Annotated in this window: 197 protein-coding genes, 3 tRNA genes, 2 pseudogenes and 1 riboswitch (2 of these 203 only partly in view); of the genes and pseudogenes, 94 read left to right on the forward strand and 108 right to left on the reverse strand. The window is 70.1% G+C overall.

The window, feature by feature from the left end:
• Positions 1–128 carry the 3' portion of a sensor histidine kinase gene (locus ACIGWZ_RS26710; RefSeq protein WP_400069447.1) on the forward strand. The gene continues 97 nt to the left of window position 1, outside the view, so 128 of the gene's 225 nt are visible here — the last part of the coding sequence; its start codon lies off the left edge, out of view; its stop codon occupies positions 126–128.
• A gap of 103 nt (positions 129–231) precedes the next feature.
• Positions 232–1,389, forward strand: coding sequence for an ABC transporter ATP-binding protein (locus ACIGWZ_RS26715; RefSeq protein ID WP_400068878.1), 1,158 nt, complete (start codon positions 232–234; stop codon positions 1,387–1,389).
• A gap of 83 nt (positions 1,390–1,472) precedes the next feature.
• On the opposite strand, the gene ACIGWZ_RS26720 is transcribed toward ACIGWZ_RS26715, so the two are convergent.
• The 3 genes from ACIGWZ_RS26720 to ACIGWZ_RS26730 are packed head-to-tail and all read right to left on the reverse strand — an operon-like array spanning position 1,473 to position 3,852.
• Positions 1,473–2,432, reverse strand: a complete 960-nt coding sequence (locus ACIGWZ_RS26720; protein WP_400068880.1) for an ABC transporter substrate-binding protein — start codon at positions 2,430–2,432, stop codon at positions 1,473–1,475.
• Positions 2,429–3,103: an ABC transporter permease gene (locus ACIGWZ_RS26725; RefSeq protein ID WP_400068882.1), complete on the reverse strand. Its 675-nt coding sequence runs from the start codon at positions 3,101–3,103 to the stop codon at positions 2,429–2,431. Before ACIGWZ_RS26725 ends, ACIGWZ_RS26720 begins: the two co-directional genes overlap by 4 nt.
• Positions 3,100–3,852, reverse strand: coding sequence for an ABC transporter permease (locus ACIGWZ_RS26730; protein ID WP_400068884.1), 753 nt, complete (start codon positions 3,850–3,852; stop codon positions 3,100–3,102). The genes ACIGWZ_RS26725 and ACIGWZ_RS26730 overlap by 4 nt, the downstream gene beginning before the upstream one ends.
• Positions 3,853–4,274: 422 nt before the next feature.
• Here ACIGWZ_RS26730 and ACIGWZ_RS26735 point away from each other — a divergent pair, with 422 nt between their 5' ends.
• A complete protein-coding gene (locus ACIGWZ_RS26735; RefSeq protein WP_400068886.1) occupies positions 4,275–5,129 on the forward strand; it encodes a polysaccharide deacetylase family protein in 855 nt (284 codons plus the stop codon).
• 108 nt (positions 5,130–5,237) lie between these two features.
• On the opposite strand, the gene ACIGWZ_RS26740 is transcribed toward ACIGWZ_RS26735, so the two are convergent.
• Together ACIGWZ_RS26740 and ACIGWZ_RS26745 are read right to left on the reverse strand one after the other, a co-directional pair.
• Positions 5,238–6,548: an alpha/beta hydrolase gene (locus ACIGWZ_RS26740; protein ID WP_400068888.1), complete on the reverse strand. Its 1,311-nt coding sequence runs from the start codon at positions 6,546–6,548 to the stop codon at positions 5,238–5,240.
• Between the two features lie 287 nt (positions 6,549–6,835).
• Positions 6,836–8,902, reverse strand: a complete 2,067-nt coding sequence (locus ACIGWZ_RS26745; protein ID WP_400068890.1) for a PhoX family protein — start codon at positions 8,900–8,902, stop codon at positions 6,836–6,838.
• Between the two features lie 357 nt (positions 8,903–9,259).
• On the opposite strand from ACIGWZ_RS26745, the gene ACIGWZ_RS26750 reads away from it, so the two are divergent.
• The 3 genes from ACIGWZ_RS26750 to metG all read left to right on the forward strand — a co-directional run bounded on the left by ACIGWZ_RS26750 (position 9,260) and on the right by metG (position 14,467).
• Positions 9,260–10,774: a VWA domain-containing protein gene (locus ACIGWZ_RS26750; protein ID WP_400068892.1), complete on the forward strand. Its 1,515-nt coding sequence runs from the start codon at positions 9,260–9,262 to the stop codon at positions 10,772–10,774.
• Between the two features lie 229 nt (positions 10,775–11,003).
• Positions 11,004–12,596 carry an MFS transporter gene (locus ACIGWZ_RS26755; RefSeq protein WP_400068894.1) on the forward strand — a complete coding sequence of 531 codons (1,593 nt, stop codon included), beginning with the start codon at positions 11,004–11,006 and terminating at the stop codon, positions 12,594–12,596.
• Positions 12,597–12,748: 152 nt separating this feature from the next.
• Positions 12,749–14,467 carry a methionine--tRNA ligase gene (gene metG / locus ACIGWZ_RS26760; protein ID WP_400068896.1) on the forward strand — a complete coding sequence of 573 codons (1,719 nt, stop codon included), beginning with the start codon at positions 12,749–12,751 and terminating at the stop codon, positions 14,465–14,467.
• Between the two features lie 152 nt (positions 14,468–14,619).
• Here the strand turns inward: metG and aspS are convergent, their stop codons facing one another.
• The gene (gene aspS / locus ACIGWZ_RS26765) at positions 14,620–16,416 is read right to left on the reverse strand and encodes an aspartate--tRNA ligase (RefSeq protein ID WP_400068898.1); all 1,797 of its coding nucleotides are present in this window, start codon (positions 16,414–16,416) and stop codon (positions 14,620–14,622) included.
• Between the two features lie 287 nt (positions 16,417–16,703).
• Here aspS and ACIGWZ_RS26770 point away from each other — a divergent pair, with 287 nt between their 5' ends.
• Entirely contained in the window at positions 16,704–18,863 is a 2,160-nt protein-coding gene (locus ACIGWZ_RS26770) for a SpoIIE family protein phosphatase (protein WP_400068900.1), read from the forward strand.
• On the opposite strand, the gene ACIGWZ_RS26775 is transcribed toward ACIGWZ_RS26770, so the two are convergent.
• The 4 genes from ACIGWZ_RS26775 to ACIGWZ_RS26790 form a co-directional block, all read right to left on the reverse strand.
• The gene (locus tag ACIGWZ_RS26775) at positions 18,797–19,951 is read right to left on the reverse strand and encodes an AI-2E family transporter (RefSeq protein ID WP_400068902.1); all 1,155 of its coding nucleotides are present in this window, start codon (positions 19,949–19,951) and stop codon (positions 18,797–18,799) included. The two genes, ACIGWZ_RS26770 and ACIGWZ_RS26775, sit on opposite strands and share 67 nt — an antisense overlap.
• A gap of 88 nt (positions 19,952–20,039) precedes the next feature.
• A complete protein-coding gene (locus ACIGWZ_RS26780; RefSeq protein ID WP_400068904.1) occupies positions 20,040–20,387 on the reverse strand; it encodes a hypothetical protein in 348 nt (115 codons plus the stop codon).
• A gap of 265 nt (positions 20,388–20,652) precedes the next feature.
• A complete protein-coding gene (locus tag ACIGWZ_RS26785; protein WP_400068906.1) occupies positions 20,653–21,624 on the reverse strand; it encodes a pirin family protein in 972 nt (323 codons plus the stop codon).
• 177 nt (positions 21,625–21,801) lie between these two features.
• Entirely contained in the window at positions 21,802–22,278 is a 477-nt protein-coding gene (locus ACIGWZ_RS26790; protein WP_046927143.1) for an SseB family protein, read from the reverse strand.
• A 177-nt stretch (positions 22,279–22,455) separates the two neighbouring features.
• Between ACIGWZ_RS26790 and ACIGWZ_RS26795 the strand changes: the two genes are divergently transcribed.
• From ACIGWZ_RS26795 to ACIGWZ_RS26825, 7 genes are all read left to right on the forward strand, one after another.
• Complete coding sequence (locus tag ACIGWZ_RS26795; RefSeq protein WP_400068908.1) at positions 22,456–24,282, forward strand: acyl-CoA dehydrogenase; 1,827 nt, start codon at positions 22,456–22,458, stop codon at positions 24,280–24,282.
• A 272-nt stretch (positions 24,283–24,554) separates the two neighbouring features.
• Positions 24,555–25,898 (forward strand): M18 family aminopeptidase, encoded by a 1,344-nt coding sequence (locus ACIGWZ_RS26800; protein WP_400068910.1) that lies wholly within the window; start codon positions 24,555–24,557, stop codon positions 25,896–25,898.
• Between the two features lies 1 nt (position 25,899).
• Positions 25,900–27,822: a BTAD domain-containing putative transcriptional regulator gene (locus tag ACIGWZ_RS26805; RefSeq protein WP_400068912.1), complete on the forward strand. Its 1,923-nt coding sequence runs from the start codon at positions 25,900–25,902 to the stop codon at positions 27,820–27,822.
• A gap of 167 nt (positions 27,823–27,989) precedes the next feature.
• Positions 27,990–28,652, forward strand: coding sequence for a DUF4232 domain-containing protein (locus ACIGWZ_RS26810; protein WP_400068914.1), 663 nt, complete (start codon positions 27,990–27,992; stop codon positions 28,650–28,652).
• A 324-nt stretch (positions 28,653–28,976) separates the two neighbouring features.
• Positions 28,977–30,017 (forward strand): hypothetical protein, encoded by a 1,041-nt coding sequence (locus ACIGWZ_RS26815; protein WP_400068916.1) that lies wholly within the window; start codon positions 28,977–28,979, stop codon positions 30,015–30,017.
• A 185-nt stretch (positions 30,018–30,202) separates the two neighbouring features.
• Positions 30,203–31,033: a helix-turn-helix domain-containing protein gene (locus ACIGWZ_RS26820; RefSeq protein WP_400068918.1), complete on the forward strand. Its 831-nt coding sequence runs from the start codon at positions 30,203–30,205 to the stop codon at positions 31,031–31,033.
• Positions 31,034–31,171: 138 nt separating this feature from the next.
• A complete protein-coding gene (locus ACIGWZ_RS26825; protein WP_400068920.1) occupies positions 31,172–31,873 on the forward strand; it encodes a hypothetical protein in 702 nt (233 codons plus the stop codon).
• An 85-nt stretch (positions 31,874–31,958) separates the two neighbouring features.
• On the opposite strand, the gene ACIGWZ_RS26830 is transcribed toward ACIGWZ_RS26825, so the two are convergent.
• On the reverse strand, positions 31,959–33,770 hold the full coding sequence (locus ACIGWZ_RS26830; RefSeq protein ID WP_400068922.1) for an NHL domain-containing thioredoxin family protein: 1,812 nt from the start codon (positions 33,768–33,770) through the stop codon (positions 31,959–31,961).
• Positions 33,771–33,834: 64 nt separating this feature from the next.
• Between ACIGWZ_RS26830 and ACIGWZ_RS26835 the strand changes: the two genes are divergently transcribed.
• A complete protein-coding gene (locus tag ACIGWZ_RS26835; protein ID WP_400068924.1) occupies positions 33,835–34,365 on the forward strand; it encodes an LURP-one-related/scramblase family protein in 531 nt (176 codons plus the stop codon).
• Positions 34,366–34,383: 18 nt separating this feature from the next.
• Here ACIGWZ_RS26835 and ACIGWZ_RS26840 read toward each other — a convergent pair whose 3' ends face one another.
• Positions 34,384–35,172 (reverse strand): carbon-nitrogen family hydrolase, encoded by a 789-nt coding sequence (locus ACIGWZ_RS26840; protein ID WP_400068926.1) that lies wholly within the window; start codon positions 35,170–35,172, stop codon positions 34,384–34,386.
• Positions 35,173–35,316: 144 nt separating this feature from the next.
• On the opposite strand from ACIGWZ_RS26840, the gene ACIGWZ_RS26845 reads away from it, so the two are divergent.
• Positions 35,317–36,141, forward strand: coding sequence for a maleylpyruvate isomerase family mycothiol-dependent enzyme (locus ACIGWZ_RS26845; RefSeq protein WP_400068928.1), 825 nt, complete (start codon positions 35,317–35,319; stop codon positions 36,139–36,141).
• Positions 36,142–36,335: 194 nt separating this feature from the next.
• On the opposite strand, the gene ACIGWZ_RS26850 is transcribed toward ACIGWZ_RS26845, so the two are convergent.
• The 3 genes from ACIGWZ_RS26850 to ACIGWZ_RS26860 all read right to left on the reverse strand — a co-directional run bounded on the left by ACIGWZ_RS26850 (position 36,336) and on the right by ACIGWZ_RS26860 (position 39,340).
• Positions 36,336–37,673 (reverse strand): nitrate/nitrite transporter, encoded by a 1,338-nt coding sequence (locus ACIGWZ_RS26850; protein ID WP_400068930.1) that lies wholly within the window; start codon positions 37,671–37,673, stop codon positions 36,336–36,338.
• On the reverse strand, positions 37,670–38,362 hold the full coding sequence (locus tag ACIGWZ_RS26855) for a GntR family transcriptional regulator (RefSeq protein ID WP_400068932.1): 693 nt from the start codon (positions 38,360–38,362) through the stop codon (positions 37,670–37,672). The genes ACIGWZ_RS26850 and ACIGWZ_RS26855 overlap by 4 nt, the downstream gene beginning before the upstream one ends.
• Positions 38,363–38,473: 111 nt before the next feature.
• On the reverse strand, positions 38,474–39,340 hold the full coding sequence (locus tag ACIGWZ_RS26860) for a GNAT family N-acetyltransferase (protein WP_400068934.1): 867 nt from the start codon (positions 39,338–39,340) through the stop codon (positions 38,474–38,476).
• 205 nt (positions 39,341–39,545) lie between these two features.
• Between ACIGWZ_RS26860 and ACIGWZ_RS26865 the strand changes: the two genes are divergently transcribed.
• Entirely contained in the window at positions 39,546–39,725 is a 180-nt protein-coding gene (locus tag ACIGWZ_RS26865; RefSeq protein ID WP_400068936.1) for a hypothetical protein, read from the forward strand.
• Between the two features lie 110 nt (positions 39,726–39,835).
• Here ACIGWZ_RS26865 and ACIGWZ_RS26870 read toward each other — a convergent pair whose 3' ends face one another.
• From ACIGWZ_RS26870 to pdhA (ACIGWZ_RS26880), 3 genes are read right to left on the reverse strand one after another with little or no spacing between them, the layout of a single operon-like run.
• Positions 39,836–41,290 (reverse strand): dihydrolipoamide acetyltransferase family protein, encoded by a 1,455-nt coding sequence (locus ACIGWZ_RS26870; protein WP_400068939.1) that lies wholly within the window; start codon positions 41,288–41,290, stop codon positions 39,836–39,838.
• 24 nt (positions 41,291–41,314) lie between these two features.
• On the reverse strand, positions 41,315–42,298 hold the full coding sequence (locus ACIGWZ_RS26875; protein ID WP_400068941.1) for an alpha-ketoacid dehydrogenase subunit beta: 984 nt from the start codon (positions 42,296–42,298) through the stop codon (positions 41,315–41,317).
• 2 nt (positions 42,299–42,300) lie between these two features.
• On the reverse strand, positions 42,301–43,512 hold the full coding sequence (gene pdhA, locus ACIGWZ_RS26880) for a pyruvate dehydrogenase (acetyl-transferring) E1 component subunit alpha (RefSeq protein ID WP_400068943.1): 1,212 nt from the start codon (positions 43,510–43,512) through the stop codon (positions 42,301–42,303).
• Between the two features lie 329 nt (positions 43,513–43,841).
• Between pdhA (ACIGWZ_RS26880) and ACIGWZ_RS26885 the strand changes: the two genes are divergently transcribed.
• The 3 genes and pseudogenes from ACIGWZ_RS26885 to ACIGWZ_RS26895 all read left to right on the forward strand — a co-directional run bounded on the left by ACIGWZ_RS26885 (position 43,842) and on the right by ACIGWZ_RS26895 (position 46,228).
• The gene (locus tag ACIGWZ_RS26885) at positions 43,842–44,501 is read left to right on the forward strand and encodes a response regulator (RefSeq protein ID WP_400069448.1); all 660 of its coding nucleotides are present in this window, start codon (positions 43,842–43,844) and stop codon (positions 44,499–44,501) included.
• A gap of 130 nt (positions 44,502–44,631) precedes the next feature.
• Positions 44,632–45,036, forward strand: a pseudogene (locus ACIGWZ_RS26890) (pyridoxamine 5'-phosphate oxidase family protein); the annotation flags it as partial.
• A 148-nt stretch (positions 45,037–45,184) separates the two neighbouring features.
• Positions 45,185–46,228 carry a phosphotransferase gene (locus ACIGWZ_RS26895; protein WP_400068944.1) on the forward strand — a complete coding sequence of 348 codons (1,044 nt, stop codon included), beginning with the start codon at positions 45,185–45,187 and terminating at the stop codon, positions 46,226–46,228.
• 59 nt (positions 46,229–46,287) lie between these two features.
• Here ACIGWZ_RS26895 and ACIGWZ_RS26900 read toward each other — a convergent pair whose 3' ends face one another.
• Complete coding sequence (locus tag ACIGWZ_RS26900) at positions 46,288–47,901, reverse strand: protein kinase (protein WP_400068946.1); 1,614 nt, start codon at positions 47,899–47,901, stop codon at positions 46,288–46,290.
• A gap of 313 nt (positions 47,902–48,214) precedes the next feature.
• Between ACIGWZ_RS26900 and ACIGWZ_RS26905 the strand changes: the two genes are divergently transcribed.
• Complete coding sequence (locus tag ACIGWZ_RS26905; RefSeq protein ID WP_400068948.1) at positions 48,215–49,885, forward strand: protein kinase; 1,671 nt, start codon at positions 48,215–48,217, stop codon at positions 49,883–49,885.
• A gap of 81 nt (positions 49,886–49,966) precedes the next feature.
• Here the strand turns inward: ACIGWZ_RS26905 and ACIGWZ_RS26910 are convergent, their stop codons facing one another.
• The 9 genes from ACIGWZ_RS26910 to pdhA (ACIGWZ_RS26950) all read right to left on the reverse strand — a co-directional run bounded on the left by ACIGWZ_RS26910 (position 49,967) and on the right by pdhA (ACIGWZ_RS26950) (position 60,213).
• Complete coding sequence (locus ACIGWZ_RS26910) at positions 49,967–50,530, reverse strand: bacterial proteasome activator family protein (RefSeq protein ID WP_400068950.1); 564 nt, start codon at positions 50,528–50,530, stop codon at positions 49,967–49,969.
• 256 nt (positions 50,531–50,786) lie between these two features.
• Positions 50,787–51,548, reverse strand: a complete 762-nt coding sequence (locus tag ACIGWZ_RS26915) for a hypothetical protein (RefSeq protein WP_400068952.1) — start codon at positions 51,546–51,548, stop codon at positions 50,787–50,789.
• Positions 51,549–51,783: 235 nt separating this feature from the next.
• Positions 51,784–52,761: an NAD(P)H-quinone oxidoreductase gene (locus ACIGWZ_RS26920; RefSeq protein ID WP_400068954.1), complete on the reverse strand. Its 978-nt coding sequence runs from the start codon at positions 52,759–52,761 to the stop codon at positions 51,784–51,786.
• A 96-nt stretch (positions 52,762–52,857) separates the two neighbouring features.
• Complete coding sequence (locus ACIGWZ_RS26925; RefSeq protein WP_400068956.1) at positions 52,858–54,018, reverse strand: potassium channel family protein; 1,161 nt, start codon at positions 54,016–54,018, stop codon at positions 52,858–52,860.
• Positions 54,015–55,553: a molybdopterin-binding protein gene (locus ACIGWZ_RS26930; protein ID WP_400068958.1), complete on the reverse strand. Its 1,539-nt coding sequence runs from the start codon at positions 55,551–55,553 to the stop codon at positions 54,015–54,017. Before ACIGWZ_RS26930 ends, ACIGWZ_RS26925 begins: the two co-directional genes overlap by 4 nt.
• Positions 55,550–56,461 (reverse strand): NTP transferase domain-containing protein, encoded by a 912-nt coding sequence (locus tag ACIGWZ_RS26935; protein WP_400069451.1) that lies wholly within the window; start codon positions 56,459–56,461, stop codon positions 55,550–55,552. Before ACIGWZ_RS26935 ends, ACIGWZ_RS26930 begins: the two co-directional genes overlap by 4 nt.
• Before the next feature lie 124 nt (positions 56,462–56,585).
• A complete protein-coding gene (locus ACIGWZ_RS26940; RefSeq protein WP_400068960.1) occupies positions 56,586–58,022 on the reverse strand; it encodes a dihydrolipoamide acetyltransferase family protein in 1,437 nt (478 codons plus the stop codon).
• Entirely contained in the window at positions 58,022–59,056 is a 1,035-nt protein-coding gene (locus ACIGWZ_RS26945; RefSeq protein ID WP_400068962.1) for an alpha-ketoacid dehydrogenase subunit beta, read from the reverse strand. Before ACIGWZ_RS26945 ends, ACIGWZ_RS26940 begins: the two co-directional genes overlap by 1 nt.
• Positions 59,053–60,213 carry a pyruvate dehydrogenase (acetyl-transferring) E1 component subunit alpha gene (gene pdhA / locus ACIGWZ_RS26950; RefSeq protein WP_400068964.1) on the reverse strand — a complete coding sequence of 387 codons (1,161 nt, stop codon included), beginning with the start codon at positions 60,211–60,213 and terminating at the stop codon, positions 59,053–59,055. The genes ACIGWZ_RS26945 and pdhA (ACIGWZ_RS26950) overlap by 4 nt, the downstream gene beginning before the upstream one ends.
• A gap of 225 nt (positions 60,214–60,438) precedes the next feature.
• Here pdhA (ACIGWZ_RS26950) and ACIGWZ_RS26955 point away from each other — a divergent pair, with 225 nt between their 5' ends.
• Positions 60,439–60,957, forward strand: a complete 519-nt coding sequence (locus ACIGWZ_RS26955) for an Lrp/AsnC family transcriptional regulator (RefSeq protein WP_400068966.1) — start codon at positions 60,439–60,441, stop codon at positions 60,955–60,957.
• Between the two features lie 21 nt (positions 60,958–60,978).
• Here the strand turns inward: ACIGWZ_RS26955 and ACIGWZ_RS26960 are convergent, their stop codons facing one another.
• Entirely contained in the window at positions 60,979–61,569 is a 591-nt protein-coding gene (locus ACIGWZ_RS26960; RefSeq protein WP_400068968.1) for a TetR/AcrR family transcriptional regulator, read from the reverse strand.
• Positions 61,570–61,571: 2 nt separating this feature from the next.
• The gene (locus ACIGWZ_RS26965) at positions 61,572–63,092 is read right to left on the reverse strand and encodes a 3-hydroxyacyl-CoA dehydrogenase (protein WP_400068970.1); all 1,521 of its coding nucleotides are present in this window, start codon (positions 63,090–63,092) and stop codon (positions 61,572–61,574) included.
• Between the two features lie 244 nt (positions 63,093–63,336).
• Between ACIGWZ_RS26965 and paaN the strand changes: the two genes are divergently transcribed.
• Complete coding sequence (gene paaN, locus ACIGWZ_RS26970) at positions 63,337–65,049, forward strand: phenylacetic acid degradation protein PaaN (protein WP_400068972.1); 1,713 nt, start codon at positions 63,337–63,339, stop codon at positions 65,047–65,049.
• Between the two features lie 21 nt (positions 65,050–65,070).
• On the opposite strand, the gene ACIGWZ_RS26975 is transcribed toward paaN, so the two are convergent.
• Genes ACIGWZ_RS26975 through ACIGWZ_RS26985 form a run of 3 tightly spaced genes read right to left on the reverse strand, consistent with a single transcriptional unit; the run spans position 65,071 to position 67,762 of the window.
• Positions 65,071–65,760 (reverse strand): TrmH family RNA methyltransferase, encoded by a 690-nt coding sequence (locus ACIGWZ_RS26975; protein ID WP_400069453.1) that lies wholly within the window; start codon positions 65,758–65,760, stop codon positions 65,071–65,073.
• 17 nt (positions 65,761–65,777) lie between these two features.
• Positions 65,778–67,097 (reverse strand): HTTM domain-containing protein, encoded by a 1,320-nt coding sequence (locus ACIGWZ_RS26980; protein ID WP_400068973.1) that lies wholly within the window; start codon positions 67,095–67,097, stop codon positions 65,778–65,780.
• Complete coding sequence (locus tag ACIGWZ_RS26985) at positions 67,094–67,762, reverse strand: DUF5819 family protein (RefSeq protein WP_400068975.1); 669 nt, start codon at positions 67,760–67,762, stop codon at positions 67,094–67,096. The genes ACIGWZ_RS26980 and ACIGWZ_RS26985 overlap by 4 nt, the downstream gene beginning before the upstream one ends.
• Before the next feature lie 199 nt (positions 67,763–67,961).
• Here ACIGWZ_RS26985 and paaA point away from each other — a divergent pair, with 199 nt between their 5' ends.
• The 6 genes from paaA to ACIGWZ_RS27015 all read left to right on the forward strand — a co-directional run bounded on the left by paaA (position 67,962) and on the right by ACIGWZ_RS27015 (position 72,753).
• Positions 67,962–68,912 (forward strand): 1,2-phenylacetyl-CoA epoxidase subunit PaaA, encoded by a 951-nt coding sequence (paaA, locus tag ACIGWZ_RS26990; RefSeq protein WP_400068977.1) that lies wholly within the window; start codon positions 67,962–67,964, stop codon positions 68,910–68,912.
• The gene (gene paaB / locus ACIGWZ_RS26995; RefSeq protein ID WP_400068979.1) at positions 68,909–69,247 is read left to right on the forward strand and encodes a 1,2-phenylacetyl-CoA epoxidase subunit PaaB; all 339 of its coding nucleotides are present in this window, start codon (positions 68,909–68,911) and stop codon (positions 69,245–69,247) included. Before paaA ends, paaB begins: the two co-directional genes overlap by 4 nt.
• Positions 69,244–69,960, forward strand: a complete 717-nt coding sequence (paaC, locus tag ACIGWZ_RS27000; RefSeq protein ID WP_400068981.1) for a 1,2-phenylacetyl-CoA epoxidase subunit PaaC — start codon at positions 69,244–69,246, stop codon at positions 69,958–69,960. Before paaB ends, paaC begins: the two co-directional genes overlap by 4 nt.
• Positions 69,954–70,460 carry a 1,2-phenylacetyl-CoA epoxidase subunit PaaD gene (gene paaD, locus ACIGWZ_RS27005; protein ID WP_400068983.1) on the forward strand — a complete coding sequence of 169 codons (507 nt, stop codon included), beginning with the start codon at positions 69,954–69,956 and terminating at the stop codon, positions 70,458–70,460. Before paaC ends, paaD begins: the two co-directional genes overlap by 7 nt.
• Positions 70,460–71,506: a 2Fe-2S iron-sulfur cluster-binding protein gene (locus ACIGWZ_RS27010; protein WP_400068985.1), complete on the forward strand. Its 1,047-nt coding sequence runs from the start codon at positions 70,460–70,462 to the stop codon at positions 71,504–71,506. Before paaD ends, ACIGWZ_RS27010 begins: the two co-directional genes overlap by 1 nt.
• Before the next feature lie 113 nt (positions 71,507–71,619).
• Positions 71,620–72,753, forward strand: a complete 1,134-nt coding sequence (locus ACIGWZ_RS27015) for an acyl-CoA dehydrogenase family protein (protein WP_400068987.1) — start codon at positions 71,620–71,622, stop codon at positions 72,751–72,753.
• Positions 72,754–72,916: 163 nt separating this feature from the next.
• Here the strand turns inward: ACIGWZ_RS27015 and ACIGWZ_RS27020 are convergent, their stop codons facing one another.
• The 4 genes from ACIGWZ_RS27020 to ACIGWZ_RS27035 form a co-directional block, all read right to left on the reverse strand.
• Positions 72,917–73,261 carry a rhodanese-like domain-containing protein gene (locus tag ACIGWZ_RS27020; RefSeq protein WP_400068989.1) on the reverse strand — a complete coding sequence of 115 codons (345 nt, stop codon included), beginning with the start codon at positions 73,259–73,261 and terminating at the stop codon, positions 72,917–72,919.
• A 10-nt stretch (positions 73,262–73,271) separates the two neighbouring features.
• Positions 73,272–74,249 (reverse strand): J domain-containing protein, encoded by a 978-nt coding sequence (locus tag ACIGWZ_RS27025; protein WP_400068991.1) that lies wholly within the window; start codon positions 74,247–74,249, stop codon positions 73,272–73,274.
• A gap of 266 nt (positions 74,250–74,515) precedes the next feature.
• Complete coding sequence (locus ACIGWZ_RS27030; RefSeq protein ID WP_400068992.1) at positions 74,516–75,931, reverse strand: DUF2252 domain-containing protein; 1,416 nt, start codon at positions 75,929–75,931, stop codon at positions 74,516–74,518.
• Between the two features lie 565 nt (positions 75,932–76,496).
• Entirely contained in the window at positions 76,497–77,780 is a 1,284-nt protein-coding gene (locus ACIGWZ_RS27035) for an ABC transporter permease (RefSeq protein WP_400068994.1), read from the reverse strand.
• A gap of 266 nt (positions 77,781–78,046) precedes the next feature.
• On the opposite strand from ACIGWZ_RS27035, the gene ACIGWZ_RS27040 reads away from it, so the two are divergent.
• On the forward strand, positions 78,047–78,481 hold the full coding sequence (locus ACIGWZ_RS27040) for a MarR family winged helix-turn-helix transcriptional regulator (protein ID WP_400068996.1): 435 nt from the start codon (positions 78,047–78,049) through the stop codon (positions 78,479–78,481).
• A gap of 113 nt (positions 78,482–78,594) precedes the next feature.
• Here ACIGWZ_RS27040 and ACIGWZ_RS27045 read toward each other — a convergent pair whose 3' ends face one another.
• Complete coding sequence (locus ACIGWZ_RS27045; protein WP_400068997.1) at positions 78,595–78,957, reverse strand: winged helix-turn-helix transcriptional regulator; 363 nt, start codon at positions 78,955–78,957, stop codon at positions 78,595–78,597.
• 128 nt (positions 78,958–79,085) lie between these two features.
• Here ACIGWZ_RS27045 and ACIGWZ_RS27050 point away from each other — a divergent pair, with 128 nt between their 5' ends.
• Complete coding sequence (locus ACIGWZ_RS27050; protein ID WP_400068999.1) at positions 79,086–79,736, forward strand: FMN-dependent NADH-azoreductase; 651 nt, start codon at positions 79,086–79,088, stop codon at positions 79,734–79,736.
• A 69-nt stretch (positions 79,737–79,805) separates the two neighbouring features.
• Here the strand turns inward: ACIGWZ_RS27050 and ACIGWZ_RS27055 are convergent, their stop codons facing one another.
• The gene (locus ACIGWZ_RS27055) at positions 79,806–81,041 is read right to left on the reverse strand and encodes an MFS transporter (RefSeq protein ID WP_400069001.1); all 1,236 of its coding nucleotides are present in this window, start codon (positions 81,039–81,041) and stop codon (positions 79,806–79,808) included.
• A 118-nt stretch (positions 81,042–81,159) separates the two neighbouring features.
• Between ACIGWZ_RS27055 and ACIGWZ_RS27060 the strand changes: the two genes are divergently transcribed.
• Complete coding sequence (locus tag ACIGWZ_RS27060; RefSeq protein WP_400069003.1) at positions 81,160–82,242, forward strand: LysR family transcriptional regulator; 1,083 nt, start codon at positions 81,160–81,162, stop codon at positions 82,240–82,242.
• A 128-nt stretch (positions 82,243–82,370) separates the two neighbouring features.
• Here the strand turns inward: ACIGWZ_RS27060 and ACIGWZ_RS27065 are convergent.
• Positions 82,371–82,454, reverse strand: a tRNA-Leu gene (locus tag ACIGWZ_RS27065).
• A 528-nt stretch (positions 82,455–82,982) separates the two neighbouring features.
• Here ACIGWZ_RS27065 and ACIGWZ_RS27070 point away from each other — a divergent pair.
• The 6 genes from ACIGWZ_RS27070 to pknB all read left to right on the forward strand — a co-directional run bounded on the left by ACIGWZ_RS27070 (position 82,983) and on the right by pknB (position 91,095).
• Entirely contained in the window at positions 82,983–83,807 is an 825-nt protein-coding gene (locus ACIGWZ_RS27070; RefSeq protein WP_400069005.1) for an FhaA domain-containing protein, read from the forward strand.
• Positions 83,808–83,817: 10 nt separating this feature from the next.
• The gene (locus tag ACIGWZ_RS27075; protein WP_400069007.1) at positions 83,818–84,342 is read left to right on the forward strand and encodes an FHA domain-containing protein; all 525 of its coding nucleotides are present in this window, start codon (positions 83,818–83,820) and stop codon (positions 84,340–84,342) included.
• Positions 84,343–84,474: 132 nt separating this feature from the next.
• A complete protein-coding gene (locus ACIGWZ_RS27080) occupies positions 84,475–86,058 on the forward strand; it encodes a PP2C family protein-serine/threonine phosphatase (RefSeq protein ID WP_400069009.1) in 1,584 nt (527 codons plus the stop codon).
• 23 nt (positions 86,059–86,081) lie between these two features.
• Positions 86,082–87,479, forward strand: a complete 1,398-nt coding sequence (locus ACIGWZ_RS27085) for an FtsW/RodA/SpoVE family cell cycle protein (RefSeq protein WP_400069011.1) — start codon at positions 86,082–86,084, stop codon at positions 87,477–87,479.
• Positions 87,476–88,945 carry a peptidoglycan D,D-transpeptidase FtsI family protein gene (locus ACIGWZ_RS27090; RefSeq protein ID WP_400069013.1) on the forward strand — a complete coding sequence of 490 codons (1,470 nt, stop codon included), beginning with the start codon at positions 87,476–87,478 and terminating at the stop codon, positions 88,943–88,945. The genes ACIGWZ_RS27085 and ACIGWZ_RS27090 overlap by 4 nt, the downstream gene beginning before the upstream one ends.
• 146 nt (positions 88,946–89,091) lie before the next feature.
• Positions 89,092–91,095 (forward strand): Stk1 family PASTA domain-containing Ser/Thr kinase, encoded by a 2,004-nt coding sequence (gene pknB, locus ACIGWZ_RS27095; protein ID WP_400069015.1) that lies wholly within the window; start codon positions 89,092–89,094, stop codon positions 91,093–91,095.
• A 153-nt stretch (positions 91,096–91,248) separates the two neighbouring features.
• Here the strand turns inward: pknB and ACIGWZ_RS27100 are convergent, their stop codons facing one another.
• From ACIGWZ_RS27100 to ACIGWZ_RS27125, 6 genes are all read right to left on the reverse strand, one after another.
• A complete protein-coding gene (locus ACIGWZ_RS27100; RefSeq protein WP_400069016.1) occupies positions 91,249–91,998 on the reverse strand; it encodes a class E sortase in 750 nt (249 codons plus the stop codon).
• A 25-nt stretch (positions 91,999–92,023) separates the two neighbouring features.
• Positions 92,024–93,496 (reverse strand): class E sortase, encoded by a 1,473-nt coding sequence (locus ACIGWZ_RS27105; RefSeq protein ID WP_400069018.1) that lies wholly within the window; start codon positions 93,494–93,496, stop codon positions 92,024–92,026.
• Complete coding sequence (locus ACIGWZ_RS27110) at positions 93,493–94,149, reverse strand: aminodeoxychorismate/anthranilate synthase component II (RefSeq protein WP_400069020.1); 657 nt, start codon at positions 94,147–94,149, stop codon at positions 93,493–93,495. Before ACIGWZ_RS27110 ends, ACIGWZ_RS27105 begins: the two co-directional genes overlap by 4 nt.
• A complete protein-coding gene (locus tag ACIGWZ_RS27115; protein ID WP_046927090.1) occupies positions 94,146–94,322 on the reverse strand; it encodes a hypothetical protein in 177 nt (58 codons plus the stop codon). Before ACIGWZ_RS27115 ends, ACIGWZ_RS27110 begins: the two co-directional genes overlap by 4 nt.
• Before the next feature lie 81 nt (positions 94,323–94,403).
• Positions 94,404–95,132: a class E sortase gene (locus ACIGWZ_RS27120; RefSeq protein ID WP_400069022.1), complete on the reverse strand. Its 729-nt coding sequence runs from the start codon at positions 95,130–95,132 to the stop codon at positions 94,404–94,406.
• A gap of 36 nt (positions 95,133–95,168) precedes the next feature.
• Complete coding sequence (locus ACIGWZ_RS27125; protein WP_400069024.1) at positions 95,169–95,939, reverse strand: DUF881 domain-containing protein; 771 nt, start codon at positions 95,937–95,939, stop codon at positions 95,169–95,171.
• Positions 95,940–96,121: 182 nt separating this feature from the next.
• On the opposite strand from ACIGWZ_RS27125, the gene crgA reads away from it, so the two are divergent.
• Positions 96,122–96,376, forward strand: a complete 255-nt coding sequence (crgA, locus tag ACIGWZ_RS27130) for a cell division protein CrgA (protein WP_362698607.1) — start codon at positions 96,122–96,124, stop codon at positions 96,374–96,376.
• A 271-nt stretch (positions 96,377–96,647) separates the two neighbouring features.
• On the opposite strand, the gene ACIGWZ_RS27135 is transcribed toward crgA, so the two are convergent.
• Both ACIGWZ_RS27135 and ACIGWZ_RS27140 read right to left on the reverse strand, forming a co-directional pair.
• Positions 96,648–97,550 (reverse strand): rhomboid family intramembrane serine protease, encoded by a 903-nt coding sequence (locus ACIGWZ_RS27135; RefSeq protein ID WP_400069026.1) that lies wholly within the window; start codon positions 97,548–97,550, stop codon positions 96,648–96,650.
• A 165-nt stretch (positions 97,551–97,715) separates the two neighbouring features.
• Positions 97,716–98,243 (reverse strand): peptidylprolyl isomerase, encoded by a 528-nt coding sequence (locus tag ACIGWZ_RS27140; protein WP_400069028.1) that lies wholly within the window; start codon positions 98,241–98,243, stop codon positions 97,716–97,718.
• A 342-nt stretch (positions 98,244–98,585) separates the two neighbouring features.
• Here ACIGWZ_RS27140 and ACIGWZ_RS27145 point away from each other — a divergent pair, with 342 nt between their 5' ends.
• Positions 98,586–99,302, forward strand: a complete 717-nt coding sequence (locus tag ACIGWZ_RS27145; protein ID WP_400069030.1) for a DUF5324 family protein — start codon at positions 98,586–98,588, stop codon at positions 99,300–99,302.
• Between the two features lie 296 nt (positions 99,303–99,598).
• Complete coding sequence (locus ACIGWZ_RS27150; protein WP_400069032.1) at positions 99,599–100,288, forward strand: transglycosylase family protein; 690 nt, start codon at positions 99,599–99,601, stop codon at positions 100,286–100,288.
• A 99-nt stretch (positions 100,289–100,387) separates the two neighbouring features.
• Here the strand turns inward: ACIGWZ_RS27150 and ACIGWZ_RS27155 are convergent.
• Positions 100,388–100,463, reverse strand: a tRNA-Ala gene (locus ACIGWZ_RS27155).
• Positions 100,464–100,591: 128 nt separating this feature from the next.
• Here ACIGWZ_RS27155 and ACIGWZ_RS27160 point away from each other — a divergent pair.
• Entirely contained in the window at positions 100,592–101,140 is a 549-nt protein-coding gene (locus ACIGWZ_RS27160) for a helix-turn-helix domain-containing protein (RefSeq protein ID WP_400069033.1), read from the forward strand.
• A 42-nt stretch (positions 101,141–101,182) separates the two neighbouring features.
• Positions 101,183–102,544 (forward strand): serine/threonine-protein kinase, encoded by a 1,362-nt coding sequence (locus ACIGWZ_RS27165; RefSeq protein ID WP_400069035.1) that lies wholly within the window; start codon positions 101,183–101,185, stop codon positions 102,542–102,544.
• 15 nt (positions 102,545–102,559) lie between these two features.
• Here ACIGWZ_RS27165 and ACIGWZ_RS27170 read toward each other — a convergent pair whose 3' ends face one another.
• The 12 genes from ACIGWZ_RS27170 to dnaA all read right to left on the reverse strand — a co-directional run bounded on the left by ACIGWZ_RS27170 (position 102,560) and on the right by dnaA (position 119,220).
• Positions 102,560–103,978, reverse strand: coding sequence for a hypothetical protein (locus ACIGWZ_RS27170; RefSeq protein ID WP_400069037.1), 1,419 nt, complete (start codon positions 103,976–103,978; stop codon positions 102,560–102,562).
• Positions 103,972–105,906, reverse strand: coding sequence for a VWA domain-containing protein (locus ACIGWZ_RS27175; RefSeq protein WP_400069039.1), 1,935 nt, complete (start codon positions 105,904–105,906; stop codon positions 103,972–103,974). Before ACIGWZ_RS27175 ends, ACIGWZ_RS27170 begins: the two co-directional genes overlap by 7 nt.
• 283 nt (positions 105,907–106,189) lie before the next feature.
• Positions 106,190–106,324: a DLW-39 family protein gene (locus tag ACIGWZ_RS27180; RefSeq protein ID WP_003958712.1), complete on the reverse strand. Its 135-nt coding sequence runs from the start codon at positions 106,322–106,324 to the stop codon at positions 106,190–106,192.
• 231 nt (positions 106,325–106,555) lie between these two features.
• Positions 106,556–106,629 (reverse strand) — tRNA-Ile (locus ACIGWZ_RS27185).
• Between the two features lie 89 nt (positions 106,630–106,718).
• A complete protein-coding gene (locus tag ACIGWZ_RS27190) occupies positions 106,719–107,420 on the reverse strand; it encodes a DUF3566 domain-containing protein (RefSeq protein ID WP_400069040.1) in 702 nt (233 codons plus the stop codon).
• A gap of 15 nt (positions 107,421–107,435) precedes the next feature.
• Positions 107,436–110,060, reverse strand: coding sequence for a DNA gyrase subunit A (gene gyrA / locus ACIGWZ_RS27195; RefSeq protein ID WP_400069042.1), 2,625 nt, complete (start codon positions 110,058–110,060; stop codon positions 107,436–107,438).
• Between the two features lie 50 nt (positions 110,061–110,110).
• Positions 110,111–112,141 (reverse strand): DNA topoisomerase (ATP-hydrolyzing) subunit B, encoded by a 2,031-nt coding sequence (gene gyrB, locus ACIGWZ_RS27200; RefSeq protein WP_400069044.1) that lies wholly within the window; start codon positions 112,139–112,141, stop codon positions 110,111–110,113.
• 407 nt (positions 112,142–112,548) lie between these two features.
• Positions 112,549–113,082, reverse strand: coding sequence for a DUF721 domain-containing protein (locus tag ACIGWZ_RS27205; protein ID WP_400069045.1), 534 nt, complete (start codon positions 113,080–113,082; stop codon positions 112,549–112,551).
• Positions 113,079–114,215 carry a DNA replication/repair protein RecF gene (gene recF, locus ACIGWZ_RS27210; RefSeq protein ID WP_400069047.1) on the reverse strand — a complete coding sequence of 379 codons (1,137 nt, stop codon included), beginning with the start codon at positions 114,213–114,215 and terminating at the stop codon, positions 113,079–113,081. The genes ACIGWZ_RS27205 and recF overlap by 4 nt, the downstream gene beginning before the upstream one ends.
• A gap of 50 nt (positions 114,216–114,265) precedes the next feature.
• The gene (gene gnd / locus ACIGWZ_RS27215) at positions 114,266–115,144 is read right to left on the reverse strand and encodes a phosphogluconate dehydrogenase (NAD(+)-dependent, decarboxylating) (RefSeq protein ID WP_400069049.1); all 879 of its coding nucleotides are present in this window, start codon (positions 115,142–115,144) and stop codon (positions 114,266–114,268) included.
• 168 nt (positions 115,145–115,312) lie between these two features.
• Entirely contained in the window at positions 115,313–116,443 is a 1,131-nt protein-coding gene (dnaN, locus tag ACIGWZ_RS27220) for a DNA polymerase III subunit beta (protein WP_400069051.1), read from the reverse strand.
• Between the two features lie 950 nt (positions 116,444–117,393).
• Positions 117,394–119,220, reverse strand: a complete 1,827-nt coding sequence (gene dnaA, locus ACIGWZ_RS27225) for a chromosomal replication initiator protein DnaA (protein ID WP_400069053.1) — start codon at positions 119,218–119,220, stop codon at positions 117,394–117,396.
• A 377-nt stretch (positions 119,221–119,597) separates the two neighbouring features.
• Here dnaA and rpmH point away from each other — a divergent pair, with 377 nt between their 5' ends.
• The 9 genes and pseudogenes from rpmH to ACIGWZ_RS27270 all read left to right on the forward strand — a co-directional run bounded on the left by rpmH (position 119,598) and on the right by ACIGWZ_RS27270 (position 126,491).
• Positions 119,598–119,735 (forward strand): 50S ribosomal protein L34, encoded by a 138-nt coding sequence (gene rpmH / locus ACIGWZ_RS27230; RefSeq protein ID WP_003949374.1) that lies wholly within the window; start codon positions 119,598–119,600, stop codon positions 119,733–119,735.
• Between the two features lie 24 nt (positions 119,736–119,759).
• Positions 119,760–120,119 (forward strand): annotated as a pseudogene (rnpA, locus tag ACIGWZ_RS27235) (ribonuclease P protein component); the annotation flags it as partial.
• 95 nt (positions 120,120–120,214) lie between these two features.
• On the forward strand, positions 120,215–120,532 hold the full coding sequence (gene yidD / locus ACIGWZ_RS27240; protein WP_006604423.1) for a membrane protein insertion efficiency factor YidD: 318 nt from the start codon (positions 120,215–120,217) through the stop codon (positions 120,530–120,532).
• A gap of 3 nt (positions 120,533–120,535) precedes the next feature.
• A complete protein-coding gene (gene yidC, locus ACIGWZ_RS27245; RefSeq protein WP_400069055.1) occupies positions 120,536–121,705 on the forward strand; it encodes a membrane protein insertase YidC in 1,170 nt (389 codons plus the stop codon).
• A 14-nt stretch (positions 121,706–121,719) separates the two neighbouring features.
• On the forward strand, positions 121,720–122,229 hold the full coding sequence (locus ACIGWZ_RS27250) for a protein jag (protein ID WP_400069057.1): 510 nt from the start codon (positions 121,720–121,722) through the stop codon (positions 122,227–122,229).
• Between the two features lie 134 nt (positions 122,230–122,363).
• Positions 122,364–123,089, forward strand: coding sequence for a 16S rRNA (guanine(527)-N(7))-methyltransferase RsmG (rsmG, locus tag ACIGWZ_RS27255; protein ID WP_400069059.1), 726 nt, complete (start codon positions 122,364–122,366; stop codon positions 123,087–123,089).
• A 306-nt stretch (positions 123,090–123,395) separates the two neighbouring features.
• Positions 123,396–124,466 (forward strand): ParA family protein, encoded by a 1,071-nt coding sequence (locus ACIGWZ_RS27260; protein WP_400069455.1) that lies wholly within the window; start codon positions 123,396–123,398, stop codon positions 124,464–124,466.
• Positions 124,463–125,563: a ParB/RepB/Spo0J family partition protein gene (locus tag ACIGWZ_RS27265; protein ID WP_400069061.1), complete on the forward strand. Its 1,101-nt coding sequence runs from the start codon at positions 124,463–124,465 to the stop codon at positions 125,561–125,563. The genes ACIGWZ_RS27260 and ACIGWZ_RS27265 overlap by 4 nt, the downstream gene beginning before the upstream one ends.
• Before the next feature lie 310 nt (positions 125,564–125,873).
• The gene (locus ACIGWZ_RS27270; RefSeq protein ID WP_400069062.1) at positions 125,874–126,491 is read left to right on the forward strand and encodes a GNAT family N-acetyltransferase; all 618 of its coding nucleotides are present in this window, start codon (positions 125,874–125,876) and stop codon (positions 126,489–126,491) included.
• 102 nt (positions 126,492–126,593) lie between these two features.
• Here the strand turns inward: ACIGWZ_RS27270 and trxA are convergent, their stop codons facing one another.
• The 7 genes from trxA to ACIGWZ_RS27305 all read right to left on the reverse strand — a co-directional run bounded on the left by trxA (position 126,594) and on the right by ACIGWZ_RS27305 (position 136,210).
• Complete coding sequence (trxA, locus tag ACIGWZ_RS27275) at positions 126,594–126,920, reverse strand: thioredoxin (RefSeq protein WP_400069064.1); 327 nt, start codon at positions 126,918–126,920, stop codon at positions 126,594–126,596.
• Positions 126,921–126,969: 49 nt separating this feature from the next.
• A complete protein-coding gene (gene trxB, locus ACIGWZ_RS27280) occupies positions 126,970–127,944 on the reverse strand; it encodes a thioredoxin-disulfide reductase (RefSeq protein ID WP_400069065.1) in 975 nt (324 codons plus the stop codon).
• A gap of 114 nt (positions 127,945–128,058) precedes the next feature.
• Positions 128,059–128,988 (reverse strand): anti-sigma factor family protein, encoded by a 930-nt coding sequence (locus tag ACIGWZ_RS27285; protein ID WP_400069067.1) that lies wholly within the window; start codon positions 128,986–128,988, stop codon positions 128,059–128,061.
• Entirely contained in the window at positions 128,985–129,680 is a 696-nt protein-coding gene (sigM, locus tag ACIGWZ_RS27290) for an RNA polymerase sigma factor SigM (RefSeq protein ID WP_400069069.1), read from the reverse strand. The genes ACIGWZ_RS27285 and sigM overlap by 4 nt, the downstream gene beginning before the upstream one ends.
• A gap of 146 nt (positions 129,681–129,826) precedes the next feature.
• Entirely contained in the window at positions 129,827–131,548 is a 1,722-nt protein-coding gene (locus tag ACIGWZ_RS27295; RefSeq protein ID WP_400069071.1) for a protein kinase family protein, read from the reverse strand.
• A gap of 107 nt (positions 131,549–131,655) precedes the next feature.
• Positions 131,656–133,851, reverse strand: coding sequence for a murein biosynthesis integral membrane protein MurJ (gene murJ, locus ACIGWZ_RS27300; RefSeq protein WP_400069073.1), 2,196 nt, complete (start codon positions 133,849–133,851; stop codon positions 131,656–131,658).
• Between the two features lie 46 nt (positions 133,852–133,897).
• The gene (locus ACIGWZ_RS27305) at positions 133,898–136,210 is read right to left on the reverse strand and encodes a DUF6049 family protein (protein WP_400069075.1); all 2,313 of its coding nucleotides are present in this window, start codon (positions 136,208–136,210) and stop codon (positions 133,898–133,900) included.
• Between the two features lie 181 nt (positions 136,211–136,391).
• Here ACIGWZ_RS27305 and ACIGWZ_RS27310 point away from each other — a divergent pair, with 181 nt between their 5' ends.
• Positions 136,392–137,870 carry a CCA tRNA nucleotidyltransferase gene (locus ACIGWZ_RS27310; protein ID WP_400069077.1) on the forward strand — a complete coding sequence of 493 codons (1,479 nt, stop codon included), beginning with the start codon at positions 136,392–136,394 and terminating at the stop codon, positions 137,868–137,870.
• Positions 137,871–138,064: 194 nt separating this feature from the next.
• On the opposite strand, the gene ACIGWZ_RS27315 is transcribed toward ACIGWZ_RS27310, so the two are convergent.
• The 3 genes from ACIGWZ_RS27315 to ACIGWZ_RS27325 all read right to left on the reverse strand — a co-directional run bounded on the left by ACIGWZ_RS27315 (position 138,065) and on the right by ACIGWZ_RS27325 (position 141,227).
• The gene (locus ACIGWZ_RS27315; protein WP_400069079.1) at positions 138,065–139,345 is read right to left on the reverse strand and encodes an MFS transporter; all 1,281 of its coding nucleotides are present in this window, start codon (positions 139,343–139,345) and stop codon (positions 138,065–138,067) included.
• 77 nt (positions 139,346–139,422) lie between these two features.
• A complete protein-coding gene (locus ACIGWZ_RS27320; RefSeq protein ID WP_400069081.1) occupies positions 139,423–140,505 on the reverse strand; it encodes an inositol-3-phosphate synthase in 1,083 nt (360 codons plus the stop codon).
• A gap of 47 nt (positions 140,506–140,552) precedes the next feature.
• Entirely contained in the window at positions 140,553–141,227 is a 675-nt protein-coding gene (locus ACIGWZ_RS27325) for a PadR family transcriptional regulator (protein WP_400069083.1), read from the reverse strand.
• Positions 141,228–141,588: 361 nt separating this feature from the next.
• Between ACIGWZ_RS27325 and ACIGWZ_RS27330 the strand changes: the two genes are divergently transcribed.
• Positions 141,589–144,258, forward strand: coding sequence for a transglycosylase domain-containing protein (locus ACIGWZ_RS27330; protein WP_400069085.1), 2,670 nt, complete (start codon positions 141,589–141,591; stop codon positions 144,256–144,258).
• Positions 144,259–144,397: 139 nt separating this feature from the next.
• On the forward strand, positions 144,398–145,888 hold the full coding sequence (locus ACIGWZ_RS27335; RefSeq protein WP_400069087.1) for a glycosyltransferase family 87 protein: 1,491 nt from the start codon (positions 144,398–144,400) through the stop codon (positions 145,886–145,888).
• A gap of 85 nt (positions 145,889–145,973) precedes the next feature.
• Here ACIGWZ_RS27335 and ACIGWZ_RS27340 read toward each other — a convergent pair whose 3' ends face one another.
• The 3 genes from ACIGWZ_RS27340 to ACIGWZ_RS27350 form a co-directional block, all read right to left on the reverse strand.
• Positions 145,974–147,005, reverse strand: a complete 1,032-nt coding sequence (locus ACIGWZ_RS27340) for an alanine racemase (protein WP_400069089.1) — start codon at positions 147,003–147,005, stop codon at positions 145,974–145,976.
• Between the two features lie 78 nt (positions 147,006–147,083).
• On the reverse strand, positions 147,084–148,205 hold the full coding sequence (locus ACIGWZ_RS27345) for a lipid II:glycine glycyltransferase FemX (RefSeq protein WP_400069091.1): 1,122 nt from the start codon (positions 148,203–148,205) through the stop codon (positions 147,084–147,086).
• 130 nt (positions 148,206–148,335) lie between these two features.
• Complete coding sequence (locus ACIGWZ_RS27350) at positions 148,336–148,653, reverse strand: hypothetical protein (protein WP_400069092.1); 318 nt, start codon at positions 148,651–148,653, stop codon at positions 148,336–148,338.
• A gap of 230 nt (positions 148,654–148,883) precedes the next feature.
• Between ACIGWZ_RS27350 and rpsF the strand changes: the two genes are divergently transcribed.
• The 4 genes from rpsF (at position 148,884) to rplI (ending at position 150,673) form a co-directional block, all read left to right on the forward strand.
• The gene (rpsF, locus tag ACIGWZ_RS27355; RefSeq protein ID WP_003978891.1) at positions 148,884–149,174 is read left to right on the forward strand and encodes a 30S ribosomal protein S6; all 291 of its coding nucleotides are present in this window, start codon (positions 148,884–148,886) and stop codon (positions 149,172–149,174) included.
• A gap of 82 nt (positions 149,175–149,256) precedes the next feature.
• A complete protein-coding gene (locus ACIGWZ_RS27360; RefSeq protein ID WP_400069094.1) occupies positions 149,257–149,859 on the forward strand; it encodes a single-stranded DNA-binding protein in 603 nt (200 codons plus the stop codon).
• 112 nt (positions 149,860–149,971) lie between these two features.
• A complete protein-coding gene (rpsR, locus tag ACIGWZ_RS27365) occupies positions 149,972–150,208 on the forward strand; it encodes a 30S ribosomal protein S18 (protein ID WP_003978893.1) in 237 nt (78 codons plus the stop codon).
• 18 nt (positions 150,209–150,226) lie between these two features.
• Positions 150,227–150,673 carry a 50S ribosomal protein L9 gene (rplI, locus tag ACIGWZ_RS27370; RefSeq protein WP_400069096.1) on the forward strand — a complete coding sequence of 149 codons (447 nt, stop codon included), beginning with the start codon at positions 150,227–150,229 and terminating at the stop codon, positions 150,671–150,673.
• A 92-nt stretch (positions 150,674–150,765) separates the two neighbouring features.
• On the opposite strand, the gene ACIGWZ_RS27375 is transcribed toward rplI, so the two are convergent.
• Positions 150,766–151,632 (reverse strand): trypsin-like serine peptidase, encoded by an 867-nt coding sequence (locus ACIGWZ_RS27375; RefSeq protein ID WP_400069098.1) that lies wholly within the window; start codon positions 151,630–151,632, stop codon positions 150,766–150,768.
• A gap of 39 nt (positions 151,633–151,671) precedes the next feature.
• A complete protein-coding gene (locus tag ACIGWZ_RS27380) occupies positions 151,672–153,009 on the reverse strand; it encodes an MATE family efflux transporter (RefSeq protein ID WP_400069101.1) in 1,338 nt (445 codons plus the stop codon).
• 464 nt (positions 153,010–153,473) lie between these two features.
• Between ACIGWZ_RS27380 and dnaB the strand changes: the two genes are divergently transcribed.
• Positions 153,474–154,946 (forward strand): replicative DNA helicase, encoded by a 1,473-nt coding sequence (dnaB, locus tag ACIGWZ_RS27385; RefSeq protein ID WP_400069103.1) that lies wholly within the window; start codon positions 153,474–153,476, stop codon positions 154,944–154,946.
• Positions 154,947–155,569: 623 nt separating this feature from the next.
• Here the strand turns inward: dnaB and ACIGWZ_RS27390 are convergent.
• Positions 155,570–155,821, reverse strand: a complete 252-nt coding sequence (locus tag ACIGWZ_RS27390) for a hypothetical protein (protein ID WP_400069105.1) — start codon at positions 155,819–155,821, stop codon at positions 155,570–155,572.
• Between the two features lie 1,506 nt (positions 155,822–157,327).
• Here ACIGWZ_RS27390 and ACIGWZ_RS27395 point away from each other — a divergent pair.
• The 7 genes from ACIGWZ_RS27395 (at position 157,328) to ACIGWZ_RS27425 (ending at position 165,353) form a co-directional block, all read left to right on the forward strand.
• Positions 157,328–158,623: a histidine kinase gene (locus ACIGWZ_RS27395; protein WP_400069107.1), complete on the forward strand. Its 1,296-nt coding sequence runs from the start codon at positions 157,328–157,330 to the stop codon at positions 158,621–158,623.
• Entirely contained in the window at positions 158,620–159,345 is a 726-nt protein-coding gene (locus tag ACIGWZ_RS27400; RefSeq protein ID WP_400069109.1) for a response regulator, read from the forward strand. The genes ACIGWZ_RS27395 and ACIGWZ_RS27400 overlap by 4 nt, the downstream gene beginning before the upstream one ends.
• Positions 159,346–159,456: 111 nt before the next feature.
• Complete coding sequence (locus tag ACIGWZ_RS27405; protein ID WP_400069110.1) at positions 159,457–160,662, forward strand: MerR family transcriptional regulator; 1,206 nt, start codon at positions 159,457–159,459, stop codon at positions 160,660–160,662.
• Positions 160,655–161,389, forward strand: a complete 735-nt coding sequence (locus tag ACIGWZ_RS27410; RefSeq protein WP_400069113.1) for a hypothetical protein — start codon at positions 160,655–160,657, stop codon at positions 161,387–161,389. The genes ACIGWZ_RS27405 and ACIGWZ_RS27410 overlap by 8 nt, the downstream gene beginning before the upstream one ends.
• A 291-nt stretch (positions 161,390–161,680) precedes the next feature.
• The gene (locus ACIGWZ_RS27415) at positions 161,681–163,072 is read left to right on the forward strand and encodes a serine hydrolase domain-containing protein (protein ID WP_400069457.1); all 1,392 of its coding nucleotides are present in this window, start codon (positions 161,681–161,683) and stop codon (positions 163,070–163,072) included.
• A 135-nt stretch (positions 163,073–163,207) separates the two neighbouring features.
• Positions 163,208–164,347, forward strand: a complete 1,140-nt coding sequence (locus tag ACIGWZ_RS27420; RefSeq protein WP_400069115.1) for a pyridoxal-phosphate-dependent aminotransferase family protein — start codon at positions 163,208–163,210, stop codon at positions 164,345–164,347.
• Between the two features lie 250 nt (positions 164,348–164,597).
• A complete protein-coding gene (locus ACIGWZ_RS27425) occupies positions 164,598–165,353 on the forward strand; it encodes a TetR/AcrR family transcriptional regulator (protein WP_400069117.1) in 756 nt (251 codons plus the stop codon).
• A gap of 76 nt (positions 165,354–165,429) precedes the next feature.
• On the opposite strand, the gene ACIGWZ_RS27430 is transcribed toward ACIGWZ_RS27425, so the two are convergent.
• Together ACIGWZ_RS27430 and ACIGWZ_RS27435 are read right to left on the reverse strand one after the other, a co-directional pair.
• Positions 165,430–165,882 carry a GNAT family N-acetyltransferase gene (locus ACIGWZ_RS27430; protein ID WP_400069119.1) on the reverse strand — a complete coding sequence of 151 codons (453 nt, stop codon included), beginning with the start codon at positions 165,880–165,882 and terminating at the stop codon, positions 165,430–165,432.
• Positions 165,883–165,931: 49 nt separating this feature from the next.
• Positions 165,932–166,420 carry a MarR family winged helix-turn-helix transcriptional regulator gene (locus tag ACIGWZ_RS27435; RefSeq protein ID WP_400069121.1) on the reverse strand — a complete coding sequence of 163 codons (489 nt, stop codon included), beginning with the start codon at positions 166,418–166,420 and terminating at the stop codon, positions 165,932–165,934.
• A gap of 133 nt (positions 166,421–166,553) precedes the next feature.
• On the opposite strand from ACIGWZ_RS27435, the gene ACIGWZ_RS27440 reads away from it, so the two are divergent.
• Together ACIGWZ_RS27440 and ACIGWZ_RS27445 are read left to right on the forward strand one after the other, a co-directional pair.
• Positions 166,554–167,774 (forward strand): MFS transporter, encoded by a 1,221-nt coding sequence (locus tag ACIGWZ_RS27440; protein WP_400069123.1) that lies wholly within the window; start codon positions 166,554–166,556, stop codon positions 167,772–167,774.
• 155 nt (positions 167,775–167,929) lie between these two features.
• The gene (locus ACIGWZ_RS27445; protein WP_400069125.1) at positions 167,930–168,367 is read left to right on the forward strand and encodes a heme-binding protein; all 438 of its coding nucleotides are present in this window, start codon (positions 167,930–167,932) and stop codon (positions 168,365–168,367) included.
• Positions 168,368–168,381: 14 nt separating this feature from the next.
• Here the strand turns inward: ACIGWZ_RS27445 and ACIGWZ_RS27450 are convergent, their stop codons facing one another.
• A complete protein-coding gene (locus ACIGWZ_RS27450) occupies positions 168,382–168,888 on the reverse strand; it encodes a DUF2269 domain-containing protein (RefSeq protein WP_400069127.1) in 507 nt (168 codons plus the stop codon).
• A 286-nt stretch (positions 168,889–169,174) separates the two neighbouring features.
• Here ACIGWZ_RS27450 and ACIGWZ_RS27455 point away from each other — a divergent pair, with 286 nt between their 5' ends.
• The 3 genes from ACIGWZ_RS27455 to ACIGWZ_RS27465 all read left to right on the forward strand — a co-directional run bounded on the left by ACIGWZ_RS27455 (position 169,175) and on the right by ACIGWZ_RS27465 (position 173,168).
• Positions 169,175–169,810 (forward strand): HAD family hydrolase, encoded by a 636-nt coding sequence (locus tag ACIGWZ_RS27455; protein ID WP_400069129.1) that lies wholly within the window; start codon positions 169,175–169,177, stop codon positions 169,808–169,810.
• Positions 169,811–170,260: 450 nt separating this feature from the next.
• Positions 170,261–172,144 carry a globin domain-containing protein gene (locus ACIGWZ_RS27460; RefSeq protein ID WP_400069130.1) on the forward strand — a complete coding sequence of 628 codons (1,884 nt, stop codon included), beginning with the start codon at positions 170,261–170,263 and terminating at the stop codon, positions 172,142–172,144.
• Positions 172,145–172,193: 49 nt separating this feature from the next.
• Positions 172,194–173,168 carry a pyridoxamine 5'-phosphate oxidase family protein gene (locus ACIGWZ_RS27465; RefSeq protein WP_400069132.1) on the forward strand — a complete coding sequence of 325 codons (975 nt, stop codon included), beginning with the start codon at positions 172,194–172,196 and terminating at the stop codon, positions 173,166–173,168.
• Between the two features lie 63 nt (positions 173,169–173,231).
• Here ACIGWZ_RS27465 and ACIGWZ_RS27470 read toward each other — a convergent pair whose 3' ends face one another.
• The 5 genes from ACIGWZ_RS27470 to ACIGWZ_RS27490 all read right to left on the reverse strand — a co-directional run bounded on the left by ACIGWZ_RS27470 (position 173,232) and on the right by ACIGWZ_RS27490 (position 177,138).
• Positions 173,232–173,711 carry an NUDIX domain-containing protein gene (locus ACIGWZ_RS27470; protein WP_400069134.1) on the reverse strand — a complete coding sequence of 160 codons (480 nt, stop codon included), beginning with the start codon at positions 173,709–173,711 and terminating at the stop codon, positions 173,232–173,234.
• Between the two features lie 160 nt (positions 173,712–173,871).
• Positions 173,872–174,768 (reverse strand): LysR family transcriptional regulator, encoded by an 897-nt coding sequence (locus tag ACIGWZ_RS27475; protein WP_400069136.1) that lies wholly within the window; start codon positions 174,766–174,768, stop codon positions 173,872–173,874.
• Positions 174,769–174,985: 217 nt separating this feature from the next.
• Positions 174,986–176,116, reverse strand: coding sequence for a cystathionine gamma-lyase (locus ACIGWZ_RS27480; protein WP_400069137.1), 1,131 nt, complete (start codon positions 176,114–176,116; stop codon positions 174,986–174,988).
• A complete protein-coding gene (locus tag ACIGWZ_RS27485) occupies positions 176,113–176,670 on the reverse strand; it encodes a low molecular weight protein-tyrosine-phosphatase (RefSeq protein ID WP_400069138.1) in 558 nt (185 codons plus the stop codon). Before ACIGWZ_RS27485 ends, ACIGWZ_RS27480 begins: the two co-directional genes overlap by 4 nt.
• A gap of 90 nt (positions 176,671–176,760) precedes the next feature.
• Positions 176,761–177,138 carry a phage holin family protein gene (locus ACIGWZ_RS27490; protein ID WP_400069139.1) on the reverse strand — a complete coding sequence of 126 codons (378 nt, stop codon included), beginning with the start codon at positions 177,136–177,138 and terminating at the stop codon, positions 176,761–176,763.
• 48 nt (positions 177,139–177,186) lie between these two features.
• Between ACIGWZ_RS27490 and ACIGWZ_RS27495 the strand changes: the two genes are divergently transcribed.
• The 4 genes from ACIGWZ_RS27495 to ACIGWZ_RS27510 all read left to right on the forward strand — a co-directional run bounded on the left by ACIGWZ_RS27495 (position 177,187) and on the right by ACIGWZ_RS27510 (position 179,524).
• Positions 177,187–177,504 carry a cupin domain-containing protein gene (locus ACIGWZ_RS27495; RefSeq protein WP_400069141.1) on the forward strand — a complete coding sequence of 106 codons (318 nt, stop codon included), beginning with the start codon at positions 177,187–177,189 and terminating at the stop codon, positions 177,502–177,504.
• 194 nt (positions 177,505–177,698) lie between these two features.
• Entirely contained in the window at positions 177,699–177,923 is a 225-nt protein-coding gene (locus ACIGWZ_RS27500) for a DUF5326 family protein (protein ID WP_400069143.1), read from the forward strand.
• 303 nt (positions 177,924–178,226) lie between these two features.
• Positions 178,227–178,997: an IclR family transcriptional regulator gene (locus ACIGWZ_RS27505; protein ID WP_400069459.1), complete on the forward strand. Its 771-nt coding sequence runs from the start codon at positions 178,227–178,229 to the stop codon at positions 178,995–178,997.
• Positions 178,998–179,101: 104 nt separating this feature from the next.
• The gene (locus tag ACIGWZ_RS27510) at positions 179,102–179,524 is read left to right on the forward strand and encodes an SsgA family sporulation/cell division regulator (RefSeq protein WP_400069461.1); all 423 of its coding nucleotides are present in this window, start codon (positions 179,102–179,104) and stop codon (positions 179,522–179,524) included.
• Between the two features lie 150 nt (positions 179,525–179,674).
• Here the strand turns inward: ACIGWZ_RS27510 and ACIGWZ_RS27515 are convergent, their stop codons facing one another.
• Positions 179,675–181,027 carry a YibE/F family protein gene (locus tag ACIGWZ_RS27515; RefSeq protein ID WP_400069145.1) on the reverse strand — a complete coding sequence of 451 codons (1,353 nt, stop codon included), beginning with the start codon at positions 181,025–181,027 and terminating at the stop codon, positions 179,675–179,677.
• Positions 181,028–181,097: 70 nt separating this feature from the next.
• Positions 181,098–181,254: riboswitch (TPP riboswitch) on the forward strand.
• Between ACIGWZ_RS27515 and thiC the strand changes: the two genes are divergently transcribed.
• On the forward strand, positions 181,249–183,057 hold the full coding sequence (gene thiC, locus ACIGWZ_RS27520) for a phosphomethylpyrimidine synthase ThiC (RefSeq protein ID WP_400069146.1): 1,809 nt from the start codon (positions 181,249–181,251) through the stop codon (positions 183,055–183,057). Its footprint overlaps the riboswitch before it by 6 nt.
• A gap of 160 nt (positions 183,058–183,217) precedes the next feature.
• Here thiC and ACIGWZ_RS27525 read toward each other — a convergent pair whose 3' ends face one another.
• The 3 genes from ACIGWZ_RS27525 to ACIGWZ_RS27535 form a co-directional block, all read right to left on the reverse strand.
• Positions 183,218–184,135, reverse strand: a complete 918-nt coding sequence (locus ACIGWZ_RS27525) for a hypothetical protein (RefSeq protein WP_400069148.1) — start codon at positions 184,133–184,135, stop codon at positions 183,218–183,220.
• A 213-nt stretch (positions 184,136–184,348) separates the two neighbouring features.
• Positions 184,349–185,461: a metallophosphoesterase gene (locus tag ACIGWZ_RS27530; protein ID WP_400069150.1), complete on the reverse strand. Its 1,113-nt coding sequence runs from the start codon at positions 185,459–185,461 to the stop codon at positions 184,349–184,351.
• A gap of 281 nt (positions 185,462–185,742) precedes the next feature.
• Positions 185,743–186,843, reverse strand: coding sequence for a LacI family DNA-binding transcriptional regulator (locus ACIGWZ_RS27535; RefSeq protein WP_400069152.1), 1,101 nt, complete (start codon positions 186,841–186,843; stop codon positions 185,743–185,745).
• Positions 186,844–187,215: 372 nt separating this feature from the next.
• Between ACIGWZ_RS27535 and hisC the strand changes: the two genes are divergently transcribed.
• A complete protein-coding gene (gene hisC, locus ACIGWZ_RS27540; protein WP_400069154.1) occupies positions 187,216–188,295 on the forward strand; it encodes a histidinol-phosphate transaminase in 1,080 nt (359 codons plus the stop codon).
• Between the two features lie 69 nt (positions 188,296–188,364).
• Here hisC and ACIGWZ_RS27545 read toward each other — a convergent pair whose 3' ends face one another.
• Positions 188,365–188,733, reverse strand: a complete 369-nt coding sequence (locus ACIGWZ_RS27545; protein ID WP_400069156.1) for a cyclophilin-like fold protein — start codon at positions 188,731–188,733, stop codon at positions 188,365–188,367.
• Positions 188,734–188,989: 256 nt separating this feature from the next.
• Here ACIGWZ_RS27545 and ACIGWZ_RS27550 point away from each other — a divergent pair, with 256 nt between their 5' ends.
• The 5 genes from ACIGWZ_RS27550 (at position 188,990) to ACIGWZ_RS27570 (ending at position 198,286) form a co-directional block, all read left to right on the forward strand.
• Positions 188,990–190,498: a cytochrome ubiquinol oxidase subunit I gene (locus tag ACIGWZ_RS27550; protein WP_400069158.1), complete on the forward strand. Its 1,509-nt coding sequence runs from the start codon at positions 188,990–188,992 to the stop codon at positions 190,496–190,498.
• A gap of 9 nt (positions 190,499–190,507) precedes the next feature.
• The gene (gene cydB / locus ACIGWZ_RS27555) at positions 190,508–191,548 is read left to right on the forward strand and encodes a cytochrome d ubiquinol oxidase subunit II (protein WP_400069160.1); all 1,041 of its coding nucleotides are present in this window, start codon (positions 190,508–190,510) and stop codon (positions 191,546–191,548) included.
• Positions 191,549–191,560: 12 nt separating this feature from the next.
• The gene (gene cydD / locus ACIGWZ_RS27560; RefSeq protein WP_400069162.1) at positions 191,561–195,181 is read left to right on the forward strand and encodes a thiol reductant ABC exporter subunit CydD; all 3,621 of its coding nucleotides are present in this window, start codon (positions 191,561–191,563) and stop codon (positions 195,179–195,181) included.
• A 162-nt stretch (positions 195,182–195,343) separates the two neighbouring features.
• Positions 195,344–197,023 (forward strand): GAF domain-containing sensor histidine kinase, encoded by a 1,680-nt coding sequence (locus tag ACIGWZ_RS27565; protein WP_400069463.1) that lies wholly within the window; start codon positions 195,344–195,346, stop codon positions 197,021–197,023.
• A 192-nt stretch (positions 197,024–197,215) separates the two neighbouring features.
• A complete protein-coding gene (locus tag ACIGWZ_RS27570) occupies positions 197,216–198,286 on the forward strand; it encodes a M23 family metallopeptidase (RefSeq protein ID WP_400069165.1) in 1,071 nt (356 codons plus the stop codon).
• 83 nt (positions 198,287–198,369) lie between these two features.
• On the opposite strand, the gene ACIGWZ_RS27575 is transcribed toward ACIGWZ_RS27570, so the two are convergent.
• A complete protein-coding gene (locus tag ACIGWZ_RS27575; protein WP_400069167.1) occupies positions 198,370–199,248 on the reverse strand; it encodes a Cof-type HAD-IIB family hydrolase in 879 nt (292 codons plus the stop codon).
• Between the two features lie 79 nt (positions 199,249–199,327).
• The gene (locus ACIGWZ_RS27580; protein WP_400069169.1) at positions 199,328–200,236 is read right to left on the reverse strand and encodes an LLM class flavin-dependent oxidoreductase; all 909 of its coding nucleotides are present in this window, start codon (positions 200,234–200,236) and stop codon (positions 199,328–199,330) included.
• Between the two features lie 242 nt (positions 200,237–200,478).
• Here ACIGWZ_RS27580 and htpX point away from each other — a divergent pair, with 242 nt between their 5' ends.
• Together htpX and ACIGWZ_RS27590 are read left to right on the forward strand one after the other, a co-directional pair.
• Positions 200,479–201,378 carry a zinc metalloprotease HtpX gene (gene htpX / locus ACIGWZ_RS27585; protein ID WP_400069171.1) on the forward strand — a complete coding sequence of 300 codons (900 nt, stop codon included), beginning with the start codon at positions 200,479–200,481 and terminating at the stop codon, positions 201,376–201,378.
• 65 nt (positions 201,379–201,443) lie between these two features.
• On the forward strand, positions 201,444–202,007 hold the full coding sequence (locus ACIGWZ_RS27590) for a hypothetical protein (protein ID WP_400069173.1): 564 nt from the start codon (positions 201,444–201,446) through the stop codon (positions 202,005–202,007).
• Positions 202,008–202,120: 113 nt separating this feature from the next.
• On the opposite strand, the gene ACIGWZ_RS27595 is transcribed toward ACIGWZ_RS27590, so the two are convergent.
• Together ACIGWZ_RS27595 and ACIGWZ_RS27600 are read right to left on the reverse strand one after the other, a co-directional pair.
• Positions 202,121–202,663, reverse strand: coding sequence for an RNA 2'-phosphotransferase (locus tag ACIGWZ_RS27595; RefSeq protein ID WP_400069175.1), 543 nt, complete (start codon positions 202,661–202,663; stop codon positions 202,121–202,123).
• 48 nt (positions 202,664–202,711) lie between these two features.
• On the reverse strand, positions 202,712–203,284 hold the full coding sequence (locus tag ACIGWZ_RS27600) for a PadR family transcriptional regulator (protein ID WP_400069177.1): 573 nt from the start codon (positions 203,282–203,284) through the stop codon (positions 202,712–202,714).
• A gap of 157 nt (positions 203,285–203,441) precedes the next feature.
• Here ACIGWZ_RS27600 and ACIGWZ_RS27605 point away from each other — a divergent pair, with 157 nt between their 5' ends.
• Entirely contained in the window at positions 203,442–204,026 is a 585-nt protein-coding gene (locus ACIGWZ_RS27605; RefSeq protein WP_400069179.1) for a hypothetical protein, read from the forward strand.
• A gap of 4 nt (positions 204,027–204,030) precedes the next feature.
• Complete coding sequence (locus ACIGWZ_RS27610) at positions 204,031–205,380, forward strand: carotenoid oxygenase family protein (RefSeq protein ID WP_400069181.1); 1,350 nt, start codon at positions 204,031–204,033, stop codon at positions 205,378–205,380.
• A 49-nt stretch (positions 205,381–205,429) separates the two neighbouring features.
• Here ACIGWZ_RS27610 and ACIGWZ_RS27615 read toward each other — a convergent pair whose 3' ends face one another.
• Genes ACIGWZ_RS27615 through ACIGWZ_RS27630 form a run of 4 tightly spaced genes read right to left on the reverse strand, consistent with a single transcriptional unit; the run spans position 205,430 to position 210,191 of the window.
• The gene (locus tag ACIGWZ_RS27615) at positions 205,430–206,527 is read right to left on the reverse strand and encodes a MerR family transcriptional regulator (RefSeq protein ID WP_400069183.1); all 1,098 of its coding nucleotides are present in this window, start codon (positions 206,525–206,527) and stop codon (positions 205,430–205,432) included.
• Positions 206,528–206,548: 21 nt separating this feature from the next.
• Positions 206,549–207,466: a metal-dependent hydrolase gene (locus tag ACIGWZ_RS27620; protein ID WP_400069185.1), complete on the reverse strand. Its 918-nt coding sequence runs from the start codon at positions 207,464–207,466 to the stop codon at positions 206,549–206,551.
• A 59-nt stretch (positions 207,467–207,525) separates the two neighbouring features.
• On the reverse strand, positions 207,526–209,328 hold the full coding sequence (locus tag ACIGWZ_RS27625) for an SDR family oxidoreductase (protein ID WP_400069187.1): 1,803 nt from the start codon (positions 209,326–209,328) through the stop codon (positions 207,526–207,528).
• A complete protein-coding gene (locus ACIGWZ_RS27630; RefSeq protein ID WP_400069189.1) occupies positions 209,325–210,191 on the reverse strand; it encodes a M24 family metallopeptidase in 867 nt (288 codons plus the stop codon). The genes ACIGWZ_RS27625 and ACIGWZ_RS27630 overlap by 4 nt, the downstream gene beginning before the upstream one ends.
• Positions 210,192–210,479: 288 nt before the next feature.
• Here ACIGWZ_RS27630 and ACIGWZ_RS27635 point away from each other — a divergent pair, with 288 nt between their 5' ends.
• The 4 genes from ACIGWZ_RS27635 (at position 210,480) to ACIGWZ_RS27650 (ending at position 214,142) form a co-directional block, all read left to right on the forward strand.
• Positions 210,480–211,517, forward strand: coding sequence for an ABC transporter ATP-binding protein (locus ACIGWZ_RS27635; RefSeq protein WP_400069465.1), 1,038 nt, complete (start codon positions 210,480–210,482; stop codon positions 211,515–211,517).
• A gap of 7 nt (positions 211,518–211,524) precedes the next feature.
• Positions 211,525–212,436: an ABC transporter permease subunit gene (locus ACIGWZ_RS27640; protein WP_400069467.1), complete on the forward strand. Its 912-nt coding sequence runs from the start codon at positions 211,525–211,527 to the stop codon at positions 212,434–212,436.
• A complete protein-coding gene (locus ACIGWZ_RS27645) occupies positions 212,433–213,344 on the forward strand; it encodes an ABC transporter ATP-binding protein (RefSeq protein WP_400069192.1) in 912 nt (303 codons plus the stop codon). Before ACIGWZ_RS27640 ends, ACIGWZ_RS27645 begins: the two co-directional genes overlap by 4 nt.
• A gap of 78 nt (positions 213,345–213,422) precedes the next feature.
• Positions 213,423–214,142, forward strand: a complete 720-nt coding sequence (locus ACIGWZ_RS27650; RefSeq protein ID WP_400069469.1) for an ABC transporter permease subunit — start codon at positions 213,423–213,425, stop codon at positions 214,140–214,142.
• A 64-nt stretch (positions 214,143–214,206) separates the two neighbouring features.
• On the opposite strand, the gene mltG is transcribed toward ACIGWZ_RS27650, so the two are convergent.
• From mltG to ACIGWZ_RS27665, 3 genes are all read right to left on the reverse strand, one after another.
• The gene (gene mltG / locus ACIGWZ_RS27655; protein WP_400069194.1) at positions 214,207–215,034 is read right to left on the reverse strand and encodes an endolytic transglycosylase MltG; all 828 of its coding nucleotides are present in this window, start codon (positions 215,032–215,034) and stop codon (positions 214,207–214,209) included.
• Between the two features lie 363 nt (positions 215,035–215,397).
• The gene (locus tag ACIGWZ_RS27660) at positions 215,398–216,678 is read right to left on the reverse strand and encodes a CynX/NimT family MFS transporter (protein WP_400069196.1); all 1,281 of its coding nucleotides are present in this window, start codon (positions 216,676–216,678) and stop codon (positions 215,398–215,400) included.
• A gap of 71 nt (positions 216,679–216,749) precedes the next feature.
• On the reverse strand, positions 216,750–217,460 hold the full coding sequence (locus ACIGWZ_RS27665; RefSeq protein WP_400069471.1) for a FadR/GntR family transcriptional regulator: 711 nt from the start codon (positions 217,458–217,460) through the stop codon (positions 216,750–216,752).
• A 309-nt stretch (positions 217,461–217,769) separates the two neighbouring features.
• Between ACIGWZ_RS27665 and ACIGWZ_RS27670 the strand changes: the two genes are divergently transcribed.
• Positions 217,770–218,219, forward strand: coding sequence for a VOC family protein (locus tag ACIGWZ_RS27670; RefSeq protein WP_400069197.1), 450 nt, complete (start codon positions 217,770–217,772; stop codon positions 218,217–218,219).
• Between the two features lie 170 nt (positions 218,220–218,389).
• Here ACIGWZ_RS27670 and lysA read toward each other — a convergent pair whose 3' ends face one another.
• The 3 genes from lysA to ACIGWZ_RS27685 all read right to left on the reverse strand — a co-directional run bounded on the left by lysA (position 218,390) and on the right by ACIGWZ_RS27685 (position 222,042).
• Positions 218,390–219,763: a diaminopimelate decarboxylase gene (lysA, locus tag ACIGWZ_RS27675; RefSeq protein WP_400069199.1), complete on the reverse strand. Its 1,374-nt coding sequence runs from the start codon at positions 219,761–219,763 to the stop codon at positions 218,390–218,392.
• A 16-nt stretch (positions 219,764–219,779) separates the two neighbouring features.
• A complete protein-coding gene (locus tag ACIGWZ_RS27680) occupies positions 219,780–220,202 on the reverse strand; it encodes an SAV_915 family protein (RefSeq protein WP_400069201.1) in 423 nt (140 codons plus the stop codon).
• 316 nt (positions 220,203–220,518) lie between these two features.
• Positions 220,519–222,042, reverse strand: a complete 1,524-nt coding sequence (locus tag ACIGWZ_RS27685; protein WP_400069203.1) for an MFS transporter — start codon at positions 222,040–222,042, stop codon at positions 220,519–220,521.
• 116 nt (positions 222,043–222,158) lie between these two features.
• Here ACIGWZ_RS27685 and ACIGWZ_RS27690 point away from each other — a divergent pair, with 116 nt between their 5' ends.
• Together ACIGWZ_RS27690 and ACIGWZ_RS27695 are read left to right on the forward strand one after the other, a co-directional pair.
• Complete coding sequence (locus ACIGWZ_RS27690) at positions 222,159–223,175, forward strand: Lrp/AsnC family transcriptional regulator (protein ID WP_400069205.1); 1,017 nt, start codon at positions 222,159–222,161, stop codon at positions 223,173–223,175.
• Entirely contained in the window at positions 223,172–223,939 is a 768-nt protein-coding gene (locus tag ACIGWZ_RS27695; protein ID WP_400069207.1) for a rhomboid-like protein, read from the forward strand. The genes ACIGWZ_RS27690 and ACIGWZ_RS27695 overlap by 4 nt, the downstream gene beginning before the upstream one ends.
• Here ACIGWZ_RS27695 and ACIGWZ_RS27700 read toward each other — a convergent pair.
• From ACIGWZ_RS27700 to efeB, 4 genes are all read right to left on the reverse strand, one after another.
• Positions 223,927–224,739 (reverse strand): HAD family hydrolase, encoded by an 813-nt coding sequence (locus ACIGWZ_RS27700; RefSeq protein ID WP_400069209.1) that lies wholly within the window; start codon positions 224,737–224,739, stop codon positions 223,927–223,929. The genes ACIGWZ_RS27695 and ACIGWZ_RS27700 overlap by 13 nt on opposite strands.
• Complete coding sequence (gene serS, locus ACIGWZ_RS27705; RefSeq protein ID WP_400069211.1) at positions 224,736–226,025, reverse strand: serine--tRNA ligase; 1,290 nt, start codon at positions 226,023–226,025, stop codon at positions 224,736–224,738. The genes ACIGWZ_RS27700 and serS overlap by 4 nt, the downstream gene beginning before the upstream one ends.
• Positions 226,026–226,560: 535 nt before the next feature.
• The gene (gene pheA, locus ACIGWZ_RS27710; protein ID WP_400069213.1) at positions 226,561–227,487 is read right to left on the reverse strand and encodes a prephenate dehydratase; all 927 of its coding nucleotides are present in this window, start codon (positions 227,485–227,487) and stop codon (positions 226,561–226,563) included.
• Positions 227,488–227,603: 116 nt separating this feature from the next.
• Positions 227,604–227,620, reverse strand: the 3' portion of a protein-coding gene (efeB, locus tag ACIGWZ_RS27715) for an iron uptake transporter deferrochelatase/peroxidase subunit (protein ID WP_400069215.1). The gene runs 1,357 nt beyond the window's last position; 17 of the gene's 1,374 nt are visible here — the last part of the coding sequence; the start codon falls outside the window, past its right edge; the stop codon is at positions 227,604–227,606.

Genomic DNA, 227,620 nt, shown 5'->3' on the forward strand with positions numbered 1-227,620 from the left:
GCGCGGGCCTGGGCCTTTCCATCGTCGCCTCCCTCGCCCGCGCCCACTCCGCGGAGGCCACCGCGCACCCGAATCCGGGCGGGGGGCTGACGGTGCGGGTGGTCTTTCCGGCGCGGTCGGCCGAGTGAGGACGCACGCCGGCCGCGAGGCAGGGCCCGCACGGCCCGGGGGGCAGAGCCCCGATTGCTCGCATGACGAGACCTCCGCGCCCGGGCGGGATTCAATGGCTCAATGATCCGGTTCGACTCCGTCACCAAGCGGTACCCGGACGGCACCACCGCCGTCGACGACCTCTCCTTCGAGGTCGGCGAGGGGGAGCTGGTGACCCTCGTCGGCCCGTCCGGCTGCGGCAAGACGACGACCATGATGATGGTCAACCGGCTCATCGACCCCACCCACGGGGCGATCCATGTCGACGGCGCGGACATCTCCGGCGTCGACCCGGTGCAGCTCCGCCGCCGCATCGGCTACGTCATCCAGCAGACGGGCCTCTTCCCGCACCGCACCGTCCTGGACAACACCGCGACCGTGCCGGTCCTGACCGGCTGGAAGAGGGCCAAGGCGCGCGAACGGGCCGCCGAACTCCTCGACCTGGTCGGCCTGGACCCGGCCGTCTACGGTTCGCGCTACCCCGAACAGCTCTCCGGCGGCCAGCGCCAGCGCGTCGGCGTGGCCCGCGCGCTCGCCGCCGACCCGCCCGTCCTGCTGATGGACGAGCCGTTCGGCGCCGTCGACCCGGTCGTCCGCGACCGGCTGCAGAAGGAGTTCCTGCGTCTCCAGGCCACCATGCACAAGACGGTGCTGCTGGTCACCCATGACATCGAAGAGGCCATCCGGCTCGGCGACCGGATCGCGGTCTACGGCGAGGGCCGCATCGAGCAGTACGACACCCCCGCCAGCGTCCTCGGCGCCCCGGCCTCCCCTTACGTCGCCGAATTCGTCGGCACCGACCGGGCGTTGAAGCAGCTCTCGGTCACCGGCATCGACCGCGACGACCTGGAACGCCCGCCGTTCGCCCGCCTCGGCGAACCGGCCGCGGAGGCGACCACGCGGCTGCGCTCCGAGGGCGCCCGCTGGGCGGTGGTCCTCGACGAGGACGGCGAACTGCACGGCTGGGTCGGCGCGGAGGAGATGGCGGGGGCGACCGGCCGCGTCCTCGACCACGCCCGCCGGATGGAGGCCTGGGTACCGGTGACCGGCACCCTCAAAGCGGCCTTCAGCGAAATGCTCAAGCACGACGCGGGCTGGATCGCGGTCCTGGACGGCCACCGCTTTCTCGGCGTCCTCACCCCGACCACGCTCCACGAGGCGCTGCGCCGCACCATCGACTCGGACGAGCGGGGGGTGCCGCGGGAGCGGGCCGAGGTGGATTCGGTGCCCACGGAGTGAGCGGGGCGATGTTTCACGTGAAACGCCCACGGGCGGCCGTTTCACGTGAAACAGCCAGGGCTTCCGGGTCCGAACGCACCGGCTCAGCTCCCGGAGTTCTTCGGCAACAGCCCTTTGGACACGAGGTAGTGGTGCGCCACATCCGCCGGAAGCCGCCGCCAGCTGTCCACCTGCTCGTTGAGATGCGCCAGGTCGGCGGTGGTCAGCACCGTGTTGAGGCGGTTGAGCGCGGCGGCGGCCCGCGCACTGCCCGCGCGGGAGCGGTTGACCACGGGGATGATGTTGTCGGCGTTCTGCAGCTTCTTGTCGTCGGTGAGCAGCACCAGCCCGAACCGGTCGAGGGTGGCGTCGGTGCTGGTGGTGAGCACCATCTGGTCCTGGCCGTTCTGGACGGCCTGCTTGGCGGGGGTGGTGCCGACGCCTTTCGGGTCGACGGCGGTGATGTTGATGCCGTACGTCTTGCGCAGCCCCGGCGCACAGAACGGCCGCTGGACGCACTCGTCGCCCGCCGCCAGACGCACCGGCAGCTTGGCGCGGCCCAGGTCGCTGAGGGTGGTGAGGTGGTGCCTGGCGGCGTAGGAGGCGCTCACCGCGAAGGCGTTCTGGTCGACGGCCCGGCCGGCCGGTAGCGCGGTCAGACCCCGCGGGGCGGCCAGCTTGCGCAGGGCGGCCATCGTCGCGTCGCGGTCGGGCGAGGCGACGGGGGCGGCCTTGGGCCCGTGGTCCTTGGCGTTGAGCCAGTCGGCGAGGGTGGCGGCGTACTCCGGGACGACATCGATCTGGCCGCTCTCCAAGGCCGGTTCGTACAGCTCGCGGTTGCCGACGGTGAGGATGTCGGTGCGGTATCCGGCGTGGTCGAGCAGCGCCGCGTACACCTGGGCGAGCAGCTCGCTCTCGGTGAAGCCGGCCGAGCCGATGGACAGCTGCCGGCTGTCGCCGGGCGGGGCGGTGATCGCGCTGCGGTTCTCGAGGGAGGGCCCGCTGGTGCAGCCGGCAAGGGCGGCGGCGACGACGGCCGCTACGGCAGCGCGGGCGCCCCTCACCGGATCCGCCCCCGCGCCCACGACGGCGCGAGCCACTGCCCCAGCTCGAACGCGGCCTCCATCAGCAGCGCGAAGACCGCGACGATCACCGCGCCGGCGACCACCTGCGGCGTGCTGGCGAGATTGAAGCCCGCGGTGATGATCCTGCCCAGCCCGCCGCCGCCCACCAGCGCGGCGAGGGTGGCGGTGGCCACCAGCTGCACGGCGGCGATCCGGACACCGGTCAGGATCAGCGGAAACGCCAGCGGCACCTCGACCCGCCAGACCAGCTGCGTCCCGGTCATCCCCATGCCCCGCGCGGCCCGCACCACGTTCTGGTCCACCTCGCGCATCCCGACGTACGCATTGGTCAGCAGCGGCGGAATCGCGAACAGCACCAGCGCGATGACGGTCGGCCACTCCCCGTACCGTCCGAGGGGCGTCAGCAGAAGCAGCACCAGCACGGCGAAGGTCGGCACCGCGCGGCCGATGTTGGCGAGGTTGACGGCCAGCGCGCCGCCGCGCCCCAGGTGACCGAGCGTCAGTGCGATCGGCAGCGCGATCACGGTGCTGATGGCCAGGCAGGCGAAGGTCAGGACGAGATGCTGCCCGAGGCGGTGCCAGACGCCGTTCTCGCCGGACCAGTTGGCGGCGGTGGTCAGCCAGGACCAGACCTCGGTGAGGGTGTTCACGCCCGCCGCCCGGATGCGGTGAGCGGCCGCCTGGCTCCGGCGCCCGCCGTACGGCCGCGCCGCCGCGCCTTCCACCCCGCCCGCCGCCAGGGCGTGAGCAGCCGTTCCGCCCCGAGCAGCAGCACATCGAGGACGATCGCGATGATCACGCAGAGCACGGACGCGGTGAGCACCTGCGCCTTGAAGAACGCATTCATCCCGGCGTAGATGAGATTGCCCAGCCCGCCGTACCCGACGATGGCCCCGACGGTGGTGAGCGCGACCGCCGAGACGGTGGCGATCCGCAGCCCGGCCATCGCCGCGGGCAGCGCCAGCGGCAGCTCCACGGTCAGCAGTTGCCGCATCGGCCCGTACCCCATCCCGCGCGCGGCCTCCTTGGCCTCGGCCGGGACGCCGTCCAGCCCGGCCAGGAGGTTCCGGACGAGCAGGGTGAGCGAGTAGAGGGCGAGGCCGACCACCACGAGCGTGGCGGACAGCCCGTACACCGGCAGCAGCAGGGAGAACATCGCCAGCGAGGGGATGGTGTAAATGACCGTGGTGATGCCGAGCACCGGCCCGAGCGTCCAGCGCCGGCGCCGGGCCAGCAGCGCCAGCGGGACCGCGATCAGCACCCCGAGGGCCACCGAGATCACCGTCAGCTGGAGGTGCTGACCGACCGCGTCGAGCAGGATCTGCCGGCGGGTGCTCACGTAGTCGCCGCAGATCCAGTCGTTGTGCGCCAGGCAGTCGTCCGGCGGCGGTGCGGTCACGCTTACGAGTCCATCCCGGCGGCGGCGGGGTGTCGCGCCCACCGCGTCCGATCGGGTCCCGCCGCTCGCGCTCCGCGGACGCACCCGACGCACCGGACGCGGACAAGCCCTCTCCCCGCCCGACACACAAGCATCCGACGGGACATCCGGCCTGGCACACCCGACGCAGGCACCCGACGCAGGCGCCCGACGTAGACACCCCACGTAGACACCCCACGTAGACACTCGACGTAGACACCCCGCCTATACATTCGGTGAATACACCCTATGTATAGTTCCTGAAGTCCGTTCGACCACTGGTCGGCGCGGTGGGTCATACCCCGCCGCGCCGCGCTGCGCCCTGCCCAAAATCGCAGGTCAGACCATCAACAGGGGCTCGGTCGCGGACGCCCGTACACCGCCCGCGTCCGAAAGAGACCCGCATGCCGAAGCAGAAGTCCGCGGTCCGCAGCACGTCCATAGCCGGGCTGCTGGCGGCCACCTCCCTGGTCCTGGCCCTCAGCGGCTGCGCCACGTACGACGTCACCGCCCCGGCCGACGCCCGCGCCGCCGCGACCGCGGACGGCAAGAACGCGGACGGCAAGAACGGTGACGCCAAGAACGGTGACGCCAAGAACGGTGACGCCAAGAACGGTGACGGCACCAAGAGCGCGAACGCCCCCGACGTCGACTGCAGCAAGGCCAAGTGCGTGGCCCTCACCTTCGACGCGGGCCCCAGCGAGAACACCAACCGCCTCCTCGACATCCTCAAGAAGGAGAAGGTGCACGCGACCTTCTTCATGCTCGGCAAGAACCACGTCGCCGAACGCCCCGCCGAGGTCAAGCGGATCGATGCCGAGGGCCATGAGCTGGCCAACCACACCTGGTCGCACAAGATCCTCACCGACATCGAGCCGGGCGAGGCGAAGCGGGAGCTCTCCCGCGTCCAGGACGCCGTAAAGAAGATCACCGGCAAGACGCCCCGGCTGATGCGCCCGCCGCAGGGCCGGACCGACGAGAACGTCTCCCGGGTCAGCAAGGAACTCGGCCTGGCGCAGGTCCTGTGGAGCGTGACCGCCAAGGACTACCAGACCACCGACTCCGCGCTGATCACCAAGCGGGTGCTGGACCAGACCGAACGCGACGGCATCATCCTGCTGCACGACATCTACAAGGGCACCGTCCCGGCCGTCCCCGGCATCATCGAGCAGCTGAAGAAGCGCGGCTACACGATCGTCACGGTCTCCCAGCTGCTCTCCCCGGCGAAGCCGGAGCCGGGCATGGTCTACCGCCCGTAGCGCCACGGGACAGCGGGAGACGGACGGCGCAAGGCGCCGTGCGACACCGCCACGGCATGCGAAAGGGGGCGCCGGACGAATCCGGCGCCCCCTTCGCTCACGCTCTCGTCAGCCCCGCGACTGCTCGGCCTCCACACGCTTGCGATCGGGCGCACCCGGCGACGCGGCCGGCGCGTTCGACGGCGGCGTGCCCCGCCCCGTGCCCGGGGCCTGCGACGGACCGGTCCCCGGATTGGGCGGCGGCTTGACGGCCTCGGTGTCCTGGGGGAACGTCAGCTGCTGGCTCATCCACTCCATGGCCGGAACCACCTCGCGCCGCCAGGTGGCGAACTGGTGGCTGCCGCGCGGCAGGATGATGGAGTCGACCGTCATCGGCGGCTTGGCGGCCTGGATGAACTTCATGGTGTCGCCGTAGTCCGGCTCACCCTTACGGCTGCTCGCCACCAGCGCGGAGATCTGCGGCGCGGGCAGGTGCTTCAGCCGCCACAGCAGATCGTGCTCCCGCTCGCGCTTGGCGCCCTCGATACCGGTGCCGAAGAGGCTGCCGGTGGTCAGGTCGTCCTTGATCGCGTAGTCACCGGAGAGCGAGACCGCCGAGGTGTAGATCTTCGGGTTGCGCATCGCCAGCTGGAGCGAGCACGTACCACCGGACGAGTATCCGAACGCGCCCCAGGCGCTGGGGTCGCGGCCGACCCGGTAGGCCGACTTCATCGCGTCCGGCAGGTCCTTGGTGAAGAACGTCTCGGCCTGCGGCCCGCCCGGCACGTCCACGCACTCGGTGTCCCGCGGCGGCGCGATGGTCGGCCGGACCATCACGATCACGGTCGGCTGCATCTTGCCCTGCGCGATCAGCCGGCCCGCGTTCTGCGGCACCTGGAGGTGCTGCGCGAGGTTCATGATGCCGCCGGGGTATCCGCTGATGACGACCATGACGGGGAACCGCTGGCGGCGGAACTGCGGCTGGAAGTACTGCGGCGGCAAATAGACGAAGCCCGGGTTGATGGCCCGGGTCCGGCGGCCGATGATCCGTACGGACTCGACCTTGCCCACCTTGTCGGGGGCGCCCTTGGGCAGACCGGTCACCCGATCGAGACCCTGGGGACCGGCCGGTTGGACCAGCCCGCCCTTGATGTTGCCGATCGAGGCGTACTTCCCGCCGTTCTGGCTCACGGACACCGGGGCCTGCTCATTGTTGCCCAGCAGCTCGTCCCAGCTGCCGTAGAACTCAAAGCTCGAATTCACCGCGAGAGCGAGCGCGCAGACGATCGACAGCTGGGTGGCCACGATGGCGCCGAGCCTGCCCAGCACCGGCCGGACCCCGCTCCGCGACAGCCGGGGCCAGAGCCAGACCGTGGCAGCCACACAGGCCAGAGCCAGCACGACCACCGTGATTTCGAGCGACTGACTGGTCAGCCCCATGCGCCCACATCTCCCGTCACCCCCGTAAGGGTTCTTGCCTACGTTCCGGCCGCCTAGAGGCACAACGGGCGGCTCGGGACAATGGTCACCGCAGAAGACGGGCGCACCTGCGAATCGGATACCTGAACGACTTAGTTCTTACCTATCTCTTGCTCAACCGTTTCCGGGGCGTGATGTGGGACGGCCGAGCGACGACCCGGGCGCCCCTTCCCCCGTCAGGGGCGCCCGGGTTGCACCGAGCGGCGGCCCGGCTGCCGATGCCGGCATCCCGAGCCGCCGCGGGCCTCTCACACGCCGATGTCGCGCCCGTCCTTGCGCCACACGCTCACCACGGAGGGCCGCACCAACGCCCCCGGCCCGTCCGGCCACTGCGACGCCGGCTTCTCCACGCTCGCCCCGTCCACCTCACCGGGATGCTGCACGGCCACCAGCACCCGCCGCTCCTGCACCAGCGGCCCGCAGGTCTCGGCTCCCGTAGGCACCGTCAGGAACTGCTTGACCTCACCGCGCCGGGGCCCCGCCGTGGCGACACCGAACAGTCCGTCGTGGCTGCCGAGCGCATTTCCGTCCGTGGAAATCCACAGATTCCCGTGCGCATCGAACGTGATGTTGTCCGGGCACGAAATCGGGCTGACCTGGTCCTTGGGGAACCCGCCGAAATACGTGGCGGGATCCGCGGGATCGCCGCAGACGAGGAACAGCCGCCAGTGGAAACTCCGGGCCGCCGCATCGCCGCCGCGCTCCGTCAGCTCCACGATCTGCCCGTGCTTGTTGGCGTTCCGCGGATTGACCTCGTCCGCCGCGGCCTTCCCCGCCTTGCCCCGGTCGCTGTTGTTGGTCAGCGCGATATACACCCGCCCGGTACGCGGACTGGGCTCGACGTCCTCCGGCCGGTCCATCTTCGTCGCGCCCACCTTGTCGGCGGCCATCCGCGTGAAGACGTAGACCTCTTCCGCGCTCATTCCCGGCACGAACGACGTATCGCCGCTCGCCAGCGGAATCCATTCGCCCGCGCCGTCGAACTCCCCGTCCGCCGGCAACTTCCCGGACCCGTCGATCTCCCCCGCCGCACTGTCGCCCGTGAACTTGGCGACGTACAACGTCCCCTCGTCCAGCAGCGTCCGGTTGTGCTCGCGCGCCGCCCGGCCGCCGCCGCGCCGCATCCTCTTCGCGGAGACAAACTTGTAGAAATAGTCGAATTTCTCGTCATCGCCCATGTAAAGGACGGGCCGGCCGTCATCCGTCAGCCGCGGCTCGGCCGCCTCGTGCTTGAACCGCCCCAATGCGGTCAACTTCCGCGGCGTGGCCTCCGGGTCGTACGGATCGATTTCCACGACCCATCCGAACCTGTTCACCTCGTTCGGCTCGCGCGCCACATCGAACCGCTTGTCGAACCGCTCCCACTTCCGCTGGCTGGCGGCGCCGGCAATTCCGTACCGCTTGAGCCGCTCGGCGACCACCGGATCGGTGACGGAACCCCCATTGGCGAAATACTGGTTGAAATTCTCCTCGCCCGACAGGACCGTGCCCCACGGCGTGATTCCGCCACCGCAGTTGTTGAGCGTCCCGAGAATGCGGGTGCCTTCGGGATCGGCCGAGGTCTTCAGCAGCTCGCTCCCCGCCGCCGGTCCGGTGACCTCGAACGGCGTCGTGCCGGTGATCCGACGGTTGAGACGGTGCCGGGTGACGGCCGTCAGCCGGCCGCTGCGCTCCTCCTCCTGCGTGACGAGTACGGAGATTCCGTGCGCCGCCCAGCCGATCTCCGCCTGTTCCCGCGTCGGGTTCTCCGCGTCGTATCCGGCGAACATCAACTGCTCGTCCGTGTACTCGTGGTTGATCACCAACAACTGGCGACAACGCTCTCCCGGCAGGTCCAGCACCGCCATGTAGTCGTTGTTGTAACCGAACTGCCCGGACTGCGCTTTGGCCGACTGCCGGTCCGGGTGAAAGGCCGGCGCACCCCGCAGAATCGGGTCGCCCCATCGAATGACGACATTCTGCGCATGCCCCTCGGGAACGACCACGGAATCAGCGGTATTCGGCGCAACCGCCGCAAACCGCAGCCCGCGCGCCGCTTTTCCGCCGTCCCGGCCGTGCCCCTTCGAGGCGGCCACGGCTTCCGGCGCCGCCCCCAAGCCTCCCGCTACGGTTCCGACCGCCCCCGCGACCGTCACCACCGCGGCCGCCCGCACCACCGAACGCCGCGACAGCGCACCGGCGATGACATCCCCGACATATTCGTTGTCGCTCACATTGGGTGTGTCATGAAAACAGGCATCGCCACAGCGATACCTGCACGTCATCGCCGAGCGCCCACCCGGATGAGAGCCGATCAACGGCAGGAACTTGCGCACGCTTCCCCCTGAGAACGACGAAGAACGGCGAAGAACGCCGAACAATTTGGCAACACCTTGGATTCGCCGTGACGCTATGGGTCGCGCCCCGCCGCACGGCGACGCAAACATGAACTCCTGATGAATCCCGGGCCGATACGATTCCGCGTGAGGCCGTACGAACGGTCAAGACCTGCCGTACGCAGGGTCAATGACCTGCCAAGCCCTGCACACCCCCAGATCGCCCGCCACACAAGGCGCGGGGTCCCACGGTGAGGCCGGTCCAGGCCGCTACCCTTACGTATCCGTCCTGGTCAGGGACATGTCCGGGCTTCACGGACATTCGCCGCACCCACCACCTGCAAGAAAGGTTCGCCGATGGGCATTCGGAGTCTGCTGCGCAACGCTTTCGGCCGCTCCAAGGCGGCCCGTGAAGAATCCGACGCGGCACCGAACGGCGCCGATGCGACACCGGAATCGGCGAGAATCCCGGAGGCCCGCGAGGAATCCACCCCGGCCGCCGCTCCGCTCGCTGAAGCCGAGGTCCCGGCCGCCCGGACGGCGCCCAACGAGTCCCCGGCCCCGACGACGGCCACTCTCCCCGCGCAGGGCAGCCCGGTGGACGCCGAAGCGGAGGCGGAGCCTTCGGTACGGGAGGAGGCCGCGCGGGACGAGAAGTCCGAGCCCGCGACGGACGAGCAGCCGGCCGTGGCCGAGGAGCCCGCGGTGACGGACGAGCCCGCGGTGGCCGACGAGCCCGCGGTGGCCACCGATCTCGCCGCCACCGCCGAGCCCGCCGTGACGGAGCCCGCCGAGGAGCCCGCCGCATCGGAGCCCAAGGAGGCTGCGGCGGACCCGGCAGCGGCCCCCGAAGGCCTCTCCGACCTCGTCAGCCAGGCCTTCGACCACCCGACGCCGGACCCGGTCACCAAGCCGGAGCCCGAGCCGGAGGCGGCGCAGGCAGCCGCGGCGGAGACCGAGGTCGAGACCGCGGCCGCCGCGGAGCCGGAGGCGGCCCCCGCCCCCGAGCCGAAGGCCGCCGCACAGCCCGAGGAACAGGCCCAGGAAGCGGCCGCCCAGGAGAGCAAGGACGCGGACGCGACGAAGGACGCGGCCGAGGAGGAGACCGAGGTCGAGGCCGAGGAAGAGACCGAGGACGCGACCGAGCGGCCGTCCCTCTCCCTCACCAAGGTCGAGACCACCGCCCCCGCCCTCGTCTCCCTCTACAAGTCCGCATCCGCCACGCTGGCGAAGCACAACCTCGCCACTCAGCGCGCCGCCGTCTACCTGGTCCTCGACCGGTCCGGCTCGATGCGTAACTACTACAAGGACGGCACGGTCCAGAACCTCGCCGAGCAGGCCCTCGGCCTCTCCGCCAACCTGGACGACGACGGCATCGTCCCGGTGGTCTTCTTCTCCACCGACATCGACGGCACCGCGGACCTCGATCTGACCAACTACGAGGGCCGCATCGAGGAGTTGCACGCCGGTCTCGGCCACATGGGCCGTACGAACTACCACTGGGCCATCAACGCCGTGGTCGAGCACTACAAGAAGTCCGGCTGCACCGCCCCCGCGTTCGTCATCTTCCAGACCGACGGCGCCCCGACCTCCAAGCCGGCCGCCGAGAAGGCCCTGTGCGAGGCGGCGGAACTCCCCATCTTCTGGCAGTTCGTCGGCTTCGGTGACCCGGAAGCCAAGGGCTTCGACTTCCTCCGCAAGCTCGACGACCTGGCCGTCCCGGAGAAGCGCATCGTCGACAACGCCGGCTTCTTCCACGCCGGCCGCGACCCCCGCGCCCTCTCCGCCGACGAGCTCTACCAGCAGCTGATGGTGGAATTCCCCGAGTGGCTCACCGAGGCCCGCACCGCCGGCGTCCTCAAGGACAACTGACCCGCACCCGGGACCACCGGACCACTCATCCTCACCGGCTGCGGCCGGGCCCCGCACCGGGCCCGGCCGCAGCCGTCGCCGTTCCCCCGCCGGGCATCCGTCACAGGAGGCGAGCCCCCACTCCGCTGCCTACGCTGAAGGGATGAAGCACCCCGTTCGACCGGGTTGCTCTTGCTATGGGCGACGGGATGGCCGGGGTGGCCGTACCAGCCGAGCGAGGCGGGTCCCCATGAGTGATGCGAGCGAGGGGAGCGGCGAGGGCGGCGCCGGGGGCGCCGCTCCCCCTCCCGGCGGCGGCTCCCGAACTCCCAGCTGGGCCGCACCCCCCGACCCCCGCCGCTGGTGGGCCCTCGTCGTGATCGCGATCGCACAGTTGATGGTGGTACTGGATGCCACCATCGTGAACATTGCGCTGCCCTCGGCCCAGCGTGACCTGGGGATATCGGATACGAACCGGCAGTGGGTGGTCACCGCGTACACGCTCGCGTTCGGCGGGTTGCTGCTGCTGGGCGGGCGGATCGCGGACCTGGTGGGACGGAAGCGGACCTTCATGGTGGGGCTGGTGGGATTCGCGGTCGCTTCCGGGCTCGGCGGGGCGGCGGGCAGTCCCTGGTTGCTGTTCGGGGCGCGGGCCCTGCAGGGGGCGTTCGGGGCGTTGCTGGCGCCGTCCGCGCTGTCGTTGCTGACGACCACCTTCACCCTCGGCAAGGAGCGGAGCAAGGCGTTCGGGATCTACGGGGCCATTGCGGGCGGGGGCGCGGCCATCGGGCTGATCGCGGGTGGGCTGCTGACCGAGTACCTGGACTGGCGCTGGTGCCTGTACGTCAATGTCCCGGTCGCCGCCGTCGCGCTGGCCGGGGCCACGGTCCTTCTCCACGACAACCGCGAGCGTGGCGGCGCCCGGCTGGACGTACCCGGTGTGCTGCTGGGCTGCGGCGGACTGCTCGCCCTCGTCTACGGATGCAGCGAGGCGCGTCCGCACGGCTGGGGGGACGGCCGGGTCATCGGGCTGCTGGTGGGCGGTGCGGCGCTGCTCGCCCTGTTCGCCCGGTGGCAGACGCGGGCCCCTTACCCGCTGCTGCCGCTGCACATCGTGCGGGACCGCAACCGCGGCGGCGCGTTCCTGACCATGGCCCTGGCGGTCATCGCGCTGTTCGGGATGTTCCTGTTCCTGAGCTATTACCTGCAGACCGTGCTCGGGTATTCGCCGATCAAGACGGGGCTGGCGTTTCTGCCGATGACGGCGGCGATCATCATCGGCTCGACGCAGATATCGGCGCGGCTGCTGCACCGCCTCCCGCCCCGGCTGCTGATGGTTCCCGGTGCGCTGCTCGCCGCCACCGGCCTGCACACGCTGACGTATCTGACGGCCCGGCCCGCGTATGTCTCACACGTCCTGCCCGCCGAGCTTCTCGTCGGTCTGGGGATGGGACTGATCTTCATGCCGGTGCTGGCGACGGCCACGTCGGGGGTCGCGCCGCAGGACTCCGGGGTCACCTCCGCGACCGTCAACACGGCCCAGCAGGTGGGAGGTTCGATCGGTACGGCGCTGCTCAACACGATCGCCACGTCGACGAGCGCGTCGTTCATCGCCGCTCATCTTGCGCATGCGGCACGGCGGACCGGCGGCCACGGGGTTCCCCCCGCGCTGCGGAACGGGATCGTGAAGAACGGGTTGGTGGACGGTTTCACCGTGGCGATCGGGGTGGGCTCGGCGATCATGCTGCTGGCCGCGCTCACCGCGGGGCTGATGGTCAATGCCCGGCCCCCGAAGCAGGCCGTTCCCGCTCCACCGGCCCGCGTCTCGGGCGCCCGCCGGTAGCCCACGGCGCCGCACCGGCCGCGGGAGGGGGAGCCCCGGCCGCCCCGGAGAGCCGGAAAAGCCCGCGCAACCCCGCACCCCCCGTCCAGTACGATATTGACGTTTGGTAAAGCAAATCATCACTCACCGTAGCGACTTGGGAGCAGCCGGCAATGGCTCGACACCTCATCACCAGCGCCCTTCCGTATATCAACGGGATCAAGCACCTGGGCAACATGGTGGGGTCCATGCTCCCGGCCGATGTGTATTCCCGGTATCTGCGGCAGCGCGGGCACGATGTGCTCTACATCTGTGCGACGGATGAGCACGGCACCCCCGCCGAGCTGGCGGCCAAGGACGCGGGGCAGTCGGTCGACGCGTTCTGCGCGGAGCAGCACGAGAAGCAGAAGGCGATCTACGACGGCTTCGGGCTGGCGTTCGACTACTTCGGGCGGAGCTCCTCGCCGGAGAACAGGGAGCTGACGCAGCACTTCGCGCGCAAGCTGCACGAGAACGGCTTCATCGAGGAGCGGGCGATCCGCCAGGTCTTCTCGGTCGCCGATGACCGCTTCCTGCCGGACCGCTACATCGTCGGTACGTGTCCGCACTGCGGCTACGACAAGGCGCGCGGCGACCAGTGCGAGAACTGCACCCGGGTGCTGGACCCGACCGATCTGATCGACGCGCGGTCGGCGATCAGCGGCAGTGGTGATCTCGAGGTGCGGGAGACCAAGCACCTCTTCCTGCTCCAGTCGAAGCTGCAGCACGAGGTCGAGGGCTGGCTGGAGGGCAACGGCAGCAAGGAGTGGCCGACCCTCGCCTCCTCCATCGCGCACAAGTGGCTGACCGAAGGCCTCCAGGACCGGGCGATCACCCGCGACCTGGACTGGGGCGTTCCGGTGCCGGCCGACGTCTGGCCGGAGCTGGCGGCCGAGGGCAAGGTCTTCTACGTCTGGTTCGACGCGCCGATCGAGTACATCGGGTCGACGAAGGAGTGGGCGGACCAGGCTCCGGAGGAGCGCGACTGGAAGTCGTGGTGGTACGAGGCCACCGACGTCCGGTACACGGAATTCATGGCCAAGGACAATGTGCCGTTCCACAGCGTGATGTTCCCGGCGACGCAGATCGGCACCCGCGAGCCGTGGAAGAAGGTCGACTTCCTCAAGGCCTTCAACTGGCTGAACTACTACGGCGGGAAGTTCTCGACGTCGCAGCGGCGCGGGATCTTCACGGACGCGGCGCTGGAGCTGCTGCCGGCCGACTACTGGCGCTACTTCCTGATCGCCAACGCCCCGGAGTCGGACGACACGTCCTTCACCTGGGAGCTGTTCTCGTCGTCGGTGAACAAGGACCTTGCGGACACGCTCGGGAACTTCGTCAACCGGGTGCTGTCGTTCTCGCGGAAGCGGTTCGGGGACGAGGTTCCGGCGGGCGCCGAGGCCGGGGCCGCGGAGCAGAAGCTGGGCGAGGAGATCGCCGGGCTGCTGGCGGAGTACGAGGGCCACATGGAGGCCCTGCAGTTCCGCAAGGCGTCGGCCTCGCTGCGCGCCCTGTGGAGCGCGGGCAACTCCTACCTCGAGGAGAAGGCCCCGTGGCTGGAGATCAAGACCGACAAGGACGCGGCGGCACTGACGCTGCGTACGGCGATGAATCTGATCCACCTGTACGCGGTCGTCTCCGAGCCGTACATCCCGGCGTCGGCGAAGGCGATGCGGGGCGCGTTCGCGCTGGAGAACGACACGGCTGTGTGGGTCTCCCAGGACGAGGCCAAGGCGCTGGCGTCCGTACCGGCCGGGACGCCGTTCACGGTGCCGCCGGTGCTCTTCGCGAAGATCACCGAGGATGACCTGGCGGCGTACCGGGAGCGGTTCGGCGGGGATGAGACTGCCTGAGCGGCAGCTGTAGCGCACGGCGACGCCCCCGGACCGGGTTCGGTCCGGGGGCGTCGTGCAGGTAAGGACCCTGCGTGGGGCCACCGTCGCCCCAACGGAGAGGGCCCGGAAACGTCCTCGGTCCCGGGCCCTCTCTCATGTCACGTCGTGCGTCACTTCGTCGGCTTGTACGGAGTCGGCTTCGCCGGGCCCTTGCGGATGTTGAGGTGCAGCTCCTTCAGCCGCGCCTCGTCGACCTCCGACGGGGCGCCCATCAGCAGGTCCTGGGCGTTGCCGTTGAGCGGGAAGGCGATGGTCTCGCGGATGTTGGGCTCGTCCGCGAGCAGCATGACGATCCGGTCGACGCCGGGGGCGATGCCACCGTGCGGCGGGGCGCCGAACTTGAAGGCGCGGAGCATGCCGCCGAACTCGGCCTCGACGGTCTCCTTGTCGTAACCGGCGATGCCGAAGGCCTTGTACATGACCTCGGGCTCGTGGTTACGGATCGCGCCGGAGGACAGCTCGGTGCCGTTGCAGACGATGTCGTACTGCCAGGCCAGGATGTCCAGCGGGTCCTTGGTCTCCAGCGCCTCCAGGCCGCCCTGCGGCATGGAGAACGGGTTGTGGGAGAACTCGATCTTGCCGGTGTCCGGGTCCTTCTCGAACATCGGGAAGTCGACGATCCAGCAGAACCGGAACTCGCCCTCGACGAAGTGGCCGGCGCGCTTGGCGGCCTCGACGCGGACCGCGCCCATGATCTTGGAGACCTCGTCGAACTCGCCGGCGCCGAAGAAGACGGCGTGGCCGGGCTTGAGGTCCAGGGCGTCGACCAGCGACTTGATGTCGTCCTCGGTGAGGAACTTGGCGATCGGGCCGGTCAGCACCGTCTTCCCGGCGTCCTCGCCGACGCGGACCCAGGCCAGGCCCTTCGCGCCCTGCTGGACGGCGAAGTCACCCATCTGGTCGAAGAACTTCCGGGGCTGCTCGGCGGTGTCCGGCACGGCCAGGGCGCGTACGTGCTTGTCCGCGAAGGCCTTGAAGCCGGAGCCCGCGAAGACGTCGGAGACGTCGACCAGCTCCAGCTCGGCACGCAGGTCCGGCTTGTCGGAGCCGTACTTGAGCATCGCCTCGCGGAACGGGATGCGGGGGAAGGGGGAGGTGACCGCGCGGCCGTTGCCGAACTCGGTGAAGAGCTCGGTCATCAGCTTCTCGACGGGCCGGAAGACGTCCTCCTGCTCGACGAAGCTCATCTCGATGTCGAGCTGGTAGAACTCGCCGGGCGAGCGGTCGGCACGGGCGTCCTCGTCGCGGAAGCAGGGCGCGATCTGGAAGTAGCGGTCGAAGCCGGCGATCATCAGCAGCTGCTTGAACTGCTGGGGGGCCTGCGGCAGCGCGTAGAACTTGCCGGCGTGCAGACGCGAGGGGACCAGGAAGTCGCGGGCGCCCTCGGGGGAGGTCGCGGACAGGATCGGGGTCGCCATCTCGTTGAAGCCGAGGGCCACCATCTTGTGGCGGATGGCGGAGATGACGGCAGTGCGCAGCATGATGTTGCGGTGCATCCGCTCGCGGCGCAGGTCGAGGAAGCGGTACTCCAGGCGCCGCTCCTCGTTGACGCCGTCGTCCGCGTTGATCGTGAACGGGATCTGGTCGGCGGCGCCGAGCACCTCGACCTCGGAGACCTCGATCTCGACCTCGCCGGTCGGCAGGTCGGGGTTGACGTTGTCCGCGCCGCGCGCGCTGACCCTGCCGTCGATGCGGACGACGGTCTCCTTGGTCAGCGAGCCGAGGACCTCGTTGGCGGGGGTGCCGGGGCGGGCGACGAGCTGCACGAGACCGTAGTGGTCGCGCAGATCGATGAAGAGGATGCCGCCCAGGTCACGTCGATTGTGCAGCCAGCCGCTGAGGCGGACGTCGGTGTCGACGTCCGCGGCCCGGAGCTCGCCGCAGTTATGGGACCGGTACCGATGCATCGCTCATCCAAGTCGTCGCGATCGAGGTGGGGAGTTGTGGGAGGGATCCGACCACACGACGGAAACCGAACGCGGGGCTCGGACGCCTGGTCGCTCACTCCGTGGATCACCCGAAAAAGGCCACCCCAGGATTGACATAACCGCTCCAGGTTACCGTCCCCGGCCACACCGCTTCATTGACATATCCCGAAGACGATCCCCCGAGGTGAAGCGGGGCGGCGCGGCTGGGACGGTGATCACGTCCGGCTCGCTGGTCGAGCCGCGCAAAATCCACCTAAAGTGATGCAATGCGCACCGAGGAGCTTCTGGCCGCCATCGCGACCGGCCTGTGGCGCTGGGACAACGCATCGGGACGGGTGACCCTCGACGCCGAAGCGGCCCGGCTGCTCGGGCTGCCCGCGGCGCCGGTGAAGCTCAGTGAGGCCGCCGTACGCTCCCGTTTTCATCCCGTCGACTTCGCGGAGATCAACGGGGTGGTGCAGCTCGCGGTCTCCGAGGAGACGGTGGCCGAGGCGCGGCTGCGCATCGTGGACGAGCGGGGCCGGGTGCTGCGGATCGTGCGCACGCGCTCCCGCCCGCTGCGGGTGAACGGCGATTTCGAGCTGGTCGGCACGCTGCAGGAGGTGCCCGAGGCGCAGCCCGGCACCTCCGCGGGCGACACCCCGATCACCGGTGACTGGCGGCGTTCGCGCGAGGCGTTCCTGCTGGACGCGGGCCGGGCTCTGGCGGAGGCGCGGTCCACCGCCGAGGTGCTGCGGGTTGCTGCCGGGCTGTCGATGCCCGGGTTCATGCCGGACGGCCTGGCGGTCTTCGGCATCGAGGGCGACCGGGTGTCGGTCATCGGCCATCACGGGCACGAACCCGGCGACGAGCGGCCGTTTCTCGATATGCCGCTGGCCACCGAATACCCGGCCGCCGAGGTCATCCGTACCGGGCGGGCGATCTATCTGCCCACGCCGGACGACTACCGCCGCCGGTATCCCGCCACCTGGCCACTGGCCGCTCCGTTCGGGCGCACCTCGTGGGCGTTCCTGCCGCTGGTGAACGCCGGACGGACGATCGGGGCCTGGATGGCGGGGTTCGCGCAGCCGGTCACCTTCTCGCCGGACGAGCGCTCGGTGCTGACGACCGTCGCCCGGATGCTGGCGCAGGCGCTGGCCAGGGCCGGGATGCAGGAGTCGCAGCAGGAGCTGGCGGTGGGGCTGCAGCGCAGCATGCTGCCGACCGTGCAGCCGGACATCCCCGGCATGACCGTGGCCGCGCGGTACGTGCCGACCGGCGGCGGGCTCGAGGTCGGCGGCGACTGGTACGACATGATCCCGCTGCCGTCCGGGCGGACCGCGCTGGTCATCGGGGACGTCCAGGGGCACGACGTACGGGCCGCGGGCCTGATGGGGCAGCTGCGGATCGCCCTGCGCGCCTACGCCTCCGAGGGCCACCATCCCGACGCGGTGCTCTCCCGCGCCTCCCGCTTCCTGGCCGGGATCAATGAGACGGAGGCCCGTGGGCAGGTCCAGGACCAGCGCTTTGCGACCTGTCTGTACATCGAGGTCGACCCGGCGACCGGGCTGCTGGACGTCGCGCGGGCCGGCCACCCCGACCCGGCGGTGCGGCTGAGCGACGGCACCCTGCTGGTGCGCCCGACCGCGGGCGGACTGCCGCTGGGCATCGACCCGGACACCGACTACCCCACGACCAGGTTCGTACTGGAGCCCGGCGAGACGATGCTGGTGTGTACCGACGGGCTGATCGAGACCGGCGGTCACGACCTGGAGACCGGCTGGGCGCGGCTGCGGAACATCATCGAGGAGTACGACGGCGGGGCCTACCCCGAGGGCCTGGAGAAGATGGCCGACGCCCTGGTCCAGGCCGTGCACGGGCCGTCCTCGCACCACACCACCGGGCCGCTGGTGGACCGCCGCGAGGACGACATCGCGATGCTGCTGCTGTACCGCGAGGGCGGCAGCTGCGGGGTGGGCGCCGGCGGCCCGTCGGCGCAGCAGCCCGTACGGCGCACCGTCCTGTCCGTGGCGCAGGCCGAGCCGGAGCGGATAGCGGAGGCACGGGCACAGATCCGGGACGTGCTGCACGACTGGGCGGACGCGGATCAGGTGGACTCCGCGGTGCTGATGGTCTCCGAGATGGTCACCAACGTCCTGATGCACACCGACGGCGACGCGCTGCTGGTCGCCGAGATTTCCGGCGAGCGGGGCGGCCGCCGCATACGGGTCGATGTCGCCGACGGCAGCGACGAGCTCCCGCACCGCCGCAGCCCCGGCGAGCTGGCGTCGTCGGGGCGCGGACTGGTGCTGCTGGAGCTGCTGGCCGGGGCGTGGGGCGTGGACCCGCGCGGGGACGGCAAGTCGACGTGGTTCGAGCTCTACGAGGACGCGGGGGACGGCGGCGTGGCGTCGGCCGGCCCGTCCGTGCCGGAGCCCGCCGCGTAGTGCAGACGTAGCTCGTGGAGGACGCCGGAGACGGCGGCGGTCAACGGTACCGACAGCAGCATGCCGAGGATTCCGGCGACGCTCGCGCCCGCGGTGATCGCCAGCATCACGGTCGCCGGGTGCATCTGGACCGTACGGCTCTGGATCATCGGCTGCAGGACATGGCCCTCGAGGACCTGCACGGCCAGTACGACGCCGAGCGCCCAGAGCGCGATGGCGAAGCCGCGGTCGGCCAGCGCGACCAGGATCGCCACCGCCCCCGAGATGAAGGCGCCCAGGTAGGGGATGTAGGCGCCGACGAAGACCAGCGCACCCAGACCGACGGCACCCGGTACCTGAAGGATCAGCAGCCCGACGGTGATGCAGAGGGCGTCGATCAGCGCGATGAAGGTGGTGCCGCGCATGAAGCCCTCGATGCTCTGGAAACCGCGGCGGGCCATCCGCTCCAGCTGTGGCGCGGAGCTGCCGGGCGCCCAGTCATGCAGCGCCCGGACGGCCTTGTCGGAGTCGCGCAGGAAGAAGAACGTCAGCAGCAGGGCGAGGACCGCCGCGGCGATGGCCTGGCCGACGACGCTGACGCCGGCCAGCAGGCCGGAGGCCGCGGTGCCGCCGAACTTGGTGACCAGGTTCTTTGCATTGGAGGCGAGGTCGTCGAGCGAGGTGCCGGCCGTACCGAAGTACTTGGAGAGATCCTTGGCGGCCTGCTTGAGCGAGGCGATGATCTGGTCACCGCTGTCGATCAGGGCGCTGACCACGATGTATCCCGCGCCGCCGACCACGATCAGCAGGACGGCGCAGGTCAGCCCGGCCGCCAGCGAGCGATTGAGCTTCATGACCACCAGCCGCCGGTAGAGCGGCCCGAGCAGCCCGCTCCCCAGCAGCGCCAGCAGTACGGGCGTGACCGCCGCGCTCAGCTCGACACACAGCCATACGCCGAGGGCCAGGACGGACGCGACCAGCAGCCCCACCGCGCACCAGGCCGCGGCGCGGCGCGCCTCGATGGGCAGCAGCGGTGCTTCCGCCGACGACCGGCCGCGCCCCGCACCGCCTTGGCCATGAACCGAGCCGTTGTCAGAGTCGTTTCGCACCGGGACAGTCCACCACGCGGGGCGGCCCCGGCACCCGGCCCGAAACGGGCGGGGCGCCGTTTCACGTGAAACACCGCCCCGGCGGTCCTCACTGCCACCCGCCCTCGCGGTCGCGGTAGTAGGGCAGCCAGAGGTCGCGGTGGTCCGGTCGCCATCTCTCGCGGTAGTGCGCATCATCGGCGAACGGCAGGGCCAGCGCGCGGACGGCGGCGCACGGCCATCTTTCCTCGGGGCAGGGCCGCCATTCCTCAGGCTCGCGCCAGCAGACTTCGCACCCCCAGAGGAACACACAGGCGCCCATTTGGTTGGGCCTGGGACGGTCGTACTCGACGGGAACGCGCGTGGGCAGATGCCCCTCCAGCACCGCCACGCCCTCGTCATCCAGACGCTCCAGCAAGAAGTCGATCAGTTCGTCGATCCACTCGTGCCCCGGCATCCCGGCCGCACCTCCCGCCCTCACTCGGCAGCCGCATGCGCAGGGGCGGTGTTTCACGTGAAACACCGCCCCTGACAACGCCGTTGGCGATCCTACCGAGATGCCACCGCTCCCTCTCGTCATCCACCGGGTGCCGCCCTAGCGGAGGCATCGGAGCAGGGGCTGGATTACGGCATCAGACCTGGGGATGACGCCCCGGGACCGCAGGGCAACGGGCCCCGTCCGTCTCCGGAAGGGGCCCGTTCCCGTACGGTCCCGGCGAGGCCTACAGTCCGCCCTCGGACATCCCGTGCACGGCCGGGATCGTGCCCAGCCGCCCCTTCTGGAAGTCGTCGAACGCCTGCTGAAGCTCTTGCCTGGTGTTCATGACGAACGGCCCGTAGTGCGCCATCGGCTCCCGGATCGGCCGACCGCCCAGCAGGACGACCTCGAGATCCGGCGCATGAGCATCCTGCTTCTCGTCCGCCCGAACGGTCAGCGACGAGCCCGCGCCGAACACGGCCGTCTGGCCCAGATGGACCGGCTGGTGCTCCGTGCCGACGGAACCGCGCCCGGCGAGCACGTACGCGAGGGCGTTGAAGTCCTCGCGCCACGGAAGCGTGATCTCCGCGCCCGGCGCGAGCGTCGCGTGGATCATGGTGATCGGCGTATGCGTGATGCCCGGCCCGTTGTGGCCGTCCAGCTCGCCCGCGATGACACGCAGCAGTGCGCCGCCGTCCGGCGACGTCAGCAACTGGACGGTGCCGCCGCGGATGTCCTGGTAGCGCGGCGTCATCATCTTGTCCTTGGCCGGGAGGTTCACCCACAGCTGGAGGCCGTGGAAGAGACCGCCGGACATGACCAGCGACTCCGGCGGCGCCTCGATGTGCAGCAGGCCCGAGCCGGCCGTCATCCACTGGGTGTCGCCGTTGGTGATGGTGCCGCCGCCACCCTGGCTGTCCTGGTGGTCGAAGATGCCGTCGATGATGTAGGTGACGGTCTCGAAGCCCCGGTGCGGGTGCCACGGGGTCCCCTTCGGCTCCCCGGGCTGATAGTCCACCTCGCCCATCTGGTCCATCATGATGAACGGGTCGAGGTACTTGTAGTCGATGCCGGCGAACGCCCGGCGCACCGGGAAGCCCTCGCCCTCGAATCCGCTCGGAGCCGTGGTCACGGCCAGCACGGGACGGGTGTGCGCCGCGACGGGTACCGCCACACGCGGCAGGGTCAGCGGGTTCTCTACGGTCACAGCGGGCATGACGGCCTCCTCGGTCGTTCGCCATCAACTTAGTTGAATGCTTAACAACTAGCAAGGCATGCGACATTCCCGATCGCTGCGAGTCAGCGTTTTCGCAGGTCAGGTGAGGGTGAGGCCGACAAAGGGAGACACAGCGGCCGCCCGGCGAGCCACCGGCCGGCCGCGGAGCGAACGCGGCTAGCCGTACATGCGGCGCATCGCGAAGTCCACCATCTGCTCCACGGCCTTCGCATCGAAGACCATCCGGTGATCACCCTCCATGTCGAGGACGAAGCCATAGCCGGTGGGCAGCAGATCGAGCACCTCGGCGCCGGTGATCACGAAGTACTTGGACTCCTTGCCCGCGTACCGCCGCAGTTCCTTGAGCGAGGTGAACATCGGGATCACGGGCTGCTGGGTGTTGTGCAGCGCCAGGAACCCGGGATTGTCGCCGCGCGGGCAGTAGATCTTGGACGTGGAGAAGATGCCCTGGAAGTCCTCGGCCGACATCGAGCCGGTGGTGAAGGCGCGCACCGCGTCGGCGAGGGAGGGCGGGGACGGCTCGGGATACAGCGGCTGCTCGCCGTAGCCCCCGGGGGCCGGTTGCTGCGGCGGGGGCGGCGGCGCTCCGTACTGCTGCTGCCCGGCACCCGCGTTCTGGTCGTAGCCGTACATGCGCCACAGCGTACTGATTCGGCGATTGCCCGGGGGACGCTCGTCACAGATGGGCGTTTAGGGTTGCTTGTTATTACCGACGGGTAGCATCATCGTAGCTACTAGCTGGTATTGCGTATTGAGGTTGCCGCCTCTCTCGAGGTCCCTTACCTCCCGAACCCTTACGGAGCCGTACCCATGGGGCACTACAAGTCGAATCTCCGCGACATCGAGTTCAACCTCTTCGAGGTGCTCGGCCGTGACAGCGTGTACGGCACCGGACCGTTCGCGGAGATGGACGTCGACACCGCCAAGAGCGTGCTGTCCGAGATCGCCCGGCTGTCGGAGAACGAGCTGGCCGATTCCTACGCCGACGCCGACCGGAACCCGCCCGTCTTCGACCCGGAGACCAACACCGCTCCGGTGCCGGACACCTTCAAGAAGAGCTACCAGGCCTACATGGACGCCGAGTGGTGGCGCCTGGGCATCCCGGAGGAGCTCGGCGGCACCACCGCGCCCCGCTCCCTGCTCTGGGGCTTCGCCGAGACGATCCTGGGCTCCAACCCGGCCGTGTGGATGTACGCGTCCGGTCCGGCGTTCGCCGGCGTCCTCTTCGAAGAGGGCACCGACGAGCAGAAGAAGTGGGCCAAGATCGCCGTCGACAAGGGCTGGGGCTCCACGATGGTGCTGACCGAGCCCGACGCGGGCTCGGACGTCGGCGCCGGGCGCACCAAGGCCGTCAAGCAGGAGGACGGCTCCTGGCACATCGAGGGCGTCAAGCGCTTCATCACCTCCGGCGAGCACGACATGTCGGAGAACATCCTTCACTACGTCCTCGCCCGCCCCGAGGGCCACGGCCCGGGCACCAAGGGCCTGTCGCTCTTCCTCGTCCCGAAGTACGAGTTCGACTTCGCGACCGGTGAGCTGGGCGAGCGCAACGGCGTCTACGCCACCAACGTCGAGCACAAGATGGGCCTGAAGGCCTCCAACACCTGCGAGATGACCTTCGGCGACCGCCACCCCGCCAAGGGCTGGCTGATCGGCGAGAAGCACGACGGCATCCGCCAGATGTTCATGATCATCGAGTTCGCCCGGATGATGGTCGGCACGAAGGCCATCGCGACCCTGTCGACCGGCTACCTCAACGCCCTGGAGTACGCCAAGGAGCGCGTGCAGGGCCCGGACCTGGCCGCCTTCACCGACAAGGCCGCGCCGCGCGTCACCATCACCCACCACCCCGACGTGCGCCGCTCCCTGATGACGCAGAAGGCGTACGCCGAGGGCATGCGCGCTCTGGTGCTCTACACCGCCACCGTCCAGGACGAGATCATCGTCAAGGAGGCCGCGGGCGAGGACGCCTCCGCCGAGCACGCGCTCAACGACCTGCTGCTGCCGATCGTCAAGGGCTACGGCTCGGAGAAGTCCTACGAGCAGCTGGCCCAGTCGCTGCAGACCTTCGGCGGCTCCGGCTACCTGCAGGAGTACCCGATCGAGCAGTACATCCGGGACTCCAAGATCGACACTCTCTACGAGGGCACCACCGCCATCCAGGGCCAGGACTTCTTCTTCCGGAAGATCGTCCGCAACCAGGGTGCGGCGCTGACCCAGCTGTCGGAGACCATCAAGAAGTTCCTGGCCGAGGCGGCCGGCGGCGAGGGGCTGGAGCAGGCCCGCGGCGAGCTGGCCACGGCCGCCGCCGACCTGGAGGCGATCGTCGGCGCCATGCTGACCGACCTCGCCGCCACCGAGAAGGACGTCAAGTCCATCTACAAGGTCGGCCTCAACACCACCCGTCTGCTGCTGGCTTCGGGCGATGTCGTCATCGGCTACCTGCTGCTCAAGGGTGCCGCGGTGGCGCAGGAGAAGCTGGCGGGCGCCTCCTCGAAGGACAAGTCGTTCTACGAGGGCAAGATCGCCGCCGCCAAGTTCTTCGCCCACAACGTGCTGCCGGGCCTGACCGTCCAGCGCTCCCTCGCCGAATCCATCGACCAGTCGCTGATGGAGCTGGACGAGGCCGCGTTCTAGGCCCGCTTCCGGATGCGTACCGAGCCGCGTTCTTAGACGTCTCTCAGAATCCGCGTCCACACTGACGGTGCCCGCCTCTCTTCCCCCGGAGAGGCGGGCACCGTCATGTCCGGGGCGGGCCGTTTGCGGGGCGGGCGGTCGCGGGGCAGGCAAGCGGAATCCGGACTTCCTTTCACGCTTCGATGTAGATCGCACACACCATGGCCGGAAGGGACCGGAGTCACGCCGCGAGAGCACCGGGATTGGGGGGCTCGGCTCCTTATGCTGAACTCATGAGCAACTCCTCCCGCCCGTCGCCCGCCGCCCCCCCGCCAACGAGCGCCTCGCGCACTCCTTCTTTCGATCGCGGCCACACCGACGACCTGATGTCCTTCCTGGCGGCCAGTCCGTCGCCGTATCACGCGGTGGCACATGCGGCCGAGCGGCTGGAGAAGGCCGGTTTCCGGCAGGTCGCGGAGACCGAGGCATGGGACGGGACGAGCGGCGGGAAGTACGTGCTGCGCGGCGGGGCGATCATCGCGTGGTACGTGCCGGAGGGCGCAGCCGCGGCCACTCCGTACCGGATTGTGGGGGCTCACACCGACTCTCCCAATTTGCGAGTGAAGCCGATTCCCGACACCGGTGCGCGCGGCTGGCGGCAGGTCGCCGTCGAGATCTACGGGGGCACGCTGCTCAACACCTGGCTCGACCGCGATCTGGGGCTCAGCGGGCGGGTGACGCTGAAGGACGGCAGCCACCGGCTGGTGAACGTCGACCGGGCGCTGCTGCGCGTACCGCAGCTGGCGGTGCATCTCGACCGGTCGGTGAACGCCGACGGGCTGAAGCTGGACAAGCAGCGGCACATGACGCCGATCTGGGGCCTGGGTGAGGTCGCGGAGGGCGATCTGATCGCCTTCGTCGAGGAGGAGATCGGCGTCGCGGCGGGCGACGTACAGGGCTGGGACCTGATGGTGCACAGCATCGAGCCGCCCGCCTATCTGGGCCGCGATCAGGAGTTGGTGGCCGGCCCGCGGATGGACAACCTGCTGTCGGTGCACGCCGGTACGGCCGCGCTGATCGCCGCGGCCTCCGTCGGCAACGCGCTGACCACCATTCCGGTGCTGGCCGCCTTCGACCACGAGGAGAACGGCAGCCAGTCCGACACCGGTGCGGACGGCCCGCTGCTCGGCACGGTGCTGGAGCGTTCGGTCTTCGCGCGCGGCGGCTCGTACGAGGACCGGGCACGGGCGTTCGCGGGCACCATCTGCCTCTCGTCGGACACCGGGCACGCCGTGCACCCCAACTACAGCGAGCGGCACGAACCGGGGCATCACCCGATGCCCAACGGCGGGCCGATCCTGAAGGTCAATGTGAACCAGCGGTACGCCACCGACGGCAGCGGCCGGGCGGTGTTCGCGGCGGCCTGTGAACGGGCAGGGGTGCCGTGGCAGTCCTTTGTGTCGAACAACTCGATGCCCTGCGGGACGACGATCGGCCCCATCACCGCCGCCCGGCACGGCATCGCGACGGTCGACATAGGCGTCGCGATCCTCTCCATGCACTCGGCACGTGAGCTGTGCGGCGGCAAGGACCCGTATCTGCTGGCGAATGCCCTGACGGCCTTCCTGGAGGGCTGAGTTGGAATTCTCACTGCTGGGACCGGTCGCGGTCACGACCGGCGCCGGGGAGCTGCCGCTCGGGCCCGCCAAACGGCGCAGTGTGCTGGCGCTGCTGCTGTTGCAGCCCAACACCACCGTTCCGCTCGAGCAGTTGATCGACTCCCTGTGGGAGGACGAGCCGCCCGAACACGCCCGTACGGTCGTACAGGGGCACGTTTCGCGGCTGCGCGCCACGCTCGCCGAGGGCGGGGCGGAGGCGTACGGGATCGAGCTGACCACGCACGGATCGGCGTATCTGCTGCGACTGCCGGAGGAGTTGATCGACGCCCACCGGTTCGGCGAGCTGGTGGCGCTGGCGCGCCCGGAGGCGGCACCGGGCGATGCCGTACCGCTGCTACGGGAGGCGCTGGGGCTCTGGCGCGGCCCGGCGCTGACCGGCACGGTCACCAGCCCGCCGTTCGCGGCCGCGGCGCACGCTCTGGAGGAGCGTCGGCTGACGGCCGTCGAGGTGCTGGCCCGCGCGCACGGCACGCTCGGTGAACACGAGCAGGCCGCGGCCATCCTCTACTCCGCGGCCGTCAACCACCCGCTGCGGGAAGGACTGATCGCCGCGCTGATGCGGGCGCTGTTCCGGGCCGGGCGGCAGTCCGACGCACTGGAGTGGTTCCACCGCACGCGGCGGCTGCTCAACGAAGAGCTGGGGGTGGACCCCGGCGAGCGGCTGAGCGGCGCGTACGAGGAGATTCTGCGGGCGGAGCGGGAGGGAACCTCCGCGGCGAACAGGCCCCCGGCTCAGGCTTCCGGCTCCGCCGGGCGGCGCGCGGCGGCCGAAGCGACGGCTCCCGCTGCCGGACCGGGGCAGGCGCCCGGGCAGGGCGGCGCCACGGGACCGGGGCCCCGTGCCCGGGAAGGGGCCACGCGAGCGGCGCCACGGCTGCTGCCCAGGCCCCCGGCCCGGTTCCTCGGCCGCGAGCATCAACTCGCCGCACTGACCGATGCCCTGACCGACCACACGACGGGCGAGAGTCCGCTGGCGGTGGTCGCCGGGCCGGCCGGTGTCGGCAAGACCGCCTGCGCCGTGCAGTGGGCGCATCTGCATGCCGCGGCCTTCCCGGACGGCCAGCTCTTCGCCGATCTGCGCGGCTTCGGCGAGGGCGACGAGGCACCGGCTGCCGAGATCCTGCGCGACTTCCTGCTCGCGCTCGGCACGCCACCGGAGCGGGTGCCGGGCTCGGCACAGGCCGCCTCGGCGCTGTTCCGCTCGCTGGTCGCCGAGCGCCGGCTGCTGGTCGTCCTCGACAACGCCCGCAGCTCCGCGCAGGTCCGGCCGCTGCTGCCCGGCGGTCCGCGCTGCGCCACGATCGTCACCAGCCGCAGCCGGCTCGACGGGCTGGTCGCCACCGACTGCGCCCGGCCGGTCGGCATCCAAGTGCTCGGCCATGAGGAGGGCGCGGCGCTGCTGGGCGCGATGCTCGGCCCGGAACGCGTCGCCGAGGACCCGGCCGCCGCCCGGGAACTGGTGGATCTGTGCGACGGGCTGCCGCTGGCGCTGCGGGCCGCGGCCGCCCAGCTGACCGCCCGGCCGCGCTGGCGGCTGGCCCGGCTGGCCGCGGCGCTGCGCGACGAACAGCGGCGGCTGGCGCTGCTGTCGGCGGAGGACACCGGGATCGCGGCGGCGCTGCGGATGTCGGTCGCCCGGCTGTCGGCGGACGACGCCCGGCTGCTCAGCGCGCTGGCCAAGAGCGCGGACGGGCATCTGAACGCGTCCGTGGCGGCGGCGCTCGCCGGGTACGACCCCGAGCGCACCCAGGACGGCCTGGACCGGCTGGCGGAGATGCATCTGGTGGACGAAGAGGCCACCGACGTCTACACGATCAGCACGCTCACCCAGCTGTTCGCGCGGGACGAGCGCGGCGAGAAGGGTGGCGGGGCCGGGAAGTGAACCGCCTCGGCGGGCGGTACGCGGGGCCCTCGGCGCGTTAGGCAGGCGTTAGCGGAACGGCAACGCCGGACGGCAGTGTGGTGGGCAGACCGCGGGACCGACGCCGGGGTGGCCGGTGCAGGACCGGCCTTCCCGCCGGCCACACCGCCGACCGAGGGAGGCCCGAAGTGCCGCGCAACGCAACCGCCCGCCACGCTCATGGCCGTACGCTGCGGATCGCCGCGGCCGGGCTGACCGCCGTCGCCGCGCTCTCCCTCACCGCGTGCGGCAGCCAGGACGCCGCCGACGCGCTCCAGACGCGGCCCGCCAAGCCGGTCGTCCCGGCGCCCCTGGAGGCCCGGTACCAGGCGGCCGAGGACGGCGCCGACCGCGTCGGCGCGCACGAGCAGCGGGTCCGCGTCCGGCACACCGCCTGTGACACCGCGGAGATCCGCATCGTGGCGAAGCCACTGACCCGGCCGGTCAACCACTTCCTGCTGGAGGCCACCAACACCTCCGGTTCCCCGTGCGACCTCTACGCCGAGCCGTATCTGAGGTTCGACGATGCGCAGTCCCCGCTCGCCGAGCTCCCGGACAGCAAGCCGCAGGCGGTGGTCACCCTCGCCCCCGGCGCATCCGGCTACGCCGCCGTGATGACCTCGTCCGCGGACGGCAGCGGGCGCCATGGCCGCAAGGTGACCTCGCTGAGCGTCGGTCTGCGCGGCCGGGACGGCAAGGGCAGCGTCGGCGACGCCGCGAAGGTGGCGCTGCCGGGTGGTTCGGTGTTCCTCGACGACAGCGCCTGGGTGACGTACTGGCAGTCGGACCCGAGCGACGCCGCCGCTTGGTAGGCCGCCGCCCCACCCCCTGAACCAGGGCGCCCGCTCCCCCGGCGGGCGCCCTTCCTCATGCCGCAAACGCCCGGGCGCGGGCGGGCGGTGTCCCGTCATGTCCCGGCGGGGCCCGTGCGTTGTCCCGCTCCCGGCCCGTCCCGTCTACGTCTGCGCAGGTCACAGGCGTGCGCCCGGACGGGACGTCCCACGGGACAAGGAAGCGCCGAGCGGCCGCCCGCCCCGGAACACGATGGTTGCCGCCGCCGGGACCGGACCATCCGGCGGATACCGCGGGCCGGCGGGCCGACCGGCCCGACCGGCCGTAGACGGAGGGGAATCGGGATGCACGAGCACGGGAACACACGTCCGGCAGACGGCGCAAGCTACGGGGAAATCGTCGAGAACGGCAGCGGCAAGGGGCTGGGGCCGCGCTCCCCGTTCCGCAGGACCTTGCTGCGCAGGGCGATACCCGCGGTCGCCGCGGCGGGCATCGGCGTCGGCGCATTCGCCGGATTCGCCCACGGCAGCGAGGGCGGCGCCGCGGCGGCCGGCGGGCATTCCGTGGCCACGACCAAGCTCTCTCGCGACACCGCAGGCAAGGCCGCCGGCGCCTCCGCGCTCACCGCCCGTGCCGCAGGTGCCACGTCCATGCGGCAGGCCGCGGCGGCCGACTTCCCCACCTGGGGTACGCGGTGGGTGGTGCACGCCACCGCCGACACCAACTCGCCGTCGGTCGGAATGATCAACAAGTCCACGCCGGGGCAGGACCGGATCACCGCGGACTACCAGGTGGACACCGGCCACAAGGTGTGTGAGGGCAACGCCTGCTCGACGTTCATGGCGCATATCACCGGTCCGGTCAGCGGGTTCCTCAGCGTGGTCGCGGTGGACATTCCGCAGGACCGGCTGCCGGGTGTGCCCGTCCAGGGCAGCCCGCAGCCTCCGCAGCCCGGCGGCACCCGTCAGGAGATGCTGAACCGCGCCGCGACCTGGCTCACCGCGAACGGCGGCGCCCAGGTCCCGTACAGCCAGGCCAAGGTCTGGAAGGACGGCTACCGCCAGGACTGCTCCGGCTATGCCTCGATGGCGCTCGGACTGCCGACGCCCGGCACCAACACCGTGGGCCTGGCCACCGACCGCGGTATCACCCGGCCCATCTCTGTGGGCGAACTGCAGCCCGGTGACCTGCTGATAGACGCGGCCGGCGACAGCAACACCCGGCATGTGGTGATCTTCGAGAAGTGGAACAACGATGCGCACTCGTCCTACACCGCCTACGAGCAGCGCGGCGGACACGGCACCGACCACCGGAGCCTGACGTACGGACTGCCGGGCGGCGACGCCGAGTTCAGGCCGTACCGACCGGTGAAGTTCGGCGACTGAGCCCGCTGCGGGTGGCGATGTTTCACGTAAAACATCGCATCGTCGGCAGCACACGGCCGGCATCACGCGGTTTCACGTGAAACGTCACCAACTGATCCGGGTCTGATCCGGATCACGTAACGAGGGGTACTTCCGTCACAGGGGAGCGGAAGTGCCCCTCGCGCGCGCATGTCCGCTGTGCTGGAATGCCAGACGTGCCTGGCAATCCGAACCAGCCCGCAAACGTCCGCCGTAAGCCACTGGCCCCTCTCCCCGACGAACTCACCGGACCCGCAAGGGACTTCGTCTCGGCCTTGCGCCGTATGCACGGCGAACTGGGGTACAGCCTCAAGGACTTGGAGAGCCGGCTGCCCGCCAGTCGCTCCTCCCTCTCGCGCTATCTGCGCGGCCAGAGCCTGCCGGACGAGCGGCTGCTGGTGCAGTGGTGCAAGCTCTCCTTCACCGGCGAGGACCGGCTGCCCGCGCTGGTCGAGCTGCTGCACCGGGCCAATGAGGCGGCGGACGGCACACCGCCGGCAGTCACCGGGACCGGGGCCACTGCCGGAACGGATGCCCAGGACTCGGTGCCGCCCGGCCGGCGGCGGCTGCCTCTGGTGCTCGCGGTGACCGGTACGGTCGCCGTGCTGGCCGCGGCCGCGTTCGCCGTACCGGCACTGACCGGCTCCGGGACGGACGGACGGCAGGGCACGGCGGCGGGCACCGGCTCCGCCCGGATCACCGTCCACAACGTCGAGCGGGACTGCCAGCACAGCCGCGCCGAGAACTGTGCACTCGGGCTGGCCCGCGACCCATACGTCCCCTATCGCCGCTCCAATGTCGCCGGCCACGTCTGGCACGGCGATACGCTGCGCGCCCGCTGCCGGACCGCCAACGGCGTCACGGTCACGGACGAGGCGGGCGGCCACAGCAGCATGTGGTTCCAGGTCGATCACGACGGCAAGCAGGTGTGGGTTCCCGGCATCCGGATTCGCCCGGAACAGCTGGAGAACAGCGGCTTGCCCAGTTGTCCCGACTGATCCCGCGCACACCCCTTGACCTGCATGGATACCGTCGCCGGCAACCATCCCTGGCGCCTGGACCGCCAATCGATATCGTGGCCGTGCCATGACACACGCAACTCGCTGATCCGCAGTGACTTTCTGGGGGACCCACCCATGACCGCACGCCGCTCCCGCCGCTCCGCCGCGTATGCCGCGCTGGCCCTCGGCCTCGCCGCTTCGCTCGCGCTGACCGGCTGCAAGAGCCACTCCTCCAAGAAGTCGAAGAAGACCTCTTCCTCGTCCTCGTACAAGAAGAACAAGAAGCACAGGATCATCGGCGGTGGTGCGGGCGCGGCTGCGGGTGCGGGTGCGGGCGCCGCGGCGAGGCGGGGGAACATGTGCCGACCCGTGCCGGGCTGGTTCAAGTTCGTCCAGCTGTCCGAGCCGAGCCACGTGATCGTGAAGTACCGCAACAAGGGCAGCTCGTCCTGCTACCTCTACAACGCTCCGATGGTGTTCCGCGGCGACGCCCCCGCGAAGGACGGGTCGTACGACAGCACCAAGCCGCTGGGTCTCTACGAAGGCGCTCCGGACTACATGAACAACCACCGGGTCGAGGTCGCGGCGGGCGCAACCGCCTATGCGACCATCCCGACCAAGACCGCCTCGGACAAGGGCAAAGCGCAGAACCTCATGTACCTCGGCGTCATGCAGCCGAACAGGTTCTCCACGCAGGGTGCGGCCAACCCCATCCACTTCGGGCGGTACGACCAGCACCCGTCCATCGGTGCGACCGCCAAGGTCAGCGACTGGTACCTGAGCCTGATCCAGGCCCAGTCGGCGACCGGCTCCCGCCCGGTGAAGGCCGACAAGTAGCCCCAGCCGGCAGGCGAGTTGCCCCGGCACGGTGCCCGTCCTCGCCGGTTTCACGTGAAACCGGCGAGGACGGGCACCGTCGGTCCTACGCTCCCTCGTCCAGCCCCGCCAGCACGAGCGCCAGCCGGGGCGCCCCGCCGTCGACGACCCGCACCGGAACGCCCCAGTCCTGCTGGTGCACATGGCAGGCGGGATATTCGATCGCGGGATCGTCATCGCAGGACGCCGCCATCGCCGAGACATGCAGCACGCCCTCGGTCACACCGCCGGCGAGCACCAGATCCCGGCCGAGGTCGCTGTCCGGGCCCGCACCGTCGGCGAGTAGCTCCGGCGGGGTCGCGCTGACCAGCAGGCGCGTCGAGGGGCCGTAGCGGGTGTCGAGCTTCTGGCCCGCAGGCGCCTGGAAGACCACGTCCAGCCGGAGCCTGCCCGGGGCCACCTCGGTGGCCGCGCGCTGCGTGCGGTGCGCCACCGACTCGACGCGCACCGCCTCCTCGGGCAGCCGCAGCCGCGTCAGGCGGTGCCGCGCGGACTCCACCACGACGATGTCGTCGTCGACCAGCACCGCCGCCGAAGGCTCGCGCAGATCGGTCGCCAGCGTCGTCACCTCGCCGCTCGCGGGGTCGAAGCGGCGCAGCGCGTGGTTGTACGTGTCCGCGATGGCGACCGAGCCGTCGGGCAGCGCCGTGACACCCAGCGGGTGCTGGAGCAGCGCCTGGTCGGCGGCGCCGTCGCGGTGTCCGAAGTCGAACAGTCCGGTGCCGACGGCCGTCCGGATCTCATAGCCGTCGCCCGCATCCGTGCGCTGCACCCAGCGCACGGCGCTGGTCTCGGAGTCCGCGATCCACAGCCGGTCCCCCGCCGCAGCGAGCCCGGACGGCTGGGCGAACCAGGCCTCGGCCGCCGGACCGTCCACCAGCCCCTCATTGGTGGTGCCGGCCGCGACCTGAACGGTGCCCGTGGCCGGGTCGTACGTCCACAGCTGGTGCACGCCGGCCATCGCGATCCACAGCCGGTCCTGCCACCAGGCGACGTCCCACGGCGAGGAGAGATCCACCTCGCGGGCCGGCCCCGAGGTCGGCGAGCCCTGCCACCACTGCCTGCCCGTGCCCGCCACCGTCTCCAGCGCGCCGCTCTCGGGGTCGAGGACCCGGATGGCGTGGTTGACGGTGTCCGCGACGGCGACCTTCCCGTCGGGCAGCAGCGCCAGCCCCTGCGGCTCGTTGAAGGAGCCGGCGTCCAGGCCGCGCTCGCCGGTCCCGATCCGGCGCAGCACCTGCTCGCCGTCCGCCGCCAGCTCCACCAGCTGGTGCCGGGTGGTGTCCGAGACGAGGAAGCTGCCGCCCGGGAGCCGTACCGCCTTGCCGGGGAAGCGCAGGTCGGTGGCGACCGGCTCCGGCGGTACGTACGGGCCGTCGCCGCGGCGCAGCGTCCCCTTGGCGCCGTGCTCGTCCGTCAGCTCCTCGACGAGCTTCTCCAGGGCGTGCGCGTGGCCCTCCCCGGCGTGCTGGGCGACGACATAGCCCTCGGGGTCGATGACGACGAGGGTCGGCCAGGCCCGGACGGCGTACTGCTTCCAGGTGGCGAGCTCGGGGTCGTCGAGGACCGGGTGTTCGACGCCGTAGCGCTCGACGGCGTCCACGACCGCCTGGTGCTCGGCCTCGTGGACGAACTTGGGGGAGTGCACGCCGATGATCACGACGGTGTCGCGGTGGCGCTCCTCCAGCTCGCGCAGCTCGTCCAGGACGTGCAGGCAGTTCACACAGCAAAACGTCCAGAAATCGAGGATGACAATGCGTCCTCGCAGGTCGGACAGGGTGAGTTCATTACCGCCGGTGTTGAGCCAACCGCCCTTGCCGATCAGCTCGGGGGCCCGGACGCGCGCATGTGAAGCCATGTGCACATTCAACGTCACCCTGGTGCGTGCGCATTCCGCAGGGGGCCGGGGGAACACCTCAGCCATGCTGCACTCACCTGGGGGCCGGCCCCCGTCCCCCCGCAAGTACCTCGTCCGCGACCGGATCCTCGGCATCGGCGACGACTACTGGATCGAGGACGATCACGGGCGCCATGCCTTCCTCGTCGACGGGAAGGCGCTGCGGCTGCGCGAGACCTTCGAGCTCAAGGACCTGCGGGGCCAGGTACTGGTCACCATCCGCAAGAAGGTGCTGGCCCTGCGCGACACCATGACCATCGAGCGCGACGACCGGCCGCTGGCCACCATCCGGCGCAAGCGGCTCTCGCTGCTGCGCAACCACTACCGCGTGGAGCTGGTGGACGGCACCGAGCTGGATGTCAGCGGCAAGATCCTGGACCGGGAGTTCGCGGTCGAGTACGAGGGCGAACTGCTGGCCGAGATCTCGCGGCGCTGGCTGACCGTACGGGACACGTACGGGGTGAACGTCGTACGGGAGGACGCGGACCCGGCGCTGCTGATCGCCGTCGCGGTGTGTGTGATCCGGCTGGCCGAGCGGGAGCACGGACGCGACTGACGGACGGGACGGCTCGCGTTACGGCCGGTCCAGGCCCAGTACGCGGTCGCGTAGAACGGGGAAGTCGGCGCGGGTCTTGGCGACCTTGGCCGGGTCGAGGTCGACGGTCAGCGCCTCTTCCTCCGGTCCGGCCTCGGCCAGCACCTCGCCCCAGGGGTCGACGACGACGCTGTGACCGGCCTGCTCGACACCGGCGTGGGTGCCTGCGGTGCCGCAGGCCAGGACGTAGCACTGGTTCTCCACGGCGCGGGCGCGGGCCAGCAGCGACCAGTGTGCGCGGCGGCGGGCGGGCCAGCCGGCGGGCACAATCAGCAGCTCCGCGCCGCGGGCCAGCAATTGCCGGAAGAGCTCCGGAAAACGGAGGTCGTAGCAGGTGGCCAGGCCCGCGGTGGTCCCCGGGAGGCCGACCGTGACCGGCCGGTCGCCGGCCCCCAGCAGGATCGCCTCGCCCTGGTCGAAGCCGAAACGGTGGATCTTGCGGTAGGTGGCGGCGAGGCGGCCGTCGGGGGAGAAGACCAGCGACGTGTTGTAGAGGGTGTCGTCGGCCGCCCGCTCGATGACGGATCCGGCGTGCAGCCAGACCCCGGCGTCCCGCGCGGCCTCGGCCATCGCGTCGTGCGTCGGGCCGGGCAGCGGTTCCGCCTCGGTGGCGAAGAGTTCGGCGGCGAACGCACCGACCGGCCACAGCTCGGGAAGCACCACAAGATCGCTGTCGGAGTGCTCGCGCACCAGCGAAGCCACCCGCGTCCGCCGGGAATTGACGGATTCCGCCGGATCCACGCCGATCTGGAGCAACGAAGCGCGCACAGTACCACCGCCTAAGCTTTCGAACCGGGCCGCAGTCAAACATCCACCTACGATGGTCACCCGAAAGCACTGCCGGGGTGCCCGTGCGCAGCGTAACTTAACTGCACAGACAGCAGCCCGCGTACGAACCGTCCGAGGGGTCCCGTGACCGTCCATCCCAGCCTTCAGTCCTCCATCGATGCCTGGACGCACTCCATAGAAGCAATAGCCGAGCTGGTGACTCCGCTCGTCGAGGGCGAGTGGAGCAGGGCGACGGACCTCCCAGGCTGGTCCGTGCGCGATGTCGTCTCGCATGTGATCGGCCTGGAATGCGAGATGCTCGGCGACCCGCGGCCGATTCACACCCTGCCGCGCGACCTCTACCACGTGCGCAGCGAGTCGGCCCGCCGAATGGAGGTGCAGGTTGATGTCCGGCGGCACCACACCGCCCCGGAGATGCTCAGCGAGCTCGAGTACACCGTCATCCGCCGCTCCCGGCAGCTGCGCAACGAGACCCGCCAGCCGGACACCGTGGTGCGCAGCGCGCTCGGCGAGGACCGTCCACTGGAATTCGTGCTCCAGCTGCGGGCCTTCGACGTCTGGGCGCACGAGCAGGACCTGCGCCGGGCGCTCGGCAAGCCCGGCAATCTCGACTCCCCCGGCGCCCATGTGACGCGCGATCTGTTGCTGAAGACGCTGCCGGGCACGGTCGCCAAGAAGGCCCAGGCACCCGCCGATTCCGCCGTGGTCTTCGACGTCAGCGGCCCGCTGGAGTTCATGCGTACGGTCCGCGTCGACGCCGAGGGCAACGGCACGATCGACGGCAGTGTCTCGCTCGGCCCGACGGTGACGCTCGCCATGGACTGGGACCTCTTCCACCGTCTGGCCTGCGGCCGGATCCGCCCGGCGGCCGTCGCCGAGCAGATCAAGATCGACGGCGAGCCGCAGCTGGCCGCGGCGATCCTGGACAACTTCGCGGTCACGCCGTAGCCGACACCGGTTTCGAGGGGCGCCCCGGCCACCGGGAACCGGCACACCTGGCGGGGCGTCTCCGGGCAGCGGCGGCATGGGCCCGGCGCACGGGGCCAAGCCTCCGGGGACTTCGGTGTTTCACGTGAAACGGTGTGCTCCGCCACTCGTCGGGACGCTGCCCGGCGACGCCGCGGACCCGGCTTCTGCCGGCCTCATGCCGGGACGTGGACCGCCTCGACCCGGCTGACGACCAGCCGTTCACGCTCGCGGCGAGCCGCGCGGCTGCGCAGGCGCAGGATCTGCGAGACGCCGAGCGCTTCCAGGACGAAGACGGAGGCGAAGGCGATGCGGTAGTTGTCGCCGGTCGCGTCGAGCAGGACGCCGATGGCGAGCAGGGTCGTCATCGAGGCGGTGAAGCCGCCCATGTTGACGATGCCGGAGGCGGTTCCCTGACGCTCGGGCGGGTTGGCGGGCCGCGCGAAGTCGAAACCGATCATCGAGGCGGGGCCGCAGGCGCCCATGACCGTGCACAGCACGATCAGCAGCGTCATGGGCGCGTGATCGTCCGGCCAGGCCAGGGTGATCGCCCACAGCAGTGCGGTGGCGCCGACGGTGCCCAAGGCCAGCGGCGCACGGGCCGCGTGGTGGCGGGCGATGATCTGGCCGTAGACCAGGCCGACGGCCATGTTGGAGAGCACGATGAGGGTGAGCAGCTCACCGGCGGTGCCGCGGGAGAGGCCCTGCGCCTCGACGAGGAACGGCAGGCCCCACAGCAGCAGGAAGACCATCGCGGGGAACTGGGTGGTGAAGTGCACCCACATGCCCAGCCGGGTGCCGGGCTCGCGCCAGGCATCCGCGATCTGCCGGCGGACGAAGGCCGCGCCGGTGTGCTCGGCGGACGCGGGCGGCGGCTCGTAGCCCTCGGGGTGGTCCTTGAGGAAGAGCAGCAGCAGGACCAGGACGGCGACGCCGCCCACCGCGCTGGTGGCGAAGGTCGGTGTCCAGCCGAAACTGTGCAGGAAGCGGGCGAGGACGAGGGTGGAGATCAAGTTGCCCGCCATTCCGACGAGCGCCGCGATCTGCGCGATCATCGGGCCACGGCGGGCCGGGAACCACCGGGCGCCCAGTCGCAGCACGCTGATGAAGGTCATCGCGTCACCGCAGCCGAGCAGGGCGCGCGAGCCGAGCGCCATGGCGTACGACGTGGAGAGCGCGAAGCCGAACTGGCCGACGGTGTAGAGCACCACACCGATGGTCAGCACCTTCTTGGCGCCGAGCCGGTCGACCAGCAGGCCGACGGGTATCTGCATGCCCGCGTACACCAGCAGCTGCAGGATCGAAAAGGTGGACAGCGCCGAGGCGTTGATGTGAAAGCGTTCGGCGGCGTCGAGACCGGCCACGCCCAGGCTCGTACGGTAGGTGATCGCGACGAAGTAGACCGCAACGCCGACACCCCAGACCGCCATGGCCTTACGGCCTCCGGGCGGGTCCGCAGGCAGCAGGCGCGGGGCGCCGCCTGTGCCGGAGCCGCCGGTACTTCCCCCGCTCATCGCACCTCTCCCTGCGCCAGGTTGCGGACCCAGCTGACGTGCCGGTGCACGGCGTCGGTCGCCGCCTCCGGGTCGCCGTCCCGCAGCGCCTGGAGGATCTCGGCGTGCTCGGCGATGTTCTTGGCGATCCGGTCCGGGTGTGCGTGCATGACGGCGACGCCCATCCGCAGCTGGCGGTCGCGCAGCTGCTCGTAGAGCCGGTCGAGGATCTGGTTGCCGGCGCTGCGCACGATGGCGGCGTGGAAGCAGCGGTCGGTGACCGAGACGGCGGCGAGATCACCGGATGCGGCCTGCTCCCGCATCTTCTCCAGCAGTTCCTCGAGCTCGCCGGTCAACGCCTCGCTCGCGGGTACGGCCTTGGCCGCCGCATGCTTCTCCACCAGCAGCCGGGTCTCGACGACATCAGCGATCTCCTGCGCGGAGACCGGCAGCACCAGCGCGCCCTTCTTCGGATAGAGCTTGATCAGCCCCTCGACCTCGAGCCGCAGCAGCGCCTCCCGCACCGGCGTCCGCGACACCCCCACGGCCTCGGCCAGCTCACCCTCGGTGAGCAACATGCCGCCCTCGTAGTGGCGCTGCAGGACGGCGTCCTTGATGTGCGCATAGACCCGCTCGGCGGCGGGGGGCTGCTTGGCGGGAGAGGGGCCGGAGTCTCTGGTGGGGGCGGCGGACGCGGACGGAGATGGCATGTGCACAGGATAGATACAACAGGTATGCGTCCGGCGCCGCATTCCGCGATGCGGACAAAGTGCGGCGCATTTGTGCTGGTACAGGCGCTATCGGCGTTGCCTGCCCACTCCCTACCCGGGCATCTTCCCCTGCGCGATCAAGCGGTCCACGACCTGGGAGTGCGCGGGGGCGCATCGGTCCCGCGCCTCCTGGCGGTCGAACCAGGCGTACTCGGCGATCTCCCGCCCCGGCTCGGGGGCGATGTCCTGGGGGCCGCCGGTGAAGCACGTCATATGCAGCCGACGGCCGTTCTTGCCGTGGGCGACGTCATGGATGACGAACGCCTCCGACAGCTGCTCCGCGGGAACGAGGAGGCCGAGCTCTTCGGACAGTTCCCGCGACAGCGCCTCCCGCGCGGTCTCTCCCGGCTCGTACTTGCCGCCCGGAAGGTAGAAGGTGTCGTTGCCCCGAGTCCGTACGCTCAGCAGCCGGCCCTCGCGCAGATGCAGCCACGACACCGACCTCAGCGGCGCCTCGCGCTCCAGGGCGATCAGCGGGTGGCCGGTCTCCTCGTCCGTCCGGTACGACCACTGCATGAACCCCAGGCTCCTGTAGAAGCGGTGGGCGCGCTCGTTCTCCTCGAAGACCTCAACGCACAGCGCGCCGCGCAGCGCCGCCGCATGCTCCACCAACTGCCGTCCGATGCCGCACCCTTGGGCCTCGGGCGCCACGAGCAGTCCGCCGATCTGCGTCCCGCTCCCGGCGCTGTGACGCCGGTGGCCGTCCAGCAGCCCGAGCAGTCCCACGACCCGGCCCTCGCGCTCGGCGACCCAGTTCTCCGCCCGGACGAGATGCTCCTCGCGCAGGACCCGCGCCCGCTCGCCCTCGCCTTCCCCTTCGATGAACGGGTGCGCCTGCCGCGAGGCGCGGGACCACAGGTCGGTCACCGCGTCCTGATCAGCCGTTCGGTATCGCCTGATGATCGTTTCACTGCTCATTGCGCCGACGGTAAACAGCGCGGCCCCCGGCGGCAAACCCTTTCCCGCCCCGGTCCCCTATGCCGAAAGGGGGACCCAGGGTGGACCAGGGATCCGCCTAAAGACTGACGGGAATCCGTACCTGACGCGTACGGAACGGCCCCGATCTCATGGGTGAATAGAGGCAGGAGCCGGGGCGGCTCCGCCACCTCAAGGGGAGTTGACCATGCAGCCCAGGACGAACGCCGGACGCCGGACCAGGAACACCGTCGTGGTGGCACTGATCGTCGCCGCCGTCTGGGCGAGCAGCGCGCTGGCCCGGCGTGCCGCGCATGCCGACAGTCCGGACGGGCCGACCGGGCCGGTGGCGCACTTCAGCCGGGCGGTGGAGCTCATCCGGGGCTGACCCGCCGGGAACGGCGACGGCCAGGGCCGGAATCGGCCGGGGGCGAAAACGGACAGGGGCGGTGTTTCACGTGAAACACCGCCCCTGCTGTCGAGTTCAGCGTCGCCCGCTCAGCCCCACGTGATGAGCCGCTTGGGGCGTTCCAGGACCGCCGCGATGTCCGCAAGCAGCTTGGAGCCCAGTTCGCCGTCGATCAGACGATGGTCGAAGGACAGCGCGAGGGTGGTGACCTGGCGCGCCTTCACCTTGCCCTTGTGGACCCAGGGCTGGAGCTTGACCGCGCCGAAGGCGAGGATCGCCGACTCCCCCGGGTTGAGGATCGGCGTGCCGGTGTCGACGCCGAAGACACCGACGTTCGTGATGGTGACCGTGCCGCCGGACATCGCCGCCGGAGAGGTCTTGCCCTCGCGGGCCGTGGCAACCAGCTCGCCCAGTTCCGCGGCGAGTTGGGGGAGCGCCTTGACGCCCGCGTCCTTGATGTTGGGGACGATCAGACCGCGCGGAGTGGCCGCCGCGATGCCGAGATTGACGTAGTCCTTGTAGACGATCTCCTGATTCGCCTCGTCCCAGGCCGCGTTGACCTCCGGGTGCCGCTTGATGGCGACCAGGAAGGCCTTGGCGACAAGCAGGAGCGGGTTGACGCGCAGCCCGGCCATGTCCGGGTCCTGCTTCAGCTCCTGGACGAGCTTCATCGTGCGGGTCACGTCGACGGTGATGAACTCCGTGACATGGGGCGCGGTGAAGGCGGAGTTGACCATCGCCTGGGCGGTGGCCTTGCGTACGCCCTTGACCGGCACCCGGCGCTCGCGGGCGGCAGTGGGGACCACTCCCGCCTCGGCGGGGGCCGCAGTCTCGGATTCCGGGGCGGCAACGGATGGTGCCGGGGCGGCTGCCGCGTGGACGTCCTCGCGGGTGATGAGGCCGCCCGGACCGGTCGGTGCGATCGTCGCCAGGTCGATGCCGAGGTCCTTGGCGAGCTTGCGTACCGGCGGCTTGGCCAGCGGCCGGCCGGGCACCACGGCGGGCGCCACCGGAGCGACCGGCGCCGCGGCCACCGGAGCGGCCACGGAACGGCCGTTCAGCTCGGCCTGGAGCGCGGCCTTCACCGGCTCGGGCTGGGCCGGCACACCCGCCGCGGCGCCCGGCTGCGGCCTGCGGGCCCGGCGCTTGGTCGAGGCCGGGGCGGCGCCGTAGCCGACGAGGACCGCCTGCCGGCCCTGCGGCTCCGCGTCCTCCTCAGCGGGCGCGGCGGCCGCGCCCGCTGCCGGAGCGGCGGAATCCGCGGCGGGCCCGGCTCCGGGGTCGGTGTCCACGGAGAAGATGGCGGTGCCGACGTCGACGGTGACGCCCTCGTCGAAGTGGAGCGCATGCACCACCCCGTCGTAGGGGCTGGGCAGTTCGACGGCGGCCTTGGCGGTCTCGACCTCACAGATGACCTGGCCGTCGGTGACGGTGTCGCCCGGCTGGACGTACCACTTGAGGATCTCGGCCTCGGTCAGCCCCTCGCCCACGTCGGGCATCTTGAACTCGCGGAAGCGCTGGGCGCCTGCGGTACTTGCAGTCATGGTCACGAACTCTCCTCAAACCCCTCAGTACGCCAGCGCGCGGTCAACGGCGTCGAGCACCCGGTCCAGTCCCGGAAGGTACTCGTCCTCCAGCCGGGACGGCGGATAGGGGGCGTGGAAGCCGCCGACCCGCAGAACCGGGGCCTCGAGGTGGTAGAAGCAGCGCTCGGTGATCCGGGCGGCGATCTCCGCACCCGAGCCGAAGAAGACCGGGGCCTCGTGGACCACGACCAGCCGGCCGGTCTTCTCCACCGAGGCCTGCACGGTGTCGAAGTCGATGGGGGAGATCGAGCGCAGGTCGACGACCTCGACCGACTTGCCCTCCTCGGCCGCGACCTTGGCGACGTCCAGACAGACCTTCACCATCGGGCCGTAGGCGACGAGGGTGAGGTCGGTGCCGGCCTGGGTGATGCGGGCCTTGTGCAGGGGGTCGGGGATCGACTCCGTGTCCAGCCGCGACTTGTCGTGGTAGCGGCGCTTGGGCTCGAAGTAGATGACGGGGTCGTCGCCCGCGATGGCCTGCTGGAGCATCCAGTAGGCGTCGGAGGAGTTCGAGGGGGAGACGATCTTGAGGCCCGCGACGTGCGCAAACAGCGCCTCGGGAGACTCGGAGTGGTGCTCGACGGCGCCGATTCCGCCCGCGTACGGGATGCGGATGACGACCGGCACCTTGACCTTGCCCAGCGCGCGGGCGTGCATCTTGGCGAGCTGGGTGACGATCTGGTCGTAGGCGGGGAAGACGAAGCCGTCGAACTGGATCTCGGCGACCGGGCGGTAGCCGCGCAGGGCCAGGCCGATCGCGGTGCCGATGATGCCGGACTCGGCGAGCGGGGTGTCGATCACCCGGTCCTCACCGAAGTCCTTCTGGAGCCCGTCGGTGACGCGGAAGACGCCGCCGAGCTTGCCGACGTCCTCGCCCATGACGACGACCTTGGGGTCGGCCTCCATGGACGTGCGCAGCGAGGCGTTGATCGCCTTGGCGATGGTGATCTTCTCGTGGACGGCCATGGTCAGTTCCCCTCCGCGACGGCATCGACGTCGGCGAACGACGCCTGGTACGCGGCGAACTGCGCGCGCTCCTCATCGACGAGCGCGTGCCCGTCGGCATAGACATTCTCGAAGATCGCCATGTGATCCGGGTCCGGCATGGCACGGACGACCTCGCGGACGCGCTTGCCCAGCGCCTCGCTCTCCTCCTCGATGGCGGCGAGATACGCGTCGTCGACGATGCCCTCGGCCTCCAGGTAGGTCCGCAGCCGCAGGATCGGGTCCTTGGCCTCCCAGGCGAGCGTCTCCTCGTCGGCCCGGTACTTCGTCGGGTCGTCGGAGGTGGTGTGGGCACCCATGCGGTACGTGAACGCCTCGACCAGCATGGGGCCCTGGCCGGTACGCGCCCGCTCCAGCGCCGCCTTGGTCACCGCCAGACAGGCCAGCACGTCGTTGCCGTCCACCCGTACGCCGGGGAAGCCGTAGCCGCGGGCGCGCTGGTAGAGCGGGACGCGGGTCTGCTTCTCGGTGGGCTCGGAGATCGCCCACTGGTTGTTCTGGCAGAAGAAGACGACCGGGGCGTTGTAGACCGCGGAGAAGGTGAAGGATTCGGCGACATCGCCCTGGCTGGAGGCGCCGTCACCGAAATACGCGATGACCGCGGAATCCGCGCCGTCCTTCTGCACACCCATCGCATAGCCGGTCGCGTGCAGCGTCTGCGAGCCGATCACGATGGTGTAGAGGTGGAAGTTGTTGCTGTTGGGATCCCAGCCGCCGTGGTTGACGCCGCGGAACATGCCCAGCAGGTTCGTCGGGTCGACGCCGCGGCACCAGGCCACGCCGTGCTCGCGGTAGGTCGGGAAGACGTAGTCGTCGTCGCGCAATGCACGCCCGGAGCCGATCTGCGCGGCCTCCTGGCCCAGCAGCGAAGCCCACAGACCCAGTTCGCCCTGACGCTGGAGAGTGGTCGCCTCGGCGTCGAAGCGCCGCGTGAGGACCATGTCGCGGTAGAGCCCGCGCAGCTCTTCGGGGGACAGGTCGATCGCGTATTCCGGGTGCTCGACCCGCTTCCCTTCCGGGGTCAGCAGTTGTACGAGCTGGTCCTGCTCCGCCTGGTCCGGCCGGCCGGTGGCCTTGGCCGGGGCCGCCTTCTTCGCCGGCGACGCCTTTTTGGCGGTGGTGCGCTTGCTGCCGGCGCGGGTGGTTTTCCGCTGGGCAGTGCCTTCCACGGTCACGTGCTGCTCCTCCGTCTGTCCGGCCCCCGGGGTCCGCCGGTGGCCGTATTGCGGCTCACCCGGTATCCGATACGGCGCACGGGGTGTGTGCAAACGCGGCCGGATCCGGGTGGAACAAAGCGTCCCGGACAGTGGCCTGCTGTTTGCACGTTACCCAGTGCCAAAGCCTAAGTGAAAACGGCGCTGACCTGCGATTTTGCTTGGATTTCCAAGTAAATCGCAAAAGGTGGGAACAACTCCTGGTCACAGCGTTGCAGGCCGCCGGGACAACGGCACGTTATATCGGTGACCTGGAGCACGGGAAGAGTTTGGTGTGTGAGACTGGGTTGGTGCACGAAGACGGAAAAATCACGGTTTTCCTACTCGATGACCACGAAGTCGTCCGGCGAGGCGTCCACGAAATGCTGTCGGGCGAAGACGACATCGAAGTCGTCGGCGAGGCGGGCACCGCCGCCGACGCGCTGGTCAGGATCCCCGCGACCCGCCCCGATGTGGCGGTGCTCGATGTCCGGCTGCCGGACGGCAGCGGCGTCGAGGTCTGCCGCGAGATCCGCTCCCAGAACCCGGACATCAAGTGCCTGATGCTCACTTCGTTCGCCGATGACGAGGCACTTTTCGACGCGATCATGGCCGGCGCCGCCGGTTATGCGCTCAAGGCCATTCGGGGCAGCGAGCTGCTCTCCGCGGTACGCGAGGTGGCGGCCGGGAAGTCCCTTCTCGACCCGGTGGCGACGGCCCGCGTCCTGGAACGGCTGCGCGGCGGCAACGGCGCAAAGGGTGACGACCGGCTGGCGAATCTCACCGAACAGGAACGCAAGATCCTCGATCTGATCGGTGAGGGGCTGACCAACCGCGCCATCGGCGAACGGCTTCATCTCGCCGAGAAAACGATCAAGAATTATGTCTCCAGCCTGCTTTCCAAGCTCGGCATGGAACGACGTTCCCAGGCCGCCGCATATGTCGCGCGGAGGCAGGCGGAAAAACGCTGAAACGACCTCTCACCAGGTATGGAGCGGCGAAATGACGTCCGCCCGGCAGCCCGCGGTCGGGACCTTGGTCCCGACCGCTTCGGGGCCCCCGCCCCTGTTCGGCGGCCGTCGCGGACGGCAGTCTGAGGACATGCCCTCCGACGACCACCGCGCGCTCGAGCTGCTGAGCCGGACTCCGTACGGCCGGGTGTCGGCCAGCCGGCGGGCGCTGCCGTTCACGACCGTCACCCGGCATCTCCTCCTCGACGGGCAGCTGATCCTCCGGCTGCACCGTGGCTACGACTACCACCAGGCGCTCGACGGCAGCGTCGTCGCCTACGAGGCCGACAACGTCAACAGCGGCGAGAGCGACACCTGGTCCGTGCAGTTCACCGGCACCGCCCGGGTCTTCAGCCCCACCCTCGCCGAGCGCGCGCTCTTCGGCCGCACGCCCCGGCTGGCCGACGGCGCCCCCTTCGACCCGGTGTTCCTCCGCATCGAGCCGGAGTTCGTCACCATGCACCACCTGATGGACGTGCCGGTCTTCCCGTACGCGCAGAGCCGTGTGCCGCGGCCCCCGCAGCGGAGGCCGGCGGACGCACACGGGGCAGCGCAGACCGGGGTGACCTGCTGCGCTACGCACTGTGCGTAAGGCTTTCCGATGAGCCCACTCCGCCTGACCTGGTTGATCTAACATCTGGCGGGTGCTGCGCTCATCTGTAGTCCGGACGGCGGCAACCCTCGACCGGCACTTCCTCGGATCCCTGCTGCGCCGCTACGAAGGCGCCGGGAACCCCCTCTCGTGCGAACCCGTTGCCGAAGGCCTGCTCAACCACGGCTACTTCCTCGCCACCACGCACGGCCGCTACTTCCTCAAGCACCATCTCGACGGCGACCTCGGCGCCATCACCCGCCAGCACCGCGCCACCCTCCGGCTCGCCGACCTCGGACTGCCGGTCGCCCCGCCGGTACCCGCCGCGGACGGCCGTACGGTCACCGTCCTGGACGGCCGCTGCTACGCCCTGCACCCCTGGGTCGAGGGCCGGCACCTGGGCGGGGACGCACTGAGCCGCGCCCAGTCCCGCCGGCTCGGCGCGCTGCTGGGCCTCGTGCACACGGCGCTGGAGCAGGTCATGGCGGGCGCCCCGCACCTGCCGCCCGCGTACCCGGTTGACTCGGCCGACCCCGCCCGCACCTTCGAGCTGATCGACGAGCTGCTCGCGCTGGCCCGCCGGGCCCGCCCCCGCACCAGCTTCGACGAACTCGCCGAGCACCGCCTCCTGGAGCGCCGGGCCCTGCTCAAGCGGCTGACCCACCGCCGCCCGGCTGCCGCGCCCGCCGCCGGCTGGGTGCACGGCGACTTCCATCCGCTCAATGTGCTCTACCGCGGCGGGGAACCGGCCGCGATCGTCGACTGGGACCGGCTGGGCATCCAACCCCGCGCCGAGGAGGCGGTACGGGCCGCCGCGATCTTCTTCGTACGGCCCTGCGGCACCCTCGACCTCGCCAAGGTGGCGGCGTACGCGGGCGCCTATCGCAGCGCCTGCGGGGCCGGGCCGGACGAACTGGCGGCCGCGGCGCACCGGGTGTGGTGGGAACGGCTGAACGACTTCTGGATGCTCACCTGGCGCTACCGGCTGGGCGACCCCCGCACCGATCCGCAGTTCCCGGCGGCGTCCGCGCTGGCGGTGTGGTGGACCCGTGAGTACGCGGCGGTCCGGGACGCGTTCGCCGGTTGTTCCACGTGAAACGGCGGGGCCGCTCCAGAAGTCCTGGAGCGGCCCCGCCGTTCATGTCAGCCGACCGGTCAGCCGCCGGTGCTGCCCAGCGGCCCGCCGGCGTCCGCGCCGCCGGTGGGCCCGGCGTCCGTACCGCCGGCGGTGGGCCCGGCATCCGTACCCCCGTCGGAGGTGCCACCGTCCGTGGTCCCGCCGTCCGCCGTACCGCCGTCCGTCGTACCACCGTCGCTGGTGTCGTCGGTGGGCGGCGCGGACGTCGGAGGCTCGGACGTCGGAGGCTCCGAGGTCGGCGGCTCGGACGTCGACGGCGTACTGGGCTCCTCGCTCGGCGGCGGGGAGTAGGTATTGCTGTCACCACCCGTGGTGCCGGGCTGGGTATCCGGGGTGCTCGGCTCGTCCGACGGCGGCTCGCTGGTCTTGTCGTGCTGGGAGACCGACGGCGACGGCGACTCGTTGGGGTTCGTCCCGGAGTCGTCCTTCTTGTTCTGCAGGGCGAAGGCCACGCCCACCGCGATGGCGATCACCGCGAGCGCCGCGATCAGCCAGATCTTGCCGCGGCCGCTCTTGGCCGACCGGTGACCGCCGTCGAAACCGCCGTCGTCGTCCCGCCCGCCCGGCAGGATCGGCTGCGCCGTGGTGTGACCGGAGTCCGGATGCGGCAGCGCGGTGGTGGCGGCATTCCCCATGGCCGGGGTGTTGCCGCCCTCATGTATCGCGACCGGGCCGGTGCTCCAGGTGCCGGTATGGCCACCCTGCTCGTGCAGCATCTGCAGCGAGTACTGGACCAGCCCGCGCATCTCCTCCGCGGTCTGGAAACGGTCGTCCGGGTCCTTGGCCAGCGACCGCATGACCAGGCCGTCCAGCTCCGGCGGCACCGCCTCGGCGACCTCGGACGGCGGCACCGGCATGTCCTGAACGTGCTGGTAGACGACCGACAGCGGGGTCTCACCGGTGAACGGCGGCCGCAGCGCGAGCAGTTCGTACAGCAGACAGCCGGTGGCGTACAGATCGGAGCGGGTGTCGACGGTCTTGCCGAGCGCCTGCTCCGGGGAGAGGTACTGCGGGGTCCCCATGACCATGCCGGTCTGGGTCATCGTGGACTGCGCGCCGTGCAGCGCGCGGGCGATGCCGAAGTCCATGACCTTCACGGCGCCGCTGTGCGTGATGATCACGTTGGCGGGCTTGATGTCACGGTGCACGATGCCGTGCTGGTGGCTGTAGGCCAATGCCTCCAGCACCCCGGAGACGATGATCAGCGCCTGGTCCGGCGGCGGAGCATCGGCGTTGAGCAGCAGGTCACGGATGGTGCGGCCCTCGACCAGCTCCATCACGATGTACGGCACGGTGTTGCCGGCGACGAAGTCCTCGCCGGAGTCGTAGACGGCGACGACGGCGTGGTGGTTCAGTCCGGCCACGGACTGCGCCTCGCGCGTGAAGCGGGCCTTGGACACCGGGTCCTCGGCCAGATCGGCGCGCAGCAGCTTCACGGCGACGGTCCGGCCCAGCCGTACGTCCTCGGCCGCGAACACCTCCGCCATACCGCCTCGGCCGAGCCGGCGCGTGAGCCGGTAACGGCCGTCGCCGACCAGCCCTCCATTGCCCCACATCTCCGGTGTATCGGGGATATTGGAGCCGGTGGCCTCAGGATCGGACGGGCCCTGTGGGCTCTGCGTCGGTGCCATCGGTCCTCGCCGTCGAATCGATCCGCATCAAGAGCGGTAAGGTCTCGGTCTTCGCTACAGCACGCTACAGGTTCGACGACACCCACCGGTCCGTCGTGGACCGGTCATCAAACCGCCCGGATGCCAGTAGGGGCAAGTTCACCAGGGGTAATCGACAGCACAAAAGATCTCCCACCCGTGACCGGATCTTGCGCATCTGGTCACGGAACGGGCACACGGCTTGACGTGTCCGGGCCCTGGGGCAGACTTGGCTGCGGAATTCCAGAATTTGATCGCGATACGTACGGGCTGTCGCCCGGGGGGAAGCGGAACCATGAGCCAGGACGGCGCTCAAGGCCAATTCGAGGGCCGTTCGGTCGGCGGAGGACGTTACCAGCTTCGTGATCTTCTCGGCGCGGGCGGAATGGCATCCGTACATCTCGCGTACGACAGCGTGCTGGACCGCGAGGTCGCGATCAAGACACTGCACACCGAGCTCGGTCGCGAGCAGGCGTTCCGCGAGCGTTTCCGCCGCGAGGCGCAGTCCGTGGCGAAGCTCACGCACACCAACATCGTCTCGGTCTTCGACTCCGGCGAGGACGAGCTCGACGGCGGCATGGTGCCGTACATCATCATGGAGTACGTCTCCGGTCAGCCGCTGCGCTCGGAACTCGACAACGACATCGCCCAGCACGGTGCGATGCCGACCGAGAAGGCGCTGAAGATCACCGCCGATGTGCTCGCCGCGCTCGAGGCGAGCCACGAGATGGGCCTGGTCCACCGGGACATCAAGCCGGGCAACGTCATGATGACCAAGCGCAATGTCGTCAAGGTCATGGACTTCGGTATCGCCCGCGCCATGCAGTCCGGCGTGACGTCCATGACGCAGACCGGCATGGTCGTCGGCACCCCGCAGTACCTGTCGCCCGAGCAGGCCCTGGGCCGCGGCGTGGACGCCCGCTCCGACCTCTATTCCGTCGGCATCATGCTCTTCGAGCTGCTGACCGGACACCTGCCCTTCGACGCGGACTCCCCGCTGGCCATCGCCTACGCCCATGTCCAGGAAGAGCCGCCGGTTCCGTCGAGCATCAACCGCTCGCTGCCGCCGGCCGTGGACGCCCTGGTGGCCCGTGCGCTGAAGAAGAACCCCAACGAGAGGTTCCCGACCGCCGAGGCGATGCGGGACGAGTGTCTGCGGATCGCCGGGTCCGGGCAGTCCGGGTCGCCGCTGATCATCAGCGAGGGGCCGCGGGCGCGCACCAGCGGCTCCTCGGTGTCCTCCTCGGTGTTCCCCACCGCGAGCGGCAATCCGCACACCCCGGCGCCGCCGAGCGTGCAGCAGCCGTACCAGCCGCCGCAGGCGCCGTTCGGCCCCTCGACGCCGCCGCCGGTGAACAACGCCTACCCGACGCCGGCACCGGCGCCGGCGCAGACCCCCGTTCCGTTCAACAGTGGTGGCTTCCAGGGGCCGCCGACCTTCGCGCCGCAGCCCATGTCGCCGCCGATTCCACCGAGCGGGGCTCCCGCCCGTAAGAGCAATGCGGCGGTGATCGTCGTATCGGCGATCGTCGGTGTCATCGTGGTCACCGCGATAGCGATCGGCATCGGTCTGAGCGCGGGTGGATCCACCGATGACCACGGTGGCGACGATCCGACGCCGTCGTACACGCCGTACTCCTACAGCCCGTCGGCGACGCCGTCGAGTGCCGCCACCCCCCGGCCGGAGCCCACATACGCCTCGATCGAGGCATCCAGGTGCACCAACGCGATCAAGTCCTACAAGGACCCGAAGAAGGTCTCGCTTCCGAATTTCGCGTTCCAGAACCTGACCTCCGTGAAGGCCTGCTTGAATGCGGCGCACTGGAAGTACAAGATCACGATGGAGGACCGTGCGGTCTGGGGCAAGAACACCGTCCTGGATCAGTCGCCGAGGGCCTACAGCGACTGGGACCCGGAGAGCGACACCCTTCAGCTGACCGTTGCCACCGGGATGGACCCCAGCTGATCGGGACACACACATAAGAGGGAGGGCCGGTACGCACATGGCGTACCGGCCCTTCGTCCGTCGGAGCTGCGGGCCCGCGCCTTAGAGATACGGCCCCGAACGGGCGCCGCCGTGTCCGGGGTGGTCCTCGTCGCCTTCGATCGGAGCACCGGGCGGCAGCGCGCGGCGCATGGACTCCAGCTGGGCGCGGGCCGCCATCTGCTGGGCGAACAGCGCGGTCTGAATGCCGTGGAAGAGGCCTTCGAGCCAGCCCACCAACTGGGCCTGGGCGATGCGCAGTTCCGCGTCCGTCGGCACCGACTCGTCGGTGAACGGCAGGGAGAGGCGCTCCAGCTCCTCCACCAGCTCGGGCGCCAGCCCGTCTTCCAGCTCCTTGACCGAGCTGGAGTGGATCTCCTTGAGGCGAACCCGGCTCGCCTCGTCCAGGGGAGCGGCCTTCACCTCCTCCAGCAACTGCTTGATCATGCTGCCGATGCGCATGACCTTCGCAGGCTGTTCGACCATGTCCGTCACCGGAATCTCGCGGGACTCCTCGGCGTTGTCCGGGCCGCCACCAGCGGCGGCGCTGCCGAGCGCCATGCCGTCCGGGCCGACAACCAGGACGTGCGGGTTCTCCTGCGACCGTTCGTTCATCGGCATATCCATGCCGACATTGTCTCGTACCCCCACGTTGCCGGGTGATCCGCCGTACCTCTTCCGGCGGCGGGAGCGGCAGAGGTGGTGCGGTCGATCGCGAGGGCGCGCTGGAGGGCTTTTCGGGGCTTCCGGGCGGCCCCGGGGGCTCTGCGACGGCTGGTTTCACGTGAAACGGTGCGGTGAGGACGCGCTGTCTGTTTCACGCGAAACATCGGCTTTGTTTTCCGTGCGTGGTTTCACGTGAAACACGCAGTGCAGTGGTCGGTCAGTGGCGGCGCAGCCGCAGGCCGAGGAAGGCCAGGCCGAGGCCGGTGAGGGCGAGGCCTGCGCCCATGGGGAGGACCCGTTCGACGGGGGCGGTCGGACTGTCCATGGCGTACGGGCTTGCCGAGGCGGCCGGGGCGGCGTCGGCGTCGGCGTCATCGGGCGGGGTGCGGTCCTGCTTCTTGGGCCTGGCGGGCGGCTGGAGCGGCTTGTACGGGCGCTGATCGAGGCGGCCCGCCACGTCGGAGCGGGGGGAGGGGGACGGCCGGTGCGGGGCGGGGCGGGAGGGTGAGGGTGCCGCCTCGGGGGGCGCCGTACGGTCGGTGCCGTCCTCGTCGGGTGGACTCTCGGGCGTGCCGGGCGCGGAGTCCTCGGGGTCCGGCACGTCCGTGGAGTCGTCGTCGGAGTCCGGGTCGAGCCCGTGGTGCCGGTCGTGCCAGGGGAGGTACTCGGGTGGATCGTCGGGATAGCGCGGCAGTTCGTCCGGGATCTCGGCGAGGAAGTCCCGCAGGCCGGGGAAGTCCGGGACCTCCATACCGGCGTCCGGCCTCGGGAACCCCGGCCAGTACCCCAGCGACTCCGGGCGGCCGGGGTGTCCGCGGCCCTCCCCCGCACGGCTTCCGGCCAGCGATGGGCCCTCCGCAGAGCTGTCGGGCAGCGCATGCCGTCGTACGAGATGCGCGGGGCGGTCGGGTGGAGGGTTCCGCTGCTCCGCGGCCGTCGCGGCGGTCGCCAGCGGGACAGGCAGAGCGGCGGCGGCCACGAGCAGACCAGTGGTAACGCGCGAACGGAAGCTTGGAACCACAGCCGTGCCCCTCCCGTGCCGAGCCGTCGAGTGACCCGCCCAGCGTCACATGTCGCCACATTTGCGACATCTTGGACAGGTCGATCGGGTTACGCGTCACGGAGCGGGAGGGGCCGTCAACAGCGGAAATCCCGCACGCGGCGGGGCTCCGTGGTGTCGGCGTCCGCGAAGCCCTGCCGGTCGGGTACGCCGGTCAGACGGTCAGCACGACCTTGCCGACATGTGCGCTCGCGTCCACCACGCGGTGTGCCTCGGCGGCGTCCGCCATCGGGATCGTACGGTCCACGATCGGCCGCACCTGGCCGTTGCCGATCAACGGCCAGACATGCTCGCGGACCGCCGCGACGATGGCCGCCTTCTCGTTCAGCGGGCGGGCGCGCAGGCCCGTGGCGGTGATCGCGGCACGCTTGGCGAGCAGGGCGGCGAGATTCAGCTCCGCCTTCACGCCGCCCTGCATCCCGATGATCGCCAGCCGGCCGCTGATAGCCAGCGCCTTGACGTTCTTCTGCAGGTACTTCGCACCGATGATGTCGAGAATGACGTCCGCGCCCTGGCCGTCGGTGGCCTTGCGGAGCTCCTGGACGAAGTCCTGCTCGCGGTAGTCGATGAGGATGTCCGCGCCGAGTTCCGCACAGCGGGCCAGCTTCTCGGGACCGCCCGCGGTGACCGCGACCCGCGCGCCGACCGCCTTGGCGAGCTGGATCGCCATCGTGCCGATACCGCTGGCGCCGCCGTGGACCAGCAGCGTCTCGCCCGGCCGCAGGTGGGCGATCATGAAGACATTCGACCAGACGGTGCACGCCACCTCGGGCAGCGCGGCGGCCGTCACCAGGTCGAGGCCCGTCGGCAGCGGCAGCACCTGCCCGGCCGGGACGGCCACCTTCTCGGCATAGCCGCCGCCCGCCAGCAACGCACACACCTCGTCGCCGACGGCCCAGCCGTGCACCCCGGGACCGACCGCGGCGATCCGGCCGGAGCACTCCAGGCCCGGGTACGGCGACGAGCCGGGCGGCGGGTCGTAGAAGCCCTGGCGCTGGAGCAGGTCCGCGCGGTTCACGGCGCTGGCCACGACCTCGATCAGGACCTCGCCCTCGGCGGGCTGCGGATCGGGCACGTCCGCCCAGACAAGTGCTTCCGGGCCACCGGGCTCCGGGATAGTGATCGCTCGCATGAGCGCGAGGCTACTCGCCGACCGGGCACGGGGCGATGGGGCGGGGTCCGTGGACCCGGCCCGGTGCCGCGCCGTCAGCTGCGAAAGGACGCCCGGCTACTCGTCCGCCCGGTGCTCATTCGCCCTGCGCATCGGGGAGACGCCGGTGCCGGGCAGCGACGAAGGCCGGGAGCGGTTCTGCCTACCGGCGGCGTCCGGCTCCTCCGTCGGCGCCGCGCGGACGATCGTGATCAGCCGGTCGGCGGACTGCAGCGGGCTGGCGTCCGGGTCGTCGTAACCGATCAGGCGATGGCCGCGCAGCACGGAGACGACCAGGTCGTCGGTCTCCCGCACGGACTTGCCGACCTCGGACTTCACCACCGGCCGCTCGATCAGGTCCAGCCCGCTGCCCTGCTGGATCAGATCCTCCATCACGGTGCCCGCACTGGGGCTGTGCACCGAGAGCCCCAGCAGCCGTCCGGCCGCACTCGCCGAAGTGATGACGGCGTCGGCGCCGGACTGCCGCAGCAGCGGCGCGTTCTCCTCCTCCCGCACCGCCGCGACGATGTTGGCCCGCTTGTTGAGTTGACGGGCGGTCAAGGAGACCAGGACCGCGGTGTCATCGCGCTGGGTGGCGATCACGACCTGGTGCGCCCGCTGGATCTCCGCCCGGACGAGCACATCGCTGCGGGTCGCATCGCCGACCACCCCCGCGAACCCCTCGGCCACCGCCGCCTCGATCACCTTGGCGCTCGGGTCGACGATGACGATGCGGTCGCGGGGCAGGCCCGTGGCGCACAGGGTCTGGACGGCACTACGGCCCTTGGTGCCGTACCCGACGATGACGGTGTGGTCGCGCAAGGCGGTTCTCCAGCGTTTCAGTTGCCACTGCTCACGGGTGCGCTCGGTCAGCACCTCGAGCGTCGTGCCGACCAGGATGATCAGAAACAGCACCCGCAGCGGCGTGATGAGCAGGATGTTCAGCAGCCGCGCGCTGTCCCCGTACGGGACGATGTCGCCGTAGCCCGTGGTCGAGAGCGTCACGGTCGCGTAGTAGACGCAGTCGAGGAAATCCACCGAGCCATTGGCGTTGTCGTGGTACTCCTCGCGGTCCATCCACACGATCAGGACCGTCGCCATCAGCACCAGCAGAGCCATCATCAGACGGCGGGCGACCTGCCGCAGCGGTGCCTTGGGGCTGCGGCGCGGCAGTATCACTCGGTGCGAACGGTCCTCGGGGACGTCGCGCGCCGCGGCGTCGTAGGACGGAAGCTTCACTCCGCGCCTCCGGTGGGGCCGTGTGCGGCCCCGGGCGGCGACCAGTCGGCCGACCAGGGCAGTTCGAGAAGGTCGACCTCGGTGCCGCGGTCGCCGCCGCCGGGCGGGATGACGGCCAGCGCATCGGCGGCGGCGATCCCGCGCAGCATGGCGGGGCCGTGGAAGTGCAGCGGTTCCGCCATCAGCCCGTACCGCTCGTCGTCGCGATAGCCGACCGGTACGAGCCGGGTGTCGCGCGGATGCCCGTGGACCGAGGACCACAGCGGCGTACGGTACGCGGCCGGGGCGCGCCGGGCGGACAGCGTGCGCAGCAGCGGCTCGGCGAGGGTGAGCAGCCCGGATACCGCGGCGAGGGGGTTGCCGGGGAGCCCGACGAGGTGGCGGTGCGGGGTGATCCGGGCGAGCAGCATGGGATGCCCGGGGCGGACCTCCACGCCGTCCACCAACACCTCGGAGCCCAGGCGGCGCAACGTGGGATGCACATGGTCGACCGGGCCCGCCGCGGTGCCGCCGGTGGTGATGACGACATCGGCCCGGGAGCCGGCGATCGCCGCGTACAGCGTGTCGGGGTCGTCGGCGAGATGACGCGGCGCGGCCGCCTCGGCGCCCAGGGCGTGCAGCCAGGGGCCGAGCATCGGGCCGAGGGCATCGCGGATCCGCCCCTCGTGCGGCAGGCCGTGGCGCAGCAGCTCATCGCCGAGGACGAACACGTCGACCCGCGGGCGGGGGTGGGTGATCAGCTCGTCGTAACCGGCCGCCGCGGCCAGGCCGAGCACCGCGGGGGTCACCAGCGCACCGGCCGCCAGCAGGTCGTCGCCACGGCGGCACTCCTGGCCGCGCGGCCGGATGTCCTGGCCCGGCGACGCCGGCCGCAGCGCGTGGAGCCGGGGCCGGCCGTCGCTCCGCTCCCGGACCTCGCCGTGCTCGCTGCGCAGCACCGCGGTGGCGCCGGCCGGGACCCGCGCCCCCGTGGCGATGGCGATGGCGTGGCCGTCGGAGAGCGGGGCGGCGGGGGCATGACCGGCGAGGATGCCGACGGCGTCGTCGAGGTGCCAGGGGCCGGGGCCGGAGACCGCCCAGCCGTCCATGGCCGAGGTGTCGAAGGACGGCAGATCGGTGAGGGCCGCGAGCGGCGCGGCGAGGGTACGGCCGAGGGCGTCGCCCAGAGCTGCCGTCTCGGGCGGGAGCGGGCCGGATGCGGCGCGGCGGGCGATGTCGCGGGCGGCCGGCCAGGGGGAGGGGGCGACCGGGATTTCGGCGGACGGGCCGGGGGTGTCAGCGGGTGCGGGGGGTGCCTCGCCCGTGCCGGAGCCGTTGCCCGGGACGGCGCCCCGTGCGGCCCCGTCGGCCGGGGTGACCCGCCGTGCGTCGTCGCGTCCGCTCGCACGGTACGCATCGCCCGCCCCGTTCGCCCGGGACGGGCCGTACAGCCCGTACGAACCGCCCGCGGGATCGCGCCGGGCGCCCGCCGCTACGGCCTCGTTGGCCAGTGCGAGCGCGTCGTCCAGCGCGGCGTCGAACTCCCCGTCGGTCATTGCGCGGGCTTCGTTTCGCCGCCCGTGGGGCCCGTGGCGCCGTCCGTCGGCGCGTTCTCGTCGCCTTCCGCGGCCCAGCGGTTGGCCAGCGTGGCTGCCCGGTGGGCCAGTTCGGTCACGTCGCGGCCCTGCCGGCCCGCGGCGTAGCCGATCAGGAAGGTCGTCAGCGGCGCGGCCGGGCGGGCCACGCCGTGTGCCGCGTCGCGAGCGAGGTCGAGCAGGGTCGCGGTGTCGACATCGAGATCGATGTCCAGCTCGGCCTTGACTGCGGTGATCCATTCGTCCAACACGTGTCCATGCTCCCTGATGCGGGCGCGTGCGGCGCTGATGTCTTCCCAGGTGTCGCAGTCGAAGGATGCCGTGGAGGTGGCGTCAGGGACCCGTGCCAGCGTCAGTTCGGAGAGCAGGGCGCGCAGCGGCAGTCCGGCCAGGGTGCCGTGTTCGGCATGCAGCAGGGCCAGTTCGCGGCGCAGCGGCTCGGCCCGGTAGGCGGCGACCAGCGGCTGGTCGCGCCCGTCGGCGTCGCGCAGCACGGCCCCGTCGCGAGGCGAGGCGCCGTTCGCCGTCCCGGCGGCGGCCGCAAGGAGGCTTTGTACGGTCGCGGGCGTCAGGAACGGCAGATCGGCGGAGAGGACGAGGACCGTCGGGGCGGTGGTGTGCCGCAGACCGGCGTCGAGCCCGGCGAGCGGACCGCCGCCGGGCGGGTCCTCCAAGGCGCGGACGACGGGGCGGCTCGCCGCACGCCGGGGGCCGACGACAACGGTGATCGCGGTGTCGGCGCAGGCGGCGAGGACCCGGTCCAGCAGGGCGCGGCCACCGACGGACAGGGCGGGCTTGTCCGCCCCGCCGAGTCGGCGTGCCGCGCCTCCGGCCAGCACGATGGTGTCGTAGTCGGTGTGGTCGCTCACCCCTTGAGTGTCGCTCACCCCTTGAGTATCACCAGGGGCACCGCGTTCACACAGGTGTCACAGCAGGGAAAGTTTCCACGGCGGCCGGGCCGCGGGACCGCGACCGCCGCAGCGCGGCATCGGCTCAGAGGGCGCGCAGCAGCAGCGCCGGCTGCTCCACGCAGTCGGCGACGAACCGCAGGAAGCCGCCGGCGGTGGCGCCGTCGCACACCCGGTGATCGAAGGTGAACGACAGCTGGACGACCTGCCGGACGGCCAACTCGCCCTCGTGCACCCAAGGTTTGGCGGCTATCCGGCCGACGCCGAGCATCGCGGCCTCGGGGTGGTTGATGATCGGCGTGGAGCCGTCGACGCCGAAGACGCCGTAGTTGTTGAGGGTGAAGGTGCCCTGGGTCAGCTCGGCCGGGGACAGCCCGCCGGACCGGGCGGTCTCGGTGAGCCGGGCCATCTCTGCGGACAGTTCCTCGACCGTACGGGCATGGGCGTCGCGGACCACCGGGACCACCAGGCCGCGGTCGGTCTGCGCGGCGAAGCCCAGGTGGACGGCAGGCAGACGGACGATCTCCCGGGTCGTGGTGTCGACCGTGGCGTTGAGCTCGGGGAACCGCGCGAGCGCGGCCGTGCAGACCCGGGCCAGCAGCGCGAGCAGGGACACCGTGGGAGCGCCGGGGACATTCATCGCCCGACGGGCGGCGAGGAGTTCCGTGGCGTCGGCGTCCACCCAGCAGGTGGCGTCCGGGATCTCGCGGCGGCTGCGGCTGAACTTCTCGGCGGCGGCGCCGCGCATCCCCTTCAGCGGGACGCGCTCGGCCTGCGCTGCGGCCCCGGTGGCGGACGCGGCCCCCACCACGCCCGCCACGGAGGCCGCCGCTCCGGTCTGCTCCCGCTCCCGGATCGCCCGCTCAACGTCCGATCGCAGAATCAGCCCGTCCCGCCCGGACCCGCTCAACTCCGTCAGGTCCAGGCCGTTCTCCCGCGCGATCCGGCGCACCAGCGGCGAGATGACGGCCACTGTGCGGCTGTCGGGAGCCGCGGGCACGACCGGAGCCGGCTCCGGCTCGGGCGGACTCGGTACGCCGTTGGCCGGAGGTACGGCACCGGCCGGCGGTACGCCGTTGGCCGGCGGTAGGCCACTGGCCGGGCCCGCGCCCCCCGGCCGGATCCTTGGCCGTCGCGCCGCGGCGGCGCTCGTCCCGTAGCCGACCAGCACATTCCCCGAGCCGGCCGGCTCCTCCGAGGCCGCGGGTCCGGTGCCGGAGGTACCCGTCCCTCCGGCCTCGCCCGCCGGGCCGCGCCCCGCCAGGTCGTCCGGCACCGCGCCCACGGCCACCGTCACCAGCGGCGCCCCCACCGGGACCTCGACGCCCTCCTCACCGAAGCGGGCGGTGACCACGCCCCCGTAGGGGCACGGCACCTCCACCATCGCCTTGGCGGTCTCCACCTCCACCACCGGCTGGTCGACGGCCACCACTTGGCCGACCTCGACCAGCCACTGCACGATCGTCGCCTCGGTGAGGCCCTCGCCCAGGTCGGGCAGGGTGAATTCGCGGACCACGGCCATCACTCACCACGTCCCTCGGTCCAGTCCGACTCCCACTGGAGGCGGGCGACGGTGTCCAGGATCCGGTCCACGCCCGGCAGATGGTGCCGCTCCAGCATCGGCGGCGGATACGGGATGTCGAAGCCGGCCACCCGCAGCACGGGCGCCTCCAGGTGATGGAAGCAGCGCTCCGTGATGCGCGCGGCGATCTCGCCGCCGGGGCCGCCGAATCCGGCCGACTCATGGACGACCACCGCGCGCCCGGTACGCCGTACCGACGCACAGACCGCGTCGTCGTCGAACGGCATCAGCGAGCGCAGATCGAGGACCTCCAGGTCCCAGCCCTCGGCGCGGGCCGCCTCGGCGGCCTCCAGACAGACCGGCAGCGACGGACCGTAGGTGATCAGCGTGGCGCTCTCGCCGCGGCGCCGGATCTCGGCGCGGCCTATGGGGGCGACGGGTGTGGGGGCGTCGGGCGACCAGTCATCCTTGGACCAGTACAGCCGCTTGGGCTCCAGGAAGACGACCGGGTCGTCGGAGGCGATGGCGGCGCGCAGCAGACCGTAGGCGTCCGCGACGGTCGCCGGGGTGACCACCTGGAGGCCGGGGGTGGCCAGGTAGTACGCCTCGGAGGAGTCGCTGTGGTGCTCGACCCCGCCGATTCCGCCGCCGTAGGGAATCCGGATGGTCAGTGGCATCGGCAGCGCGCCCCGGGTGCGGTTGCGCATCCGGGAGACATGGCTGATGAGCTGCTCGAACGCCGGGTAGGCGAACGCGTCGAACTGCATCTCCACGACCGGCCGCAGCCCGTACATGGCCATGCCGACGGCCGTGCCGAGGATGCCGGCCTCGGCGAGCGGGGTGTCGCTGCAGCGGTCCTCGCCGAACTCCTTGGCCAGACCGTCGGTGACCCGGAACACGCCGCCGAGGGCGCCGACGTCCTCGCCCATGAGATGGACCGTCGGGTCCTCGGCCATGGCGTCGTGCAGCGCGCGGGTCAGCGCCTGCGCCATGGTGGCGGGCTTGCGGGTGGCCGCCGGAGCGGTGGTCGTCATGGCCGGGCCTCCTGGGCGGGGGTCTGCTCGGCGTCCAGCTCGGCGCGCAACTGGGTCGCCTGGCTGCGCAGTTGGCTGGTCCGCTCGGTGTAGACGTGGGTGAACAGGTCCATGGGGTCGAGCACCGGATCCTGGTTCATCCGCTCCCGCAGGTCGGCCGCCAGCTGTTCGGCGCCGTCCCGGGTGGCGCCGAAGAACTCGTCGGTCAGCAGATCGCGGGCGGTCAGCTCGTGCTCCAGAAGGGCTATCGGGTCGTGCGCCCGCCAGGTCTCGACCTCGGTGTCGGTGCGGTAGCGGGTGGCGTCGTCGGCGTTGGTGTGCGCCTCGATGCGGTACGTGACGGCCTCGATCAGGGTGGGGCCGCCGCCCCCGCGGGCGCGCCGTACGGCCTCGCTGAGGACCTCGTGCACGGCGGGGGCGTCATTGCCGTCCACCAGGCGGCCCGGCATGCCGTAACCGACCGCCTTGTGGGCCAGTGAGGGCGCGGCGGACTGCTTGGCGAGCGGTACGGAGATCGCGAAGCCGTTGTTCTGGACGAGGAAGACGGCCGGCGCCTGCCAGACCGCCGCGAAATTCAGCGCCTCGTGGAAGTCGCCCTCGCTGGTGCCGCCGTCGCCCACCATGGCGAGCGCCACCACGTCGTCGCCCTTGAGGCGGGCGGCGTGCGCCAGGCCCACGGCATGCGGGAGCTGGGTGGCGAGCGGGGTGCACAGGGGGGCGATGCGGTGCTCGCGCGGGTCGTATCCGGTGTGCCAGTCGCCGCGCAGCAGGGTGAGCGCCTGTACGGGGTCGAGCCCGCGGGCCACGGCGGCGAGGGTGTCGCGGTAGCTGGGGAAGAGCCAGTCGCGGTCCTCCAGGGCCAGCGCGGCGGCGACCTGGCAGGCCTCCTGTCCGGTGGAGGACGGATAGACCGCCAGCCGCCCCTGCCGGGTCAGGGCCGTGGCCTGGGCGTTGTAGCGGCGGCCGCGCACCAGCTGGACGTAGAGCCGCTTGAGCAGTCCGGCATCGAGCTTGCGGGCGGCGTCCGTCCCCAGGAGGCGGTACGGCTCGGCGTCGGGCAGGAGGGGCGCGGGATCGACACGCGGCCGCCAGTCGGGCGGCGGGCCGGGCAGAGAGCTCTTGTTCCTGCTGCTGCCGGGCTGCTCAAGGACCGTCATGAGCGAGCACCTCCTCGGATCGAAGGGGCGGCGCGAGGCGCCTGATTAGGGGTGGTGGCGGGCGACTCATGGGCAGGATGCATCCGGTCGGGGCGGGTGAGCCCTTCCCTACCGATTGTTCGGTCGCCGATGCATTTTGGCTACAGGCGGACTCAGCCTGTGGACAAACGGTTCTCCACAGCTTGAGATGAATGCAGGACGTCCACAACGGGGAGGCGGGACCATATGCGGGACGAACAGATGGCCAATCCGGGCGGCCGGCCGTCGGCGGCATCCGCCCCGCCCGTCCCGCCCGCGCGCCCGCTGGACACCGTCGACCGCGCGATCCTGCGCATGCTGCAGACGGACGGCCGGGCCTCGATACGCTCCGTCGCCGACCAGGTCCATGTCTCGCGGGCCAACGCCTACGCCCGCATCAACCGGCTGATCGACGACGGCGTCATACGCGGCTTCAGCGCCCTCATAGACCAGGAACGCGCAGGCCAGGGCGCCTCCGCGTACATCACTCTGAAGATCGTGCAGAACTCCTGGCGCACCGTGCGCAAACAGCTCACGGCGCTTCCCGGGGCGTCCCACATCGCGCTGGTCAGTGGGGATTTCGATGTACTGCTGCTGGTCCACACCAAGGACAACCGGGAGCTGCGGGAGCTGGTCCTGACCCGCATCCAGTCGATCCCGGAGGTGCTCAGCACCCGCACCCTGCTGGTCTTCGAGGAAACCGAGCTGGGGCCGGAGGAGCAGTAGCGCGGGGCGCCCGGACACCACCTAGCTCCTGCGCAGCCCCGCGAACGCCGTACGCACCACGCCCTCGGCCACCTCTTCCCGGCTCGCCGCGCCGCCGCGCCCCGGCCGGTACCACTCCGCAATCGAGTTGATCATGCCGAAGAGCAGCCGGGTGGCCAGCCGGATGTCGACGTCGTCCCGCAGGTCACCGTCGGCGGCCGCCTGCTTGAGCAGGTCGGCGACCTCGTGGTCGAACTCGCGGCGGCGCTCCATGGCCCACCGCTCGGTGTCGGTGTTCCCGCGCACGCGCAACAGCAGCGTCACATAGGGCAGTTCATCCATCAGCACCTCGGCCTCGCGCCGGGTGACGTACTCCAGCCGCTCGATCGCCCGCCCCTCGACGGCGCCCGGCTCCTCCAGGACGCCGAACAGCCCGTCCAAGGCGCGGCTTATCGCCCGGTGGAGCAGCTCTTCCTTGCTGCGCACATGGTGGTAGATCGAGGACTTCGAGATACCGGCCGCCTTGGAAAGGTGCTCCATGGAGGTGCCGTCGTATCCGCGCTCGTTGAACACCCCGACGGCGACCGCGAGCAGCGAATCGGGCGTGTACGTGTCGCGCTTGGCCATGGTCATGATTAGAGCACCTGTCCCTCCAGGTCCGCACGGCGCCTGAGGGCCCACGACGGTGCGTAGCGGCCACCGGCATTGTGGTGGTACATCGAATCCAGCAGATCCCACACCCACCGGGCGCCGAGCCGCTCGGCCCACTCCATGGGGCCACCGGGGTAATTCACGCCCAGGCGCATCGCGGTGTCGATGGCGTCCGGCGTCGCCACGTTACGGGCCGCCGCGTCCACGGCGAAGTCCACGATCATCGCGAGCGTGCGGGCGACGATCATGCCCGGCACGTCCTGGATGACGCTCACCTCCTTGCCGAGCGCCTGGAAGAGCCCCACCGCCTCCGCGAGGTCCGCCGCGGAGGCGCCCTGAGAGGCGGCCAGCGCGATCCGGGTCGCGACCCGGTAGTCCAGCGAGAGATCGAACCGGATGCAACGGTCGTGCGCCGCGCCCGTCGCCGCAGTGCCGTCGGTCAGCGCGAGCCGGGCCCCGCCGGGCAGCCGGAGGAAGCCCGCGGACTCCCCCGGCGTCCCGTCCCGGGTGATCTTGATGCCGGCCTCCTCGACCAGCTCGCACAGCACGGCCGCGGGACCGGGCAGCTGCGCGTGCAGGCCGACGGCCTGAGGGGCGGGACACGACGCGGCGGTCTGCGGCTCCGGATGCCGCGCCCCCTCCGCGTAGTCGAACCAGCCGCGCCCGGACTTCCGGCCGTGCAGCCCGGCCTCCACCAGGCGCCGCTGCGCCAGAGAGGGAGCGAACTTCGGGTCCTGGAAGAACGACGTCCACACCGAGTGGGTGACCGCCTCGTTCACGTCCTGCCCGATGAGGTCGGTCAGCTCGAACGGGCCCATCCTGAAGCCCGTGCCGTCGCGCAGCAGGGCGTCGATGGTGGCGGGGTCGGCGACCCGCTCCTCGTAGGCGCGCAGGGCCTCGGCGTAGAACGGGCGGGCGATGCGGTTGACGATGAACCCGGGGGTGTCCGCGCAGCGCACCGGAGTCTTGCCCCAGGCGGCGGCGGTGTCGTACGCGGTGGTGACGGCCGTCTCGTCGGTGGCGAAGCCGCTGACGACCTCGACCAGGGGGAGCAGCGGCGCGGGGTTGAAGAAGTGCAGGCCCACGACGCGGCCGGGGTGGCGCAGCGGGCCCGCGACGGCGGTGACGGACAGGGAGGAGGTGTTGGTGGCCAGCAGGCAGTCGGCCGCCACGATGTCCTCCAGGGCGGTGAACAGCTCCTGTTTGGCGGGGAGTTGTTCCAGGATCGCCTCGACGACCAGCGCGGCGTCGGCGAGCTCGGCGAGGGAAGCGGCGGGGGAGAGGCGGGCGCGGGCGGCGTCCCGTTCCTGCGGTGCGATCCGGCCTTTTTCGGAGAGCCGGTCCAGCCGCCGGCCGATGGCCTCGGCGGCCTGCCGGGCGCGTTCGGGGGCCGTGTCGTAGAGGCGCACGCGGTGCCCGGCAACCAGCGCCACCTGCGCGATTCCCTGTCCCATGGTGCCGGTGCCCACCACTGCCACGGTGCTTGCGGTGCCCATTGCCGTCATGGCGATTGTTCCTCCCCGACCCGAGTTGTCCACAGGCATACGGGGACCCCTTGCCCCGACCGATCGTTCGGTTACTCTAACTCCGTTGGTACATCCGCTCACAGTCCTTGGTTCGATCTCCGACCTGGGTTCCGGTCTTCATCCCTGATCCGAATCCTGATCCGAATCCCTGGATCCGACCTTCTGGTTCCGATCTCACCGCCTCATCCGCTCTCCGCCCGGCTCGACGAGGAGTTGGTCATCGATGGCCACCGAAGTGACCGCAGCGCAACCGGCCCCGGCGCAACTGACCACAGCGCAGTTGCTCGACAAGCACCGCCCCACCCTCGACAAGGCGCTCGAGGCGATCCGTACCCGCGCGTACTGGTCCCCGCACCCCGAGCACCCCAAGGCGTACGGCGAGACCGGCGCCCCCGACGGCCTGGCCGCCTTCGAGGCGCTGCGCGGCAAGCGCTTCGCGCTGGACCAGCCCGGCACGGACGACTGGACGGGCGAGGAGGTCTCCCCGTACGGACCGGAGCTGGGCATCACCTACCCGCATCCGGACGTGGACGTCCTGCTGCCGGCCATGCGTGCCGCGATCCCCGCCTGGCGGGACGCCGGTCCCGAGGCGCGGGCGACGGTGTGCCTGGAGATCCTGGCGCGGATCAGCGCGCGCACCCATGAGTTCGCGCAGGCCGTGATGCACACCAGCGGACAGGCCTTCATGATGGCGTTCCAGGCGGGCGGCCCGCATGCACAGGACCGCGGCCTGGAGGCGGTGGCGTACGCGTACGCCGAGCAGGTCCGCACCCCCGGGCAGGCACCCTGGTCCAAGCCGCAGGGCAAGCGCGAGCCGCTGGAGCTGACCAAGTCCTTCACGGCCGTGCCGCGCGGCGTCGCCCTGGTGATCGGCTGCAATACCTTCCCCACCTGGAACGGCTATCCGGGCCTGTTCGCCTCGCTGGCCACCGGCAACCCGGTGCTGGTCAAGCCGCATCCGCGGGCCGTGCTGCCGCTGGCGCTGACCGTCCAGGTGGCGCGCGAGGTGCTCACCGAGGCCGGCTACCCCGCCGACCTGGTGTGCCTGGCCGTCGACAAGCCGGACGAGGGCCTGGCCAAGACGCTGGCGGTGCGCCCCGAGGTCCGCATCATCGACTACACCGGCTCAACCGCCTTCGGCGACTGGCTGGAGACGCATGCCCGCCAGGCGCAGGTCTTCACGGAGAAGGCCGGCGTCAACACCGTCGTCATCGACTCCACCGACGACTACAAGGGCATGCTCGCCAACCTCGCCTTCTCCCTGTCGCTCTACAGCGGCCAGATGTGCACCACCCCGCAGAATCTGCTGATTCCGCGCGACGGCATCGGCACGGACGCCGGGCCGAAGTCGTACGACGAGGTGGTCGGCGATCTCGCGGGCGCGGTGAGCGGGCTGCTCGGCGATGACGCACGCGCCAACGCCCTGCTGGGCGCGATCGTCAATCCGCAGGTCAAGGAGCGGATCGACGCCGCGTCCGGGCTGGGTGAGGTGGCGCTGGCCTCCCGCGAGGTGACCAACCCCGACTTCCCCGGGGCCACGGTCCGCACTCCGGTGATCGTCAAGCTGGACGGCGCGAAGCCGGACTCCGAGGCGGCCTATCTGTCGGAGTGCTTCGGCCCCGTGTCCTTCGCGGTCGCCGTCGACTCGGCGGCCGGCGCGGTGGAGCTGCTGCGGCGCACCGTACGGGACAAGGGCGCCATGACGGTCGGCGCGTACACCACCGACGCGGAAGTGGAACGCCTGGTCCAGGAAGCCTGCCTGGACGAGTGCGCCCAGCTGTCGCTCAACCTCACCGGTGGCGTCTATGTGAACCAGACGGCGGCGTTCTCCGACTTCCACGGCTCCGGCGGCAACCCGGCGGCCAATGCGGCGCTGTGCGACGGCGCGTTCGTGGCGAACCGCTTCCGTACGGTGGAGGTGCGCCGACCCGCGTGAGAACGTGCGCGCGTAAGAGCGTCAGGAGGCCTCGATACGGGCGTGGCGGCCGATCCAGGAGTGCATCGCGATGGCGGCCGCGGCGCCCGCATTGATCGACCGGGTCGAGCCGAACTGCGCGATGGAGCAGACCAGGGAGGCGTGCCGGCGCGCCTCCTCGGTCAGCCCCGGCCCCTCCTGGCCGAAGAGCAGCACACAGCGGCGCGGCAGCTCGGTCGTCTCCAGCGGCACGGCGCCGGGGAGGTTGTCGATCCCGATGATCGGCAGCTCCTCGGCGGCGGCCCAGGCGGTGAGGTCGGCGGTGTCCGGGTGGTGGCGGACGTGCTGGTAGCGGTCGGTGACCATGGCGCCGCGGCGGTTCCAGCGGCGCTGCCCGACGATATGGATCTCCTTGGCCAGGAACGCATTCGCGGTCCGTACCACCGAGCCGATGTTGAAGTCGTGTCCCCAGTTCTCGACGGCCACATGGAAGTCGTGGCGGCGGGTGTCGAGGTCGGCGACGATCGCCTCACGCGTCCAGTAGCGGTACCGGTCGACGACATTGCGGCGGTCGCCGTGCGCGAGCAGCTCGGGGTCGAAACGGGTGTCCTGTGGCCAGGGCTCCGGGTGCGGGCCGACGCCGATCTTGGGCTCGAAGCCCTCGTCGTACTGAAGGGGCTCCGCGCCCGGGGCGGTGGTCTCGCCGTCCTGGGCGGTTTTCTCGTTGCTCAGGGCGGTTTTCTCGCTGCTCACCCCACGAGGGTATGGCCATCGTCGTCGCTGTGGGTACGGGCCTCCGGCTCGCTGCCGTCGGGCCGGGACGTGCGGTCGCGGCCGAACAGGCGCTTGCGCAGGTCCGAGATCCGGGCGGAGAGCCAGGTCAGGAAGTTCGTCGGCAGGAAGACCGCATCCGCCGCGATCATCGCGAGCGAGAAGAACGGCAGCCCGAGCAGGACCGCGATCGACAGGTGCTCGCAGATCATCGCGACCAGCAGCACGTTCTTCAGGCGCCGGTTGAAGAGCGTGAAGGGGAAGGCCACCTGGACGATGACCGTGCCGTAGGTGAGCAGCATGACCATCAGGCCGCTGCTGCCCAGCGCCTGGGACAGATCCGGCCAGGGGGAGAAGTAGTCCAGGTGCATCGGGTAGAAGACCGCGGTGCCGTCCTGCCAGCGCGAACCCTGGATCTTGTACCAGCCGGCGGTGGCGTAGATCAGGCAGACCTCGATCATGATCACCAGCAGTGCGCCGTTGTGCGCGAGCTTGGCGAGGGTGTCCAGGACGATGCGCGGCTCCCCGGGCGCGTACCGGCGCACCGCCCACCACAGGCCGTGCACCGCCCACAGGCCCCACAGCGCCAGGCTCCAGCCGATGCCCGGGAAGGGCCCGTCGCCGAACCAGGTGAGGCTGTACTTGCCGAGCAGCTGGGCCACGGCCAGGGCCAGGCCGAGAACGCTCCACAGCAGGATGCCGGGCAGATCGCGGCCCGGTGCTGCCGGCGGCGTCGCCGCGGCCCGGCCGGCACGCCGCGCGTCCAGGGACCACACCTGCCCGCAGCGGGTGAGCACGAGATACATCGACATCAGGTGGATGACGTTGTCGCCGCCGTCACCCAGGAAAATGCTGCGGTTCTGCAGCGAGAGCACGCCGATCATGAAGAGCACCGACATGGTGCGGGTGCGCCAGCCCAGCATCAGCAGGGCGCTGGCCACGATGGCGAGCAGGTAGACGCACTCGAACCAGCCGCTGCTGTCCGACCAGGGCAGCAGGGAGAAGGCGTGGTTGCCGTTGAGAAGCCTGCGGGCCATGTCCAGGCTGAAGGGGCTGTCGGGGCCGTAGAGGGCATGCCGGTTGGGCCACTCCCGCAGCAGGAACAGCAGCCAGGTCGCGGAGAAGCCGATGCGGATGACGGCGGTCTGGTACGGCGCCATCGCCCGGCCGGTGACCTGCGCGAAGCCGCGGCCGATGGCGCGCTCGATACGGGTCTCCTCCAGCGGCGGCTCGGGGGCGGGGGACTGCTGGGGCGTGCCGGGCTCGGTTGCCGACCGCTGCGGCGTCGGTGACGTCACTGGTTCGTCGCCCCCTTGGGCAGGTCGTCTGCGGTGACCTGCCACCAGGGCAGTACGCGGTACATGGGCTTGTCGCTGACCTTCTCCGTGCTCCACGGCGGCGGGCTGACGGCCGTGGTCCTCGAGCGCACCTGCATCCGTTCGACGTGGCCGTTCTTGGCCCACTCGGCACCCATGCGGTACATCACGATGCGCCGGACGTAGCGGCCGGACAGCTCACCGCGCATGCCGACGGGATTGTTCTGGGCGGTGTGCGAGCCGAGGTAGAACTCCCAGCTGCGGCGCAGCATGTTCTGCTGGGTGTGGCTGGGGACCGGGTTGTGGAGGATGTTGCTTCCGTCGAGGGCGGTCAGGTCGGTCCAGCCCGTGGTCCGCTGCGTGCCGTCCGCGCCGCGCAGCTGGGCGCGGACCTGGACGTCGATGTTCTGCTGGAGCGGGTTGGGCGCGAACAGCTTCCAGTTCTGTTCGTACTCGGGATAGACGTAGTCGCTGATCAGGTCGCCCCGCTGCTTGCTGAGCGTGTTCTGCGGCGCGACATGCAGGAACATCATGGCCAGATGGATCGCGACGATCACGGCGCCCGCACTGGCCGCCACGCCTATGACGATCCGCGAGGGCAGCGAGAGCGCGGCGAGTGGCCGCGTTTCGTCCCCGTATGACTGCATTCCCGCCCCGTTCCCAGAATCCCGTCGGCTGACACGCGGCCGCCCCTCGGCCGACTCCCGGTTGACTCCGCCACGGAACGGTACCTACGCGGCGGCACCCGGCACACCCTCCCCTGAGTTTTCTCAGGGTTGACACCCGCGGCCCGCCCACCCACCATTGAACCGAACGATCGGTCGGTCGGGAGCGAGGGGGCACCACATGACGACGATCGCGCCGGAAGAATCGGCACTCGAAGCCGTCTTCGACGCCACCGTGGCCGCGGACGAACGCATCGAACCGCGCGACTGGATGCCGGACGCCTACCGCTCATCCCTGGTACGCCAAATAGCGCAGCACGCACACTCCGAGATCATCGGCATGCAGCCGGAAGCCAACTGGATCACCCGCGCACCGTCACTGCGGCGCAAGGCGATCCTCATGGCCAAGGTCCAGGACGAAGCCGGCCACGGCCTCTACCTCTACAGCGCCGCCGAAACCCTCGGCACGAGCCGCGACGAACTCCTCGACAAGCTGCACACCGGCCGCCAGAAGTACTCCTCGATCTTCAACTACCCGACCCTGACCTGGGCCGACGTCGGCGCCATCGGCTGGCTCGTGGACGGCGCGGCGATCACCAACCAGGTCCCGCTGTGCCGCTGCTCCTACGGCCCCTACGCCCGCGCCATGGTCCGCATCTGCAAGGAGGAGTCCTTCCACCAGCGACAGGGCTACGAACTCCTGCTCACCCTCAGCCGCGGAACCGAAGCCCAGCACGCCATGGCACAGGACGCGGTGAACCGCTGGTGGTGGCCCTCGCTGATGATGTTCGGCCCGCCCGACGACGAATCGGCGCACTCCGCACAGTCCATGGCCTGGAAGATCAAACGGCACTCCAACGACGAGCTGCGCCAGCGCTTCGTCGACATCTGCGTCCCCCAGGCCAAGGTCCTCGGGCTCACCCTCCCCGACCCGGACCTGACGTGGAACGACGAACGCGGCCACTGGGACTTCGGCCCGATCGACTGGGCCGAGTTCCGGGAGGTGCTCAAGGGCAACGGCCCCTGCAACGAACAGCGGATCAGCCGCAGACGACAGGCGCACGAGGACGGCGCCTGGGTGCGCGAGGCGGCCGCCGCACACGCGGCCAAGCACGGAAAGGCCGACCGATGACGACGCCAGACCCCGCCGGCATGCCCGCAGCCGCCGCGGCAGACTCCACCCGGCTCACCGAATGGCCCCTGTGGGAGGTCTTCGTACGCAGCCGTCGCGGCCTCTCCCACACCCACGCCGGCAGCCTGCACGCGCCGGACGCCGCCATGGCCCTGCGCAACGCCCGCGATCTCTACACCCGCCGCTCGGAGGGCGTCTCCATCTGGGTGGTGCCCTCCGCCCAGGTCACCGCCTCCTCGCCGGACGAGAAGGACGCCTTCTTCGAGCCGGCCGGCGACAAGCCCTACCGCCACCCGACCTTCTACGAGATCCCGGACGGGGTGCATCACCTTTGACGAACCTCACCCGCGTCCCGGCCCTGGCCCTCGGGGACGACGCCCTGGTCCTCTCCCACCGCCTGGGCGAGTGGGCCGGCAACGCCCCCGTCCTGGAAGAAGAGGTCGCGCTCGCCAACATCGCCCTCGACCTGCTCGGCCAGGCCCGCATCCTGCTCTCCCTGGCCGGCGACGAGGACGAACTGGCCTACCTGCGCGAGGAGCGCCAGTTCCGCAACCTCCAGCTCGTCGAACAGCCCAACGGCGACTTCGCCCACACCATCGCCCGACAGCTCTACTTCTCCACCTACCAGCAGCTGCTGTTCGATCACCTCGCCACGGGCGACAGCGAGCTGGCACCCCTGGCCGCGAAGGCCGTCAAGGAAGTCGCCTACCACCGCGACCACGCCGAACAGTGGACCCTGCGGCTGGGCGACGGCACCGCCGAGAGCCACACCCGCATGCAGCGCGGCCTGGACGCCCTGTGGCGCTTCACCGGCGAGCTCTTCGAACCGGTCGAAGGACTGGACGCGCCCTGGCCCGCACTGCACGACGAATGGACCACCCGCATCACCACCCTCCTGGGACGCGCCACGCTCGCCGTCCCGCAGGGCCCGCAGCGCGGCGCCTGGACCGCGGGCGCGGGCCGCCAGGGCCTGCACACCGAACCGTTCGGACGGATGCTCGCAGAAATGCAGCATCTGCACCGCAGCCACCCGGGGGCGACATGGTGACCACCACCGCCCGCACCGCCCTGGAAGAGAAGCTGCTGGCACTGGCCGGTTCCGTTCCCGACCCCGAGCTGCCGGTCCTCACCCTCGCCGAACTGGGCGTGCTGCGCAGCGTACGACTCACGGACCCCGACCGCGCCGAGGTGGAGCTCACGCCCACCTACACCGGCTGCCCCGCCATCGAGGCGATGTCCGCCGACATAGAGCGGGTGCTGCACGACAACGGCATCCCCGAGGTCGAGGTCCGTACCGTCCTGGCCCCGCCCTGGACCACGGACGACATCACCGCCGAAGGGCGCCGCAAGCTCGCCGCATTCGGCATCGCCCCGCCGCGCCCCACCGGGCCGGCCGGCGGACCCGTCGCCGTGGACCTGACGATCCGCTGCCCGCACTGCGGATCGACCGACACCACCCTGCTCAGCCGCTTCTCCTCCACGGCCTGCAAGGCACTGCGCCGCTGCGAGACCTGCCGCGAACCCTTCGACCACTTCAAGGAGTTGTGATGTTCCACCCGCTCCAGGTCCGGGAGGTCGAACGGCTCACGGACGACGCGGTGGCCGTCACCTTCACGGTCCCGCCGGCACTGCGCGAGACCTTCCGGCACACCCCCGGCCAGCACATCGCGCTGCGCAGATCGGTCGACGGCCAGGAGATCCGCCGCACCTACTCCATCTGCACCCCGGCCACCGACGATCCCGTACTGCGCGTGGGCATCCGCCTCGTCGAGGACGGCGCGTTCTCCACCTTCGCCCTCAAGGAACTGACGGCCGGCGACACCGTGGAGGTCATGGCCCCGGCCGGCCGGTTCGCCCTCGCACCGCGCGCCGGCCATTTCGTCGGGATCGTCGGCGGCAGCGGGATCACCCCCGTGCTCTCCATCGTCTCCACCCTGCTCGCCCGGCAGCCCGACGCCCGCTTCTGCCTGATCCGCAGCGACCGCACGGCGGCCTCGACGATGTTCCTCGAGGAGGTGGCCGACCTCAAGGACCGCTATCCGGAGCGCTTCCAGCTCATCCAGACCCTCTCCCGCGAGGAACAGCAGGCCGGTCTGCCTTCCGGGCGTCTGGACGAACAACGGTTGCGCGCGCTGCTGCCCACACTGCTGACCGTCGACTCGGTCGACGGCTGGTTCCTGTGCGGCCCCTACGGCCTGGTGCAGGGCGCCGAACGGGCGCTGCGCGCCCTCAAGGTTCCCCGCGGACGCATCCACGAAGAGATCTTCCACATCGACAACGGCACCGCGACCGCACCCCCGGTCGCCGCCGCCCCAGCGCACAGCACGGTGACGGCCACCCTCGACGGACGCTCCGGGAACTGGCCGGTGCACCCTGGCGAATCGCTGCTGGAGGCAGTGCTGCGCAATCGCGCGGACGCACCGTACGCCTGCAAGGGCGGGGTGTGCGGCACCTGCCGGGCGTATCTGGTGTCCGGCGAGATACGCATGGACCGCAACTTCGCGCTGGAAGCGGAAGAGGTGGACGCCGGATATGTGCTGGCCTGCCAGTCGCACCCGGTCACGGAAGAGGTCGAGCTGGACTTCGACCGCTGACACCGGCCGGCACGTCCGCGGAGCACAATTCCCTCCCCGCCATTCCCAATTCCTGCAACCTGTTCTACCTTGACGCCCCGTCAGGTCAATGCGCCGCGTGGGAGGACAGACCAGTGGACTTCACCTTCACCGAGGAGCAGCAAGCCGCCCTCGAAGCGGCCCGGGCCGTCTTCTCCGGGGTCACGCCCGACAGCGTGCCCAGCCCCGCGCTCACCCCCGGAGCCGTCGCCGACGACTTCGACCGCGCGCTGTGGCGCAAGCTCGCCGACGCCGATTTGCTGAGCCTGCTGATCGGCACCGAACACGGCGGCGCGGGCCTCGACCCGATCGCCCTCTGCCTCGTACTGCGCGAAGCCGCCAAGGTCCTGGCACGCGTACCGCTGCTGGAATCCACCGCCGCCGCGTACACCATCCGGACATACGCAGCCGACGATCTCTCCGCCGAGGTACTGCCAGGCATCGCCTCGGGCGACCTCGTCGTCACGGTGGCCGCCGCCGGCCGCACCGGACACGACCCCGCCGAACTCGCCGTGACCGCCCGCCAGGACGGCACCGACTGGATACTCGACGGCAGCCAGACCGCCGTCCCCTGGGCCCCGACCGCCGACCGGATCCTGCTCCCCGCGCACACCCGCGACGGCCACGCCGTCCTCGCGCTGGTCCCCCGCACCCACCCCGGCCTCGCACTCGAGGACCAGATCTCCACCAGCGGCGAACGCTACGCCGAGGTCCGGCTGGACTCCGTACGCATCAGCGCCAGCGAAACGATCACCGACCCCGCCGCCTGGGAAACCCTGCGCCACGTCCTGACCACCGGCACCTGCGCGCTCGCCCTCGGCCTCGGCGAACGCGTCCTCGCCATGACCAGCGACTACACCGGCAAACGCGAACAGTTCGGCCATCCCGTGGCCACCTTCCAGGCCGTCGCCGTCCAGGCCGCCGACCGCTTCATCGACCTACGGGCCATGGAAGCCACCCTCTGGCAGGCCGCATGGCGCATCACCACCGGTGCGGCCGGCGCACTACCGCCCGCGGGTGATGTCGCGGTCGCCAAGATCTGGGCCGCCGACGGCGTACGACGCGTCGTCCAGACCGCCCAGCATCTGCACGGCGGCTTCGGCGCCGACACCGACTACCCGCTCCACCGCTACCACGCCTGGGCCAAACAGCTCGAACTCTCCCTGGGGCCGGCCGCCGCCCATGAGGAGACCCTTGGCGATCTTCTCGCCGCACATCCGCTGAGCTGAGGGAGGCGAAATCCACCCTGCGGGGCGGTCGCGGGGAGATGAGACTCCGAGGAAGTGGCGCGCGAGGCGAGCGAGCCACGGGCAACCGGCCGGGCCGGGGTCCGCGCGGCCGGAATCCGGTCGGTTCGAGGCCGCTCGGCCCGGGACCGCTCGGCCGAGGCGGTCAGATGACCGACCCGGTGCCGCCCTTGCCATCGGACACGGGACGTCCGGTGGCCTCCCAGGCCTGCATGCCGCCGTCGACGTTCACCGCGTCGATGCCCTGCTGGATCAGATACTGCGCCACCTGGGCCGAACGCCCGCCGACCCGGCACAGGACATATACCTTGCCGCCATCGGGCGCCGCCTCGGTCAACTCCCCGTAACGGGCAACGAATTCGCTCATCGGGATGTGCAGGGCGCCCTCGGCGTGCCCAGCCTCCCACTCGTCGTCCTCGCGCACGTCCAGGAGGAAGTCCTCGGACGTGAGAGCGTCGACATCAACCGTGGGCAGAGAACCAAAATGCATGCCCTCGACGCTACCCGACCAGCTGCGCGAGATGCGCCTCGCGTTCCGCGACATCGGCGAGCAGCTTCTCGGCGATCTCGTCCAACAGCGCGTCCGGATCCTGCGGCGCCATCTTGATCATCGCTCCGATCGCGCTCTCCTCGAGCTCCGCCGCGACCGCGGCCAGCAGCTCCTTGCGCTGGGCCAGCCACTCCAGCCGGGCATAGAGCTCCTCGCTCTCGCTCAGCCGCTCCTCGGCCGGCGCGGGACCGGCCGCCCACTCCTGCGCCAGCTGCCGCAGCGCCGCCTCGTCACCCCGCCCGTACGCCGCGTTGACCCGCGCGATGAACGCATCCCGCCGGGTCCGCTCCGCGTCGTCCCGCGCCAGGTCCGGGTGGGCCTTGCGCACCAGATCGCGGTAGACCTTCCGGGTCTCCTCGCTGGGCCGCACCTTCTGCGGCGGCTGCACCGGCTGCTCGGTGAGCATCGCCTGCGCCTCGGGGAACAGCCCGTCCGAGCCCATCCAGCCGTGGAACAACTCCTCCACATCGGGCATCGGCAGCACGGAAGCCCGCGCCTCCTTGGCCTTACGCACGTCCTCGGGGTCGCCCGTACGCGCTGCTACGGCCTCGGCGATCTGCGCATCCAGCTCGTCCAGCCGCGCATACATGGGGCCGAGCCGCTGGTGATGCAGCCGGGAGAAGTTCTCCACCTCCACCCGGAACGTCTCCACCGCGATCTCGAACTCGATCAGCGCCTGCTCAGCCGCCAGCACAGCCTTCGCGAGGCGCCGGGTGGCCTCGTCCTGAGCCGCACGGTCGCCCCGATCGCCGCCGGAAGCATCCGCCGCCCGGGGGTCGGCCGGGGCTTCGGGAGCCTGCGGGGCGGTCTGCGAGTCCGGTGCCTGCGGGTCGGCTGAGGCATCGGGGGTGCCCGGTGCGCCGGGTGCGCCCGGTGCGTCGGGTCGGTCCTGGCCGTCCTGCGCGTTCTCCGCGTGCGAGTTCGTCACTCGGTCAGCGTACGGCCCATGGGGAGGCGGGGGCGCCGTCGGCGGGGCGGGGGACCGACTGGCTCCTTGACGGTCCTCCCCGGGTCCCCTCCTCCCGCCCCCACCCCTCCCCTCATCCCCCGCGCCCCTCCTTCCGCCCGCGCCCGTAGCCGCGGCCGTCCCCCGCGCCCCCTGCCCTCGCCCCTCCCGGCCGCCCAGCTCAGCAGTCCCGCCGCAAGCCGACGTCAAGCGCGCAGCAGATCACCGCCCCAGCAGGTCCGGGCTGGTCAGACCCCCATCTCTGCGGCCATGCGGCCACTCTTGACCGCCGCCACCAGTTCCGCATGATCCGCTTCCGTACGGTCCGCATACGCCACCCCGAACGCCACCATCGCCTCGTCCAACTCCTCGCTCTTTCCGCAGTAGCCGGCCACCAGCCGCGGATCGACGCTGTGCGCATGCGCCCTCGCCAGCAGCGCGCCGGTCATCCGTGCGTAGTCGTCCATCTGGTCTCCGGTCAGCTGCGTCGGATCCACGCTGCCCTTGCGATTCCTGAACTGTCGGACCTGGGACGGCACCCCTTCCTGGGCTCCGCTCCCCGCCAGGTCCGGCACCGTCGTCCAGCCCAACAACGTGTCACTCACGACCTGCATCCGCCGCTGCCCGCGCACCACCCGGCGCCCCTCGTGCGCCACCGACGGCACCGCGAAGCCGGCCTTCTCCACGAACGGCGCCAGCACCGAACCGCGCGCTTCCTTCACCTGCAGCACCAGCGGCTCGCCCTGGTGATCAAGCAGCAGCACCACATACGAGCGCAGGCCCACACTGCCCGTCCCCACCACCCGGAACGCCACATCGTGCACGGCGTACCTGGCCAGCAGGGGCAGCCGGTCCTCGGGGAGCGTCTCCAAATAGCCGGCGAGTGAGGAAGCCACCGCCGCAGCTTCCGCGTCCGGTATGCGCCGCAGCACCGGCGGCGCGTCCACGAACCGCCGGCCGCCGTCCGGCCCACGCTCCGTGGCCTTCGCCGCGAACCGCGCGCTGGTGTTCTTGCGCGCTTTGGCCGCGACCCGCTCCAGCGTGCCCAGCAGATCCCGGGCGTCGGTGTGCGAGACCAGCTCCTCGTCCGCGATCGCATTCCACGCCTCGGTCACCGGAAGCTTCGCCAGCAGCCGCATCGTGCGCCGGTACGCGCCCGCCGCGTCCTGCGCCGCCTTGCGGCACTCGTCCTCCGCTATGCCCGCCTCGCGTCCCGCCAGCACCAGCGACGTCACGAGCCGCTTGACGTCCCACTCCCACGGCCCGTACAGGGTCTCGTCGAAGTCATTGAGATCGATGACGAGGCCGCCGCGGGCATCCGCGTAGAGGCCGAAGTTGGCGGCGTGGGCATCCCCGCAGATCTGCGCGCCTATGCCGGTAACAGGAGTGGCCGTGAGGTCGTGGCCCATCAGTCCCGCGGAGCCGCGCAGAAAGGCGAAGGGGCCGGCGGCCATCCGCCCGACCCGTATGGGGGTCAGCTCCGGCAACCGTCCGGCATTGGACTCCTCGACCGCCGCCACCGCATCCGGCCGTCCGGCCGCGATCGACAGCGCGGCCTGCTCGGCACGGGGCAACCTCTCGCGCAGCGCCCGGCCGGCGGCCTTGGGCGATGCCCCCTGCGCGTCCGCCTTTGCGAACCCCGGTACGTACGGCACACGCGACATCGCGCGCCACCTCCCCCTTCACGACCCGCTTCCGTCCGGCCTGACCGGCCGGTTCCGTCTCGTTCGCCCATGACGGTACCGACACCGCTCGCGGTCCGGCAGGGCCTGTGGATAACTCTCGGCGGAGGGCGGGCGGCTGAGGAGGGAAAGGTGTGGGAAAGGCGGGGAAAAGGCAGGGAAGACGGTGAAGCAGGAGCTCGAATCCGCTGAAGTACGAGGTCAGGAGGCCGGACTTGCCCACCGACCGGGGGTTGGTCGACGGGCACGTAACGCCGGGTAGTTGTTGGGGAAGCCGACCGACCGCGGAGAAGAAGGGCGAGGAAGAACCGCGGGGAGACGGAGGACGGGACGAGCTGGCGAGAGCAGGCGCCGGGACGGAAGCCTCAAGGAGCGACGTCGGCACGCTCACTGACGTGACGTCAGTCCGGACGGACACCGGTCAGGAAACATCCGCCGCGCGGGGCCGGGAGGGGCCGGGAGACCAAGCCTCACCGCCCACCCAACTCCGCCCCGTACAGCCCCCAAGACCCCTGAACCACCGGCCCCCTGGCCCGCTAGAAGACGCCTAGACCCCCACAGCCTCCTCCATCTCTTCCTCCATCTCCTCCATCTCCTCCATCTCCTTCTTCACCGCGCGCTCCGGCACCGTCGCCGCCACCGCAGCCGCCGCCACCGCCGCGGCATTGGCGGCCGCGGTCGCCTCGGCCGTACGCCTCTTCCTCTCGGCGAGGCCCGCCACGCCGACCATCAGCACGCCGACGACCAGCCATGCGGCCAGCGTCCAGACATGTCCGGCCAGACCGAAGCCGTCGAAGTAGACATGGCTGCGGGTGCCCTCGACGAAGCCCGCGCCGTTCCAGAACGAGTGCAGCGCGGCGAAGAAGCCGTTCTGCATCTCGGGACGGAAGATCCCGCCGGATGACGTGAAGTTGAGCATCACGAACAGCGCCATCACCCCGAGCGTGGTCCAGCGCTTGAGGAAGGTGTGCAGCCCGGTGCCGATCAGCAGGATGCCCGCGGAGTAGAGCCAGGCCATGCCCCACAGTCCCCACAGACCGTGGTCGACGAGGTGGAAGACCGGACCGGCGAACGCCGTCCCGATGAGGCCGACCACGAAGGACGTGCCGAGTGCCAGCGCCGCCCGCAGCCGCACCGGCAGCACGGCTCCGGCCCCGCCGATCACCGCGACCGAGGCGTACGAGCCGATGCTGATCGCGACCAGCAGGAAGAAGATGCCCTGGCCCGTCGGGTCGTCCTCGGCGGTCGGCGCCACGTCCGTGACCTTGAGCGGGGCGCCCTGCTGCGCCGCGATCGGGGTGAAGATCTTCTGCACCACGGACGCGCTGGTGTCGGACCCCGCCGTCGCCACGATCAGCTCAGGTCCGGACAGCCGAGAGCCACCGGCCGCCCCATGCACCCCAGCCCCAGCGACCTCACCGGTGCCGGCCTTCGGCTTCACCACATACGCGCCGAAGATGTCCTGGTGCTTGAGCTGGTCGATCGCATCGGACCGCTTGCCGACCGTGCGCACCTCCAGATCGCCACCCGCCTTGTCGTTGATCGACTGGGCGAGCAGCTGAGCGTTCTGTCCCGACCCGACGATCGCCACGGGCAGGTGATGCGGCGCGGGATTCGCGAAGGCCCCGAGGTACGCCAGACCCATGCCGATGCACATCAGCAGCGGGGTGATCAGGTGCGTCAGGACGTGGCGCAGGCCTGCGGAGCGAGCGGAGCGATGCGTGCCCTGGCGCTCCGTACGGCGATCACCCCGGTCGGCATCGCGGTGAATGTCGCGGGAGAGGTCACGGGGATTGTCGCGGCGGTGGTCGGGGCGGGGGACCGGACTCATGGTGCAGGCCTTCTCAGCTAGGCGGATCGGGCGATTCGGTTGAATCGGGCGACTCAGCGGTCGGCTCAGCGGTCGCGGACGGCCATCCATGACCGGCCGTCCGCATCGATGAGCGGGCACCAGCGGGGCAGCGACACGGCGGACGCCCGGCCCACACGGGAACCGACAGCCAACCGCAACAGTTGGCTTATGCAACTCAAAGAGTTGGTAATTACAACCATCAACTCGCGTTGTACTATACAACTACTTCTAGGAAAGGCAACCCCGTGCCCCACCGCGACACCTCCGTCGAGACCATCCAGCAGGAGATGACCGCATTCGCCAGGCGGGCCCGCGCAACGGCCGCGCGGATGCACCCCGAGCTGTCACTGGTCTCCTACACCCTGCTTGCGCACCTCGACGACCAGCACGGATGCCGCGCCACGGACCTGGCGGCGCACTACCTCCTGGACAAGTCCACGGTCAGCCGGCAGATCGCCGCACTGGAGAAGCTCGGCTTCGTCGAGCGCCGCGTCGACCCGGACGATCAGCGCGTCCAGGTGCTGCACCCCACAGAGAAGGGCGCCCAGGTCCTCGCCAATGTCACCGCGAGCCGCCGCCAGGCGTTCCAGGAACGTTTGGCCGACTGGGACGAGGCCGATCTCGACCGCTTCGCGACGTATCTACGGCGCTACAACGCCGCCCAGGAACGACTCGGCTGATTCGGACCCGGAACCCGATGCGAACCCGGACCCCGAGCGATCCCCCAAGCCAACCCAACCCACCCGCATCCGGCATCCGACACCGCGCACCCGGCACCGCACACCCGGAACCTCTACTTCCGGAACCGCTCCGGACACTGCCCGCCATCGGTGAGATACATCTCGGCCCACTGCGACAGCTCCTTGAGCGCGGGCTCCATCGCCCGCCCGGCCTCCGTCAGCCGGTAGGCGACGCGCAGCGGCGGGCCCTCGTCCACCTCGCGCACGACCAGGCCGGTCGCCGCCAGCTCCATGAGGCGGTCGGAGAGCATGCGCTCGCTGATCCCGGGGATCGCCCGCCGCAGGTCGGCGAAGTGCACCGGGGCCGGCATCAACGTGGCGACGATCAGGCCCGTCCAGCGCTTTCCGAACAGCTCGAAGACGCGCGTCATGCCGACGTCAACCTGCCTGCACATCGCCTCGCCGTGATCCGCCATGGCCCCAGGGTACCGCCTTGATGTTGGCTACTGCAGAAAAGTAAGCTCCTGTGCTATTAATAGGTACGTACGGAATTCAACAAGTGCGCCGAGCATCGTCCCGGCCGCGACCCCAAGGACCGATCATCATGGCCACCCTTCTGCACATCGACACCTCCGTCTTCCCCGAGGGCGGCTCCGCCTCCCGTTCGGTGACCGCGGCCTTCCGCAAGGCTTGGGAGGAGCAGCACCCCGACGGCACCGTCATCTACCGCGACCTGGGCGCGGCCCCCCTGCCGCACCTGGACGGCGTCGCCGCCTCCGCCGGCTTCTCCGACCCCGCCACCCACTCCCCCGAGCAGCAGGCCGCCTTCGCGCTGCGCGTCGAGCTCGCCGAGGAGCTGGAGAAGGCCGACGCGGTCCTGATAGGCGCCCCGATGTACAACTTCACGATCCCCTCCACGCTGAAGGCGTGGCTGGACCAGGTGATCATCATGGGCCGTACGGCGGGCGCGGAGCCGTCCTCCAAGGGCACCCCGGTGACCGTCGTCGCCAGCCGCGGCGGCTCGTACGCGCCGGGCACTCCCCGCGAGGGCATGGAGTACGTCCTGAACTACCTCGAGGCCGTCCTGGGCAGCGGGCTGGGCCTGGACGTCGACTTCATCGTCCCCGAGCTGACCATGGCGCCGGCGAACGAGGCGATGGCCGACCTGATCCCGAAGTACGAGGCTTCCCGCGACAAGGCACACGAGGACGCGGCGGCCAAGGCGAAGGCCCTCGTCGAGCGGTTTGCCGCCTGACCGCACCACCACCGACTCGGCACCGGGGCCGGCCGCAGGCGCGCGGGCCCGGGGCGGGGAGCAGCGCCGTCACGCCGTTCCCCGCCCCGGTGCCCGTCCCGTGCCCACCGTCACCAGCGCCCCCACCGCGAGCGCACCGCCCAGCCACATCACGCCGACGGCGCCCCAGCCGTCCGCAACCAGGCCGCCGGTCAGCGACCCCAGTGCGATGGCCCCGTTGAACACCGCGACGAACAGCGCGGAGGCCGCCTCCCGGGCGCCGGGCGCCGCCGCCATCAGCCAGGTCTGCGTGCCGACCGAGACACCCCCGTAGGCCAGCCCCCACACGGCCACTACGAGCGCCGCCCCGGGCACCCCCGCGCCGCGCCCCAGCACCGGCAGCAGCAACACGGCCCCCGCCAGCACCCCACAGATCACCAGCAACGTGGCCCGCGGCGAGCGCGCCGCCCCGGCACCGGCGGCGAAGTTCCCGATGAGCCCGGCGACGCCGAAGGCCAGCAGCAGCGTGCCGATCTGTCCGGCACCGGCACCGGCCACGTCCTCCAGCACCGGCCGTACGTAGGTGTACGCGGCGAAATGCCCCGTCACCAGCAGCGCCACCAGCAGCAGCCCGGTCCGTACGGCGGCCCGGCGGAACAGCGCCACCACCCCGCCCAGCCGCACGGCGCCGGTGGCCGGCAGCGGCGGCAGCAGCACCGCCAGCGCGACGGCCACCGCCCCGCAGACCGCGGCCATCGCCGTGAACGACGCACGCCAGCCGCCCAGTTCACCCACGAACGTCCCGGCCGGCACCCCGAGCACGGATGCCGCCGCGACCCCGCTGAAAACCAGGGACGTGGCCGCCGCCACCCGTCGCTCCGGCACCAGCCGAACCGCGAGCCCCGCCGCTATCGCCCATACGCCGCCCATCCCCAGGCCCACCAGCACCCGTGCCACCAGCAGCACCACGGCATTCGGCGCATGCGCCGCGAGCAGGTTCGCCGCCGCCAGCGTCGCCATCAGGGCGGTCAGCACCACCCGCCGGTCCAGCCGCGCCACCAGCAGCGTCAGCAAGGGCGCGGCCACCGCCGCGACCAGGCCGGTGACGGTCACCGTCAGCCCCGCCGTCCCGTCGGAGATCCGCAGTTCCCGGCCGATCGGCGTCAGCAGCCCCACCGGCAGCATCTCCGACGTCACCACCGTGAACGTGCCGGCCGCCAACGCCCCCACGGCGGGCCAGGCGCCGCGCCGTGCTTGGCCCAACCCGCTCGGCTCCGCGGCCGGTTCGGCCGCCCGGCTCCGGCCCGTTTGCTCAGTCTTCGTCATGTCCTCAGCCAACTCCCGCGCGAATGTGGGAACAACGGCGAAGTCCTCGGCCTTCCATGAGCAGGACTCATCGATCGGAACCGATCGGCCCCGGCCCGATCCGCCACCCAAGGGACCCATGACCCCTGCAAGCCCCCTCGGCCCTCTCCGCTCCCTCGGCCCCGCCCCCCTGGAGGACGGCACCCGTACGGCCGCCGTCCCCGGCCTGGAGCTCCGCGAGCTGGAGTGCTTCCTCGTCCTCTCCGAGGAGCTGCACTTCGGCCGCACCGGCGAGCGCCTGTACGTCTCACAGAGCCGCGTCAGCCAGCTGCTGCGCGCCCTGGAGTCCCGGATAGGCGCCCGCCTGGTGGACCGCACCAGCCGCCGCGTGTGCCTCACCCCGCTGGGCGAGGAGTTCCGTACGTCCCTGCGCCCCGCCTACGACGCACTGCGCGCCAGCGTCGAGTCCGCCCGTACGGCGGCCCGCGGCATCGAGGGCAGGCTGACGATCGGCTTCCAGGGCACCGCGGACGACCGCATCATGCGGGCCATCGACGCCTTCCACGCCCGCCACCCGCGGTGCGAGACGGAGATCACCGAGATCCCGCTCTGCGACCCCTTCGGCGCCCTCCGCAGCGGCGCGGTCGATGTCGCCGTCACCCTGCTCCCCGTCGCCGAGCCGGATCTCACCCTCGGCCCGGTCTTCTCCGCCCAGCAACAGACCCTGGCCCTGTCGGTACGCCACCCCCTGGCCTCCCGCGCCGGCCTCACCGCCGAGGACCTCGCCGGCGTCCCGCTGATCGCCCCGGCCGCCCCCGCACCCGCCTACTGGCGCGAGGCCCACGCCCCCGGCGCCACCCCCGCTGGCCGCCCCATACCCGCCGGCCCCAGCGTCAGCACCCTGCAGGAAGGCCTCACCCTCGCCGCGGCCGGCCGCGGCGGCATGCTGCTGTGCCGCCCCACCGCCGATTACCACGGCCGCCGCGACATCACCTTCCTCCCCGTCAGCGGCCTCCCGGATTCCGTACTGGGCCTGGTCCACCACACGGCCCGCGAGACCGCTCGCATCCGCGCCTTCCGCATGACCGTTGCGGCGGTGACGGGGACCACGGAGGCGAGGGAGGCACCGAACGCCACGGACAACGCCATGAATGCGGTGGACGCCGCAGAAGCAGCGATTGCGAGGAAGGCCACGGGCCCTCGAAAACAACCAGCGCAATGAATACGACGGATAGGGCGAATGTCCGATAGAAGGGGAAAGCGCCGCCCCTGTGCCCTACGCCACAAGTGACAAGCGCAACAAGAAACCCCCGGTCTCCGGATTTCTCCGGAGACCGGGGGTCTCATCTGTGCGCGAGGGGGGAGTTGAACCCCCACGCCCTTTCGGGCACTGGAACCTGAATCCAGCGCGTCTGCCTATTCCGCCACCCGCGCATGGGTGCTGCCGATTGATTCTCTCACGCGATCCGGGCTGTTCAGTCCGGGTCTTGTGCGAGCGCCTGCCGACATCCAGAAGATTAGCACGGTGTTGCGGGTGCCTTCACACGCCTTTCCCCGGCCCCCGCAGGCCGGCCGCCACCGCAGCCGCCGACCGCCCTCACCCGGGCATTCGCCGAGAGAGCCGTCGAGGGTTCACACTCGCGGTGTCCGCCGACGGGATCGCTCCCCGGAGCGGGCGCACCCTGGGCCGCCCGGGCGTGGCCGGAAGGGCTCATACCCCCGGCCGCTCGGACAGCCCGGCGGTTGCGGGACACTGTGTTGGGGGCACATCTACGATCGCAGTGCTTGAACAGTGGGCAAGGAGACAGGCAAGGTCCGGGCAACCCTGTGAGGGGCGACACTCGTCTCCCAGGCGGGAAAGGGGAACCAGCCGATTTCCCCACGCGTGGATACGATCAGTAAGCAGTATCAGGACGACCCGATCAGGACGACCCCGACGAAGGCTGAGGAAGGAGGTGCCCCGTGGGAGTACTGAAGCGTTTCGAGCAGCGTCTCGAAGGTCTCGTCAACGGCACCTTCGCCAAGGTGTTCAAGTCCGAGGTGCAGCCCGTCGAGATCGCCGGCGCGCTGCAGCGCGAGTGCGACAACAACGCCACCATCTGGAATCGCGACCGCACGGTCGTCCCCAATGACTTCATCGTGGAGCTGAGCGCGCCCGACTTCGAGCGGCTGAGCCCGTACAGCGGCCAGCTCGGCGACGAGCTGTCGAGCATGGTGCGCGACTACGCCAAGCAGCAGCGGTACACCTTCATGGGCCCGATCAAGGTTCATCTGGAGAAGGCCGACGATCTCGACACCGGCCTGTACCGCGTGCGCAGCCGTACGCTCGCCTCCAGCACGTCCCAGGAGCCGGCCGGCCACCGCGCCGCCCCCGCGATGCCCCGTGGCGGTCAGCCCGGCGGCGGTCACGTGGGCGCGCCTCCCATGCCCTCCTCCCCGCCTCCCGGCGGCGCGCAGCCCGTACCCCGTACGGCACCGCCCGGTGCAGGACCGCAGCCCTATGCGCAGACCCGGCGCTGGATCGAGATCAACGGCACCCGCCATCAGATCTCGCGTCCGACGCTGGTGCTGGGCCGCAGCACCGACGCTGACGTACGGATCGACGACCCGGGTGTCTCCCGGCGTCACTGTGAGATCCGGGTCGGAACGCCCCCCACGATCCAGGATCTGGGCTCCACGAACGGCATCGTGGTAGACGGGCAGCACACCACTCACGCTAATCTCCGCGACGGCTCGCGGATTGTCGTGGGCAGTACCACCATCGTTTACCGGCAAGCCGAAGGGTGAAGCGGGGGCAATGTCAGAGCTGACCCTCACGGTCATGCGGTTGGGTTTCCTCGCCGTACTGTGGCTGTTCGTCATCGTGGCCGTTCAGGTCATCCGCAGCGATCTGTTCGGGACCCGCGTCACGCAACGCGGGGCCGCCCGGCGCGGCGGGCAGGAAGCGCGTGCGCAACGTCAGGCTGCGCCGCCGCAACAGCAGCGCCGCCAGGAAGGCGGCCGCGGCAACAACCGCCAGCGCCGTGGGGCACCCACCAAGCTGGTGGTCTCCGAGGGCTCGCTGACCGGGACCACCGTCGCCCTCCAGGGCCAGACGATCTCGCTGGGCCGCGCGCACGACTCCACCATCGTGCTGGACGACGACTACGCGTCCAGCAGGCATGCCAGGATCTACCCGGACCGTGACGGCCAGTGGATCGTCGAGGACCTCGGTTCCACCAACGGCACGTACCTGGACCGGACCCGACTGACGACCCCGACACCGATTCCGCTGGGAGCCCCGATCCGCATCGGCAAGACCGTCATCGAGCTGCGGAAGTAGTACGACAATGAGCGAGCGGAGCGAGCGAGCCGCGGCGGTCCACCCGACGGACCCGGCCGTGCTCCCGACCGGAGGGTGGGCAGTGTGGCTCGAGGAGACCGGCTGTACCCCGAACCGACGGGCGAGGTGCGCATGAGTCTGTCACTGCGCTTCGCCGCCGGATCGCACAAGGGCATGATCCGCGAGGGCAACGAGGACTCCGGCTATGCCGGGCCGCGCCTCCTCGCCATCGCCGACGGGATGGGCGGCCAGGCCGCCGGTGAGGTCGCCTCCTCCGAGGTGATCTCCACGCTCGTCCAGCTCGACGACGACGTTCCGGGCTCGGACATCCTCACGTCGCTCGGCACGGCCGTGCAGCGGGCCAACGACCAGCTGCGGGTGATGGTCGAAGACGATGCGCAGCTGGAGGGCATGGGCACGACGCTCACCGCCCTGCTGTGGACCGGGCAGCGGCTCGGCCTCGTACACGTCGGCGACTCGCGCGCGTATCTGCTGCGCGACGGTGCGCTGACGCAGATCACACAGGACCACACCTGGGTGCAGCGGCTGGTCGACGAGGGCCGGATCACCGAGGAAGAGGCCACCACCCATCCGCAGCGGTCGTTGCTGATGCGGGCGCTGGGCAGCGGCGATCATGTCGAGCCCGATCTGTCGATCCGCGAGGTGCGGGCCGGCGACCGGTATCTGATCTGCTCGGACGGGCTGTCCGGGGTCGTCAGCCATCAGACGCTGGAAGAGACCCTCGGCAGTTACCAGGGGCCGCAGGAGACGGTGCAGGAGCTGATTCAGCTCGCGCTGCGCGGCGGCGGACCCGACAACATCACCTGCATCGTGGCCGACGTCCTGGACGTGGACGGCTCGGACACGATGGCCGGGCAGCTCAACGACACCCCGGTGATCGTCGGTGCCGTTGCCGAGAACCAGAACCAGCTCAGCGACCCGAGCACGATGCAGACGCCGGCCGCCCGCGCCGCCGAGCTCGGCCGCAGGGACAACCCCCCGGCGTCTCCCGGAGGTGCCTTCGGCCCGCCCGGCAGCGGCGGCCCGGACGTCGGGGGCCCGCCGCAGGGCTCGTTCGGCGCGTTCACCGACGAGGACTTCCTCAAGCCGCCGCGGCGCGGCAAGTGGATCAAGCGGTCGCTGTTCATCGCGCTGGCGCTGGCCGTGGTCGGCGGCGGTCTCTACGGCGGCTACCGCTGGACGCAGACCCAGTACTTCGTCGGCGTCAAGGACAACCACGTCGCGCTCTACCGCGGCATCAGCCAGGACCTGGCGTGGATCTCGCTGAACGACGTGGACGAGGACCACCCCGAGATCGAACTCAAGTACCTACCCGTGTACCAGCGGAACCAGGTCAGGGAGACGATCGCGGTCGACAGCCGCAACCAGGCGAGCGAGAAGGTCACCGAGCTCGGCAAGCAGGCCAATGCCTGCCTGGCCAAGGAGCAGCGGGAGGCCGCCGCCGAGGAGGCCGCCCGTAACAAGGGCCGCGGCCAGGCGGGCGGTACGTCCGGTGGCAAGACCGGTTCGGCCGGCAAGCCGGGCAGCACACCGAAGCCCGGCAGCACCACCAAGCCCGGCACGGCGGACAAGGCGGGGTCGGGCAGCGCTGCACCCGGCGCGCTCGCCGCGTCCGCCACTCCCACACCCACCACCAGCCAGGCCCCCTCCGAGGAGCAGCAGAAGCTGGAAAAGAATTGCAGCACCCAGCAGTGAGGGCGTAGGGGGCCGGACATCTGATGAGCAGTACCACCAACACCACCACCATCGGCACCATCGGAGCCCCGAGCCGCCGGAACACCGAGCTGGCGATGCTCGTGTTCGCAGTGCTGATTCCGGTGTTCGCCTACGTCAACGTCGGTCTGGCCAAGGACGGCTCGGTCCCCGCCGGTGTCCTCGGCTATGCGCTGGGACTGGGGCTGCTGGCCGGTGTCGCGCATCTGGTCGTCCGGAAGTGGGCGCCGTACGCCGACCCGCTGATGCTGCCCATCGCCACCCTGCTCAACGGCCTGGGTCTGGTCTTCATCTGGCGTCTCGACCAGGAGCCCACGATCACCACCAAGCAGCTGGGCGGCGCGATGGCGCCGGGTCAGCTGATGTGGTCCACGCTCGGTGTCGCGCTGTTCCTGGCCGTGCTGATCTTCCTCAAGGACCACCGTGTCCTGCAGCGCTACACCTATATCTCCATGGTCGTGGCGCTGGCGCTGCTGATCGCGCCGGTGTTCTTCCCGCCGCGGTTCGGTGCCCGCATCTGGATCACCATCCCGGGTGTCGGCGGACTGCAGCCCGGAGAGTTCGCCAAGATCATCATCGCGATCTTCTTCGCGGGCTATCTGATGGTGAAGCGGGACGCGCTGGCGCTGGCCAGCCGCCGCTTCATGGGGCTCTACCTCCCGCGTGGCCGCGACCTGGGCCCGATCCTGGTGATCTGGGCGCTGAGCCTGATGATCCTGGTCTTCGAGACCGACCTGGGTACCTCGCTGCTGTTCTTCGGTCTGTTCGTCGTGATGCTGTACGTGGCGACCGAGCGCACCAGCTGGATCGTGTTCGGTCTGACACTCAGCGCGGGCGGCGCGGTCGCGGTGGCCACCTTCGAGTCGCACGTACAGGTCCGCGTCCACAACTGGCTCAACCCGCTGGCGCTGGACCACGGAGGTGTCACGGAGACCGCGCAGGCGATGTACTCCTTCGGCTCCGGCGGCATCATGGGCTCCGGCCTCGGCCAGGGCTACTCCCGGCTGATCAACGGAATCGCGCCCAAGAGTGACTACATTCTCGCCACCGTCGGCGAGGAGACCGGTCTGGCCGGCCTGATGGCCGTCCTGATGCTCTACGGCCTGCTGATCGAGCGGGGTATCCGTACGGCGCTGGCCGCCCGCGACCCGTTCGGCAAGCTCCTGGCGATCGGTCTGTCCGGCGCCTTCGCGCTGCAGGTCTTCGTCGTCGCCGGCGGTGTGACGGGCCTGATCCCGCTGACCGGTATGACGATGCCGTTCCTGGCCCAGGGCGGCTCGTCCGTCATCGCCAACTGGGCGCTGGTCGCGATCCTGCTGCGGATCAGCGACACGGCTCGTCGGCCCGCTCCGGCTCCCGCCCCGTCCCCCGACGCCGAGATGACCCAGGTGGTCCGCCCGTGAACAAGCCCCTGCGCCGGGTCGCGATCTTCTGCGGCCTGCTCGTCCTCGCCCTGCTGATCCGCGTCAACTGGGTGCAGTTCGTCCAGGGCGACGAGCTCAAGAACGACCCGCACAACCGACGGGTCGCCATCGAGCGCTACAGCATGCCGCGCGGCAACATCATCGTGGACGGCAAGCCCGTCACCGGCTCGACGACCACCGACAGCGGCGACTTCAAGTACAAGCGGACGTACAAGAACGGCAAGATGTGGGCGCCGGTCACCGGCTATGCCTCGCAGGCCTTCGATGCCAACCAGCTGGAGAAGCTGAACGACGGCATCCTCTCCGGCACCGACGACAGGCTCTTCTTCAGCCGCACGGTCGACATGTTCACCGGCGGCCAGCAGAAGGGCGGCAATGTGGTGACCACCCTGGACGCCAAGGCCCAGCGGGCCGCGTTCAAGGGGCTGGGGGACAAGAAGGGCGCGGTCGCCGCGATCAACCCGGAGACCGGCGCGATCCTGGCACTGGCCAGCACCCCCTCGTACGACCCCTCGACGTTCGCGGGCAACACGAACAAGGACTCCGAGGCGTACACCGCGCTGCAGAAGAAGAACAACCCGGACGAGCCGATGCTCAACCGGGCGCTGCGCCAGACCTACCCGCCCGGCTCCACGTTCAAGGTCGTCACGGCCTCGGCGGCGCTGGAGAACGGTCTCTACGACGACGTCGACGCCAAGACCCGCTCGCCGCTGCCGTACACGCTGCCCGACACCTCCGGCATCGAGCTGAAGAACGAGGGCAACATTCCGTGCGAGAACGCCAGCCTGCGTGAGGCGCTGAAAGTCTCGTGCAACACGGTCTTCGGCAAGATCAGCGCCGATCTCGGCAACAAGAAGATGAAGGCCGAGGCGCAGAAGTTCGGCTTCAACAACCCGGAGATCGACACCCCGGTCCGGGCCGCGGAGAGCATCTTCCCCACGGACAACCGGCCGCAGAACGCGATGGCCGGCATCGGGCAGGCGTCCAACCGCGCCACCCCGCTGCAGATGGCCATGGTCGCCTCGGCGGTCGCCAACGGCGGCAAGCTGATGAAGCCGTACATGGTCGAGCAGCTGGAGGCCCAGAACCTCTCCGTTGTGCAGCAGCACACGCCGCAGGTGATGAGTAACCCGCTCTCGCCGGAGAACGCGCAGAAGATGCAGAGCATCATGGAGACCGTCGTCAAGGACGGCACGGGAAAGAACGCCCAGATTTCCGGCGTCACCGTCGGCGGTAAGACCGGTACCGCGCAGCACGGCGAGAACAACAAGGACAACCCGTACGCCTGGTTCATCTCGTACGCGAAGACCGCCAAGGGAACCCCCGTCGCGGTGGCCGTGGTCATTGAGGGATCCGACACACTCCGCAACGACATCGCCGGCGGCGCACTCGCAGCTCCGATCGCCAAGGACGTCATGGAGGCGGTGCTCGAGAGCAACAAGTGACGCGGGTCGTGCCAATACCGGTCGGATATCAGGTTGCGGCAGCGGCCCGGTCCGGTGCAGCGCGCCGGGTACGGTATGCCCGGACAGCACACCGCCGGACCACACACGGGTGCGGTCGGGACTGACGGAGAGGGCTGGAGAAGCTTATGGAAGAGCCGCGTCGCCTCGGCGGCCGGTACGAGCTGGGGTCGGTGCTCGGCCGCGGTGGCATGGCGGAGGTCTACCTCGCCCATGACACCCGCCTGGGCCGCACCGTCGCTGTGAAGACGCTGCGGGTGGACCTCGCCCGCGATCCGTCCTTCCAGGCCCGGTTCCGCCGTGAGGCCCAGTCGGCCGCCTCGCTGAACCATCCGTCGATCGTCGCCGTGTACGACACCGGCGAGGACTATGTCGACGGGGTCTCGATCCCGTACATCGTCATGGAGTACGTCGACGGCTCCACGCTGCGTGAGCTGCTGCACTCCGGCCGGAAGCTGCTGCCCGAGCGCTCGCTGGAGATGACCATCGGCGTGCTCCAGGCTCTGGAGTACTCGCACCGGGCCGGCATCGTCCACCGTGACATCAAGCCGGCCAACGTCATGCTGACGCGCACCGGCCAGGTCAAGGTCATGGACTTCGGCATTGCCCGCGCGATGGGCGACTCCGGAATGACGATGACGCAGACCGCGGCGGTCATCGGCACCGCGCAGTACCTCTCGCCCGAGCAGGCCAAGGGCGAGCAGGTCGACGCCCGCTCCGACCTGTACTCGACGGGCTGTCTGCTGTACGAGCTGCTGACCGTGCGGCCACCGTTCATCGGTGATTCGCCGGTCGCGGTGGCGTATCAGCATGTCCGCGAGGAGCCGCAGAAGCCGAGCAACTTCGATCCCGAGATCACGCCCGAGATGGACGCGATCGTCCTGAAGGCGCTGGTCAAGGACCCGGACTATCGCTATCAGTCGGCCGACGAGATGCGTGCCGACATCGAGGCGGCGCTGGACGGACAGCCGGTCGCCGCGACCTCCGCGATGGGTGCGGGCGGCTTCGACCAGGACCAGCCGACCACGATGCTGCGCCCGCAGGACGGGGGCGGCCCGAAGACTTCCATGCTTCCGCCGATGAACGCCGACGACGGTGGCTACGGCTATGACGACCGCGCCGACCGGCGTCGGGGCGGTGGCCAGAAGAAGAGCCACACATCGACGATCCTGCTGGTGCTCGCGGCCGTTCTCGTTCTGGTCGGTGCGATCTTCATCGGCCGGGCGATGTTCAGCGGCAAGAACACCAACGGCAAGCAGGAACTGCTCAACCTCACCGGCAAGACCCTGAAGGAAGCCAGGGAGAACGGGCGCAACGGCGGCTTCAAGGTGGCCCTGGGCGGCCGCAAGCCCTGCAACGACATCGAGAAGGACCACATCGGCTCGCAGGAGCCGGCGGCCGGCAAGAAGATCTCTTCGGGTGAGACGGTCACCGTCACCCTGTGCACGGGGCCGGTCAAGGTGACGGTCCCCGACGTCACCAACTTCTCGTACGAGAACGCTGTCGCGGAGCTCCACAACAAGGGCTTCGACAAGGTCGACAAGAAGTTCAAGATCTCCGACCGTACGCCGGGCACCGTCCTCAGCCAGAACCCCAAGGCCCAGAGCAAGGCGGCCAAGGACGCCCAGATCACGCTGACGGTGGCGCAGGAGAGCCCGAAGCAGCCTGTCCCGAACGTCAAGGGCCAGGACTTCGCGGCGGCCCAGAAGCAGCTCACGGACAACGGCTTCCAGGTCGCCAAGACCGATCAGGAGGTCTCCGACCCGAACCAGGTCGGCAAGGTGCTCGAGCAGAGCCCGGAGGGCGACACCAAGGCCAAGCCGAACTCGACCATCACGCTGACGGTCGGTAAGGCCGCGGCGCAGACGCCGGTTCCCAATGTCGTCAACCAGCCGGTGAAGGTCGCGAAGCAGATGCTGCAGCAGGCCGGCTTCAAGAACGTCCAGTTCGCCGACGGCAGTTCGCAGGACGAGAACGCCATCGTGACGGGGCAGGACCCGCAGCAGGACACACCGTCCGACCCCGCGAACACGACCGTGACGCTGACCACCCAGGGCGGCGGCGGCAACGGTATCGGGGGCAACAACGGCAACGGCGGCGACCTCTGGGGCGGTGCCTTCGGGGGGAACTAGCGGCCCCGCGCGTCGTACGACCGAGCCCCGGCAGCCCATGGAGGGCGGCCGGGGCTCGCTCGTATGCGGGGGACGTCCAGAGATCGTGTGCCGGGCGTCTGCGCGAGGCGCTCGGGGCCGGCGGCGTTCCCCGGTCCAGCGGAGTTCCTCGGTTCAGCTGAGTTCCTCGGGGGGTGTGCGGTCCGCGTCGACCTTCTCCGTGCGCTCCAGCTCGCCCCAGACGATGTAGCGGTAGTTCGAGGTGTAGACCGGGGTGCAGGTCGTCAGGGTGATGTAGCGGCCGGCCTTGCGCTTACCGGACTCCTTGGGGATGTCGTCGAGGACATCCACGTTGTACTTCGAGGTCTGGCTGAGCACGGCGTAGACCTTGTAGACGTACCAGGTGTCCTTGGTCTCGAAGACGATCGGGTCGCCGTCCTTGAGCTTGTCGATGTTGTGGAACTTCGCGCCGTGGCCGTCGCGATGCGCGGCGAGCGTGAAGTTGCCCTTCTTGTCCTCGGGCAGCTCCGACTTGACGGGCTTGATGTAGTAGCCGGCCACGCCCTCGTTGAGGATTTCCGCGCTGGTGCCCTTCTTGACCAGTATTTCGCCGGTGTCCATCGCCGGGACGTGGAGGAAGCCGATGCCGTCCTTGGTGTCCAGCTCTCCCGGCCCCTTGGGGCCGCTGGGACCGTACTTGGCCCAGTGCTGGCGTACCGCGTCGCTCTGCTTATGGGCCTCGCGGTCGGCGAGGACGTTGGTCCACCACAGCGAGTAGACGACGAACAGGCCCAGGACCAGGCCGGCCGTGATCAGCAGTTCACCGATGACGCTGACGACGGAGGCGACGATCCACCATCCGCGGCGCGGCTTCGGTGGCGGATCGGAGGGGTCGGTGTCCTCGTCGCGTCGGGTCACAGTCACCGCGTTATACCCCTCTTACCTTCGTTCAGCCTGTGAGCGCTGCCGGTTTGCCCTTGCTTCGCGGTCGCTCGTCGACCATCTTGCCCCAGACGATCATCCGAAAGGTACTGGTGAATTCCGGGGTGCAGGTCGTCAGCGTGATGTAGCGCCCGGGGCCGGTGAATCCCGAGCCGGGCGGTACGGGTCCGATCACGCTGGTGTTGCTCGGAGACGTCTGAGGGAGGATGCTCTCCATTTCGTACGTGTAGTACGCGCTCTGGGTCTCGACGATGATCTTGTCGCCCTTGGTGAGCTTGTTGACGTAGCGGAACGGTTCGCCGTGGGTGTTGCGATGGGCGGCCACGGCGAAGTTGCCCTTCTTGTCCCAGGGCATCGCGGTCTTGATCCCGCTGCTCTTGTCGTAGTGGCCGACCATGCCGTGGTCGAGCACACTGTGCTTGTCGATGCCCTCGGCGATCGGTGCCTTCACATCCAGCTTCGGGATGTACATGATGCCGAAGCGCTCACCGACCGCGAGATTCTTCTTCTCTCCGCCGCCCTTGTCCCACTGGTGCTGGAGGGTGGTCGCGGCGCCACCCGCTTCCTCGTCGGCCATCACATTCGTCCACCACAGCTGGTAGGTGACGAACAGCAGCATCAGCACGCCGAGGGAAATGAACACCTCGCCCACGGCGCGGCTGACGATCAGGCTGAGGCTGTCCTTGGCGGCTCGTGCGGCCCGGCGGGCCTCCAGCCGGGAGGTGGGGACGGGGGGAGATTCGGCGGCGGAGGCGGTTTTGGCGGCCTCGGAGACCGCGGTGGATGCGGTGGCCCCACCGCCGTGGCGGCCGCGTCTGCCGCCCCGCTTGGCGGCTTCCTGTGCGGCCTTGCGCCGGGCCGCCCGGCCACCGGGTGCCGGCGTCGCCGATGTTTCACGTGAAACAGCGTCGGTTTCACGGGCGGTTGTTTCACGTGAAACGTCGTCCCCGTCTCCGCCTTTTCTGCGGTCGCGGCGCGTGCCGGGCTCCTCGGCCTGCCGCAGCGCCATGGTCTCGTCGTCGCGCTGCGGCCCGGAGGTCGACGGCCGGGAGGCGTGGGCCGGGGGGTCCGGTGCGGCGTACGGCTCGGGGGTCGGCTCCGCGGCCGGAGAGATCCCGTACCCGGGGTCGTAGCCATGCGACTCGGGTGCGGGCCGCGGATCCGGCGGGCCGGGCCGTTCCGCCTCGCGATGCGGCCGGAACCAGGGCGAGTCGGCGCTCGCGGTGCCGTGGGCCGGCTGCCCGGGTTGCTCGTACGCCCCGGGGCCGGGCTCCGGTGCCTGCGGCGCCTGGCCCGGCAGCGGGTCGTTCAGGGGGTCATTGAGCTGCCCGACGGCCGCCTCGAAGGTGTCGGGGCGGCCGTAGGGGTCCAGTGGGTCGTAAGGCTCCTGGGGTGCATGGGGCCGCTCGGACGCATACGACTGCGCCGACTCGTGCGGCTCATAGGATCTCCCTTCACGCTCCGGGCGCAGGGCCGTCACGCCCCCGCCTTGCCGACCACCGGGGCAAGCCCCACAGAGCGCCGCAGGGCTCCCTCGTCGCCGCATTCCACCAGCCAGTTGGCCAGCATCTTGTGTCCCCACTCCGTCAGCACCGACTCGGGGTGGAACTGGACGCCCTCCACCGGGAGTTCGCGGTGCCGCACGCCCATGATGATCCGGCCGCCGGGGGCGTCCTCGGACTCCGTCCAGGCGGTGACGGTCAGTTCGTCGGGGACGGTGTCGGGCTCGATGGCCAGGGAGTGGTAGCGCGTGGCCGTGAAGGGGGAGGGCAGACCGGCGAAGACCCCGGCACCCTCGTGGAGGACAGGTGACGTCTTGCCGTGCAGGAGCTCGGGGGCCCGGTCCACCACGCCGCCGTAGGCGATCGCCATCGATTGCATGCCGAGACAGACGCCGAACACCGGGACGCCGGTTTCCGCGCAGTGCCGGACCATGTCGACGCAGACGCCGGCCTGCTCGGGCGTGCCGGGTCCGGGCGAGAGCAGAACGCCGTCGAAGCCGTCCTGAGCGTGCCGGGGGGCGACCTCGTCATTGCGCAGTACCTCGCACTCGGCGCCGAGCTGGTAGAGGTACTGGACGAGGTTGAAGACGAAGCTGTCGTAGTTGTCGACGACGAGGATCCGTGCGGTCATCGGAGTGCCGCCATCCCTTCATTGACCGTGACGTCATTGAAGGGGAGCAGCGGCTCCGCCCACGGAAAGACGTACTGGAAGAGCACGAAGACGACCGCCAGCACCAGCACCAGTGAAATCAGCGCCTTCACCCATGCGTTGCCCGGCAGATGCCGCCAGATCCAGCCGTACATGCGCTCGCTGTCCCCTTGCCGATGCCGATGCCGATGTCGATTGCCCCACCAGACTAAGGGGCGAGGGCGTGCGCTGGTGGGTCAGCCGGTCAAAGCCGATGGCCTTCCCTGTGCGACGGGTTGGGTGGAATCCAGATGTGCCCAGGCGATCAGCCGGTGGCTGTGGCCCCATTCCGGCTCGCAGGTGGTCAGGGTGAGATAGCGCCCCGGGCCGTTGAAGCCGGATTTTTCGGGTACGGGGTCGATCACGCCGATGTCGCCGGGCAGCGTCGTGTAGGGGCGGTTGTCGATGCGGTAGGTGAACCAGGTCGTGCCGTCGGTCAGCACCACGGCGTCGCCGGGCCGCAGCTGCGGGAAGTCCTTGAAGGGGTCGCCGTAGGTGCGGCGGTGTCCGGCGACGGCGAAGTTGCCGACCTGGCCGAGCCGCGCGGTGCGGTCGTAGTGGCCCAGGCCGCGTTGGAGGGTGCCGGTCGCGGTGCCTTCCAGTACGGGTTTGGCCCAGTCCGCGCCGAGGCGCGGGATGTACATCACGGCGAAGGAGGCGCCCGCTGTGTAGCGGCCGGGCGGTTTCGCGCGGGCGGGCGCGGGGGTGCTGTCGTGGGTGGTGACGGGGCCGGTCGACCATCGTTCCTGGAGTTTGCCGATCTCGCCGTCCATCGCGCTGTCGGCCCGTACGCCGGTCCAGAAGAGCACATAGACGACGAAGAGCACGATGAGTGTGCCGGCGGTGACGCAGATCTCGCTGAGCGTCCGTACGATCACGCGCACCGTCGTCCGGCTCGGCAGCGTCCTTCGGCCCCGCAGTGACATGCGGCCCCGCCCTCCCGCCGCCCCGCGGCGTGCGGGCTACGGCTTCGCAGGCTGTGCGTAGTGGAGATCCACTGTGCCGGAGTAGCCGGGAAGAGTCACCGCCTCGTGCTGGTCGACTTTCCAGCCCAGGCCGTAGGCGTTCACGTACTGCAGATAGTTCTGGATGGCGGGGGAGGCGGTCAGCGCCCTGTTCAGCGCCGCGCGGTCGCCGACGGCGGTGATCGTGTACGGCGGGGAGTAGACCCGGCCCTGGAGGATCAGGGTGTTGCCGACGCAGCGCACCGCGCTGGTGGAGATCAGCCGCTGGTTCTTGACCCGGATCCCTTTGGCGCCGCCCTGCCACAGGGCGTTGACCACGGCCTGGAGGTCCTGCTGGTGGATGACGAGGTCGTTGGGCTGCGGCTCGGGGATACCGGGGATCTTGGCGGTGGCGTTGGGCGGGGCGTCGGTGAGGGTGACGGTGACGCCGGGGCCGGTCAGTTTCTTGGTGCCGGCGTTCTTCTCCAGAGCCTTGAGCTTGGCGTCCTCGGCCTTGGAGCTGCCGTTGTCGCGCTGGGCGAGGGCGTCGACGCGTTCGCGCAGGACGGCGTTACGGTCGTCCTGGGCACCGTTTTTGTGGCTGCGTTCCTCGATGAGGTCGGACAGTCGCAGCATGGAGTCGTCCGAGCGCAGATTGGTACCACGGGCGGTGTCGAAGCTCAGCCAGAACAGCAGTCCGGCGAGTGCGAAGACGGCGAGGGTCAGGATCCGTACCGGCCGCAGGCGGGGGCGAGCGGGGCGACCTGGGGAGTCAGCGGAATTGCTCAACGTACCCTTACTCCTTACGACGCCGCGGAAGCACTACGCTAACGGACGCCCGGGCGAGGAATCGCGCCCCACCGTTTCTCCTCCCGGCACCCGTTCCGTACCGCCCCCACGCAGGTGGGGGCACCGCCCGCTCGAGCGCCGCCCGGGGTGGGGGGAGCAGCGCATCGACAGGAGAGTTCCTCGTGCCGAAGTCACGGATCCGCAAGAAGGACGACTTCACGCCGCCGCCGGCGAAGACCACCAGTCTGAAGATGAGTTCAGGCCGTGGCTGGGTCGCGCCTCTGATGCTGGCGATGTTCCTGATCGGACTCGCCTGGATCGTGCTCTTCTACGTCTCCGAGGGCGACCTTCCGATCAAGGCCCTCGGGAACTGGAACATCGTGTGCGGCTTCGGCTTCATCGCGGTGGGCTTCGGCGTCTCCACTCAGTGGAAGTAGCGCACGCCCGGTCCTGGCAAGTCCTACCCAAGGCCATCCACACGGTTATCCACAGCCGGGGAAAACTTCAGAAGATCTGTGGATAACCTTCGGGAGGTTGACGCCGGTGTGACCGGCGTCGACCGCCCCTTGGCGCCCCTGCCCCCGTGTCCCGACTGGGGAAACGCAGGTCAGCGCGGCAAAGAACGGGTGTTCCCCACAGCTTGCACAAGATCCGGCACGCACTGTGGACAACTTGGCGTGGCGGGTCCCCGACAGCGGTGCGGCCCGGTCAGCCGACCAGCTGGAGGGTCCGTACCCACACCACCGCGACGACGGCCAGCAGCGCCACCGCACAGGTCGCGGCGTGCACCAGATTCCGGTGCTCACGCGGCGCGTGCACCATTCCGTACGCCACCGCGGCGCCCACCACCAGGCCGCCGATGTGCGCCTGCCAGGAGATGTTCGGCCAGGCGAAGGTGAAGACGAGGTTGAGGCCGAGAAGGATCAGCACCGGCTTCATGTCGTAGTTCAGCCGCCGCATCAGGACGGCGGTGGCGCCCAGCAGCCCGAAGATCGCGCCGGAGGCGCCGAGGGAGGCCGCGTCCGGCGGGGCGAGCAGATACGACAGGGCGCTGCCGCCGAGGCCGGCGAGCATGTACAGGACGATGAAGCGGAGCCGGCCGAGCGCCGCCTCCAGGGGCGGTCCCAGCCACCACAGCGAGAGCATGTTGAACGCGATGTGCGGGATCTCCTGGTGCAGGAACATCGCGGTCACCAGGCGGTACCACTCGCCCTCGGCGACGCCCTGGGGCAGATATCCGGCAGGGGTGCGGCCGAGCATGACCAGATCGCTCAGCAGCCGGGTGCCGTCCGCCTTGACCGCGATGAAGACCGCCAGGTTGATGCCCATCAGGATCAACGTGATCAGCCGCGGGTTGGCGGCGATGGTGCCACCCGCGATGGTGCGCGGCGCCGTCGCGGTCGCCGAGCGTCGGGTGCCGTTCCCGGCGCGTACGCAGTCCGGGCAGTGGAAGCCGACCGATGCGCTGATCATGCAGTCCGGGCAGATCGGCTTGTCGCAGCGGGTGCAGTGGATGCCGGTCGTACGGTCCGGGTGGCGGTAGCACCCCGGCAGGTCGTCGCCGCCGTGGGCGTCCTTGGGCTCCTGTGGGCTGCCTGGCACCTGGTCCATCGGTCCCCTCGTCCTTCGTCTCCGTCTGGGGGCGTCAGCTCACCGCCCGTCGCCCTGTCACCAGCCCCTGAACGTGCTTCGCGCCCCGCCTGATGTACGACCGGGCGGGGCGCAATGGTTCCCCGGGCGGGACGCTATCGGTCCGGCTCGGGCCGCGGGACCCGCTCAGCGGGTCTCGATGACGACCGTCTCGATGACGACGTCCTGCAGCGGACGGTCGGTCCGCGGGTTGGTCTGGGCGTTGCCGATGGCGTCCACGACCTTCTGGCTGGCCTCGTCGGTGACCTCACCGAAGATGGTGTGCTTGCCGGTCAGCCAGGCGGTCGGCGCGACGGTGATGAAGAACTGCGAGCCGTTGGTGCCCGGACCGGCGTTCGCCATGGCGAGCAGGTAGGGCTTGTTGAACGCCAGGTCGGGGTGGAACTCGTCCGCGAACTGGTAGCCGGGACCGCCGGTGCCGTCACCCAGCGGGTCTCCGCCCTGGAGCATGAAGCCGCTGATCACGCGGTGGAAGACCGTGCCGTCGTACAGCTTGTCCGTGGACCTCTTGCCGGTCGCCGGGTGCGTCCACTCCCGCTCGCCGCTCGCGAGCTCGACGAAGTTCTTGACTGTCTTGGGTGCATGGTTCGGCAGAAGCCGGATCTCGATGTCGCCCTGGTTGGTCTTCAGGGTGGCGTAGAGCTGTTCAGCCACGATCTACCTTCCATAAGTCTTCACTGGCGGTTACCGATCCTCGCACGGTCCGGCCCGCCCGTCCCGTGACCACCACCTTCCGGGGCCCTTCGTACTGATTTCTTGCGGCTACTCCGAGTTTTGATCGGTGCGTCGGGCCCCGGGAACCAGGCGCGGCGGGCGGCAAACCGTGGCATTGTCGTCACTAGGCTCCGGAAGGTCCCCAATGACCCGGATGCCCGTTCGCACATGCCGTACGACATGTGAGCGGGCATGATCTTCAACCGGGTGGACAGGCGACACAGCAGACATGGGGGACCACCCCCCCACAGCCCCGGACACGCCACCGAGGAGGAGGATCCCGTGACCCGCAAGGACAGCGTGCGCGCCGCGACCGGTACGGCCAGGGACAGCGTGCGGCACGCCGCGGAGGTGGTGGCTCCTTATGCCGGTACGGCCAGGGACGCCGCCGTGCAGTACGCACATGAGGCCCGTACCCGCATGGGACCCAAGGTCGTCGAAGCCGCGCACCAGGCCCGCTCCCAGTACGACGCCCATCTGCAGCCGCGCCTCGAGCACGCCCGTGACGCCCTGCCGCCCAGGGTGGACGCTGCGGCCTGCCGGGCCGCGGGCCGGACCCGTAAGGCCGCCCGGCAGGCCGCCGAATACACCGCGCCGCGGCTGGAGCACGCGGTGAGCACCGCCCGCGCGGCCGCCGAGCCGGTACGCGACGAGGCCCTCGCCCGGGGCACCGCCGCGCTGGCCGCGCTGCGCGGCCAGGTGACGGCCGCCGAGATCGCCAAGCTCCAGAAGAAGCACCACCGCCGCGCCTGCGCCGGCAAGACGGCGAAGCGGCTGGCCGTCCTGGGCATCCTGGTGGGCGGCGCGGTCGCCGCCTGGAAGTGGTGGGACAAGCAGGCCAACCCGGACTGGCTGGTCGAGCCGCCGGCCCCCACCGAGCTCGGCGAGCGCGGCCGCCTGGGCGCCGTGGACGGCAGCGAGGGCGCCTCCCTCGACCCCGAGGTGCAGGCCAAGCAGGCCGAGGACGAAGCGGACGAGCGCGGCGGCAGCGCTCCCTGACGCCGTTCGGCACCCTCTCGACGGGCCGTGCCCGTCGCCCCCTCAACGGGGCGGCGGGCACGGCCCGTTGGTGTTCCTGCCACCACGAGACTCCTGTGCCGGCGGCCGCGGGTCCGCAGGGTCCCCGTCCGGCACAACGCTCCGTCAGAACCCTGCGTCCAGCCAGGTGAAACACGCGCCTTCGGGCCCGTCAAACGTGCCGAAAAGCATATTGGCCGGTTACCTCGTCCCTGCCCACCGGTCGTGGCGTGCACTGCGCCACGGCCGCTGCCGGAGCACAGCGGAGGAGTACCGTCATGTCGTCGTACGTCGCCAAGCGGTCCGTCGAAGCGATCCTGTCCGGGCTGATCGTGTTGCTGAGCGCCCTCGGCGGCTCCGCAGGCCAGGCCGCCGCTGCCGCACCGCCAACGGCCCCAGAGGACACCGACTGGGAGCGCATCGCGCACTGCGAGAGCAGCGGCCGCTGGCACATCAACACCGGCAACGGCTACCACGGTGGGCTCCAGATCGACCTCTCCACCTGGCAGGAGTACGGCGGCGGGCGCTACGCCCCCCGCGCCGACCTCGCCTCCCGCTCGGAGCAGATCTCGGTCGGTGAGCGCATCGCCGAGGACCGTGGCCTGGCGCCGTGGCCGAACTGCGGGCGCTTCGGCTTGTTCGGTTCCGGCGGCCCGGCGGCCGGCTACGAGGGTGCCGCCACCCATCACCGGAACCCGTCGGCAACCCACCACAAGCATCAGACGTACCGGCCCCACCAGGCCCATCGGTCCCCGTCGGCCGCTCCGACGCACCGGCGCACCCACAAGGCCTCCGGCTCCCGCGCCGGCAGCGCCTATGCCGTGCACCGGGGCGACTGCCTCTCGGTCATCGCGGACAGTCAGCACATTCCGGGCGGCACCCAGGCTCTGTACGAGCTGAACAAACAGACGCTCGACGAGGGTCCGGACCACATCTACCCGGGGCAGCAGCTGCGTCTGCACCGGTGACCGGAGGCGGCAGCCCCGCCGCCTCCCGGTCCCCCGGCTTTCCTCAGCGCACCAAAAATGCCCCCTGACCTGCGATTTCACAGATCAGAAGGCATTGGATGGTGGAGCCTAGGAGAGTCGAACTCCTGACATCTGCCATGCAAAGACAGCGCTCTACCAACTGAGCTAAGGCCCCTTCGCGGACCAGGGTACCTGGTACCCGGTCGCTTTCCCGACCGGGTATCGCCGCACCCCGCCACTCTCCGTAGGATGCTTCGCGAGATTCGCGGCAGCGAAGCGCGATCGGGGAGACAGGGGAGACGCATGGACGCAGCACAACAGGAAGCCACCGCGCGAGCCCGGGAGCTGCAGCGCAGTTGGTACGGGGAGCCTCTGGGTGCGCTGTTCCGCCGTCTCATCGACGATCTGGGCCTCAACCAGGCGCGACTGGCCGCCGTACTCGGTCTGTCCGCTCCGATGCTGTCGCAGCTGATGAGCGGGCAACGCGCGAAGATAGGCAACCCGGCCGTGGTCCAGCGCGTCCAGGCGTTGCAGGAACTGGCCGGACAGGTGGCGGATGGCAGCGTCAGCGCCGCCGAGGCGACCGACCGGATGGACGAGATCAAGAAGACGGCCGGCGGTTCGGTGCTCAACAACACCACGCAGCAGACGTCGTCGACGGGGGCCACCACCGTACGGCGCGTGGTGCGCGAGATTCAGTCGCTGCTGCGCTCGGTCTCCGACGCCGGCGACATCATCGATGCGGCGAACACCCTCGCCCCCACTCACCCCGAACTGGCAGAGTTCCTCAGGGTCTACGGTGCCGGCCGCACCGCGGACGCGGTGGCGCATTATGAGGCGCACCAGGGCTAGCCACAGCGGAGCTTGCGGAGTTCGGGAGCGGAACGGGGCGTCATGGGTGAGATCTTCGCCGGTCGGTACGAGCTGATCGACCCGATCGGACGAGGCGGTGTGGGCGCGGTCTGGCGCGCCTGGGACCACCGGCGACGCCGCTATGTCGCGGCGAAGGTGCTGCAGCAGAGCGATGCGCACACCCTGCTGCGCTTCGTACGGGAACAGGCGCTGCGGATCGACCATCCGCATGTGCTGGCCCCGGCGAGCTGGGCCGCGGACGACGACAAGGTGCTGTTCACCATGGATCTGGTGAACGGCGGCTCGCTGGCGCATCTGATCGGCGACTACGGCCCGTTGCCGCCGCGGTTCGTGTGCACGCTGCTGGACCAGCTGCTGGCCGGGCTGACCGCGGTGCATGCGGAGGGGGTGGTGCACCGGGACATCAAGCCCGCGAACATCCTGCTGGAGGCCACCGGAACCGGCCGTCCGCATCTGCGGCTGAGCGACTTCGGCATCGCGATGCGCAAGGGCGAGCCACGGCTCACCGAGACCAACTACGTGGTGGGCACGCCCGGTTACTTCGCGCCCGAGCAGATGCTGGGGGCCGAGCCGGACTTCCCGGCGGACCTGTTCGCGGTCGGTCTGGTGGCGCTCTATCTGATCACCGGCACCAAGCCGGACTCCGAGGCGCTGGTCCGGCACTTCGCCGAGCGCGGCATCCCCAACGCCCCCGAGGGGGTGCCGGAACCGCTGTGGCAGGTGCTGGCCGCTCTGCTGCACCCGGACCCGGAGTCGCGGTTCAAGACGGCCACGGGGGCGCGCAAGGCGGTCCTGTCGGCGGCCGAGATGCTGCCGGACACGACGATCGAGGAAGAGATCGTCGAGGTCTTCGACCACATCGGGCCGCTGCCGGCCGGGTTCGGGCCGGCCGGGCCGCCGGCCTCCAGGGACGCGGCCACCGGACAGGGTTCCCTGTCGGACACCGGCAGCTTCCAGCTCGCACCGCCGGAGCGGAGCCTGTCGGCGCCGCAGCAGCCGAGCACCCCGCCAACCCCGACCCCCACACCGACGCCCCCGCCGAGCGCGCCGTGGGGTGGCACGCCCCCGGCCCAGGGCATGCCTGCCGCACCGGCCACGCCGCCGCCGGTCCCGATCCCGTCGTACGAGCCGACGGCGGCCATCCGGGCAGAGGTTTCCGCGACCCGGCCGTACACCGCGGGGCCGCACCCCGTGCCCGGTCAGCCGCCGGCCGGGGCCCCGGGGCAGCCGGCGCCGGTTGCGCACATGGCGCCGCCCGCGGGCGCCCCGGCCGCCGCTGTCCCGGCGCGGCGGCCGGGACCGCCCGCGAAGGTGGCGGTCCCGGTGCTGATCGTCGCGCTGCTGTGCATCGCGGTGGGCATCTGGGCGCTGTCGGTCTCCTGACGCCCCCGCGTGCGCCTACCAGCCCTGCGGAGGCCCGGGCTGCTGGTTCCGGCTGTCCGGGCTGCCCTGTTGGGGAAACTGCGGCTGGGAGGGCTGCTGGGCCCGCTGGGGGAACGTCTGGGGAGTCCCGGGGGTCCGGGGGGTGCCTGCGGCCCTGCGCCGGGCCACCAGCGTCCACACGCCCAGTCCCAGCAGCAGCACCACACCCGTGCCGATCCCGGCGTAGGCCACCGTCCGCAGGGTGCCGCTCTTCTCCGCCGCCTGCTCGGTCTGGCCCTTCCTGGCCATCTCCCGTTCCTCGTCGGTGACGGTGAACTGGTCGGCGGGCTCGGAGTAGGCCGGTCCGGCCTTCGCTTCGCCCTTTACGTCGACCCGCAGGGTGAGGCCGGTGCCCTTGGGGAAGAACTTCGCCGCACCGGCGTTCAGGGTCACTTCGAGGTAGTACCAGCCCGCGAACCGCATCGCCTTGACCGCACTGGTGGTGTTGAAGCGGTTCCCGTAGTCGACGGGAGCGGTGAACTCCTTGGCGGTGGCGCCTTCGCCGTTGTAGTAGACGAAGTTGTCGTCGTCCACGACACCGCGCGCGGGGTTGAAGACATTCAGCCCGAGGGCGTTCGAGAGGAACGTGCCACTGGCGGACGAGGGCGCGTTCGGCAGTTCCGCGCGCAGGTTGAGGCGCTGGCCCCAGCTGACCGGCACCCGGTAGAAGCGGGTCTCACCGGGCCTGATCCGGTCCGTCCAGACGCCGGTGCCGACCGAGCCCGCGTCGTTGAAGCCGGTGCCGCCCCTGGCCCTGCGCTTGGTGGAGTCGGTGCGCGGCTCGGGGGGCTTGGTGCTCCAGCTGCCGTCGACCGGCGCGGCAGGAGTGCGGCCCTTCAGCGGGGGCTCATCGGTATAGCTCAGTTCGATCGGCCAGGCGTCGGGACCGGACGTGGCCGATCCCTCTCGGGAGACCACGACGTAGTACGGACCGGCGTCCTTGCACGCCGTCTCGCCGCGGCCGACGTTACGGCTGGCGTAGTCGCCGATGGGATAGGGCGTCTCGCCGGCGTGAAAGGTCGGCGAAGTCTCCGTACTGCAGGGGTTGCTGCTGGTGTCCTGGACCCTGACGGTCAGCTTGTCCTTGTACTCCTCGACCTTGGTGCCGGGCTTGGGCGCGGCGACCACCGAGAAGTAGGCGCTGGACCTGGCGTCCAGCCTGACGGTGTAGATCTTCCGCTGGCCGCGCCCGATGCTGTCGGCATACAGGCCCGGTTTGAGCGGCGGGGCGTCCAACGTCGTGGTGGCTCCCTTGATCCGGGTAGCGCCGTCCGCCGTCTTGTAGGCGGGCACGTCGTCGGCTGAGGCCACCCCCACCGCGCCCGGCATGACCGCCACCATGGCGAGCGCCGCCAGCATGACGAGCCCTGTGTTCGTCCCGCGCCGCGTCACCACGAGCCACCCCTCATCGCATCCGAATCGCCCCCGCCGGTCCGCTGTTTCCCCCGAGCCCGCAGGAAGGCGACCGCGAGTCCGGCCAGCAGCAGTACGCCGATGCCGCCGAAGACGGCCGCGACCACCGGGCCCGCCGCCCATCCTCCACTGACGTCCTGCCTGCCGGCCGCCGAGGCCCGGGGAGCGCCCGCGGCGTCGCTCTTGACGACGCCGGCACCGGCCTGCGGACCCGACTTCGCCTTGCCCAGTACGGCGACCCGCAGCACCACGCCGATCTGCGGGTCCCGCGCGATCTCGGCGGCCTGGGAGCTCAGCGAGACGGCGATGTAGAAGGCGCCCTTGTCGTGCACGGGCGTGACGTTGCTGTCGCTCTCGTAGCGGTTGGTCCAGGCAACGGGCACCGTCCCCATGCTGAGCGAGGCCGGCTGCCCGTTGTACGGCACCTGTGGGGTGAACTCGGACGTACCACTGCCGACCGGCGCACGCGCGGGGGTGTAGACCTGGGTGCCGCCGTAAGCGGTGACCGCGCTGTGGCCGTCCCCGACCCTGGGCTCGTTGGAGAATTCCACGTCATAGCGCAGCTGCTGGCCCCAGCCGACCGGCACCTTGTACCAGAGGGTCTGCGAGGGCAGGATCTTGTCCCGCCAGACTCCCTGGGTCAGGGCCCGGGCGTCGTTGAAGCCGGTGCCGCCGGTAACTGCCTTCGGGACGCCGGTGGGCAGTGTGGCGGTTTTGCCACCCGCCCCGTACTCCGGCTCCGACTGCGCGGGCGTGACGCCCTTTTTCAGCGGATGTTCCACGTGAAACATCGCCTCCAGCGGCCAGCGCGAGGCATCCGAGTCCTTGGCTGCCTTGCGCTCGACGACAAACCAGTAACTGCCCGCCTTGTCGCAGCCGTCGGTGCCCTCCTGCGAGGGGATCCGGCTGACGCCGGAGGTGAGCGGAATGGCGCTTTGCCGCTGCCCGAACAGTTCGTAGGTGGAATCGCAGGCGCTGTCGGTGCCGTGGACGATCTCGGTGTGCAGCGAGTCGAGGAGGCCGACCTTCGCGCCGGGCTGCGGCACCACGGTCGCCGAGAAGTCGGCCGTGGCGGCCGCGTCCAGGTCGACGGCGTAGTAGCGCTTCTCGTTGGGGCCGATGCTGTCCAGGTACTGCCCCGGAGCGAGGGTGGGCGCATCGGACTGCGCGAGGGTGCCCCGGACCTTCTGCCCCTTGAACCGGTAGCCGTTCGCGGAGAGTTGACCGGCCCGCTGGAGCTGTCGCGCGAGCGCCTTGGCGTCGGGGGCGTCGAAGTACTGGCCCTTGCCGGACCTGGCGATGCATTCCAGCTGCTGCCGGGCCTTGCCGGCGACCTGGAAGCCGATGGCGTCGATGTGCAGATCGACGTTGGACGCGGCGAGTTGGGCGGCGACCTTGCAGGGCGGCGGCGCCTGGCAGTTGTCCTCGCCGTCGGAAATCAGCAGGATCGTGCGCTTGCCGATCGGCCCGCCGGAGGCCTTGGGCAGGTCCTGGGCGGCCTTTTCCAGGGACAGCCCGATCGGAGTGTCACCCTTGGGCCGGACGCCCGCGACGGCCCGTTTGAGGGCCGCCCGGTCGAGCGGGGACACGGGCTGGGCGAGCCGGGTGTCGTCGCAGCCCTTGGGTTTGTCGGCGCCGTAGAGCCGGAGTCCGGTCGGATAGCCGGCGGGCAGCGCGTCGACGACCGTGCCGACGGCCTTACCGGCGGCCGCGATCCGGGTGCTGCCGGAACCGTCCTTCTCGGCCATGGAGCCGGAGGAGTCCAGCACCATCACCATGCCGCTGCCCTCGGCGGGCGGCGGGGCCGGTGCCGTCGCCACGGCCGGCGTTGTCTGCAGCGGCGCGGCGGCAAGAGCCAGCAGCAGTCCGCCGAGCAAGGCCACCGCCCCCCTGCGGCGTCGTCGTGCCATGTCCCTCGTCCCCCTTGCGTACCGCGTGCCACTTTCCGCACATCAACGCACCCGCACACCCGCACGTCAACGCATTCCGCGATGCCACGCACTTCAACTTTGCTACTGCAAGTTAATAATGTGCTAACGCAAATTCAAGGGGTCCGGCGTCACGGCCCTGCAACAACAGCGGTCCGCCGCGGCGCACCCGCGCCCACCCTCACGCCCGGCCCGCCCACGACGCACGAAACCCCGGCCGCCCAAGGGCAACCGGGGTCCGTACAAACTGCTGTGCGTTGGGGTCTCACACACCCGAACCTGCGGGCACGGAGTCGGTCGCCTCCGTCCACAGATCCTGCTCGGCGCGATCCGCCTGGATCTGGCGGTACACGAGGAGCCCGCCGATGGCGGCCAGTGCGACCAGGAGAAGCTTCTTCACCGCGCGACCTCGTCTTTCGTTGACGTAGGGGACCTATGTCGGCCGATGATACACACCGACCGATACCGTTCGGTTATCTAGGCCGAGCTCGGCTGCAACCGGCGCCCTGACCTCGCAGGAGGCTCAACTTCCGGTTTCCGTACGGCGAATCGGTCCGGCGCCGCGGATCTCCCGCACGGCACAACGCACTCGGCCCGGCCGGAGAAATCTCCGACCGGGCCGAGTGTGCAGTGCGGCTACCAGGACTTGAACCTGGGGCCTCTTCCTTATCAGGGAAGCGCTCTAACCGTCTGAGCTATAGCCGCGCGCTCGCTGCAACGAAAGATTAGCGCACTTCAGAGGCGTTCCCAAAATCGGTTCCGAAGGACACCCGATGGGCCCGTCACCAGGGGCGCTACTCGTCCTCGGCGAGGGTGAGCTCCACCCCGCCCACGAAGCCCGCGGACAGGTTGTAGATGAACGCACCCAGCGTGGCCAGCGCCGTCGCCAGCACCACGTCGATCACCGCGATGACCCCGGTGAACAGCAGCACCCGCGGCAGCGACAGGAATGACTGCAGATCGAATCCGCCGCCGTCGCCGGAGCCGGTCGCCTCACTGATGGTGCTGCCGACGGTGGAGAAGACGCCCATCGCGTTCATCACCATCCACAGCACCGAGACGGCCACCACCGTGCAGATCCCCAGCGCGATGGACAGCAGGAAGCTGACCTTCATCACCGACCAGGGATCGGCGCGCGCCACCCGCAGCCGGGCCTTGCGGGTCCGCGGCACCGTGCCGGCGCCCGTACGGGGCTTGCGTACCGCCTGGCCGCCGCCGGAGCCGCCGCCGGTGCGGTAGGCCTGGGGCGGCTGATACGGCTGTCCCTGGCCGCCCTGGGACTGCTGCGGGGGCTGATGGGACTGCGGTTGCTGCTGCGGTTGCGGTTGCGGCTGACGCGTATCGGTCACGATTCCCCCCTGGTTGGAGCCCTCGTCTCGGGGGCCTTCGGACGCGGCAGAGCCACGGGCGCCGTTTTCCGTCACGGTGGCGGGTCCGGACGGGAAGCCCTTCTTGACTCCCGATCCACCCGCTGCAGCGCCCGTGGCTCCACTCACGACCTACTCCTCGTGCTACTCCGCCGCGGGCTGCTCGCCCTCGGCCGCCGCCGGCTCGGCCCCTGCGGCCGCTTCGGTCTCCTCAGGGTCCTCGACCCCGTCGACCTCTTCGGCCTCACGACCGGCCTCGGCGTTCCGTGCGATGCCGACAACGGCATCTCGCTTGCCCAGGTTGATCAGTTGGACGCCCATCGTGTCACGGCCGGTCTCCCTGACCTCGTTGACCCGCGTACGAATCACGCCACCGCTCAGAGTGATCGCCAGGATCTCGTCGGTCCCCTCGACCACCAGGGCGCCGACCAGCGAACCCCGGTCCTCGACGATCTTGGCGGCCTTGATGCCGAGGCCGCCGCGGCCCTGGACGCGGTACTCGTCCACCGCCGTGCGCTTGGCGTAGCCGCCATCCGTCGCGGTGAACACGAACGTACCCTCGCGCACCACATTCAGCGAGAGCAGTTCGTCGCCCTCACGGAAACTCATGCCCTTGACGCCGGAGGTGGCCCGGCCCATCGGCCGCAGCGCCTCGTCCGTCGCCGTGAACCGGATCGACTGCGCCTTCTTGCTGATCAGCAGCAGATCGTCGGTTTCCGACACCAGCTCGGCGCCGATCAGCTCGTCGTCGCTGCCGTCCTCCTGCTCGCGCAGGTTGATCGCGATGACACCGCCGGAGCGGGGCGAGTCGTAGTCCTTGAGCGGCGTCTTCTTGACCAGGCCGGCCTTGGTGGCGAGCACCAGGTACGGCACGGCCTCGTAGTCGCGGATCGCCAGGATCTGTGCGATCTGCTCATCCGGCTGGAAGGCGAGCAGGTTGGCCACGTGCTGACCGCGCGCATCGCGGCCCGCGTCCGGCAGCTCGTAGGCCTTGGCGCGGTAGACCCGGCCCTTGTTCGTGAAGAACAGCAGCCAGTGGTGGGTGGTGGAGACGAAGAAGTGGTCGACGATGTCGTCTTCCTTCAGCTTCGTGCCCCGGACGCCCTTGCCGCCGCGCTTCTGCGAGCGGTAGTCGTCGGTCTTGGTGCGCTTCACATAGCCGCCACGGCTGATCGTGACGACGATGTCCTCCTCGGCAATCAGGTCCTCGATGGACATGTCACCCTCGAAGGGCACCAGCTTGGAGCGCCGGTCGTCGCCGAACTTCTCGACGATTGCGGCCAGTTCCTCGCTGATGATCTGGCGCTGCCGCTCCGGCGAGGCCAGGATCGCGTTGTACTCGCTGATCTTGCGCTGCAGCTCGTCGTGCTCGGCGGTGATCTTCTGCCGCTCCAGGGCGGCCAGCCGGCGCAACTGCATCTCCAGGATCGCGTTCGCCTGGATCTCGTCGATGGTCAGCAGGCCCATCAGGCCCTCGCGCGCCACCTCGACCGTCTCGCTGCGGCGGATCAGCGCGATGACCTCGTCGATCGCGTCCAGGGCCTTGAGCAGACCGCGCAGGATGTGCGCCCGCTCCTCGGCCTTGCGCAGCCGGAACTTCGTCCGGCGGACGATGACCTCGATCTGGTGGTTGACCCAGTTGCGGATGAACGCGTCCAGCGACAGCGTGCGCGGCACGCCGTCCACCAGGGCGAGCATGTTCGCGCCGAAGTTGGTCTGGAGGTCGGTGTGCTTGTAGAGGTTGTTGAGGACGACCTTGGCGACCGCGTCCCGCTTGAGGACGATGACCAGCCGCTGGCCCGTACGCGAGGACGTCTCGTCGCGGACGTCCGCGATGCCGCCGATCTTGCCGTCCTTGACCAGGTCGGCGATCTTCTGCGCGAGGTTGTCCGGGTTGACCTGGTAGGGCAGCTCGGTGACCACCAGGCACTGGCGGTTCTGGATCTCCTCGACGGCGACCACCGCGCGCATCGTGATGGAGCCGCGGCCGGTGCGGTACGCCTCCTCGATGCCCTTGCGGCCCACGACCAGTGCGCCGGTGGGGAAGTCCGGGCCCTTGATGCGCTCGATCAGCGCGTCCAGCAGCTCCTCGCTGGAGGCCTCGGGGTTCTCCAGCGCCCACTGGGCACCGGCCGCGACCTCGCGGAGGTTGTGCGGCGGGATGTTCGTGGCCATACCAACCGCGATACCGGCCGAGCCGTTGATCAGCAGGTTCGGGAAGCGCGCCGGCAGGACCGTCGGCTCCTGGTTGCGGCCGTCGTAGTTGTCCTGGAAGTCGACGGTGTCCTCGTCGATGTCCCGGAGCATCTCCATCGACAGCTGCTTCATCTTGCACTCGGTGTACCGCATGGCCGCGGCCGGGTCGTTGCCCGGGGAACCGAAGTTGCCGTTGGAGTCCACCAGCGGCATCCGCATCGACCACGGCTGTGCCAGGCGCACCAGGGCGTCGTAGATCGAGGAGTCGCCGTGCGGGTGGTACGTACCCATGACGTCACCGACGACGCGGGCGCACTTGTAGAAGCCCTTCTCGGGGCGGTAGCCGCCGTCGTACATCGCGTACAGGACGCGGCGGTGCACGGGCTTGAGGCCGTCCCGTACGTCCGGCAGCGCGCGCGAGACGATGACGGACATCGCGTAGTCGAGGTAGGAGCGCTGCATCTCCGTCTCGAGCCCGACGGGCTCGACGCGCATGCCTACGCCTTCGATGGCGGCGGGCGCGCCCTCGGGGGTCACGCCGTCCGGGGTCACAGGGGGGTTCTCGTCGGCCATTGCTGTTCAAAGTCCTTTCGAGCGGCGGCTGTTGTGAGGGCCGACCGGGCTCAGATGTCGAGGAAGCGGACGTCCTTGGCGTTGCGCTGGATGAAGGAGCGGCGTGCCTCGACGTCCTCACCCATCAGCACCGAGAACAGGTCGTCCGCGCGGGCCGCGTCGTCCAGCGAGACCTGACCGAGGACCCGGTGGTCGATGTCCATCGTGGTCACCCGCAGTTCCTCGGCGTTCATCTCGCCCAGACCCTTGAAGCGCTGGACCGAGTCGTCCTTGATCCGCTTGCCGGCCTGCTTGCCGCGCTCGATCAGGGTGTCGCGCTCGGGGTCGGAGTAGGCGTACTCGAAGTCGTCCCGGCCCCACTTGATTTTGTACAGCGGCGGGCGGGAGAGGTAGACGTGCCCGGCCTCGACCAGCGGCCGCATGAACCGGAAGAGGAAGGTGAGCAGCAGGGTGTTGATGTGCTGGCCATCGACGTCGGCGTCCGCCATCAAGATGATCTTGTGATACCGGAGCTTCTCGATGTCGAAGTCCTCGTGCACACCCGTGCCGAACGCCGAGATCAGCGCCTGGACCTCGTTGTTCTGCAGGATCTTGTCGACCCGGGCCTTCTCGACATTGAGGATCTTGCCGCGGATCGGGAGGATCGCCTGGTACTGCGGGTTACGGCCGGACTTGGCCGAGCCGCCGGCGGAGTCACCCTCGACGATGAAGATCTCGCACTGGGTCGGGTCGTTGGACTGGCAGTCACTCAGCTTGCCCGGCAGCGACGCGGTCTCCAGCAGACCCTTGCGGCGGGTCAGATCGCGCGCCTTGCGGGCGGCGACGCGGGCGGTGGCCGCCTGGATGCCCTTGCGGATGATGTCCGCGGCCTCGTTGGGGTTGCGGTCCAGCCAGTCGGTGAGGTGCTCGTGGACGACCTTCTGCACAAAGGTCTTGGCCTCGGTGTTGCCCAGCTTGGTCTTGGTCTGACCCTCGAACTGCGGCTCACCGAGCTTGACCGAGATGATCGCGGTCAGACCCTCGCGGATGTCCTCACCCGTGAGGTTGTCGTCCTTCTCGCGCAGCAGCTTCTTGTCGCGCGCGTAACGGTTGATCAGACCCGTCAGCGCCGCCCGGAAGCCCTCTTCGTGGGTGCCGCCCTCATGGGTGTGGATGGTGTTCGCAAAGCTGTAGACACCCTCGCTGTACTGGGTGTTCCACTGCATCGCGATCTCGACCGAGAGCAGCCGCTCCTTGTCCTCGGCCTCCACGCTGATGACGGTCGGGTGCACCAGCTCGCCCTTGCGCGAGTTGAGGTACTTCACGAAGTCGACGATGCCGCCCTCGTAGTGGTACCGCACCGAGAGGGGGTTGCCCTCCTCGTCCACATGGGCCGGGCGCTCGTCGCGCAGCGCGATCGAGAGGCCCTTGTTGAGGAAGGCCATCTCCTGGAAGCGCCGGGAGAGCGTCTCGAAGCTGTACTCGGTGGTCTCGAAGATGTCGCCGTCGGCCCAGAACGTCACCGACGTACCGGATTCCTCGGTGGCCTCGTGCTTGGCGAGCGGCGCGGTCGGCACACCGAGCTTGTAGTCCTGGGTCCAGCGGTGGCCGTCCGTGCGGACCTCGACCGCCACCCGCTGCGACAGCGCGTTCACGACCGAGACACCCACGCCGTGCAGACCACCGGAGACCGCGTAGCCGCCGCCGCCGAACTTGCCGCCGGCGTGCAGCACCGTCATCACGACCTCGACGGCCGGCTTGTTCTCCGACGGCACGATGCCGACCGGGATACCGCGGCCGTTGTCGACGACGCGGACGCCGCCGTCGGGCAGGATCGTCACCTCGATGGTGTCCGCGTGCCCGGCCATCGCCTCGTCGACGGAGTTGTCGACCACCTCTTGCACGAGGTGGTGCAGCCCGCGCTCGCCGGTCGAGCCGATGTACATGCCGGGGCGCTTGCGGACCGCGTCCAGGCCTTCGAGGACGGTGATCGCGCTGGCGTCGTACGACTTCTCCACCGAGGAGTCGCCCATGACGCCGGCAGGAACCCCCTCTTCAGTAGAAGCCGTGTTGTTCTCGTTGAGGTCGCCGGAGTCGGCCACGAAGCGCCCTTTCTGGCACAGCACAAGCCCTTCCGCGCCTGCGGGGCAACCCCAGAAAAGACAGGCGAGAACGGCTGCGTCGTTCGACATGTTCCGCGAGTGGGCGGGATTGCCACCAGTCTACCGGTAGCGCTGACACTCATGGGGGTTTGCAGGCACCTGAGTCGTCATGTGCCGCCCTGCACCGACGTCCGCCGACTCCCCATATTCGAGAAGGGGCCTCAGGACGCTCACACGGGCACTCAGCGCTTCGGGCTGTCAACCAGCCGCTACCGTGAGCGGAGTCTCACCCGCCTCAGGTGTTTACAGGGGTCGTACGGCAGTGCGGTGTTTCACGTGAAACGGTCCGCAAGCAGGGCAGAGCGGCTGTTTCACGTGAAACATCGCATCCGTTGACCGGCCGGGACCTAGCCGTAGGTATCGCCGGGACCCTTGCTGCCGGGCGCCCGCAGCGACCCGTAGCGCCGCGCGGGACCACCGGGCCCCAGTACCTTGATCAGCTTGACGGTGCCCTGGCCCAGGTCCTGGTTGAGGCGGGCCACCAGCTGCGGCGCCAGCAGCCGCAGCTGCGTCGCCCATGCCGTCGAATCGCACTGCACCGTCAGCACCCGGGCGTCCTCGTCGTACCGCTGCGGCTCGCAGTGCTGCGCCACCTCGGGCCCGACCAGCTGCGGCCAGCGCCCCATCACCCCGCCGACCGCCGCCGGGGTCTCCCAGCCGCGCTCGGTGATCAGCCGGTTGATCGCCGCACCCAGCGGCAGCGGATCGCGGCCGTCCGCCCGCGCACCCGAACGCAGTCCGCCACGCCTGGCCTGCTTCTTCTGCTGCGCGGCCGCGCCCCGCGCACGCGCCTGTTCCTTGGCGGCTACCAAGGCCTGACGGGCCAGATCCACGCCGGACAGCTCCGGAGTTCTGGGCCGGTCGGGCTGTTCCTCACTCACGACGTCACCTTCTCCACGGCGCCGTCGGACACCGCGTAGCGCGCCCCGGCCAGCATCCCTGGCACATCGTCGTCCACCGCCGCCGTCACCAGCACCTGCTCGCCCGGCGCCACCAGCTCGGCCAGCCTCTCCCGCCGCCGGGCGTCCAGCTCCGCGAAGACGTCGTCCAGGACCAGCACCGGCTCATTGCCCTCGGCGCGCAGCAGGTCGTACGAGGCCAGCCGCAGCGCCAGCGCATACGACCAGGATTCGCCATGGCTCGCGTAGCCCTTCGCCGGGAGCTGCCCCAGCTTCAGCACCAGATCGTCGCGGTGCGGGCCGACCAGCGTCACTCCGCGCTCGATCTCTCCCTTACGGGCCTCGCCCAGCGCCGCCAGCAGCACGCCGTACAGCTCCTCACGGGTGGACGCGGCGGCCATCGCCTCGCCCGCCGACCCGCGGTACTCCAGGGCCAGCGGTCCGCCACCGGGCGCCAACTGCTCGTACGCCTTGTCGGCCAGCGGCTGCAGCGCGCCGATCAGGTCCAACCGCTGCGCCAGCAACTCGGCACCCGCGCGTGCCAGATGCTGGTCCCACACATCCAGCGTCGACAGGTCCATCTGCCGCCCGCCGTGCCGCCGCGCCAGCGCGGCCGTCTTCAGCAGGGTGTTGCGCTGCTTGAGCACGCGGTCGTAGTCGGAGCGCACCCCCGCCATCCGTGGCGAGCGCGCAGTGATCAGCTCGTCCAGGAATCGCCGCCGTTCCCCGGGATCGCCCTTGACCAGCGCCAAGTCCTCCGGCGCGAACAGCACCGTCCGTATGATCCCCAGCACATCCCGCGGCCTGACCTGCGAGGACCGGTTGATCCTGGCGCGATTCGCCTTGCCCGGATTGAGCTCCAGCTCCACCAGCTGCTGTCGCTCGCCCTGGACGACCGCGGCCCGGATCACCGCCCGTTCGGCGCCCATCCGCACCAGCGGGGCGTCCGAGGAGACCCGGTGGCTGCCGAGCGTCGCCAAGTAGCCGACCGCCTCCACCAGATTGGTCTTGCCCTGTCCGTTGGGGCCCACGAAAGCCGTGACGCCCGGGTCGAGTGGGACCTCGACCCGGGCGTACGAGCGGAAGTCGGCGAGCGAGAGATGCGTGACGTGCATAGCTTGGTGCGCCGACCTCCCCGGCTGACTGCTCAGGCTGTTGCTGAGAGTTACTTCTTGTTCTCGACCGCGTGGCCGCCGAACTGGTTGCGCAGCGCGGCGATCATCTTCATCTGCGGGGAGTCGTCCTGGCGCGACGCGAAGCGTGCGAAGAGCGAGGCCGTGATGGCGGGCAGCGGCACGGCGTTGTCGATCGCGGCCTCGACCGTCCAGCGCCCCTCACCGGAGTCGGCGGCGAAGCCGCGCAGCTTCTCCAGGTGCTCGTCGTCGTCGAGGGCGTTGACGGCCAGGTCCAGCAGCCAGGAACGGATGACCGTGCCCTCCTGCCAGGAGCGGAAGACCTCGCGCACGTCCGTGACGGAGTCGACCTTCTCCAGCAGCTCCCAGCCCTCGGCGTAGGCCTGCATCATCGCGTACTCGATGCCGTTGTGGACCATCTTGGCGAAGTGGCCGGCGCCGACCTTGCCGGCGTGCACCGAGCCGTACGCACCCTCGGGCTTGAGCGCGTCGAAGATCGGCTGCACCTTGGCGACGTCGTCCTTGTCGCCGCCGTACATCAGCGCGTAGCCGTTCTCCAGGCCCCACACGCCACCGGAGACGCCGCAGTCGACAAAGCCGATGCCCTTTGCCTTGAGCTCCTCGGCGTGCTTCTCGTCGTCGGTCCAGCGGGAGTTGCCGCCGTCCACGACGATGTCGCCGGGTGAGAGCAGCTCGGCCAGCTCATCGATCGTCGACTGGGTGGCGGCGCCGGCCGGCACCATGACCCACACGACCCGCGGACCCTTGAGCCGGTCCACCAGCTCCTTGAGGCTGTTGACATCAGCCAGGTCAGGGTTGCGGTCGTATCCGACGACGGTGTGGCCGGCGCGGCGAATGCGCTCGCGCATATTGCCGCCCATCTTGCCGAGACCGACGAGACCGAGCTCCATCAGAGACCCTCTTTGCACGTAGTCGTTGCTGTTGTACCCGAGTCCGAGCCTACGCCCGCGACCCCGTGCACAGCTGTGGGCTCAGCCGCTCATCGGGGGCCTGTCGGCCAGTCGCCGCAAGGGCTCCGATGAGCGGCCGGACGCTCGGTCCAGCTGCCGCCGGACGGGTCAGCCGCTCAGCCGCACCGGCATGATCAGGTACTTGTACGCGTCGTCCGCCTCGGCGTCCTTGGCGGGCCGGCCGCTCAGCAGCGCGGGCTTGGTCGACGTCGTGAAGGACAGCTGCGCCACCGGGGAGTCGATGGCCGACAGCCCCTCCAGGAGGAAGCCCGGGTTGAAGGCGATCGAGATGTCGTCGCCGTCCAGGTCGGCGTCCACCCTCTCCACAGCCTGTGCATCGTCGCTGGAGCCGGCCTCCAGGATCAGCACTCCCTGCTCGAAGCTCAGCCGCACCGGGGTGTTCCGCTCGGCCACCAGCGCCACACGCTTGACGGCCTCGACGAACGGGGCGGTCTCGATCACGGCGACCGAGTTGAACTCCGTCGGGAAGAGCGTGCGGTACTTCGGCAGATCGCCTTCCAGCAGCCGCGTGGTCGTCCGGCGCCCGGCGCCCTCGAAGCCGATCAGCCCCTCGCCCGCACCCGAGCCGGACAGCGCCAGCGTGACGGTGTCGCCGCTGCTCAGCGACTTGGCGGTGTCCAGCAGCGTCTTGGCGGGGACCAGCGCGACCGCGGAAGCGTCCGGGCTCTCCGGCTTCCACAGGAACTCACGGACCGCGAAGCGGTAGCGGTCGGTGGAGGCCAGGGTGACGGTGTCGCCCTCGATCTCGATCCGTACGCCGGTGAGCACCGGGAGCGTGTCGTCACGGCCGGCGGCGATGGCCACCTGGGCGGCGGCCGAGGCGAAGACCTCACCGGGCACGGTGCCGGTGGCGGTGGGCATCGTCGGCAGCGACGGGTACTCCTCCACAGGCAGTGTGTGGAGGGTGAAGCGGGACGAGCCGCAGACCACGGTCGCTCGTACACCGTCGGTGGAAATCTCCACCGGCCGGTTGGGAAGCGCGCGGCAGATGTCGGCGAGGAGCCGGCCGGAGACAAGGACCGTGCCCTCTTCCTCGACCTCGGCGTCCACCGAGACGCGCGCGGACACCTCGTAGTCGAAGCCGGAGAGGCTCAGTGCGCCGTCCTCCGCCTTCAGCAGCAGGCCCGCGAGGACGGGCACCGGCGGACGGGCCGGGAGGCTCTTGGCGGCCCAGGCCACTGCCTCCGCGAGTACATCGCGCTCCACCCGGATCTTCACCGGAAACCGCCTCCTGCTGTTGCTGGCTTGCGCCCTGCTGGCCTTCTTCGTCGGCTGGGTTGCCGGAGACCAGTCTGACGCACGCCGCCGACAGTCGGTGCGGCTCGGGGTCAAGTCGGCTCGACCCGGTCGGGGCGCTCGGCGGCCAACTTGTGCACAGCCCCCGCTTTCAAGCGAAGTCCCCGGTAGATATCCGTGGTCGTAGTAGTAGGGGCTGTGGAAACCGTGGACAACTGCTTTTGCGCAGGTCAACGCGGCTTTTTTGTCCACCGGCCCTGTGGGCGGCCGCCGTGGATAAGCGAGCGGATCTGTGGACCGCCGAAAGTTCTGCACACCCGATGCACAGGGGAGGGGTAGTTCTCCCCAGTGCCATCCCCAGCTTTACCCCGGTTCCCCACAGCCCAACCAACCAACTTGATGTGACGGCTTTCACTCGGTGCGGTGAGGGCGGGTGTTGGGTTGCCGAACAGTGGACAGGGGTGTGGAGAAGCTGGGGATCACTGGGGACAACGTGGCCTCTCCTGTGGGCAGCCGGTGGACAAGCCGGGGCCGCCGCTGTGGACGAAATCTTCGTCCACAGCCTGTGGATGGCGATTGACCACAATTCCACACCCTGCTGACCTCCCCCGATGCTCCCTCAGGACGGGGCCCTGTGGATTCCCCAGGGATAACTCTGCTCTCCCCAGGATGTGGATGGAAGATTCTTGCCCAATCTGTGGAGGGAGGCAGTGACCTGCCACGGAATCGAACACGCTCGGCGCGCTCCACAGGTTTGGGATGACGGCGAAGCGCGCAGGGCGGCGTACCGGAGAGGCCTCAGGAGGGGCTCAGGGGCGGCTCGCCGTCGTCCACGGGCGCTTCGTCAGGCGTTCCCGTACGACGAAGGGCGCCCCGGGAGGATGTCTCCGGAGCGCCCTGAGCGCGCCTGTGGCGACCGGCCGTGGCCGGCGTCAGCCGTTCTTGATGCGGTTGGTCAGCTCGGTGACCTGGTTGTAGATGGAGCGCCGCTCGGCCATCAGCGCGCGGATCTTGCGGTCGGCGTGCATCACGGTCGTATGGTCCCGGCCGCCGAACTGCGCGCCGATCTTCGGCAGCGAGAGATCGGTCAGCTCGCGGCACAGATACATGGCGATCTGGCGGGCGGTCACCAGCACCCGGCTGCGCGAGGAGCCGCACAGATCGTCGATGGTCAGCCCGAAGTAGTCCGCGGTCGACGCCATGATCGCGGTCGCCGTGATCTCTGGCGCAGCGTCCTCGCCACCAGGGATCAGGTCCTTGAGCACGATCTCGGTCAGCCCCAGGTCCACCGGCTGCCGGTTGAGCGAGGCGAACGCCGTGACCCGGATCAGCGCGCCCTCCAGCTCGCGGATGTTGCGCGAGATGCGGGACGCGATGAACTCCAGCACCTCGGGCGGTGCGTTCAGCTGCTCCTGCACCGCCTTCTTGCGCAGGATCGCGATCCGGGTCTCCAGCTCGGGCGGCTGGACGTCGGTGATCAGGCCCCACTCGAAGCGGTTGCGCAGCCGGTCCTCCAGGGTGACCAGCTGCTTGGGCGGCCGGTCCGAGGACAGCACGATCTGCTTGTTGGCGTTGTGCAGCGTATTGAAGGTGTGGAAGAACTCCTCCTGCGTCGACTCCTTGCTCGCCAGGAACTGGATGTCGTCGACGAGCAGGATGTCCATGTCGCGATAGCGCTTGCGGAACGCATCCGCCTTGCCGTCGCGGATGGAGTTGATGAACTCGTTGGTGAACTCCTCCGAGCTCACGTACCGCACCCGGGTACCCGGGTACAGGCTCCGCGCGTAGTGCCCGATGGCGTGCAGCAGGTGGGTCTTGCCCAGGCCCGATTCCCCGTAGATGAACAGCGGGTTGTACGCCTTGGCCGGCGCCTCGGCGACGGCGACCGCGGCGGCGTGCGCGAAGCGGTTGGAGGCGCCGATGACGAAGGTGTCGAAGAGGTACTTCGGGTTCAGCCGCGCGGTCGGCTCACCGGGGCCGGTGGCCGGCGCGGGCTGGGCGGCGAGCGGGCTGGGCGCACCGCTGGAAGCGGGCAGCGCGGGGCCGCCGGACCGGCCCGGCGGCTGGTGCTCGGACAGGTCGCGGCGCGGCGAGCGGTAGTCGTTCTGCTGCTGTCCGTGGGAGGGCGGCCGGGAGCCGTACGGCTCACGCCACTGCTCCGTGGACGGGTCGCGATCGGGGAAGCCGCCGAGGTGCTGCTGCTGCCAGCCGTAGTCGTCGCGCGGGCCGGGGCCGCCGGCCATGGTGGAGGGGTGCTGCGGCCAGGATCCGGGCTCGTGCCGGGGCTGCTGGTAATCGGGGTAGGCGGGCCGGACACTGGGCAGCTCGTCGCCCTGGTGACCGTAGCCCTGGCGGCCGTCGTGCCGGTTGTCGTGCCGGTTGTCGTAGCCGTCGTACGCGTCGCGCTGCGGCTGCTGATGTTGCGGGTGCTGCTGTACGTGCTGTTGCTGCTGCGGTGCGGGGGGCGCGGACGGCGGCGGCTCCTCGGAGGAGTCGTCAACGGTGATCGCGATCCGGATCGGCCGCCCGCATTCGTGACTGAGCGCCTCCCCGATCAGCGGTGCGAGCCGCCCCTCGAGCACGCCCTTGGCGAATTCATTGGGGACGGCGAGCAGTGCGGTATCGGCGACCAGTGCCAGCGGCTGGGTGCGCTTGAGCCAGTCCTGGTCCTTGGGCTTGAGGCCATCGGCCTCGGCGCGCAGGAGGTGGTCGAGTACGCGCGGCCACACTGCGGCAAGATCGGCAGGGACTTCAGCCACAAGGCACGCTCTCTCACAGTCCCACGAATGTGTGATTCTCAGGACGGGCGGGAAGGAATCGGAGTTCAGCAACGGTAGTCAGGCCGGGCCTGCGGATTCAAGTCGTTGTCCACAGGCTGTGCATAGTGTGTCCTGACAAGGGGCCTCGCGGGTCGGCCCGGAGCCGGTTTGACCGGATGGCGTAGCCGCGCGTACCGTGACCAGGTCGAGTTGTCGATGGCTGCTGCCGCCTGCCTCCGATGGGCAAAGATCGCGCTCTGGTGATCGAGAAGCGGTGCACTTAGGCGTTGCGAGTTACTCGTGGGCGCACGGTGACAGCCAACGACGCCCCACATCTGTCTCAACCTTGAGACAACAAGCATTCCTGGAGCCCCCGAGTGAGCAAGCGCACCTTCCAGCCGAACAACCGCCGTCGTGCGAAGACCCACGGCTTCCGTCTGCGCATGCGGACCCGCGCCGGCCGCGCGATTCTCGCGTCCCGCCGTGGCAAGGGTCGCGCCCGCCTGTCGGCCTGAGCAGCCTGACCCTAGGTCCATGACGTGCTGCCTACCGAGTATCGGCTGAGGCGGCGCGAGGACTTTGCGACCGCGGTACGCCGGGGACGCAGGGCCGGGCGCCCGCTCCTTGTCGTTCATTTTCGTAGCGGTGCAACGGACCCGCACGCAGCGGGGGAACGTGTTCCCCCGGCGCGTGCGGGTTTCGTCGTGAGCAAGGCCGTTGGCGTCGCCGTCGTACGCAACAAGGTCAAGCGAAGGCTTCGCCACCTCATGCGTGATCGGCTGGACCGGCTGCCCGCCGGTAGCCTGGTTGTCGTACGGGCCCTGCCCGGCGCGGGTGCGGCGGAGCACGACCAGCTGGCCCGCGACCTGGACGCCGCGCTTCAGCGGCTGCTGGGAGGGGTGCCGAAAGGCTGCAATCCCACCGGGACCATGACCGGCGGCGGCTACGCCGCGGGCCCCCGGAACCCCGGACGGGACCCGGGAGGGAGCGCACAGTGAAGTACCCGCTGCTGCTTTTGATCAAGATCTATCAGTGGACCATCAGCCCCCTGCTGGGCCCGGTCTGCAAGTACTACCCGTCGTGCTCGCACTATGGCTATACGGCCATCGACCGGCACGGCGCGGTGAAAGGGACTGCGCTGACTGCCTGGCGCATCCTGCGCTGCAACCCGTGGTCGCTTGGTGGGGTCGACCACGTCCCTCCCCGGAAGCGTCCGGTTTGGCATCAGCGGCTGAGGAGCCGCCTGGGCGGGCCCACCGTCCCTGAGCCTGTCGCCCAGCCCGAGACTCAGCCCAACGCCCAAGGAGCCTGATTCGTGGACACGATCCTGAATCCTCTCTATTACGCCGTTTCCTGGATCATCGTCCAGTTCCACTCGTTCTACAGCTTGATCTTTGATGCGAACAGTGGCGCGGCGTGGGGTCTGTCCATCGTCTCGCTGGTGGTGCTGATCCGTATCTGCCTGATCCCGCTCTTTGTGAAGCAGATCAAGTCGACGCGGAACATGCAGGCGCTCCAGCCGAAGATGAAGGCGATCCAGGAGCGCTACAAGAGCGACAAGCAGCGCCAGTCCGAAGAGATGATGAAGCTCTACAAGGAGACGGGCACCAACCCGCTCTCGAGCTGTCTCCCGATTCTGGCCCAGTCGCCGTTCTTCATCTCGCTCTACCAGGTCCTCAGCCACATCGCGAACGGCAAGACGGTCGGCGTCATCGACCAGGCGCTGCTGGAGAGCGCGCAGAAGGCGCACATCTTCGGTGCGCCGCTGGCTGCGAAGTTCATGGACAGCGCGGCGAAGATCGAGAGCCTCGGCGCTTCGGTCACCAACGTCCGTGTGGTCACGGTCATCATGATCGTTCTGATGTCGGCGTCGCAGTTCTACACGCAGCGCCAGCTGATGACCAAGAACGTCGACCTCACGGTGAAGACGCCGTTCATGCAGCAGCAGAAGATGCTGATGTACGTCTTCCCGATCATGTTCGCCGTCTTCGGTATCAACTTCCCCGTCGGTGTTCTCGTCTACTGGCTGACCACCAACGTGTGGACCATGGGTCAGCAGATGTTCGTCATCCGTCGTAACCCCACTCCGGGCAGCAAGGCCTTCAACGAGCGCCAGGAGCGGCTGCGCGCCCAGGGCAAGCTGGTCGAGGACCCGGCCGAGGTCGAGGCGAAGAGGGCCGCCGAGGAGGCGCGCCAGAACCGCCAGCAGCCCAAGCGCCAGACGAAGGCCAAGCGCCAGCACACCGCCTCCGCCACCGGTGCTTCCAGCGGTACGCAGAACCGTACGCGGGCGGGCTCTGCGGACAATGGCGCCTCCTCCGATCAGGGTGCTGTGAAGAAGCAGTCGCTGGAGAAGAAGGCCCCGCAGGACAGCGAGCAGAAGGGTGGCGCGTCCGCGAAGGGCGCCTCCGCCTCCGGGTCCCGTAACACCAAGTCCGGACAGCGCAAGGGCCAGCAGCGCCCCAAGCACCCGTCCAAGAAGTAAGAAGGAGTCCTTTCGTGACGGACACGACCCCTGCTGGCACCAAGGGCACCGACACCCTGACCCGCCTGGAGCAGGAAGGCGAGATCGCGGCCGACTACCTCGAGGGCCTGCTGGACATCGCCGACCTCGACGGTGACATCGACATGGACGTCGAGGCCGACCGCGCCGCGGTGTCGATCATCAGCGACTCGACCAGCCGCGATCTGCAGAAGCTGGTGGGCCGTGACGGTGAGGTGCTGGAGGCGCTGCAGGAGCTGACCCGGCTTGCCGTGCACCGCGAGACCGGTGACCGCAGCCGGCTGATGCTGGACATCGCCGGCTTCCGTGCGCGTAAGCGTGAGCAGCTCACGGAGATCGGTGCGAAGGCGGCGGAGGAGGCGAAGGGCACCGGCCAGCCGGTGAAGCTCGACCCGATGACGCCGTTCGAGCGCAAGGTTGTGCACGACGCGGTGGCCGCGGCGGGGCTGAGCAGCGAGTCCGAGGGCGAGGAGCCGCAGCGCCGAGTGGTCGTCCTCCCGGCCTGACCTTTCAGCGCTTCGCTTGTCTTTGGCCCCGTCTGCTCGCAGGCGGGGCCAAATGTTGTCAGCGTTCTGTGTTACCCCGGGGCGTATCCCCGGGTTCCCGGCAGGAAAAGCAGTCCAGAGGAAGGGCGGTTCCCGTGACGGAGGCAGCAGCGGAGCTCCCTCCCGCGCCGAAGGCGGCGCAGGAGGTATTCGGTGAGCGCTTTCCGGAGGCCGTGCGGTACGGCGAACTGCTCGCCGACGCGGGAGTGCGGCGCGGGCTGATCGGCCCGCGCGAGGTGCCGCGGTTGTGGGAGCGGCATCTGTTGAACTGTGCGGTGCTCTCCGAGGTGGTTCCGGAGGGAGTCTCGGTCTGCGATGTCGGGTCGGGGGCCGGGCTGCCCGGTATCCCGCTGGCGCTGGTGCGCCCGGATCTGAAGATCACGTTGCTGGAGCCGCTGCTGCGCCGCACGAACTTCCTGCAGGAAGTCGTCGAGCTGCTGGGCCTGGATCACGTGACCGTGGTGCGGGGGCGGGCCGAAGAGGTCATGGGCAAGCTGCCGCAGGTGCATGTGGTGACGGCTCGGGCCGTTGCTCCGCTCGACCGGCTGGCGGGCTGGGGCGTGCCGCTGCTGCGTCCATACGGCGAAATGCTGGCGCTCAAGGGCGACGCCGCGGAGGAGGAGCTCAAGGGAGCTCGGGCGGCACTGAGCAAGCTCGGCGTGGTGGAGACGTCGGTGGTGCACGTGGGCGAGGGAATCGTCGATCCCCCGTCGACGGTGGTGCGGGTCGAGGTGGGCGAGAGCCCTGGTGGCGTGCGCTTTGCGGCCAAGCGGGCGAAGGCGGCGCGCGCCAGCCGTGCGTCGAAGGGGCGTCGGCGTTGATGCCTTGATGCCGGAGACTCCCAGGCCGGCATCGCTGCCCTGCGCGTGTCGTATGTACGGCGATGAATGGGGCAAATTCTATAGACGCCATCAAAACGGCATAGGACGGAGTGTCGCGGCTTAATCGGGCGCGGCGCTGGCATCGTGTTTCACGTGAAACGTCGTTCTCTGCTGCAAGGGATCATTGACCGTGGTCGCGCGGCCGCTGCGCCGCGCGACCGTAAACCCACAAGGGTCACGGAAGTATCCACAGAAGTGGATTCGTCCACAGGAGAACGGACCTCACTGGTTCGCGACACCGAAAGCATGGCAGGCTCTGACCATTGCGAGCCTGATGTCGAGGAGAGTGAATCCGTGCGGTCCGACGCAAACATCGCGGGACCGATGACCGATCCGGTCCCCGGTCCCCGTAACGAGTCGTTCGGGGACGACGTTTCACGTGAAACGCCGCCCCCGATGGACGACACCCCGATCGGTCGTGCAGCTCAGCTGGCGGTAGAGGCATTTGGCCGCGCGGGCGACGGGCTTCCCCGGCCCGAGCAGACCAGGGTCATGGTGGTCGCCAACCAGAAGGGCGGGGTCGGTAAGACCACGACCACGGTGAACCTTGCGGCCTCGCTGGCCCTGCACGGGGCACGGGTTCTGGTGGTCGACCTCGACCCCCAGGGCAATGCTTCGACGGCGCTGGGAATCGACCATCACGCCGAAGTGCCATCGATCTATGACGTGCTGGTGGACAGCAAGCCGCTCTCCGACGTGGTCCAGCCCGTGGTCGATGTGGAGGGGCTGTTCTGTGCGCCCGCCACGATCGACCTGGCCGGTGCGGAGATCGAGCTGGTCTCGCTGGTGGCCCGGGAGAGCCGGCTGGAGCGGGCCATCAAGGCGTATGAGCAGCCGCTGGACTACATCCTCATCGACTGCCCGCCCTCGCTGGGCCTGCTCACCGTGAACGCGCTGGTCGCCGGCGCCGAGGTGCTGATCCCGATCCAGTGCGAGTACTACGCACTGGAGGGCTTGGGGCAGTTGCTGCGGAACGTCGACCTGGTGCGGGGGCATCTCAACCCCAAGCTCCATGTCTCCACGATCCTGCTCACCATGTACGACGGGCGCACCCGGCTGGCTTCTCAGGTCGCCGATGAGGTGCGCAGCCACTTCGGTAACGAGGTGCTCCGTACGAGCATCCCCCGCTCGGTTCGCATCTCCGAGGCACCCAGCTATGGGCAGACGGTGCTCACCTATGACCCGGGATCCAGCGGTTCGCTCTCGTACCTCGAAGCGGCCAGAGAGATCGCGTTGCGTGGGGCTCCGCAGACCGGTGGTCAGGGCCTCGCGGTCAACTATGAAGGAAAGCACAGCATGTCGGAGGGGACTCAGTGAGCGAACGACGTAGAGGGCTGGGCCGAGGGCTCGGTGCGCTGATCCCCGCGGCACCGCAGAGCACGGACAACGCCGGGCCTGTGGTGGGACGGGGGGCGACGTCACCGTCGGCCGTACCGGTACTGACACCCGACCGGGGCGTGGCGGCGGCCAAGGTCGCCGGGCTGCCGGCGAGCGGTGTTTCACGTGAAACAGAGGCGCCGACCGAGCCGGAGCGGATGCCTCAGGCCGTAGCAGAGGTCACGGGCGCGCATTTCGCCGAGGTGCCGCTGGATGCGATCACGCCGAACCCGCGGCAGCCGCGGGAGGTGTTCAACGAGGACGCGCTCGCCGAGCTGGTGGTCTCCATCAAGGAGGTCGGCCTGCTCCAGCCGGTGGTGGTCCGTCAGACCGCCCCGGAGCGGTATGAGCTCATCATGGGCGAGCGCCGCTGGCGGGCGTGCCGTGAGGCCGGGCTGGAGAAGATTCCTGCCATCGTCCGGGCCACGGAAGACGAGAAGCTGCTGCTCGATGCGCTTCTGGAGAACCTGCACCGGGCACAGCTCAATCCACTGGAAGAGGCGGCCGCCTACGACCAGCTGCTCAAGGACTTCAAGTGCACGCATGACGAGCTGGCCGACCGGATCGGGCGATCGCGTCCGCAGGTCACCAACACGCTGCGGCTGCTGAAGCTGGCACCGTCCGTCCAGAGCAAACTCGCGGCGGGCGTGCTGTCCGCGGGACACGCCCGTTCCCTGCTTGCTGTGGAGGATCACGAGGAGCAGGAGCACCTCGCGAGCCGCACGGTGCGGGAGGGGCTGTCGGTGCGCAGCCTCGAAGAGATCGTGAAGCTGCTGGGGTCGGACCCCAAGAGCACGACCAAGGCCAAGAAGCCGCGCGCGGGAACCCGGGTGTCCCCCGCGCTCACCGGCCTCGCCACGCGGCTGTCCGATCGCTTCGAGACCCGGGTGAAGGTCGACCTCGGCCAGAAGAAGGGAAAGATCGTCGTCGAGTTCGCCTCAATGGACGATCTGGAGCGCATTCTCGGCACGCTGGCTCCGGGCGAAGGTCCGGTCCTGGGCTCGTCGCTCTCCGAGGAGAGCGACGACAAGGAATGAGCTGACAGGCTTCGGCTCTGCCGGGCGGGCCGTGTTCCGGAGTCCATACCGGAACACGGCCCGTCCTTTGCTCTCTGGCGGTACCCGCGCCCGTAAAGGGTGGATACGATGCGATCGGGTATGGCACGCATCCACATGGAGAGACCTCACAACGAGGAGAGGCCATGCGATCAGTGAGCCGCACCGGACTGTTGGCAGCGGGGTTCGGCCTTGCTGCCGTCGGAGGGTTCGTCGGCGGTCTGCTCAGGGAGCAGGCGGCGCTGACGGCGCTGCGCGGTGCGGCAGGCGAGGGAAGTGAGGATCTGGCTTCATGGGCCGTCGGCTCGTACCGCTCACGCTGGACAACCTTCCGGATCTCCCCAAGCGTTGCCGCTCCTGTGTCTTCTGGGAGCTCGACCCCGTCAGCGGTGAAGCCGCAGTAAAGGCGGGCAGGCCCGAGCTGGAGAAGGAAGCCTGGATCTCGGCGGTACTGCTGGAGTGGGGATCGTGCGGGCGGGTGGTCTACGTCGACGATGTCCCGGTCGGGTTCGTGATGTATGCCCCGCCTGCCTATGTACCGCGGTCCATGGCGTTTCCCACCAGCCCGGTGTCGGCGGATGCCGTGCAGCTGCTCACGGCGTGGCTGATGCCGGGTTACCAGGGGCAGGGACTGGGCCGGGTGATGGTGCAGACGGTTGCCAAGGACCTGATTCAGCGTGGGTTCAAGGCGATCGAGGCCTTCGGTGATGCCCGCTGGACCGAGCCGGCGTGTGTGCTGCCCGCAGACCATCTCCTCGCGGTGGGATTCAAGACCGTACGCCCACACCCGCGCTTTCCTCGGCTGCGGCTTGAACTGCGGGCCACCATTTCGTGGAAGGAAGACGTGGAGCTGGCCCTCGACCGTTTGCTCGGGGCCGTCCAGAAGGAACCTGCCCTGCGGCCGCTGTAAGTCCTGTCGGCCCGGAAAGCCGAGACCGGCTCAGTACAGCGAATGGGCCCGCCCCCGGGAAGGGGACGGGCCCATGTTTCACGTGAAACGTGACCGCGTGACTCAGGCGAGGAAGTCCGCCAGCTCGCGCTCGATCCCGGCCTTCGGCTTGGCGCCGACGATGGTCTTCACGACCTCGCCGCCCTGGTAGACGTTCATGGTCGGAATCGACATGACGCCGTACTTGGCGGTGGTCGCCGGGTTCTCGTCGGTGTTCAGCTTGGCGATGACGATCTCGTCGTGCTCGGCGGCAATGGCCTCCAAGGACGGGGCGACCTGGCGGCACGGGCCGCACCAGGTGGCCCAGAAGTCGACGAGGACGGGCTTGTCGCTCTTGAGGACGACCTCCTCGAAGTTGTCGTCCGTCACGGTCACCGTGGCGCCGGCCATGGCAGTCTCCTTACTGGGTGGGTGGTGAAAAGCTGGGGGGTGGCGAGGGTCAGGCGGCGGCGGTCTTCTCCGGCTCGGCCGTGGCCTCGCCGTCCGACAGCGCTGCGAGGAACCGCTCGGCGTCCAGGGCGGCGGAGCAACCCGTGCCGGCCGCGGTGATCGCCTGACGGTAGGTGTGGTCGACGACGTCACCGGCGGCGAAGACACCCTTCAGGTTCGTGCGGGTGCTGGGTGCCTCGACCTTGAGGTAACCCTCGTCGTCCAGATTCAGCTGGCCCTTGAACAGCTCGGTCCGCGGGTCGTGGCCGATCGCGATGAACAGGCCGGTCGCCGGGAGCTCGGAGGTCTCGCCGGTCTTGACGTTGCGCAGCGTCAGACCGGTGAGCTTGTTCTCGCCGTGGATCTCGGCGATCTCGCTGTCCCACACGAACTTGATCTTCGGGTCGGCGAAGGCACGATCCTGCATCGCCTTGCTCGCCCGCAGGGTGTCGCGGCGGTGGACGACCGTGACGGAGTTGGCGAAGCGGGAGAGGAAGGTGGCCTCTTCCATCGCGGTGTCGCCACCGCCGATGACGGCGATGTCCTGGCCCTTGAAGAAGAACCCGTCACAGGTCGCGCACCAGGAGACGCCGCGGCCGGACAGCTCGTCCTCACGGGGCAGTCCGAGCTTGCGGTGCTGGGAGCCGGTGCTGACGATGACGGCCTTGGCCCGGTGGACGGTGCCCGCGGAGTCGGTGACGGTCTTGATCTCCTCGGAGAGATCGACCGCAACGATGTCATCCGGTACGAGCTCCGCACCGAAGCGCTCGGCCTGGGCGCGCATGTTGTCCATGAGGTCCGGCCCCATGATGCCGTCGCGGAAACCGGGGAAGTTCTCCACGTCGGTGGTGTTCATCAGCGCGCCGCCGGCGGTGACGGCACCTTCGAATACCAGCGGCTTCAGGGACGCGCGGGCCGTGTAGAGCGCTGCGGTGTAGCCCGCGGGCCCGGAGCCGATGATGATCACGTTGCGGACGTCGCTCACGGGTGTCTTCCTTGTCTCTGCCGACTGCTTGCTGGGGTCTCGGAACTCTCACCCCACCCAACGGATCCTACGGGGCGAGCATTCCCGGAGTGTCACAGCGCACTTTCCGTGGTTTCAGTCTCGCTGGTACGAGTGGGTCAGCAGAACCTTGCCGGGAGCCGGCGGGGTGGCGGAGACGCAGGAGGCAGACACGACATAGGCCGAGACGCGTGACGGGTCGGACGGGTGTGGCAGCACCACGAGGTAGGCGTCCTTGCCGTTGTAGGTGTTGTGGCTGGAGGCGACCGGGGTCTCCGTACGGCCGATGCCTTGGCGCACACACGAGGGGACGGTGCCAGCGTCACCACGCAGTGGTGTTGCGGGGGAGCTGCGGGTGCCGATCTCCGGAGTCTTGGCTCCGTGTTTCGCCGCGAGCAGGCTGTGGACATGCGCTCCGAGGGACGCCGAGGTCAGAGCCGACCCGCGAGGGCTCTGCCCGGCGGATGCGCTCGGCCGGTCCTGATGGGTGGCCCGGGTGCTGTCGGTGGCGGCGTTCTGGAGCAGGAGTCCACCGAGGCTGATGGCCGCGGCGGCCGCTGCCGTGCCGAGCAGGATGCGGGGCCAGCGCCGCGTACGGGGCGAGCGGCTGCCGGGTGTCTGGCGGCCGGGCCCGGAGGCGCCCCTGGGGCGACCCGCCGGCCGGTCCGAGGGCGCGCCGTGTGTGGGCGATTCCACATTGGTTTCACGTGAAACCGAAGGGGCGGTGGTGGATGTTTCACGTGAAACAAGAGTCCCCGTGGCGGGCGTCGTGGAGTTCAGCAGCGCCTCGGCTGCCAGCGCGGCATCGATGCGCCCCGCGACATCGGCAGGCATCCTCGACGGGCCGGGGAGCGTGCCGAGCAGCCCCCGAATTTCCTCCAGTGACGCGTAGACGTCCGCGCACAGCGCGCAGCCGGTGAGATGACCGCGAAGCTCCGCGGTACGGGACGGGGACAGTAGTCCGTCCGTGAGGTCGGAGATCTCGGAGACCTCCGGGTGCTCATCCGAGCCGGTCGTCGACGTCACGCTCGCCCACCTCCGCCCTTCACGGCACCTGTGCCCTTCGGTCCTGCCGTCGGTGGGACGGATGTCCCCTGCGCCCGGTTCCTTCCCCCGCTCGAAGGCCGGCTATCCCCGCCGTCGGCGCGCAGATGGGTGACCATGGGAAGGAGCCGGGCACGGCCCCGTGCGCAGCGGCTCTTGACCGTTCCCGTCGGCACACCGAGGACCGCGGCGGCCTCGGCGACGGGGTAGCCCTGCATATCGACGAGGACGAGCGCGGCGCGCTGTTCTTCGGGGAGGGTGCGCAGTGCGCCGAGCAGTTGCCGGTGCAGATCCTGCCGCTCGGCGGGGACGGCGGCGGATTCTTGCGGTTCGAGGAGCTGTTCCAGCCGCTCGGTCTCGGCTACGGGTGAGGTGCGGCGAGAGGCGGCTTTGCGGGCCCGGTCCAGACAGGCATTCACCGTGATCCGGTGCAGCCAGGTCGTCACGGCGGACTGACCACGGAAGGTGTGGGCCGCTCGGTAGGCGGAGACCAGGGCGTCCTGGACGGCGTCAGCGGCTTCTTCGCGATCGCCGAGGGTGCGCAATGCCACGGCCCAGAGACGATCGCGGTGGCGTCGGACGATCTCCCCGAATGCATCGGGGTCGCCCTTCACATGCAGGGCAAGGAGATCGGCGTCGGTTGGTGTCGAAGCCTCGTCGCTGTCGGTGGACACGGGCCCCCCGGCCGTAGCTGCCTGATCTCGAATCCCATTGAAGCCCGCCAGGTCAGGAAAGTAAATGCCGACGGAATCGGGGCCCCGGCCGTTCCATCCGGCCGGGGCCCGCAATTTTTCTCGTCGGCTGCTGAGCGTCCATCAACTCAGCCGGCGAACGAAACCTCCGTCACGCCCTGCTTGAAGCCGGGTTCGCTGTAGCCCTCCATCGGGGAGTACGGCATGGCGGTGATCCAGATCAGGACGAACTGAGCCTTCGCGGGCTTCTTGAGCTTGATCTCGGCCGTCTTCTGCGACGTCGTGGCGGTGCCGAGCTGCTTCATGGAGCTCAGCGGCTCCGACGACGAGAGGGAGTTGGCTGCGTACAGCGTCACGGTGGTGTGCTTGCCGCCGAAGTGAAGCCCGATCGACGTGCTGCTTATCCGTTGCTTCGAGCCCAGGTCGTAGACGAGTCCGACGCCCTGCTTGAAGGCCGGGTTCATGTTCGGCCCGTCCTTGAAGGTCTTGCTGCGCCAGTAGGTGCTGGGGTCCCCGTCGTGGGAGTCCTGGGCCTGGTCGGGGTGCTGCGGCTTGCCGTCGGGGTAGTACTCCCCGGCGTTTGCGATCTTGATCGGCTTGCTGGCCGGTGTCTTGGCCTTGCCGCCGGTGGTCTGCGAGCTGCCCGGGTCGTCCTGGTCGCCTTCCAGCTTGAGCAGCGTGTCCGCGAGCTGCCAGCTGCCCAGTCCCAGCGCCGCGATGAGCAACGCGGAGACGGACCACTTCAGCACCTTGCCGGTACGGCTCTGCAGCGGGGGAGGCGGAGCGGGAATGGGCTGCGTCGGACGGCCGGGCTGGCCGTTGTGGGCCGACGCCTGGCGGTAGGTGCCCTGCTGGTATCCGGTGCGCTGGTAGGGCGGCGGCGTGGTGAAGGCGGTCTCCGGTGGCCGGATGCGCGGCATCGCCGCGACGGCCTTGGCCAGCTCCTCCGGGGTGGTGCAGGGCTGCTCCTGCCGGGAAGCCGTAGCGCCATTGTTCACAACCGCACGCATGGCGAGTTCGGACAGCCCGCGGTGAACCCCTGCACGCACCTGGTCGGGCGCGATGAGCCCGACGCCCTTCGGTAGACCGGTGAGACCGTAGGCGTCGTTCTCGTAAGGCCAGCGCTGGGTCAGCGCCGCATACAGCAGTGCGCCGATGGCTTCGGTGTCCGTGCGCTGAGGGTGCTCGCAGGTGATGCCGCGCAGCGCGGCCATGACGGCCAGGCCGCGGATGCGGTACTGGCCGGACTCCGTCCGCAGCACCGAGCCGGGAGTGATCCGCAGATGTGCCAGACCCTCGCGGTGCGCGGCGGCCATGGCCTGCGAGACCTGGCTGACGAGCTGGTAGGCGTCGTGCGCTTCGAGCGGGCCGTTCGCGAGAACGGTGGTGAGCTCGGTGGCGTCCGGCAGCCATTCATGGACGACGTAGACGAGGTCGTTCTCCTCCACGGCATCGAGGACCTGGACGAACCGGGGGTCTCCGAGGAGCGCGGAGGAGCGGGCGGCGGACAGCACCGGGCGGGCCCGCGGATGGTCGGCGGGCAGGATGTGCACGCCGACGGCTCTGCGCAGCATTTCGTCGACCGCACGCCAGCTGCTGAATCCGTCCAGACGGGTGACGCACTCCTCGAGGCGGTAGCGTCTGGCGAGCTTGTGGCCACTGTGCAGTTCCGGTGGCTGGGCTTCGGCCGCCGCGGCACCGTCTTCGTCAGTGCGTGCGGTGTCCTTGTCCCCGCCGGATACCTTCTCGGCCTCCGCTCCGTCGTCCGTGGCCTGACCCGCCTTGGCGGTCAGCGGTTCCTCACCGCTCGTGTCGGCCACGTCGACGGCAGCCGTGCTCCGTTCCGCCACCGTCGTTCCTGCCTCCCCATCCGTTGCAGGCTCAATGAGCCAAGACAATTGTGCCCACAGTCCGCCACTATGCACGACACACGGTGGCGGTCGATGGTTGTGCCCGGTCAGCGCCCCAGCTTGGCGCGGACCATCCCGACCAGGGCATTCAGCTCCTGGATCCGCATCTTCCGGGCGGCCGCGTAGAAGACCGCCAGAAGTGCGGCGCTGCCGCCGACGAGGGCGGCGAGCGAACCGGTGAACCCGCTGCCGAGTGCCTGCATGATGCCGTACACCGCGGCCCCGGAGACGATCGTGGCCGGAATGCTGGCGCCGGCCAGTCGCGCGTAGGTGCGCACGACATGCGCGGTGTCGAGGTCGCCGCCCATCCGCTTGCTCAGGCGGCGCCAGGCCACGCCCACGCCGATGATGTACGCCAGACCGTAGGAGGCCGCCATGCCGATCACTGCCCAGCGCGCGGGAAGGATCAGGAAGCAGAGGGCGGAGGCGGCGGCGTTCACGGCGGCGACGATCACCGTGTTGTAGAAGGGGGTGCGGGTGTCCTCGTACGCGTAGAAGGCGCGCAGGACGACGTACTGCACCGAGAACGGGATCAGGCCTACGCCGAAGGCCATCAGCATGTAGCCCATCGGGATACCGGCGCCGGACGAGCCGTACACCAGGGTGCACAGCGGGATGCCGAGGGACAGGAAGCCGAACGAGATCGGGACGATGGCGACGGCGGAGGTACGCAGTCCCTGGGACATGTCGTCGCGGACGGCCGCGGTGTCGCCGTCGTGCGCGGAGCGCGCCAGGCGTGGCAGCAGCGCCGCCATCACGGAGACCGTGATGATCGCCTGCGGCATGTTCCAGATCAGCTGCGCGCTGGCGTAGGAGATGAAACCGGTGCCGGGGTGGCCCTGCTGGCCGGCGGTGTTACCGGCCCATGTGGAGAGCTGGGTGACGACGAGGACGCCCGCCTGGTTGGCGAGAACGAACAGCACCGTCCACTTGGCGAGCTTGGCGGCCTTGCCCAGGCCATGGCCGCGCCAGTCGAATCGGAGCTGGAGCTTGAAGTCGGCGTCCCGCAGGTACGGGATCATCGCCAGCGCCTGGACGACGAGGCCGAGGAGGGTTCCGATGCCCAGCAGCCGGATGCCCTCGGTGGGGATGGTCGTGACGCCGATGTGGGACGTTTTGGCCGAGCCGTAGACCCAGATGAACAGGCCGAAGGTGGCGATCATGACGATGTTGTTGAGGACCGGGGTCCACATCATCGCGCCGAAGCGGCCGCGGGCGTTGAGGATCTGCCCCATCACGACGTGAATGCCCATGAAGAAGATCGTGGGCACGCAGTAGCGGGTGAAGGCGACGGCAACCTCGTTGGCCGCCGGATCGCGCGAGATGTCGAGCGAGACCAACTTCACCAGGACCGGTGCGGCGACCACGGCCAGGACGGTCAGCGCTCCGAGGATCACGACGACGAGCGTGAGCAGGCGGTTGGCGTAGGCCTCGCCGCCGTCGTCGTCCTCCTTCATCGCGCGGACGAGCTGCGGGACGAAGACGGAGTTCAGACCGCCGCCGATGGTCAGGATGAAGATCATCGTCGGCAGCTGGTAGGCGACCTGCCAGGAGTCACCGAGGACCGCGCCGCCAAGTGCAGCGACGATCAGCGCGGAGCGGATGAAGCCGGTGAGCCGGGACACCATGGTGCCGGCGGCCATCACGGCGCTGGACTTGAGCAGTCCGGAGGCCTTGCCGCCGGACGGCTTGCCGACGGCCGCGGGGGCGGGCTCCGGCGTCGCCGCGGGCTTTAGCGATACGGCCTCCGGCCCCGGTGCACCCGCTCCCCCGGCCGCGGCGACTGCCGGGGCCGGGGCAGGGCGCTGGGGCTCGTAGGGCTGCTGGTCCCGGAAGAGATGCGCGAAGGCGTCGGGCTCCGAGCGCTCGTCGGAGGCCTGGGTGATCAGGTCGTCGACACCCACGAACTGCGTGGTCGCGGCGTCATCGTATGGGGCGTCGGTTCTGCCGCCACGGGAGTCGGCCGGCGCAGGCGTCGGCCAGAACTGCGGATCGGGGGTGTGCTGAGCCGCGGGAGGCTGCTGGTAGAGCGGCTGGGTGTGGCCCAGCGGCGACGGGGGGTGCGCGGCGCTGTCGTACGGCGCTCCGGCGACCGGACCGTGATGCGTCGGGTGCGGGTCGTTGCGGTAGGCGTCCTGGGCGTAGGGGCCGGGAGCTGCGGGCACCTGGGGCGTCGCAGGGACCGGCCCAGCGGGGTCGCCATGGGCGTCCCGGCTGCGGTCACCGTCGTACGGCGCGTTCATCGCTGCCCCATCTCATCCGTCGCGGGCCGTCCGGCCCCGCCATCTATCAACGGTCCACTTTCTCACCTGAGCCGGATGGGTCGGTGCTTTCCGATCCGGTGTCCGGCGTGGGGTCACTCGGCTGCTCGGGCTGGTCGCCGTCCGTGCCGCCGTTGTCGCCGTTCGTGCCCTCCTCGCCGTCCGGGCCTTCGCCGTCGGGTCCGTCCTCGGTGGGCGCCGCGGCCATCCGCTTGCGCTGGAGGTAGATCCGGACGCCTGCGAGGACCAGTAGCAGCACGCCGCCGGCGATGACGAGCATCACGGTCGCGGTGATCTCGGTGACGTTCACCTGGAACGTCATCGGCTCACCGTAGGGCTTTCCGTCCGCCGTGTAGAGCTGGGCGGTCACCCAGGCACGTCCGTTGGCGTTCGCCGTGGTGTCGAACTTGAACGACTGACTGTGCCCGCCGTCCACCTTGATCTGCTGTGACTTCCCCACGTCCAGGCGGTTGGGCTGGGACGAAGTGAGCTTCAGCGTCATGCCCTCGACGCCCTGGACCAGGTTGTTCTGCACCGTCACCGGGATCGTCGCGCTGCGCCCGGAAAGTGTCGCATCCGACTTCTGGATCAGATGGACCTTCTTGGTCAGGCCGTCGAGATAGCCGCGCACGGAGTTACGGAAGGCCCCGGCGCCCGTCGGGTCGCCCCGCCACTCGGTCGACATCTCGCGCAGTATGGCGGTGCCGAACGGGGTCACCACGCGTTCCGGCTGGGCCAGGATCACGCGGTAGTCGTCCAGTGCGGCCTGGGTTTCCTGGATCTGTCGGAAGGCATCGGTGGGGAGTTCTTCCCTGCGCAGCGAGCGCGGGTAGGCGGCGCTGCTCGGTACCTGGCGGGTGGCCGCGGGGTCGGGCTTGGCGTTGGTCGCATCGCTGAGGTCCAGCGGCTGCGTCCACCGCCCCGCGTCCTCCAGGCCCCGCAGGGCGGTGGCCATTGCGCGGGCCTGGGCGGCCGACGGCATGCGCTGGGGGGCGACGACGATGCTGCGCTGCCGGTCCGGGGCCTGGAGGTTGATCATCTGGGTCTGGGCGAGGAATTGCTGGACTGCGCGGGAGGCGTTGTTCGCCTTCGACATATCGCCCTCGAACGCCCGGGACAGCCGCGCGTCCGCGACGACGGCGGTGTTGCCTCCGCCGATGGGCCGGGCCGCGGTCGGCGTGTAGGGCAGTCCACCGGTCTCGCGCAGGCTGTCGCTGCGGGTGATGACGTTGTGCGCACCGGCCGAGGTGGCGACGTCGACGGTGGAGGAGTCGATGGCGCCGTCGACGGGCCAGGCGAAGTCCGTACGCGGTGTGACGCCCAGGACCGTGTCCACGGTTCTGGCAGCGAGGTCGGTGGCCGGCCCGAGGTGGCTGAGCGCGCTGGGGACGCTCTTGCCGTGGTGCGCGAGCGAGGCGAGGTCGGGGTCGGCGAAGGGCAGCGCGATGATTTCGTGCGTCTTCACCGCCTTTCCGAGGTCGTTCAGCCACTGCTTGGCGACGGCCTGGTTCTTGCCCGCGGGGCCGTCCGGGCCGCCGACCTTGTACGCCCTGGTCATCGCATCGACGCTGGCGAGCAGGTCGGGGTCGATGACGAAAGTCACCGGAAGGTTCTTGGCGAGCGCCAGCATCTGCTGCAGCCGGCCGCCGGGCGCGAGCTCCGCGGCGAGATCGTCGTTGCGGAACACCGGCGTCTGCGCGGCGTCGGTCTCGGCGGTGAGATGGGTGGAGGAGATCAGCGGCCACAGGTAGGTGAGCTGGGTCTTCTTGCCGGCTTCCCCGTCCTGCCAGGGCAGGAAGGTCCGGTCGATGCCGAGCACCTGCTCGATGGGCGCGGTCTGGGTGCGCCCTGACAGCGAGACACCGAGCCGATACACACCGTCGTCACCGAGGTCGAGATCCTTCACCGGCACGCTGAGAGAGAAGGAGCGTCTGGCACCGGGATCCAGCTTGTCGATCTTCTCCTTGTGCCCCTTGACCTCCGGCCCATCGACGCCGGGTACATAGCCGGTGCGCTGGGAAGCGGTGTCGATGGAGCTGCGGCCGCCGAGAGATGCGCCACGGTGCATACCGACATGCGCGTTGGTGATGGCGCTGCTGCCGTCGTTGGTCAGCGTGCCGGAGACCGTGACCGTATCCGCCTTGGTGGGAGCGGACGGCGTCATCGACTCGATGGTGACTTCGACCGTGCGGGAGCCCGTCGGGGCGGCTTGTGCCGAGGGGGCTTGCGGGGCCAGCAGCAGGCCTGTGAGCAGGGGTGTTCCGGTGAACAGTGCCACGGTTCTGCGCAGCCATCGGCCGCGCGGCCGTTCAGTCCCCTGGAACCCTGCCGCCTCGGCCACGCGCTCGCCCGTCCCTCGTCGTCGTCAGTGGTCGTCGGAATGTGCGTCCACGAATGGTAACGAGGCCCGCTGTGTCGTAGTGCCGGGGACTGCTCCACATGATCGCCGGGACAGGCCGGAGGCCGCGTCCCCTCTATTAACGTGACGCTTCCTACAGCGCAGCCACGTACCCTGTTCTGTTGTGCCGAACGCCAACAATGACCTCCCCACCCCGCCGTCCGAGCGGATGCCGCAGTCGACGGACGCGTTGAACCATGTCCAGCGCCGTGCCGTGAGTGAGCTGCTGCGGGTCTCCCCCGTTGCGGACGATCTGGCCCGCCGATTCCAGGAGGCCGGGTTCACGCTTGCCCTGGTCGGTGGTTCGGTACGGGATGCGCTGCTCGGCCGGCTCGGCAACGATCTGGACTTCACCACCGATGCTCGCCCCGAGGACGTCCTGAAGATCGTCAGGCCGTGGGCGGACGCCGTCTGGGAGGTCGGCATCGCCTTCGGCACGGTGGGCTGCAAGAAGAGCTCGTTCGACATCGAGGTCACTACCTACCGCTCGGAGGCGTACGACCGCACCTCGCGCAAGCCCGAGGTGTCGTACGGCGACTCCATCGAGGAGGACCTGGTCCGTCGGGACTTCACGGTGAACGCCATGGCGGTGCTGTTGCCGCAGAAGGAGTTCGTCGACCCGCACGGTGGGCTGGAGGATCTGGCATCGCGCGTGCTGCGAACGCCGGGTACGCCGGAGGAGTCGTTCTCCGACGATCCGCTGCGGATGATGCGTGCGGCCCGCTTCGCCGCTCAGCTGGACTTCGAGGTCGCCCCCGAGGTGGTCTCCGCAATGAAGGCGATGTCGGAGCGGATCGAGATCGTCTCCGCGGAGCGCGTACGGGACGAGCTGAACAAGCTGATCCTTGGGGCGCACCCGCGCAAGGGACTCCGGCTGCTCGTCGATTCGGGGCTGGCCGATCGAGTGCTGCCCGAGCTGCCCGCGCTGCAGCTGGAAAGTGACGAGCATCACCGCCACAAGGACGTCTACGAGCACTCGCTGACCGTCCTGGAGCAGGCCATCGATCTGGAAGAGGACGGGCCCGATCTGGTGCTGCGGCTGGCGGCTCTGCTGCATGACATCGGCAAGCCCAGGACGAGGCGTTTCGAGTCGGACGGCCGGGTCTCCTTCCATCACCACGAGGTGGTGGGGGCGAAGATGACCAAAAAGCGGATGACTGCGCTGAAGTACTCAAACGACATGATCAAGGATGTTTCGCGTCTGGTGGAGCTGCATCTGCGCTTCCACGGATACGGGACGGGCGAGTGGACGGACTCGGCGGTCCGTCGCTACGTACGGGATGCCGGCCCAGAGCTGAAGCGGCTGCACAAGCTGACTCGATCGGACTGCACCACCCGGAACAAGCGCAAGGCCAATGCCCTGTCGCGGGCGTACGACGGGCTCGAGGAGCGCATCGCACGGCTCCAGGAGCAGGAAGAGCTGGATGCGATCCGTCCGGACCTGGACGGCAACGACATCATGCAGATCCTGGAGATTGCTCCGGGGCCAGAGGTCGGCAAGGCCTACAAGGCGATGCTGGAACTTCGACTGGAGCGCGGCCCCATGGATCGGGATGAGGCGGTTGCCGCGCTCAAGGAGTGGTGGGCCGCCGCGCAGGACTGAATGTTTCACGTGAAACGGGCGGTCGATGAACCGCCATGTTTCACGTGAAACATGGGGCGATGTTTCACGTGAAACATCGCCCCATGCGCTACCGCCGCCGATGCCGGCGCCGCTGTACTCGATGCGGTCGAGGGATTCTGGCCACGGGCATGGGGCGGTGAGGGCAGGGAAGCTCTCTCACTCCTGAGGCAGCTTCATCCGAGGGGACGCTTGGCCCATCGTCGCCAGGGGCGGACCAATGCCGTGGCGACGATCACGTAGAGAACGGTCACCACGACAAGCAGCACGACGGACCGTCCACTCGGCGGCAGCATGAGCGCCGCGACCGCCGCCGCGCCGACGAAGGCAACGTTGAACAGAACGTCGTAGATGGCGAAGATCCGGCCGCGGAACGCGTCGTCGACCGAGAACTGCACCACCGTATCCGTGGAGATCTTGGTCCCCTGGGTACTGAGGCCGAGGATAAACGCGGCGGTCAGCATCGGCTCGGGGGTGAAGAACAGCCCGAGGGCCGGTACCAGCACGGCTCCCATGGCCGCGCAGCAGGCGATCCATCCGAACGGGTTGAGCCGCTCGACAGCCCAGGGCGTGACGAGAGCGGCCGCGAAGAAGCCCACCCCCGACACCACGACGGTGATTCCGAGCAGAGCCAGACCCTCGGGCTCGGTGTCGGCCCACGAGTAGCGGCACAGCATCAGCACCATGACCGTCAGAGCTCCGTAGCAGAAGCGGATCAAGGTCATTGCCGCCAGGGCGTGGGTGGGCGGGCGCCGCTCCTTGAGATGACGCAGACCATCCACAAGTCCCCGCACGGTGCTCAACAGGGCTTCCCACAGGTGCGGTTGGAGGCGGGAAGGATCGGGCCCGAGGAGCGCCGGTGCCATGCGCAGGGCCGTGAGGGCTGAACAGAGATAGAGGGCCGCGGCAAGCAGCACGACGAAGGCGTCGACATGCGAGCCGGCGAGCCGGACGGCGAATGCGAGCCCGCCGCCGGCCGTCGCGGCGAGCGTTCCGGCCGTGGGAGCAAGGGAGTTGGCCATCACCAGCTGCTGCTCACCGTCGACGACACGGGGCAGCGCGGCCGAAATTCCGGCCAGGACAAAGCGGTTCACGGCCGTCACGGAGAGGGCCGAAGCGTAGAAGAGCCAGTCCGGGACATGGACCACGATCAAAGCGGCGGTCGCGGCGGCCAGCACGGTGCGCAGCAGATTTCCGTACAGCAGGACCTGGCGGCGGCGCCAGCGGTCGAGCAGCACGCCCGTGAACGGCCCGAGAAGAGAGTACGGCAGTAGCAGGATCGCCATGGCGGAAGCGATGTCCGCCGGCGAGGCCTGTTTCTCGGGTGAGAAGACGACGTACGTGGCGAGCGCGACCTGGAAGACGCCGTCCGCGGCCTGGGACTGGAGCCGCACGGCAAGGAGCGAACGGAAGTCGCGTAGCCGGAGTAATACGCGGAGGTCGCGCACTGCATGCATGGCGCCCAGCCTCACACAGCCCGCAGGCCCCCGGGGGGAATTCCCGGGGGCCTGCGCAGGAGGGTGCGGCGAACGCTTTAGCGCTCGACCTCGCCCCGGATGAACTTCTCGACGTTCTCCCGCGCCTCGTCGTCGAAGTACTGCACCGGCGGCGACTTCATGAAGTACGAGGAAGCGGAGAGGATCGGGCCGCCGATGCCCCGGTCCTTTGCGATCTTCGCGGCACGCAGGGCGTCGATGATGACACCCGCGGAGTTCGGGGAGTCCCAGACCTCGAGCTTGTACTCGAGGTTCAGCGGGACGTCGCCGAAGGCGCGTCCCTCGAGGCGGACGTAGGCCCACTTGCGGTCGTCCAGCCAGGCCACGTAGTCCGAAGGGCCGATGTGGACGTTGTCCTCGCCCAGCTCACGGTCCCGGATCTGGGAGGTGACGGCCTGCGTCTTGGAGATCTTCTTGGACTCCAGCCGCTCGCGCTCGAGCATGTTCTTGAAGTCCATGTTGCCGCCGACGTTCAGCTGCATCGTGCGGTCCAGGATGACGCCCCGGTCCTCGAAGAGCTTGGCCATCACGCGGTGCGTGATGGTTGCGCCGACCTGGGACTTGATGTCGTCGCCGACGATCGGGACACCGGCCTCGGTGAACTTGTCCGCCCACTCCTTGGTGCCGGCGATGAACACCGGGAGGGCGTTGACGAAGCCGACCTTGGCGTCGATGGCGCACTGCGCGTAGTACTTCGCGGCGTCCTCGGAGCCGACAGGGAGGTAGCAGACCAGAACGTCGACCTGCTTGTCCTTGAGGACCTGGACGATGTCGACCGGGGTCTCCGCGGACTCCTCGATGGTCTGGCGGTAGTACTTGCCCAGACCGTCGAGGGTGTGACCGCGCTGGACCGTCACGCCGGCGTTCGGCACATCGCAGATCTTGATGGTGTTGTTCTCGCTGGCGCCGATGGCGTCCGAGAGGTCGAGGCCGACCTTCTTGGCGTCGACGTCGAAAGCCGCCACGAACTCGATGTCACGCACGTGGTAGTCGCCGAACTGCACGTGCATGAGGCCGGGCACGCGGCTCTTCGGGTCGGCGTCCTTGTAGTACTCGACGCCCTGTACCAGCGAGGCGGCGCAGTTGCCCACGCCGACGATGGCTACGCGAACCGAACCCATTCCGGTTGCTCCCTGTGTTCTCGATGAGGACCTGGCACCGCAGGGCCTCATGTGGTGGTGTCATCGGACGGATCCGGCCGGGAACCACCCCGGTGCCGGGGCAGGCCGTCCGCATCTTCTGACTTCTTGTCCTGCTCTGCGGGATCCGGTGCGCGCTGATCGCGCCCGGTGCGCTCACTCTCGATGAGCTCGTTCAACCAACGGACTTCGCGCTCCACGGACTCCATGCCGTGACGCTGCAGTTCGAGGGTGTAGTCGTCCAGCCGCTCGCGGGTCCTGGCCAGAGAGGTGCGCATCTTCTCGAGGCGCTCCTCCAGCCGACTGCGGCGGCCTTCCAGCACGCGCATCCGAACGTCCCGCGACGTCTGACCGAAGAAAGCGAAGCGGACGCCGAAGTGCTCGTCCTCCCACGCATCCGGTCCGGAGTGGGCCAGCAACTCTTCGAAGTGCTCTTTGCCCTCTGCGGTCAATCGGTAGACGATTTTTGCCCGGCGCCCTGACAGTGCCGCGGCGGGCGCACCCTCCGGGGCGTCACCCGTCTCCTCGACGAGCCAGCCGCTCGCGACCAGCGCCTTGAGGCAGGGGTAGAGGGTGCCGTAGCTGAACGCGCGGAAGACCCCGAGCGAGGTGTTGAGCCGTTTTCGCAGCTCATAGCCGTGCATCGGAGACTCGCGGAGCAGGCCGAGGACGGCGAACTCGAGGATGCCGGAACGTCTGCTCATCCTCCGCCTCCTTGGCCCGGTGCGTTCTTTATCTCGTGCTGATGTATCGACTCGATACATCCAGACGATAGAACGGTGCCCCGAATGGAACAAGTGGAGGCACGGTGAACGGCGTCACATCACCAATTCGCTCTACTCAACCTGACTGATTTGGAGTGAATTTCAACACTGGGCAGGTTTTGGCGGTGCGTAGTCTGTGCGGCATGCAGACTGCCGGGAACCGTGGGCCGATATCTGGCGTCCCCGTCCTCGGTGTAGTGCGGCCCATGCCTCAGTGGTGGGCCGTGCATCGGGGGGACCTGAAGACAACTGCCGCCTTCAGGCGACGAGAAAGCGCGCCTGCCCGAGGAGTAATCGTTCCATGAGCGAGCACCGTCGCAAACCGCCACAGCCGCAAGGTGGCGGACGTGCCGCGGCCCGACGTGCCGCGCAGCAGTCAACAGGGCGTCGTGCCGCGCCCTCACGAGACTCGGCTGCCGGTCCTCCGCCCACCTCCGATCCGCATGGCCATGAACGGCCGTACGGTGGACGTGCCGAAGCCCGCAGGGCCGCGCAGCGCGGTGGTCGCCGGCGGGGTGCAGATCCCGCTGCGACGGCCGCCGGTGGTGGCTCCGGTGGCCATGGCGGTGGAGGCCGTGGAGGCCGCCGCGCCGGTGGCGGCGGGAACGGCCCCGAGGGAGGGCGAGGGCGTGGTCGCGGTAACGAGAAGCCTGGCAAGAAGCGCTTCATCGACTACCCGCGTGCCCATCGCAGCGGTTGGCGCCGCTTTGTGCCGTCCTGGAAGCAGGTCGCCAGTCTGTGCGTCGGCTTCGCCGGCCTGATCGTCGGAGCGGCCGGGGTCGCGCTGGCCCTGGTGAATGTCCCGGACGAAAACAAGGCCGCCCAGGCGCAGAACAACGTCTATCTCTGGGCCGACGGCTCGGTGATGGCGCGTGACGGTGAGACGAACCGACAGAACGTCACGATAGCTGAAATTCCCAAATCCATGCGGTATGCGGCGATTTCCGCGGAAAATGCGTCGTTCTACGACGACTCGGGTGTCGACCCCATGGGCATCGCGCGTGCCTTGGTCAACATGGCCAAGGGCGGCGAGACCCAGGGTGGTTCGACCATCACGCAGCAGTACGTCAAGAACGCCATGCTGAGCCAGGACCAGACTCTTGACCGAAAGTTCAAGGAGCTGTTCATCTCGATCAAGGTCGGCTGGCGCATGACCAAGAACGAGATCCTCCAGGGTTACCTGAACACCAGCTACTACGGTCGCGGTGCCTACGGCATCCAGGCAGCCGCTCAGGCGTACTACGGCAAGGACGCAAAGGACCTCGAACCGGACGAGGGCGCTTTCCTGGCGACCGTGCTCAAGGGGGCCAACCTGTACGACCCGGCCGGTGGTACAGGGCCGCATGCCACCCGGGAGGAGAACACCAAGCGTGCGAAGGCGCGGTGGGCCTGGATCCTCGACCGGGAAGTCGACAACGGCCATATGACGCAGGCGCAGCGGCGCACGTACCCGATCAGCAAGTTCCCCAAGCCCAAGCAGCCGAAGCCGGTGGCCAGTAAGAGCGGCCAGATCGGCTACTTGATGGACACCGCGAAGAAGTACGTGCTGAAGCATTCGCAGGATCTGAGCGAGGCCAAGTTCGACAAGGGCGGCTACACGATCCATACGACCTTCGACGAGAAGAAGACCACCCAGCTCACGGCCGCGGTGAAGAAGGTCAACAAGCGTTACATCGACGAGAAGAGGCGCGCCAAGGACAAATACGTCCAGTTCGGTGGCGCTTCTGTGGTGCCGGGTGATGGCAAGATCGTCGCGCTCTACGGCGGTGCGGGCTACGACAAGGGGCACTTCAGCAACAACGCCGACACCTATGGTGTGCCGGTCGGCTCGACGTGGAAGCCCTTCGTGCTCGCAGCAGCGCTGGAGAAGGGCACCAGTGAGAGCAACCACCAGCCGATCTCACAGGCCAGCCGGTACAACGGTGATGACCATCTCAAGGTGAAAGACGCGGAAGGCGACTTCGTCCGGAAGCAGGACGACTCGCCCTTCTACCAGGAGAACGAGAGCGCCTATCCCTGGGGTTATATCTCCTTGACCAAGGCGATGGAGCAATCCGTCAACACGCCCTTCGTCCAGCTCGCGATGGACGTTGGGATGAACAACGTGCGGGACATGGCACGCCGGGCGGGGATCTCGGAGGACAGCTTCGACAAGAACCTCAACCCGTCTTTTGCCCTGGGTACCTCCACGCCGAGCGCGATTCGGATGGCCGACGCCTATGCGACCTTCGCCAACCGCGGCACCCAGTACGAGCCGTACTCGGTGACCGAGCTGACGTACAAGGGCGAAAAGATGAGCGGCTTCGAGAAGCCCCGGGCGGCTCAGGCGATGAGCTCCGACATCGCCGACAACGTGACCAATGTGCTGGAAAACGTCATCAAGAACGGAACGGCGAAGAAGGCCCTCCGGCTGGGGATGCCCGCTGCGGGCAAGACCGGCACCACCGACGAGAACAAGTCGGCCTGGTTCGTCGGCTACACCAAGCAGCTTTCGACGGCCATCACGATGTTCCGTGAGGACGCGCAAAATCCGCGTCAGCTGTCGATGAATGGTGTCGGTGGCTTCGACTCGATCCACGGTGGTGCACTGCCCACCGAGGTCTGGACCGAGTACATGATGCAGGCGATGAAGGGCGTCAGCCCGGTCCCGTTCCCGACGGCCGTGCCCATCGGCAAGCGCGTGGACGAGCCGGGCATGCCCGCTCCGACGCCGACCCCCACGCCGTCGGAGACGCCTTCGGAATCCCCCTCCGAGACGCCGAGTGAGTCCGCCTCCCCGGGCGGCTCGCCGACCCCCACCCCGAGCGACACCTGCTCCAGGTGGGACATCGGCTGCGGCGGCAACGGCGGCGGTACGGGCAATGGCGGCGGCAGCGGCGGCGGACCGGGGGGTGGCCCCGGAGGCGGCACAAGTCCGACGCCCGACCCCACAGACGGTGGTGGCATCTTCGGTGGCCCCAACGGCAGCTAGCGGCAATGACCGCGCGATGTTTCACGTGAAACACGGCAACCGTTTCACGTGAAACATGGAGTCACGAAGCCCCCGACCCGGGATGACCGGGCGGGGGCTTCGCCGTATTCGGCCCAGGGCGGTACGGCAGGATGGGGCCATGACGAGCGTGCGACAGGACGAGCCTGTACGGCCGACGAAGCGGGATGAGGTGGCGGCGGCCGGGAGCGAGCTGATCGGCGGGCCGATCGGCCGGCGCGTGCTGCTCGGGACGAGTTGGCTGACGCCGGTGCGGGTCATCGCGCTGGTCGCGATCGGCGTGTTCGCGCTCGGCATGGTTCAGAAGCTGCCCTGCTACAACGGCGGATGGTTCTTCGGCGCCACGACCCAGTACACCCATGCCTGCTACTCCGACATTCCCCATCTCTACGCGGGGCGGGGTTTCGCCGATGGGCTGATCCCGTATTTCCAACGGCTGCCCGGCGACATGGAGTATCTCGAGTACCCCGTCCTGACCGGTCTCTTCATGGAGGTCGCCTCGTGGATGACCCCCCGCCCGGGAACGATTCAGGACCGCGTACCCAGTGAGCAGATCTACTGGTTGGTCAACGCCGGGATGCTGATGGCGTGTGCCGCCATCATGGCGGTCTGTGTGGCCCGTACCCACCGCCGCCGCCCCTGGGACGGACTGCTGGTCGCCCTGGCGCCCGCCTTCGCCCTTACTGCCACCATCAACTGGGATCTGCTCGCGGTCGCTCTGACCGCTGCAGGGATGCTGATGTGGTCGCGCAGCCGCCCGCTGGCGGCCGGCGTACTGATCGGCCTGGCGACCGCGGCAAAGCTGTACCCGGTGCTGTTGCTGGGTCCGTTGCTGGTGCTGTGCTGGCGCGCGGGAGCCTGGCGGGCGTACGGCAGAGCCCTCGCCGGCGCCGTGGCGGCCTGGCTCGTGGTGAATCTGCCGGTGATGATCACGCACGATGCGGTCGGGTTCCACATCCGGGAGGGCTGGGCCAAGTTCTACACCTTCAGCCAGGAGCGGCCGATCGACTTCGGCTCGCTCTGGCTACTGATCTCACAGCGGACCGGAAACCCCCTGGAGAACGCCAACACCTACGCCACGCTGCTGATGATCGTCGGCTGCGGCGTCATCGGTCTGCTCACCCTCTACGCCCCGCGCCGGCCGCGCTTCGCGCAACTCGCGTTTCTCGTCGTGGCGCTGTTCATCCTCACGAACAAGGTCTACTCGCCGCAGTACGTCCTGTGGCTGATCCCGCTCGCCGCACTGGCCCGCCCGCGCTGGCGGGACTACCTGATCTGGCAGGGCTGCGAGGTCATGTACTACCTGGGGATCTGGATGTACCTCGCCTACACGAGCAACGGCGACAAGCATCAGGGGCTGCCGCCCGAGGGCTATCAACTCGCCATCGTGCTCCACCTCTTGGGCACGCTCTACCTGTGCGCTGTGGTCGTACGGGACATCCTGATGCCGGAGCGCGATGTGGTGCGCAGGGACGGGGACGATGACCCGTCGGGCGGCGTCTTGGACCGGGCGCCCGATGTGTTCGTGCTCGGGCGGGCAGCCCACGAGCCGCGGCACGCGGCGCACTTCGTAGAGGCTCCGAAGGTGCGCTGGGGCGCCGTACGGAAGTGACCCCGGCATCGCCGCGGGTACGCATCGGGCCCGGTTGCGCAGAGGATGTCTGCGGAACCGGGCCCTTGGCGTGATGGAGGCCTGGTCAGCGGTCCACGATGCGGTCGAACTGGGTGGTGGTGTGCCGCAGGTGGGCCACCAGCTCCTCGCCGACCTGGGGCTCGGGCGCATCCCCCGGAACGAACAGGATCGACACCTGCATGTGCGGCGGCTCCGCGAACCAGCGCTGCTTACCGGCCCACACATACGGCGCCAGGTTTCGATTGACGGTCGCGAGGCCCGCTCGCGCCACGCCCTTGGCGCGTGGCATCACACCGTGCAGCGCCTTGGGGGACTCCAGACCGACGCCGTGGGAGGTGCCGCCGGCCACCACGACCAAGTAGCCGTCGGAGGCCGCCTTCTGCTGGCGGTAGCCGAAGCGCTCCCCCTTCGCGACACGGGTCACATCGAGTACCGAGCCGCGGTATTCGGTGGCCTCGTGGTCGCCGAGCCACAGGTACGTGCCGATCCGCGCCCGGAAGCGGGTCTGCGGGAACTGCTGCTGGAGACGGGCGAGCTCCTGCGCCTTGAGGTGGCTGACGAACATGGTGTGGAGCGGCAGCCGGGCGGCGCGCAGCCGGTCCATCCAGCCGATGACCTCCTCGACGGCGTCGGACCCGTCGGCGCGGTCGAGCGGCAGATGGATCGCGAACCCTTCGAGCCGGACGTCCTCGATGGCCGTGGCCAGCTTCGGCAGGTCCTCCGGCTTGACGCCGTGCCGCTTCATGCTGCTCATGACCTCGATGACGACCCGGGCGCCGACCAGGCCACCCACCCCCTCGACCGAGGAGACCGAACGGATCGCCCGGTCCGGCAGCGGCACCGGCTCCTCACCGTGCCGGAAGGGGGTCAGGACGAGCAGGTCGCCGCTGAAGAAGTCCTTGATGCGCGCCGCTTCGTAGGTCGTCCCGACCGCGAGGATGTCGGAACCGAGGCGGGTTGCCTCCTCGGCGAGGCGCTCATGGCCGAAGCCGTATCCGTTGCCTTTGCAGACCGGGACCAGCCCGGGGAACTGCTGGAGCACGCTCTGCTGGTGTGCCCGCCAGCGCGCGGTGTCGACGTAGAGAGTGAGCGCCATGGCCGGGCCCGGGACCTTTCTCGTAGCTGGGTGACTCAGGGTACGAACGGTGCGGTGGAGCTGTCGGCGGTGCGCGGGCTATCCGCGGAGCGACATCGCGATGTCGAACGCCTTCTGCATGAGCTTGTTGAGCGGGAAGTCCCACTCGCCGAGGTACTCCGCTGCCTGCCCACCCGTGCCGACCTTGAACTGGATCAGGCCGAAGAGGTGGTCGTTCTCGTCCAGAGAGTCGCTGATGCCGCGCAGGTCGTAGACCGAGGCGCCGAGCTTGTAGGCGTCCTGCAGCATCTGCCACTGCATGGCGTTGGACGGGCGGACTTCCCGGCCGATGTTGTCGGAGGCGCCGTAGGAATACCAGACGTGCCCGCCGACGACGAGCATCGTCGCGGCGGAGAGGTTCACACCGTCGTGCCGCGCGAAGTACAGGCGCATGCGGTTGGGGTCCTCGGAGTTGAGGGCGGTCCACATGCGCTGGAAGTAGCTGAGCGGCCGCGGCCGGAACTTGTCGCGGACCGCGGTGATCTCGTAGAGCCGCTGCCATTCGGCCAGATCGTCGTAGCCGCCCTGGACGACCTCGACACCGGCCTTCTCGGCCTTCTTGATGTTGCGGCGCCACAGCTGGTTGAAGCCCTTGTGGACTTCCTCGAGGGACCGGTCGGCGAGCGGCACCTGGAAGACATAGCGGGGCTGGACGTCGGCGAAGCCGGCGCCGCCGTCCTCGCCCTGCTGCCAGCCCATACGGCGCAGCTGGTCGGCCACCTCGAAGGCGCGGGGCTCGATGTGGGTCGCCTCCACCTCGCGCAGGCGCTTGACGTCCTGGTTCTGGATGCCGGACTTGATCGCCGCGGCGTCCCAGCGGCGGATGACGACCGGCGGGCCCATCTTCACGGTGAAGGCACCCTGCTGCTTGAGATGCGCCAGCATCGGCTGCAGCCAGTCCTTGAGGTTCGGCGTGAACCAGTTGATGACCGGGCCCTCGGGCAGATACGCGAGGTAGCGCTTGACCCGGGGCACCTGGCGGTACAGGACGAGGCCGGCGCCGACCAGCTCGCCGCTCGCGTCGAACCAGCCCAGGCTCTCCGACCGCCATTCGGCCTTGACATCCGCCCAGGCAGGGACCTGCATGTGGCTGGCCGCGGGCAGGTTCTGGATGTATGCCAGATGCTGCTCTCGACTGATGGTCCTCAGGGTCAAGGTCATGCGGGGCGCTCCTCGGCAGGTGTGTCCCCATTGTCGGGGCTCCGGCTCTCGCGCCGAAGCCTACTGTGACCGGGGAGCGCCCCGACTTGGCCGTGCGGGCACGGGCCCGTACGGCCCCCGATCTGTGGTGCTAACCGATGACGCCGCCGAAGAGGCCGCCGTGTGCCAGGCCGAGGTAGAAGCCGAAGGCCGATGCCCCGAGCCCGATGATCAACAGAAAGCGTTCACCTGTCGTCGACGAGATGAACTGGCCCCAGAGGCCGGTGCCGATTCCCACCAGGCCTACCCAGGAACTGAGCAGGTGCAGGCCGGGGGAGAAAGTGGCGAAGGCGGCGATCGCGCCGAGGACTACGGTCACGATGGCGAGGGTGTTCTCGACGGGATGAGCCTGGCCGTCGCTGTTGAGCAGCGAGATCAGGCTGCGCTGGGTCCTTACTGCCTGTGCCATGCGGCACCTCCGATGACAGGGCGGCGCACTGTAACGCCGCTCACACCCGTTGTGTTCCAGATTGAGGGGTGTGGCGCTCGGATTTCAACCGGAAGGCCTGAGGCGGGTACGCTGTACGGTCTGCGCCCATGTCTGTCCGGATACTCCGGCCGGGCCGGGTGCGGAACGCATCATGACCCTCCTGCCACGGAACGACCGTGGCCGCTGAGTCCAAAGGAGGTGGGTTCTACATGCGTCACTACGAGGTGATGGTCATCCTCGACCCCGATCTCGAGGAGCGCGCTGTCTCCCCGCTGATCGAGAACTTCCTCTCCGTCGTCCGTGAGGGCAACGGAAAGGTCGAGAAGGTCGACACCTGGGGCCGTCGTCGTCTCTCGTACGAGATCAACAAGAAGCCCGAGGGCATCTACTCGGTCATCGACCTGCAGGCCGAGCCTGCGGTCGTCAAGGAGCTCGACCGTCAGATGAACCTGAATGAGTCGGTCCTTCGGACCAAGGTCCTCCGTCCCGAGACCCACTGAGCGCGCAAGCGTCCAGCGGTAACCGGGTTCGAGTAGCAGCAACACCAGCAGCCAGCAGCACACCCGCCGAGAGGTTCCCCTAATGGCAGGCGAGACCGTCATCACGGTTGTCGGCAATCTTGTCGACGACCCCGAGCTGCGCTTCACCCCGTCCGGTGCGGCGGTCGCGAAGTTCCGCGTCGCGTCCACCCCCCGCACCTTCGACCGTCAGACCAATGAGTGGAAGGACGGCGAGAGCCTGTTCCTGACCTGCTCGGTGTGGCGTCAGGCGGCGGAGAACGTCGCCGAGTCCCTTACGCGGGGTACCCGCGTGGTCGTGCAGGGCCGCCTTAAGCAGCGGTCGTACGAGGACCGCGAGGGCGTGAAGCGCACGGTCTACGAGCTCGACGTCGAGGAAGTCGGCGCGAGCCTGAAGAACGCCACGGCCAAGATCACCAAGACCGGTGGTCGCGGTGGCCAGGGTGGCGGCTTCGGCGGCGGCCAGCAGGGTGGCGGTGGCCAGGGTGGCGGCAACTGGGGCGGCGGCTCCGGTGGCGGCCAGCAGGGCGGCGGCGGTGCTCCCGCCGACGACCCGTGGGCGACCGGTGCTCCTGCCGGCGGTGGCCAGCAGGGTGGCGGCGGCGGTGGCTGGGGCGGTGGCTCCGGCGGTTCCGGTGGCGGCTACTCGGACGAGCCGCCCTTCTAGGTCCGTACAGCCGGTCCGTCCGAGGCGTTGTTTCACGTGAAACAACGCCGGGGAACGGCCGGGGGCCTTGAGGGCGTCAGCACAAACTTCTTGAACTCACTGGAGAGAGACAATGGCGAAGCCGCCTGCTCGCAAGCCTAAGAAGAAGGTTTGCGTGTTCTGCAAGGAGAAGATCTCCTACGTCGACTACAAGGACACGAACCTGCTGCGGAAGTTCATCTCCGACCGCGGCAAGATCCGTGCCCGCCGGGTCACCGGCAACTGCACTCAGCACCAGCGTGACGTCGCCACGGCCGTGAAGAACAGCCGTGAGATGGCGCTGCTGCCCTACACGTCCACCGCGCGATAAGGGAAGGGTGACCGACAAATGAAGATCATCCTCACCCACGAGGTCTCCGGCCTCGGCACCGCCGGCGACGTCGTTGACGTCAAGGACGGGTACGCCCGTAACTACCTGGTCCCGCGTGGTTTCGCGATCCGCTGGACCAAGGGTGGCGAGAAGGACGTCGAGCAGATCCGTCGCGGTCGCAAGATCCGCGAGATCGCCACGATCGAGCAGGCCAACGAGGTCAAGGGCCAGCTCGAGGGCGTCAACGTGAAGCTGGCCGTTCGTGCCGGCGACGCGGGCCGTCTGTTCGGCTCCGTCACCCCGGCCGACATCGCCTCGGCGATCAAGGCTGCCGGTGGCCCGGACGTCGACAAGCGTCGCGTCGAGCTCGGTTCGCCGATCAAGACCCTGGGCGCGCACCAGATCTCCGTGCGTCTGCACGCCGAGGTCGTTGCGAAGCTCGGCGTCGAGGTCGTTGCCGCTTAATCGCAGCAGCACCGCACAGCACAACGCTGAAGGGCCGTACCCCCTCACCGGGGTACGGCCCTTCGCCGTCTCGGGCGCCGCGGGCGCGGGGCTCAGTCCACGTCCTGGGCGTGCTTGTACAGCTCGGCGACATCGTCGTCGAAGTACGCGGCATAGGAGATGTCGTCCTCGTCGCCGCCTCCTTCATGACCGCCCAGGACGCCGATGACCGTGCCGGTGTGGCTCTTGGGGTCGTAGTCGGCCAGCCAGGGACTGCCGCTGGTGCCGCCTTCGAAGTCGGTGCACTGGATGCGTAGCTGCGTGTCGCTGAACTTCGTGGTGCGGTTCTGGCAGGAGATCGGTGTGTTGCGGCTGGTGGGATAGCCGGTGATTTTGACCTCGTTGTCGAAGCCGCGGTCGATGCCGAGGGTGTTGCCGCCCAGGACGTCCTGGATCTGCTTGCCGTCCTTCTTGTCGAGTATCAGGAAGGCGACGTCGAGATCCTCGTCCTGCGATTTGGCCCAGCGGTCGTCGAGGACCACCTTCCTGATCTTCCACAGGCCGGTGGGTCCATCGCCGTCGCGGTAGTCGGGGGCGAAGACGAGATCGTTCACCGTGGTCCCGGCTTCGGCGTCGAAGGCGCAGTGCGCCGCCGTGATGAGCATGTTCCGGCCGGGGCTCTGGACCACGCTGGCGGTGCAGAAGTGGTCGCCGGATTCGTCCTTCTCGAAGACCGCGCCGACCCGGGCGTTCTGCTCGGTTCTGCGCGGGGTGTAGGCGTTGCCGTCGTCGGCCGGGGCCGTCGCGGCGGGATCCTGGTCCTGGGGATCCTGTCCCGGCTCGCCGGACTTGCCGAAACTGCTGCGGCCGCTGACGATGTTGCCGATATCGGCGTCCTCCGCGGAGTAACCCACCACAGCGGCTGCCACGATGACGATGAACGTCAGGGGCAGGACGGATTTCCTGGTGAGGGCGCGCACAGGGTCATTATCGACAGCCACTCGCGGTTACGGGACAGTTCAGCGGGAGGCCCCGGTCACAATCCACCGGCCCGATCGGGTACGGAGCTGGAGCGTCAGCATCCGCACGGTCATCATCAGCGCCATCGCCCACCACAGGGCGACAAGCCCGCCGCCAAGGGCGGGTACGGCGAGCGCCACCGGGGCGAACAGGGCCAGCGTCACGACCATCGCCCAGGCGAGATACGGGCCGTCGCCGGCGCCCATCAGGACGCCGTCGAGTATGAAGACGACGCCGGATATCGGCTGAGTGACGGCCACGACCAGGAGTGTGGTCATCAGCGGGCCGCGGACGGCGGGATCGGCGGTGAACAGGGGGATGAACACCGGTCGGGCGAGAGCGACCAGTATTCCCAGGAGGAGGCCGGAGGCGATGCCCCACTGGACCATGCGGCGGCAGGCTGCTTTGGCGCCGTCGCGGTCGCCCGCGCCGAGGTAGCGGCCGATGATGGCCTGCCCGGCTATCGCTATCGCATCCAGGGCGAAGGCCAGCAGCTGCCAGAGGGTGAGCACGATCTGGTGCGCGGCTATCTCGGCGTCGCCGAGCCGGGCGGCGACGGCGGTGGCGATCATCAGCACCGCGCGCAGCGAGAGGGTGCGAACCAGCAGTGGGACGCCGGCCTGTGCACAGGCGCGTATCCCCGCCGCATCGGGGCGGAGCGAGGCGCCGTTGCGGCGTGCGCCACGGATCACGACGGTGAGGTAGACGGCTGCCATGCCGCACTGGGCGATGACGGTGCCCCAGGCGGAGCCGGCGATGCCGAGGCCGGCGCCGTAGACCAGGCCGATGTTGAGTGCGGCGTTGGCGGAGAAGCCGCCGACGGCGACGTACAGCGGGGTCCTGGTGTCCTGGAGGCCGCGGAGCACACCGGTGGCGGCCAGCACGACGAGCATCGCGGGGATGCCGAGGGCGCTGATGCGAAGGTAGTCCGTGGCGTACGGTGCTGCGGTGCCGGATGCGCCGAAGGCTTCGACGAGCCAGGGGGCGGTGGGCAGTACGGCCGTGATGACCGCGGCGCCGAGGAGGAGGGCGAGCCAGATGCCGTCCATGCCCTGGCGGATGGCGGCGGGAAGATCGCCGGCGCCGACCCTGCGGGCGACCGCAGCGGTGGTGGCATACGCGAGGAAGACGAAGACGGATACCGCGGTGGTCAGCAGGGCGGCGGCGACGCCGAGACCGGCCAGCTGGGAGGTACCGAGGTGGCCGACGACGGCGCTGTCGACCATGACGAAGAGCGGTTCCGCGACCAGTGCGCCGAAGGCCGGCAGGGCGAGGGCGATGATCTCGCGGTCATGGCGGCGGTTGGCGCGCCGTGGCGTCGCGGGAGCCTGTGTCATGCGGGCAATCTAATCTTCCACAGGTAAGAGATGCAACCCATCAGTGATCCTTACTTTCCGCTGTGCGGAGTCGTCATCTCCGTACCGTTTGCCGTGATCTTGGGCGGGTCGCCGAAGTTTTTCTCCCCCACAGCCTATGGATGAGAAAAGGCCAGGTCAGAGGCGTGTGGATGGGGTGATTGTGTGCTTGTCCACAGTAGTTTCCCCCGGGCCGTGCACAGGATCCGGGGACTTCTCCACAGCTAGAGGCTCGTCATCCACATGGCCTGTGGATAACCAGATTGGCGGACGGTGCCCGCGGGCCTACCGTGGTCCGGCACCCGCCGCCTGTTCCGGTCCGAGACCTCGTCCGAACTCGACGCGCCGTAACCGGAGTCGGGCGACTCGATTGTCAGAGCTGTGCCGTAAGAAAGAAGAGCACAGCAAGGTCCGCGTCGCGGACGGGAGGAGGTGCCGGGGTGAGCATGCCCGAGCCCATGGAGGACCCCTGGGCGGACTCCGGTCCGAGCGACCGGCTGCCGGCCCCCCGCTCCCGTCGAGGCGAGGGAAAGGGCCGCGGCCGCGGCGACCGCCAGGACCGCGGCGACGATGACGGCGGTTCCTGGGCGGGCGGCTTCGAGCGGGTTCCGCCGCAGGATCTGGACGCGGAGCAATCGGTGCTCGGCGGCATGCTGCTGTCGAAGGACGCCATCGCCGACGTCGTCGAGGTCCTGAAGGGCGAAGACTTCTACCGCCCCGCCCACGAGCTGGTCTTCCAGGCGATCCTCGACCTGTACGCCAAGGGCGAGCCGGCCGACCCGATCACCATCGCGGCGGAGCTGACCAAGCGCGGCGAGATCGGCCGGGTCGGCGGCGCCTCGTATCTGCACACCCTCGTCCAGTCGGTACCGACGGCCGCCAACGCCGAGTACTACGCCGAGATCGTCCACGAGCGCGCCGTACTGCGTCGGCTCGTCGAGGCCGGCACGCGGATCACGCAGATGGGATACGCCGCGGACGGCGACGTCGACGAGATCGTCAACAGCGCCCAGGCGGAGATCTACGCCGTCACCGAGCAGCGGACCAGTGAGGACTACCTGCCGCTCGGCGACATCATGGAGGGCGCCCTCGACGAGATCGAGGCGATCGGCTCGCGCCAGGGACAGATGACGGGCGTGCCCACCGGCTTCACCGACCTCGATTCCCTGACGAACGGCCTGCACCCGGGCCAGATGATCGTGATCGCGGCCCGTCCGGCCATGGGTAAGTCGACCCTCGCGCTGGACTTCGCACGGGCCTGCTCGATCAAGAGCAATCTGCCGAGCGTGATCTTCTCCCTGGAAATGGGGCGCAACGAGATCGCGATGCGTCTGCTGTCCGCCGAGGCCCGGGTCGCGCTGCACCACATGCGTTCCGGCAGCATGACGGACGAGGACTGGACGCGCCTGGCGCGCCGGATGCCGGACGTGTCGGCCGCGCCGCTGTACATCGACGATTCGCCCAACCTGTCGATGATGGAGATCCGCGCCAAGTGCCGTCGGCTCAAGCAGCGCAACGAGCTGAAGCTGGTCGTCATCGACTATCTCCAGCTGATGCAGTCCGGTGGCTCGAAGCGCGCCGAGAGCCGCCAGCAGGAGGTCTCGGACATGTCCCGAAACCTCAAGCTCCTGGCGAAGGAGCTCGAGCTCCCGGTCATCGCGCTCTCCCAGCTCAACCGTGGCCCCGAGCAGCGCACGGACAAGAAGCCGATGGTCTCCGACCTGCGTGAATCCGGCTCGATCGAGCAGGACGCCGACATGGTCATCCTGCTGCACCGCGAGGACGCCTACGAGAAGGAGTCCCCGCGCGCCGGCGAGGCCGACCTGATCGTGGCGAAGCACCGTAACGGTCCTACGGCGACGATCACGGTGGCGTTCCAGGGCCACTACTCGCGGTTTGTGGATATGGCGCAGACGTGAGCGAGGCTTCTGTGGCGTCCGGGTTCTGACGCCATCTGCCGGATCGCCGTGACCACTGTCCGACGGATGAATCTTCGGACCCGGACAACTCGATGCCTGCCGAGCCATCCCGAGCGGCGGCTCGGGGCCTCGTCCTGCCGCCGGCACCATCCGGTTGGGGCACCATCTGGGACCTGGGCCGCAGGGGGACGGGGCCGGCACCTGAATGGTCGGTCTGCTCGGACGTTTCCCCTGCGACATGTGCTGAGATGGACGGAAGGGCCCCGAGGCCAGAGCAACCGCGTCGGTGAGATGAATCGGTGCCCTACAGCTTTGTGGGGTCTCAACTCGCCTGGCGTTGAAGCGGTTCACGGGGAGCCCGGTCTTTGTGCTCCCGCTCGACGGGCCGCTTTCAGACCATGCCACGTGGTGTCACGGGGAGGCCGCTCGGGAGCCGGGGGCGGCTGCCGTCTTCTTCCGGCTGAACAGGTGTTGCGTTCCTTGCGAGTTGATGCCCGGACGCCACGCAACCGCGAACGGGCCTACGCCCGGGCTCAGAAGGAGGGCAGAAAATGGGCCGCGGCGCCGAGCCTGCGGCTCGGACACCGAGGCCCATTTTCGTTACCTGCGCGACTTTCTGGCGATCACCAACCGTGGCCGTTGCAGCCCATGGACGAGCCCATCCCGGTGATCTGCCCGCCAGGAGCGCCCTCGCCGTTGAGCGCGTTGCCCAGCAGTCCGTTGAGGATCCCGACCTCGCCGAGGACATTGACATCCAAGACGTGTGCCCCACACCCACCTCCCCCGCCACCGGCGGCGTTGGCGGTGCCGGCGCCGAGGAAGCTGACGCTGCCGAGGACGGCTGCCACAACGGCGACCTTGCGAAGCTTGCGCATATCTCCTCCATTGATTGAGCGGATGCGATCTGCAAGAGATCCACTTCGTACAGTTACTGGAAGCTAATACGAAAAATCCCGCACCGCTCATCGGCGCTGGCATACGGGTCCTCCGGAGCCGGCCGGCTCGTGGCGCGCAACGCGCCGAGCTCGGACCCTCAGTGCGCCGAGGCCGCCAACGGTCACGTCGCGTGTTGCCGTCGCGGCGGGTGAAGCGATCGCCCGCCGCGTCCTTCCGTTTCTCGCCGTCGCTCACCGTCGAGGGTGGAGGGCTGGAGGGCTTGGGGAGTTGTCGGTCGGGCCGGGCTGCGCGGGTGGCTTACCTGGCCGGTTTGTGATGCTTTCGGCTGGACGCTCGGGTGAGGAGAGGGAGGGCGGCGTTGGTCGTAGGAAATGCCAACGGCCTGGAAGGGGCGGGGTATTGGACGCGAGGTGTCGTGGTGGGCCACCGCTGGGCAGCGCGATTCGAGAGGGCGCGGTGGGCAAGGCGGTGAGTTCGTGCAGTGAATGCCGCCTATTCGGCGCTGTGTTGTGGGGTCCGCGCGGGCCCTGAGCGATGCGGTCGGATGCTGGGTGCGTGATGAGCGGAAGCGGGGGCGGCGAGCAACAACCGTGTGTGTGCTGCCAGTTGTGGTTGGTGATGAATCCTTCGGGGTCGGAAAGTCTGGTGCGGTCCTACGGCCATGAGTGCGGGTGGGGTCGAGGTGTCGTTGCTCCGAGGGCTCCGCAACCGCCGCATGTGCCGACCTGCCGCAGCGCTCCACATTGATCTTGAAGCTGCCGGGGCCCACTTGGGCGAATCGAATTCCCAACAGCCCATGCCTGCCCGAAGGACGCCCTTCACGCCGTCGACCCGCCCTTCCGGGATTCGGCTTTCCGGGCCCACCACGGAGAAGAAGTCGGCAAGCGAGTGTGTAGTGCTTGCCTGGGGCCGAACTGGTGGTACGGCCATTCCGGCTACCGACGTCACCGCCCGCCGGCTCACCTCTACCGTCGGCTCGGCGGCGCGGCGCTACCGGGAGAGCGGTGCGGACGGCCGGGGCGTCCCGCCCGGTGCTCCAGCACTTACTGACGAGCCGTCGAAGCGGCTCTCCGATCGGGCGAACCGCTGACCCAGAAGGGGGCTCTCCTCGACGTCGCAGACAGGTGAGAGCGGTTGTGATGAGGGGCGATGCAGTCCCGCCCGCGTGCAGGCGCGGCCGGAGATGGCTGGGCCAGCCGCATTCCTCGCTCCGGTGCACCCGTATGAGGACGGGAGCCCTCGGCATCAGGAGAGCCACCGCCGCCCGTCCAGGGATTCCGGCCGGCAATCCCTCCCTGGCTAATCGGGCGGGCCGAGATCTTTGCGGCGAATTGTCGGCGCTGGTGGTGGCGTCGGTATCAGTAGCCGTCGCACCGCGTGTCGGGGGTGCGCATCGCTGGGACAGGGGACTGCCGCGAAATCGGGACGTCGTTCTGGCTCTTTCGGGGGAGGGCTACGGCTTGGTCGGGTGCCATCATCAAGCCGTGCGCAGAAGGATGAGCCCGCGCTTCGCCCGGGCCGCGAGACAAGGCATAACGGGCTGGAGCCATGCGTTCCTCGGCGCGATGCTGGGCGTGCTGCCGTTGGCGACCGCGATGCTGTTCGCGCCGCCGAAGTGGCCGTCGGTACTGCGAATCGTGGGCTTCACGCTTGCGCTCGCTGCGGTGATCGTGGCCATGGCCTGCCCCCGTGCGGCGCGGCGGGGCAGTGTGCAGCTGGCCAATCGGCTGCTGGGGACTGATCTGCCCGCTCCGATGAAGTCCGCGCCGGGCGAACGGCCCTGGAAACCCTGGACCAACCGGCTCCGTACGGCGGGGTGGCTGGTGCCGCATATGGCGCTGGGCGGCGTGGTCACGGCGCTGACCGGTCTGCTGCTGTTCACCGCGGTGATGTGCGCTTCGGTCCGGCTGCGGGGCGGGGGCGCTCTCGACGCCTTCGGGTGGCACCTCAAGGTGGACTCGGGCCTGTCGGGCCTGTGGGCCTGGGGCGCGGCCGTCGGGTGTCTGGCGATGGCGGTGGCGGTCCCCACCGGGGCGGCGGCCGTGCTCCGGCTGCTCGCGCCGGTCTTCCTCGACCACCACCCCGCAGAGCGGCTGGCCGCCGTCGAGGAGCAGATGCAGCAGCTGGCCCAGCGCAATCGACTGGCTCAGGAACTGCACGACTCCATCGGCCACACCCTTACGGCGTCCACGATCCAGGCGGCCGTGGCGGGAGAGTTGATGGAGCGCGACCCGGTTGCGGCACGCCGGGCCCTCACCAGCATCGAGGAGACTTCCCGGGCCGCGATGGACGACCTCGACCATGTGCTCGGAGTCCTGCGGGAGGCCCAATCGCCCAGAGCACCGCAGCCCTCGCTCGGCGAGCTGGACTCTCTGGTGGAGCGGGTGCGGCGGGCCGGAGCCGAGGTGTGCGTCGAGACCCTGGGTGCGGTGGACCGGATACCTGCCACCGCCTCGCGGGAGGCGTACCGGATCGTCCAGGAGGGGCTGACCAACGCCCTGCGCTACGGGACGAAGAAGGGGATCGCACTGAGCGTCACCGTCCAGGACGGCTGGCTGGTGGTGGAACTCACCAACCCCGTTGATGCGGATGCCGGTTGCCTTCGGCCGGGTGAGCGTCGGGGGAAGGGGCTCGGCCTGGCCGGGATCGCGGAGCGGGTGCGGTTGCTGCGCGGCGAGGCATTCACCGGAATGGTGCCGGGCAAGGGCGACGAGGGGGAGGAACAGGGCGGCGGACGCTGGCGGCTCCTGGTGCGGATTCCGCTACCGTCGGCGCCATGAGCAGCGCGCACACCGCCGGCACCGCGAATGGCGCCCCGGCCGGCCCGGATACGGCCCCGGACGCGCTGCTGAACGTGCTCATCGCCGACGACGAGGAGCTCACCCGTACCGGGCTGCGGGCTCTGCTGTCCGCCAAACCCGACCTGGAGGTCGTCGGCGAGGCCGCCGATGGGGCGGAGGTGCTTCCCCTGGTCGTGCGGCTGCGGCCGGACGTGGTGCTGATGGACGTACGGATGCCCCGGCTGGACGGGATCGAGGCCACCCGGCGTTTGCGGTCCGAGCTGTCCGACCCGCCCAAGATCATCGTGATCACCACGTTCGAGAACGATGAGTATGTCTACGACGCCCTGCAGGCCGGAGCCAGCGGCTTTGTCCTCAAGCGCGCCCCGGCACGGCAGATCGCGCAGGCCATCCGGCTGGTCGCCACGAGCGACAGCGTGCTGTTCCCCGAGGCCGTGCGGCGGCTGGCCACCAGCCGGCCCGTGCGCCGCGAATCCGCCCGGAAGGTGGACGCGCTCACCCACCGGGAGACCGACATCCTGCGGCGGATGGCGAAGGGCCTGACGAACCAGGAGATCTCCACCGAGCTGATCGTGAGCGTGGAGACCGTGAAGACGCATGTGGGCAATGTGCTGGCCAAGCTCGGGGCCCAGAACCGTACCCAGGCGGTCATCCTGGCGTATGAGACGGGGCTGGTGGGGCTCGGGGCAAGCGGCCCGTGAGGGGACGCCCGGTGTTCGCCGGACCCGGGGCGTGCCTCCCCCATGCCGTAAACGGTCTTCCGCGGCTGGGCCTTTGACCTTCAGGCAGGTTGAAGCCCGACAATCCCGCTCATGGACGAGGACGAAGAGCTGTTGGGCATCGGCGCATTCGCGCGGCGGGTGGGGCTGACGCCGAGCGCGCTGCGGTTCTACGACGACTGCGGCGCGCTGCGGCCGGCCCGGGTGGATGCGGCGACGGGGTACCGGTACTACGCGGCGGGCCAGGCGGCCCGCGCTGTGCGGCTGCGCCGGCTGCGGGCGGCGGGACTGCCGTTGGTGGATGTCGCGGTGGTGCTGGACGGTGCTCAGGACGCGGCGCGGGACGTGCTGCGGGCGCATCTGGAGCGGACGCGGCGTACGGCGGACGAGGCGCAGGCGGTGGTGGAGGGCTTCCTGCGGGAAGCGGCGGGGGAGGCGGGGGGACGCTGGGCGCGGGCCCGGGTCGATGGGGCCGAACTGGCCGGTGCGGTGCGGCAGGTGGCGCCCGCCGCGGCGGTGGGGGCGGCGCACGAGGAGTTCCCGGTGCTGGGGTGTGTGCTGCTCGAACTCGTCGATGGCGAGGTGCGGCTGGTGGCCACGGACCGCTATCGACTGGCCGTGCGGGTGCTGCGGGCCGCGGCCTTCGAGGGCGGGCCGCGCACGATGCTGATCGAAGCGGAGGCGGCGCGGGGCCTGGCGGAGTGGGCCGTACGGCAGATGACGGTCGAGGTGGAGTGCGGGGCGGATGCGGTGCCTACGGAGGGGGCGGCGGAGGCGGCGGGGTTCAGGCTTCGGAGCGCCGTCGGGGGCGAGCTCTGGGAGCCACCGCGGGAGCAAGGTCGGCACCCGGCCCCGGATCCCGATGCTTTCCCGGACTACCGGCTGATGCTGGAGGGGCTGGAGACCGGGCGGTACCGGGTCATCGTCGACCGGAGCCGGCTGAGGGATGCGGTTGCCGGACGGAGCGGTGCGGTAACTCTCGTGGCGGGCACGGTGTGCGGCGGCCAGCAGGAGCTCGAGGTGACGGGCGGGGAACGGGAGCCGGTCCGGCTGCCGGCGGTGTTTCACGTGAAACATGGGGCCGTGAAACATGGCGTGGTGCCGCGGATCGCCTTTGATCCGGCGGTTCTTGTGCCCGCGCTGGAGGTCGGGGTGGGGCCCGATGTGCTGCTGGAGATCGTCTCGGCGGACCGGCCCGTCGTGGTCCGTTCAGCCGACCAGGGGAGCTTTACGACGTTGGTGATGCCGGTGAGCGAGCGGGCCGGTGTCCGTACGCATGGAGGTCGCACCGATGGCTGACGAAGGGAACCGGGGAATGGATCCGGATCTGCCGGTCGTGCGGCTGTGTGTGGCGGGAATGGAGGCCGAGGCGGACGGGCGCGCCGATGCGGCGTACGAACTCTTTCGGCAGGCCTGGGACGTGGCCCGTGACGACTACGAGGCGTGTATCGCCGCGCACTACCTCGCCCGGCACCAGAGCTCGCCCGAGGAGACGCTCCGCTGGAACCAGGAGTGTCTGGACCGGGCCGACCTGGTGGCGGACGAGCGGGTGCGGGGGTTCTACCCCTCGCTGTACGTGAACATGGGGCGGGCGCACCAGGAGCAGGGACAACCGGCCCTGGCGTACGGGTACTTCGTACGGGCCGCCGAGCGGGTGGGTGAGCTGCCTGAGGGGCAGTACGGCGACTGGAATCGGTTCGCGATCGGCGAGGGGATACGTGATACGGCGCCGGAGGCGGCAAATATCGAGACGGGGAACGGCCCCTCGGAGGGCACTTCTCCGGCACTGCGGTCACTCGGGGAAGACGTCGATACGCGTATCCGGGAGCTGCTGTCGCGGTGGTGTGCGCGGGCCGATCTCATGGCGCTGGGACTGACGCTGCCGGCCTACCTCGGATACCTGGGGACGGACGAGGACCGGATACGGCTGCGGGCCGCGCTGCACATGGTCCATTCGGCGCGCCGGCTGCCGGAGGAGGAACAGGCGGCGCTCGGTGCGGTGATCGGGGCGGCTGCACTGCGGTGACGACGAGCGACGGGGTCGCAATGGTCTCGCGTGTCGGGCGGTGATCGCGAGAGGGTGAGCGACGGTGGGCAGGAGCCCGCCGCCCAGCCGCATCAGCCGCACCGGCCGTTGAGGAGCACGATGACCACCGCCGCGTCCGCCACGTCCCAGCAGCCCGAGTCGCGGGAGTCCGGGAGCAATGACCCGGAAACCCAGGAGACCGAAGCCCTGCCCGAACCGCGCGCCGGCGAGCCGGGACCGGCGGCAATCCGGGCGGGGACGGCCGACACCGGCGAGGCGTATGCCGAGCTGATGCCGCAGACGCGGCGGGCGTTGCTGCGCCGGCTGGCGGTCGGGCAGGCCGAGGGGCGGGCACCGTCGATGATGGGCGCGGTCGTCCGCGAGGGGCGGGCGGTGTGGACGGGGGCCCGGACCTCGGTGCCCGGGGAGGTCCCGCACGCCGATGTGCAGTACCGGATCGGTTCCCTCACCAAGACGTTCGTCGCGGTGATGGTGCTGCGGCTGCGGGACGAAGGGCTGCTGGATCTGGCGGACCCGATCGGTCGGCACCTGGAAGGCACCCCGGTGCCGGAGGCGACGGTCGCTCAACTGCTGGCGCACAGTTCGGGGCTGGCGGCGGAGGCGCGGGGGCCGTGGTGGGAGCGGACCGCGGGTGAAGTGCGGCCCGAGCCGGCGGATCTCTTCGGCGAACGGCCGCAGCGCCTGCCGGCCGGACGGCGGCATCACTACTCCAACCCCGGCTACGCCCTGCTCGGTGCGCTCGTCGAACGGCTGCGGGGCGACGAGCCGTGGGGTGAGGTGCTGCGGCGCGAGGTGCTGGAGCCGCTCGGAATGGCGCGGACGACGCTGCTGCCGCAGATGCCGCACGCGGGCGGCTGGGCGGTGCACCCGTGGGCCGATGCGATGCTGCCCGAACCGGCCCAGGACACCGGGCTGATGGGCCCGGCAGGCCAGCTGTGGTCCACGCTGGAGGACCTGTGCCGGTGGGCGGCGTTTCTGCTGCGGGGCGATGAGCGGGTGCTGAGCGCGTCGAGCGTGGCCGAGATGCGGGCCCCGGCGGTGCCGCCCGAGGGGGACGGCTGGGAGGCGGGCTACGGCCTGGGGCTGCAGCTCGTACGGACGAATCCGCGGCGGACGGGCGGCGGCGCGGGGGTGCCCGGCGGGCGTCTGCTGGCGGGGCACACGGGATCGATGCCGGGATTTCTGGCGGCCCTGTGGGTGGACGTCGAGGAGGACGTCGCCGGCATCGCACTGGCCAACTGCACCTCGGGGCCCGCAGTCGGCGGGATCGCGGCCGACCTCCTGGAGATCGTGGCCGAGCGCGAACCGCGGATTCCGGAGCCCTGGCGCCCGTTGACCGGACCGCTCGACCACGATCTGCTGGCGCTGACCGGGCCCTGGTACTGGGGTGCGCGTCCGTTCGTGCTGAGGCTGACGGCGGGGCGCGGACTGGAGCTGGCGCCGCTGTCGGGCCCCGGCCGCGGCTCGCGCTTCCGGCCGGAGCCGGACGGCAGTTGGACCGGCTTGGACGGCTACTACGCGGGCGAGACGCTGCGCGCGGTGCGGGCGTCGGACGGCTCGGTCAGCCATCTGGACCTGGGGACCTTTGTCTTTACCCGTGGGCCGTACGAGCCCGCCGGGCCCGTGCCGGGCGGGGTCGATGAGGAGGGCTGGCGGGTCTGAGCGGGATGGCGGGACCGGGCTGCGGGCCCGGGGCCCTTCAGCGGGGGTGTGACGGGCGGACGTACAGTCGAGCGAGATGTCAGGAGCCGCACCGGATCGCGCGGCTCGCTACCGCTGGAAGGCCCTGTGACTGCCGTGTCTGACCCGACCGCGAACCCCGCTGCCCCGGACCTGCTCGACCTGCCGCCGCTCACCGCCGCCCACTTCGCGCGGATCGAGGACAAGGTCGCCGGACTGATGGGCACCCGTTGCGATGTCGTGGCGATGCAGGGAGAAGCGTTGCTGCCCCTGGAGGCCTGCATCCGCTCGGCCGTACGGCCCGGCAGCACCGCGCTCAACATCATCACCGGCCCGTACGGCGAGACCTTCGGCGGATGGCTGCGCTCCTGCGGCGCCGAGGTCGTCACCATCACGGCGCCGTTCACGGGCGCGGTGAGCCCCCAGCAGGTGGCGGACGCGCTGTACGAGCACCCCGAGATCGACTTTGTGAGTCTGGTGCACGCCGAGGCGGCGACCGGCAACACCAACCCGGTCGCCGAGATCGGTGCCGTGGTGCGTGAGCACGGGGCGCTGCTGATGCTCGACGCGGTCGCCTCGGTCGGTGCCGAGCCGCTGCTCACCGATGAGTGGGGCGTGGACCTGTGCGTGATCGGTGGGCAGAAGGCGCTGGCCGGACCGGCCGGGGTCTCCGTGGCGTCGGTCAGCGCCCGTGCCTGGGAGCGGATCGTGGCCAATGAGCAGGCGCCGCGGCGCTCCTACCTCTCGTTGCGGGACTGGAAGGAGCGCTGGATCGATGGCGGCCGTACCGCCCTGCCGCACGCCCCGGCGCAGCTGGAGATGCTCGCCCTCGAGCAGGCCGTGGACCGTATCGAGGCGGAGGGACTGGAAGCGGTCATCGCGCGGCACCGCGCGGCGGCCGCGGCGGTCCGGGCGGGCGTACAGGCGCTGGGCGGTCCGGTGCCGTATGTGATCCGGGACGAGGATGCGGCACCGGCCGCGACGACGCTGCGCGCGCCGCAGAGCCTGGATGCCCGCGAGGTGGTGTCCGCCGCGCTCGCGGCCGACCGCTCTGTTCCGGTGCAGGCCGCCGCGGGCGCGCTGGCCAAGGAGATGATCCGGGTGAATCACTACGGTCGCGCCGCGGACCGGGGCGTGGTGCTGGCGTCACTCGCGGCGCTGGCCGTCGGTCTGCGGGCGCTGGGCGCCGACGTGGACGAGGCGGCGGCCGCCGGGGCAGCGGGCGCGGCATGGGACGAGGCGGTCGCCGTGCGCTGAGGGGCGTGGGGCGTAGCTGACGTCGGCCCGGGCCGACGGAGGCGGCGGTTGGGGCCCTGTTTCACGTGAAACCGAGCGTTTCACGTGAAACAGGGCCCCTTCGCTTTGGCCGGCGCCGCGCCCCGCCCCGCGACCCGGCGCGGCCCTCCACACCCCACCTTCCAGGCCCCTCATAGAATCGGAATGAACGGCCCGGTTGACGTCCCGGCGTGCTCGACGCCGGACCCGGGCGATCCGAGGAGACTGACGGATGACGGACGCCGGGGCGGCTCCCTCGCGTGCGGATGCCCGGCGCAATCGCGCGCTGGTGCTCCAAGCGGCCCGATCCGCCTTCGAGGAACAGGGGTTGGGCGTCCCGATCGGGGAGATCGCACGCCGTGCCGGTGTGGGCGCAGGGACCGTGTACCGCCATTTCCCGTCCAAGGAAGCCTTGTTCAGGGCGTCGATCGTGGACCGGATGCAGCTCTTCACCGATACGGCAAGGGACTTGGCCGATGCCGAGGACCCGGGCGGGGTGTTCTTTCGCTACTTGGCGTCGGTGGTGCGGCTCGCTGCGCAGAACAAAGCGCTGTGCGACGCGCTGGAGGCGTCGGGCGCCTCGGGTTCGGAGGTGCCGCCGGGGCCCGAGCGGGACTTCGCGGAGGCCCTGGGCGTCCTGGTGGTGCGCGCTCAACAGGCGGGAGCCGTAAGGCCAGACGTGGAATTGGGCGATGTCCGTGCGGTGCTGGTCGGGTGCATGGCGATGGAGCGCAGGCGGTCCGGCGCAGGGGGTGCGGCGGGGGCGCCGGGCCGGATGGCGGCGTTGATGTGTGACGGGTTGCGGGCGAGCCGTACCGTAACGAAACTGCCGACGGTGGCGCCCGGACGTAACGAAACGCGGTGCGAGATGTGTGCGGGGCCGGTCGCGGCGGCCCCGACCGGCCGGCCCGCGCGCTACTGCGGTGCCGCCTGCCGACAGAAGGCGCACCGGGCACGGGCACGGGAGCGCGCCGCCCGCTCCCGGTAGCGCCGCGCCGTCCTGCGGTCCAGAAGCTCCGGCCCAGAAGAGCCTCTCGGCCGGAGCTTCTCGACCCGAGAGCGTCTCAGAGCACCAGCTTGAAGCCCAGGTGGGAGGCTTCGAAGCCGAGGCGCTCGTAGAAGCGGTGGGCGTCGATACGGGTCGCGTCGGAGGTGAGCTGCACCAGGGAGCAGCCCTGTGCCCGGGACTCCTCGATCGCCCACTCGATGAGCCGGGTGCCCAGGCCGCCGCCCCGCTCGTCGGCGTGGATCCGTACGCCCTCGACGATCGAGCGGGTCGCGCCGCGCCGGGAGAGGCCGGGAATGACGGTGAGCTGGAGGGTGCCGACCGTTCGGCCGCCGCGGACCGCGACCAGCAGCTGCTGCTGGGGATCCGCGGCGATCGCCTCGTACGCGGCGCGGTACGGAGTCAGGTCGTCCGGCGACTCACGGGCGGCGCCCAGCGGGTCGTCGGCCAGCATCGCGATGATGGCGGGCAGGTCCGCCTCGGTCGCACGGCGTATCTCGATATCGCTCATGGGCGCGACCCTATGCGCGCCCATCCGGCGGCTGTTGTGCGAGTCCGCGTTACGCCGACGGCGCGAGCGTCTCCACGGCCGTGACCAGCGGCGCCAGCTCGGGGCGCTTCGCCGCGTCCTGGAGGGCCTCGCGCAGCGCGCTGTCGTGCGTCGGCCGGGCCTCTTCCAGGAGCGCGAGGCCGTCCGGAGTGACGTTGGTGTAGATGCCGCGCCGATCGTCCGCGCACAGATAGCGCTCCAGCAGCCCCCGCTCCTCGAGCCGGGTGACCAGCCGGGTGGTGGCGCTCTGGCTGAGTACGACGGCGTCCGCGACCTGGTGCATCCGCAGATGGCCGCCCGGTCCGCTGTGCTGCTCGCTGAGCACATTGATCACCGAGAACTCACGGACGCTGAGGTCGTGCTTGGCCTGGAGCGCGCGCTCGATGTGCGACTCGATACGGCCATGCAGGGCGGAGAGCGCGCACCAGCCCTGGGCGAGCGAGCCGCCGGGCGCCCCGTCGGCCGCTGCCTGCGGCATCGCGTGCGTCTGCTGCGTCATCGGAGACCTCCTCATGGGTCGTACGAACCAGGATAGGACACGTGCGAAATAGCCCGCGCTTGCAAGTAGCCCGCGTCTGCAATTATTGTCGACGCTCGTAAGGGACGGACGCAATCATTTGAAGGGATCCGTCATGCCTCTCGCACTCCTGGCGCTCGCCATCGGCGCCTTCGGGATCGGAACGACCGAGTTCGCGGTCATGGGCCTGCTGCCCGACATGGCGGCCGGCTTCGGCGTCTCCATCCCGCTCGCCGGTTATGCGACCACCCTCTACGCCATGGGCGTGGTGGTCGGAGCGCCGCTGATGACCGCGCTCGGCACGCGGTTCACCCGCAAGCAGATGCTGACGCTGCTGATGGGCCTGTTCATCGTGGGCAACCTGCTGACGGGCCTGGCCCCGAACTTCGGACTCATGCTGGCCGGGCGGATCGTCGCCGCATTCACGCACGGCGCATTCTTCGGCATCGGCGCCCTGGTGGCCGCCGACCTCGTCGCGCCGCAGAAGCGTGCCGCCGCCATCTCGATGATGTTCAGCGGCCTCACCATCGCCAATGTCGTCGGCGTACCGGCGGGCACCATGCTCAGCCAGCAGTTCGACTGGAGGACCACGTTCTACGCCATCGCCGCACTCGGCGTGCTCGCCCTTCTGGGCGTCGTCAAGCTCGTCCCCGCGCACTCGGCGAAGGCGGCCTCGCGCATCGGCAGCGAGCTCGCGGTCTTCCGTAACCCGCAGGTCGGCCTCGCGATGCTGATGACGGTCCTCGGCTTCGGCGGCGTCTTCGCGGCCGTCACCTACCTCGCCTCGATGATGACCGAGGTCACCGGCTTCGCCCCGTCCTCCGTCATCTTGCTGACGGCCGTCTTCGGCCTCGGCATGGTCGGCGGAAACCTGATCTCCGGCCGCTTCACCGATCGCGCCATGATGCCGATGCTGTACGTCGCGCTGACGGGCCTGGCGCTGGTGCTGGCCGCGTTCACCTTCACCGCGCACGACAAGGTGGCCGCCACCATCACCGTCGCGCTGATCGGCTTCTTCGGCTTCGCGACCGTACCGCCGCTGCAGAAGCGGGTGATGGACCAGGCAGCCTCCGCCCCCACCCTCGCCTCGGCGGGCAACATCGCCGCCTTCAACTTCGGCAATGCGCTGGCCTCTTGGCTCGGCGGGATCGTCATCTCGGCCGGACTCGGCTACACCGCCCCCAACTGGGTCGGCGCGCTGATGACCGTCGCGGCGCTCGGCGTGGCGATCTTCGCCTCCGCGCTGGAGCGGCGCACGGGGAACCGCGGCCAGGTGGTGGCCGCCGGCGGGACCGCCGGCGTCGCCGACCGGCCGGTGGCCAACCAGGCGGTCTAGCCGACGAGATACACCGAAAACACATCCGGCACTTGAGGAACTCGAGGCCGTCAGCGAGGCCCTTGACGAGCCCCTCGAAGAGCCCATAGTTCCTCAATCCCACCAAACCACCCACCACACCGCGTCACCGCACACCTCTCAAGGAGCACCACCCCATGAGCACCCCCACCCCCGTCCCCACCGTCCGCCCCCTCACCACCCGCGACGCCGATGCGCTCATCGAGGCCGCCGTACGGGCCGCCGGCGGCCTCGGCGTACAGGGCAGCGTCACCGTGCTGGACGCGGGCGGCCACCTGCTCGGCTTCCGGCGGGACGACCAGGCGGTGTTGATCTCCGGGGAGACCAGCACCCGCAAGGCGTACACCGCGCTCCAGTTGGACACGCCGACCGCAGACCTCATAGATCTCGTACGGCCCGACGGGCTCTTTCACACGCTGCCCACCGCACTGGACCGACCGCTGCTCTTCATCGCGGGCGGGGTGCCGCTCCACCGGGACGGCCGGCTGATCGGCGCGCTCGGCTTCGGCGGCGGCGCCCCGGAGCAGGACCACCGGATCGCCGTTGCGGCGACGGCGGAGGCGGCGCTCGCCTGAGGGCCGGGGTTCCACTAGGCCGACTGCGCCCGACGGCGTAGTCGGCCGCCGCGCTTGGTCGGCCCCCAGGGCTTGAGGACGGAGATGGCGGTGATGAAGACGTACGTGGCCGTGGCGACCGACGGTGCGACGAGGAGGCCGATGTCGGGCGTCGGGGTGCCCGCGGCGGCCTGCGCCGCAAGGTGGTCGATGCCCGGCCGGAGCGAGAACACTGACAGCAGCACGGTGATGAGGGTCAGCCAGAACTTGACATAGACCCAGCGGTGCCGGGCCAGCCCCCATGGCGTACCGAGGGACAGCACCAGCCCGCTGACCAGGGCAATCAGCGCGACCGGGAGGACCAGCCAGTCGCCGAAGATCTTCATCGCACGGTAGGAGACCGCGGCCAGATCGGGGGAGGCGGTCGTGTAGCCGGTGATGCTCAGGGCGAGCAGGCCGAGCGTGAGCCCGAGCCAGCCGACGGAGACGGCGACATGGACGACGAGGAGGGCCCGGCGCGCAGGCCGGCGGAGCTGTGGCATGCCTTCCACGGTGGCGGGCGGGACCGCGCGTCACATCTGGCGGCGGGAGTATCCCCGGGTACGCGGCGTTGAGTACGGCGCCTGTGGCCGCCGTGTGCGTGTGACCTTGCGCCCTGTGGCCGGTGCGCGGGTGGCCGTGCACGTGTGGCCTGCACGTGTGGCCTGCACGTGTGCCGTCCCGCGCCCGCGCGTCGGGGCCTGCGCCTGTTGCCCGTGCGGGTTCACCTTCGCGTGAGCGGTGAGCCCGGCCGTCGCACGGGATCACCGCCGACGTACCCTCCCACGCATGACCAAGCTGCACCTGTTCGACATGGACGGGACCCTGCTGTACGGGTCCGCGGCCGCCGTCGAGATCTCCCGGCAGCTCGGGCTGGACCGGGAGATAGCCGAGCTGGAGCGCGGCTTCGCGGCGGGCGAGCTGGCACCGGCGCGGTTCGCGCAGCTGGCGGCCGATCTCTGGGCCGCCGAGCTGACCGAACCTCGCCTCGCGGCGGCATTCGACAACGCGCCCTGGCTGGCCGGAATTCGGGAGGTCTGGGCGGACATTCGTTCACGTGGCGAACGATGCGCGGTGATTTCGCTGTCCCCGGACTTCTTCGTCGAGCGGCTGTTGCCCTGGGGCACCGATGCGGCGCGCGGTTCGCGCTGGCCCGCGGTGCCGATCCGTCAGCCGGTGGAGCCGGCCGGCATCCTCACCCCGGAGGCGAAGGTGCGGGTCGCGGATGAACTCTGTGCGGAGTACGGGCTGACCCGTGCCGACTGCGTGGCATACGGCGATTCGGTGTCGGACACCGACCTGTTCGCGGCGGTTCCGGTATCGGTGGCCGTAAATGCGGATCACCATGTCGGTGACGTCGCCTCATATGCGTATGTGGGTCGCGATCTGCGCGAGGCATACGAACTGGTGCGTACTGGCCAGTAATTCGGAGCTTTCTACGGCGGCATTCGTCCGTGGTATGTGCGGAAAATGCCCTCTGTGGGGAGTGTCACTGTTATCGAGGGGGGCGCGCTGAGTGTTCCCAGATCGGGGCTTGTGGTTTCAACCGGTGCCGGTATGGTCGAGTCCGGCTTGGCGGGGGTGAGGGCTTCCGCGGGCCCGCGAGGGGCGTGCAAGCCCGCCAGCCTACCGGCTAAGCGGCCCGCGACGACCGAACTTCCGGCTATTTGTCCGTTGTGGTGAGCCGGGGTGCCATGCTGCTGAGACGGTATCCGCGTCGATTGTTGCAGGGAAGTGAAACTTGTCCGCTTTGGAGGGTGTTGCCGGAATAGCTTGAACTGATGAAGGATTCCGGGGCAGGGCGGGGGAATTCCGGGCAGTTCCGATCAACGGAAGTGCGAAGACAACCGAAAGACGTTCGAGGCGAGGCAAACCATGGACGCTCCGACCACCACATCGGCCGACAACGGCTCTTCTGGCGGCAGCAGTGGCAATTGGGGTTGGTTCACTCCGCCGTCGAAGAAATCCCACGAAGAAGCGCAGGATCCGCAGCACCATCAGGACGGTCCGGGCGGCCAGGACGACCGAAGCGGTCACGGCACGCAGGGCGATACCGGTGGTCGGGAGGAGCGGGACGGCCGGATACCCAGTCGGCCGGTCAATCCGATCAGACCGGTAGGCACCGCCGCCGAACGTGAGCGCGTCCCCGAGCCGCGGCAGGAGCCGCAGGCACGCCAGGAGCCGCAAGCGCCGCAGGACTCCCAGCCGCTCCAGATGGCACAGCCGCTCCACGAGGCACCCACGAGCCAGGAGCCGCAGTCGTTCCCGGAGCCGCGGCCGTTTCCCGGGTCGCAGTCGTTCCCGGAGCCGCGTCCGTTTCCGGGGTCGCAGCCGTACCCGGAGCCGCGGCCGTTCCCAGGATCGCAGCCGTACCCGGGGACGCAGCCGCACCAGGAGCCACGGTCCTACCGGGAGCCCGAGCCCGTACACGAGTCGGCGCACGCCACACACGCCGCACACGCCACCGCGGAACCGGCCGCCGAGCCCGCCCCCCGCTCCTTCTTCACTCCCCCGGCGCGCCAGGCCGAGCGGCAGGAGGAACGGCAGGACCCCGAGCCCCGCCCCGCCGCGGAACCCACCCTCGACGCGGTGGAAGCGGCCGCCTCCACCGCACCTCCCGCCTCCCCCGACGCGATTCTCATCCGTCGCACCATGGCGGAGATCGAGCCGGTCGCCGACAAGGTGACCTCGTACTTCTATGCGCTGCTTTTCGTCCAGCACCCCGATCTGCGGGCGCTGTTCCCCGCCTCGATGGACACTCAGCGCGACCGGCTGTTCAAGGCGCTTCTCACGGCCGCCAAGCACGTCGACGACGCCGACATCCTCACCGAGTACCTCTCCCACCTCGGGCGGGGCCACCGTAGATACGGCACCCTGCCCGACCACTACCCCGCGGTCGGCGAGTGCCTGCTCAACGCGCTCTCGCGGTATGCGACGTCCAGTTGGAGCGAGGAGACCGAGGCCGCGTGGGTGCGCGCGTACACCGCGATCTCGCAGATCATGATCGACGCGGCCGCCGAGAACGAGGCGATCGCCCCCGCCTGGTGGCAGGCCGAAGTTGTCTCGCACGAGCTGCGGACGCCCGACACCGCCGTGGTGACGGTCCGTCCCGACCAGCCGTACCCGTTCCTCGCCGGGCAGTACACCAGCCTGGAAACTCCCTGGTGGCCTCGGGTCTGGCGGCACTACTCGTTCGCCTCGGCGCCCCGCTCCGACGGTCTGCTGTCGTTCCACGTGAAGGCGGTTCCGGCGGGCTGGGTCTCCAATGCGATGGTGCACCGCGCCCGCCCCGGTGACGTCATCCGCCTCGGCGCCCCGGCCGGCTCGATGACCGTCGACCACTCCACCAGCAACGGCCTGCTGTGCGTCGGCGGCGGTACCGGCATCGCGCCCATCAAGGCGCTGATCGAGGATGTCGCCCAGCGCGGCAGCCGACGCCCCGTCGAGGTCTTCTACGGCGCCCGAAGCGACCATGGCCTCTACGACCTCGACACCATGCTGCGCCTGGAACAGAGTCACCCCTGGCTCTCGGTGCGCCCGGTGGTCGCCACCGGGTCGGTGCGCGGCGCGTCGAACGGCGTCACCGGGCAACTTCCCGACGCCGTCCGCCAGCACGGCCCGTTCCGGGAATACGACGCCTACCTTTCCGGGCCGCCCGGACTGATCCGCAGCGGCGTGGACGCGTTGATAGGGGTCGGCATTCCATCCGACCGCATACGGCATGACTCCATAGAAGAGCTGGTCCCGGCAGGAGATTGAAGTCTTGGCAGCACAGGGCGAATACGGTCGGACAGGGGACGAACCGGGCATGCGTGGGGAGCGTCCCGGGAGCGACGGCGAGCACTTGGTGCAGCAAAGACTCGGTACGACGGAGCGTGCCGACCGCTTCTACGGGGACCAGGTCCTGGACCATCTCAACGTCCGGATGCGGGAGTTCGTGGTTCGGCAGGAGATGTTCTTCCTGGCCACGGCCGACCGCCACGGCGAATGCGACTCCACCTTTCGCGCCGGGCCGCCCGGATTCATCCAGGTGCTGGACGAGCGGACGCTGGCCTACCCGGAATACCGGGGCAACGGCGTCATGGCGTCCATCGGCAACATCTCGGAGAATCCGCAGCTGGGCATCCTGATGATCGACTTCACCCGGGACCGCATCGGGCTGCACATCAACGGTCGGGCCCGGGTGGTGCTGGACGAGGAGATGCGGGCCGCCCGCCCCGGCCTGCCGGTCGACCCGGTACCCGGCCGGCGCGCGCAGCTGTGGGTGACGGTTGAGGTCGAAGAGGCGTACATCCACTGCGCCAAACACATCCCGCATCTGCAGAAGGTTCCGGCACAGGCGCGTGGGGCGCGGGCCTGGGGAACGGACGACTTCAAGCGCAAGGGCGGCGACTTCTTCGACGCCGCGGCCGAGGCGACGGAGCGCCCACCCTTCCAGCGCGCGGAGCACAAGAACCCGCACTTGCGGGGCGGGCTGCACGAGGACACGTACGAACGACGCGCAGACACGTACGAAGGGCACGCAGACACATACGACCGGCACCCGGTCGCTTACGAACGCCACGCTGATCCCTACGAACGGCGCGTCGGCGCGTACGAACGCCACGAGGACGTCTTCGAGGGCGAGGTCGGGCCCGAGCGGCCGGCGGTCGGGCCGATGCGGCCCAGCTTTGCGGAGCAGCTGAACGGGGAATTCCTCGACCGGGTGGAGCAGGTGCTGGCGCGGGCGCAGCCGAGGCGGCCTGCGGAGGAGGACCCCGAATTCCGTGGCTGGTTCGCGTGAGACGTGAGTGAGAGGGCGGCTGGAACCCCGCTCACTCTCCGCAACCTCGGTCGAGCGCCGGCCTCAGCCCAGATCCGGTGCGTGCATCGCCCGTACGCCCTCGATGTTGCCGTCGAGGTAGTGGCGCAGCGACAGCGGTACGACCTCGACGGATGCGATCCCGACCCGGGTGAAGGGCACCCGCACGATCTCGTATTCCCCGCATGGCTCTTCGACCTCGGGGCCGTGCCGCCGCGAGAGGTCCATCGAGTCCAGTCGGCAGACAAAGAAGTGCTGCACCTTCACCCCATCCACCCCGCCGTCGCTGAAGTGCTCGACGGTGTCGACGAAGACCGGCACCACGTCCTTGACCTTCGCGCCCAGCTCTTCGTCCAGTTCACGGTGGAGGGCGTCGATGACGGTGGCGTCCTCGGGCTCCACGCCGCCGCCCGGAGTGATCCAGTACGGGGCTCGGCCCGGCTTGGTGCGCTTGATCAGAACGAGGTCCGCGCCGTCGAGCAGAATCGCGCGGGCGGTGCGTTTGACGACTGGCCGTACGGTCATAGGGGACAGATGCCGCAGTCATGGGCCCGTGAAACCCGCGGCCCCGGACGCGCTGCCGCTGACACCACGGGCGCGCTCCTGTGAGTGCCCCCTGGACGCGTCCCGTTTCCTCTCCCGAACGCTCTCCTGTGCGTGCCCTCCCAGGCGGCGCTCCCCCGGTTCACCAGCGCGCCGCCGCTCGCAGCAGCCACTCATGCGTCCGCGCGATATGCGGCAGGCCGAGCGTTCCGGTTCGAGCGGCGAGGAAGTAGGTGCGGAGCGGGGGCACCGGTGGGTCGAGCAGGGCGACGATCTCGCCGCTGTCCAGCGCTTCGGCGCACAGATAGCGGGGCAGGACCGCGAGCCCCGCGCCCGCCGCGACGCAGCCCAGTACCGCGCGGAGGTCGGCCGCGATGACGGCGGCGGAGGACGCGGGCTTGGCGTCGAAGACCGCTGACCAGTAGCGGGTGATCAGCGGGAGGCTCTCATGAACCTCGACCAGCGGTACGGGATCCAGCGCGCGCACCCCGCTGGCCTGGAGGACCGCCGGGCCGCCCAGCCGGGCCACCCAGCGCGCCGCGGCGACCAGTACATGTTCCTCGTCGCACAGCGGCGTCGAGGTCAGCAGGCCACCGCGTGGGCGGACGGTGGTGACGGTCAGGTCGTGGTGGCCGGCGGCGAGGCCGCTCAGTAGCTCTTCGGCGGGTCCGAAGGCGGCGCGTATGGACAAGCCCTGGGCGATGAGCGGGGTCAGTGCGGGGAGCGCGCGTTCGGCGGTGAACTCCGGCGGGCCCGCGAGATGCACGGTGCGGGTGACGGAATCCGCATCCAGACCGGCTTCGGTGATCTCGGTGAGCGCGTCGAGGTGCGGGGCCACCTTGTGGGCGAGTTCGTCGCCGACGGTGGTGGCGGTGACGCCGCGGGCGGTACGCAGGAAGAGCGGGCGGCCCAACTGGCGTTCCAGCGCCTGGATCTGGCTGGTCACGGCGGGTTGGGAGAGGCCGAGCAGTGCCGCGGCGCGGGTGAGGGAACCGGCCCGGTGCACCGTGACGAAGGTACGCAGCAGGGTCAGATCCATCGCGTACCTCCTGCGCCCCTCGGAAGCCTGGTCGCGGGCCAACTATAAATTTGTCGATAGGGATGTGTCGCTAGCGTGATTGGACACTGACGCTCAGTCAACTAGCCTTGTTGAAGCGGGTAGTTTCACGTGAAACACCGCGACGGTGGTTTCACGTGAAACACCGCGGCCGGCAGGGTGACGAGGGGGGATATCCTGCCGGCCAATTCCGCGTCGTTCAGCCGGCCTTCTGTGCCGCATCCAGCGCCCGTACGACGTCCGCGACCAGATCCTCCGGCTCCTCGATGCCGACCGAGAATCGGATGAACCCGTCGGGCACGGCATCGCCGCCCCAGCGGCCGCGACGCTCGGCGGTGGACCGTACGCCGCCGAAGCTCGTCGCGTCGTCCACCAAGGTCAGCTCGGCCAAGAACCGTTCCGCATGTGACTTGTCCGGCAGAGTGAAGGACACCACGGAGCCGAAGCGGCCGGGGCGCATCTGCGCTGCGGCGAGCGCATGGGACGGGTCGGAGGGCAGGCCGGGGTGGCGCAGGCCGGTGATCTCGGGGCGGTCGGCCAGTGCCTCGGCGAGTGCCAGCGCGCCGGCCGCCTGCTGGCGGACGCGTAGCGCGAGGGTGGCGAGCGAGCGGTGGGCGAGCCAGCTCTCCATCGGGCCGGGGATCGCGCCGACCGTCTTGCGCCACAGCCGTACGCCATCGGCCAGCGCGGCGTCGCGGGTGCTGACATACCCGAGCAGGACGTCGCCGTGGCCGGTCAGCGCCTTGGTCCCGCTGGCGACCGAGAAGTCGGCACCGAGGTCCAGTGGGCGCTGACCGAGCGGAGTGGCGAGGGTGTTGTCGACGGCGACCAGGGTGCCGCGGGCGTGCGCGGCATCGGCCAGCCGCCGGATGTCGCAGACGTCGAGGCCGGGGTTGGAGGGCGTTTCGATCCACAGCAGCCGGGCGCCGTCCAGCACGCCGAGCTGTGCGTCGCCCGCGGTCGGCGCGGTGCGGACCTCGATGCCGTAGCTCTCCAGGCGGTCGCGGACGGCCGGCAGCAGCTGGTAGCCGTCGTTGGGCAGCACCACCGCGTCGCCGGTGCGCAGTTGGGAGAAGAGGACCGCGGTGATCGCCGCCATGCCGGAGGCGAAGGCGATGGTGTGAGCGGGCTCCTCGGGTGATTCGAGCTCGCCGATGGCCTGTTCCAGGTGGGACCAGGTCGGGTTGGCGTCGCGGCCGTAGGTGTAGGGGCCGGTGGCATCGCCGGGGAGGTGGAAATGGGCCGCGAAGACCGGCCCTGGGAGGGAGGGTTCGTAGGCCGTGGGCTCCGGAAGCCCGGCCCGTACGACGCGCGTGCCGTCGCCCGTCATGCGTGCTCCTTCGTCCCTGAGGTGGTGCTGCGGGGGAGTGGGGTGTCCGATACGTCGGTGGTGACGGCGGCGCGGACCGCTTCCAGGAGGCCGTCGCCGGCGTCCTCGATCATTGCCAGGCATTCCTCGAAACCCTCGAATCCGCCGTAGTACGGGTCCGGCACATCGAGACCGGGCTCCCCGGCGGGCGCCGGATCGGCCGCGTACGAGCGCAGTAGGCGGACCTTGGCGGCGTCCTGTGGGGTGGGGGCCAGTAGGCGCAGCTCGCGCAGATGGCCGGAGTCGAGCGCGATGACCAGGTCGCGGTCGGCGAACCAGGAGGAGTGGAACTGCCGGGCGGTGTGGGTGGATCCGTAGCCGCCCGCGCGCAGTACGGCGACCGTGCGCGGGTCGGCTCCGTCGCCCTCGTGCCAGCCGCCGGTGCCCGCACTGTCGACCTCGACGAGGCCGTCGAGCCCTTCCTCCGCGATGAGGGAGCGGATGACGGACTCGGCCATTGGCGAGCGGCATATGTTGCCGGTGCAGACGAAGCAGATGCGGAAGGGGCGGTTCACGGGGGCAGTCCTTGTCGGGCGGTCGGTCGTCGTCGGAGGGTTCGGTCGTCGGCCGAGTGTTGGCCGGTTGTTGGCCCAGCGGGCCTGCGTTCAGTCGTCTTCGGGAAGGATCATGTGCATCGCCCAGGAGGCGATGGAGACGATCACGCCGCCGAGCACCGCGGTCCAGAAGCCGTTCACGTGGAAGGCCAGGTCGAATTTGCCGGCCAGGAAGGACGTCAGCAGCAGCATCAGCGCGTTGACGACCAGGGTGATCAGGCCGAGCGTCAGGATGAACAGGGGCAGGGACAGCAGCTTCACCACCGGCTTGACGATGAAGTTGACCAACCCGAAGATCAGCGCGACGAGGACCAGCGTGAGTATCTTGCGGCCGGTGTTGTCGCCGGTGAGCGTGATGTCCTTGAGCAGCCAGATGGCCACGGCAAGCGCCGCGGCGTTGGCGATCGTCTTGACCAGAAAATGCTTCATGGTGAGATCGTCGCAGACGACTCTGAATCCTCGAGGGGTGCGAACGGCATGAAGTCCTTCAGACTGGATGAGCTGGAAGCGGAGCGGGCCGCCAATGACGGTGCGTATCTGCAGTTCCTCCAGGAGCGCCACATGTCGGTGGGCCTGTATGCGCTGGATGCCGGCAGTGTCGATCCGCAGCAGCCGCATGCCCAGGACGAGGTGTATCTGGTGGTCAGCGGCCGGGGGGCGATCACCGTCGGGACGGAGACGCAGTCGGTGGCGCGCGGCAGCGTGGTCTATGTGCCGGCTGGTTTGCCCCATAAGTTCCACCACATCAGCGAGGACCTACGGGTGATGGTGGTCTTTTCTCCGCCTGAGAGCTGAGGGCCGGGCCCCCGAACCCGTAAGGGTCGGTTCAGGGGAGTGCCGGGGCTGCGGAGCCCCCACAGCCCCTTTCGGCGACCTAGCATCGATGGTGAAGGGGGACCGGAGACGCGACGCGGCAGATGTGACGTGTGCGGACGGTGCCATCGACGCGACAGACCGACGCGACAGACGAAAGAAAGCAGGGCAGAGCAGTGGCTGGTAAGGGGATATTCGCAGGGCTTCCGTGGTGGGTCACCTGGGTCGTGCTGCCCGTCATCCTGATCGTGGTGTTCGGCGGGCTGATCGCCACGGCGGTCGGGTTTCTGATCGGCCTGCTGTTCAAGGTCCTGATAGCGGCGGCCCTGATCGCCGGAGTCATCTATCTGGTGCGCAGGTTCACCGGATCGTCGTCGTCCTCGTCGAAGGGCGACTGGTAACTCGTCGGCCACCGGCTACGGGTCAGCCCTCACTGATCCGGCCGGATCGTCCGATCGACGCGCGATCTCCCTGCACCCCGTCCGACGATGCCCCGCTCCGGCCCGGAGCGGGGCATCGCTCGTTCGCCGGGGGCGGACACAGCGTCATGTCACGCCGGACCGGGCGCGACGTGCGCCCAGGTGGGTTAACTCATCGGCTTTCGCCGTATGGCCCGGACCGCCCCGGCTAGAGTGCGGTTCGCAGTCGTCTTCCGGATTCTGACGTTCCGGAAAGCAGTGGGTCCTGGGGGGTTGGCCTTGGCGATCGAGAACGGCGATTCCGCTGCTCACCCCACCCTGATCGGATCGGTGCAGCGCGCACTGCGGCTCTTGGAGGCGGTCGGCGCGCACGCCGACGGGGCGCCGGCCAAGCAGCTCGCCAGGGAGGCCGGACTGCCGCTTCCGACGACGTATCACCTGCTGCGGACCCTGACACACGAGGGCTATCTGCGGCGGGAGAGCGGAGTCTTCGTCCTGGGCGAGGCCGCCGAGATCATCGGGCAGGCGGGGGCGCGGCGCCGGCAGCGTACTCATATCTCCGAGGCGCTGGCCCTGGCGGGCCGGGAGCTGAGGGCCGCCGTCTACTTCGGCGTCTACCGCGAGGGCGAGGTGGAAGTGGTGGCCGTCACCGACGACCCGGAACGCCCCCCGGTCGAGGAGTGGGTGGACTTCCGCACGACCGCGCACGCCCATGCGATCGGCCAGTGTCTGCTCGCGCAGCTCGACGACGCGACCAGGAAGGATCATCTGGCGCGCCATCCCGTGCAGTCCGTGACCCCGTTCTCGGTGCGGACCGAGGACGACCTGCTGCATCGCCTGGACACGGTGCGTCGCGGCCATGCCGCATACGAGCAACAGGAATATGCCTTGGGCACCGTGTGCTCGGCCATCCCCATCCAGGTCGGTTCGGCGGCCGCGGCGCTGGCGCTCTCTCTTCCCGCCGACGAACTGCATCGATTGCGTAACGTGACGGAACAACTACGAACAATGGCGGAGGCGACTCTAACGACACTCGCGTTCTCTATCAGTATCTGAAAACTCACTCCTTGTGATCTGCTTGCGCCTGGCAGACGATGGCGTCCATAGGGCTGCGGGGGATGATTCCCGGCCATCTCCGATCAATTGCGGGGCAGTGGTTGATGACCGACACAGTTCAGGCAGAAGTGATCATGAGCTTCCTCGTCTCCGAGGAGCTCGCGTTTCGGATCCCGGTACAGCTGGATTTCGACATCGCCGATCCGTTTGCCGTCCGTTTCACCTTTGATCTCCCCGGCGATATGCCCGTTACCTGGGTATTCAGTCGTGAGCTCCTGCTGGATGGGCTGAGCCGGCCGGCCGGCGAGGGGGATGTACGCATCGAGCCGTCGTCTCCCGAGCGTCTCGGCGATGTCTTCATCAGCCTCCAAGTGGGCGTCGAGCGGGCCCTGTTCCGGGCCGGCGCGCCGCCGCTGGTCGCCTTCCTGGACCGAACCGACCGTCTGGTCCCGCTCGGCGAGGAGGAGGTGTGCGACACCCTGGAGGCCGTACTGGACCGGATCCTCACGGAAGCGCCGGCGGGCTGACCTCGGACCGGCCCGTCCGCCGGTCCCCCACCCGTCACCGTCCTGCGCGCTGAGCGCCGTCCGCGTTCACCGCCTCCCGCACGCACCGTCGTTCACGGCGTCACCCGTTACGGCGGTCGGCCCTCACGGTGGTCATCGCATACGCGGCGGTCATCGCTTACGGCGCCTGCCGCGCGAACCGCGCCGCCCGGACCGACCGTCCGCAGCGGCCGGCGACATCCCCGACGCGGGCCTCGGCATGCCCTGTTCCGGGCGGTCCGCGGAGACCACCAGCGCCGCCAGCAGTGTCGTCAGCGGCACTGAGGCGACCAGCCCGATGCTGCCCACCAGCGTGCGCACGATCTCCTGAGCGACGACCTCACTCGTGGCGACCGTTCCGACGCTGCTCTGTGCGATCGAGAACAGCAAGAGCAACGGCAGCGCCGCACCCGCATAGGCCAGTACGAGGGTGTTCACGACCGACGCGATGTGATCCCGTCCGATCCGCATCGCGGCGCCGTACAACGTGCGCCAACTCGCCGACGGATCCGCCTCCTTCAGCTCCCAGACCGCGGCGGTCTGGGTCACCGTCACATCATCGAGCACGCCCAGCGACCCGATGATGATCCCCGCCAGCAGCAGGCCGCGGATCTCGATGCCCGGGTAGAGGCCGTGCACCAGTCCGGTCGTGTCGTCCGTATTGCCGGTCAGCAGCGCCCACCCGGTGAACACCGAGCCGAGCAGGCTGATCAGCAGCAGCGAGGCGAGCGTGCCGAGCACGGCCACCGATGTGCGGGCCGTCAGACCGTGGCACAGATAGAGCGCGATCAGCATGATCGCGCTGCCGCCGACCACCGCCACCACCAGCGGATTGGAGCCCTGGAGGATGGCCGGCAGGATGAACAGCGTCAGCACCAGGAAGCTCGCCATCAGCGCGACCAGCGCGAGCACCCCGCGCAACCGGCCGACGAGCACGACCGCAAGCGCAAAGATGGCGGCCAGTACCCACATCGGGAGCGTCCGGTCGACATCGCTGACCGAGTACTGCAGATCCTTCGGGGCCTTGGGGGAGTACGCCACCACCACGCCCTGGCCGGCCGTGTAGTGCCGCAAGGCGTCCGGCGTCACCACCGTCCGGAAGGTGCGCCCGGCGTTCTCTCCCGTAGTGACCTTGATGGTCGCCTGCTGGCATTCTTTGCCCTTCGGCGCTCCCCCGGACGGCGGCTGCCCCTGCGCTCCCGGTGGCTGGGACTGTGGCTCGGCATGCACATCCGCGCAGTTCACCTCCTCCACTTTGATCACCCGGGCCTGCTCCGTGGGCTGGTCGAAGCCGACGCCGGACGGCTTGTGCGGCGGGGCGCCGCCCGGCCACAGCACCACCAGGCCGACCGCCACCGCGGCCGCGAACGGGATCAGAACCGCCGCGATGACCTTGCGCAGATGACGGGAGACGGGCGCGGCGGGCCCATGGCCGTGCGCATGCGAGTGCGCTGCGGAACGGTGACGCGGCTCGGGAGAACTCACCCCCCGATCATTGCAAGAACTTCGGGGCCCCCTGTTCACCTCGGCGCACCGGCCGCTACCTTGGTGGCACCTTTGCAATCGCGGGAGCTCGGAGCACCGGGCTGAGAGGGCGCTGACCTTCGTCCCAGCGACGTTTCACGTGAAACGTCGGCGGACGGAAGCCGCTGCGTCGACCGCCGAACCTGTTACCGGGTAATGCCGGCGTAGGGAGTTGGGTCTTTATGACTCTGCAGGATGCACGCACGCCTGAAAACGCTCAGGACGGCAGCCAGAACGGTGCCCCCGACAGCAGCCAACCGCTGATCGGCTGGCACAAGGGCTATGTCTCCGGTTCGCGGCCCGATCTACGGGTCCCCGTCCGGAAGGTGCACCTCACCAACGGCAAGGACGTGACGCTCTACGACACGTCCGGGCCGTACACCGACCCGAACATCGACACCGACGTCCGCCGGGGCCTCGCGCCGCTCCGGGAGAACTGGATCATCGCCCGCGGCGACACCGAGGAGTACGCGGGCCGCCCCATGCGGCCGGAGGACGACGGCCTCAAGCACACCTCGCCGCGCGGCGGCCTCAAGAACCTCGACGCGGTCTTCCCCGGCCGGCCGCGCCAGCCGCGCCGCGGCCGGGGCGGCGCCGCGGTGACCCAGCTCGCCTACGCCCGGCGCGGCGAGATCACCGCGGAGATGGAGTACGTCGCCCTCCGCGAGAACGTCAGCCCCGAGTTCGTGCGGGACGAGATCGCGGCCGGCCGCGCCGTACTGCCGGCCAACATCAACCACCCGGAGATCGAGCCGATGATCATCGGCAAGAACTTCCTGGTGAAGGTCAACGCCAACATCGGCAACTCGGCCGTCACCTCCTCGATCGAGGAGGAGGTCGACAAGATGACCTGGGCCACCAAGTGGGGCGCCGACACGGTCATGGACCTTTCCACCGGCCGCAACATCCACACCACCCGCGAGTGGGTGCTGCGCAACTCCCCCGTCCCCATCGGCACCGTCCCGCTCTACCAGGCTCTGGAGAAGGTCGACGGCAAGGCCGAGGAGCTGACCTGGGAGATCTACAAGGACACCGTCATCGAGCAGGCCGAACAGGGCGTCGACTACATGACGGTGCACGCCGGTGTGCTGCTCCGCTACGTGCCGCTCACGGCCCGCCGTAAGACCGGCATCGTCTCCCGCGGCGGTTCGATCATGGCCGCCTGGTGTCTGGCCCACCATCAGGAGTCGTTCCTCTACACGCACTTCGAGGAGCTCTGCGAGATCCTCGCCTCCTACGACGTCACCTACTCGCTGGGCGACGGCCTGCGCCCCGGCTCCATCGCGGATGCCAACGACGAGGCCCAGTTCGCCGAGCTGCGGACGCTGGGCGAGCTCAACACCATCGCCAAGCGGCACGGCGTCCAGACGATGATCGAGGGTCCGGGACACGTCCCGATGCACAAGATCAAGGAGAACATCGACCTCCAGCAGGAGATCTGCGAGGAGGCCCCGTTCTACACGCTCGGCCCGCTGACCACCGACATCGCGCCTGCGTACGACCACATCACGTCCGGTATCGGTGCCGCGATGATCGCCTGGTGGGGCACCGCGATGCTCTGCTACGTCACGCCGAAGGAGCACCTGGGCCTGCCCGACCGTGACGACGTCAAGACCGGCGTCATCACGTACAAGATCGCGGCCCATGCGGCGGACCTCGCCAAGGGCCACCCGGGCGCCCAGGACTGGGACGACGCCCTCTCCGACGCGCGCTTCGAGTTCCGCTGGGAGGACCAGTTCAATCTGGCCCTCGACCCGGACACCGCCCGTGCCTTCCACGACGAGACGTTGCCCGCCGAACCGGCGAAGACGGCTCACTTCTGCTCGATGTGCGGTCCGAAGTTCTGCTCGATGAAGATCAGCCGGAGTATCACCGAGCAGTTCGGCGGCGAGAAGGACGCCACCCCCCAGGAGATCGAGGCGGGGATGCTGGAGAAGTCCAAGGAGTTCGCGGCAAGCGGGAACCGGGTGTATCTGCCGCTCGCGGACTGACGCTCGTAGGCGGTCGTCGACCAGCGCTGCGCGGCGGGCGCCGCTCCGAGGGCGGAATCCCCTGGGGCGGCGCCGGTGTGCGGGGGCGCAGGAGAGTCGGTGGGCTGACCGGTGCTGTTGCGGGGCGTGGGGGCCCGGCAACAGCACCGTCGCCACCGGCCTATTCCGGCGGTCCCCCGGCCGATCCCCCGTACTCCGGGCTCGTGAAATCCGGGCTGGAATAGCGCGGACGCGACCCCGACGAGCCACTGTCGGGGCTCGAGAACGTGGGGCGGGTGTAGCCGAGGGTCGGGATGCGGGGTTGGGGGGCGGGGCGGGGGACGTACTTGGCGGTGTCCGGGTCCGGGTCTGGATCCGGGGAAGGGCCGGTGAGGGCCTCGCGGAGAAAGGGGAGAAGGCCGCGTTCGAGGAGGGCGTGGCACCAGGCGTCGTGGGCGCGGTCGAGGTCCACGGCCAGGAGCGCCTCCGCTCTGGAGGCGCGGGAGGACGTCGAACCGTTGCGCAGGGCCGTGATGACGAGGCCCGCCATGGCGACGAGGGCGCCCGCCGCCGTCAGGGCGGCGAATATCCAGCCGACGCTGATCAGCGGCTGCGCCATGGACTTGTCGGGGCTGACGGCGCGCAGGACGTAGCCGATCAGGAGGAAGAGGACGGCGGCGATGCCGGCGAGGACCGGGACGAGGACGGCGATCATGGCGGCCAGCCCGGCGCCGGCCTCCGTGGCCTCGGGTGGGGGCGTGGCGTCGGCCGGGTGCGTACCGGTGGCCAAACCTGTTGCCTCGTCGGTCGTCCCATCCCGCTCCGAGTCCCCCGCCCCGTCCCCGGACGGGACGGTCGCGGGGGTCCGCAGGGCGGTGCGGAGCTGGACATAGCGTTGGTATTCGGCCGTGGCGCAGGCGGCGATAGCGGTGGTGGCGCTGAGAGCCATCGTGCGCAACTGCTCGGCGCTGAGGTGCGGTCCCGCGGCGGCGGCGAGGCCGTCCGGGCGGTGTTCGGCGGTGCGCAGTGCCTCATCGAGGAGCCGCGCGAATTCCGCGCGGTCCTCGTTCAGCAGGTGCGGAGCGCTGTTCATGTGCATCCCCCGATGCTCCGTAGGGCCGTACGTGCCGGCTGGGCCGGGCAGTGGGCGGAAACGGAGGAGAGCCTGCTACGGATAGCCCGATGGTAGAGCGCCTCCGGCGGGGGGTGACAGTGAGTTTGCGGAATTTGAGTAATGCCGCGACCGGTTTCCGCCCTGACCGAAGGCCCGCCGTCCGCCCGCCGGCCCGGCGTACATCTGCCCGGAGATGGCTCAGTCAGTCAGGGGGAGCTGGACCACCAGCAGTTTTCCGGCCATGGTGACGCCGCCGTCCATCGCGATGGCGAGACCGTCGGCGTAGACATGTGGACCGTCGACGGCGATGCCGTCGTTGTCGCCGTCCTCGGTGCCGACCTCGCCGAGCAGGTACGGGATCGGGCTGTGGCCGTGCACCACGCGCTCGCCGCCGTAGGCGTCCAGGAGTTCGCGTACGGCTTGTGAGCCGGACTCGTCGCGGAAGGCGAAGCGCTTGGTGAACTTGCGGAACAGGTCCCAGACTTCGCCGGCGTCGCTGCGGGTCAGCACGTCGTGGACGGTGTCGTTGACGGCCTCGATGGAGTCGCCGTATTCGAGGTAGGCGGTGGTGTCGGAGTGCACGAGCAGGTGCCCGTCCTCCTCCATCACGGCGTCCAGGCGGGCCATCCACTGCAGGTGGTGGTCCTGCAGGCGGTCCATGTCGGACTTCTGGCCGCCGTTGAGGAGCCAGGCGGCCTGGAAGGAGGCGGTGCCGGCGCCGGACTGGATGGGGGTGTCGCCGAACCGCTTGGCGCCCAGCAGCAGCAGCTCGTGGTTGCCCATCAGGGCCTTGCAGTAGCCGCCGGCCGCCGCGGCCTCGGCGGAGAGCTGCATGACCAGGTCGATGACGCCGATGCCGTCCGGGCCGCGGTCGGTGAAGTCGCCGAGGAACCAGAGGCGGGCGTTGCCGGCCGCCCAGTTGCCGTCGGCGTCGATCAGCCCTTCGGCGGCCAGCGCCTCGCGCAGCTCGTCGTAGTAGCCGTGGACGTCGCCGACGACGTACAGCGGGCCCATGCCGTCGGGCGCGTCCTGGTCGACGGCCGGTTCGGCCGACGGCATGAGGTCGGCAGCCGGGCGGTCGATGAGGGTGTCCGTGCGGGCCGCGCCGATGACCGGGAGGTCGCGCGCGGTCGGCGTGTACTCCTCGGGCAGCTCGACCGGCGCGGCGGGGGTCGGTACCAACGGCGGTGCGGCCGGGGGCCCGGCGGGCAGATGGACCGGCGGTGCGGCCGGCGGCATCGGCGGCGGCCCTGCGGGCGCGCCGGAGTGCGGTCCGGGCGGCACAGGAGACGCCGGTGCTTGCTCCGCCATGGTCCACACCATGGGTCCCTGACTGGCCCCCTGAGTCATTGACCCCTCCACCGTCGCGCCGCCGTGCACCTCTCGGACCTTGCCTGGTCGACGGCGGTCCGCGGTGTCGTGCGCCCATCATAGGAATGCTGCTCGCGGGTTGTGACGCACCCGGGGGTGGTCAATCGGCCGGAGCCCGGCGTTCGCGGCTGATTTCTCCCGGGATCGCCCTGTTTTTTCCTGACCGAAGGAGGCGTGTGGGCGGCGATGTTACGCGTGATTCGTCGTGTGACGGCACGCGCTCAGGCACCGGCCGGTCCCCGCGGCGGGCTCACGGTCGTGCGGGGGGAACGTCGCTGGGACGAGGTCCGCACGATCAGATCGGTCGGTATCACCTGTTCGATGGGCCGGCCGTTGTCGAGGCCTTCGATGGCGTCGATGAGGATCTGGACGACGGCCGTGCCGATGCGGCGGGGTTTGAGGGAGAGGGTGGTGATGGGCGGCTCGGTGGTGGCGTAGACGGTGGACTCGCTGCAGCAGACCAGCAGCAGATCCTCGGGGACGCGCAGGCCGTAGCGCCGGGCGGCGGCGAGCAGGTCCGTGCCGTTGGGGTCGAAGAGTCCGTAGACGGCGTCGGGCCGGTCCGGGCGGGCCAGCAGCCGGTCGGCGGCGACGGCGCCCGCGCAGGGGTCGTGGGCCGGGTAGGACTCGTAGACCGGATCCTGGCCGACCCGCTCGCACCAGCTCAGATAGGCGGTGGTCGACAGCCGGGTGTAGGTGTCGGTGGTGTTGCCCGTGAGAAGGCCGATGCGGCGGGCGCCGGCGTCGGCCAGGTGGTCGAGTAGGCCGAGCACGGCGGCTTCGTGGTCGTTGTCGACCCAGCCGGTGACCGGCAGCGCGCCACCGGGGCGGCCGTCGGAGACGACGGGGATGCCGTGCCGGACGAGTTCGGTGACGACGGGGTCGCCGTCGGCGGGGTCGATGACGACGGTGCCGTCCAGTGCGACGTTGGACCACACGTCGTGGCGCGAGGTCGCCGGCAGGATGACCAGTGCGTACCCGCGGGCCAACGCCGCGGAGGTGGCGGCTCTGGCCATCTCGGCGAAGTAAGCGAATTCGGTGAAGGTGAAAGGTTCATCCCCGTACGTGGTCACGGTCAGGCCGAGGAGGCCGGACTTGCCGGTACGGAGGGTGCGGGCGGCGGCGGACGGGCGGTAGCCCAGCCGGTCGGCCACCTCGCGGACGTGGCTACGGGTGGCATCCGGAAGCCGGCCCTTGCCGTTGAGCGCGTCGGAGACAGTCGTGATGGACACACCGGCTGCGGCGGCCACGTCCCGGATGCCCGCCCGTCCCAGCCGGCGACCGGTCGACCGGCTCACCTGGTGCTTCCCTGCTGCTGTCATGGCGAGCCGATAGTAGGGCTCGGCAGAGCCATTCGCGGGGCCCCGCCGAGGGTCGCTAAAAGGTACGTTTCTGCATGGTGATGGACCATCAATCTCCTTTGAAAAAAAGGTAGTTGAGTCTCGCAGTGATCATACGAGGGGATTTCGGCCCTCTTCGCCTGTCGGTCGGTCCAGGTCTCGAAGAGGTCTCAAGTCACCTTCACGAGGGACGCGCGCCACGGCGCAAGCCACCGGCGCGTAACAGAGCGGGGAGCGCTCCCCAGAGCCTGTGCGCGGGGCGTGCCTCAGGAATCGGGGACTGCCGCCGGACGGGGCAATCCTCATAAGGTGTGCAGTATTGGAGTCGAGTGGGACGGTCGAGGAGGACCTGCGGTGAGCGAGAAGACCCCGAAGCTGCGTGCTGCGCTGGACGGCATCCCCACGTACAAGCCGGGCCGGCCCGCCGCGGCCGACGGTCCCGTGGCCTACAAGCTGTCCTCCAACGAGAATCCCTATCCGCCGCTGCCGGGGGTCCTGGAGAGCGCGGTGACCGCCGCCGGGTCCTTCAACCGGTACCCGGACATGGCCTGTACGGGTCTCATGGCGGAGCTGTCCGAGCGGTTCTCGGTGCCGCTCGCGCACCTGGCGACCGGGACCGGCTCGGTGGGCGTGGCCCAGCAGCTGGTGCAGTCGACGGCCGGGCCCGGCGATGAAGTGATCTACGCCTGGCGGTCGTTCGAGGCGTACCCGATCGTCACCCAGGTCTCCGGCGCCACTCCCGTACAGGTGCCGCTGACCTCCGGCGAGGTGCACGACCTGGACGCGATGCTCGCCGCGGTCACCGACCGGACCCGGCTGATCTTCGTCTGCAACCCCAACAACCCCACCGGCACCGTCGTCCGCCGTGCCGAGCTGGAGTCGTTCCTGGACCGCGTGCCGGGCGACGTCCTGGTGGTGCTCGACGAGGCGTACCGCGAATTCAACCGGGACGAGCAGGTGCCGGACGGCATCGAGCTCTACCGCGACCGGCCGAACGTCTGCGTGCTGCGGACCTTCTCCAAGGCGTACGGCCTGGCGGGGCTGCGGGTCGGGTTCGCGGTGGCGCACGAGCCGGTGGCCGCGGCGCTGCGCAAGACGGCCGTGCCGTTCGGGGTGAGCCAGCTGGCGCAGGAGGCGGCGGTGGCCTCGCTGCGCAGCGAGGCGGCGCTGCTGGAGCGGGTCGATGCGCTGGTGGCGGAGCGGGCCCGGGTGGTCGACGGGCTGGCCGGGCAGGGGTGGACGGTCCCCGAGTCGCACGCCAACTTCGTCTGGCTGCGGCTGGGGGACCGTACCGTCGACTTCGCGGCGGCGTGTGAGCGCGCCGGGGTGGTCGTGCGGCCCTTCCCGGGTGAGGGGGTGCGGGTGACCATCGGTGAGAGCGCGGCGATGGATCTGTTCCTGCAGGCAGCGGAGGAGTTCCGCAAGGCGCTGTAACGCATTGCGGGGTGTTGCAAGGCGCCGTAAGGCGTTGCATCGAGGCCGTGGGTCGGTTGACTCGCGGCCTCAGGCTTTGTGTACGTGGATCGTGTCGCCGCCGCGGACGGTGGCCAGCGCGCGGGGGTCGCCGTCGATGCGGCCGAGCACATTGCAGGGGGAGGCGAGGCGGGACTCCTCGCCCCGGGAGATCGGCGTAGGTCCGTACGGCAGTGCCAGGGCGTTGCCCTCGGTCCAGAAGGCGACCGTGCCGGGTTCGACGACCTGGCGGGCATCGGCTTCGAGTGCGGGCGCGAGGCCGGTGTCGAAGTAGACCTCTTCGCCCCAGGTGTGGGCGGTGCCGTCCATCGGGAGTGCCGCGAGGAGCGCGGCGGCGGTCGGGGTGTCGTCGAGGGTGGCGGTGACGTGCCCTGCGGGCCAGGAGATTCGGATCTTCATGGCGACGAATTCAACAATATGTTGAAGATCAGCGGAAGGGGTGCGTGGGGGCGCGTAATAAGCCTGGAATAAGGATTCACGTGCCATGGATTTTGGCGTGACGGCGGTCACGTACCCCCCTTATCGAAGGTCGGAGGCTCATGGGTAATAATGCTTGTGAATGTGAACGCGTTCACAAGCGCACTCGGTCCGTGTCGGTCCTGGGACGCAAACGGGACATGACCGACGTGCAACGGCGACGCAAGGAGGAAGCGACGTGGAACTGGCGTTGGCGCCAGAGACTCTGGCGCGATGGCAATTCGGCATCACCACCGTCTACCACTTCCTGTTCGTCCCTCTGACGATCTCCCTCGCCGCTCTGGTGGCCGGACTGGAGACCGCATGGGTGCGAACGGCGAAGCAGAAGTACCTCAAGGCCACCAAGTTCTGGGGCAAGCTGTTCCTGATCAACATCGCGATGGGTGTCGTCACCGGCATCGTCCAGGAGTTCCAGTTCGGCATGAACTGGTCCGACTACTCGCGGTTCGTCGGTGACATCTTCGGTGCCCCGCTCGCCTTCGAGGCGCTGATCGCGTTCTTCTTCGAGTCCACCTTCATCGGACTGTGGATCTTCGGCTGGGACAAGCTGCCCAAGAAGATCCACTGCTTCTGCATGTGGATGGTCTCGATCGGCACGATCCTGTCCGCGTACTTCATCCTCGCCGCCAACTCCTGGATGCAGCACCCGGTCGGCTACAAGTACAACGCCGTCACCGGCCGCGCCGAGCTCACCGACTTCCTCAAGGTGCTCACCCAGGACACCACCCTGGTCGTGGCCTTCCACACGCTGACCGCCGCGTTCCTGACCGGTGCCGCGTTCATGGTCGGTATCTCCGCGTACCACCTGATGCGCAAGGAGCACATCAAGGTGATGCGTACCTCGCTGCGCCTCGGCCTGGTCACCCTGGTCATATCCGGCCTGCTCACCGCGATCAGCGGCGACGAGCTGGGCAAGGTCATGTTCAAGCAGCAGCCGATGAAGATGGCCGCCGCCGAGGCGCTGTGGGACAAGGAAGAGCCCGCGCCGTTCTCCGTCTTCGCCTACGGCGATGTGGAAAAGGGCCACAACACGGTCGCCATCGAGGTGCCCGGCCTGCTCTCCTTCCTCGCGCACAACGACTTCACCTCGCCGGTCCCCGGCATCAACGACGTCAACAAGGCCGAGCAGCAGAAGTTCGGGCCCGGCGACTACCGGCCCAACATCCCGGTCGCCTACTGGGGATTCCGCTGGATGATCGGCTTCGGCATGTCGTCCTTCGCCATCGGCCTGGCCGGCCTCTGGCTCACCCGGAAGAAGTTCTGGCTGTCGCCGGGGCTGCGTACGGGGGACGAGGAGCCACCGCATCTCGCGCTCACCAAGAACAAGGTTCTCGGCGCCCGGCTGAGCAAGTGGTACTGGTCGCTCGCCTTCGTCACCCTCGGCTTCCCGCTGATCGCGAACTCCTGGGGCTGGATCTTCACCGAGATGGGCCGCCAGCCCTGGGTCGTCTACGGCGTGCTGCGCACCTCCGACGCGGTCTCCCCGGGCGTCTCGCAGGGCGAGGTGCTCACCTCGCTGATCGTCTTCACCACGCTCTACGCGATCCTCGCCGTGGTCGAGGTCAAGCTGCTGGTGAAGTACATCAAGGCCGGACCCCAGGAACTCACCGACTCCGACCTCAACCCGCCCACCAAGATCGGCGGCGACCCCGCGGACGCCGACCGGCCGATGGCCTTCTCGTACTAGGAGGCGGCTGTGCAACTCCACGACGTCTGGTTCGTCCTCATCGCCTTCCTGTGGACCGGGTACTTCTTCCTCGAAGGATTCGACTTCGGGATCGGCGTCCTCACCAAGCTCCTCGCCCGTAACCGGAGCGAGAAGCGCGTACTGATCAACACCATCGGCCCGGTCTGGGACGGCAACGAGGTCTGGCTGCTCAGCGCGGGTGGCGCGACCTTCGCCGCCTTCCCCGAGTGGTACGCCACCCTCTTCTCCGGCTTCTACCTGCCGCTGCTGCTGATCCTCGTCTGCCTGATCGTGCGCGGCGTCGCCTTCGAGTACCGCGCCAAGCGGCCGGAGGAGAAGTGGCAGCGCAACTGGGAGACGGCGATCTTCTGGACCTCGCTGCTGCCCGCCGTCCTGTGGGGCATCGCGTTCGGCAACATCGTGGGCGGAGTGAAGATCGACGCGCACAAGGAGTACGTCGGTGGCGTCCTCGACCTGCTGAACCCGTACGCGATCCTCGGCGGACTGGTCACCCTGACGCTGTTCACCTTCCACGGCGCGGTGTTCGCCTCGCTCAAGACCGTGGGCGACATCCGGGAGCGGGCGCGCCGAATGGCGAGCGTCCTTGGACTGCTCGCGGCCGTGGCCGCGGTCGCCTTCCTGGCCTGGACCCAGGTCAGCAAGGGGGACGGCAGCAGCCTGATCGCCATGATCGTCGCGGTGGCGGCGCTGGTCGCGGCTCTCGGAGCCAACCGGCTCGGCCGCGAGGGATGGGCGTTCGCGTTCTCCGGGATCACCATCGCGGCCGCGGTCGCCATGCTGTTCCTGACGCTGTTCCCCAACGTCATGCCGTCGACGCTGAACGAGAGCTGGAGCCTTACGGTCACCAACGCCTCGTCCAGCCCCTACACCCTGAAGATCATGACCTGGTGTGCCGGGATCGCCGCACCCATCGTGATGGCCTACCAGGCGTGGACGTACTGGGTCTTCCGCAAGCGGATCGGCACTCAACACATCGCCGACGCCCATACGCCGACCGCCGACGCCCCCACTCCGACGCCCACCAGCTGACGGAGGTTTCACGTGAAACCGATCGACCCGCGCCTGCTCCAATTCGCCCGCGCCACCCGCCACTTCCTCGTTGCGGTGGTGGTCCTCGGGCTTGCCGGGGCGGGGCTGGTCGTCGGACAGGCCATGCTGATCGCCGAGATCGTGGTCGGTGCCTTCCAGCACCATCTCGATCTCGGCGCTCTGACCACACCGATCGCGTTGCTCGCCGCGGTCTCGGCCGGCCGCGGGCTGGTCTCCTGGCTCACCGAACTGGCCGCTCACCGCGCAAGCGCCGCGGTCAAGTCCGAGCTGCGGATGCGGCTGATCGAACGGGCGGCGCGGCTGGGGCCCGGCGCCACGATCCGCCGTACGGACGCCGGCGGGAAGGCCCCGGACGAGGGCGGAGCGGACGCGGAAGACGCCGGCACGCTTCAGATGCGTACCGGCGAGCTCGCCACCCTCGCCACCCGCGGCATCGACGCCCTGGACGACTACTTCGCGCGCTATCTGCCGCAGCTGGGTCTGGCGGTCGTCGTCCCCGTCGCCGTACTCGCCCGGATCGTCCTGGGCGACTGGATCTCCGCGCTCACGATCGTCCTCACCCTCCCGCTGATCCCGCTGTTCATGATCCTGATCGGCTGGGCGACCCAGTCGCGGATGGACCGCCAGTGGCGGCTGCTCGCCCGGCTCTCCGGCCACTTCCTCGATGTCGTCGAGGGCCTGCCCACGCTCAAGGTGTTCGGCCGCGCCAAGGCCCAGGCCGCCTCGATCCGCGCCATCACCAGCGAATACCGCCGCGCCACGCTGCGCACCCTGCGGATCGCCTTTCTCTCTTCCTTCGCCCTCGAACTGCTTGCCACCATCTCCGTCGCGCTGGTCGCGGTCGGCATCGGCATGCGGCTGGTGCACGGCGAACTCGATCTCTACACCGGCCTGTTGGTGCTGGTCCTGGCGCCCGAGGCCTATCTGCCGCTGCGGCAGGTGGGCGCGCAGTATCACGCCGCGGCCGAGGGGCTGTCGGCCGCGGAGGAGATCTTCGCGGTGCTGGAGACGCCGCTGCCCGCGCCCGGCACCGCGCCCGCGCCCGAAGGCACCGCGCTGGCGGTCGAAAACCTGGTCGTCCGGCACCCCGGGCGCACCGCCGACTCTCTCCCCGCGACCTCGTTCGAGGTCCGGCCCGGCGAGACCGTCGCCCTGGTCGGCCCCTCGGGCGCCGGCAAGTCCACGCTGCTGAGCGTGCTGCTCGGCTTCACCGAACCGGCCGAGGGCCGCGCGCTGGCCGACGGCCGGGACATCGCCTCCCTCGACCCCGACAGCTGGCGGCGGCGGATCGCCTGGGTCCCGCAGCACCCGCATCTCTTCGCCGGCACCCTTGCCGAGAACGTACGGCTGGCGCGCCCGGACGCGGACGACGCGGCGGTACGGGCCGCCCTGCGCGATGCCGGGGCACTGGACTTCGTCGACGCGCTCCCCCACGGCGCGGCCAGCCGCCTCGGCGAGTTGGGCGCCGGACTCTCCGCGGGCCAGCGCCAGCGCATCGCGCTCGCCCGTGCCTTCCTCGCCGACCGCCCGATCCTGCTGCTGGACGAGCCGACCGCGAACCTCGACGGCGAGACCGAGGAGGCCATCGTGGCCGCGGTCCGCCGCCTGGCGGTCGGCCGGACGGTCCTGCTGGTCGTCCACCGGCCGGCGCTGCTGGCGGTGGCGGACCGGGTGGTGCGGCTGGCGGGGCCGTCCGCGGCCTCTGGCGCGTATTCGGACGCGGATTCGGTTTCACGTGAAACAGGCGCCATGCCTCCCGCGCCGTCCGCGTCCCCGTCCCCCATGGCGACCGACGGCGCCACCGACCTCGACTCCGCCCCGACCGCTGCGCTCACCCGCCTCCGCCGCCTTGCCCGCGCCCGCCGGGCGCGCTTCGCGCTGGCCCTCCTGCTCGGGAGCCTTGCGGTGGGCAGCGCGGTCGGGCTGATGGCGACCTCCGGCTGGCTGATCTCGCGGGCCGCGCAGCAGCCGCCGGTGCTGTATTTGATGGTGGCCGTGACCGCGACCCGGGCGTTCGGCATCGGGCGGGCCGTCTTCCGCTACGCCGAGCGGTTGGTCGCGCACGACGCGGTGTTCCGGATGCTCGCCGACGTACGTGTTGCGGTCTTCCGACGCCTGGAGCGGCTGGCGCCGGCCGGTCTGAAGGAGCGCAGCCGCGGCGATCTGCTCTCCCGGCTTGTCGCCGATGTCGATGCGGTGCAGGACTACTTCCTGCGCTGGCTGCTGCCCGTAGGGGCCGCGGTGCTGGTCGGCGCGGGCGCCGTCGGGTTCACCGGCTGGCTGCTGCCGGAGGCCGGCGCGATCCTTGCCGTCGGGCTGCTGCTCGCGGGCGCCGGCGTGCCGCTGCTCTCGGGCGCGCTGGCCCGGCGGGCGGAGCGGCAGCTGGCGCCGGCCCGCGGTGCGCTGTCCACCCGCGTCGTCGATCTGCTCACCGGTACAGCCGAGTTGACCGTCGCCGGCGCCTTGGCGGCCCGTACGGATGCGGCCCGCCGCGCGGACCGCGACCTGACCCGGATCGCCTCCCGCTCCGCGACCGCGGCCGGTATCGGCGCCGGGCTCTCGGCGCTGCTGTGCGGGCTGACCGTCGCCGCGGCCGCGGTGGCCGGTGTCCAGGCCGTGCACGCCGGCCGGCTGCACGGAGTGGCGCTGGCCGTGGTCGTGCTCACCCCGCTGGCCGCGTTCGAGGCGGTGGCCGGGCTGCCGCTCGCCGTGCAGTACCGCCAGCGCACCCGACGCGCCGCCGAGCGGGTCTTCGAGGTGCTGGACGCCCCCGCGCCGGTGCAGGAGCCGGCCGCGCCGGCCGCCGCCCCCGAGGCGCCGTTCCCGCTGGTCGTACGGGATCTGAGTGCGCGCCACCCGGGACAGGCCGGACTCGCGCTGGACGGCGTCGGGTTCACGCTGACGGCCGGCCGGCGGCTGGCCGTGGTCGGCCCGTCCGGCTCCGGCAAGACCACGCTGGCGCAGGTGCTGCTGCGTTTCCTGGACCGGGAGGCCGGCGCGTACACGCTGGCCGGGACAGACGCCCAGGAGATGGACGGCGACGCGGTCCGGCGACTGGTGGGGCTGTGCGCGCAGGACGCGCATCTCTTCGACAGCTCGCTGCGGGAGAACCTCAGGCTCGCCCGCCGGGGCGGCCCGGACGTGGCGGAATCCGGCGACCGGGACCTGTGGGACGCGCTCGAGCGGGCGCGGCTGGCGGACTGGGTGCGGGGCCTGCCGGACGGGCTGGACACCATGGTCGGCGAGCACGGCGCCCGGCTGTCGGGCGGCCAGCGCCAGCGGCTGGCGCTGGCCCGCGCGCTGCTCGCGGACTTCCCGGTGCTCGTGCTGGACGAGCCCGCCGAGCACCTCGACCTGGCCACCGCCGATGCGCTGACCGCCGATCTGCTGGCCGCGACCGAGGGCCGTACGACGGTCCTGATCACGCACCGGCTCACCGGTCTTGACGCGGTCGACGAGGTGCTGGTGCTGGACCGGGGCCGGGCCGTCCAGCACGGCGGGTACGCGGAGCTGGCGGCGGCCGACGGCCCGTTCCGGCGGATGCTGGAGCGCGAGCGGGCGGTCGACGCGGCGTACGGAGCGGGACCTGCGGTGGCCCCCGTCCCCGCATAGGGTCCGCACTTCGGCAGGCCTGCGCGCCGCATAACCGGACTTTCCCCGGAAATGGGCCCTTATTAGGCTCATGGCATGGCAGCCACGGCAGGACCCTCGGACCCTATGGACGCCGGCTCGATGGACACCGGGGAACCGGACGCGTCCCCGGCCGGCGACCCCATGGACGCGGCCACCGAGGCCACCCGCAGTCTGCAGGGCCTGTCGTCCGAGCTGACCGCCCGGATCCCGCAGCTGCTGGAGGCGATGCGCACGGTCGGCGCGGGGCTCGATCTGCACATCACCCTCGACCGGATCGTGGAGACCGCGGCCGAGCTCGCCGACGCCCGCTATGCCGCGATCGGGATCATCGACGAAACCCGCGAGGGCCTGTCGGACTTTGTCACCTACGGTGTGACCGCCCGGCAGCACCGGCAGATCGGCGCGCTGCCCGACGGCCACAAGGGCCTGCTCGGCGCGCTGATCCACGACCCGAAGCCGCTGCGCCTGGCCGACCTCACCCAGGACCCGCGCTCGGCGGGCTTTCCCCCGGAGCACCCGCCGATGCGGACGTTCCTGGGGGTGCCGATCCGCGTCCAGAAGGAGATCTTCGGAAATCTCTATCTGACGGAGAAGCGCGGCGGCGGGGAATTCAGCGAGGAGGACCTGCACATGGTGCGGGTGCTGGCCACCGAGGCCGGTATCGCGATCGGCAACGCCCGGATGTATGCGGCGACCCGGCAGCGCGAGCGCTGGATCGACGGCTCGGTCGCGGTGACCACCGCACTCCTGGCGGGCAGCGATGTCGACGATGCCCTCGCGGTGGTCGCCGAGCAGGCGCGGCGGCTGGCGGACTCGGCGGCCGGCATCGTGCTGCTGCCCGACGACGAAGGCGGGCTGGAGATCGTCGCGGTCTCGGCGGACGACCCGGTCGGCATCATGGGCACGCAGATCCCGCCGGACAGCCCGGTGGCGGAGCAACTCCTCGCCGGAGAGCCGGTGTTCGTGGACGATTCGGCCACCGATCCGCGCATGGTGACGGATATCGCGCCGCGCTTCGGCCCGAGCATGATGCTGCCGCTCAAGAGCGGCGGCCGGGTACTGGGCACGCTCGCGATCCCGCGCAAACGCGGCGCCCGTCAGTACACGGCCGCCGAGCGGACGCTGGCCACCCAGTTCGCGGCGCAGGCCGCGCTGGCGCTGGTGCTCGCCGACGCCCAGCGCGACCGCGAGCGGCTGGCGGTCTTCGAGGACCGCGACCGTATCGCCCGTGACCTGCACGATCTGGTCATCCAGCGGCTGTTCGCGACCGGGATGATGCTGGAGAGCGCGCATCGCAAGGCCATGGTGCCGGAGGTGACGCGGGGCGTCGGCAAGGCCGTCGACGAGCTGGACGTGACCATCCAGGAAATCCGGACCGCGATCTTCGCGCTCCAGCAGGGCCCGGCCGAGGCGCCGTCCGGGCTGCGCACCCGGGTGCTGCGCGAGATCGGCACCGCCGCCGTGCCGCTCGGCTTCCAGCCGTCGGCGAACTTCGTCGGGCCGGTCGACTCCTTGGTCGGCGAGCGGACCGGCAAGAACCTCATCGCCGCGCTGCGCGAGGCGCTCTCGAACGCCTTCCGGCACGCGCAGGCCTCGCGGATCGAGGTGGTCGTCGACTCGACGATCACCTTGCCGGACGGGTCCGAGGGGGTCCGTCTGACGGTCGCCGACGACGGCATCGGGATCCCGGAGGGCGGTCGCCGCAGCGGCCTGAAGAATCTCGCCAGGCGTGCGGAGGCGCTCGGCGGTTCCAGTACGTACGGGCCCGGGCTGGGCGAGGGGGGCAGTGGGACGAAAGTGACGTGGGAGGCGCCGCTGTGAGGGGGCGGCGCTCGCCCGTTCGGGGCGTTGGACGGGCCATGAGGGCCTCAGATGCGGAGATTTCAATTTCCTTGGGGCCAATCTCGCCCTATGCGTTCATGGGCGTGCTGGAAGGAGCGGGGGGCAGGTCGGGCGAGGGCGTGCGGAGCGTGCGCGTTCGCCCTGGTGGTGTCGGTGGCCGTGGGGACCGCAGTGCCGAACCCCCCGGTCGCGAGGGCGGTCGCCCGCGGGTGGCACGCCGTCGGTGACCGCCCCGTCGGTCCGCGTGCCGCGCCCGGATACTCGCCCCGGCCGCGGCTGGCCGAGGTGAGCCTGGAGGTGATCCGGCTGGGCGAGGCGGCGCGCCGGGCGGGCCGCTCGTACGAGGCGAGGCGCCGTGCGGTGCTGGAGCAGCGGGCGGAGAGCGACCGGCTGCGGACGGAAGTGGACCGGGCCCGGCGGCTGGCCGATGCGTTGCGGCGCCGGGTCGGCGCGATCGCCGATGCGCAGTACCGCACCGGCAGCCGCGTCGCCTACACCTTGCGCTCGGCGGCCTTCGACGGCCGGAAGCCGCTGGTCAGCGCGTACGAGGAGGCGGCGCGGCGGGAGCGGGCGCTGGTGCTGCGGGTGGGTACCGTGCAGCGCGCGGGCCGCATGCTGGCGGGCGACAGCGCGACGGCGATCGCCCGTGCGGCCGCGCTGGCCGCGGACCGCGACCGGCTCCGGGAGGCGCGGGCGCAGGCCGACCGCGGTCTGGATTCGGCGCGCGTCGCGCTGCGGCGGCTGGCGTCGCAGGCGTCCCGCAGCGGGAACTGCGGCACGTTGCCGAAGGCGGTGACCAGAGCGGCCCGGGCCGTCGCTCCGGTGGTCGCCCCGGGTGCAGCCTGGATGCGCCCGGTGGAGCGCTATGTGCTGTCGGCCCCCTTCGGCGGTGCGGGCTCCCACTGGGCCGCCGGCCATACGGGCCAGGACTTCGCGGTGCCGGTCGGTACTCCCGTGCGGTCCGCCGGGGGAGGCCGTATCGAGAGCGTGACCTGCGGTGACGGCCTCGGTATCAGCGTGGTCGTACGGCATCGCGCGGGCCTGTACACGGAATACGCGCATCTGTCGGCGGCGCTGGTGAGCCCCGGGCAGCGGGTCGTCCCAGGGGAGCGGATCGCGCTGTCGGGCGACACCGGAAATTCCACCGGGCCGCATCTGCACTTCGAGGTGCGGCGGACGCCCTACCTGGGGTCGGGTGTCGATCCCGTGCCGTGGCTGCGGCAGCACGGCGTCACGTTGTGAGGTGCTGTCGGGTGTGAGCCGCAGTGCGCCGTGTGTCGGCCGTGACGGCGGTCTCGGGTGGCCGGCCGTACGGGTGTGAGGCGCTACCGGGCGTTCAGGATGCGCTCGATGACGACAGCGACGCCGTCCGCGTTGTTGGATTCCGTACGGCGGGTGGTGGCGGCCAGCACGTCGGGGTGGGCGTTGGCCATCGCGTACGAGGTGCCGGCCCAGCTGAGCATCTCTATGTCGTTGGGCATATCGCCGAAGGCGACGACTTCCGCGGGCGAGATGCCGCGCTCCTTGCAGCAGCGGGCCAGGGTGCCGGCCTTGCTGACGCCGGGACCGCTGATCTCCAGGAGAGCGGTGGGGCTGGACCGGGTGAAGGACGCGAGATCGCCCGCGGCCGTACGGGCCAGCGCCAGGAAGGCGTCGGGGTCGAGGTCGGTGTGGTGTGCGAGGAGCTTGAGTACGGGCTGGCCCTTGCCTTCCGGGTCCACGGATGCCGCGAAGTCCTCGGCCAGGAGCTTTTCCGCCGGGGCGACGTTCGCGGTCGGGTCCAGGCGGAGGGGCGGGTACCCGGGTTCGTGGTGGAAACTGCCGGTCCGCTCCACCGCGAAGGTGGTGCCGGGGGCGGCGCTGCGCAGCGCGGCGACGACGTTCAGCGCGACCGTGGGTTCCAGGGGGCTGACCTCGACGATGCGGCGGCCGCGGTGCAGGTCGACGACGGCCGCGCCGTTCGCGCAGATCGCCAGGCCGTGGCCGTGCACATGGTCGCTGACCACGTCCATCCAACGGGCCGGGCGGCCGGTGACGAAGAAGACCTCGATGCCGGCCTCCTCGGCGGCGGCGAGCGCGGCGATCGTGCGGTCGGAGACCGTCTTGTCGTCGCGCAGCAGCGTGCCGTCGAGGTCGGTGGCGATCAGCCGGGTCGGCCGGGAGGGAACGACCGGCTCGGGCGGCGTGGCGGAGGCATCAGTCACGGGGTCATCTTCGCGTACGGCGGCGCACAGGCGTGCGCTGGGGCGCCCGCCTGAGCTCCTGGGGTGAGTGCTCCTCCGGTCACCCGAGCTGCGCGGCCGCCTCGGTGGCGATCTGTTCGAACACCTTCTGGTCCGCGGCGAAGACGGAGTCCGGTATCGGTGCGTGCACGACGATCTCGGTGAATCCGAGTGCGCGGTGCCGGCCCGCGAAGTCCACGAACGCGTCGAGGGACTCCAGCGGACGGCCGCCGTCCGGCGTGAAGCCGGTGAGAAAGACCTTGTCCAGCTGGGCGATGTCCCGGCCGACGTCCGAGCAGGCCTTCTCCAGCTTCTCCAGCTGGTCCTTGATGGCGGCCACCGAGTCCTCGGGGGTGCCGGTCGCGGCGATCTTGGGGTCGCCGGTCGTCACCCACGCCTGGCCGTGGCGGGCGGCGAGGCGCAGCCCGCGCGGGCCGGTGGCGGCGACCGCGAAGGGGATGCGGGGCCGCTGCACACAGCCGGGAATGTTGCGGACCTCGTCGGCCGAGTAATGGGTTCCCTGGTGGGAGACCACGTCCTCGGTGAGCAGCCGGTCGAGCAGCGGTACGAACTCGCCGAAGCGGTCCGCCCGTTCGCGCGGTGACCAGGAGTCCTGGCCGAGCGCGGTCGCGTCGAAGCCGTTGCCGCCGGCGCCGATGCCCAGGGTTATGCGGCCGCCGGAGACGTCATCGACGGTGATCAGTTCCTTGGCGAGGGTGACCGGGTGCCGGAAGTTGGGCGAGGTCACCAGCGTGCCCAGGCGCATCCGGGAGGTGACCGCCGCGGCGGCGGTCAGTGTGGGCACGGCGCCGAACCACGTCTGGTCGCGGAAGGACCGCCAGGACAGGTGGTCGTAGGTGTACGCGGTGTGGAATCCGAGATCTTCGGCCCGCTGCCACTGTTCGCGGCCGCCGTCGTGCCAGCGGCGGACGGGAAGGATGACGGTGCTCAGATGGAGAGAGGCGCTCATGCCGTAAAGCGTACGGGGAGGCCCGGAAAGCCCGGGGTGACGTCGGTTACGGGGCCGCTCGTCGGCCGACGGTCCTCGTGCGTCTGTTTCACGTGAAACAGATCGGCCCGCGCTTTACCCCGCATATAGCGGCGAAGAGGGAGAATCGGGACAGCGGCGCAGTGTGCAGGGCGCGGCGCGCGAGGCAGGGCAGCGCGCGGAGCGTCCGGGCTGCGCGAAGAGTGGTGCGATGTGGAGGAGCCATGGCACAGACCCGATTCGCCCCCGACCGCGGGCTGACCTCGCGCATGGTCACGACGATGTTCTTCATCGGACTGCTGTACGTCGTGGTCGTAGGCGTGCTGGTGGTGCTGCTCAAGGGCGCCTGGGTAGTGGTGTTGATCATTGCGGGGGGTCTGTTCGTCGCGCAGTTCTGGTTCAGCGACCGGATCGCGGCGTTCAGCATGGGCGCGCGCGAGGTGACGCCGGAGCAGGCACCCGAGCTGCACGGTGCCGTCGACCGGCTGTGCGCGCTGGCCGATATGCCCAAGCCGCGGGTCGCGATCGCGAATTCGGACGTGCCGAATGCGTTTGCGACTGGCCGTAATCAGAAGAATTCGATGGTGTGCGCGACGACGGGGCTGCTGCGGCGGCTGGAGCCGGAGGAGCTGGAGGGGGTGCTCGCGCACGAGCTCTCGCACGTCGCGCACCGCGATGTGGCCGTGATGACCATCGCGTCGTTCCTCGGCGTACTGGCCGGAATCATCACCCGGGCCGCTCTGTGGAGCGGCGTCGGGCGTAACAATCGCGATCAGAACGCGGCCATCGCCGTACTGATCGTCACTGCCGTCAGCGTCGTCGTCTACGCCATCAGCTTCCTGCTGACCCGGCTGCTGTCCCGCTACCGGGAGCTGTCCGCGGACCGTGCCGCCGCGATGCTCACCGGCCGCCCGTCGGCGCTGGCCTCGGCGCTGACCAAGGTCACCGGGCAGATTGCGAAGATCCCGACCGAGGATCTGCGCAAGGCCGAGCCGTTCAATGCGTTCTACTTCGCCCCGGCGTTCAACAAGGAGAGCTTCAGCAGGCTGCTGTCCTCGCACCCGACGCTGGAGCAGCGGCTGGACCAGCTCGGCCGGATCGCGGCGCAGCTGGGGCGGCCGTGAGGCGTCCCGGACCGGAAGGGACCGGCGGGGGAATGCATCAGTGAGTGAAGGAGAGAGGGTCGCGCATGGGATTTCTGGACGCCATTCTGGGCCGTAGCAAGCCGGTACGCCCCGACCTCGACCAGCTGTTCGCGCTGCCGTCCGCCGCCGTGACGCTGGAGGCCGCGGCCGACTTTCGGCCCACCGGCCTGGGATCGGTGTGCTTCGCGAGCGTCGAGGGCGGGGCGTTCTCGCGGATCCAGGAGGAGGCGCAGGGGCTGCTGGACGGCTCGGTGGAGTTCACACAGGACGCCTACGGCTATACGTGGCTGCTGGCTCGGCATGCGCCGGACGACGTGGCGGGCTTGGTCAACGACCTGCACGCGGTCAATACGTCGCTGGAGGAGGCGGGATTCGGGCCGCAGCTGCTGTGCTCGCTGATCGGCTTCCGCGACGGGCGGGACCGGCCGCTGGCGCTGGTCTACCTCTACAAGCGCGGGACGTTCTATCCGTTCGCACCGCAGCCGGGCGGTGGCGAGAAGCGGGACAACCCGCTGGAGCTCCAGGCGCGGGCGATGCTCGGGGACGATCTGACGATCGAGAAGGATCTGGCGCGGTGGTTCCCGGTGTGGGGGGCACCTGGGCTGTGAGCCGGGGCGACGGTCCTGCGGGGGCGGACGGGCGGGGGATCGGCTCGTCCGCGGCGCGCTGCTCTGCGGGGCCGGCGGGCCACGGGACCGGGGCCGCTGAGCGCGGTGGCCGCTCAGTCCGGGAACCGGAGGAATTCCGGCGGCACGTGGGCGGTGAGCCAGACGCCGTTGGCGCTGACCTGGAAGACATGGCCGGCCCGGTGCATCGCGGCCGCATCGACGGCCAGTACGACGGCCTTGCCGCGTCGGGCGCCCACCCGGGTCGCGGTCTCGCGGTCCGGTGAGAGATGGACGGCGTGCCGGGACATCGGCAGCAGCCCCTCGTCCCGGATGGCAGCAACGCTGCGGGCCACCGTGCCGTGAAAGAGGCACTCGGGCGGGTCGGCCAACGGCAGGTCGAGGTCGACGCGGATCGAATGGCCCTGGTTGGCGCGGATACGGCCATGCTCGATGGCGTAGCGCCGCTTGTCGTTCTGGGCCACCACCGCTTCCAACTCGGCCCGGGTGAACCGGAACCCGTGCCGCGCGGCCGCCTCGATCAGTTCCGGCACCGCCACCCAGCCCTGGGCGTCGAGGGTGATGCCGATCCGTTCCGGCTCATGCCGAAGATGCTTCGCCAGATATTTGGAAATGCGCACGGAGCGCTGACTGTTCATGGCTTCAGGGTGCCGCCCTTGGCGTCCGGCGGCATCTGAATTCCCGGTCTAGGCGTCGCCCCTGTCGGCCTTCTCCCTGACGCGTTCGCCCGCCGGCCTGGCCCTCTCGCGGCCGACCTCCTCGGCGGCCCAGCGGGCCCATTCCTCCTGCATCGCCGTCTGGCGCAGGCCGTACTCCAGCGCGAGCCGCCCGTAGACGGAGATCATGTCGTCGTCCCACGGGGTCGCCTCGTCGATATGCTCCAGCGCCTCGTGCCTGCGCGACGCTTCCTCGGCCCGGGACAGGAGGTAGGCGCCGGCCTCGAGCGGGGTGAGCACGCCGAGGAAGAAGACGCGCAACAGGCCGTCGAAGCGCGGGGGGCCGCTGGGCTCGACCTCGATGAGCCAGTGCCGCAGTTCGCTCACGCCACTGTCGGTGATCGCGTATTCCTTGCGGCCGCGGGGGCCTTCGGCGGCGACCTCGACCATGCCCGCGGCGGTGAGCTTGGACAGTTCTCCATAGACCTGACTCTGAGTGGCGGGCCAGACGTTCGCGAGCGAGGCGTTGAACGTCTTCATCAGGTCGTAGCCGCTGGCGGGGGCTTCTGCCAGCAGGCCCAGCACGGCGTGTCTCAGGCTCATGACACACAGATTACCTTCCACTGTTGACATGTCAAAGATGGACCTTCTACATTCGACATGTCGAGATTGGAATATGGCTCGGGCGGCGTAAGCCGGAGCCGGAACATATGCGCTTGTCCGGCCCGGCGGGCCGGAAGCGCCGGGGAAGAGGGGGATCATGGGCTACCTGCGGAGCTTCATTCCGTGGCTGGTGTTCGCGGGAGTGGCGTCGTTCGGCTGGCAGTGGGGGGCGCTGGCGGCGCTGGTGGTCGCTGCGGGGCTGCTCGTTGCCGACCGCGCCGGGGGCCTGTCGCTGGAGTTCCGGTTGCTGGAGTACGGCACGATCGTGTTCTTCGCGGCCCTGGCGATGCTGGCCTTCGCCCAGCCCCACAGTGGTCTCCGGCTCTACAGCGGCGCCTTGTCCCATGGCTGGCTCGCGCTGATCGCCTGGCTGTCCCTCGCTGTCCGCCGCCCCTTCACCATGGCCATCGCGCGTCGGATGGCCCCGCCGGAGGTCTGGCACACCCCGCTCTTCCGGCGCATCAACATGGTGCTCACCACGGCCTGGGCGGTGTCCTTCACTCTCGGTGCGGCAGCGCAGGCGGTCGTCGCCGCCGAGCATCTGAGCCTGCTCGTCTCCATCCCCATCCAGATCGCCGGATTCGTCCTTCCCGCCCGCTTCACTGCTTGGTACCCGGACCGGGCCCGTGCCCGGTTCCTGCAGGAGCAGTCCGGCGCGCAGCCCGGTCTCCAGGAGGCATGACGCCATGACCGCCACGACTCCCAGCGCTCCCACCGAATCCTCGGTCCCCGCGCCCCATATGGCCGGCAACTTCGCGCCGGTGCCGGACGAGGTGACCGCCTACGACCTGCCCGTAACGGGCACCGTCCCGCCGGAGCTCACCGGCTGGTTCCTGCGCAACGGCCCCAACCCGCGTGACGCCGCCTCGCCGCACTGGTTCTTCGGTGACGGTATGGTGCACGGCCTGCGTCTGGAGGGCGGCCGCGCCGTCTCCTACCGCAACCGCTGGGTCCGGACCAGCACCTTCACCGACGGCGTGCGGCCCGTGGACGAGCAGGGCCACCGCAACCTCCGGGCGGGAGTGGCCAACACCCATGTCGTCCGGCACGCCGGCCGCACCCTGGCGCTGGTCGAATCGTCCTTCCCTTACGAGGTCGACTGCCGACCCGGCCACGAGCTGGAGACCATCGGAGTCCATGACTTCGGCGGCCGGCTCGGCACCGCCATGACCGCCCACCCCAAGACCTGCCCCACGACGGGCGAGCTCCACTTCTTCGGGTACGGCGGCTCCGAACCGCCTTACCTCACCTACCACCGCGCCGATGCGGCCGGGGAGTTGGCGGTCAGCCGCCCCATCGACGTACCGGCGCCGACGATGATGCACGACTTCCATCTCACCGCCGCCCACGTCATCTTCATGGACCTCCCCGTCGTCTTCGACCGCAGTCACCCCGGCATGCCGTACGGCTGGGACCCGGACTACGGCGCCCGGCTGGGCGTGCTGCGCCGCGACGACCCGTACGGCGAGGTCCGCTGGTTCTCCATCGACCCCTGTTATGTCTTCCACAGCCTCAATGCCCATGACGACGGCGCGCAGCGCATAGTCCTCCATGTCTCCCGCTACGCCGAGTACGGCACCGACAGCGGAGCCCATCTGTGGCGCTGGAGCATCGACCTGGCCTCCGGCACCGTGGCGGAGGAGCAGCTCGACGACCGGTTCGGCGAGTTCCCGCGGATCGACGACCGCCTGGCCGGGCAGCCCGCCCGCTTCGGGCACGTCATCTCCGGTGAGCTGCCCGGCTCGGGCCCGATGCCGGGCACGCTGCTCCGCTACGACCTGCGGTCCGGCGCGGTGGTCCGGCACGACTTCGGCCCCGGCCGCACCCCGTCGGAGGCGGTCTTCGCCCCCGCGGACGACCGTCCGGGCGGGCCGGGCTGGCTGATGACCTACGTCTATGACGCGTCCACCGACACCAGCGATCTCGTCATCCTGGACGCGGAGGACATATCCGCCGACCCGGTGGCGACGGTCCATCTCCCGCAGCGGGTGCCGTACGGATTCCACGCAAACTGGCTTGCGGATGAGGCCAGTTGAGGTCTGAGGTCTGAGGTCTGGGAGCTGGGGGCTGGGGGACGCGGCTCGCTCAGCGGCCGGGTGCGGCGTCGCCGGTCGGCGTATTCCGCACGGCCGAGGACGCCAGCGCATCCATGGTGCGGGCCTGGACCTCGCGATGGGCGGCGGCGGCGATGAAGGCGGCCGCATTGTCCGGGCCGACCAGGTCTCGTACGGCCTGGACGGTGTCGGCGGGCAGCGCCACCGGCTCCGGGACCGCCGGGGGACGGGGGGCCCCAGCCGTCCCGGGGGCGGGCGGAGCCCCCGGCGCAAGCTCCGGACCGGGCAGGGGACGTGGCTGCCGCTCCGGAACCGACGCCGGTGCCCGCCCGCTCAGGGCCCGCGGATCCGCCGACGGTGCCTCCGGTAGAGCCTCGGCGAGATGGCGCCGAAGGTAGCGAGTGGCCAGGGTGCGCATGGCGCGGGCAAGTTCGGCGTCGACGGTCTGCTGGGCCAGCGGGCGGAGGCGCCGTACGAGGGCGGCTGCCTCGGCGGCTTCGGATTCGGTGGGCGTGTGGTCCAGGAAGGGGCGGAAGACGTGTTCGGTGGTGAAGTCGAGGAAGCGGGCGGCGATGTGTTCGACCTGGCCCCGTACCTCTCGCAGATGGCCGGAGATGGCCATGAGCGGGACGCCGGCGGAGTGGAGTTCGGCGGCGACGGCGAGCTCCTGTGGGCTGGGGACGAGAAACTCGTCCTCGTGGCCCGGGACGCGTTCGAGGACGCCGAGCTCGACGGCCTCGGCCACCGCCGCCTCGTCGGACGTGCCGCCGAAGGCGGTGTCCAGATCGGCGCGGCTGATGCGGGCCGCCTTCTCGTCGGTCCACGGCCCGTCGATCTCGGCGACCAGGCCGAGCACCCCGCCGAGGCCGAGTCCCGCGTCCCAGGCCTCGAGGAGTTCCTTGATGCTGGCGAGGGTGTAGCCGCGGTCGAGAAGGTCGGCGATCCGGCGCAGCCGGGCCAGATGGGCATCGCCGTACACATTGGCCCGGCCGCGGCGTTCGGGGCGTGGGAGCAGGCCGCGGTCCTGGTAGGCGCGGATCGTGCGGACCGTGGCGCCGCTGAGATGGGCCAGATCCTCGATGCGGTATTCGGCCGTCGGCGGCTGCTCGGTCACTGCGGTGCTCCTCATGAGCGCGTGGCTGGTTGCGCGTTACGAGAGTGCCGCGCGGCCCACCGCACCCGCCGCCGCCCGTGCGGCCGGGGAGGATGCCAGGTAGGCGACGGCCGTGCGCAGCGACCCTTCCTGCGAGGGATGGTACGACCGCCGCAGATAGCGCGGTATCGCCGTGCCCAGCTCCCGCCAGGTGGGCAGCAGGCCCTTGCGTACGGCGCGGTTGTGCTCGCGCAGCGCGTAGCGGGAGCGGGTGGCGAGCTGGGGATCGTGCCGGAGGAGGTAGGCGGCGCCCCAGCCCCAGAGGTAGAGGAGGACGGGTGCCGTGACGGACATCCCCAGAATGCGGCGGAGGTAGCGGGCGGGGTCTTCGCCGCCGGTGTGCTGGTACATGTCGAAGGCGACGGCACGGTGCTCGACCTCCTCGGCGCCGTGCCAGCGCAGCAGGTCGAGCATGACCGGGTCGGGGGCGGCGCGGTCGAGTCCCTCGGCAGCCAGCACCCAATTGCCGAGCACCGCGGTGAACTGCTCGATGGCGGCGATGAGGGAGAGCCGGAAGCGCAGCCATTCCCGTGCGGGAAGCGGTATGCCGAAGGGCGGCCTCTCGCCCAGGAGGTATGCGAAGAGGAAGTCGACGTGCCGGGTGTACGGGCCGGTGTCCAGGCCCTGGTGGGCCAGGTGTTCAAGGACGTAGGCGTGTTGGACGCTGTGGGTGGCCTCCTGGCCCATGAAGCCCTTGACGTCCTTGAGGAGTTCCTCGTCCCGGACCAGCGGCAGGGCTTCCTTGAAGACCTTGACGAACCACCGCTCGCCCGCGGGCAGCAGCAGATGCAGCACATTGATGACGTGCGTGGCGGTGGGTTCGTCCGGTATCCAGTGCAGCGGCGTCCCGCGCCAGTCGAACGAGACCCGGCGCGGCGCTATCGGGTGGTGCTCCGGTGGGTGTGAGGTGCTCATGCGCGGCTCCTGACGTGCGCAGATCTCCTGGAGGCGACGAACGGTGGCGACAGCGGTGGCTAGAGCGGTGGCGCGATGCGGGCGATGGCACGCAGGGCGCGCGGGGTGAAGCGGGACATCAGCTGGGCGCCGCGCGCCTCGGGGGTGACGGGCACCACCGCCTGGTTACGCACCACCGCTCGCAGCACGGCGTCGGCGACTTTCTCCGGCGGGTAGTTGCGCATCCCATACATCCGGGAGGCCTTGGCCTGGCGGCGCTTCTCCTCGTCCGCCGGGACGCCGGCGAAGTGCGAGGTGGCGGTGATGTTGGTGTTGACCAGTCCCGGGCAGATGGCCGAGACGCCGATGCCCCGGCCCGCCAGCTCGGCGCGCAGGCACTCGCTGAGCATCAGGACGGCCGCCTTGGACGTGCTGTAGGCGGGCAGGACCTTGGACGGCTGGAAGGCGGCGGCCGAGGCGGTGTTGACGATATGGCCGCCCTGCCCGCGCTCCGCCATCCGCCTGCCGAAGATCCGGCAGCCGTGGATGACGCCCCACAGATTGACGTCCAGGACCTTCTTCCAGTCTTCGACGGTGGTGTCGAGGAAGGAGCCGCACAGGCCGATGCCGGCGTTGTTCACCAGGACGTCGACGGTGCCGTATGCGGCATCCACCTTGTCGGCGAGCTTCTCCATCGCCGCTTCGTCCGTGACGTCGACGGTCTCGCCCCAGGCCTGCGGGGCGCCGATCAGCCGCGCCATGTCGGCGGTCCGCGCCGCGCCCTCCGCGTCCCGGTCGACGGCGACGATCCGCGCGCCGGCCTCGGCGAAGGCGAACGCCGTGGCCCGCCCTATGCCGCTGGCCGCGCCGGTCACCAGCACCAGCTGCCCGCCGAAGCGATCGGCATACGGACCGGAGGCCAGCACCTTCTTCGCCGGGTCGCCCTCCTCCTTGGCCGTGATGAACTCGGTGATCCAGGAGGTCAGCTGGTCGGGCCGGGTGCGCGGCACCCAGTGCTTGGCGGGGAGGGTGCGGCGTACCAGCTGGGGCGCCCATTGCTCCAGGTCGTCGTACAGCCGCTGGGAGAGGAACGCGTCGCCGGTCGGGGTGATCAGCTGGACCGGGCAGTGCGCATAGGCGTCGGTGCGCGGGCGGCGCAGCCGGGGGAGGACGTTGTCGCGGTAGAGCCAGGCGCCGTGGGCGGCGTCGGTCGGCAGCGACGGGGTCGGATAGCCGCCGGCGGGGACCTTCTCCACCCGCTGCAGGATCCTTGGCCAGCGCTTGCCGAGCGGGCCCTTCCACGCCAGCTCGGGCAGTACGGGGGTGTGCAGCATGTAGACGTACCAGGACTTGGCGCTCTGGTTGAGGAGCTGGGCGGCGCGCCGCGGGGTGGGGCGCCTCATCCGCTTCTTGATCCAGTGGCCGAAGTGGTCCAGCGACGGGCCCGACATGGAGGTGAAGGACGCGATCCGGCCCTCCGTGCGCCGGACCGTGGCGAATTCCCAGGCCTGTACGGAGCCCCAGTCATGGCCCACGAGGTGGACCGGCCGGTCGGGGCTGACGGCGTCCGCGACGGCCAGGAAGTCGTCGGTCAGCTTCTCCAGGGTGAACCCGCCGCGCAGCGGCTTCGGCGCCGTCGAGCGGCCGCAGCCCCGTACGTCGTAGAGCACCACATGGAAGCGTTCGGCCAGCCGCTGCGCGACCTCGGACCACACCTCCTTGCTGTCGGGATAGCCGTGCACCAGCATCACCGTGGGCCGCTCGGCGTCCCCCAGCTCGGCGACACACAGCTCGACGCCGCCGGTACGCACCACGCGCTCCCGCGCCGCCCGGAGCCCGCGCTCCGGCCCCTGTCCTTGCCCCTGAGCCCGTCGCGTGTTCATGCGGCCTTCTCCTCCTGCCAGCGCCGCACATGCGGCAGATCGTCGTCCAGCCAAAAGGCGCTTTCCTGCGGGTCCTTGGAGTCGGTGACGACCAGGATCTCCTCGAATTTGGCGCCGGTACCCCGGAATCCGAGGTGAGGTTCGACCGCCCACAGTCCGGGCTGCGGCGGATGGTCGGAGAAGGTGTACGGGCTCCACAGGGGGGACCAGCCGTCCCGGTGGCCGTGCAGCGCATCGGAGGCGAGGCCCTTGAGGGACTGCGTGCCGAACCCGAAGAGGGTGGGGGACCAGCGGCGCTGCTTGACCCGGTCGATCTTGTGGGCGATGACGCCGAAGGGGTAGGCGCGGTGGCGGTTGGTGTGGCCCTGCCGCACCATCAGCCGCTCCACGTCCTCGTAGATCTCGCGCAGTGAGCGCCGCTCGCGCACCTCGCGCAGGATGAGCTCCCGGTGTGCTTCGAGGTCGGCGAGCAGCCGGTCGTGTACGGGGTTGAGGCCGAGACAGCCGGAGTAGCCGATGTCGGCGGTGAAGCCTTGGTGGACCGGGGCCATGTCGAGGATGAAGGCCATGCCCGGTTCCAGCTCGCGGTTGGTGGGGAAGAACTGCAGCGGGATGCGGAAATCGGCGAAGGCCGTGCGGTCGCCGAACCAGGCGAACGGCAGATGGAACCAGTCCCGTACGCCGCGCTCGCGCAGCCACTCGCGCTGCATCCGCGCCGCCGCGCGCTCGGTGATCCCGGGCTTGAGCTGGGCGGCCACCGCCTCCGCGCAGTCGTACGCGAGCCGCTGGACCTCTCTGAATCCCCGGAGTTCGGCGGTGAGTTCTGCGGGTCCTGCTGAGGTCGCTGAGGTGACTGAGGCCATCGCCAACCGTCCGTCCGTAAGCGGTTCATCGCGGTACGCGCCCGTAACTTGACACTGATGAATGTGACAATGCTCGGCGGCTGCGTCAAGGGGTGCGCATACGGCGTGGCCCACGGCATCGCGCTCTGTACCCCCCGCTGTGCGGCGCGACCCTGACTCCAGGTCCCCTTCAGGCATGAGGTCCCCTACGGGTCCGTAGTACCGGAGAGGTATGCGAGGGGTGGGCAGAGACCACCATGTGGGTTGACGACCGGCGCGCGAGCGGCCTCTACCGTCGAAGACGTGACTGTGATCGTGACCGAAAGCCTGAGCAAGCGGTTCCCGCGGGTGACCGCCTTGGACCGGCTCTCCGTTGACATCGCCCCCGGCGTGACCGGCCTGGTGGGTGCCAACGGCGCCGGAAAGTCCACCCTGATCAAGATCCTCCTCGGCCTGGCCCCGGCCACCGAAGGGACCGCGCATGTCCTGGGCCTGGACGTGACCAAGGACGGCGCCGCCATCCGTGAGCGGGTCGGCTATATGCCCGAGCACGACTGCCTGCCGCCGGACGTCTCGGCCACCGAGTTCGTGGTGCACATGGCCCGGATGTCCGGCCTGCCGCCGACCGCGGCCCGCGAGCGCACCGCGGACACCTTGCGCCATGTCGGCCTCTACGAGGAGCGATACCGTCCCATCGGCGGCTATTCGACGGGCATGAAGCAGCGCGTGAAGCTGGCCCAGGCGCTGGTCCACGACCCGCAGCTGGTGTTCCTGGACGAGCCGACCAACGGCCTGGACCCGGTCGGCCGGGACGAGATGCTCGGCCTGATCCGGCGCGTGCACACCGACTTCGGGATCTCCGTCCTGGTGACCTCCCACCTCCTCGGCGAGCTGGAGCGCACCTGCGACCATGTCGTTGTCATCGACGGCGGCAAGCTGCTGCGCTCCTCCGCCACCGATGAGTTCACGCAGGCCACGGCCTCGCTGGCGGTGGAGGTCACGGACACCGACCGCTGCCCGGACGGCACCGCGGCGCTGCGTGCGGCGCTGGTCGCCGCCGGGGCCGTGGTGACCGATGCGTCCGGTGCCGAGGGCCTGGCCTCCTCGGGGCGGCTGCTGTACGTCGAGGCGCCCGGCGAGGAGACCTACGACCTCCTGCGCGACACCGTCGCCGACCTCGGCCTCGGCCTGATCCGGATGGAACAGCGCCGGCACCGGATAGCGGAGGTCTTCCGCGACGCGGACGCGGCAACCGCCGCCGCGCCGCCCGCCACCACTGCCTCGCCGCCCGCCACCCCCGACGCCCCGCACGCCATCCAGGACGGAGGCGCATCCGATGCCCGCTGAGTCTCCGATGCCGACCGATTCCCCGACCCGCTCCCCCGCCACCGCCGGCGGGGCCTATATCCACAACATCGGCTACCGCCACTACGACGGCCCCCGCCTGGGCCGTGCCTACGCCCGTCGGTCGCTCTTCTCGCAGAGCCTGCGTGGTGCCTACGGACTCGGCCGCTCGGCCAAGACCAAGGTGCTGCCGATGCTGCTCTTCGCGGTGATGTGCCTGCCCGCAGCGATCATGGTCGCGGTGGCGGTGTTCACCAAGGCGGCCAGCCTCCCGGTCGGCTATACCCGCTACGCCATCTACCTCCAGGCCGTCATCGGTCTCTATCTCGCCGCACAGGCTCCGCAGTCCGTCTCCCGCGATCTGCGCTTCAAGTCCGTCCCGCTGTATTTCTCCCGCCCGATCGAGCGCGCCGACTATGTGGCGGCGAAGTTCGCGGCCCTGGCGAGCGCCCTGTTCATCCTCACCGCGGCGCCCCTGCTGGTCCTCTATGTCGGGGCGCTGCTGGCGAAGCTGGACTTCCTCGACCAGACCAAGGGCCTGGGTCAGGGGCTGGTCTCCGTGGCGCTGCTCTCGCTCCTGTTCGCCGGGATCGGCCTGGTCATCTCGGCGCTCACCCCGCGCCGCGGCTTCGGCGTCGCCGCCGTGATCGCCGTCCTCACGATTCCGTATGGTGCCGTGAGCGCCGTCCAGAACATCGCCTCCGTCCAGGGCAGCGAGTCCGCCGTCGGCTGGCTGGGGCTCTTCTCCCCCATCACCCTCATCGACGGGGTACAGACGACCTTCCTCGGCGGGACCAGTTCCTTCCCCAACGGCCTGGCGCCGTCGACCGCCGCCGGGTTCGTCTATCTCCTCGTCACGCTGATAGCCATCGCCGGTTCCTACGCCCTGCTGATGCGCCGCTACCGGAAGGCCGGCCTGTGACAACGCTCCACATCGACCATGTCTCCCGCTGGTTCGGAAACGTCGTGGCGGTCAACGACATCACCATGACCATCGCCCCCGGCGTCACCGGCCTGCTCGGCCCCAACGGCGCCGGCAAGTCCACCCTCATCAACATGATGGGCGGATTCCTGGCTCCCTCCAACGGCACCGTCACCCTCGACGAGCGCACGATCTGGCGCAACGCCGGTATCTACCGCCACATCGGCATCGTCCCCGAGCGCGAGGCGATGTACGACTTCCTCACCGGCCGTGAATTCGTCCTCGCCAATGCCGAGTTGCACGGCCTCGGCCGGGCCGAGGCGGCCAGGGCGCTGGCCACGGTGCAGATGGAGTACGCCCAGGACCGCAAGATCTCGACGTACAGCAAGGGCATGCGGCAGCGGGTGAAGATGGCGTCCGCGCTGGTTCATGACCCGTCCGTGCTGCTGCTGGACGAGCCGTTCAACGGCATGGACCCGCGGCAGCGGATGCAGCTGATGGAGCTGCTGCGGCGGATGGGCGACCAGGGGCGTACGGTCCTGTTCTCCTCGCACATCCTCGAAGAGGTCGAGCAACTGGCCTCCCACATCGAGGTGGTGGTGGCCGGCCGGCATGCCGCATCCGGCGATTTCCGCAAGATCCGCCGGCTGATGACCGACCGCCCGCACCGCTACCTCGTCCGGTCCGACAACGACCGTGCACTGGCCGGTGCGCTGATCGCCGACCCCTCCACCGCCGGCATCGAAGTGGATCTCGTCGAGGGCGCGCTGCGCATCCAGGCCATCGACTTCGGCCGCTTCACCGAACTCCTGCCGCGGGTCGCCCGTGACCACGGCATCCGCCTGCTGACGGTCTCGCCCTCCGACGAGTCGCTGGAATCCGTCTTCTCCTACCTCGTAGCGGCCTGAGGCCGGAAAGGAGCCCGACGCATGTCCACGACCACTCCGACGGCCGCACCCGCACCCTCCGGCGCGCCCCGGGCCACGCTGTTCAACCCCACCGTCGCCCGGCTCACCTACCGAGCCCTGCTCGGCCGGCGCCGCGCGCTGATCCTCTTCGCGCTGCCCGCCCTTCTGGTGGTCCTCGCCGTCGCCGTCCGCGTGCTGGCCGGTGCCGATGACACCACCGCGAGCGGCATCCTGGGCGGATTCGCGCTGGGCACCATGGTCCCGCTGATCGGTGTCATCGCCGGTACGGGCGCGATCGGCCCCGAGATCGACGACGGGTCCGTGGTCTATCTCCTGTCCAAGCCGGTGCCGCGGCCGACGATCATCCTCACCAAACTCCTCGTGGCGATAGGCGTCACGGTCACCTTCTCCGCCGTCCCCGTCCTGCTCGCCGGCTTCATCCTCAACGGCAACAGCCAGCAGATAGCGGTGGCGTACGCCGTGGCGGCGGCCGTCGCATCGGTCGCCTACAGCGCGCTGTTCCTCCTCCTCGGCACCATCACCCGGCATGCCGTCGTCTTCGGCCTGGTCTACGCCCTGGTCTGGGAGGCGCTCTTCGGAACGCTCGTCCCCGGCGCCCGGACCCTCAGCGTCCAGCAGTGGGCGCTGGCCGTCGGCCAGAAACTGGGTGCGGAGGGGGCGCTCACCTCCGACGTTCAACTCCCGCTGGCCGCATGCCTGTTGGTGGTGGTCACGGTCGGCGCCACGTGGTACGCCGGACGTCGCCTGAAGTCGCTGACCCTGGCCGGAGAGGAGTAATGCGGAGGGGCGGAGCGGCGTGGGATGCGGGGCCATGGGCGTACGTACCCCGGTGGCCGCTCGCTCAGCCGCTCTGTGCCTGACCGCCGCCGGTGCCGTTCTTCTGGTGCTCGTTGAACTCCCGGACGTTGCGCAGATGCTCCTGGAAATCGGCGGTGAAGCGGGTGTCGCCCGGTTTGACGGTGACGAAGTACAGCCAGTCGCCCTTGGGCGGCGCGCCGGCCGCCTTGAGCGCGTCCGCCCCGGGGTTGTCGATCGGGGTGGGCGGCAGGCCCTGGTGCTTGTAGGTGTTGTACGGGCTGTCGGTCTTGGTGTCGGCGTGCGTGGTGGCGAGGGTGCTGCGGCCCAGCGCGTAGTTGATCGTCGAATCCATCTGCAGCGGCATGTTCCTGGCGATCCGGTTGTCGATGACCCGGGCGACCCTGCCCATATCGGACGGCCGGTCCGCCTCGGCCTGCACGATGCTGGCGATCACCACCGTCCGGTAGGCGGCGATACGGTCGTCGGCGAGCCGCTGGTTGGCCGTGTCGACCATGTAGGCGAGCAGGGACGCCGCGGTGGTGTCCTTGCGGATCGGATACGTGGCCGGGAAGAGGTAGCCCTCCGGGTTGCCCTTCGCCTCGGTCGGCAGGTTGAGGTGCGCGGCCTTGGCGGCCTTCGCGGTGCTGCCCTTGGCCAGGTGCAGCGCCTTGTCGGCGGCGGCGTAAACCTGCGCCGCCCGTTGCCCCTCCGGCACGGTCAGCTTTGCCTCGGGCTGAGGCCCGCGCAGCAGCCGCGGCACGAAGAGCACCGCAAGAATGACAAAAACGCACAAAACGGCAATGAGAATCAGCCAGCCGACCCGGGAAAGCCGCGGTCCGGACCGGCGAACGGTGCGCTGAACATCGCTCATGGGGGCACCGTAAGCCAGGCGGCGGCGATACGGGGACGACCTCCCCGGGATCGCTACCGATGGCGGGTTCCGGATGCGGGTGGGTTGCCCGGCGTTCACCGCGTGGTTGCGGAGCCGGGAGGGTGACCCGGCGTTTCGCCCTGCGGCGGTTCGGCGGGTCGGGCCACCGCAGGGGAAACAGGGGGTCGGGCGGCCGCGGACCCTACGCCCCCGGCAGCCACCTCATGAAGGTACGAAGCCCCTGAGCAGCTGAAGCCCCTGAGCCGCCAGGCCCTTGAGTCGTCGAACCCGTGAGCCGCTGAAGCCACTGAGCCCCTACGTCCCCGAGCCCCTACGTTTTTGAGCCCCTACGTCCCCGAGCCCCTACGCCCCGTCCCCGATGCGTCGATCGCGTCCCGCGCCCAGGCCCAGCAGGGCGAGCCCCGCGCACACGGCCAGGAGCAGCAGGATCGGGACGGTCCAGCCACCGGTGGTCTGGTGGACGGCGCCGAAAACCAGGGGGCCGGCCGCGGCGAGGAGATAGCCGCCGGTTTGGGCCATGCCGGAGAGGCGGGCGGCGGTGTGGGTGTCGCGGGAGCGGAGGACCATCATCGTCAGGGCCAGCCCCAGGGCGCCGCCCTGGCCGACCCCGAGCAGCGCCGCCCACAGCCAGGCACCGGCCACCGGGGCCACCAGCAGTCCGACGACGCCGCCGGCCATCAGCGTGGAGACGGCGACGCCCAGCAGCCGCTGTCGGCGCATCCGTCCCGCGAGCATCGGCACCACGAACGACCCCACCATCTGCACCAATGTGCTGAAGGCGAAGACCAGCCCCGCCGTGCCCTTGCTCATCCCGTGATCGGTGAAGATCGTCGGCATCCAGGCGATGACCACGTACGCGATCAGCGACTGCGAGCCCATGAAGAGCGTGACCTGCCAGGCCAGCGGGGAGCGGCTGAGCTTCGGCCCGTCCTCGACGGCATGGACGGGCTTCGCCGCGGCCGTGCCCGCCCTCGTGCCGCGACGGGCGATGACCGCCTGCGGGATCCAGACCACCGCGGCGACGGCGGCCAGCAGCGACCAGGAGACCAGGGAGCCCTGCCAGCCGCCGAGGGCGTTCTCCAGCGGGACGGCGGAGGCCGCCGAGACCGTGGCGCCGAGGATCATCGCGGTCGAGTACAGCGCCGTCATGCTCGCCGCCCGCTCCGGGAAGTCCCGCTTGATCAGCCCCGGCATCAGGACGTTCAGCAGGGCTATGGAGGTGCCGACCACCGCGCAGCCGATGAACAGCGCACTCACGGGCGGGGCGATCCGGAGCGCGATGCCGCCGCAGAGCAGGACCAGCGCGCCGCACAGCGTCGCCTCGGTGCCCCAGCGGCGGGCCAGCTTCGGGGCGGCTAGGGAGCCGAGGCCCATGAAGATCAGCGGGATGGTCGTCACCAGGCTGCTGGCGGTCGCGGCGAGGTGGAAGTGGTCGCCGATCTCGCCGAGCAGCGGCGAGACCCCGGCGAGCGCCGCCCGCATGTTGAGCGCGGCAAGGACGATCCCGGCGAGGAGGAGGGCCGGGTGAGTGCGCAGGCGACGGCGGGCCTCGGCGACCGGCGGCGTCGCTGCCAGGTCCTCCTCGGCGTCGATCAAGGGTGCTTCGGACAGGGGCCCGGACATGCGTGCGTACCTCGCCAAGATCGTTGCGTTACAAGGGAGTTGAGGAAGGGGGGACGGCTTCGGCCGGGCCCTCAGCGGGCGGCGAGCAGCGCCTCCACGGCGCGCTTCGGCTTCTCCAGCAGGGCGCGGGTGGCGCGCTCCGCGCCCTCCGGATCGCCCGTTGCGATGGCGTCCAGCACCGCGCGGTGATCGCCGTGCACGATTTTCGGCATCTCGTGATCGCCGAGCGCGCTGACCAACGCCTCCCGCACCGAACTGCTGAACCATCCGTAGGTCGCGGTCAGCGCGGCGTTGTGCGCGGCCTCGACGACGGCCTTGTGGAAGGCGATGTCGTGGTCGGCGTACAGCTCGAGGCTGCTGGCGTCGGGCTGTCCCTCGGCGTCCGCCAGCTCGGTCTGGGCGTCCAGGGCCGCCTGCATCCGCTCCAGGTCGGCGGGTTCGTGCCGGAGCGCGGCCAGTCGGGCGGCCTCGGCCTCCAGCGCGATCCGCAGCTCCAGAACGTCGCGGATGCCGGCCCGCTGGACGCCGCGCATGATTTCGCCGGGGTCCGACGCGGAGACGACGAAGGTGCCCTCGCCCTGACGTGAGCGCAGCATTCCGGCGTGTACGAGTACCCGGATCGCCTCGCGGACGGTGTTACGGCCGACCTGGAGCTGTTCGGCCAGGGCGTGCTCCGCAGGGATACGGGCCCCGACCTGCCACTCTCCGGCGGTCAGCTGGCTCCGCAGGGCCTCGACGACGGTGTCCACCAGGGATTGTCGTCCCGCCGCCTGCAGCGCCATGTCCGTCCGCTCGCCCTTCGCCGTCATTCACCAGGTCATCGCCAGTTGCCCAGTCATCCTACAACTGATGATTTCACTGTACACGTACATGGCTGCGGTAGCGTCCCGGGAACGCCCGCCGCCCGGCAGCCGTTCCGTCATGAAGACAGAAGCCGGGCAGGCAGGGTGCGGGAAGGAACCCGGGCGGGGTGCAGGCAGGCCCCAGGCAGGCCCTGGGCAGACCCCAGCCGGACGTCAGGACCCAGGAAGGGTGCGGGCGGCATTCCGGCGGTGCGCGGACAGCAGAAGGTGCTGGGAGGAGGTGGCCCGGTGACGGGCTTCTACCACGTGTGTTTCGTCGTCCCGGAGATCGAGGCGGCGATACGGGACCTTGGGACGGCTGCCGGAGCCGAGTTCCGTGAGCCCAAGGCGGACCGGCTCGGTGGCTGGGACTACCGGATCACCTTCACCCGGGGGGACCCGCCGCACATCGAGCTCATCGAGGGTCCGCCGGGCAGTCCCTGGGACGCGTCGGCGGGTGCCCGGTTCGATCACCTCGGATTCTGGACGCGGTCCATAGAGGCAGGCTCCCGGCACCTGGCGGACCAGGGCTTTCCCACGGACTTCTCCGGCTGTCCGTACGGGCGCCCCTTCGCCTATCACCGGATGGACAGCATCGGCGCCCGCGTCGAACTGGTCGATCTGGCCCGGCAGCCTGCCTTCCTGGAGGCCTGGAATCCGGGCGGGGCGCCCATGCCGCCGGTCGAGGGTGCGGATTGACCGGCCCGGGGCCACCGCCCACCGGCGGAGCCGCCGGGCCGCCCACCGGCGGAGCCGCACCCGCAGGCGCCCTCAGGCCCCCCGTCACGCCCAGCGCCCCAACGCCCCGCAGGCCCTAACGCCCCAAGCGCGCCCTCACACCCCAAGCAACCCCAAGCAACCCCAAGCCCTCAAAGCCCCACGTCCCGCCCCTGAATGTCCGCCAGCATCTCCCGTCGCACCAGAAGCCGGGCGTGGCCCTTGGTCACCGCGACCACGGGGGGCCGTCCGACCAGGTTGTAGCCGGAGGCCATCGAGAGGTGGTAGGCGCCCGCTACGGGGACGGCCAGCAGGTCGCCGGGGCGGATGTCGCCCGGCAGGCGGACGTCCGAGGCGAGGATGTCGCCCGCCTCGCAATGGCGGCCGACGACCGTGACCGGCTCCGTCGCGGCGGCCGAGCGACGGCCGACCAGGCGGGGCGCGTAGCGCACCCCGTACAGCGCGGGCCGCGGGTTGTCGCTCATTCCGCCGTCCACCGCCACGAAGGTGTGCCCGCCGGTCTGTTTGACGGCCAGCACCCGGTAGAGGACGACGCCGGCGGGGCCCGCGATGGCGCGGCCGGGTTCGATGGCGAGCCGCGGCACCGGCAGGCCGGCCGCCGCACAGCTCCCGGCCAGTTCGGCGCGGATCTTGGCGCCGAGGCCGACGATGTCGAGGGCGGGCTCGCCGGGCCGGTAGGCGACGCCGTGGCCGCCGCCGAGGTCCAGTTCGGGCAGCGTGATGCCGTGCTGCTCATGGATGCGGGCCAGCAGCCCGACCAGTCGCCGTACGGCCGACAGATACGGCTTGACGGCGGTGATCTGCGATCCCAGGTGGCAGTGCAGCCCGACCAGCTGGAGGCGGGGCTGGCCCAGGACCCGGGTGACGGCGTGCTGCGCGGAACCGTCCGCCAGCGACAGCCCGAACTTCTGCCCGTCGGTCCCGGTACGGATCTTGGCGTGGCCGCCGGCGGCGATCCCCGGGACGACCCGGATCAGCACCTTCTGCCGGCTGCCGGCCGGAACCGCGGCGGCCAGCCGGGCGATCTCCGAGGTGCTGTCGATGACGATCCGCCCGACGCCGAGCCGCAGCGCGGTCCGCAGGTCGTCCGGGCTCTTGGCGTTGCCGTGCAGCACGATCCGCTCCGGCGGGAAGCCGGTGGTGACGGCCAGCTCCAGCTCGCCCGCCGAGCAGACGTCCAGGCCCAGGCCCTCCTCCCGCACCCAGTGCGCCATGGCGCGGCACAGGAATGCCTTGGCCGCGTAGAAGACATCGGTGTCGGGGAAGGCCCGCAGGTAGGCGCGGCAGCGGCGGCGTACCTCGTCCTCGTCCAGGATGTACGCGGGCGTCCCGAAGCGCTCGGCGAGGTCGCTGAGCGGAACGCCGCCGACGGCGAGATCGTCGTCCACCAGGGGGACGGTGGACGAGGGCCATATGGCCAGCGAGGAGGCCGGCGGGGCGGAGTGCCGGACGGGCTCCGGTACGGCGGTCAGCGGGAGCGCGGTGTCGCTCATGGTGTCGCTCATGATCGGTTGCCCTCCCTCAGACGGCCGGCAGCGGCTGCGTACGGGGTTGCGTACGAGGCTGGGTACGGGGCTGCGCCAGGCTTTGCGTACGGGCCTGTGTCCGGGCCTGTGTCAGGGGTGGTGTCAGGGACTGCGTACGGGACTGGGCAAGGGGGATCTCGGGGGCGAACCGGGGGTCGACGGTCAGGCCGGTCGCTCCTACCGGTTCGGCCAGCGCGCGCAGCGCGGGTTCGGCGAGCCGCACCCAGGGCTGGCCGCCGCCGAGGGCCGCGGCGAGCCGCTGGGGCGAGGTGAAGGCGACGGCGGTGCGGCCGCCGAGCGGGGTGCGGAACAGGCGGGCCGTGCAGCCCGCGGGGCCCGACCGGACGGGAACGAACAAAGGCCCGGCCGGGACCCGATCGGAGGGCTCGGGGTCTTCCGCGTAAAGGTGATGGGACACGGCGTTGCTCCTCGGACTGCACATCGACGGCCCCGGACCGATGGGGAAACGCTGACGCCGGGGCTCGGCTCTGACGACGCTATGCCCGGTGAGCGGGGCACTTCCCCGGCCGCTGACGCATCATTGACGGTTTGCGGACGGGACTTGACGCGATGCTGCCGTTGGGTGGCCGGTCGGGGGCGGTGCGCGCCGGTGGCCGCCCGTCCGAGTACCGCGGTGCCCGGCCTTGACGCCGCGGAACGGGTTCCACCGGCGGGCGTCGGGTCCGCCGTCGGGCACCGTGCGGCCTCCGACGAAACCCCCGCCCCCGCGTCCCCTACACCCCCGCCGGCACCGAAGCCGCCCCCGTCCCCGTACCGGACTCCGAGTCCGCCGGGGCCGCCGTCGCCGCCTCCCGCTCCGGCCGCCGTACGACCGCCAGCACCAGCGCCCCGGTCGCCACCGCCACCAGCCCGGAGACCGCCGTGATGCGCGTCAGCCCCGACACATACGCGGCCCGGACCGCCGAGAGCGGGGCGCCGGGCGTGAGGGTGTGCAGCGCATCGGCGAAGACCGTGCCGAGGATCGCGATGCCGAAGGCGAAGCCCAGCTGCCGGCAGGTGTTCACCGCGCCGCTCGCCATGCCCGCCCGCTGCGGTGGCGCGGCGCCGAGCGCCGCCGAGACCAGCACCGGCATGGCCGCACCGACGCCCAGCCCGCTCACCGCGAGCCCGGGGACCAGCGTGGCCCAGCCCGCGCCGTCACCGAGCAGTACGGCGTGCAGCAGCGAACCCGCGCCCACCAGCAACAGGCCGATGCCGACCGGGAGCTGCGGCGCCAGCCGCTGGAGCAGCCGGCCGCCGAGCGCGCCGACCAGCAGGGACATCAGGGCCAGCGGCAGCACGGCCAGCCCCGCCCGGACCGGGCTCAGGCCCAGGACGTCCTGCGCCCACAGCCCCACGAACGTCAGTTGCGGGAAGGCCGCCGCCTGCATCAGCAGGGCCGCCGCCATCAGGACGGCGAACGAGGGGCGGCGCAGCAGCCGCAGGTCCAGCAGGGGCTGCGGCACCCGCCGCTCGACGATGACGAAGGCGAGCAGCGCCACCGCCGCGCCCGCGAGCGAGGCGAGCGTCCCGCCTTCCGTCCAGCCGCGCTCGCCGCCGCGCATCAGCCCGTACGTCAGGGCGCCCGCGGACACCGTGAAGGACGCGGCGCCCGGCCAGTCGATGCGCGCCATGGGGGTCCCCCCGGCCGCGTTCGTTCGGGGCCGGGGGAGGGCGCCGTGCGACTCGCGGACGTGGCGCACCGTCAGGTGGACGGCGAGAGCGGTCAGCGGCAGATTGACGAGGAAGATCGCCCGCCAGTTCAGGTACTCGGTGAGCAGCCCGCCGAGTACGGGGCCCACCGCGGCCGCGGCGCCGCTCGTGCCGCCCCAGACGCCGAACGCCACGCCGCGGTCGCGGCCCTGATAGGCGGCCATCAGCAGCGGGGTGTTGGTGGCGAACATCGCCGCCGCGCCGATGCCCTGGACGGCGCGGGCCGCGATCAGGACGCCCGGGCCGGGGGCCAGCCCGCAGGCGAGCGAGGCGAGCGCGAAGACGGCCAGCCCGGCCACGTACAGCCGGCGCCGCCCGAAGAGGTCCGCGGCCGAGCCCGCCACCATCAGCAGCGCGGCCAGCGCCAGCGCGTAGATGTCCATCACCCACTGGAGTGAGGTGAAGGAGGCGCCCAGGCCGTCGGATATCCGCGGCAGCGCGGAGACCACGATGGTCACGTCGACCAGCAGCATGAAATTACCGAGGGTGATGGCGACCAGCGGCCACCATTTCCCGTACTTCCCGCGCGAAGCTCTCTCGCTCATGATCACTCCTCCGTCGGTGTCTGCAAGGGGGTCGGCCCACGGTCCGTTGCCCGGCACCCGTTGTCGCAGCCACCGGATTCCCGGCGGCGCAATCCGACGCGCGTTAGCCTCGAACGGTGAAATCCGACGCCGCCGCCCCCGCCCCCGGGTTCGACGTCCTCGACCGGCAGCTCATCCACGCCCTCCAGCTCGACGGCCGGGCGCCCTTCAGCCGCGTCGCCGATGTACTCGGCGTCTCCGACCAGACCGTCGCCCGCCGCTACACCCGGCACCGGGGCAGCGGGGCGCTACGGGTGCTGGGGCTGGCCGATGCACGGGCGCTGGGCGAGACCGAGTGGCTGGTGCGGGTGCAGTGCACCCCGGATGCCGCGGTGTCCGTGGCCGAGGCGCTGGCCCGCCGGCCGGACACCGCCTGGGTGAACCTGATGTCCGGGGGGACGGAGATCGGCGCGGTCTGCCGCGCGGCGAGCAGCGCGCACAGCGATGCCCTGCTGCTGCAGAAACTGCCCCGTACGCCCAGCGTCGTCGGCGTCACCGCACACTGCATGCTGCACGAGTTCTTCGGCGGCCCGCAGGGCCTGGTCAGCAAGTCGGGCGCGCTGAGCGACGAACAGATCGCCCGGCTGAGTCCGCCGCCACCGGACCCGGCCGCCGCCCCGGTCGCGCTCACCGACGCCGACCGCCGCCTCTTCGACGCCCTCGGCCGCGACGGCCGTACCCCGCTGGCCGAACTGGCCGCCGCCACCGGTTGGTCGCCCACCACCGTCCGCCGCCGCCTCGCCGAACTGCGCGCCGACGGCGTCCTCTACTCCGACGTCGACTACGACCTGCGGCTCTTCGGGTACGGCGTGATGGTCGCCCTGTGGCTGTCGGTCGAACCGGCCGCGCTGGCCGCCACCGGCCGGGCGCTGGCCGCCCACCCGGAGGTCGCTTTCGCCTGTGCCACCACGGGGCCGAACAATCTCTTCGCCTCCGTGCTGTGCAAGGACGTCGGCGCGCTCTACAGCTATCTGACGACGCGGGTCGCGGCGCTGCCCGGCGTACGGACGATGGAGAGCGCGCCGCACATCCGCCACGTCAAAGGCGCCGGACCGGTCAGGGCCACCGGGCGGGCGGCGGGGCGCCGCCGATGAAACCCGTGCTCCCCGGAAGGCTGCTGCGGTGGCCCGCCAACGCCCTGGGCCGGTCGGCGGCCTGGGCGCGGGCCTGGGTGCGGAGCGCCCCCGGCACCCACATCTGGCTGCTGATCATCGGCATCACCAGCCTCGTCGTCGCCTCCGCCTCCGAGGGTCTGGGGCAGTTCCTGCTCCACCGCACCAGCAGCAACATCCACGAGCTGAACGAGCATCCGCTCCCCTCGCTCCTGATCAGCGGCTTCTGGATCGAGCGCCCGGAGTCGTTCCTGCTGTACGTGGTGATGTTCGAGCTGCTGCACGCCAACGTCGAGCGCTGGCTGGGCACCTGGCGCTGGCTGCTGATCGTCGGCGCGGCGCACTGCGCCGCCACGCTCGCCAGCCAGGAACTCGTCCTGCTGGCCATCGAGGGCCACCGGCTGCCGCGCTCGATGACCCATGTCGTGGACATCGGGGTCTCCTACGGGCTGGCGGCCGCCGCCGGTGTGCTGACGTACCGTCTGCTGCCGCCCTGGTGCTACGGATGGCTCCTCGGCGTGCTGCTGTTCTTCGGCGTCCCGCTGCTGACCGGGGCGACGTTCACCGACTTCGGGCACGCCATCTCCCTCGTCCTGGGGCTGGTGGCCTGGCCGCTGACGCCGGCCGGGAGGGCGCTGCCGTACGAGTCGGACGAGGCCGGGCCCGGCGAGGGCGACGGGGCCGGGCCACCACCCGGCCGGAGCGGCCCTCGGGACAGCTCCCGGGGCGCCCCTCAGGACAGGTAGAGCCGCTCCAGGACGACCGCGATGCCGTCGTCCTCGTTGGAGGCGGTGATCTCGTCCGCGACGGCCTTCAGCTCGTCATGGGCGTTGCCCATCGCCACGCCGCGCGCGGCCCAGGCGAACATCGCGAGGTCGTTGGGCATATCGCCGAAGGCGATCGTGTCGGCGGCCTTGACGCCCAGGCGGCGGGCGGCCAGCGACAGGCCGGTGGCCTTCGTCAGGCCCAGCGGCAGCAGTTCGACTATGCCGTGTCCGGCCACCACCACGCCCACCAGATCCCCGGCGACCTCGCGTGCGCTCCGCGCCAGGGAGTCGTCGTCGAGGGTCGGGTGCTGGAGGTAGACCTTGTTGAGCGGGGCGCTCCACAGCTCGGCCGGGTCGTCGATCATGACGTTCGGCAGCGGGCCTTCCTGGACGCGGTAGCCGGGGCCGACCAGCACCTCGCCCTCCAGGCCGTCCCGGCTCGCCGCCAGATACAGCGGGCCGGTCTCCGCCTCGATCTTGGACAGCGCGAGGCCGGCCAGCTGGCGGTCGAGCGTGACGGACGTCAGCAGCCGGTGCTCGCCGGCGTGGTAGACCTGCGCGCCCTGCCCGCACACCGCCAGGCCCCGGTAGTCCAGGGCGTCGAGGATGTGCCGGGTCCAGGGCACGGACCGGCCGGTGACGACGATGTGCGCCGCGCCCGCCGCGGTGGCCGCGGTGAGCGCCGCACGGGTGCGCTCGGAGACGGTCTCGTCGTGGCGCAGCAGCGTCCCGTCGAGATCCGTCGCGATGAGCTTGTAGGGCAGGGGCTGTGCGCTCACCGGTCGACGGGCTCGAGGAGCTCGCGGCCGCCCAGGTAGGGACGGAGCACTTCGGGGACCCGTACCGAACCGTCCGGCTGCTGGTGGTTCTCGAAGATCGCCACGATGGTGCGCGGTACGGCGCACAGCGTGCCGTTCAGCGTCGCCAGCGGCTGGACCTTCGGCTTGCCCTCGGAGGTGTCGCGCATCCGGATCGACAGCCGCCGCGCCTGGAACTCGTCGCAGTTGGAGGCGGAGGTCAGCTCGCGGTACTTGCCCTGGGTCGGGATCCACGCCTCGCAGTCGAACTTGCGGGAGGCGGAGGCGCCGAGGTCACCGGTGGCGACGTCGATCACCTGGAACGGCAGCTCCAGTGCGTTGAGCCACTGCTTCTCCCACTCCAGCAGGCGCTGGTGCTCGGCCTGCGCGTCCTCCGGGGCGACGTAGGTGAACATCTCCACCTTGTCGAACTGGTGGACCCGGAAGATGCCGCGGGTGTCCTTGCCGTACGTGCCGGCCTCGCGGCGGAAGCACGGCGAGAAACCGGCGTAGCGCAGCGGGAGCTTGGCCGCGTCCACGATCTCGTCCATGTGGTACGCGGCGAGCGGGACCTCGGAGGTGCCGACCAGGTAGAAGTCGTCCTTCTCCAGGTGGTAGACGTTCTCGGCGGCCTGGCCGAGGAAGCCCGTGCCCTCCATGGCGCGCGGGCGGACCAGGGCGGGGGTCAGCATCGGCGTGAAGCCGGCCGCGGTGGCCTGGGCGATGGCGGCGTTGACGAGGGCGAGCTCCAGCAGGGCGCCGATGCCCGTCAGGTAGTAGAAGCGCGAGCCGGACACCTTGGCGCCGCGCTCGACGTCGATCGCGCCGAGCAGCTCGCCGATCTCCAGGTGGTCCTTGGGCTCGAAGCCCTCGGCGGCGAAGTCGCGGATGGTGCCGTGCGTCTCGAGGACCGTGAAGTCCTCCTCGCCGCCCACGGGCACGTCCGGGTGGACGAGGTTGCCGAGCTTGAGCAGCAGCTGCTGGGTCTCTTCCTTGGCCTCGTCCTGCGCGGCGTCGGCGGCCTTGACGGCGGCGGACAGTTCGCCGGCCTTCTTCAGCAGCACGGCCTTCTCGTCGCCGGAGGCCTTGGGGATGAGCTTGCCGAGCGCCTTCTGTTCGGCGCGCAGCTCGTCGAAGCGGACGCCGGACGACCTGCGCCGCTCGTCGGCGGAGAGAAGCGCGTCGACGAGTGCGACGTCCTCTCCACGGGCGCGCTGGGAGGCGCGCACACGGTCGGGGTCCTCACGGAGCAGGCGAAGGTCAATCACCCCACCAGGCTACCGGGGCCGTGCCCGGCCGTTCGACGTGATATTGCCCCGCGTTGCAATTTGTCCGGTTTGGGGTTGTTTATTCCGTGCCGGAATGTGCGCCGCGGGGCGCCCCGAAGGTGTCCCGCAATTCTTTGTCATCGCGTTTGTCCACAGGGGTTGGGGGCTTGAAGGCCTTTATCCACAGGCTGTGTGTGAGATCTGTGGAAGTCGGAAGTGATCATTCCGTTTCCGGAATGTTCGGCTATGGATTCTTCGTCCAAACCCCCTTCCCACGCTCTTTCGTGTGGGATTGCCTCGCTCTAAAGGATTGATCGCGCGAATTGTGCTGACGCGGCCCGAGTTGGGGTGTCGTGAAGCGATGTGGAGTGCTGTGGAACGACGTGGGATCGGTAGAGGGATTTGTCGACTCTGCCCGAATCGGCATGCGCCTCATGTCGACTTACCCACAGGTCGAGAACCGGGCCTGTGGATAACTTTGTGGACAGTGCGGCGCCCGGTGGAATGGTGCCGGTGACGCCGGGGAATGCGCGTGTCAGCCGCGCCCGTCGAGGCAGCGCGCCAGCCAGTCCGACGCCTCGGTGAACGCCGAATCCGTCATCGTCGGCCGCACGGTCGCCGTCACCTCGTCCGCCCGCGGATACGAGCCGAGGAACCGCACATCGCGGCAGACCCGCTTGAGTCCCATCAGGACCTCGCTGACCCGGCGGTCGGTGACGTGCCCCTCGCAGTCGACCGAGAAGCAGTAGCGGCCGATGCCCTCGCCGGTCGGCCGGGACTCGATCCGCATCATGTTGACGCCGCGGACCGCGTACTCCTGGAGCAGCTCCAGCAGCGCACCGGGGTGGTCCTCGGCCAGCCACAGCACCACCGAGGTCTTGTCCGCCCCGGTCGGCGCGGCCGGCCGGGCCGGGCGGCCGACCAGCACGAAGCGGGTGGCGGCGTTCTGCGCGTCGTGGATGTCGGTGACCAGCGGCTCCAGGCCGTACGTCGCCGCCGCGAACTCGCCCGCGAAGGCGCCGTCGTACCGCCCCTCCTGCACCAGCCGCGCGCCATCGGCGTTGGAGGCCGCCGACTCCCAGACGGATTCGGGGAGTTGGGCCGCCAGCCACTTGCGCACCTGCGGCTGGGCGACCGGGTGCCCGGTGACCGTCTTCACATCGCTCAGCGCCGTGCCGGGGCGCACGAGCAGCGCGAAGGCGATCGGCAGCAGCACCTCGCGGTAGATCATCAGCGGTTCGCCGGCGGCCAGCTCGTCGAGGGTGGTGGTCACCCCGCCCTCGACGGAGTTCTCGATCGGCACCAGGGCGGCGGCCGCCTCACCGGCGCGCACCGCGTCCAGGGCGGCCGGCACCGACACCATCGGCACCAGCTCGCGGGTCGCCGCTTCCGGGAGAGTGCGCAAAGCGGCCTCGGTGAACGTGCCCGCGGGCCCGAGGTACGTATAGCGGCTGGCCGACATGCAAAGGACTCCTCGCGAAGGTGCGGGGGCGCCCCGCCGATCTCTCCCTGTTCTGCCACGATACCGAGCCCGCACGGGTGCCGGAGGGCCGTTCCACAGGGCGGGCGGGCCCCCGCTCAGCCCTCCAGCAGCG

Origin of the sequence: Streptomyces sp. NPDC053427 (genome assembly GCF_044544985.1) — a bacterium.
Lineage (GTDB): Bacteria > Actinomycetota > Actinomycetes > Streptomycetales > Streptomycetaceae > Streptomyces.

What these genes read in the sequence shown, in the direction of transcription:
- ACIGWZ_RS26715 (WP_400068878.1), top strand. Translation starts at nt 232, where the DNA reads ATGATCCGGTTCGACTCCGTCACCAAGCGGTACCCGGACGGCACCACC.
- ACIGWZ_RS26735 (WP_400068886.1), top strand. Translation starts at nt 4,275, where the DNA reads ATGCCGAAGCAGAAGTCCGCGGTCCGCAGCACGTCCATAGCCGGGCTG.
- ACIGWZ_RS26740 (WP_400068888.1), bottom strand. Translation starts at nt 6,548, where the DNA reads ATGGGGCTGACCAGTCAGTCGCTCGAAATCACGGTGGTCGTGCTGGCT.
- ACIGWZ_RS26750 (WP_400068892.1), top strand. Translation starts at nt 9,260, where the DNA reads ATGGGCATTCGGAGTCTGCTGCGCAACGCTTTCGGCCGCTCCAAGGCG.
- ACIGWZ_RS26755 (WP_400068894.1), top strand. Translation starts at nt 11,004, where the DNA reads ATGAGTGATGCGAGCGAGGGGAGCGGCGAGGGCGGCGCCGGGGGCGCC.
- metG (WP_400068896.1), top strand. Translation starts at nt 12,749, where the DNA reads ATGGCTCGACACCTCATCACCAGCGCCCTTCCGTATATCAACGGGATC.
- aspS (WP_400068898.1), bottom strand. Translation starts at nt 16,416, where the DNA reads ATGCATCGGTACCGGTCCCATAACTGCGGCGAGCTCCGGGCCGCGGAC.
- ACIGWZ_RS26770 (WP_400068900.1), top strand. Translation starts at nt 16,704, where the DNA reads ATGCGCACCGAGGAGCTTCTGGCCGCCATCGCGACCGGCCTGTGGCGC.
- ACIGWZ_RS26780 (WP_400068904.1), bottom strand. Translation starts at nt 20,387, where the DNA reads ATGCCGGGGCACGAGTGGATCGACGAACTGATCGACTTCTTGCTGGAG.
- ACIGWZ_RS26785 (WP_400068906.1), bottom strand. Translation starts at nt 21,624, where the DNA reads ATGCCCGCTGTGACCGTAGAGAACCCGCTGACCCTGCCGCGTGTGGCG.
- ACIGWZ_RS26790 (WP_046927143.1), bottom strand. Translation starts at nt 22,278, where the DNA reads ATGTACGGCTACGACCAGAACGCGGGTGCCGGGCAGCAGCAGTACGGA.
- ACIGWZ_RS26795 (WP_400068908.1), top strand. Translation starts at nt 22,456, where the DNA reads ATGGGGCACTACAAGTCGAATCTCCGCGACATCGAGTTCAACCTCTTC.
- ACIGWZ_RS26800 (WP_400068910.1), top strand. Translation starts at nt 24,555, where the DNA reads ATGAGCAACTCCTCCCGCCCGTCGCCCGCCGCCCCCCCGCCAACGAGC.
- ACIGWZ_RS26815 (WP_400068916.1), top strand. Translation starts at nt 28,977, where the DNA reads ATGCACGAGCACGGGAACACACGTCCGGCAGACGGCGCAAGCTACGGG.
- ACIGWZ_RS26820 (WP_400068918.1), top strand. Translation starts at nt 30,203, where the DNA reads ATGCCAGACGTGCCTGGCAATCCGAACCAGCCCGCAAACGTCCGCCGT.
- ACIGWZ_RS26825 (WP_400068920.1), top strand. Translation starts at nt 31,172, where the DNA reads ATGACCGCACGCCGCTCCCGCCGCTCCGCCGCGTATGCCGCGCTGGCC.
- ACIGWZ_RS26830 (WP_400068922.1), bottom strand. Translation starts at nt 33,770, where the DNA reads ATGGCTTCACATGCGCGCGTCCGGGCCCCCGAGCTGATCGGCAAGGGC.
- ACIGWZ_RS26835 (WP_400068924.1), top strand. Translation starts at nt 33,835, where the DNA reads ATGCTGCACTCACCTGGGGGCCGGCCCCCGTCCCCCCGCAAGTACCTC.
- ACIGWZ_RS26850 (WP_400068930.1), bottom strand. Translation starts at nt 37,673, where the DNA reads ATGAGCGGGGGAAGTACCGGCGGCTCCGGCACAGGCGGCGCCCCGCGC.
- ACIGWZ_RS26855 (WP_400068932.1), bottom strand. Translation starts at nt 38,362, where the DNA reads ATGCCATCTCCGTCCGCGTCCGCCGCCCCCACCAGAGACTCCGGCCCC.
- ACIGWZ_RS26860 (WP_400068934.1), bottom strand. Translation starts at nt 39,340, where the DNA reads ATGAGCAGTGAAACGATCATCAGGCGATACCGAACGGCTGATCAGGAC.
- ACIGWZ_RS26865 (WP_400068936.1), top strand. Translation starts at nt 39,546, where the DNA reads ATGCAGCCCAGGACGAACGCCGGACGCCGGACCAGGAACACCGTCGTG.
- ACIGWZ_RS26870 (WP_400068939.1), bottom strand. Translation starts at nt 41,290, where the DNA reads ATGACTGCAAGTACCGCAGGCGCCCAGCGCTTCCGCGAGTTCAAGATG.
- ACIGWZ_RS26875 (WP_400068941.1), bottom strand. Translation starts at nt 42,298, where the DNA reads ATGGCCGTCCACGAGAAGATCACCATCGCCAAGGCGATCAACGCCTCG.
- ACIGWZ_RS26900 (WP_400068946.1), bottom strand. Translation starts at nt 47,901, where the DNA reads ATGGCACCGACGCAGAGCCCACAGGGCCCGTCCGATCCTGAGGCCACC.
- ACIGWZ_RS26905 (WP_400068948.1), top strand. Translation starts at nt 48,215, where the DNA reads ATGAGCCAGGACGGCGCTCAAGGCCAATTCGAGGGCCGTTCGGTCGGC.
- ACIGWZ_RS26910 (WP_400068950.1), bottom strand. Translation starts at nt 50,530, where the DNA reads ATGGATATGCCGATGAACGAACGGTCGCAGGAGAACCCGCACGTCCTG.
- ACIGWZ_RS26920 (WP_400068954.1), bottom strand. Translation starts at nt 52,761, where the DNA reads ATGCGAGCGATCACTATCCCGGAGCCCGGTGGCCCGGAAGCACTTGTC.
- ACIGWZ_RS26930 (WP_400068958.1), bottom strand. Translation starts at nt 55,553, where the DNA reads ATGACCGACGGGGAGTTCGACGCCGCGCTGGACGACGCGCTCGCACTG.
- ACIGWZ_RS26940 (WP_400068960.1), bottom strand. Translation starts at nt 58,022, where the DNA reads ATGGCCGTGGTCCGCGAATTCACCCTGCCCGACCTGGGCGAGGGCCTC.
- ACIGWZ_RS26945 (WP_400068962.1), bottom strand. Translation starts at nt 59,056, where the DNA reads ATGACGACCACCGCTCCGGCGGCCACCCGCAAGCCCGCCACCATGGCG.
- pdhA (WP_400068964.1), bottom strand. Translation starts at nt 60,213, where the DNA reads ATGACGGTCCTTGAGCAGCCCGGCAGCAGCAGGAACAAGAGCTCTCTG.
- ACIGWZ_RS26955 (WP_400068966.1), top strand. Translation starts at nt 60,439, where the DNA reads ATGCGGGACGAACAGATGGCCAATCCGGGCGGCCGGCCGTCGGCGGCA.
- ACIGWZ_RS26960 (WP_400068968.1), bottom strand. Translation starts at nt 61,569, where the DNA reads ATGACCATGGCCAAGCGCGACACGTACACGCCCGATTCGCTGCTCGCG.
- ACIGWZ_RS26965 (WP_400068970.1), bottom strand. Translation starts at nt 63,092, where the DNA reads ATGACGGCAATGGGCACCGCAAGCACCGTGGCAGTGGTGGGCACCGGC.
- paaN (WP_400068972.1), top strand. Translation starts at nt 63,337, where the DNA reads ATGGCCACCGAAGTGACCGCAGCGCAACCGGCCCCGGCGCAACTGACC.
- ACIGWZ_RS26985 (WP_400068975.1), bottom strand. Translation starts at nt 67,762, where the DNA reads ATGCAGTCATACGGGGACGAAACGCGGCCACTCGCCGCGCTCTCGCTG.
- paaA (WP_400068977.1), top strand. Translation starts at nt 67,962, where the DNA reads ATGACGACGATCGCGCCGGAAGAATCGGCACTCGAAGCCGTCTTCGAC.
- paaB (WP_400068979.1), top strand. Translation starts at nt 68,909, where the DNA reads ATGACGACGCCAGACCCCGCCGGCATGCCCGCAGCCGCCGCGGCAGAC.
- paaD (WP_400068983.1), top strand. Translation starts at nt 69,954, where the DNA reads ATGGTGACCACCACCGCCCGCACCGCCCTGGAAGAGAAGCTGCTGGCA.
- ACIGWZ_RS27010 (WP_400068985.1), top strand. Translation starts at nt 70,460, where the DNA reads ATGTTCCACCCGCTCCAGGTCCGGGAGGTCGAACGGCTCACGGACGAC.
- ACIGWZ_RS27020 (WP_400068989.1), bottom strand. Translation starts at nt 73,261, where the DNA reads ATGCATTTTGGTTCTCTGCCCACGGTTGATGTCGACGCTCTCACGTCC.
- ACIGWZ_RS27030 (WP_400068992.1), bottom strand. Translation starts at nt 75,931, where the DNA reads ATGTCGCGTGTGCCGTACGTACCGGGGTTCGCAAAGGCGGACGCGCAG.
- ACIGWZ_RS27035 (WP_400068994.1), bottom strand. Translation starts at nt 77,780, where the DNA reads ATGAGTCCGGTCCCCCGCCCCGACCACCGCCGCGACAATCCCCGTGAC.
- ACIGWZ_RS27045 (WP_400068997.1), bottom strand. Translation starts at nt 78,957, where the DNA reads ATGGCGGATCACGGCGAGGCGATGTGCAGGCAGGTTGACGTCGGCATG.
- ACIGWZ_RS27050 (WP_400068999.1), top strand. Translation starts at nt 79,086, where the DNA reads ATGGCCACCCTTCTGCACATCGACACCTCCGTCTTCCCCGAGGGCGGC.
- ACIGWZ_RS27055 (WP_400069001.1), bottom strand. Translation starts at nt 81,041, where the DNA reads ATGACGAAGACTGAGCAAACGGGCCGGAGCCGGGCGGCCGAACCGGCC.
- ACIGWZ_RS27060 (WP_400069003.1), top strand. Translation starts at nt 81,160, where the DNA reads ATGACCCCTGCAAGCCCCCTCGGCCCTCTCCGCTCCCTCGGCCCCGCC.
- ACIGWZ_RS27075 (WP_400069007.1), top strand. Translation starts at nt 83,818, where the DNA reads ATGTCAGAGCTGACCCTCACGGTCATGCGGTTGGGTTTCCTCGCCGTA.
- ACIGWZ_RS27080 (WP_400069009.1), top strand. Translation starts at nt 84,475, where the DNA reads ATGAGTCTGTCACTGCGCTTCGCCGCCGGATCGCACAAGGGCATGATC.
- ACIGWZ_RS27085 (WP_400069011.1), top strand. Translation starts at nt 86,082, where the DNA reads ATGAGCAGTACCACCAACACCACCACCATCGGCACCATCGGAGCCCCG.
- pknB (WP_400069015.1), top strand. Translation starts at nt 89,092, where the DNA reads ATGGAAGAGCCGCGTCGCCTCGGCGGCCGGTACGAGCTGGGGTCGGTG.
- ACIGWZ_RS27110 (WP_400069020.1), bottom strand. Translation starts at nt 94,149, where the DNA reads ATGACCGCACGGATCCTCGTCGTCGACAACTACGACAGCTTCGTCTTC.
- ACIGWZ_RS27115 (WP_046927090.1), bottom strand. Translation starts at nt 94,322, where the DNA reads ATGTACGGCTGGATCTGGCGGCATCTGCCGGGCAACGCATGGGTGAAG.
- ACIGWZ_RS27120 (WP_400069022.1), bottom strand. Translation starts at nt 95,132, where the DNA reads ATGTCACTGCGGGGCCGAAGGACGCTGCCGAGCCGGACGACGGTGCGC.
- ACIGWZ_RS27135 (WP_400069026.1), bottom strand. Translation starts at nt 97,550, where the DNA reads ATGGACCAGGTGCCAGGCAGCCCACAGGAGCCCAAGGACGCCCACGGC.
- ACIGWZ_RS27150 (WP_400069032.1), top strand. Translation starts at nt 99,599, where the DNA reads ATGTCGTCGTACGTCGCCAAGCGGTCCGTCGAAGCGATCCTGTCCGGG.
- ACIGWZ_RS27160 (WP_400069033.1), top strand. Translation starts at nt 100,592, where the DNA reads ATGGACGCAGCACAACAGGAAGCCACCGCGCGAGCCCGGGAGCTGCAG.
- ACIGWZ_RS27165 (WP_400069035.1), top strand. Translation starts at nt 101,183, where the DNA reads ATGGGTGAGATCTTCGCCGGTCGGTACGAGCTGATCGACCCGATCGGA.
- ACIGWZ_RS27175 (WP_400069039.1), bottom strand. Translation starts at nt 105,906, where the DNA reads ATGGCACGACGACGCCGCAGGGGGGCGGTGGCCTTGCTCGGCGGACTG.
- gyrA (WP_400069042.1), bottom strand. Translation starts at nt 110,060, where the DNA reads ATGGCCGACGAGAACCCCCCTGTGACCCCGGACGGCGTGACCCCCGAG.
- recF (WP_400069047.1), bottom strand. Translation starts at nt 114,215, where the DNA reads ATGCACGTCACGCATCTCTCGCTCGCCGACTTCCGCTCGTACGCCCGG.
- gnd (WP_400069049.1), bottom strand. Translation starts at nt 115,144, where the DNA reads ATGGAGCTCGGTCTCGTCGGTCTCGGCAAGATGGGCGGCAATATGCGC.
- ACIGWZ_RS27260 (WP_400069455.1), top strand. Translation starts at nt 123,396, where the DNA reads ATGGCAGGCTCTGACCATTGCGAGCCTGATGTCGAGGAGAGTGAATCC.
- ACIGWZ_RS27270 (WP_400069062.1), top strand. Translation starts at nt 125,874, where the DNA reads ATGGGCCGTCGGCTCGTACCGCTCACGCTGGACAACCTTCCGGATCTC.
- trxA (WP_400069064.1), bottom strand. Translation starts at nt 126,920, where the DNA reads ATGGCCGGCGCCACGGTGACCGTGACGGACGACAACTTCGAGGAGGTC.
- murJ (WP_400069073.1), bottom strand. Translation starts at nt 133,851, where the DNA reads ATGAACGCGCCGTACGACGGTGACCGCAGCCGGGACGCCCATGGCGAC.
- ACIGWZ_RS27315 (WP_400069079.1), bottom strand. Translation starts at nt 139,345, where the DNA reads ATGCATGCAGTGCGCGACCTCCGCGTATTACTCCGGCTACGCGACTTC.
- ACIGWZ_RS27320 (WP_400069081.1), bottom strand. Translation starts at nt 140,505, where the DNA reads ATGGGTTCGGTTCGCGTAGCCATCGTCGGCGTGGGCAACTGCGCCGCC.
- ACIGWZ_RS27325 (WP_400069083.1), bottom strand. Translation starts at nt 141,227, where the DNA reads ATGAGCAGACGTTCCGGCATCCTCGAGTTCGCCGTCCTCGGCCTGCTC.
- ACIGWZ_RS27330 (WP_400069085.1), top strand. Translation starts at nt 141,589, where the DNA reads ATGAGCGAGCACCGTCGCAAACCGCCACAGCCGCAAGGTGGCGGACGT.
- ACIGWZ_RS27335 (WP_400069087.1), top strand. Translation starts at nt 144,398, where the DNA reads ATGACGAGCGTGCGACAGGACGAGCCTGTACGGCCGACGAAGCGGGAT.
- ACIGWZ_RS27340 (WP_400069089.1), bottom strand. Translation starts at nt 147,005, where the DNA reads ATGGCGCTCACTCTCTACGTCGACACCGCGCGCTGGCGGGCACACCAG.
- ACIGWZ_RS27345 (WP_400069091.1), bottom strand. Translation starts at nt 148,205, where the DNA reads ATGACCTTGACCCTGAGGACCATCAGTCGAGAGCAGCATCTGGCATAC.
- ACIGWZ_RS27350 (WP_400069092.1), bottom strand. Translation starts at nt 148,653, where the DNA reads ATGGCACAGGCAGTAAGGACCCAGCGCAGCCTGATCTCGCTGCTCAAC.
- rpsF (WP_003978891.1), top strand. Translation starts at nt 148,884, where the DNA reads ATGCGTCACTACGAGGTGATGGTCATCCTCGACCCCGATCTCGAGGAG.
- ACIGWZ_RS27360 (WP_400069094.1), top strand. Translation starts at nt 149,257, where the DNA reads ATGGCAGGCGAGACCGTCATCACGGTTGTCGGCAATCTTGTCGACGAC.
- rpsR (WP_003978893.1), top strand. Translation starts at nt 149,972, where the DNA reads ATGGCGAAGCCGCCTGCTCGCAAGCCTAAGAAGAAGGTTTGCGTGTTC.
- rplI (WP_400069096.1), top strand. Translation starts at nt 150,227, where the DNA reads ATGAAGATCATCCTCACCCACGAGGTCTCCGGCCTCGGCACCGCCGGC.
- ACIGWZ_RS27380 (WP_400069101.1), bottom strand. Translation starts at nt 153,009, where the DNA reads ATGACACAGGCTCCCGCGACGCCACGGCGCGCCAACCGCCGCCATGAC.
- dnaB (WP_400069103.1), top strand. Translation starts at nt 153,474, where the DNA reads ATGCCCGAGCCCATGGAGGACCCCTGGGCGGACTCCGGTCCGAGCGAC.
- ACIGWZ_RS27390 (WP_400069105.1), bottom strand. Translation starts at nt 155,821, where the DNA reads ATGCGCAAGCTTCGCAAGGTCGCCGTTGTGGCAGCCGTCCTCGGCAGC.
- ACIGWZ_RS27400 (WP_400069109.1), top strand. Translation starts at nt 158,620, where the DNA reads ATGAGCAGCGCGCACACCGCCGGCACCGCGAATGGCGCCCCGGCCGGC.
- ACIGWZ_RS27405 (WP_400069110.1), top strand. Translation starts at nt 159,457, where the DNA reads ATGGACGAGGACGAAGAGCTGTTGGGCATCGGCGCATTCGCGCGGCGG.
- ACIGWZ_RS27410 (WP_400069113.1), top strand. Translation starts at nt 160,655, where the DNA reads ATGGCTGACGAAGGGAACCGGGGAATGGATCCGGATCTGCCGGTCGTG.
- ACIGWZ_RS27415 (WP_400069457.1), top strand. Translation starts at nt 161,681, where the DNA reads ATGCCGCAGACGCGGCGGGCGTTGCTGCGCCGGCTGGCGGTCGGGCAG.
- ACIGWZ_RS27425 (WP_400069117.1), top strand. Translation starts at nt 164,598, where the DNA reads ATGACGGACGCCGGGGCGGCTCCCTCGCGTGCGGATGCCCGGCGCAAT.
- ACIGWZ_RS27430 (WP_400069119.1), bottom strand. Translation starts at nt 165,882, where the DNA reads ATGAGCGATATCGAGATACGCCGTGCGACCGAGGCGGACCTGCCCGCC.
- ACIGWZ_RS27435 (WP_400069121.1), bottom strand. Translation starts at nt 166,420, where the DNA reads ATGACGCAGCAGACGCACGCGATGCCGCAGGCAGCGGCCGACGGGGCG.
- ACIGWZ_RS27440 (WP_400069123.1), top strand. Translation starts at nt 166,554, where the DNA reads ATGCCTCTCGCACTCCTGGCGCTCGCCATCGGCGCCTTCGGGATCGGA.
- ACIGWZ_RS27445 (WP_400069125.1), top strand. Translation starts at nt 167,930, where the DNA reads ATGAGCACCCCCACCCCCGTCCCCACCGTCCGCCCCCTCACCACCCGC.
- ACIGWZ_RS27450 (WP_400069127.1), bottom strand. Translation starts at nt 168,888, where the DNA reads ATGCCACAGCTCCGCCGGCCTGCGCGCCGGGCCCTCCTCGTCGTCCAT.
- ACIGWZ_RS27455 (WP_400069129.1), top strand. Translation starts at nt 169,175, where the DNA reads ATGACCAAGCTGCACCTGTTCGACATGGACGGGACCCTGCTGTACGGG.
- ACIGWZ_RS27460 (WP_400069130.1), top strand. Translation starts at nt 170,261, where the DNA reads ATGGACGCTCCGACCACCACATCGGCCGACAACGGCTCTTCTGGCGGC.
- ACIGWZ_RS27465 (WP_400069132.1), top strand. Translation starts at nt 172,194, where the DNA reads ATGCGTGGGGAGCGTCCCGGGAGCGACGGCGAGCACTTGGTGCAGCAA.
- ACIGWZ_RS27470 (WP_400069134.1), bottom strand. Translation starts at nt 173,711, where the DNA reads ATGACCGTACGGCCAGTCGTCAAACGCACCGCCCGCGCGATTCTGCTC.
- ACIGWZ_RS27475 (WP_400069136.1), bottom strand. Translation starts at nt 174,768, where the DNA reads ATGGATCTGACCCTGCTGCGTACCTTCGTCACGGTGCACCGGGCCGGT.
- ACIGWZ_RS27480 (WP_400069137.1), bottom strand. Translation starts at nt 176,116, where the DNA reads ATGACGGGCGACGGCACGCGCGTCGTACGGGCCGGGCTTCCGGAGCCC.
- ACIGWZ_RS27490 (WP_400069139.1), bottom strand. Translation starts at nt 177,138, where the DNA reads ATGAAGCATTTTCTGGTCAAGACGATCGCCAACGCCGCGGCGCTTGCC.
- ACIGWZ_RS27495 (WP_400069141.1), top strand. Translation starts at nt 177,187, where the DNA reads ATGAAGTCCTTCAGACTGGATGAGCTGGAAGCGGAGCGGGCCGCCAAT.
- ACIGWZ_RS27510 (WP_400069461.1), top strand. Translation starts at nt 179,102, where the DNA reads ATGACCGACACAGTTCAGGCAGAAGTGATCATGAGCTTCCTCGTCTCC.
- thiC (WP_400069146.1), top strand. Translation starts at nt 181,249, where the DNA reads ATGACTCTGCAGGATGCACGCACGCCTGAAAACGCTCAGGACGGCAGC.
- ACIGWZ_RS27525 (WP_400069148.1), bottom strand. Translation starts at nt 184,135, where the DNA reads ATGCACATGAACAGCGCTCCGCACCTGCTGAACGAGGACCGCGCGGAA.
- ACIGWZ_RS27530 (WP_400069150.1), bottom strand. Translation starts at nt 185,461, where the DNA reads ATGGCGGAGCAAGCACCGGCGTCTCCTGTGCCGCCCGGACCGCACTCC.
- ACIGWZ_RS27535 (WP_400069152.1), bottom strand. Translation starts at nt 186,843, where the DNA reads ATGACAGCAGCAGGGAAGCACCAGGTGAGCCGGTCGACCGGTCGCCGG.
- ACIGWZ_RS27545 (WP_400069156.1), bottom strand. Translation starts at nt 188,733, where the DNA reads ATGAAGATCCGAATCTCCTGGCCCGCAGGGCACGTCACCGCCACCCTC.
- ACIGWZ_RS27565 (WP_400069463.1), top strand. Translation starts at nt 195,344, where the DNA reads ATGGACGCGGCCACCGAGGCCACCCGCAGTCTGCAGGGCCTGTCGTCC.
- ACIGWZ_RS27580 (WP_400069169.1), bottom strand. Translation starts at nt 200,236, where the DNA reads ATGAGCGCCTCTCTCCATCTGAGCACCGTCATCCTTCCCGTCCGCCGC.
- htpX (WP_400069171.1), top strand. Translation starts at nt 200,479, where the DNA reads ATGGCACAGACCCGATTCGCCCCCGACCGCGGGCTGACCTCGCGCATG.
- ACIGWZ_RS27590 (WP_400069173.1), top strand. Translation starts at nt 201,444, where the DNA reads ATGGGATTTCTGGACGCCATTCTGGGCCGTAGCAAGCCGGTACGCCCC.
- ACIGWZ_RS27595 (WP_400069175.1), bottom strand. Translation starts at nt 202,663, where the DNA reads ATGAACAGTCAGCGCTCCGTGCGCATTTCCAAATATCTGGCGAAGCAT.
- ACIGWZ_RS27600 (WP_400069177.1), bottom strand. Translation starts at nt 203,284, where the DNA reads ATGAGCCTGAGACACGCCGTGCTGGGCCTGCTGGCAGAAGCCCCCGCC.
- ACIGWZ_RS27605 (WP_400069179.1), top strand. Translation starts at nt 203,442, where the DNA reads ATGGGCTACCTGCGGAGCTTCATTCCGTGGCTGGTGTTCGCGGGAGTG.
- ACIGWZ_RS27610 (WP_400069181.1), top strand. Translation starts at nt 204,031, where the DNA reads ATGACCGCCACGACTCCCAGCGCTCCCACCGAATCCTCGGTCCCCGCG.
- ACIGWZ_RS27615 (WP_400069183.1), bottom strand. Translation starts at nt 206,527, where the DNA reads ATGAGGAGCACCGCAGTGACCGAGCAGCCGCCGACGGCCGAATACCGC.
- ACIGWZ_RS27620 (WP_400069185.1), bottom strand. Translation starts at nt 207,466, where the DNA reads ATGAGCACCTCACACCCACCGGAGCACCACCCGATAGCGCCGCGCCGG.
- ACIGWZ_RS27625 (WP_400069187.1), bottom strand. Translation starts at nt 209,328, where the DNA reads ATGAACACGCGACGGGCTCAGGGGCAAGGACAGGGGCCGGAGCGCGGG.
- ACIGWZ_RS27630 (WP_400069189.1), bottom strand. Translation starts at nt 210,191, where the DNA reads ATGGCCTCAGTCACCTCAGCGACCTCAGCAGGACCCGCAGAACTCACC.
- ACIGWZ_RS27640 (WP_400069467.1), top strand. Translation starts at nt 211,525, where the DNA reads ATGCCGACCGATTCCCCGACCCGCTCCCCCGCCACCGCCGGCGGGGCC.
- mltG (WP_400069194.1), bottom strand. Translation starts at nt 215,034, where the DNA reads ATGAGCGATGTTCAGCGCACCGTTCGCCGGTCCGGACCGCGGCTTTCC.
- ACIGWZ_RS27660 (WP_400069196.1), bottom strand. Translation starts at nt 216,678, where the DNA reads ATGTCCGGGCCCCTGTCCGAAGCACCCTTGATCGACGCCGAGGAGGAC.
- ACIGWZ_RS27665 (WP_400069471.1), bottom strand. Translation starts at nt 217,460, where the DNA reads ATGGCGCTGCAGGCGGCGGGACGACAATCCCTGGTGGACACCGTCGTC.
- lysA (WP_400069199.1), bottom strand. Translation starts at nt 219,763, where the DNA reads ATGAGCGACACCATGAGCGACACCGCGCTCCCGCTGACCGCCGTACCG.
- ACIGWZ_RS27685 (WP_400069203.1), bottom strand. Translation starts at nt 222,042, where the DNA reads ATGAGCGAGAGAGCTTCGCGCGGGAAGTACGGGAAATGGTGGCCGCTG.
- ACIGWZ_RS27695 (WP_400069207.1), top strand. Translation starts at nt 223,172, where the DNA reads ATGAAACCCGTGCTCCCCGGAAGGCTGCTGCGGTGGCCCGCCAACGCC.
- pheA (WP_400069213.1), bottom strand. Translation starts at nt 227,487, where the DNA reads ATGTCGGCCAGCCGCTATACGTACCTCGGGCCCGCGGGCACGTTCACC.